This is a genomic window from Mesorhizobium sp. CA8 (assembly GCF_020164955.1).
In the GTDB taxonomy this organism is placed as follows: domain Bacteria; phylum Pseudomonadota; class Alphaproteobacteria; order Rhizobiales; family Rhizobiaceae; genus Mesorhizobium.
In genome coordinates this window covers 56,941-279,969 of record NZ_JAIUHG010000003.1, presented here as the reverse complement: position 1 = coordinate 279,969, position 223,029 = coordinate 56,941, and the positions used below count along the sequence as shown (strand labels likewise).

Sequence of the window (223,029 nt, the reverse complement as noted above, 5' to 3'; positions counted from 1 at the left end):
GCGACGAGCCGACGAAAAGCCCGATCGAGCGCGAATCGCGCGACAGGTCGATCGGGCAGGCTTCCAGCAGCTTTGCGCCGTTCTCGCGGGCGAAGGCGATGCCGCCCTCGACGAGGCGATGCGTGATGCCTCGTCCCCTCGCCTTGACGCGGACGAAGAAGCAGGAGATCGCCCAGACAGTCGGGTCGTCGGCATCTGCCGGATCGACCGGGGCCGAGCCCCTGCCCTGATTGTTCCACTCCGGGATGTCGGCGCGCGGGCCGACCTGCATCCAGCCAACGGCCTTGCCGTCCTCGAAGGCGAGAAGTCCCGGCGGCGGACCGGCCTCAATTCGCGCCTTGATGAGATCCTTGTTTCGCTCCTTGTCGCTGGCGCGGCGTTCCGCCGGCGCCAGCCGGAAATGCGTGCACCAGCAGCCGTAACAGGCGCCCTGCTTGCCGAAGAGGTCCTCGAAATCGGCCCAGCGCTCAGGGGTCAACGGTGCTATGGTCGTGCTCATGCGTTCTCCCCAGGCCAAGCTTGTTGCCGGCCCTGCGCTGTCGTACCATTGCGTTTGTTCTCTTTATGTTCGCAGCGATGGCGGCTCCTGTCAACAATCCCGAACACGGTTTTTGCCGTGACTGCCTGGCGCTCCAGCGCTCGCAGACGCGTCGCTGCGGTCGCTGCGGCAGTCCGCGCCTCGTCAGCCATGCCGAACTCTACCGGCTCAAGATCGCCCATATCGATTGCGACGCCTTCTACGCGGCGATCGAAAAGCGCGACAATCCGGCGCTGAAAGACAGGCCGGTCATCGTCGGCGGCGGCCGGCGCGGCGTCGTCTCCACCGCCTGCTACATCGCCCGCATCCAAGGCGTTCGCTCGGCTATGCCGATGTTCAAGGCGCTGGAACTCTGCCCGGAAGCGGTGGTGATCCCGCCCAATATGGAAAAATATGTCGGCGTCGGATGCGAGGTCCGCGCGTTGATGCAGGCGCTGACGCCGCAGGTCGAGCCGCTGTCGATCGACGAAGCCTTTCTCGACCTTGCCGGCACAGAGCGGCTGCACGGCATGCCGCCTGCACTGGTGCTGGCGCGCTTCGCGCAGACGGTGGAAAAGGAACTTGGCATCACTGTCTCGGCCGGCCTCTCCTACTGCAAGTTCCTGGCCAAGATCGCCTCGGATTTCCGCAAGCCGCGCGGCTTTTCGGTGATCGGCGAAGCCGAGGCGCCAGGTTTCCTCGCGGCGCAGCCGGTGACGATGATCTGGGGCGTCGGCAAGGCGCTAGCCGCGACGCTGGAGCGCGACGGCATCCGCATGATCGCGCAATTGCAGCGCATGGAGCGAGGCGACCTGATGCGCCGCTACGGCGTGATGGGCGACCGGCTCTATCGGCTGTCGCGCGGCGAGGACGACCGCGCGGTCGATCCCGACGGCGATGCCAAGAGCGTGTCGGCCGAGACCACCTTCGACACCGACATCGCCGCTCTGGCGGAGCTGGTGCCAGTGCTGCGCGGCCTGTCGGAAAAGGTCTCGGCGCGGCTGAAGAAATCAGGCATCGCCGGACGCACGGTGGTGCTGAAGCTGAAGACGCAGGATTTCAAGACCCGCACCCGCAACCGCCAGCTCGGCGACCCGACACGCCTGGCCGACCGCATCTTCCAGACCGGGCTCGACCTTTTGCGCCGCGAGGCCGACGGCACAAAATTCCGCCTGCTCGGCATCGGCGTCAGCGATCTTTCCGACGATGAAAAAGCCGATCCGCCGGATCTGGTCGACCTGCAGTCGCGCAAGCGTGCGCTGGCCGAAGACGCGATGGACACCTTGCGCGACAAGTTCGGCAGAAAAGCCGTCGAAACCGGCTATACATTCGGCAAAGGCCGCGCCGCCAATCCGCCCGAACCGCTTGAAGAGTGACGTTTAGAGCAATTCCAGGAAAAGTATGAGCGGTCAGGCGCGGCGGCTTCGCCGTCGCCTTCCGTCCGGAATTGCGTCAAAGCAAAGGTCAGCTGCGCTCGAGATCGATCCGGCTCGTCACCACCATCTTGCCTGTCACCGGATCCATGTCGGTCACCGTCATGCGCATATTGTCCGGCCCGATCTTCTCGACCGTCAGCTCCGCGTCGCGGTCGCCATTGACGATTTTCGCCCAGTGGATGTCGAGATTGATCGCGTCGCCCTTGCGGCTTCCGCTCAGCCCCGCGGGCCCGCTGCGCGAGCCGATATAGGTGCCGGTGTAGCTTGCCCCGCTGACTTTCAGGTCGGCGCGTATTTCCCGTGACATGATCAGCAGTGCGCGGCAGGTGCCGTCAAGCGACAGCGAGTTCGCCGTCGCGTCCGAGGTGAAGGTGCAGTTGATATTCATCACCGGGGTGTTGGTTCTGATCCTGACGGTGCCCTTGCCGGAAAACTTTCCCTGCAGCGAGCGCAGAAACGCCGCCTCGTCGGCATGCGCGCCCGTCGAGCACAAAAGGCAAGTGGCGGCCAGCAAGGCGGCAGTCGATTTCATCAAGGCGTTCCCCTCTCGCGATCGCTAGAACAATTCCAGGAAAAGTATGACGCCGTTTCGGCCGGCATCTTCCGAAGGACGACGGAAGCGTGGGCTTAACGGACGCTGCGGCGGCGAGGTTCCGCCGTCGCTATGACGGTTTTTTGACATCCCGATTGGCTGGCCCAGTGGAATGGCGCCACTAACGGTTGCGGCCCAAGTCCAGGCTTGCGACATAGGCGCCTAAATGGCGCCCGCTCCCTCGATCCCAAAAGCCGCATTCTGGATGGCTCTGTCAATCGCCTCGATGCTGGCGATGTCGGTTGCCGGCCGCGAGACGACGGCCGAGCTCAACGTCTTCCAGGTGCTGGAACTGCGCTCGGTAATCGGCTTCTTCATCCTTTTGCCGTTGGTGGTGACGAGCGGCGGTTTCGCCGCAATGCGCACCGGGCGCCCTTTCGCCCACATCGCCCGCAATGTCGTCCACTACACCGGCCAGGCTGCGTGGCTCTACGCGCTGACGCTCATTCCGCTCGCCGTGCTGATCTCCATCGAGTTCACGACGCCAATCTGGACGGCGATTCTCGCGGCCAGTTTTCTGGGGGAAAGATTGTCCCGGTCAAAACTGACGGCGATCGTGCTTGGCCTGATCGGCGTGGTGATCATCGTGCGCCCCAGCGCGGGCTCGATGGATCCCGGCCACCTCGTCGTGCTCGGCGCCGCGGTCTGCTTCGGCATCTCGATGGTGCTGGTGAAGTCGATGACCAAAACCGAAAGCGTTGTGCGCATCATCTTCTGGATGCTGATCATCCAGTCGGTGGTTGGCTTGATCCCGGCCCTCTATAGCTGGCACAACCCTTCGCCCGGGCTCTGGCCATGGATCTTCCTCATCGCTTTCACCGGCATGTCGTCGCATTTCTGCCTGGCCCGCGCGCTGGTCCACGCCGATGCCACGATCATCTCGCCGATGGATTTCCTGCGCGTGCCGCTGACGGCGCTGGTCGGCTGGCTGCTCTATCGTGAGCAGGTCGACGTCTTCACCGCCGGCGGCGCGGCCCTGATCCTCGCCGGCAATTTGCTCAACCTGCAGAAGAAGACCCCGCGGGCGGCCGAAGCAGAAGCGGCAACGCCCTGAGCTAAACCAACTCGACCTCGACCACACCGGGCACAGCCCGCATCGCCGATGCGACTTGCGGCGAGATACGGTAGCGATTGGGCAATTCGATCTCGACCTCGCCCTGTCCGGCGTCCTTGATCAACACGAAGCTCACCTGCCCCTCGCCTTTCACCGAAAGCTGATTGGCGAGCGTGCCGAGAGGTGCCGCATCGCGCACGAAGATGCGCAGTGCCTTCTGGATGCGGCTGGCTTCGTCCTCCAGCGACTGCACGGTCTGGATACGCAGATTGATGCCTTCCGGCCGGTCTTCGGCCGAAACGGTGATCACCACCGAGCGCCCCGGCTCCAGCATGTCGCGATACTGCGCCAGCCCCTCGGAAAACAGCACCGCCTCATACTGGCCAGTCGTATCTGAAAACTGCACCACACCCATCTTGTTGCCGGTGCGGGTCTTGCGCTCCTGCTTGGTGGTGACGGTGCCGGCGAGCCTCCCGGCCGCAGCGCCCCGTTTCACCGCCGCGGAAAACTCCGCCCAGTTCTGCACCCGCATCTTCTGGAGCGCGGCCTTGTACTCGTCCAGCGGATGCGCCGAGAGGTAGAAGCCCACCACCTGGAACTCGCGATGCAGCCGGTCCGCGGCGAGCCACGGATCGGTCGCCGGCAGGTTGAGCGCCTGCGATTGGCTCCCGAGCGATGCGCCGAAAATGTCGGCCTGGCCGGAAATGGCGTTCTGTTGCGCCAGCGAGGCCAAGCCCATCATGCGCTCGACGCCGGCCATCATCTGGGCGCGGTCGTGGCCGAAGCAATCGAGCGCGCCGGCCATGATCAGGCTTTCGAAGACGCGCTTGCCGACGATCTTCGGATCGACGCGCTCGCAGAAATCGGCAAGGTTCTTGAACGGCTTCTCGCCGCGCTTCTCGACGATGTGCTCGACCGCCGCGTCGCCGACGCCCTTCAGTGCCGCCAGCGAATAGAAGATCTTGTTCTCGCCGACCTCGAATGGACGGAAGCTGGTCATCACCGACGGCGCCACCACCTCGATGCCGAGCCGCATGGCATCCTGGCGGAAATCGGCCAGCTTGTCGGTATTGCTCATGTCGAGCGTCATCGACGCCGCCAGGAACTCGACCGGGTAATGCGCCTTAAGATAGGCGGTCTGGTAGGAAACGACCGCGTAAGCCGCCGCGTGCGATTTGTTGAAGCCGTAGTCGGCGAACTTGGCCAGGAGATCGAAGATGAAGTCGGCCTGCGGCTTTGAGACGCCGCGCTCGACCGCGCCGGAGACGAAGCGCTCGCGCTGCTTGTCCATCTCGGCGCGGATCTTCTTGCCCATGGCGCGGCGCAGAAGGTCGGCTTCGCCGAGCGAATAGCCGGACAGCTCCTGCGCGATCTGCATCACCTGTTCCTGGTAGACGATGACGCCTTGCGTCTCCTTCACCAGATGATCGATCTTGGGATGGATCGAGGCCATCTCCTCCTCGCCATGCTTTCTGGCGTTATAGGTGGGGATGTTCTCCATCGGACCGGGACGGTAGAGCGCCACCAGCGCGATGATGTCCTCGATGCAGTCCGGCCGCATGCCGATCAGCGCCTTGCGCATGCCCGCACTTTCAACCTGGAACACGCCGACCACCTCGCCGCGCGACAGCATGGCGTAGGTGTCCTTGTCGTCGAGCGGTATCGTCGCGAGATCGATGTCAACGCCGCGCCGCCGTATCAGCTTCACCGCCGTTTCCAGCACAGTCAGCGTCTTCAGGCCGAGGAAGTCGAATTTCACCAGCCCCGCCTGCTCGACATATTTCATGTTGAACTGGGTGACCGGCATGTCCGAGCGCGGATCGCGATACATCGGCACCAGCTCCGACAGCGGCCGGTCGCCGATGACGATACCGGCGGCGTGCGTCGAGGCATGGCGGTAGAGACCTTCGAGCTTCTGCGCCGTATCGAGCAGCGTCTGGACGATCGGCTCCTTCTCCGCCTCCTCGGCGAAGCGCGGCTCATTGGCGATGGCGTCCGCCAGCTTGACCGGGTTGGCCGGGTTCTGCGGCACCATCTTGGAGAGCTTGTCGACCTGGCCGTAAGGCATCTGCAGCACGCGGCCGACATCGCGCAGCACTGCGCGCGCTTGCAGCGTACCGAAGGTGATGATCTGCCCGACCTGGTCGCGGCCGTATTTCTGCTGGACGTAACGGATGACCTCCTCGCGCCGGTCCTGGCAGAAGTCGATGTCGAAGTCCGGCATCGAGACGCGGTCGGGGTTGAGGAAGCGCTCGAACAGCAGTGAGAAACGCAGCGGGTCGATGTCGGTGATGGTGGTCGAATAGGCGACCAACGAGCCGGCGCCCGAGCCGCGCCCCGGCCCGACGGGAATGCCTTGCGACTTGGCCCATTTGATGAAGTCGGCGACGATCAGGAAGTAGCCCGGAAACTTCATCTTCTCGATGATGCCGAGCTCGAATTCGAGCCGTTCGCGATACTGCTCGACCGTATAGCCGGGCGTAGGCCCGTGCTTGGCGAGTCGCGCCTCCAGCCCTTCGCGCGCCTGACGGGCAAGCTCTGCCGCCTCGGCCTTCTCCGCCGCATCCTTGTCGGCGGCGTCGGCGCCGGTGAAACGCGGCAGGATCGGGCTGCGGTTCTTCGGATAATAGGAACAGCGCATGGCGATCTCGACCGTGTTGTCGATCGCTTCCGGCAGGTCGGAGAAGAGCCGCGCCATTTCGGCCTGGCCGCGCAGGAAATTGTCCGGTGAAAGCCGCCGGCGATTGTCCGCGGCGACCACCGAGCCTTCGGCAATCGCAATCAGCGCGTCATGGGCCTCGTAGTCATCGCGCTTGGAGAAGAAAGCCTCGTTGGTGGCGACCAGCGGCAGGTCGTGCGTGTAGGCCAGGTCGACCGTCGACTTTTCGACCATGCGGTCGTAGCCGGCGACCCGCTCCAATTCGACATAAAGCCTGTCGCCGAACAGGCCCTTGAGGAACAGCAGCCTCTGTTCGGCGAGGTCACGCCGGTCCGCTTTGAGCGCGCTGCCGATCGGACCGCGCGGCCCGCCGGTCAGACAGATCAGCCCGTCGCACCGATCTTCCAGCATAGCGCTGGTCAAATGCACCGGCTCGCCGGGCGGCGTCTCGAGATAGACCTTGCTTATCAGCCGAACGAGATTGGCATAGCCAGCCTCGCTGGCGGCGATCAGCACGACCGGCGACATCTCCGGCCCATGCCGGCGGCGGTCGCGCTGGCTGTCGCTCGCCTCACCGGAAAAGGCGAGATCGATCTGGCAGCCGATGATCGGCTGGATGCCGTCCTTGACCGCCTTCTGCGCGAATTCGAGCGCGCCGAACAGGTTGTTGGTATCGGTGACCGCAATCGCCGGCGCCTCATCTTTGACCGCATGGCCGACGATCGCGCCAAGCTGAAGCGCGCCTTCGAGCAGTGAATAGGCCGAATGCACGCGCAGATGGATAAAGCTGCGCGCCGGCGCTTCAGGCCGCGCGGCCTTCACGGCTGCTTCGCGCTGCAACGGGTCGCGTGGAAGTCGTTCATCCGCCATATCTTTTCGCGCTATCCCAAAGACTCAGTCCAAGCAGATGTATTGTCCCGAACGGGGCCATGCCAGTCCAGCACAAATGACCCACAGGGCACAGGCTTGCGACCCGGTACCGCCTCTTCTCAGGCGAATTCCATGATCACGGCATAGACCGCGAGGCTGTCCCCCGGTTTGGCGTTGAGCTTCGCCACGGTGAGATCGCGTTCGGCGCGCAGCACGTTTTCCATTTTCATCGCTTCCACCACGGCCAGCGTCTCGCCGGCCTTGACCTCTTGGCCCTCGGCAACGGCAATCGAGACGACGAGGCCTGGCATCGGGCAGAGCAGCATCTTCGAGGTGTCCGGCGGCAGTTTCTCCGGCATCAGCCTTTCAAGCTCGGCCGTGCGCGGCAGCATGGCTCGGGCCGTCACCGACATGCCTTTCCAGGCAATCCGCAGCCCGTTCAGCGCGGGACGGATCTGGGCTGCGATGCTGTTGCCGCCGACCGTGCCCAGCCAGATCGCGTCGCCTGGCCGCCAGTCGGAGGCGACCGTCAACGGCTTGCCGCCTTCGATCGACAGGTCGACCTCCATCGGGATGGAGACCATGCCGTCGACGATTTCGACGGGCAGATAGTCAGCGCCGATCTTTACCACCCAGTCGCGCTTGAGATGTCCGGAATGCGGCGCCAGCCGCCCGCTGAGGCGGTCGAGCCGGTCGCGGCGCAACAGTTCGATCGCCGTTGCGACGGCGGCGAATACCGCCCTCTCCTCGCCATCCGGCGCGACCGGCGAAAAACCGTCCGGATATTCCTCGGCGATGAAGCCTGTCGACAGCCGCCCCTCGCGCCAGCGCGGATGCTGCATCAGCGCCGAAAGGAACGGGATGTTATGCTCGATGCCGTCGACGACGAACCTGTCCAGCGCCTCCGACATGGCGTCGATGGCTTCCAGCCTTGTCGGCGCCCAGGTGCAGAGCTTGGCCACCATCGGGTCATAGAACATCGAGATCTCGGACCCTTCGGTGACGCCGGTGTCGTTGCGGATGACGGTTTCGCCGAACGTACCCTCCTCCGGCGGCCGATACCGCGTCAGCCGGCCGATCGACGGCAGGAAGTTGCGGAAGGGATCTTCGGCGTAAAGGCGGCTTTCCACCGCCCAGCCGTTCAGCTTCACGTCGCTCTGCTTGATGCCGAGCTTCTCGCCGGCGGCGACGCGGATCATCTGCTCGACCAGGTCGATGCCGGTGACCAGTTCGGTCACCGGGTGCTCTACCTGCAATCGCGTATTCATTTCAAGGAAATAGAAGTTCTTGTCCTTGTCGACGATGAACTCGACCGTGCCGGCGCTCTGGTAGTCGACGGCTTTCGCCAGCGCCACCGCCTGCTCGCCCATCGCCTTTCTGGTCTTGGCATCGAGGAATGGCGACGGCGCCTCCTCGACCACTTTCTGGTTGCGGCGCTGGATCGAGCATTCACGCTCGCCAAGGTAAAGGGCGGTGCCATGCGCGTCGGCCAGCACCTGGATCTCGATGTGGCGGGGATCCACGACGAACTTCTCGATGAAGACGCGGTCGTCGCCGAAGGAGCTTTTCGCTTCCGAGCGCGCCCGCTCGAAACCGTCGCGCACCTCCGACTTGTTCCAGGCGATGCGCATGCCCTTGCCGCCGCCGCCCGCCGAGGCCTTGATCATCACCGGATAGCCGATCTCGCCGGCGATCCTTTCGGCGTGGTCGGCGTCTTCGATGACGCCCAGCCAGCCGGGCACGGTCGAGACCTTGGCCTGGCTGGCAAACTTCTTCGATTCGATCTTGTCGCCCATCGCCTTGATGGCCCTGGGCTTCGGCCCGATGAAGACGATGCCTTCCTTCTCCAGCGCCTCGCAGAAAGAGGCGCGTTCCGAGAGGAAACCATAGCCCGGATGCACGGCTTCGGCGCCGGTTTCCTCGCAGGCGGCGATGATCTTCTCAGGGACCAGATAGCTCTGTGCCGCCGGTGAAGGCCCGATATGCACCGCTTCGTCGGCCATTTCGACATGCATGGCATCGCGATCGGCATCCGAATAGACCGCAACGGTGGCAATGCCCATATTGCGCGCCGTCTTGATCACGCGGCAGGCGATCTCGCCGCGATTGGCGATCAGGATCTTCTTGAACATTCGGATGTCGTTCCTCCGGCGAAGCGGTCCAGTTCTATGGACAATTCCGGTGCGCCTCAAGAGCCCACGGCCGGCTCCCACGGCTGGCACCGATTGCAGGAACCGCGCCGAAAAAGGTCGCAAGAGACGTTGGCCGCCGGCGCGGAACTCGCTAATGTTACCCCAAAGGGGCGGCAGGCTGGCATTCGCTACCGACAGCTTGCCGTTAGCTGAAACTTACAGATCGCTTGGGAGGAGTGCCTCATGAAAACGCGTGCCGCCGTAGCCGTTGCCGCTGGAAAGCCGCTGGAGATCATGGAGGTGGACCTCGAGGGCCCGCGCGAAGGCGAGGTGCTGGTCGAGGTCAAGGCGACCGGCATCTGCCACACCGACGAGTTCACTCTGTCGGGCGCCGATCCGGAAGGGCTGTTCCCGGCGATCCTCGGCCATGAAGGCGCGGGCATCGTGGTGGATGTCGGCAAGGGCGTGACCTCGGTCAGGAAGGGCGACCATGTCATCCCGCTCTACACGCCCGAATGCCGGCAGTGCCCGTCCTGCCTGTCGCGCAAGACCAATCTCTGCACCGCCATCCGCGCCACGCAGGGGCAAGGCCTGATGCCGGACGGCACCTCGCGCTTCTCGATGGGCAAGGACAAGCTCTTTCATTACATGGGCTGCTCGACCTTCTCCAACTTCACCGTGCTGCCGGAGATCGCGGTGGCCAAGGTCAATCCCGACGCCCCCTTCGACAAGATCTGCTACATCGGCTGCGGCGTGACCACTGGCATCGGCGCGGTCATCAACACCGCCAAGGTCGAACAGGGCGCAACCGCCGTGGTCTTCGGCCTCGGCGGCATTGGCCTCAACGTCATCCAGGGTCTTCGCCTTGCCGGCGCCGACATGATCATCGGCGTCGATGTCAACAACGACAAGAAGGCCTGGGGCGAGAAGTTCGGCATGACGCATTTCGTCAATCCGAAGGAGATCGATGGCGACATCGTGCCTTACCTGGTCAACATGACCAAGCGCGGTGCCGACCAGATCGGCGGCGCCGACTATACCTTCGACTGCACCGGCAACACCAAGGTGATGCGCCAGGCGCTGGAGGCCTCGCATCGCGGCTGGGGCAAGTCGGTCATCATCGGCGTTGCCGGGGCCGGCCAGGAGATTTCGACGCGGCCCTTCCAGCTGGTCACCGGCCGCACCTGGATGGGCACCGCCTTCGGCGGCGCGCGCGGCCGCACCGACGTGCCGAGGATCGTCGACTGGTACATGGAGAAAAAGATCCAGATCGACCCGATGATCACCCACACGCTGACGCTGGAGGACATCAACAAGGGCTTCGACCTCATGCATGAGGGCAAGTCGATCCGCAGCGTCGTGGTTTACTAGTGAGAGTCGACGATCGATCGGATACGGAACTTCGGCGAGGATTTGTGGCGCAGTTTTCGGGAGAACAAGCACATCGAAATCGACCTGGAGGAGATCGATCGCGCGAAAGGCGAAATCGCCTATCTCGTGCATAGCAGGTTCTTGAGGAGGAGCTTGAGCGAGGTGCACCGACTGCTGAAGGTGCACTTCATGGAAAGTGAGGTGGTCATCGACACTGGGTCGGCATGACCAAAAAACATGGGAGGAAACAGGAATGGCTGAAAAACTGCATCATTCGATCGACAACGGCTTGCCGAGGGAGAGCGCATCCTTTTCCGGCGGCACGCTGGTTTGCCTGTGCACCAGCAACCCGGTGAAGGTGAAGGTCAAGGGCCAGATCGCCCACAACCATGCCTGCGGCTGCACCAAATGCTGGAAGCCGGAAGGCGCCATCTTCTCGGTCGTGGCCGTCGCCGGCACCGGCGACGTCACCGTCACCGAGAACGGCGACAAGCTCAAGGTGGTCGATCCCTCGGCGCTGATCCAGCGCCATGCCTGCACAAGCTGCGGCGTCCACATGTACGGGCCGGTCGAGCGCGACCATCCCTTCAAGGGCCTGTCCTTCATCCATCCCGAACGCTTCGAGGAGGATGGCTGGTCGCCGCCGGGCTTCGCCGCTTTCGTATCGTCGATCATCGAATCCGGCGTCGATCCGAGCCGCATGGACGGCATCCGCGGCCAGCTGAAGTCGATCGGGCTGGAGCCCTATGACTGCCTCAGCCCCGGCCTGATGGACTATATCGCCACCTGGACGGCGAAGAAGTCGGGAGCCTTGGCGGCCTGACAAATCTCGCGATTTCTGCCATGGGGCTGGCTGACACGCCGGCCCCATATTCGTTTGGAAGTAACGATGCCCGAGCCCATCATCTATGTCGATGCCGATGCCTGTCCGGTGAAAGCCGAGGTCGAGAAGGTGGCGGAGCGCCATGGCGTCATCGTGACCTATGTCTCCAATGGCGGGCTGCGCCCGTCGCGCGATCCGATGATCCGCAACGTCGTCGTCTCGAAAGGCGCGGATGCAGCGGACGACTGGATCGTCGAGAATGCAAGATCCAATGATATTGTGGTGACCGCCGACATCCCGCTTGCCGCGCGCACGGTGACTCTCGGCGCGCATGTGCTGGGACCCACCGGCCGCCCCTTCACGCCGGAGACCATCGGCATGGCGGTGGCCATGCGCGACCTCAAACAGCATCTGCGCGAGACCGGCGAGAGCCGCGGCTTCAACGCCTCCTTCACGCCGAAGGACAGGTCGCAGTTCCTCGGCGAGCTCGACCGCATCTTGCGGCGCGCGCTCAAATCCGTCACACCGGACTGATCCAAAATCTTCAAGGGCCTCGGGCCATGGGTGACGATCTCAAGACGCCGATGCATCGGCACATGCAGTTCGCCCTCGCCGCGGCCATCGGCATCGTCGCGCTGCTGCTTGCCTTGTTGCTGCGCTGGCCTCTGCCCTACTCCATCGGCGCCAATGTGTTCTTTGCGAGCTACATCGCCCTGGTGCTAGCCCTGATGCCGAGCCTTACCGGACGCTATCTCAGCAAGAACGCGCGCTCGACCGATCTGCCCGTCTTGCTCATCTTCGCCGTCACGCTTTTTGTCGTTGGCGCGGCCATCGTCTCGCTCTTCCTGCTCATTAACCGGAAGGATGCCGAGCATCCGCTGCAGCTCGCCTTCGCGATGCTCTCGATCCCACTCGGCTGGTTCACCATCCACTCCATGGCGTCGCTCCATTACGCGCATGTCTATTGGCAAGATGGCGACGAGATCGACGCGAAACCCAGAAGAAAATGCCTGTCGGCGGGCTCGATTTTCCCGGCGGCAAAAGGCCGGGAGGCTGGGACTTTCTCTATTTCGCGACGGTGGTCGGTATGACGGCGCAGACGGCGGACACGGCCATCACCACCTCGCAAATGCGCCTGGTCGTCCTTGTCCACTCGATCCTGACCTTTTTCTTCAACACGGTGATCGTCGCGGCGGCAGTCAATCTCGCGGTCAGCCTGGGCTCTCCGTAATAAATCCGTGATCGCATGAAACATTGCCTTGTGCGGCGACGTATTCAGGGGGAGACAATGACCTGAGAAGCCGCCTCCCGATGGCGGCCGGAGGCAAGATGGACACCGTTGCCAACAACCATTCCGCCGCCGAGGCGGACGGCAAGGACACGACCCTCATCTATCGGCAATCGCGCTGGACGCGGTTGACCCATTGGATCTGGGCTTTCTCGCTGTTCTTCATGCTGCTTTCCGGCCTGCAGATTTTCAACGCGCGGCCGCAGCTCTATATCGGCAAGCAATCCGGCTTCGAATTCAACAACACCATCCTCCAGATCGGCGCCGAAAACACCGCCAACGGTCCGCGCGGCTTCACTGAAATCTTCGGCCATCGCTTCGACACCACCGGCGTGCTCGGCTGGTCGGGTCCGCCGGGACAAGAGACGCCCCGCGCCTTCCCTTCCTGGGCAACGATCCCGTCCTATTACGATCTCGGCACGGCCCGCGTCGTGCACTTCTTCTTCGCCTGGATCCTGACCACGACGCTGCTCATCTGGCTGATCGCCAGCCTGATCAACGGCCATATCCGCCGCGATCTCGCTCCTCGCGTGTCAGACCTGCGCAAGCTGCCGCGCGACATCGTCGATCACGCGAAGCTGAAATTCCACCACACACGCGAATACAACACACTGCAGAAAATGGCCTATGGCGGCGTGCTCTTCGTGCTTTTGCCGCTGATGATCATCACCGGCCTCGCAATGTCGCCGAGCATGAATTCGGTATTGCCCTGGCTCAACGAAATCCTCGGCGGCCGGCAGACGGCGCGCACCATCCACTTCACCGTCATGCTGCTGCTCGTCCTTTTCTTCATCGTCCACATCCTGATGATCCTCGCCGCCGGCCCGATCAACGAGCTGCGCTCGATCATCACCGGCTGGTACCGCACCGACCCGCCTGCGAAGCACGCTGAGCCGACCGAGAGGAGCGTCTGACATGGCAAAATTTGAGATCAGCCGCCGCAAGTTCCTGACCGCCAGCAGCCTCGGCCTGTCCGGCATCGCGCTGTCGGGTTGTGACGTATTCGACAGCGGTCTCGGCATCGGCGGCGGACTGCGCAGCTTCCTCGAAAACGCCAACGGCCTCACCTGGCGCGCCCAGCGCCTGCTCGCCGGCCGGGACGCGCTGGCGCCGGAATTCACCGAAGCCGACATCCGCCAGCCGCAGCGGCCGAACGGCGTCACGGCGCCCGATGACGACACCTACAAAGGTCTGCTCGCCAACAATTTCGCTGACTGGCGGCTGGAGGTTACCGGCCTTGTTGAAAAACCGCTGTCGCTGAGCCGCGAGCAGCTCCAGAACATGCCGAGCCGCACGCAGATCACCCGCCATGACTGCGTCGAAGGCTGGAGCTGCATCGCTAAATGGACCGGCACGCCGCTGTCGCTGGTGCTCGACCAGGCGGTGGTCAAGCCGCAGGCCCGCTACGTCATGTTCCACTGTCTCGATACGATCGAGCAAAGCCTGTCAGGCGACATCAAATATTACGGCACCATCGACCTGATCGACGCCCGCCATCCGCAGACGATTCTGGCCTATGGCCTGAACGGCAAGCCTCTGCCGGTCGAGAACGGCGCGCCGCTGCGTGTGCGGGTCGAGCGCCAGCTCGGCTACAAGATGCCGAAATACCTTTCCAAGATCGAGCTGGTCGACAGTTTCGCCAACATCGGCGGCGGCCGCGGCGGCTATTGGGAAGACAATGGCTACGACTGGTATGGCGGGATTTGATGGCCCTCGCCTGCAGGCCGAGCACGATCTTGCGCCCGCCGAGCTTAGTGCCATCGAGGAACGTCTCAACGACGACAACCGGCGGCTGACCGGTCGTGGTGACGACCGTGCCCTCGTCTTTGCGCTGCGGGATGAGAAAGGCCGCGCCATCGGGGCCGCCGCGGGCTATTCCTGGGCCGGCATTGCCGAGCTCACGCTGATGTGGGTCGACGAGGCCTACCGAGGCCTTGGCCACGGCAGGACGCTGCTCGATGCCTTCGTCGCGGAGGCTGCCGCGCGCGGCTCGCTGCGGATATGGGTTTCGACCCACGACTTCCAGGCGCCGGGCTTGTACGAAAAGGCCGGCTTCGAGCGCATGGCCGAACTGACCGGCTGGCCCGAAGGCCATTCCAACATCATCCTTTGCAAGACACTTGCGGGAAACGCCTAGGCCACTTTCTCAAGCAGCGGTTTCAGCGCCGGATGAATTTCCGGCGAAGCCTGCCTGATCAGCGTCGGCAGCACGCGCTCGTTGTCGCGCAACGGCCGCTGTCAACCGCCGACACGCTCGGCCAGCCATTTGGCATCGCCGGCATCGATCGTCTCGGCGCGCTTTACATGTCGCATGGAGGTGACAAGGTGTCGCCGACGGGCTATGGATGGCGCGTCGAGGGCTCAGGCGACTGAGTCCTTCCTGTTTGCGGGAGAGAACAGCGTAAGCTGTCGCCGAAGGGGAAATCGCCCGAAATCTCTCAGGCAAAAGAACCGTGCACGGGAAAGACAACTCTGGAAAGTCGGGAATCTTCCCGCGCCGAAGGTGTAAGCGCTGCCGACAGAGTTACGGGGCGCGAGTCTCTCAGGCTTCAGACAGAGGGGCACGACTAGGCCGCCAATGGCGGTCGTTTGCCGTGCGACTCTGGAGAAGACATGACAGGCGAAGACACCAGACACCTCCCCCTTGAGGACTTGCATAAGGCTGCGGGCGCGCGTTTCGGCGCCTTCGCCGGCTGGTCGATGCCGCTCACCTACCCGCCCGGCGTGATGAAGGAGCATCTTCACACGCGCGAGCATGCCGGCCTGTTCGACATCTCGCATATGAAGCTGTTCGAGGTCTCCGGTCCGGGTGCAGCGGCGCTTCTCGACCGCGCCTGCCCGCTCGATGCCGACGCGCTGGGAATTTCCCAGTCCAAATACACCTTCTTCCTCAACGAAGCGGCGGGCATCATCGACGACCTGATCGTCACCCGCCTGGGCGATGACCGTTTCATGGTGGTGGCCAATGCCGGCAACGCGGTGGAGGACGAGAAGCATCTGCGCGCCCTGGCCGCCGATTTCGATGCCAAGATCGAGCCGCTCGACCACGTCTTCCTGGCGATCCAGGGTCCGGAAGCGTGGGCCGCCCTGTCCCGAGCCGGCATCGAAACCGGCTCGCTGCTCTTCATGCATGGCATCGAGCCACGTCAAAACTGGTTCATGAGCCGCTCCGGCTACACCGGCGAGGACGGTTTCGAGATCGGCCTGCCGGAGAAGGACGCGCGGGATCTGGTCGCGATACTGCTGGGGGACGAGCGCGTGCAGTGGATCGGCCTTGCCGCGCGCGACAGCCTACGGCTCGAAGCCGGTCTTTGCCTGCATGGCCAGGACCTGACGCCGGAAATCGACCCGGCAAGCGCCGGATTGATGTGGGCGATCCCCAAGGAAGTTCGCGCTTCCGGCCATTTCATCGGCGCCGACGCGCTGCGCTCGATCATCGAGCGCGGGCCGTCGCAGAAGCGCGTCGGCCTGAAGCCCGACGGTCGCCAGCCGGTTCGCGCCGGCGCGGCGCTCGTCGATGCCGGCGGCAATCCGGCCGGCCACGTCACCTCAGGCGGCTTCGGCCCTTCGTCGGGACACCCGGTCGCCATGGGCTTCGTCAACACCGGGCTGGCCAAAGCCGGCACGAAACTCTTCGCCGATGTCCGCGGGGCGAAAATCCCGGTCGACGTCGCGTCCCTGCCCTTCACCCCACACCGCTACCGCAAAGGATGATTTCCAGATGGCAAAGACCTATTTCACTGAAGACCATGAATGGCTCCGCGTCGAAGGCGGCGTCGCCACTGTCGGCATCACCGACTATGCGCAGGAACAGCTCGGCGACCTCGTTTTCGTCGAGCTGCCGGAGATCGGCCGCAAGCTCGCCAAGGGTGATACGGCCGTGGTCGTCGAATCGGTCAAGGCGGCATCGGACGTCTACGCGCCGGTCGACGGCGAGATCACCGAGGCCAACGCTTCGCTGTCGGCCGACCCCTCGCTGGTCAATTCGGCCGCGACCGGCGACGGCTGGCTCTGGAGGATGAAGCTGGCCGACGAAGGCCAGCTCGACAGCCTCATGGATGAGGCCGCCTACAAAGCCCATATCGGCTGATATCAGGACATAACGACATGACCGCAGCGCTTACTCCCTTCTCGGCCCGCCATATCGGCCCCGGCGTCAACGATGTCAGAGCCATGCTTGCCGTGCTCGGCGTTCCGTCCGTCGAAACGCTGATCAGCCAGGCCGTGCCGAGATCGATCCGCCTCGACCAACCGCTCGACCTGCCTGCTCCGGCGAGCGAAGCGGAAGCGCTGGCCGAACTGTCTGCGATCATGGCGAAGAACACGGTGCTGAAGAGCTTCATCGGCGCCGGCTATCATGGCGTCTTCGTGCCGCCGGTCATCCAGCGCAACCTCTTCGAGAACCCGGCCTGGTACACGGCCTACACGCCCTACCAGGCCGAGATCAGCCAGGGCCGGCTGGAGATGCTGTTCAACTTCCAGACCCTGGTCACCGAGCTCACCGGCCTGCCGGTGGCGTCCGCCTCGTTGCTCGATGAAGCCACCGCCGTCGCCGAAGCCGTCAGCATTGCGCTGCGCCACCACCGCGACAAGCGCACCAAGGTGGCGCTTGCCGGCACGCCGCATCCGCAGACGCTGGACGTCGTGCGCACCCGCGCCGAGCCGCTCGGCATCGAGGTCGACGGCGAGACGATCGACAACAACACCGCCGCCCTGCTCGTCTCCTGGCCGGACACGTTCGGCGTCTATGGCGACCACAAGGCGGCGATCGAGAATGCCCGCGCCGTCGGCGCGCTGGTCGTCTTCATCGCCGATCCGCTGGCGCTGACGCTGACGGATGCGCCGGCGAAGCTTGGCGCCGACATCGCCGTCGGTCCGATGCAGCGCTTCGGCGTGCCGATGGGTTTCGGCGGCCCGCACGCCGCCTATTGCGCCGTCTCCGACAGGCTGACCCGCCTGATGCCCGGCCGTCTCGTCGGCCAGTCGACCGACACCAAGGGCCGGCCGGGCTACCGGCTGGCGCTGCAGACACGCGAGCAGCATATCCGCCGCGACAAGGCCACCTCCAACATCTGCACCGCGCAGGCGCTGCTGGCCAATATGGCGACGGCTTACGCGATCTGGCATGGTCCCGCCGGACTGCAGGCGATTGCCGGGCAGGTCCATAGCCTTGCCGACCGTCTTGCCGCGGGTCTCACGGCAGCAGGCGTTTCCGTGCTCGGCTCGAGCCGTTTCGACACGGTGACGGCCGAGGTGAAGGGCAAAGCCGCTTTGATCGCAGAAGCCGCCGAAAAGACCGGCCGGCTGCTGCGCCTCATCGATGCCGACCATGTCAGCATCGCCTTCGACGAGACCTCCACGGAAGCCGATCTCAAGGCGATCGCCGCCCTGTTCGGGGCCAAGCCCGGCGCGGCGGAAGGCAATTCCATGCCCGGAAAGCCGCGCGGCAAGGAATTCCTGACCCAGCCGGTCTTCCATGACAACCAGTCCGAAACCGAGATGATGCGCTTCCTTCGCCGGCTGGCCGACAAGGACCTTGCGCTCGACCGCGCCATGATCCCGCTCGGCTCCTGCACCATGAAGCTCAACGCCGCCGCCGAGATGATGCCGGTGAGTTGGCCGAGCGTCGCCAACCTGCATCCCTTCGCGCCGGCCCGCCATTCGGCGGGCTATCGCAAGATGGCCGGCGACCTGGAGGCCTGGCTGTCGGAGATCACCGGGTTCGACGCCGTCAGCCTGCAGCCCAATGCCGGCAGCCAGGGCGAATATGCCGGCCTGCTCGCCATCCGCGCCTACCACCGCGCGCGCGGCGAAAGCCACCGCACCGTTTGCCTGATCCCGTCTTCCGCGCACGGCACCAATCCCGCGAGCGCTGCGATGGTCGGCATGACCGTCGTCGTCGTGCGTTGCCTCGATGATGGCAATATCGACATGGACGATTTGCGCGCCAAGGCCAACGAGCATTCCAAGAACCTCGCGGCGCTGATGTTCACCTATCCTTCGACGCATGGCGTCTACGAGGAAGGCGCGCGCCATCTCTGCGCGCTGATCCACGAGCATGGCGGCCAGGTCTATTTCGACGGCGCCAACCTCAACGCCCTGGTCGGCCTTGCCCGCCCCGGCGACATCGGTGCCGACGTCTGCCACATGAACCTGCACAAGACCTTCTGCATCCCGCATGGCGGCGGCGGCCCGGGCGTCGGCCCGATCGGCGTCAGGGCGCATCTGAAACCCTATCTGCCGGGCCATGTCACCGAGGGCTCGGCGCATGCCGTGGCGGCGGCTCCTTTCGGCAGCGCGTCGATCCTGCCGATCACCTGGATGTATATCCGCATGATGGGCGGCTCAGGCCTGAAGCAGGCGACGGAAACGGCGATTGTTTCGGCCAACTATGTGGCGACGCGGCTCGCGCCGCACTACCCGCTGCTCTACAAGGGTCGGAGCGATCGCATCGCGCATGAGTGCATCCTCGACACCCGCGTTCTCAAGGAGAGCGCCGGCATCAGCGTCGACGATATCGCCAAGCGCCTGATCGACTACGCCTTCCATGCGCCGACCATGTCGTTCCCGGTTGCAGGCACGCTGATGGTCGAGCCGACCGAGTCCGAGCCCAAGCGTGAGCTCGACCGTTTTTGCGAGGCGATGATCGCCATCGCCGGCGAGGCGGCGAAAGTGGCGAAGGGCGAGTGGCCGTCCAACGACAACCCGCTGGTCAACGCCCCGCACACCGCGGCGGAAGCGCTCGCCGGCGAGTGGAAGCATTCCTATTCACGGCTGGAGGCGGTCTATCCGACAGGCGATGCCGATCTGGCGGCGAAATACTGGCCGCCGGTCTCGCGCATCGACAACGTCGCCGGCGACCGCAACCTGGTCTGCTCCTGCCCGCCGCTGTCGGAATATCTCGGCGCGGCGGAGTAGCGTTTGCTCAGGCAGTCTTCAGGGCCGGCCCGGCATCGGGCCGGTCCGCTGCCAGCTGAGCAATGACGCGGTTGCGCCCGGCACGCTTGGCCGCATAAAGCGCGGCGTCTGCTTGCGCCAGCACCTCGTTCAAGGGGCGACCCGCGACCGAACCGAATCCCATGCCGCCGCTGACGCTGCTGCGCAGCGGGCCGCGATGGGTTGGAACGACCTCCGTGCCGAATGCGACACCGATCCGGCTTGCCATGTCATGCGCCTTTTCGGGCGTCACGCGCGACATGACGAGCGCGAATTCCTCGCCGCCCAAGCGGAAGGCGTCGACGCCGGCCCTGCCGTATTTCTTGATCACCGCCGCGAAGCGGCAAAGCACCTGGTCGCCGACGGGGTGGCCGAAGACGTCGTTGGTCATCTTGAAATGGTCGAGATCGAACATGGCGATCGCCATGAATGGACCGAAGCTGCGGTCGCCGTAAAGCTCGTTGAGCGCTCGGCGGTTCATCAGGCCGGTCAGCGGATCGGTCATCGTCTCGGCCTTGAGCTCGATCTGCGCCTGCAGATGGTGCAGCGAAAGCGTCAGCGCGCCGAGGCCTGTCATGCAGGCGACCGCGACGACGGAGTTCAGCCGCTCCGCCCAATTGTCGGGCGCCGCACCCAGCACCCACTGGCCTTGCACCAGCAGCGCCAGGTCACACAGCGCGAAGGACAAGCCGCAGGCGCCGCTGAGGAACGAGACGACGAGCAGGATCCGGCGGTCGTGATCCCCCTTCATCCAGAACATCGTCCCGATCGCCGCGAGCAGCGCCGTCACGGCCGCATAGGTGATCTGGAAGCCGATGCCGTCGAAACCGAGAAAAGTGACGATCGCGCAGGCAGCCATCGCGGCCAGCGTCGGCACGAGGACGCGGCGGTAGTCGCGAAAGCCGAGATACTGCATGGCCGACAGGCAGAGGACCAGGAAACCGAGGGTCAGCAGCGCGAGCACGATCTGGCACAGCCAGGGATCGGCATCCTTGCTATAGCCCCAGAAGCCGACGACATGGGCGACGAGCACCAGGATGCCGCAGGCGACCGTAAGGACGAAGCGCGCCCTCGGCGCGGTGAGCCAGATCGCGAACATGGTGATGCTGAGGCATATGCCCGACAGCGCCGCCGCAAGCAGAAGCGAACTGAAATCCAACATCCGTGAAGAACTGCCTCTAGCCTAGCCGGTGCCCGGATCCCCTCAATGTAGGCTGGCGGCGGCCGGCGCAAACCGTTTTCGGCCGATGCCCGGCGCTACCTCGACACAGGGTTTACAAAGCGTCGACATGTGAGGCGCAATCCCGTGGCGGTACACGGAATACGCGAACCCGCTGGGGATCAGCCCTTGTCGAGCAGCGCCAGATTGGCGTTGACCACCGTCTGGTCGGCCATGCCGGCCTTGGCCTCGAGCAGCAGCGCGCGCGCCCTTTTCTTGTTGCCGCGCAGAAGCTGCGAATAACCCATATTGTTGACGATCTGCGGCTTGCGCCCGGCGACCTTCAGAAGCTGCGCGTAGGCGCGGTCGGCGAAGTCGAAGCGGCCAAGCTCGTCATAGGATGCGGCAAGCCCCATCCAGGCCTCGGCATTGTCGGACTTGAGTTCGACCGCCTTGCGAAAATGCTGTTCGGCAAGGCCGAAATTCGCCTCGCGGAACTGCGCCTTGCCTTCGACCAAGTCGTTGGCGCTGACATCCTTGGCCACCGGCTGGATCGCCGTGGTCTTGGTCGTGTCGACGTTGTTGTTCGTCGTGCAGCCGGTAATCATCAAGACGGCCACCAACGCCGTCGCTGCCCTGGGAAGTCTCTGACGCATGCCCCTGCCCCATCGCCCGATTTGCCGGGTCGTTCTTCAGGAAAAAACTACAGGAAAGCGATTAAGCTTCGGTGCCGAAATGCAGCTAAAATTACGTTGCGCGCCAAGGATGCGTTAACCAGCGCTCGCGTCGGCTTTGAGGCATGTCGATATTCAGACCAGGCGGGCCTCACCTGAATATCGACGCACCTCAGTGTGCGCTCAGCTTCACGATGATCGGTATGATGGCGACCATCAGCACCACCGGCAGGATGCAGACCGTCACCGGGACCGACATCTTGGCCGGCAGGGCATGCGCCTTCTCCTCGGCCAGCGACATGCGCTTGTGCCGCATTTCGTCGGAAAAGACGCGCAGCGAGCCCGACAGGCTGGTGCCGAGCTCCTTGGATTGCTGCAGCAGCGTCGCGAAGGAGCGGACTTCGTCGAGGCTGAGGCGGTCGGCAAGCGCCTTCAGCGCATCGTCGAGGCTGCGCCCGGCCCGCAGTTCCAGCGACACCAGCATCAGGTTCTGGCTGAGCGACGGATAGGTCCTGGCAAGCTCCTTGGAGACCCGCTCGATACCGGCCTCCATGCTCATGCCGGCATCGGAACAGACGATCATCAAATCCATGAAATCGGGAAAGCCGTTGCGGTATTCGCGCATCTTGTCCCGAATTTTCTGCGTCAGCACCAGGCCCGGCAGGAAATAGCCGCCGGCGCCGGATAGGATGATGAAGGTCCAGCGGCTGGTCATGGTCGACTCGGCGCTGGCCGCCCAGTGGTTGATCAGGAATGAGCCGAGCGCCGCGCCGACCAGGATGGCGAAACGGATGAGGAAGAACATGCCGACGGCGCGCGGCTCCATGTAGCCGGCCTGGATGAGTTTCATGCGCAGCCGGGCGACATTTTCCGGATCGCTCTTGGCATAGAACTCCTGCGCCCGTTTCACCGCCTTCTCGCGCACGACATTGGTGCTCTTCTTGGGCGCGGGCTCCGCCTGCTCGGCCGGCTGCAATGTCTCCACCCTCAGCCGTCGCTTGACCTCGCCGCGATCGCCCTTGGCGAGCACCAGCGGCCATGCGACGGCACCGGCGCCCAACACAAGGAGCAGCACGGCGACCGGCACCAGCGAGGTCGGCGCGAGTGAGGCGAGGAAGCGGATGACGTCTTCCATCTCAGAACCTGAAATTCGACATCTTGAACATGATGGCGTTGCCGAGCAGCAGCCAGGCAATGGAGCCGCCCATCATGTACCAGGTCTTCGGCACGTCCCAGACATCCTGGTAGAATTGCGGCATCAGCACCATGATGGCGGTGAACAGAAGCACCGGCACCGCGGTCAGGATGTAAGCCGACATGCGCCCTTCCGTCGAAATGGCGCGCACCTTGCGGCGCAGCTTGCCGCGCTCGCGGATCGTCGCCGACAGGCCGTCGAGGATCTCGCGCAGATTGCCGCCCGAACTGCTCTGGATCGACACCGCCGTGACGAACAGCGGCAGGTCTTCATGGCCCACCCGGTCGAAGAGATTGTTCAGCGCCGAGACCAGGTCGGAGCCGTAGGTCACCTCGTCGGCGACGACGCCGAACTCGGTGCCGATCGGATCGGCCATCTCGCGCGCCACCATGGCGATCGCCACGGGCACCGGATGGCCGGCCTTCAGGCCGCGCGTGATGAGCTCCAGCGCCTCGGGCAATTGGATCCCGAACCGCTTGTGCCGGCGCTTGCGCATGAAGCGCATGACCATCACCGGCAGTACCGGCGACAGCACGACAAACAGGATGAGGCCGAACAGGAGCGGCAGGCCCTTCCAGATGCCTAAAAGCGCCAGCGCCGCGGCCACACCCGCGGTGATCGTCAGGAATTTCGGCAGCGGCATGGTCATGCCCGACTGCGTGCGCAGGGCGTGGAAGCGGTCGAGGGAAAAGATCGAGCTGCCACCGTCTATCCCGCGCTCCTTGCGCAGTTGGATCAGCACCTGTTCCTGGCTGATCTTATTCTCCGCGAGCCTCATGCGGCGGTTGATGGCCGTGCGCTTGTCGCTGCGCCCGGCATAGAGCAGGTAGCAACCCTCGGCGATCATAATGCCGGTGAGCGCCGCCGCGGCGTAAACGACATAGACCGGGCTGAATCCCTCGAACACCGGCCTAGTCCTGCGGCCGGCCGGGTTCGAAATACTTGCCCGGGAATTCGATGCCCATGTTGCGCAGGTCCTCGAGGAAGCGCGGGCGGATGCCGGTCGCTTCGAAGTGGCCGAGTATCTTTCCGTCCGCTTCCATGCCGGTGCGCACGAAGCGGAAGATCTCCTGCATCTGGATCACGTCGCCTTCCATGCCGGTCACCTCGGCGATGCTGGTCACCTTGCGCTTGCCGTCGGAAAGGCGCGTCAGTTGGACGATGATCTCGATGGCGCTGGATATCTGGCTGCGGATCGACTGCACCGTCATCGGCATGCCGGTCATGCCGAGCATCTGTTCCAGGCGCGAGATGGCATCGCGCGGCGTGTTGGCATGGATGGTGGCCATCGAGCCTTCGTGACCGGTGTTCATCGCCTGCAGCATGTCGAAGGCTTCCTCGCCGCGGCACTCGCCGAGGATGACGCGGTCGGGACGCATGCGCAGCGCGTTCTTGACCAGGTCGCGCTGCTTCAGTTCGCCGTGGCCCTCGATATTGGCGGGCCGCGTTTCCATGCGCGCGACATGCGGCTGCTGCAGTTGCAGTTCGGCGGCGTCCTCGATGGTGATCAGGCGCTCGTCTTCCGGGATGAAAGCCGACAGCGCATTGAGCATCGTCGTCTTGCCGGTGCCGGTGCCGCCGGAGATGATCGTGGTCTTGCGGGCATGCACCGCCGCCGCCAGCACCTCGGCCATGTTCTGCGTGATGGCGCCGAATTCGACGAGCTTGTGCAGGCCGAGCTTGTTTTTGGAGAATTTGCGGATCGACACCAGCGGCCCGTCGACGCCGACCGGCCGGATCGCAGCGTTGAAGCGGGAGCCGTCGAGCATGCGGGCGTCAACCATCGGCTGCGATTCATCGACGCGCCGGCCGACCGCAGCGACGATTTTATTAATGATTCGAAGCAGATGCGCCTCATCCTTGAACGGGATGTGAACCTGCTGCAGCTTGCCGCGCTTTTCGACGAAGCAGTTCTGGTGGCCGTTGATCAGGATGTCGTTGATCTCGGGGTCCTTGAGCAGCGGCTCCAGCGGGCCGAGGCCGACCATCTCGTCGACAATGTCGTCGACCAGCGCGTCGAGCTCTGCGTTGTTGATTGCCATGCGCTCATGGCGCGTTTTTTCAGAAACGAATTCATGCACCTGACGGCGCATTTCATCCCGGGGAAGCCGCTCCAGCGCGACCAGGTTGATCTCTTCGAGCAGCATACGATGGATACGCACGCGTGCGTCCAGCACCTTGTTGGCGCTCTTGGCGGGCGCCGCTTCAGGCTTCGGCGGCGCCGGCTTGCGAGTCGTCGGAATGATCACCGCATTGTGCGTGGTGGGCGCGGGCTCCGGCGCGCGCTGCGGACGAACATCGCGGTTCTGCAGGTTGGAGAAGCGGCTGCTCATCCTGCCTTCCTCTTCAGCAGGCCCTTGCCCAGGCCGAACAGCGATTTCGACTTGACCGTGGTCTGGATGGCCTCCTCCGGCAGGATGATCTTCTTCAGGTCGTTGACGACATTGGCATTGGGGTCGATGGCGTGCAGCGGCACGCCGCGATCGACCGCCTCGCGGACCAGCCGGTAGTTGTTGGAGATGCCGCCGACGAAATGCTCGCCGAGTATCTCCTGAACGTCCGCCTGCTTGATGCCGCTGTCGAACATCTTCTGCTCGAAGCGGTTGACGATGACGTTGGGCTTTACTTCCTTGCCGGCGGTCTCATAGACGGCCTGGATCAGGCGCTGCGTATGGCGCAGGCAGGGCACCGTCATCTCGGCGACGATATAGAGCTTGTTGGAACCCAGCAGCACCGTCTCGGTCCAGGGGAACCAGGTGCGCGGCATGTCGATGACGACATTGTCGAAATAAGCCGCCACGAGGTCGAGCATGCGCACCACGACATCGGTTTTGAACGAGCGCATTTCGGACGGGCGCGTGGGAGCGGCAAGCACGCAGAGCCCGCTCGCATGCTTGGACAGCATCACATCAAGCAATTGCCGGTCGAGGCGCTCCGGCTGGTTCTCGATTTCCGTGATGTCGAAGCGCGGCTCGAGGTCGAGATATTCGGCGCAGGCGCCCTGCTGGAAATTGAGGTCGACGACGCATGTCGAGGCGCCGCGCGTCACGGAATGATGCAGCTGGAAGGCCGTTTGCAAGGCAAGCGTTGTCGTGCCGACGCCGCCGGCTGCGGGCATGAACGTATAAATATGCGATTCGGTGTTCTCTTCCCGCCCCGGCCCTTGCAGCGCACGGATGACGGAACGCACGAGGTCGGCCGTGGTGATCGGCTTGACCAGGAAATCGGCGACCTTGAGCTGCACCAGGATGCGCACCGCAGCCGCGTTGAATTCCTGCGTGACGACGACCACCGGGACGCTGCCTTCCAGCCGCCGCATGACGCGCTGCAGCGACTCGATTTGCTCGAGCTTGGCCGCATCCATGTCGATGATGACCGTGCCGAAGGCCGCTTCGAGGATCTCGCCGCGCAGCTCGTTGACGCTCTTTTCCAGCGTCAAAAGCTCGATGACCTCGGAGGCCGCGAAAGCGGTCCGCGTGTCCTGCAGAAACGTCCTGTCCGTCGAAACGAGCAGGATCTTCTTCGTCTTGGTGCCAGATGCCATCGGCGTCAGCCCATCAGTTCGATGTGGTTGATGATGTCGTCGGCGCGGAGCCGGCTGTCGCGCCAACAGCAGCGCTCCCGGGACCCGGACGCTGGGCCGGCACCAGAAGCCTTGTGTTCTGCACGCCGTACTTCCATGGATCGACCATCTGCATGACAGTGTTGGATGCCTGCGCGTTGCCGGCCGCCAAGGTCACCCCTTCGGCGCGTACATAGTCATCGCTGGTGCAACCGCCGGCGAAACCGGCCAGGAGCAGAGCGATGCAGGCGGGGATGCGCATGGCTTAGTCCTTTGGCAGATCGAGGAAGTGGCCGGACGTGGCGGCAGCCACCGGGCGGGCGGCGCTGCCGTCTGCCAGCGCCACCGGACGCTTCGACGCCGAGGCGTCCACTTCCTCGGTGTTGTTCAGGAAGTAATCGGCGGGGCTTGCCGGCTGAGTGCCGTCGGTCGGCTCGACCATCTTCTTCGAGGGATCCACCGGCTTGACTAGGTAAGGCGTGACGATGATGACCAGATCGGTCTCGCGCCGCTGATAGGATTTCGAGGAAAACAGCGGACCGAGCACCGGCAGCTTGCCGATCCCCGGCACCCGCGACGTCGTGATGTCGTTCTGCGATTGCAGGAGGCCGGCGATCATGAAGCTCTGGCCGTTCTTGAGGTCGACCGATGTCCTGGCGCGACGCACGATGAAGGCCGGAATGGAAATGCCGCTGCTGACCTGGATGGAAGCGGACGGGTCGATCGAGGACACTTCCGGTGCGATGTCGAGGCTTACCAGCCCGTCCTTCAGCACCGTCGGCGTGAAATCCAGGCCGACGCCGTACTTCTTATAGGTGACGCTGATCTTGCCATTGTCCTCGGAAACCGGGATCGGGAACTCGCCGCCGGCAAGGAAGCTCGCGGTCTGCCCCGAACGCGCAATCAGGTTCGGCTCCGCCAGCCGCCGCGCAAGGCCGCGTTCCTCCAAAGCCTTGATCGCGATGTCGATCGAAACGCCGTTCGACAGCAGGCTGCCGATGATCTCGCCTGTTCCGGCAGCCGGCAGGTCTCCCCCACCCGGGTTGAGCACGACTTTGCGGTTGCCGATGCCATAGGCGAAATTGGCGGCATATTTGGCGCCGAGGTCCTGGCCGGCCTGACGGTTGATCTCGACGAAGCGGACGTTGAGCTGCACCTGCTGCGAGGACGAGATGTTGACCGAGTTGATGACTTCCTCGTTGCCGGAAAAGCGCGACGCAATCTTGCTGGCCTTGTCGGCGGCGACCGCATCATCGGCCTCGCCCGACAGCACGACGCGCCCGTTTGCCGAGCCGACCTTGATCTTGGCGTCGGGCACGCTGGCGCGGATGGTGCTGGCCAGTTGGTCGGTATCCAGCGTCACCTCGATGTCGATGGTGCCGACAAGCTGCTTGTTCTGGTCGAACAGGGCAATGCCGGTGGTGCCCAGATTGTTGCCCAGCACATAGAAGGACTTGTCGGTCAGCGGGTTGACGTTCGCGATCTCCGGATCGCCGATGACGATCTGGTAGAAGGCGGCGCTCGTCATGATCGTCTTCGGCTTGCCCTTGGCGACCTTGATCGAGGCGTTCTTGTTCGCCGAGACATAGACGACGTCATTGCCCGCCCTTGCCGGCGCGGCGACGCCAAGCATTGCCGCCGCCAGCGCGATCGCGCCGAGAAGACGCCATCCGCCGGTCGTCCGAAATGCATCAAACCCGAACATCTTGCCCCGTCCCCGCCGGTCCCCACCGGCTATTGCTGCAGTTCCTGCGGCGGTTGCCGCGAAGGAACCTTGTATTCCTCGACCTTGTCGCCGCGCGTTACGATCACCGTCTTGAATTTCGGCTCGTCCTGGTCCTTCGTCACCGCATTGACGAGCGAGGCCGCGCTTGCCTGCGCGCTTGCCGCAACCGAACCGCCGAACGACGAGATGGTCGTCAGCCCGCTTTTGCCGTCACTGGCGTCGGCCGCGGACCGTAAGGACAGCGACAAGGTGCCGACGGTGCGGGCGAGCGCCACTTTCTGCGCCCCTTCGTTGGTCACCTCGATGGTCACCGAATTGGCGACTTGCGGCTCGGTCTTGCGTTCGTCGGCGCCCTGCCCGACCGAAAGCACCTTGACGTCGGCAACGACGACCTCGGACGTCACCGTCGAGCCGGCAGCCCCTTGAGCATTCTTGGATACTTCCTGGATGTCTCCCGCATCACGCGTCAGCACGACGTCGACGCGGTCTCCCGGCGTGATGAAACCGCCGACGCCGGCGATCTCGTCGGTGCGGATGGTGACGGCCCGCATTCCCGGCGACAGCATGTTGGAAAGGGTGGCGCGCCCGTTCGGTCCCGACAGCTTGGTGAGCAAGACCGGCTCGTTGACCTCTATCGGTGACAGCACGACCCGGCTGCCGTCGGCGAGCAGCTTGTCGATGGTCGGGAAGGCACCTTGCGGCACGGAATCCTGCGGCCACGGAATCTCGGCGAGCTGCGGTCGACCGAGCTCCATGCCGTAGCGCAGCGGCGCTTGCGCCACCACGATGGTCTTGAACTCGACCTTGGGCTGCTGCGGCGCGGCAACGACCTTGACCTCAGGCTGAGCCTTCGCCTGGCTTTTGACCCAGAAATCCGCGGCAAAGATCGAGATCGCGCCGAAAACGGCGGCGATGCCGATCATGGTTATGGCCCTGCCCCTCACAATGGAACCCCTGACGCCCGTGGTCTTTTGTTGGTTGGGCCTCACGCTAGGCGTTAATGTTAAAGAATCAGGAATCCCGCGACCCGCCAATTGCCCTATTTCGGCCGGCTTGGTTATCGAATGGTTTTGGAACAAGAGACAGTTTGAATCCCTGAACGGAACAGGAACCTCGTTCGCCCGCCAAAAGCGTGGCAGTATCGAGGAGTGATTCGCAGTACCGGATTTAATGGCTAGCATGGACGACACCAGCGATCTTTTTGGCACCCCGGAAAAGCAGCCGCAGCAAGTGCGCGCGCCCTCGCGGCCCGCCGATCCGCTGGTGCAGGCCGCGAAGCGTTCCACCGCCACCCGCGACGGCAGCGAAAGCTACAGCGCCGCCGACATCGAGGTGCTGGAAGGGCTCGAGCCGGTGCGCCGCCGTCCGGGCATGTATATCGGCGGCACCGACGACAAGGCGATGCATCACCTGTTCGCCGAGGTCATCGACAATTCGATGGATGAGGCGGTGGCCGGCCACGCCACCTTCATCGACGTCGAGCTTTCCGCCGACGGCTTCCTGACCGTGACCGACAATGGTCGCGGCATCCCGGTCGATCCGCATCCGAAATTCAAGAAGCCGGCGCTCGAAGTCATCATGACGACGCTGCATTCGGGCGGAAAGTTCGACTCCAAGGTCTATGAGACTTCCGGCGGCCTGCACGGCGTCGGCGTTTCGGTCGTCAATGCGCTGTCGGACCACCTTGAGGTCGAGGTCGCGCGGGGTCGCCAACTTTACCGCCAAAGATTCTCCCGCGGCGTCCCGGTCAGCGGGCTCGAACACCTCGGCGAGGTTCACAACCGCCGCGGCACGCGGACCCGCTTCCATCCCGACGAGCAGATTTTCGGCAAGGGCGCTGCCTTCGAGCCGGCGCGGCTTTACCGCATGACGCGCTCGAAGGCCTATCTGTTCGGCGGTGTCGAGATCCGCTGGACCTGCGATCCGTCGCTGATCAAGGACAAGGACCAGACGCCGGCCAAGGCCGAGTTCCATTTCCCCGGGGGCCTTAAAGATTATCTCAAGGCGACGCTGGGCGACGAATTCCAGGTCACGCGCGAGGTTTTCGCAGGGAAGAGCGACAAGCAGGGCGGCCACGGTTCGCTTGAATGGGCCGTCACCTGGTTCGGCGGCGATGGTTTCCTCAACTCCTATTGCAACACCATTCCGACCCCCGAGGGCGGCACGCATGAGGCAGGCTTCCGCAACGTGCTGACGCGCGGACTGCGCGCCTATGCCGACCTCATCGGCAACAAGCGCGCCTCGATCGTCACCACCGACGACGTGATGATCTCTGCCGCAGGCATGCTGTCGGTATTCATCCGCGAGCCGGAATTCGTCGGTCAGACCAAGGACAGGCTGGCGACGATCGAGGCGATGCGCATCGTCGAGAACGCCATCCGCGACCCGTTCGACCATTGGCTGGCCGACAATCCGCAGGAAGCCTCGAAGCTTCTCGACTGGGTCATCGCGCGCGCCGACGAGCGCGTTCGGCGCCGCCAGGAGAAGGAAGTCTCGCGTAAGAGCGCCGTGCGCAAGCTGCGCCTTCCGGGCAAGCTCGCCGATTGCACCCAGAACGCCGCCGCCGGCGCCGAGATCTTCATCGTCGAGGGTGACTCGGCCGGCGGCTCGGCCAAGCAGGCGCGCGACCGCGCCAGCCAGGCAGTGCTCCCGCTGCGCGGCAAGATCCTCAACGTCGCTTCCGCCGGCAACGACAAGCTTGCCGCCAACCAGCAGATTTCCGACCTGATCCAGGCGCTCGGCTGCGGCACGCGCTCGAAATACCGCGATGAGGATCTGCGCTACGACCGCGTGATCATCATGACCGACGCCGACGTCGACGGCGCGCACATCGCTTCGCTGTTGATCACCTTCTTCTATCAGGAGATGCCGAACCTGATCCGCGGCGGCCATCTCTACATGGCCGTGCCGCCGCTCTATTCGATCCGGCAAGGCGGCAAGGTCGGCTATGCCCGCGACGACGCGCATAAGGACGAGTTGCTACGCACCGAGTTCGCCGGACGCGGCAAGGTCGAGATCGGCCGCTTCAAGGGCCTGGGCGAGATGATGGCCTCACAGCTCAAGGAGACCACGATGGATCCGAAGAAGCGCACGCTTCTGAGGGTTGATGTGATCGATGCCGAGCAGGCCACCAAGGATGCCGTCGACGCGCTTATGGGCACCAAGCCCGAGGCGCGTTTCCGCTTCATCCAGGAGCGCGCCGAATTCGCCGAGACGGACGTGCTGGATATCTGAACGCCGTCCGGTCCATAACAGGCTCCGGCATGGAGACGGGCATGTGACCTGGGCGCGGCTGAAAGAGCTTGCCGAGATACCATTAAGGGGCCTGACACAGCCGACCCGTTCGGATTGGATATTCGCCTTACGCACGGTTTCGGCGGGGCTGATCGCGCTTCTTGCCGCCTACGCGCTGAAGCTCGACCATCCGCAATGGGCGATGATGACGGTGTTCATCGTCGCGCAGCCGGTGGCCGGCATGGTGCTGGCGAAGGGCTTCTACAGGCTGCTCGGCACGCTGGCGGGCGGTCTTGCCGCTATCGGCATCACATCGCTGTTCGGCGCCAATCCGTGGCTGCTGGTCACCGTGCTGGCGCTCTGGATCGGCGTCTGCACGCTCGTCTCGTCGCTGTTGCGCAACCCGGAAGCCTATGGCGCCGCCCTTGCCGGCTATACGGCGATGATCATCAGCCTGCCGGCCCTTGGACAGCCGCATATCGTCGTCGAGCTGGCGATCGCGCGGTGCGCCGAGATCGTTCTCGGCATCGTCTGCGCCGGCGTCACCAGCCGGCTGATCCTGCCGAAGCTCGCCGCCGACGCCATCATCTCCCGGCTGAAGCGCAGCATTCTCGACCTCGCCGAATATGCCGGTGGCGCCTTTTCCGATGGCGATCCGGCAAGCCTTGCCGCGCTCCAGCGCAAGCTGATCGCCGATGCCCAGACCCTCGCGGAGATGCGCACCTATGCGCGGCTGGAGGCGCCGAGCTTCGCCACCAGCGCCCACCCGGTGCGGCGCACGATCGGCCAGCTTCTGTGGGCGCTTTCCGCGGCGCGCGCCCTGCACAGCCACCGCAGGCCGAAGAACGCAGCGCTCATTCCCATGCGCAGCGAATTGAAAGCCTTCGTCGGTGAACTGGCGGCGACGCCCGGCGCGCTCGATGACACAGGGCCATGGGTGGCACGGCTCGACGCGATCGCGAGCAAGGCCAGGGAGATGCCCGACCTGCCCAACGATACCGGTCCCTACGATAACGGCGAAGACAAAGTCGGCACCATCACCCGACTGACCATCGCCGGCGATTTCGCCGAGGCGCTGAAGCAGGTGATGCGCGGCCTTGACGCACTCCGGTCGCCCGTCTCCCGCAAATCGAGCGAGCGAGGCCAGCCGGCCTTGGTCGTCCACCGCGACTACCAGGCCGCATGGCGCAATGCCGTGCGCGCCGCGCTGGCGACGTTGCTCGTGGCGATCTTCTGGCTGACGACCAAATGGTCGGAAGCGGCCGGCACCGTCATCCTCGTCGCCGTCGTCTCCAGCCTGTTCGCATCGCGCCCCGATCCCGTGCAGTCCGCCTGGGGCTTCTTCACCGGAACGCTGATCGCGCTGCCTTTTGCCTTTCTGGTCGGCCAGGTCGCGCTGCCGGCGCTGCCGGGCTTCGGCTGGTTCACGCTCTTCGTCGTGCCGATCCTGGTGCCTGCGGCGCTCGGCATGGCCAATCCGCGTCATGTTGGCGTCGCCACCGCCTTCGCGATCAACTTCCTCGCCTTCCTCAGCCCGCATCAGCAGATGATCTATGATCCCGGGCCGTTCTTCGCCGGCTCGGCCTCGATTCTGGTCGGCATCCTGATTGCCATCGGCGTCTTCATCGTCGTGCTGCCGGCCGATCCCTGGGTCACCGTTGAGCGAATCTCGCAGGCGATGCGTGAGGATTTGGCGCGGCTTTGCCTGCATGAACGCATCCCCCGGCGTTCGGCGTTCGAAAGCCTCGCCTACGACCGGATCAACCAGTTGATGCCGCAGGTGCAGCAGACGGGCCGCAAGGGCGACCCCATGCTTGGCGGAAGCATCGCCGCCGTCACCGTCGGGCTGGAGGTGCTGCGGCTGCGCCAGGCGCAGTTGAACTCCGCCGTCCCGCACGAAACGGTCGAATCCATCGGCAATTTCATGCGCGGCCTGGCGCGCGAATTGCTGTTTCGGCGCCCGGGCGAGCCGCAGACCGCGACCGTCGCGGTGGCGAGGCAATATGCGGCCAGCATCGCCCAACGCAGCGATCGGCTCGAAATGCTGCAGATCGCCGCCTCGCTGCGTATCATTGCCGCGGCGATGGAGGACTATCCGGATTTCTTCGCGAAGGGTCGCGTATAGCCAGCTCGGGACGAGCCCGGTTTCCGACCCCTTCCGGGAATAGGTCCTTGTTAGACTGGTAGACACCTTTTAGGTTGGACACATGGCGCTCAAACGGATGGATAATGTCGGAATTGTCGTCAATGACCTCGACAGGACGGTCGATTTCTTTCGCGAGCTCGGCCTTGAACTCGAAGGGCGTGCCGCGATCGAAGGAGAATGGGCCGGGCGTATCACCGGGCTCGGCGATCAGCATGTCGAGATTGCCATGATGCGCACGCCTGACGGCCACAGCCGGCTCGAACTGTCCCGCTTCATCACGCCGCCTGTTGTCGCGGATCACCGCAACGCCCCGGTGAACGCATTGGGCTATCTCCGCGTCATGTTCGCCGTGGACGACATCGATGACACGCTGGAGAGGCTCCGCAAGCGCGGCGCCGAGCTCGTCGGCGAAGTCGTCCGGTACAAGGACGCGTATCGCCTCTGCTACATCCGTGGGCCTGAAGGGCTTCTCATCGGCCTCGCCCAGGAACTCAGTTGAGACCTGATGTGTGTCCTTAGGCGGCGGCGATGGCCAGTGCATGTCCGCGGGCGTTTTCGCGCAGCGCGTCGAGATGGATCGACTTCACCAGCCCGGCAAGATCGCCCTCCGCCGATTGGCCGCCGAGCTCCTTCAGCATCAGCCAGCTCACTTCCTGCACGCCAGCCACACGCCGGCCGTTGGCGACCTCGCGCCAGACTTTCAGCGCGCGCAGGATGATGCCATGCGTGGCCGGCGCTAGCCCGGCGCTACGGAACAGCGCCTGCAGCGCCATGTCGTGCCCGCCGGCGAGAAGCGCGGTCACCCGCTGCTCGGATTGCCGGGCTAAAGCCACCAGCGCCGAGCCGAAGAAGTCCACCTTGCCATGCGCGATAGTGCGAATGATGAAACCAGCGGTGAGGTCACCGCGCAGCCGCAGATGCTCGATCAGCGCGGCATGCTCTTCCATGCGCGTTCCCTCGATCAGCGTGACCGAGGCCTTCACGCAGGCATCGCGCATGACGCGATCGGCACGCGCCGCCCCCATCATCGCCAGCACCAGGGGCGATCCTTTCAGGGTCTCGCCGAGCTTGACCAGCAGCATGTGCCGGCAGTCGGCAGGCAGGCGCCGATCGGCGATCAGCGCCTCGCGCACCAGCGGCAGGTGGCCATGCCGCTCGGCCATGCGGCGGAAGCTGAGCGAAGCAATCTCGGCACCGCTGTTGCTAATCAGCACGGCGCAGGCTTCCGGTTCGCCGATCTCGGCGATTGCCGCCGCAAGCGACATCGACACCACCGGTCGGTTGGCAATCAGCTTCTGCGTCGCCTTCTGGCCGCAGGCGACGCGCTCGACCAGGTCGGCATCGGTAAGCAGCGGCGAACGCGCGAGCACCAGCGCCGCCACTTCCGGCTGGTCGGCGGCCAGAGCGCTGATCACCTGCGGCGGCGCGTGATGGCTCATCGACAGCGCCTCGGCAAGCGCCAGGCGCACCTTGGAGGAAGCGTCGTCCAGAAGCAGCGTCAGCGCCGCCTCTGCAGCGCAGCGATCCTCGAACGGCAGATCGGCATTGATATAGGCGCGCGCCAACGCGCTCGCGGCGGCGGCGCGCTCGGAAACCCTTGCCGTATCAACCCATTTTAGAAAGTGCGAAACAATCATACTGACCAGCTACGCCCTCGCCGGAAAGATCCGGCCCCGTCGTCAACGGTAGGCTGGAAATGGTTTACGAACGGTTCACCATGTTTCTTAACCGGCTTGATGGGGGCGCAGCCAACGCCTATCAAGCTACGACATTGGAGGAGATCAAACGATGGCCGGGCTTTATCTGGAAGAGTTTGTCGTCGGCCATGTCTTCCACCACACGCTGCGCAAGACCGTGACCGAGAGCGACAACATGCTGTTTTCGGTGATGACGCTGAACCCGCAGCCTTTGCACATCGATTTCGACTTTGCCGCGAAAACCGAATGGGGCAAGCCGCTGGTGAATTCGCTGTTCACGCTCGGCCTGATGATCGGCATCTCGGTGAACGACATCACCGTCGGCACCACGGTCGCCAATCTCGGCATGAAGGAAACGGTGTTCCCGCACCCCGTCTTCCACGGCGACACCATCCGGGTCGAGACGACGGTCGTCTCCGTGCGCGACTCCAAGTCGAAACCCGATCGCGGCATCGTCGAGTTCGAGCACCGCGCCTATAATCAGAATGACGTTCTTGTCGCCAAATGCACCAGGCAGGCGATGATGCTGAGGAAGACGGCCTGATGCGCTCGCTGCTGTTCGTGCCCGGCGATTCCGAACGCAAGCTGGAAAAGGGCTTCGAGGCCGGCGCCGACGTGGTCATCGTCGATCTCGAGGATTCGGTCGCCGCCGCCGGCAAAATGGCGGCGCGCGTGACCGCGGCCGGCTTCATCTCCAGCCAAAGGCACCGGACGGGCTCGGCCATCTATGTGCGGGTCAACGATCTTTCCACCGGCCTGACAGACGACGACCTTGCGGCTCTTGTCCCGGCCAAGCCCGACGGCATCATGCTGCCGAAGTCAAACAGCGGGCAGGACGTCCAGCAACTGGCGGCAAAGCTGCGCGTGCATGAGGCCGAGAACGGGCTGCCGGACGGCGCCATAAGCATCCTGCCGATCATCACCGAGACCGCGGCGGGCGTGCTGGCGGCGGCGAGCTATGCCGGAACGAGCGCGCGGCTTGCCGGCCTGACCTGGGGCGCGGAGGACTTGTCCGCGGCGATCGGCGCGCGTTCTACCCGCGACGAGAGGGGCCGCTACACCGACGTGTTTCGCCTGGCGCGCACCATGACCATTCTGGCGGCGGGCGCGGCCGAAGTGGCTGCGATCGACACCGTCTTTCCCGATTTCCGCGACATGGCCGCCTTCGAGGCCGAATGCCGCGAGGCCGAGCGCGACGGCTTCACCGGCAAGATGGCGATCCATCCGGCGCAAGTGCCGGTCATCAACGCCGCCTTCACACCGTCCGCCGAAGCGGTCGCGCGATCACGGGCGATCGTCGATGCCTTCGCGGCGGCGGGAAATCCGGGCGTCGTCGGCATCGACGGCAAGATGTATGACAGGCCGCATCTGCGGCTGGCCGAGCGTTTGCTGGCTCGCGCCAGGGCGGCAGGCAGCCTTGCCTGAGCTTACCAGACCATCGGGATCAGTTTGTAGCGCACGCGCGCGGCGTAATCGTCATAGCCTTGCAGGCCGGTTCGCAACGTCTTTTCCTCGATGAAGGTGCGGATGGCGAGCAGGACGATGAAGGCGAGGACCGATGCCAGCCCCCACCAGGAGCCGAGCAGCAGCGCCGTGCCGGCGAAATAGAGTATGGCGCCTGCATACATAGGGTGGCGGATATAACCGTATGGACCGGTGGTGATCACCTTCTGTCCACGCTCGTCCTGGATCTTCACGACAGGCGCAGCGAAGCTGTTTTCCAGCATCGTGAGATAGCAGACCCAGATTCCGACGAGCAGGACCAGCACGCCGATCACCTGCACCCAGACGGGAGCTGGCGACCAGCCGAAACGGAAGTCGAGCTCCATCAGGACCAGCCAGGCGAAGATGCCGAGCAGCAATATGCTCAGCAATATCTTGTCGGCCGCTGTCTGGGTCTTCTGGATCGGCGGGCGGAGACGCTCATTCATCAGGCCTGGATCGCGCCGGGCGAGCGCCACGCCCATGGTAAGGCTCAGTCCGACCATCACGACCGTGTACACCCAGGCTCCGGTCCAGCGCAGCGTGCCTGCCGACAGAAACAGCAGCGCGCCCATGATGCCGAACCATACGAATGTCTGGAAAACCAATCTCGAGATCATGACCAACCTTCCGTGACGTCCCCCGCCGCTATTGGCCGCCCGCCGCGCCGTTCCTCCGAAAACCACAAATAGTCCTAACCCGCCCAGGGACCGGCGTAATCGGCATAGAGCTTCGCCGGATCGGGCCGGGGCCGCTCCGGCGCGGGCCCTTGATAGGAACCGATATGGACAAAGCCGATGACGCGCTCCTGCGGCGAGAGCCCGAGGATCGCCCTGCCCTCCGGCACGTCGGAATACCAGTTGCTGATCATGTTGGTGCCGTAGCCCAGCGCGTTGGCCGCGATCATCAGGTTCATAGCGGCCATGCCGCCCGACAGGAACATCTCCCATTGGGGGATTTTCGGGCTCTCCTTCGGCACCGACACCACGCCGATCACCAGCGGCGCGCGCGAGAAGCGCGCCAGTTCCTGATTGCGCTTGCCTTCCGGCAGCGGCCCCTCGCGCTGCTCGGCAAGTGCTGCCAGCTTCTTGCCGATCTCGACGCGCGCCTCGCCGCGATAGAGGATGAATCGCCAAGGCTCGAGCCGGCCGTGGTCGGGGACGCGCGACGCCGCCGCGATCATCGTCGCGATCTCGGTATCGCTCGGCGCCGGCTCCTTGAGGTCGGGGATCGGCGCGGAATTGCGGGTGAGCAGGAAGTCGATGATCGGCGACGCCATGGGCGCAAGTCTCCTGAAGACATTCGATTTTGAGCTGAAGCACGCCATCGGGAGGTCGGGCGGCTCGGGCGGTGGCGTTTTGCGCCGATAAGAAGCCGCCGCGCCGGGCGGCACGCTTCTAGGCCTTGAAATTGCCACCGCCTTGGGCTTCAACGCAAGGCATGTTTGAGGGGTACCTGCGCCTTTTCGTGATCGCACTCGTCGCTGCGTTGTTCGCGGTGCCGGTTTCCTTCGCGCTCGCCCAGAACGCCAACGACGTCAGCGACATCAAGCTTCCAGGCATTTCGAGCTACGCGACGCCGAAGACAGGAGGACCGCTGGCGCTCGGCAATGGCGGCGCCATCACGCTGTCGGCGCAGTTGACCGACAAAGGCGCCGACATCACCCGCGGCATCGTCTGGCGGGTCTTCAGGCCGCAGCCCGCCAGCGACGGCAAGCTGCCGATGGTGGCATCTGCCCATGGCGGCACGGCCGTGTTCCAGCTCGACCCCGGCAGCTATCTTGTCCATGCCTCCTACGGACGCGCCGGCGCCACCAAGCGCATCACGGTCGGCAAAGAGGCAAAGCGCGAAAGCCTCGTGCTCGACGCCGGCGGCCTGAAGCTCGACGCGGTGACGTCGGGCGGCGCGCCCATCCCGCCGAAGAAATTGCGCTTCTCGATCTATGAAGGCCAAGCCGCGGCCAATGGCGACCGGGCGCTGATCGCCCCCGACGTCGCGCCGAACACGGTGGTGCGGCTGAACGCCGGCACCTACCATGTCGTCTCCACCTACGGCGCGGTCAACGCTGTGATCCGCTCCGACATCCGCGTCGAGGCCGGCAAGCTGACGGAAGCGACCGTGGAGCACCGGGCCGCCGAGATGACGATGAAGCTGGTGCGCGAGCCCGGCGGCGAAGCCATCGCCGACACGTCCTGGTCGCTGCTCAACGAGAGCGGCGATCCGATCAAGGAAGCGGTCGGCGCCTTCGCCTCGATGGTGCTGGCCGAGGGGCAGTACACCATCATCGCCAAGAACCGCGACCGTATCTACCAGAAGGATTTCACGGTCGTTGCCGGCCAGAACCAGGAAATCGAGGTCGTGGCCAACGAACAGTCCGCCATCGACCCCGAGGAAGGCGCGGACTAGTCACTTTATTCAGGCCGCCTTGCGCATCCGCTTCGGCAGGAACGGCACGCGGGCACGCTGCGCCGCCGGGACGGCCAGATCGAACACCGCACGATAGAGGCGATCGAGCAGCACCTTGCGGTCGCGCAGCGGCTCGAGGTCGCTCCAGCTCAGCACGTCGCCGATGCGCACCTCGATCGCCTTGCCCGACAGGCGGGCGAATTCGCGGATGAGCAAGGAGGTGCGCAATGTCAGCGATGCCTTGCCGATGAACTTCGCCACGCGGCTGTCGCGCTCGGCCATGTTCATCGGGCCGCTGACGAGATGGAACAGGCGGCCGTTCTGGCCGGAGAAATGCATCGGGATGACCGAGGCCTTGGCGTCCTGAACCAGCTTGGCCGGGAACATCTTCCACGGCAGGTCGACGGCGCGGCCGAAACCCTTGGGCGCTGTGGCGACGCCGCCGGCCGGGAACACGACGATGGTGACACCTTCCTTCAACAGCCGCACCGCTTCATGGCGCACCGCCATGTTGTTCTTCAGCGCTTCCTTGGTCTCGGAGAAATCGATCGGCAGCGAATATGACTCCATCTCGCGGATCCTGAGCAGATCCTTGTGGATCATGACCCGGAACGGCCGGCCCAGTTGCTCGACCAGCGACAGCACCGCAATGCCGTCGCCGATGCCGAAAGGATGGTTGGCGACGATCACCAGCGGCGTGTCCGGCAGCGCCGCCGGCGGCCATTGCACGGCGTTGCGGACCTTGACGTCGATCAATTCCAGCATGCGGCTGAATACGCGGTCGCCGGTCGGCACAACCTGGCGGCGCCAGAAATCGTAGAGCACGGCGAAGCGGTCGCGACCCGACAGGCCCTCGACCGAATGGATGAACCAGCGCGTCAGCACCGGTTGATGCGGGTTCGCATAGGAGAGCTCGGGAAACCGTCTTTCCCGCAGTTTCAACTTGAGCATGGCGGCTCGTTACAGGGCTGGCGTGACAGGCATATGAAAATGGCGGTGGACACGCCACCGCCATTTCAAGACGTGCGGGTATGTCAGGCGGCGCGACGCTTGCGGTCGGGCGAGACCGCCTCGTCGGTGAGGGACTTCACGGCATCCTCGAGCTTCAGCGATTCCTGGTCGCGCGAACCCAGCCGGCGGACATTGACGGTTTCCTCCTCGGCCTCGCGCTTGCCGCAGACGAGGATGACCGGCACCTTGGCCAGGGAGTGCTCGCGCACCTTGTAGTTGATTTTCTCGTTGCGCAGGTCGGCTTCAGCCAGCAGCCCCGCGGCCTTCAGCCTCTCGACGACCTTCATTGCGTATTCGTCGGCATCGGAGGTGATCGTCGCCACCACCACCTGCAACGGCGCGAACCACAGCGGGAAATGGCCGGAATAGTTCTCGATCAGGATGCCGAGGAACCGCTCCATCGAGCCGCACACCGCGCGATGCACCATCACCGGCTGCTTCTTCTCCGAATCCGAGCCGATATAGAAGGCGCCGAAGCGCTCGGGCAGGTTGAAGTCGACCTGCGTGGTGCCGCACTGCCATTCGCGGCCGATGGCGTCTTTCAGCACATATTCGAATTTGGGGCCGTAGAAGGCGCCCTCGCCCGGATTGATCGAGGTCTTGATGCGGTTGCCGGAGCGCGTGCGGATCGTCTCCAGCACATTGCTCATGATCGCCTCGGCATGGTCCCAGGCCTCGTCGGTGCCGACGCGCTTGTCCGGCCGCGTCGACAGCTTCACGCTTATCTCGTCGAAGCCGAAATCGGCATAGGTGGACAGGATCAAATCGTTGATGCGCAGGCATTCGGCCGCGAGCTGCTCCTCGGTGCAGAAGATATGCGCATCGTCCTGCGTGAAGCCGCGCACGCGCATCAGTCCGTGCAGCGCGCCCGACGGTTCGTAGCGATGCACATTGCCGAACTCCGCAAGCCTGACAGGCAGTTCGCGGTATGACTTCAACCCATGCTTGAAGATCTGCACATGGCCGGGACAGTTCATAGGCTTCAGCGCGAAGACGCGGTCGTCGTCGGTGTCGTCGCCGGCGACGGTGACCTTGAACATCGCGTCGCGGTACCAGCCCCAGTGTCCCGACGTCTCCCACAGGCTCTTGTCCAGCACCTGCGGCGCGTTGACTTCCTGATAGCCGTGCTCGTCGAGGCGGCGGCGCATGTAGTTGATCAGGTTCTGCACCATCTTCCAGCCCTTGGCGTGCCAGAAGACGACGCCCGGTCCCTCTTCCTGGAAATGGAACAGGTCCATCTCGCGCCCGAGCTTGCGGTGATCGCGCTTCTCGGCCTCTTCCAGCAGCGTCTGATAGGCATCGAGCTGCGCCTGGTCGGCAAACGCCGTGCCGTAGATGCGCGTCAGCATCGGGTTGTTCGAATCACCGCGCCAGTAGGCGCCCGCCACCTTCATCAGCTTGAAGGCATTGCCGATTTGCCCGGTCGAGGCCATGTGCGGACCGCGGCATAGGTCGAACCAGTCGCCCTGTGCGTAGATCTTGAGGTCCTGGTCTTCCGGAATGGCGTCGATCAGCTCGAGCTTGTAGCGCTCTCCCTTCTCGGCGAAGACCTTCTTCGCCTTCTCGCGCGACCACACTTCCTTGGTGAACGGCTTGTTGCGCGCAATGATCTCGCGCATCTTCTTTTCGATCACCGGAAAGTCGTCCGGCGTGAACGGCTCGTTCCTGGCAAAGTCGTAGTAGAATCCGTTCTCGATAACCGGCCCGATCGTCACCTGCGTTCCCGGCCACAGCTCCTGCACAGCCTCGGCCAGCACATGCGCCGCATCGTGCCGGATGAGTTCCAGCGCACGCGGATCCTCGCGGGTGATGATCTCGACCTTGCCGGACGTGCCGAGCGGATCGGAAAGATCGCGCAAGGTGCCGTCGAGGCTGTAGGCCACGGCCTTCTTCGCCAGCGACTTGGAAATCGATTCGGCAAGGCTCGCGCCGGTCAGCGTCGCGTCGTACTCGCGGACGGAACCATCGGGAAATGTCAGGGAAACGGAATTCGGCACCGGGTTCTCCTATCCAGTCCCGCAAACGAGCGCGGGTGGTGAAATGCGATGCCGCAGGATGCGTTGCGGCATGCAGAGGGTCAGCCGGAGGCGTCCGGCAGCGGCAGTCTTTTATGAGGAGTTTCCTCCGCCGTAAAGCCGCCAGCCATCTATTTGATAGGCCGTTCTATTTGGTGAGGCCGGGCAAATCCTTCAGGAACGCCGCCCGTGTCGCGAGACCCTTCGGCTCTCCGGTACGCTTGGCATCGACGACCAGTCTTGCAAAGACGATGCGACGGCCGTCCTTCCCGGCCCAGCCGACGAACCAGCCGAGCGAGCGCTTGCCGTCCTGGCCGAGCCTGGTGCTGCCTGTCTTGCCTTGCACCGTCCAGTCCCCTGCCGCGAAGGTCGGCAGGATAGCCCTGGTCATCTCATGCGCCTTCGCCGACACCGGCATCGTGCCAGCGAGCAGCTCGCGCAGAAAAGCCGTCTGCTCGACCGGCGATATTTCGAGCGAGGAATTGATCCAGGATTGCGTCAGCCCATTGCCCTTGCCGGCATCGCCCGAGACGTCCTTGTTGCCATAGCCGAATTTCGACAGGTAGCCGGCGAACTTCTCTACGCCGAGCCTCCGCGTGATTTCGCGCGAGTACCAGACGATGGAATCGCGTTCCCAGATCGTCGGATCGACGGTCTTTTGGTCGCGCTTCGCCGCCTTGAACTCCGGCTTGTACTCCCAGCTCGGCGTATGCTGGTCGCTCAGGATGCCGGCATCGTAGCCGATCAGCGCCAGGGGCACCTTGAACGTCGAGGCCGGGCTGACGCGCTGGTCGCAGACGCCATCCTGGTAAAGTGTCGCGCCGCTTTGCTGGTCCTGGATCAGCGTGCAGTGGATGTCGCCGAGCGGCGCCGATTGCGCCCGCACAGGCAAGCCCAGCATCCAGGCCAGAAGGAAAAGGACGATGGCGAAAATGAAGGGGTAGCGGTCCATCTGGCGCATGGCGAAGTCACTCCGGTATGAGATTACGGGAGCGGCTTAGCGAGGCGACTTGTCTCGATTTTGTCTCAAATTCGCAGTGTTCGTGCAGCTTCGCGTTAACCCTACCGGACCGTTAAAGTCGGCGTCGCGCGGGACGGCGAAGCAACTAGATTTCGGGTTCGCTGTGCGTTTTGCCGATATGCCAGTAGCGCCAGGGCATGAACCAGACATAACGCGCCTCGAGCGTCTCCGGCACGCGGTCGAGGCCATGCGTTCCGAACGGCCCGCAGCGCAGCACCCGGAACAGTCCCATCCAGCCGCCCGCCCACAGGCCATGGCGGGCAATCGCCTCGTGGGCATATTCGGAGCAGGTCGGCAGGTGCCGGCAGCTGTTGCCGACGAAGCCTGAGAGCGTCAGTTGATAGAGGCGCACGAGCGACGTGCCCAGGACGCGCCCGGGTGTCTTGCGCCAGGGCCCCGTCCAGTTGCGCCCGTGTTGCATCGGCCGGGTGCCGTGCGTATGTCCGGAATGGTCGCCCATCGCTCCGCAGCCTGTTTCACTGCGATAGATGTGGGCTTCGGCGCTGAAACGCAATGCTTTTGCCCTCAAGGTCTGGAGTGCCGGACGGGATGACTGCCGTCCCATGGGCGATGGTGATGGGGAAGATCGCGACAGTTATGGTGGTGTTCGCCGCGCACGACTTCGCCGTGCCATTGGAAGGTAGCTATCCGTATCACGTCGCTGAAAATGGCCAGGAACTCGTTCATGGCAGGTCTCCTTTGAAACGGATTAGACTGCCGCTGGCCTTCCCTCTCAAACGAGTATAATTTCCGCGTCGAATAACTTGAGGTTATGCGACATGAAGCGTGGCCGGCTGCCGCTGACAGCGCTCAGGAGCTTCGAGACGGCCGGCCGGCATTTGAGTTTCAGCCGGGCGGCCGAGGAGCTTTACGTCTCGCAGGCCGCGATCAGCCGGCAGATACGCGAGCTTGAGACCTTCTTGGGCAGACCGCTGTTTCTGCGCCTCCATCGCCGCGTCGAGCTGACGGATGCGGGACATCTGCTGCTCGACCGATTGGTCAGAAGCTTCGACGACATCGACCGCGTGCTTTCGGAGCTCACGGCCTCGCCGGCGCAGGCGATTGTCCGCGTCAGCGTCGAACCATCCCTTGCCGCCATATGGCTGCTGCCTCGGCTCAATCGTTTTCGCCAGTTGCGGCCCGACATTGATGTGTCCCTCGAAGTCGATCCACGGCCGATCGAGTTCCGCAGCGATCAGCCCGAGCTTGCCCTGCGCTTCAGCGCGCACGCCACCTCATGGCCGCGCAGCGAGGCCGAGCGCTTGGCCTCGACCGTCGATTCACCGGTTCTGTCGCCGGCGCTGCTCGCCTCCGGCCCTCCGCTCGAAAAGCCGATCGACCTTCGCCATTACACGCTGCTGCATGAGGAAAACCGCCAGGGTTGGGCGCGCTGGTTCCAGGCCGCTGGCGTGCCCGCCGAGGCGGTGCCTGCACGTGGCCCGATGCTGGCCGATGTCTCGCTTTCGAAACAGGCCGCGCTGCTCGGACATGGCGTGGCGCTCGGCGATCTGTTGCAGGTCGGCGAGGAGCTCGCGTCGGGCACTTTGATCAAGCCGTTCGAAATCGATGTCGCTTCCGGTGCCTATTGGCTGGTGGCCAGGAGCATGACGGACCTGCCGGAACCCGCCAAGGCGTTCGCCGACTGGATCCGAAGCGAGTTCGCTGTCACCAGGGGAGCGGCCTAAGCGCTATGTTCAAGCCGCCTTTCCGGCGCGCTTCTTCTCGATCTGGCCGATCGCGTCGACCACCGCATCGAAGGTCAGCATGGTCGAGGCGTGGCGCGCCTTGTAGTCGCGTACCGGTTCCAGATATTTGAGGTCGGCGAAGCGGCCTTCCGGCGGCGCGCCATTCTCCTTCAGCATCTTCAGCATGGTTTCGCGCACGGCGCGCAATTCGTCAGCGCTGGCGCCGACCACATGCTGGGCCATGATCGAGGACGAGGCCTGGCCGAGCGCGCAGGCCTTCACGTCATGGGCGAAATCGGTCACCACATCGCCGTCCATCTTGAGGTCGACGGTGACGGTGGAGCCGCACAATTTGGAATGCGCCCTGGCGGTCGCATCGGCATCGTCCAGCCGGCCGATCCGCCCTATATTCCCGGCGAATCCGAGAATTTTCGCATTGTAGACGTCGTCGATCATATTTTTCCAATCCGTCGCCGCCCAGCGAACAGGCTTTGCCGCTCTCGCGTCTTCCTTTCGCTCTGCTGTGCCCATATATAATGTTGGCAGTCGGGCATCGACAAGGCGACTGGAAGCCATTGTCCTTGCTCATCTGTTCACGCCGCTTGCGGGATGGAAATGGGCGATTTTCACCCAAAAGGTCGTGGTCCGTTCAACTCGTCCCACCTTTGAGTGGGACTACGGGAGACGCCTTTATGGATGCCGTCATCAAGAAAATCATGCCCCCGTCCGAATATTTGGAAAAGCCCGTCACCGACCGGCCGAGCGAAGCCGAGGTCGAGGCCGCCGTGCGCACGCTTTTGCGCTGGACCGGCGACAATCCGGACCGCGAAGGTCTGGTCGACACGCCCAAGCGCGTCACCAAAGCCTTCCGCGAAATGTTCAACGGCTATGACATGTGCCCGGCCGACGAGCTTGGCCGCACCTTCGAGGAAGTCGCGGGCTATGACGATCTCGTCATCGTCAGGAACATAAAATTCCATTCGCATTGCGAGCATCACATGGTGCCGATCATCGGCAAGGCGCATGTCGGCTATCTGCCGGACGGCAAGGTGGTCGGCCTGTCGAAGATCGCGCGCGTTGTCGACATCTTCGCGCACCGCCTGCAGACGCAGGAGGCAATGACCGCGCAGATCGCCGGCGTCATCCAGGACGTGCTCAACCCGCGCGGCGTCGCCGTCATGCTCGAGGCCGAGCATATGTGCATGGCCATGCGCGGCATCCGCAAGCAGGATTCGACCACGCTGACCTCGACCTTCACGGGCGTCTTCAAGGATACGCCCGAGGAGCAGGTCCGTTTCGTCACCATGGTGCGCGCAGGCGGCTGATCGCCGGCCATCGCCTGCCACTAGAAAGAAAGATCGACCGGCGATGTCGGCACTGCAATTCCCCAAAGCCCCGTCCGACAAGAAAGCGTTGGAGGAAGGCTCCGTCCTATCTCCGCGCTTCGATGCCGCAGGCCTCGTCACCGTCGTCGTCACCGATGCCGGCGACGGCATGCTGTTGATGGTCGCGCATATGAACGCCGAGGCGCTGGCGCTTACGCTCGAGACCGGCATTGCCCATTACTGGTCGCGCTCGCGCAACGCGCTGTGGAAGAAGGGCGAGACCTCGGGCAATTTCCAGCAGGTCGTCGAGATGCGCACGGATTGTGACCAAGACGCGATATGGTTGCGCGTCAAAGTGTTGGGCCACGACGCAACCTGCCACACCGGACGGCGTTCTTGTTTTTATCGGACGGTGGGGCTCAGCGACGGCAAAGCGGTGCTTGCCGGCGATGGCAGCAAGCTGCTGTTCGATGCGAACCAGACGTATCTGAAGCCGGTGTGAACCATTCGATATTCACAAACCACTCAGATTCACTATTCTCAAATATCCTTTTGGTAGAAGGGATATGGGACAAGGGAGATCATGATGCTCGAATGGGCGTCATTGCGCAGCAGACCTGACGTTCGGGAGGCCAATGGCCCGGCATCGTCCGGCGGCGCATCTGACCCGAAGTCTCAGAAGAAAATCGGCATTTCGCTGGCGCTCGGCGGCGGTTGCGCCAGGGGCTGGGCTCATATCGGCGTGCTGCGCGCGCTCGACGAGGCCGGCATCGAAGTATCGATGATTGCCGGCACCTCGATCGGCGCGCTGGTCGGCGGCTGCTATCTTGCCGGTAAGCTCGACGAGCTGGAGGAGTTTGCCCGAAGCCTGACCAAGCGGCGCATCTTCGGCCTTCTTGATCTCAATCTGCGCGGCAGCGGTCTGTTCGGCGGCATGAAGCTCGACGCGCGGCTGCGCGAGCATCTGGCCGGCGTCCGCTTCGAGAACTTGTCGAAGCCCTTTGTCGCCGTCACCTCGGAAATTCGCACCGGCCATGAGATCTGGCTGTCGAATGGCTCGCTGATCACCGCCATGCGCGCTTCCTACGCGCTGCCGGGCGTTTTCGAACCGGTGAACTGCAACGGCCGCATCCTGGTCGACGGCGCGCTGGTCAATCCGGTGCCTGTGTCGGTCTGCCGCGCCTATGAGCAGCCGCTCGTCGTCGCCGTCAACCTGCACTACGACCTGTTCGGCCGCGCGGCCGTGATAAAGCACAGCGCCGGTGAACTGGTCGTAGAGAATGACGCGCCGAGATCCGGCCAGCCGGAACATCAGGCCCATCATACCCGCCTTGGCATCACCGGCGTGATGGTCGAGGCGTTCAACATCATCCAGGACCGGATTTCGCGCGCCAGACTGGCCGGCGACCCACCGGATATGTCGCTGCAGCCGAAACTCAGCCATATCGGCCTGACCGAATTCCACCGCGCCGACGAGGCGATCAGCATCGGCTACCAGGCGACGAAGGCGCAGATCAGCGAACTGACCCGGCTGCAGTCCGTTCTGGTGTGATTGCAGTCCACCGCCATTCTCAAGGTGGCCGGCATCACCTGAATATCAGCCCACCTTACGCCAGCGCCGCATCGCTGATGCGAAACTGCACCGTGCGGTTGCCGTTCCAGTAATTGCCCGACAACGAACCGGCGATATGCACGGTCCTGCCCCTGTTTTTAAACAGGAATTCACCGAGCGCCGTGTCGACGGCACGGAACGCAATGGCTTGGATGTTGCCGCCGCTTTGCGACTGCAGGTCCACCCGAATGTGATTGGTGCCGATCGCGCGCGCATCGGTCAGCCGGTGGCGCGGCAACACGAACACCGGCGCGATGTGCCCGGCCCCGAACGGCCCGGCTTTCTCTAGCGCGTCGAGCAGAGCGATCGTGGCGCCCTCGGCGGCCAGGGCGCCGTCGATCGCCAGGCTTTCCTCATTCTGCAGCCGGAACACGTCGGCCGCGGCGCGCTCCTCGAAGAAGGCGCGCAACTCGCCGAGCTTCGCGCGCTCGACGGTGATGCCGGCGGCCATCGCATGACCGCCGCCCTTGACGATCAGTCCGGCCGTCGCCGCCTCGCGCACCAGCCGGCCGAGGTCGAAGCCGGTCACCGAACGGCCGGAGCCCGTGCCGATGCCGGTCGAATTGAAGGCGATGGCAAAGGCCGGCCGGCGCGCATAATCCTTGAGCCGCGAGGCGATCAGCCCGACGATGCCGGGGTGCCAGCTGTTGCTGGCCGTCACGATGACGGCGGGGCCGTTGCCGCCGGCAAGCTCCGCATCGGCCTCGGCCCGCGCCTGCGCCAGCATCTCCTGCTCCATCTGCTGCCGTTCCTGGTTCAACCGGTCCAGCGTCTCGGCGATGCTTGCCGCCTCGACGGGATCGTCGGTAGCCAAAAGCCGGCTGCCAAGCGCGGCATCGCCGATGCGGCCGCCGGCATTGATGCGAGGGCCGATCAGGAAGGACAGATGGAAGGTGTTGATCGGCTCGCCGATGCGCGAGACCCGCGCCAACGCCGCCAGCCCCTCATTCTTTTGTTGGCGCAACACCTGCAGCCCCTTGACCACGAAGGCGCGGTTGACGCCGGTGAGCGGCACCACATCGCAGACCGTCGCCAGGGCCACCAGATCGAGCATTGAAAGCAGGTCGACCGGCGCGGCGTCGGGTAGCCTCTCGCGCAGCACCTTGGCCGTCTGCACCAGGCACAGGAAGACGACGCCGGCGGCGCACAGATGCCCCTGCCCCGACAAGTCGTCCTCGCGATTGGGATTGACCACGGCCGCCGCCGCCGGCAGCGGGCCGCCGACCTGGTGATGGTCGAGCACCACGACGTCGGCGCCGGCTGCTCTGGCCGCCTCGATCGAGGTCGCGCTGTTGGTGCCGCAGTCGACGGTGACGATCAGCTTCGCGCCGCGCGAGATCAAGTCCCGCATCGCTTCCGGATTGGGCCCGTAGCCTTCGAAGATGCGGTCCGGGATATAGATTTCGGACAGTACGGAAAAATGCGTGATAAAGCGTTTTAAGAGCGCCGACGAGGCCGCGCCGTCGACATCGTAATCGCCGAAGATCGCCACTTTTTCGTGGGCGACGATCGCGTCGGCCAGCCTTGCCGCCGCTTTCTCCATATCGGTCAGCGACGCTGGGTTGGGCAAAAGTTCGCGAATGGTCGGGTCGAGGAAGCGCGCGGTCTGTTCCACGCTGACGCCGCGCCCGGCAAGCACCCGCGCCACTATGTCGGGCACGCCATGGCCCTGCGCCATCGCCAAAGCGGCCATATCCTGGCGCTCAGTCAGCCGGTGTTCCCAGGAAACACCGGTCGCCGACTGCCTGACATCGAGGAAGAACCGTTTCTCGCCCGTCATGCGACGCGCCGTCTGCACATCATCCTTGCGCAGATATCAATATGCGACGGCCGGAGCAATTGCGGGGCGGCGAGCAATCCGGGGAAAGGTGTGGAAGGTTTCCTCGGATTGCGGCAAAAGCGCCCGGGCAAGGCGAAATCAAAACTTGTCCAGATCCTGGTGACGCGCCTTGATCTCGCGCACCGTGCGCGAGGACGAGCGCAGCACGATGGTGTGGGTGGTGACGAAGGTGCGGCCGAACTTCACCCCGTCGAGCAAATTGCCGTCAGTGACGCCGGTCGCAGCGAACAGCACGTCGCCTCGCGCCATGTCCTGGGCGCGATAGATGCGCTTAGGGTCGGAAATGCCCATCTTCTGCGCCCGCGCCACCTTTTCCGGCGTGTCGAGGATCAGCCGGCCCAGCATCTGCCCGCCGGTGCAGCGAAGCGCCGCCGCGGCCAGCACGCCCTCCGGAGCGCCGCCGGTGCCGAGATAGATGTCGATGCCTGTCTCGTCGGGATCGGTGGTGTGGATGACACCCGCGACATCGCCGTCGCCGATCAGCCGGATCGCGGCGCCCGTGGCGCGCACGGCCTCGATCAGCCTGGCGTGACGCGGCCGGTCAAGGATGCAGGCCGTGACGTCGGAGACGGCAACGCCCTTGGCCTTGGCCAGATTGGCGAGGTTTTCCGCCGGCGAGGCGTCGATGTCGATGAGGTCTTCCGGATAGCCGGGGCTGATGGCGATCTTGTCCATATAGACGTCGGGCGCGAACAGCAGGCTGCCCTTTTCCGCGATCGCGATGACGGCAAGCGCGTTGGGCAGGTTCTTGGCGCAGATCGTCGTGCCCTCGAGCGGATCGAGCGCGATGTCGACGGCGGGGCCTTTGCCGGTGCCGACCGCTTCGCCGATATAGAGCATCGGCGCCTCGTCGCGCTTGCCCTCGCCGATCACAACCGTGCCCTTGATCGCCAGCCGGTTGAGCTCCTGGCGCATCGCGTCCACCGCCACCTGATCGGCGGCCTTCTCATCGCCGCGCCCGCGCAGCCTGGCGGCCGCGACAGCGGCCCGTTCGGTCACACGCACGACTTCCATCGTAAGGATCCGGTCGAGACCGGCGGCGATGTTCTGGGCGATGTTCATGGATGCATTCCTCGTGTCTGTTTGCTTCGAGCAATTCCACAACCTTTGAGCGCCGGAATTGCTCCGCCTCCCGCCAGAGGCGCGCTTTTCTGGCAAAGCTCCATGACAACGGCAAGACTTGCCGGGTCATTTTTCGAAATGAGAGCGAAATCAATCGATTGAAGGCGGAACCGGACTTGGCTTATTCCGCTCGCTCGATGCGGATCACTTGCGGCTTGTCGGTCAGATGACCGTCCTTGGTGATGCCTTCGACGGCCCTGCGCACCGCCGCTTCCGTCGTCTCGTGCGTGACGAGGATCACCGTCTTCTGCGCCTGCGTTTCCGCGCCGGCCGCCTGTTGAACGATCGATTCCAGCGAGATGTCATTGTCGGCCATGCGCTTGGCGATGGCCGCGAAGACGCCTGTGCGGTCATGCACGGTCAGCCGGATGAAATAGCCGCCGGCATGGCTGCGCATCTGCGCTTTCTTGTAAGGCTTCAGTTCCTTCGCCGGCCAGCCGAACACCGGGGCATGCTGGAAGCCGGGCCGGCTCTTGGCGACATCGGCAATGTCGCCGATGACTGCCGACGCGGTGGCGTTGCCGCCGGCGCCAGGACCGGAAAGCAGGAGCTCGCCCAGAATGTCGGTCTCGATTGCCACCGCGTTGATCACGCCATGCACCTGCGCGATCACCGACGCCGTCGGCACCATGGTCGGGTGCACGCGCTGCTCGATGCCGCTGTCGGTGCGCTGGGCGACGCCGAGCAGCTTGATGCGATAGCCGAGATCGCCGGCCGCGCGGATGTCGGCCTGGGTGATGTTGGAGATGCCTTCCATATAGATGTCGTTGGCGGCGATCCTGGTGCCGAAGGCAAGGCTGGTCAGAATGGACAATTTGTGCGCCGTGTCATGGCCTTCGATGTCGAAGGTCGGATCGGCCTCGGCGTAGCCCAGCCGCTGCGCATCCTTCAGGCAGGCGTCGAAGGAGATGCCTTCGGCTTCCATGCGGGTCAGGATGTAGTTGCAGGTGCCGTTGAGGATGCCGAAGACACGCGTAACCGCATTGCCGGCCATTGCCTCGCGCATCGTCTTGATGACCGGGATGCCACCGGCCACCGCCGCCTCGTAATTGAGCAGCACGCCCTTCTTCTCGGCGATCTCGGCAAGCGCCACGCCATGCTTGGCGAGCAGCGCCTTGTTGGCGCTGACGACATGGCGGCCCGCTTCGAGCGCCGCCTTCACCGAGAGCCGCGCCGGCCCCTCGTCGCCGCCGATCAGCTCGACGAAGACGTCAATATCGGCCTTTTCGGCCAGCTTGACGGGGTCCTCGAACCATTTCGCGGCGCTCAGATCGATGCCGCGGTCGCGCTTCGGGTCACGGGCTGAAATGGCCGTCACGACGATGTCGCGGCCGCACTGGCGGGTGAGCTCGGCCGCCTTGTCGCGCAGAACGCGCGCCACCGAGGCACCGACCGTGCCGAGGCCGGCAATTCCAACACGCAACGCTTCAGCCATGTCCGGCGACGCCCCTCAAAATTCAATAAATGTCCGGCAAACTCAGCGATGAGCGGCGAGCGGCACCACGTTATTGGGCTGCTTGGCGGTGGTCGCGAGGAATTTCTTGATGTTGCGCGCCGCCTGGCGGATGCGGTGCTCGTTCTCGACCAGGGCCACGCGCACATAGTCGTCGCCATGCTCTCCGAAGCCGATGCCCGGCGCCACCGCGACATCCGCATGTTCGATGAGCAGCTTGGAGAATTCGAGCGAGCCGAGATGGCGGAACTGTTCCGGGATGGGCGCCCAGGCGAACATCGAGGCGGCTGGCGCGGGAATGGTCCAGCCGGCGCGGCTGAAGGAATCGACCACCACGTCGCGGCGCTTGTGGTAGACCTCGCGCACCTCTTCGATGTCGGCGCCGTCGCCGTTCAGCGCATGCGCCGCCGCCACCTGGATTGGCGTGAAGGCGCCATAGTCGAGGTAGGACTTCACCCGCGTCAGCGCCGAAATCAGCCGCTCGTTGCCGACCGCGAAGCCCATGCGCCATCCAGGCATGGAGAAGGTTTTCGACATCGAGGTGAACTCGACGCAGACATCCATCGCGCCCGGCACCTGCAGCACCGAAGGCGGCGGGTTGCCGTCGAAATAGATCTCCGAATAGGCGAGATCCGACAGGATGATGATGTCGTTCTTCTTCGCGAAGGCGACCACGTCCTTGTAGAAATCGAGCGAGGCGACCAGCGCCGTCGGGTTCGATGGATAATTGAGGATCAGCGCCAGCGGCTTCGGAATCGAGTGGCGGATGCCCCGCTCCACCGCCGGGATGAAGCCGTCATCGGGCTCGACCTGCAGCGAGCGGATGACACCGCCCGACATGATGAAGCCGAAGGCATGGATCGGATAGGTCGGATTGGGGCACAGGATCACGTCGCCGGGCGCGGTGATCGCTTGCGCCATGTTGGCGAAGCCTTCCTTCGAGCCAAGGGTAGCCACGACTTGCGTGTCGGGGTTGAGCTTCACGCCGAAGCGGCGCTGATAATAGGCAGCCTGGGCGCGGCGTAGGCCCGGAATGCCGCGCGAGGACGAATAACGGTGCGTGCGCGGATCGCGCACCACTTCGCATAATTTGTCGACGATGGCCTTCGGCGTCGGCAGGTCCGGATTACCCATGCCAAGGTCGATGATGTCGGCGCCTTGCGAACGGGCGCTGGCCTTCAGCCGATTGACCTGCTCGAACACGTAAGGCGGAAGCCGGCGGACCTTGTGAAATTCTTCCATTTCAGTTCCAGACGATCGAAGGGTGGCGCTTATGGCGCGCGATATAGACCTAATTGCAGTTAGGGTCGAGGGTCGGGTCGCATTTGCCCTCGATCTGCTTCAGCGTGTCATCGCCATGCGTCTTGGCAAGCGTCTTGAGCGCCGCCGAATTCGTCGGCGCCTTGACGCTGCCGCCCTTGGCAAGCTGCGCCTGCTGCTCGGCCTTGAGCCGGGCGAGGTTCGCCGCGGTCTCCTCCTTGGTGAGCTGCTTGGCGGCCACCTTCGGCGGGATGTTGAGGTTGGGGTAGGACCCGGTGTCCTTCGGGCCTTCAGTCAGCGCCGTAGGCGCCGTATTGTTCGGGCTGGTACTGGTGCAGCCGCCGGCGGGCAACAGCGCGCTTACCAACCCCGCCACCATCGCCAAGCGGCAAATCGAACCCGGCCTGAGAAAAAAGGTCCCGCCAACATTAATCGTCATATTGTTTTCCTGGCAGCCGGATTACAGCGAATTGGACCCGGTCAGATGTCCCATGGTAATATGTCAAGAAAACGCTCCGGGAGGAACCCCGCGCACCATGTCCAAAGCTCCCGATTCGGACAAAGTGGAAAATGGCGGACCTTCGGCCATCGAGCAATATCTGGTGAAGGACCCCGAGCGTTTCGCCTTGAACATGGCGCGCATGATCGAGCAGGCCGGCAAGGCGGCTTCCGCCTGGACCGAACCGCGCGAGAAGGGCGAGGTGCGCGACCATGTCGCCGAACCGGTTGTCGACATGGTCAAGACCTTCTCCAAGCTGTCGGAGTACTGGCTGGGCGACCCGCAGCGCGCGCTCGAAGCGCAGACGCGGCTCTTTGCCGGCTACATGACGGTCTGGGCGAACGCCATCCAGAAGGTCAATCCCAACGCCGAGGCGCCCCAAGATGCGGTTCAGCCGGAGCGTGGCGACAAGCGCTTCCAGGATCCGGAATGGGGCCGCAACGCCTTCTTCGACTTCTTGAAGCAGGCCTATCTCGTCACCTCGCGCTGGGCGAACGAGCTCGTCGAGCATGCCGAGGGCCTGGACGAGCACACCCGCCATAAGGCGAGCTTCTACGTCAAGCAGGTGTCGAACGCGATCGCGCCGTCGAACTTCATCCTGACCAATCCGGAGCTGTTTCGCGAAACGGTCGCCTCGAACGGCGAAAACCTGGTGCGCGGCATGAAGATGCTGGCCGAGGACATCGCCGCCGGTCGCGGCGACCTGAAGCTGCGCCAGGCCGACTACACGCCTTTCGAAATCGGCAAGAACATAGCCACCACGCCCGGCAAGGTCATCGGCCGCAGCGATGTCGCAGAGATCATCCAATATGATCCGATGACGGAGACGGTGCTGAAGCGGCCGCTGCTGATCTGCCCGCCATGGATCAACAAGTTCTATATCCTCGATCTTAACCCGCAAAAGTCCTTCATCCGCTGGGCGATCGAGCAAGGCCACACGGTCTTCGTCATTTCCTGGATCAATCCCGACGAGCGCCACGGCGCCAAGGGCTGGGAGGCCTATATCCGCGAAGGCCTGCAATTCGGCCTGGATATGGTGGAGAAGGCCACTGGGGAAAAAGAGGTCAACGCCATCGGCTACTGCGTCGGCGGCACGCTCCTGGCTGCCGCGCTGGCGCTGTTGGCGCAGGAAGGCGACGACCGCATCAAATCGGCTACCTTCTTCACCACTCAGGTCGACTTCACCTATGCGGGCGACCTCAAGGTCTTCGTCGACGAGGATCAGGTTGCCGCCGTCGAGCGCGCGATGAGTGAGAAGGGCTATCTTGAAGGCACCAAGATGGCGACCGCCTTCAACATGCTGCGCTCGGGCGACCTGATCTGGCCCTATGTCATCAACAACTACATGCGCGGCAAGGAGCCCCTGCCCTTCGACCTGCTTTACTGGAATGCCGATTCCACGCGCATGGCGGCGGCCAACCATTCCTTCTACCTGCGCAACTGCTATCTGGAGAACAATCTTTCGCGCGGCACGATGGAACTTGCCGGCCGCACCGTCTCGCTGGCCGACATCACCATCCCGGTTTACAACCTGGCGACGAAGGAAGACCACATCGCGCCGGCGCTGTCGGTGTTCCGGGGATCGCAGTTTTTCGGCGGCGACGTCGAATATGTGATGGCAGGTTCCGGCCACATCGCCGGCGTGGTCAACCCGCCGGCGGCCAAGAAATACCAGTACTGGACCGGCGGCAAGCCGGTGGGCGATTTCAACGCGTGGCTTGCCGCCGCGCACGAGCATCAAGGCTCCTGGTGGACGCACTGGCAGCACTGGATCGAGAACCAGGACAACATCCGCGTACCCGCCCGCAAACCCGGCAAGCGTATGAAAACTTTGGGAGATGCGCCGGGCACCTATGTCAAGGTACGTGTGTAACGGACTGTAATGTCTGGTGAGTTGACGGGCCGCCAAAACAGGGCGAAATGGTGGCGTCAATCGTTCGGCGGCCTCAAATCACCTTCCGATTCAGATTAATTCCGAGGCTTGCAGATTCGACACATATCCCGTTCCGGTTGGGAACAGGAGGGTTATCGCGGCGCGGTGCTGGAGTGGCGCGGCGATGACGAACCGACCGGATGTCGAGGGGGAATTTATTTTGAAATCAGCAGGTTGGCGTCTCGCACGAGGGGAAAGCCGCAGCATCGCGGCAGCGCTTTTCTCCGTGCTTCTGGCCTCCTGCACCTCGACCGGCGACCCGACGATGTCGGTGGTTTCGCCCGCTTACAATTCAACCGCCACTGAAATGAGCGCGACATCCGGCGCCAAGACTGCGACCGCGGCCGATTCGTCGCTGCAGGCGTCCGCGCCGGCCGAAGCGGCATCGACCGTGATGAGCGAGGGCGATACGCCTTTGCCCGAGAAGGTCGCCTATGTGCCGGAGACGCGGCCGCAAGCCGCCTTCCCGGCCGTCGCCGTGCCGGCGGACTCCGCTGCGATTGCCGGCAGCACGCCGCAACCGCTGGTTCAGCAGGCGCAAACGGCGGAACAGACGCAAACCGTCGCCCAGCAGGTCGCCGCCGGCGATGCCGCCGCCATTGCCTCAAAGGCCCAGGCGACCACTCAAGCCATGAGCAACGGCGTCTATGTAACCGCGGGCGAGCCCGCGCAGCCGCAGATCGCCGCGCCGAAGAAGAGCCTGTTCGCCTCGCTGTTCAGCACCACGCCGGCTTCGGCAGCACCCGCTCCCCTGATCAACAATGCGCGTTCGGGCGAGCAGTCCGCCGCGCAGGCCAAGACCACACCGCCGCCAGCCAAGCCGATCGTGACGCTGGCCTCGGCGACATCGGGCGACAAGCCGGTGCAGCTCGCGTCGATCGACAATCCGGCCAATCACATCACCGGCGCCGATGCCCTGCCCGGCGTGCGTCAGACCGCGCTGTTCGAGATCAAGCGCAAGTCCGGCATCGACGACGAGAGCGACGTCGACCTCAACGAGGATGAGGGCGGCTCGTACCAAGTGGCGTCGGCCGCCGGCATGGCCAGGCTCGCGCCCAACGGCCTTCTGAAACAGAACGAAAGCGTCGACGTCGCCTGCCTGAAACCGTCGCTGGTGCGGGTGCTGAAGACGATCGAGGGGCATTTCGGCCGCAAGATGGTCGTCACCTCCGGCTACCGCGACCCCTCGCGCAACCGCCGCGCCAACGGCGCCAAGAACTCGTTGCACATGTACTGCGCCGCCGCCGACATCCAGGTGCCTGGCGTGTCGAAGTGGGAGTTGGCGAACTATGTCCGCTCGATGCCCGGTCGCGGCGGCGTCGGCACCTATTGTCACACCGAATCCGTCCATATCGACGTCGGCCCCGAGCGAGACTGGAACTGGCGCTGCCGTCGCCGCAGCGGCGGTGGCGAGGACGGCTGAGCCCGCCTGCCCTTTCGTCCGCCCAAGCGTTTTTTCGTCAAACCCAAGTGTTTAACAGCGTTGTGAAAAAAGTTGTCGCATGTGGCTGCGAATGGGTTGCCGGTTGCCAACAACGCAATTATAAGCCGCTTCGTCTGAGCGCGCCCATCGTCTAGCGGTTAGGACACCGCCCTTTCACGGCGGTAACAGGGGTTCGATTCCCCTTGGGCGTACCAGTCTTTTCAAGCACTTAGCTATCTTTCTGGCCGATGCGTCGAATATCGGTTGAATATACGTCCGCGAACTTGCACGAACAGACGCTGATTGATTTAGCCGAATTCCTGCGACATTGTCGGCAGGGGGGCTTGCGCCCTACCGACCCGCTACGCGGCTCGTTCACGTCCGGCTGGGAGAGGAATCATACCTAATGGCCGCGCCAAAGCCGCTGGAGAACAAACGGGAAAAGCTACTTGAGGACGTAAATGATTTTCTCAGAGCTCGCGGCGGCAGAATAGAATGCACAGTCTGCCATTCGAGTGATATATCAGCTCACTACGAGTGGTACTATAAGGGCGATCAATACCTGTCATATGGTCTGTCTATATTTTCTAAGCCGAAAGAGCCTCCGGTGTCGATTTCACCAACGCTTATGCGACTTTGCCAGAACTGTGGCAATATTATGCTTATGAACGTTAACCACTTCACTTCCTGGCTCAAAGAATATGGCCGCTGAAAACAACGATCCGGTCGACCCAGCTAATGCGGTCACCAGGTTATCTGACCACCCAAGATGGACCGAGAGTCGGCGCGACTTGAAACATGGAGGTGGCGACGGTACATCTGGCGGGATGGAAGCGCGTGTAAAATCGCTCGAGGATAAGTTCGAGAAGATCGACACCAAGCTGACTGGCATCGCTACCGATCTCGCCTATTTGAAAGGAAAGTCGGAGGGCGCGCCGTCTGCCAAGGATTTCGGCGAACTCAAAGGCCGCGTTGAAGCCCTGCCAACCACCTCGAAGCTGGCGACTGTAATTGGCATTGTAGGAGCAATCGTCGCCATCGTGACGAAATGGGCAGATATTAAGACTGCATTGGGCTGGTGAAAAAGCCCGCCACCGTGAGGCAGCGAGGCGGCGAATTAACCAAGGTTGACCTTCTCCCGGAACATTCGTCGCTTAACATTTGTTAGTGGCGCATGATCGCGTCGCCGCCGCCACCGCGCATCTTGGCCCTTGCAATTCTGCTTCAGGTAGCCTTGCGGATGCATCTGGCCTCTCAGCAAGCACCAACCAAGAAATGGGCCCGGAAGCAGAAGCGCCCGCTACGTTGCCGCAGCGAGCGCCTCCAGTCCGTACCCCTCGTCCGCAAAAAGCCTACGCCTGGCTTAGATGGATAATAAGCGCGCCATGGTTGAAGCACGGCATATTCAGGCCGCGTGACTTTTCTGCCACGGACACAAAGAGGGCCCGGAAGCCGAAGCCGCCGGGCCGTTGGTGGTTCAGAATGAACCGGCAATGGGCTCAGTTCATCGGCGAGTGCGACTCACCCATTAGCCGCCGAGCCGCTTCCCTGGCCCCTGTGGCGTTCGCCATCGCGACCATCGTGTCGGCCGTGACGATGAACTTAGCCACGCATACGCGTTCCTGGCTACCGTCATACGCGCGCTGATTGGCGTAATAGGACACGCGGAACAAATTGGCCGCGATCTCCTCCACGCGGCCAACGCCTTGCACGAAGGTATCAAGGATCACGACGGGTTCTACCATCTCGCTCATTCGACGGCCCCGCCCTTCTGGTCTTCCCACCCCTTGTAATAGGCGCGCTTCAATTCGCCTGACAGCTTGGACGCCATACTGATCACGAAGAACAGCCGGTCGGCTTCGCCCCTGTCGATTTGGACAAGTTCGGCTTGGGCGAAATCTCTCTCCATCATATCCTGGAGAACGTCTACTGCGGCGTCTACATCGCAGATCAGCGGCTCCAGATCGCCAAAGGTGGTCTTCTCAATCCCCCTCATGCCGCACCGCCTTGCACGAGACGCACGATGTCCGCCGAAATCGAGACGAGCGCATCGCCCGACTCAGGAAGGCAAAGGCTCTTTGCTGTCCTGACTTTGACGGCCATCCCCTCTAAGGTGTGCGCGGGAATATCGAAGATGCGCTGGCCGATGTCCCAGTGCTCACTCACCGCATCATCGTATTCGGCCTCTTTGGCGTCAAAGTCGTGCAAGCGGTGCTGTTCATCGCACCTTGCAGAATATTCGTCCCATGCGGCTTGGATCTGGGCTCGTTCCTTTGCCACCGCCTCATGCCACGCTTGCACGGGTGCCGGGCGCCAATCGAAACCATCCTTCACCATGTCGCCGAACATCGTGCGATCCCTTGTCGATATCAGCATGTCCCAGAGGTCTTTGGGCATGGTTGGCGTGACCCAATCCCTCGGGTTCAGCGGCTTGGCACCGGCTGCTTTCTCAGCCTTCCGGCTCAACCGGCTTTGCGCCCGTTCGAGCTTGTCCATTCGAACTTTGACGGTTTCCAGCTCCTGTTCGAGCTGGAATAGCTCGGCGTCTGGATGATGCGGTGCGGCAGCCTCGGGCATAGCGAGAGCCGCTGTAGCGCCAGCTATGGCCGGCAGAGAGGCGAGTGCGCCGAGTGCCGCGCGACGGGTCAAGGTTTGATTGGTCATGACAGCGTCTCCTGCCTGTTCTGCCTTGCTGCTAGTTCCAACGCATTAATCGAAGCACCCGCCATGCCCTGGACTAGTCTCAAGGTTCGGCGAATATCGCCGGCCGCCCCGCGCACATTCCCGTGCTCCTCAAGCTTCTCCATGGCAAGTGCACACACGCCGATCAGCGCGTCGACATCATAGGCACGGTCGATGTCGTCCTCGGTGATCGTGACGCGCTCGACGGGCAATTGAGCGACGTTCGAATTGAGTTTCATATTGGCAGATGGCAAAGCTTCGCCAGCCGCCCGAACAGTGTTCGGCATCGGTATTTCCCCCTATCGGTTTTGTGGAAACCTGATTGTTCCCCGCCCCTGGAACGTGATATTGCTTTTTGTGAAAGTCAACGTATTTTGTTGACGTCACAAAATTTTATAAACAGGTTTGAGGGAACACAATGCAACCAGCTCAATCACGCGCGGGTCGCGGCCTTATCGCGTGGTCACAAGGTCAACTCGCGGAAGCGGCCGGCGTCAGCTTGTCGACTGTTCGGGACTTTGAAGCGGGACGGAGAATCCCGATTGCCAACAATATGGCGGCCATTCGGGCGGCGCTTGAAGGTGCTGGTGTCGTGCTGATAGAGGCAAATGATCACGGCGCGGGCGTGATGCTGCGCAAGAGCGGCGGCCAGGACGGTGCCGGATGATCGATTGCGGCGCGGGGCGTGAGGTTGAGGAAGGGCTGACTGTCATGCACCACGACAAGTGGCCCGCACTGACCCTTGGCATTCTGATGATCGCCGCCTTTGTTGCGGGGATGGCGTTTCTCGCTGGCGGAAAGCAGGGCGTGAAAGACCTATTCCGAGCAATCGGCTGGATGTGGCTCCTTATCATCGGCGGAGCGTTGGCGGTCGTGTTGCTCCTTTCCCTGCGGTGACGCCAAAATGAGTTTCCTGCCGCCGCCGGCCGAGCCGGTAACACTCACGAAGCAATTCGGTGCATTTCGGCAAGTCGAAGCCGCAATTGAAGCTTTCGAAGCAGGTCGCTTTGAGTGCGCCATAACTTTGGCTGGCGCAGCGGAAGGGATGCTGCCGGAGGATGCTAAGCAGCCGCTCTTTAGCGGGCTCGTCGACCATCCTAAAAGGCCAGCATCTGTCACCGAAAGGACTTCATCACGGTTGTCAATCTAGAGCGCGATTGGCTAAAGCACCTCACGCCTGATTTTGGCGCCGAGATTGACGCTGCTTTCATGGTCGTTAGGGCGATGGCGCGCCTGGAACGATGGTCTCCCAAAATGGAGGCCTTCAAGGTCTGGTACATGCACTTTATCCGCCCCATATGAAGCGGCCAGACAGCCACCAGCGCGCGCCATTCGCCGCCCCACTGTGCTAAAAGCTACACCTCGGCTCCACAGTGTCCCTTCCTCCATTCGCACGACGGAAGGTTGAGTGATTGCAGCTATAAATAGTTCCAGCCGGTGCCGTGCCATGTATCTAGTCCGAGCTCCGCCGGTCAGGCCCGGCTCGCGCAGCCTACCCCGCTTCGCGCCGGGCCGCCGGCGGCACGGCATCCGGGACAGAAAACCCGGTGGAATGTAACCAACCGTGATATTCATGCAGTCTTGCTAATGTAACCTCTGCATCGGCCGACTCGCTAACCCCGAGTCGGCTTGGCCCGGCGGTTCAACCCAACGCACCCCAACGCGGAACTGTCGGGCCGCTTATGGACAAGGCGTCCAGCCCTTGCGCTGCTCCGGCGTGAGGGCGTGATTGGTGAATTGCAAGTTCCGGTCATCTCGGCCGGCTGCGCGGCATTCGCTGCAGTAAATCACTTCGACCAGCCCCCAATGCATGCAGGAGTGATCCGGGCCGAGCCGTTTGACCAGTTCGGCTACATCGAGCAGAGCAGTTCGCCTGCATGTGAGGCAATAGACCGACAGGCCAGTGCCGGCCTGGAGCTTCTTGCCGAGAGTGTCTTCAACGAAGGGGTATTTATTGCCCATGGCGATCTCCAGCGAGGTCGCCCCATCCGAGTCCGAAATAAGAGCCCCCGGCGCGCTTGCCAAGGCGTTACGCGATCACACCATGTCGATCGCAGATGTTTTAGCTAAGCTGCATATGCGGCGGACCACGGTTCGCCAGGTCGGCGCACCCTCAGGCAATCTCCCCAACGAGAGGCGCCGGCCACTCTTAGCCCGTCGCTAGGTGTGGGGGCACACCAGCGGCGGGCTATCGGCGAACATTAGCAACAGCTTGACTAAGCCGCCGCACGCCCCAGACTCATCCCATGGCTAAGGAGAACATCAAGGTCGGCGATACCGTCGCCATCACGGCAACCATCCGCAAGCGTGTCACAGAGGACAGGGTTAGCGTACTGATCCCTTCATATCACCAGCCGCATTCGATCGTGGACACCTCGCCGAATATCAGCAGCGGGCAGAAGATCGAGCTAACCGGCGAAGTTATGCGCGTTGATGATGACACTGTGACAGTCGGCGGCAAGTATCTTGGGATCACCGTGAAGCGTAGCGCCGTGAGGCTAGTCACCAGCCACTTGGCACCGAAGCGCCAGACATCGGAACAGAAAGCCCGCCGCTAATCGACCAAGCGGCGGGCTACATAGGGGGGACTTACGGGCGAGCGGCCCGGAGGGACGAATGAGCCGCTCACCCGTGCAAACTCGCCGATTTCAAAACGGTTCCAGACTTGCAGGGAACATTTTAGCTAAAGTGAATGTTTGTTCGCCATGGAGACGATGGACATCACCGAGTGCCGCGCTGCGCTGCGCCTGATCCGGGCGACGATCGAGGAGCATTGCCCGCCCGGCGTGCTGATGAGCGAGGAGCAGGTGAACGGGCACTATGGCCCTACATTGCTGGACGAAGCTGAGGCGTTGTCGGTAGCGATTGTCGCTACGGTCGAGCGGCTCTCCATCGACGGCACGGCGAAGCCGCCCGCGCCCAGCATCAAGGCCTAAATCACAAAAGGCCCGCCGACCGAAGCCGGCAGGCTTTCCAAAGGCGAAACCGGGTTGTTACTTCACCATATGATCGCAGTCAGTCGACCAAAACCGATGACGGCGGAACGGCCGTGACGGCGCTCAGCTTTTCCCGCTTCTTCAAGACCGGCTTCTCGTAGGTTTTCTTCATAAAACTCCCCCTGAGTTCGGATGATATACCTCAAACGCGATGAAACTGGCCTGTGCTATCACCAGTTGTCAAGATAATGAACCAAAGTCGCGGCCGAGGGCTTGCTGTAGCTCGGGAGCAACATCGAGGGGGATTCCGCAGGCCGGGCGGCCAGAACGCCGTAAAATAAAGATGCCCGGCCTGGGGGAAGTCTAGGGGACTAGGCAAGACAGGCCGGGCCCTTACCCCGTGTGCGGTGCGGGGCAGGCTGACATCATGCGCCGCTCTTGACCCTGCCGCATTAACAATTTTAGCCCGGCCTAAAGAAAAGCCCATCGCAGCTCTGAGCGTAAAGCGACGGGCCTTCTGCGGCTTCCAAGACGGCTACACCCCTGAGGGGGGATCGGCCGTATCGACATTGTTGATACGAGAGCGTCGGCTCGCCTCTGCTCTGAGTGTTCGCCGAAGGAAGCGCTTGGCGCACGCCTCCCAGTCGACAGGTGTAGTCCCCTGCTTGCGAATAGACAGTTTGAAAGCCTCTCGCAGCGCGTCGAGCTCGAACACCGAAAGTCGTTGTGCCTTCTTCACCATGGCCCGCCGCTCCTGGGTATCATCGGCGGCCTCGCAAATGCGCATCAAATATCGCGAGCTTGAGCCCGTATGTCAGGCGGGTTTGCGCGCTGCAGGCCTCGCAGACGAAGACCTTGGCGCTCTTGATCCACGATCCTTTTCGGACCACCGCAGTTTTCACACCCCGGGCAATGGAAGGTGAGATCGGCATCGAACAGCTCACGCGCAAGTGTCATCACTTCGTCTCCGCCTTCTGATCGGCGAAGCAAAATTGATGCCTAGATACCGTCCCAGTCTGACACGGGGCGGTGCTGTGATCCGTCCGGCCCCTTATAGGAGTTCCTGATCCGATGGGAGCACCCAGCGCCGGGGAACATTCATTGCCCGCTGCTGTTCTCTCTGACCACCGGGAGGAACAGCTATGGCAGACGACAAGAGCAAGCGCGGTCCGCGTGACCGCGACCGGGTATCAGCGGATGAGGATTACGAGGTCCGACACTTCGCCAACAAGGTTGGGCTGACGGTCCAACAGGTTCGAGATCTGATCAAGCAGCATGGCAACGATCGGAGGACGCTGGAACGCGAGGCGGAGAAGCTTCGAGGATGAAGATTTCAGAACTGGGCCGCCCAATCGTGGGACATCGGCATGGCGGCGAGCCGGTCAGGGAGTCCGATCACTTCATCCTATGCCCCACAGTGGAGCTGGACAGCTAGGCAGTCGCTAAGACCTGGTGCGAAAACGCCAATTGATGGGGGATTCACAGACTCACAGTTTCGATCTATGATTCAGCCATGGAACACGCGCTTGATGATCTTGCTCGAATCCTGAAGACCCGGCCAGAGCGCTTACGGGACCGCTACGGCGCCTTGGCGCTGCGCTTGGCCGAAAGTCTCGCTACGGGCCTCGCAATCGGCGTGGGCTTCGCGATCGTCCACGCCTTGGCGGGCTAAGACCAGTTCACTTGTGACTTTGGACCGCCTTGAACCATCCAGTAAATGGGTCGTCGCCCTTCGTAAGGGTGGTGAAGATGTCATTCTGCTGTTTTTCCCAATCAGGCGGGAGTTGAAATTTAGCGGGCTCTGTACCCGCTGGTCCAAGCCTAATGGCAACCCACCGCTCGAAGGCGGTTTGCTGGTCTACTGACCTTGAAAGTCTCATGTCGACCGACTGAATGCTGCCGTCGAGCCGGGTGACCGAGTTCGATAGATCGTTGAGCCGAGAGTTCGTAATTTTGAGTTCGGCGGTCAGATTGCCAAACTCATTCTTAAGCTCACTTCCCGTTGATTGAGCATAATCGCGCGTCTGTTCATTGCCATCTTGCGTCTTGGTGAGAGCGGCACGAATGTCGGCCACATCGTTCTGGAGACTGCCCATCGTAAAGGACCATAACACCCAGGCGGTCACGACCAAGGTGCTAGCTAAGGTTAAAGCCCCACCAACTATCAAACCGATTGCTTGCTTTACAGTCATTGTGATGATCGCTTCTTTTGCGGCTGCCATGGCATCCCCCAGGTTGTTGGCCTGACCGATATACCACTGATTAGCCGAACTAAGTACAATTCCAAATCCCGACGATAAGTTCCGCTTCGTACCCTGAAGCGAAACACGAACCGGACAACCGCCCCCGCCGCGGCGCTCCGCGCTCCTCGCCCGGCGAGTTGTTCCTCAGCTGATCTTGAATTCGATCTCTACCAGCCAAGGTCCGCTGTTCGTGGTGCCTGCCGTCTGCCGCAGCTTGTAGTAACGGTAGGCCGTTGAGTTGGCGCGTGCGATATCGAGGAGCTGCGTACCGCCAAGCGTGAAGCTTGCTCCGATCGTGGTATAGCTGGAATCGTCGTTCGATCCCTCCCACACCCAGGTGCCATGAGAACCCGTCGCGCTCGTCAATGAGCCAGCGGTTTGCACCCACAAGAATTCCGTTATGATTTTCCCGGAGCCTAGGTCGAACTTGATCTCCCTGGTGCTCTCGCTCCCGGTAAATGCTGCTGAGTCCGTGCCGCTGGCGCCGAATGCTCCATCGACCAGATTGCTGATGGATGACGAAAAGCCAAGCGAGGCGGTGGTCGTCACAGCTATCGTGCCCGTCCGGTCACCAGCCTCCAACGCGTCGCGGGCGCCGTCCGTGGTCGTGTCGGCGAGGGAAAACTCGACCTCGACAAGCCAAGGGCTGCTGCTTGTCGTGCCGGCAGTTTGCCGCAACTTATAATAACGATATCCATTTCCATTGCTGAACGTATACGTCGAGCAAATCCCGCCGAGCGTGAAAGACGATCCAATTTGCGTATAGGAACTGTCGTCGTTGGACGCCTCAAGCACCCAAGTACCGTGAGTGTTGGGCTGGTTTTGTACCCACCTGAAGCCGTTGACGATTTTGGTGATGCCGCTCCCGAAATCGAACTTGATTTCCTTCGACGACTGCCCGTTGGTGAACCAGCAGGCGCCCGTTGAATTTACCGTGAAGTCGCCGTCAACAATGTTGTTGATGGTCCCCGCGCCAAGGCTCGCGGTGGTGGTTACGGCAATCGACGCGGTACGATCGCCGCGCCCGCCGCTATTCCAGTAGGACGGCGTGCGGACAACCGGAGGTGGACCATTGTTCTGGCCGAAGAATGCGCCGCCTAAAAGCATGCATTGATCTCCTTTATGCTCTCGATGCCTGGAGCACGAGTTCATTGAACATTTCGCGCGCCCGCTGCTTGGCTGTCTCGGTGCTTTCGCCGGGAGCGGCGTAATAGTTGAGGGTGATATCGGAGCCAGGTTGCGCAACGGAAACCTGGTTCTTGTGCGCGGCGAGGAAGGCACCCATAGCGGTCTCGGTCTCTTCGAGGGCCGCCAACCCGCTGCCCGTGACCTGGAATGCCATCTCGATTCCGGCCACGATCAAATTTCGGGCTATGTGAAGCCGCTCTTCCTGGGTCATGATCATTCCCACGGCGGCCGGAAGTTGGGGCCATTCGCAGCCTTTCGACCGGCGGTCTTCGGATCAAGGCTTTGAACAGTGATGCGCAAGCTGCGAGCCGCGGCTAGTGCCGATCGGGACTCCCGTTCCCGCATCTTCAGAAGGCGATCGAGCCGCTCCAGGCCGCCGGATTCCTTCAACCAGTCGGCCCTAAATTCGGCGATGAGCTTCGAGAGATCGCGGGCGCTGACAGCGTGTCGAGCATAGGCCGCAAGCTGCTCGGCATTTTCGGGCCGAATCCATCCCCTGGGCATCGCCGCTAGAACTTCCATCCACACAGCGACTTCCGCTTCGGAAAGGCCCTCGGCTGGTGCCACATCGGTCTTTGAACCGACCTTGACGACCGAAGCCACCGCGAAGCTTGCTGCTGATCGTCTGCCGCGTACTGCCATGTTCAAAGCTCACTTCTGAAACAAAAATTCTGGCCGTTTATGAAAAGAAAACTGCCCGAGCGGTCTGTGGAGAGATGCCTTTTTTGGACGCGACCACGCCCCCCGGGGTATGACGGTCATGGTATCGCCCTCCATGCCTCAGGACGGGCAGCGGCACGCCATTGCTGATGGTCGAGGTTCTCCTCCTTGATCGGATCGGGGAGATCGAATGACTGCATCCACAGTGCATCGTCTTTGCCATAGCCGTAGAGGACGATGGTGCGGCCATTCTCGGCGAGCACCACATCGATCTGTTCAAGCATTGGTGCTGGCATGAGCCCTCTCCAACTTCGCTGCATCGCCGCGCTTGACGCAAAGCTTCCATGTTCCTGGTGCGGTCCCAGGCTTGACGCCCTTGCTTGCTACCTCAGCGTGCCAGAGCGCGCCGCCGGCAGTGGTGAATTGTCCTCGCTCGTATTGGTGGCCCTCTGCCCATACGCCCGCGTAAGGCACCTCAGGCTCACTGTGCTTTGCCGCAGTCTTGGATGCTCTGTCTGCAATCGGGCGGCTGAAGAACTTCGTTTCGTTCGAGCCGAGCTGATAGACCTCGAGCACGGAATCGGGGTTTGCCCCGGTTTGGCAGATGGACACCTCTAGAAGCTCCCAAGAGCCATAGAAGGTTTTGCCCTCGACAATCCCTTGCATGCGCAAGGAAGAATTGCGCGCGGCACCGGACAGACAGCGCAACTCACCCGAGCGGATTAATTCCCACGCGAAGTCACCCGCCTCGTTGTCGTTGATCTGTGCTCGGATATAGATCCGGTCTTGCGAGCGCCTGACGTAGAACACCTCGCCAATGGGCGCGTCGTAGCCCTTATGGCTGGACAGAAGCGGCACCGGCAATTCGCAGTCCATGCCGTTGGCGATCAGTGCATATCCGTGGCTGTTGATGCTGGAACTGCTCGCAAGGCCGTGGATCATTCGAGCGCCAGGACGAGCAGGTATCGACATCTCGTCGGTGCCGTCCTGTCGTTTGGTCCATGTCGGCTTGGCAGGAGCGGCCCTTGGCGCGTATTGCGCTTCAAGATCGGCAATCCTCTTGGCCTCGATCTCCTGCCAGAGCCTTGCGATTGTCTCGTCGTGGGTTTCCTGCCTGCGCAAAGTTCACACCCTCTCGCCGTAGCGACGGAAGAAGTTGTCCTTCATCACCTTCACGGCTTTGCAGTTGTGTTCGTTCAGGCCGGCGCGATCGAGTTTGCGAATTTGTTCGAGGTCTTTGGCCCGCTGCACCGGATCGCCGCCCCTAAGCTTGACGACGCGAACCGGCTTCGCTTTCGCTCCTGCGCTACTCAGCTTCACCTTTGCAGCCGGCTTTCTCGTTGGCTGAGATGCCCGGAGCCCGCGCAACGGGTCGGACTTGGCCAAAATTCCCATGTCTCGCACGATGTACATTTCGATATCCTTCAGTCGACCGCGTTCAAAATCTTGCGCAACATCTGCAAGCCATGAGCCCCGAGCAGGCTCTGGCAGCGGCTTGGCATCTTGGAGGGAAGCCGCACCTTGGCCTCTATCGACGCGGCGTAGAATTGGGCTCCGATACCGATGAGGTCTTCGAGCTGGTCGATCTTCTCGGAGATGGCATTGCGATATGCGTCGATCTTGCTCCGAAGCGCCGCAAGCTCATCGTCAAAGGCCGCACGCTGGGCTTCGAGCGCCCGCATCGCCTCGAGCTCCCTAGCCTGGAAAGGAGCAATCTCGGCGCCGGCCTGATCGACTTCGGCCGCCGTAATCTTCGGCGGTTGGCCCGGCGTCTGGTTGAAGTACTGCCGATGCATCTCGCGGTGCCTGGCCTGAGCCGCCTCACGTTCCGCTACGGCACCCTGCCACTTGCGCTCGGCCTCGGCGATCTCGGCCGGCTTCGGCGGGATCTTCAAGACGCTGGCGAAATCTAGTTCGGTTGCCTTTGGAGTTTTGGCTAGCATGGTGGTTCTCCTACTCGCTGGACAATTTACGCCCAGAAGCAACCGCCGTGATTAACGCGTTTGTCGCTATTCGCACTATTGCCCTAGCGAGCCGGTTTCTATTGCGACTTCCGGCCTCATCAACTGCTCCGGCTTCGAGCGCTAGGCCGACAAGCACATGATCAATTTGCACCGGAACAAGGATGGCGCCCGATTCTTCGCGCTGCTTCATGCGCTCATAGCGTTCGCGGCCGAGACGGCGCCTACGTTCAAGGCGCTCTTCAGGGGTGCCGATTGGTGGCCGGCCGCGACTCATGGCAGCCACCATGCCGCAGGAACCATTGCTGCCGGCGCCGGTTGGTTTCTTGAAGGGACCAGACCCCGGGAGTTAACGGTATGACGGTCGAACTTGTAGTTCTGGAAATGGCAGCTGCGAGACAACGTGCGAAGCGTGCCGCTCTCTCGCTCAAGCGAGCGGAAGAGATGCTCGACGCAAGCCATGGGGTTGCCGTCAGCATTGCGCTTTGCGACCGCGTTCGAAATGGGCAGGCGCGAGCGAAGGCGGCCCGGCGGCGACTGAGGATGATAGCGCCGAAAAATTCGGTGTGAGGAGCTAAGCTCTTGCTGGTCGGCGATTTTGACACCGCATCGATGTACGGCCACCAACTGTTCCGCGACGCCAAGATCGCGATGTTGACCCACCGGGTGCTCTTTCACCTGGAGATAACGGCGGCTTCCCTCAGCGAGGTCGAAGAGGCTTTGGAAGAGTTCGCCGCTTCTGCGAACGAGCCGATCGCCGAAATGGTCGCGCCTCGGTCGGCTTTCCTTCACCTGGACGTAGGGCAGACGCTGGAGCTCTGACGAAAACCTCAGAAGACTTCTTTTTCCAAAGCGAACCTCTAAAGTCTCTTTTTCGGTTTTTCGTATGGGTATGGTCTCAATCTCGGTCTCCGTCTCCGTCTCGGTATATCGATAGTCCTGCGATACCCTATCCATGGGCTATCTCACGTTCCGGTAGATGTGGGCGTCCGGGTCACCCTTGCGCAGGTAGCTGGTGCTGGTGAGCCGGCTTTCGCTGTTGGCTACGGACGGCCTATTGGCGGCTCTCTCAGCTTCGCCAGCCTCATAGGCCGCCTGTCCAAGCTCGGTCTCGGCAAAGTCCGCGCTCACCTTCTCGCGGAGCATCTCGCTCTCGATCTTGTCGATCTGGCTCTGGACGGCCTTCGCGTATTTCCAGGAACCCTTGGAGTTATGCTTGAACCAGCGAGTGACATAGATCTCGTTGGTCTCGGGATCGGTGATGATGAGCCCGGCGCCTTCCAGGTCGCCAAGACAGGTGAGATATTTCGGCTCAGGCCAGTTCGGGCCGAGGTCGGCACAGGCATAGCCCGGCCGAATCTGAGAGCAGCCGCAACTGCTCTGGTGGGGACTGGTGAGCAGATAGAAGAACAGCGCGCGCTGGCTATCATCGAGGGCTAGGAAACGCCTGGAGCTGTGGAGCCCAGGCGCGACCATGGTGAAATTGCGGGTGTTGCTCATTCTACCGCCTCGCATCGCAAGCGGCGGTGTTCTGCCTGGTGATGCCTTCTGCAAAGCCAGGTCCCGCGAAGGGGCTGGTCATAAAAGCGCGGGTCGTGATGAAAGTCGGTTTTGGGCGAGCCGCAGACCGCGCAACATTCCCTAACCAAAATGCCCTTCCTGATGGCGCTAGTCGTGGCCAAATGAGCCCAACGAGCCAGCCGATTTGCGTTCTGCCACCGCTTCTGCGGGGTCAGACCGTCTTGAGCTTTTCGCCCTTTTTGTTTAAGCTGTGCTGGTTCAACTACTTCGATTTTGAAAGCCGGTTCCGTTCGCAGCGGGCCGGCTTTTTCGTTCGTGATCTCCATCAGGTCGCCCTCGCCAATTCGAGCGAATGAAGGCGAAGCGCTTCGCACGCCTGCTTTGTATTCAAGCCGAGCCTTTTCAAAGCTGGCACGCTTGGGCCGCGAAGATGGCGGGGTGTTTCTTTCAGAAAGATCAGCCCGCGCTCGACGGCGGCGGAATCGCAGGACGAATGGTCGTCGGTGAAGGTCGCGGTCATTATGCGGCCTCCTTCACCGGAAGAGATTTCAGGAAATTGGACAGCTCGTCATTGAGGATGATGGTTCGCCTGCCGGCCTTCCTCGCCGTCAACTTGCCGAGCTTGATTGCTTCGAAAATCTTGGTGCGGCCTATGCCGGAGCGGTCAACCGCCTCGTCAATTGTGAGGCCTAGCTTGCCGTCGTTCATTTTTGAGTGCTCCATGAATTTGCGCGAATGCGCGGCTGTTCACGGAGCCAAATTTGGATTGTTTTACTTGGGACAGTGGCGGGACTGTCCCAATTAATTCAAAAGGCCCTGGTCTCGCTTTTTACGGGCTCGGCCAATCGATTTCTGAGAGACGCCGCAAATCGTTGCCGCCTCCCGTTCCGCTTCGCCTATCGTCTTTTTCTGAGCACCTGTCGTCTTTTTCTTGGCGGCAAATGCTTGGTCAAACGCGGCGCATTGTTCGCGCCACTTCTTTATCTTTTCATCTTCCGTACCGTGCACCGAAGTGTGTCCATCTTTTGCCGCCTGGAGCGTGCCAAGGCCACGCTCATAGTGAGGTGCCGAAAATGAGTTCACCACTGGCAGGTTGCTGGCTATCAAGTTCTTCACCACTTCGACCGGCCATTCGATGTCGTGAATAACCTGCGCCGTACCTTCGATATCACCGCTTGCCAAATGCCAGCGCGCGATCTGCAAGCGATCTGAAATCCTATTCTGAGAAACCGCGTCTTCTATATACTGACGCCACAGGGGGTCGTCGGCACGGCCACCAGCGTCGAGCTTCGAAAGAAGTTCTGCGACGGCGTGGGAGGGCAGGATAGAAGGCTGTTTCAGCCGCTCTTCCCAGTCGCTGATCTTAGCGTCGAGTTGATGTCGAATGAAATCGGAAGCCATTACCGGCGCCCCAATTCGACAACGTTCGATTCCAGAGGCACCAACGGCACCACGGCCGCCGCAGCCAGGTCTTCAAGGCCGTCCGCGATCCAGCGGCCATAGTGCCGTTCGATCATGGGCACAGAGGTATCATGCAGTGCGGCGACAAGCCTTATAGGTAGGTTGGCCCGGATGCCCCGGACAATCGAACTGTGGCGCAAGCTATAGGGGATCGCCGCCGGCAGCTTCGCCCGCTCCCGGATTTCCTGCCATGGCCGCTGCAGCTCACTGGCAAACTGCCATGAGCCGCGACCGGCGCGTTCCCATCCGATCGAGCCCGCGACCTGTTTGCTGCGCCACCGCTCCAGAAGGATTTCCTCGTTGCCCCTGCCCGTCGTCGCTGGCAGCAGCGCGTCCAGAACGTCTTTGCCTACCGGATGTGGCGTGCTGGCGATCTTGCCGCCCCTGCCCTTGCGAGAGCTTGGAATCATAAGGCGCCCTTGCGCCCGCTGCACGTCGCCAACCTTCATGCGAGCTACCTGTGAGAACCGCGCCCCGGTGGCGGCGAGCACCACAACGAGCCGGAACAGATCGCCGTCCCAGTTCCCCTCCGTGTCTATCTCACGGGCGGCGGCAAGCAGCTTGCCGACTTGTGCGGCGGATAGGATCTGATTGTCACGAGCGAGCGGCGCAGCCTCGTCGGTGTCCATCTTCTCGGCCTTCAGCCCGTGCTTGATGATTGCGGGCAGTGTTGGGTCAAGTCTTTCCCGATGCACAGCATAGGCGCCATTCAGAGATGCTTTGAGATCGTTGATAAGCCGCTGCTCTGTCGTGGCCTTCAACTCCTCCGGAAGCGCCTTGCGCCATTCCAAAAGGTCACTCTCTTTCAGAGCATGTAAGCCCACTTCGGCGAGCTTGGCCGCTGGCACCGCTTCCTGCTTGCCGCGCTTCTCCTGCCCAAGCACGTACCGGCGCAACCGCTGGCTGGCATCGGAACGCACCTCCCTGCCCTTCCGGCGGCTGTCTCGGGCGTCACGTTCGGCAACGTAGGTTTCGACGGCGAGCCTAACAGTCAGCACCGGGCCAGCGGCAGCGGCTTTCGCTTCCTGCCTGGCCTTGGCAACGATCTGCCGGGCTTGGGTCTCAGCCTGGGAGAAAGTCAGCAAGCCGTCCGTGGGCTTGTCGTTTACATCGTTGGCGGGACCGACTGGGGCCTGGAGGTAATTGGCCCCTGCCCCGTGGTTGCGCCAGCGGGTGAACCAGACGCCACCACGCTTGCCGCGCCGATACCAGATCGCGGCGTCGGCATCGAGCCGGCGAGCATACTCTCCGGTTGGGAGTTTGTTGCGCGCGCTTGCCGTCGTGATCGGGGCTTCCTTGAGCGTCTTGGCCACGGTGTTTCCGCCTTGGTGTTTTGAAAACACGTCGAATATACGTCGAATATCCTTCCTTGTACATGGGTGAACGCTTGCGCACGAAAAGCGTAGAAAATAAGCACTTCTGCGAATATCGGCGAACGGGAAAGGGTCGAAAGGTCAGCCCTTTCACGGCGGTAACAGGGGTTCGATTCCCCTTGGGCGTACCAGTCTTTCAAGCACTTAGCTCGCTTCTTGCCAAACCTGTCCATTTCTGGCCAATAGATTTCCGAACCGACGCCAAGGAACTGATCGCGGGGGCGACAGTGACAAAGACCGGTCCGTCAAAATTGATCGCCGAGTTGATCCGGTAGGCATGCTCCCCCCATATTTTAGCAAAATCTGAAACAAAGCGATTTCGCCCGCGTTGAAAGCTCCACAAAGGAACTTTGGCGATGGACCAGGCAACTGCGGCAGTGATGGTTTTGCTTTCGTGCAGCCCAGGCGATGCGTCCATCTGCAAACCGTTGAAGACGGCGCCTCGGGTGTTCGCCTCCCTCAACGAATGCCGTACCTCGTTGGCAGCTGAACTCGCGGGCGCTCCCAACGGAAGAATGATCGGGCGGTGCCAGGTCGTCGATTTGGTTGTTACAGGCTCCCTGCCTGCCGGCTATACGACAGTTACGGTTACGCACGGCGGCAGCTCCGTCAGGTATATTGTTCCGCACAAAGAATAGCCCGCCGCCAGCGCCAGCGAGCCCTCGACTGTCCAAAGACAACTTATCAGCAGTTCAGCTGCCTCCTCCGCGAAAGTTGCCCACCCGCACCGGGACGAAACCCGTAACGTGATCGATATCACCGCAGTAGAGGTCGCCGTGAGGGCTCCTTTGCTTGGCCAAGACATTGGCGGCCACCTTCAAATCGGTGCTCAACGACTTTGCCATTTCGGTGTAGAGTTCTGCCTCCTCATGGAGGCGCGGATGAACCTGCTTCGGACAGCTCTCTTATGCGCGGTCGCGACCGCCCTGGCCGCTCTGCAGCCCGCCCTCGCCGAGGATCAGCCCGCCCAGTCAAACGGCGGCGCAGCGCAACAGCAGCCGCCCGTTCACTGTGAGGGACAGAATTGCCTGCCGCCGAAGGACGATCCCGCCCTGGAGTGCAAGGGGCAGGATTGCACGCCGGCTCCAGCGACCGACCAGCCGGCGGGCCCGGAGATCAAGAAGGTCAAGTGACAGGCAGCGGATGCGTTGCGGCGCGGCAAGCGCCGATCAATCCGGAACCATTGGCGCCGGCTCCTCGCACCGATAAACCATGCACCGGCCATCGCTGGCCGGGACATAGTCGACCATCGGCACGTAAGGAGCATCGCACTCGTTGCCGAATTGGCGGACATAACGATCATAGGTGCTCGGTCCGGTGCTCAGCACCGTCGCATGTTGGCTCTCGATCAGCGCCTGGGTCTGCGCGCACGTCATCTTGCGCGTGTCGGGCCGAGCGTCGGCGAAATGTGTGGCAGCAACGGCCATCGCCGCCGCGCAGAACGCAATCTTGCCTATGCGCATGGTGTCATCCTGGCAAACATCGGATCGGCAAATTCGCATCCGGCGACGCCGTTCCGCAACGCTCGCGCTATCACGATGCAGCGAGCGAGGCCATCATCGGTACACTAAGACATCCATGACGAGTCGAGGGCAATCGCCGCCCAGTGCCGCGCCGGACATCGAAGGGCAGTGAGACGAACACCCATTGGACTGGGCGCACTATGTCTATCCGCCTGTTGACGACCGGTACAAATCTCCGTGAGCGATGGCCGCAAGCAATATCCCACTATATAACAGCGTCGTTGAGGTAATGAGATGCCAGGCGCCTACGATCTCGGAACCAATCTGGTCCGCCGTATCTATGAAAAGCGCATAGATGCACCGGCCATTCTTGACGCCGGCACACATTTTCCCAACGCCGCGAAGTTCACCGCCGCCTGGCAAGATATCCGCGACGAGGCGCTGGCGGCGAAGCTGAACAAGGCGCCGCGCTTCCACGACATCATGCCGGAGCAGGTCGATATCTCGGCCAATGACGGTCTCGACTGGCGCATGTTCGTGCTCAAGGCCTATGACATGACCATCCCGGAGAACCTCGCGCGCATGCCGGTGCTGAGCCGGCTGCTTTCGGAGTGCCCCGAGGTCAAATCGGCGGCCGTCTCGTTCCTCGCCCCGCGCAAGCACATCCCGCCGCACCGCGGACCCTTTCGCGGCATCATGCGGTTCCATCTCGGCCTGGTCATCCCCAAACAGCCGGACGGCCGTCCGGCAACGATCATGATGATCAATCACGAGGAAAGGCGCATCGCCGACGGCGAATGCATGCTTTGGGACGACACATTCGAGCACGAGGTCATGAACAACTCGCATCAACCCCGCGTCGCTCTCCTGCTCGACGTGTGGCGTCCGCAAATGCCGCTGGATATGGAAATCCTGTCGCGCGTGATCGTGCGCGGCGTGCAGGTGGGAATGCGCTATCGGGGCGTGTCGTTCGGCGGCTGAAAACTGCGATCGCGCTTTAAGCGCGCGTCTCGCGATACGTTCCTGCCCCGCTGCCACGCTTGCCAGGGAACATCGCGTCCTTCGCCAGCAATCCGCTGACGCGGCAGAAGGCTGCGAACGCGCGGCAGGCTTCCTCGGTGCTGGCCACGTCAACCGTTGCCCCGAAACAGGCATTGAACGCGGCTTCGTAGATCTTGCCCTGCCGGCGCTTCGGCCAATCCTGCAGGAAATCGAGCGCCTGCTCGACGCTGTAGATTTCCTCGACCGGCAGGCCAGGCGCGGGCGTGATGCGCACCGGCACCTCGAATTGCAGTCTGTCCATTCCCTGTCTCCCCAAACTGGCGTAGCCGGAGCAACGCCGTTCGTTCTGAAAAGTTGCTTTTGGTGGCTTCTGACTCGCAAATGTGACCTCAGTTCGATGAAGAATCGGCTCGCCGGTGCGGCAGATCGGCCCCTTGCCGCTGCTGGTTGGCGGGTCCGTCCCCGCGTCATAGGCCAAGCGGATACCAACATCAGCAGATAGGCGGACGGCAGCGCGAAGATGGCGGCGAGCACGACCGCCGCTGTTCCTTCTCCGAACATCAGGACCGACCGAACGCATGGAATGGCCGGAGGATAGCCGCCACGGAGGCCGCAATCGCACTTCGTCCTTGAACCTTGCGGCTTCCGGTGCCAAATCTGAGGCAAATTTTCGCATTCGGCTCCTGGGAGCCCACCCGGCAAACGGACAAGAATGGTTACCTATCTCGACGCCTCCACCGCGCCCCTTCGAAACACCGGCCAGATCCGCCTTTACGGCGAGGAAGGCTTTGCCGGCATGCGTAAGGCTTGCGATCTCACCGCGCGCTGCCTCGACGAGCTTGTCCCGATGGTGAAGCCCGGCGTAACGACGGAAGCGATCGACCGCTTCGTCTTCGAATTCGGCATGGACCACGGCGCGCTGCCGGCGACGCTCAATTATCGCGGCTACACCAAATCGTCCTGCACCTCGATCAACCACGTCGTCTGCCATGGCATTCCCGACAACAAGCCGCTGAAGGAAGGCGACATCGTCAACATTGACGTCACCTATATCCTCGACGGCTGGCATGGCGATTCCTCGCGCATGTATCCGGTGGGCACGATCAAGCGCGCCGCCGAGCGCCTGCTTGAGGTGACTTACGAGTGCCTGATGCGCGGCATCGCCGCGATCAAGCCCGGGGCCCGCACCGGCGCCATCGGCGCCGCGATCCAGACCTATGCCGAGGCCGAGCGCTGCTCGGTGGTGCGCGACTTCTGCGGCCACGGCGTCGGCCAGCTTTTCCACGACGCGCCGAACATCCTGCATTACGGCACCGTCAATGAAGGCGTCGAGATGCGGCCTGGCATGATCTTCACCGTCGAGCCGATGATCAATCTCGGCAGGCCGCATGTGAAAGTGCTGTCGGACGGCTGGACGGCGGTCACGCGCGACCGCTCGCTGTCGGCGCAGTACGAGCACACGGTCGGCGTCACCGACACCGGCTGCGAGATCTTCACGCTGTCGCCGAAAAAGCTCGACCGCCCTGGCCTGCCGGGGTAGAGCGGCCCATCGTTTCCTGGAAACGATGGTCGCTCCACGCTCTTGTTTAACGCAATTCCGAACGGAAACCGCTTCACACTTTTCCTGGAATTGCTTTAGGTTCAACCAAAGCCTGAGGGGGAGCGGGCGAGTATGGGCAAAGTCGAGGACGAGCGGGCGTTCTTTTCCGAAGGCTGGGTCGAGCCGCCAAAGGCGGCACTGAAAAAGACCGCGGCAGCAGAAAAGCCCCATTATCACGGCCATCGCGACCGCCTGCGCGAACGCTTTGCCGCCGGCGGCCCGGACGCCCTGCCCGACTATGAACTGCTCGAGTTGCTTCTGTTCCGGCTGATCCCGCGCGTCGACACCAAGCCCATCGCCAAGGCGCTCATCGCCCGCTTCGGCTCGCTGGCGGAAGTGCTCGGCGCGCCGGCATCGCTGCTTGAAGAAGTCAAAGGCATCGGGCCGAATGTCGCGACCGACCTGAAGGTCGTCGCCGCGACGGCGCAGCGGATGGCGCGCGGCGAGGTGCGCGGCCGCGAAGTCCTATCCAACTGGACACAACTGCTCGACTATTGCCGTTCGGCCATGGCCTTCGAGGCCCGCGAGCAGTTCCGCATCCTGTTCCTCGACAAGAAGAACGGGCTGATCGCCGACGAGGTGCAGCAGACCGGCACCGTCGACCACACGCCAGTCTATCCGCGCGAGGTGGTGAAGCGCGCGCTCGAACTCTCAGCCAGCGCCGTCATTCTGGTGCATAACCACCCTTCCGGGGACCCGACGCCGTCCCGCGCGGACATCGAGATGACCAAGCAGATCATCGATACCGCCAAGCCACTCGGCATTGCCGTGCACGACCACATCATCATCGGCCGCAAGGGCAATGCCTCGATGAAGGGCCTGCTGCTGATTTGAGGCGTTTGCCCGGCATTTCGAGCTTGCCGGGACATCGTCTCCTCATCAGATAGTCGGCTCTGGAATTTCAGCAGGAAATCAAGCATGATGGGACTTGGTATTTTCCTAGGATGCTTCGCGCACCGGTGAAATACCGGGAGGACGGGACATGGCCATTGTGCTTGTACTCGTTTTGATCGTTGTGGGCTCGGTGCTGTTCCACCTCCTGAGCCCATGGTGGTGGACGCCGATCGCCTCGAACTGGGACTATATCGACAACACCATCATCATCAGCTTTTGGATCACCGGCATCGTCTTTGCCGCTGTCGTGCTCTTTATGGCTTATTGCGTCTTCCGCTTCCGGCATCGGGAAGGCAATCGCGCGGCATATGAACCGGAGAACAAGCGACTCGAATCGTGGCTGATGATCGCAACGGCGGCCGGTGTCACCGCCTTGCTGGTTCCCGGCCTCTTCGTCTGGAGCCGCTTCGTCAACGTTCCCAGCGATGCCGCCGATATCGAGGTTATCGGCCAGCAATGGCAATGGAGCTTCCGCCTGCCCGGCAAGGACGGCAAGCTCGGCACCTCCGACACCCGCATCGTCTCGGCTGAAAACCCGCTCGGCATCATACCCGGCGACCCGAACGGCCAGGATGATATCGTGGTCGAGGCGGCGGACCTGCACCTGCCGGTCGGCAAGCCGGTCAAGGTGCTGTTGCGCTCGATCGACGTGCTGCACGATTTCTACATCCCGGAATTCCGCGCCAAGATGGATATGATCCCGGGATCGGTCACGTATTTCTGGTTCACGCCAACGCGGACCGGAAACTTCCAGGTTCTGTGCGCCGAGCTGTGCGGCCAGGGACATCCGCTGATGCATGGCGTGGTGATGGTCGACACCGAGCAGGACTACCTGGCGTGGCTTGGCCAGCAACAGACCTTTGCGCAATTGTCCGCGCCCAAGCAAACGGGCTCGGCGAACCAACCGTCGGAAAAGACGATGGCGTCCAGCTTGGACGTCGCGGCAAAACTCGAAAAACTCGAGGCCCGCTGAACAGGGCACGGAGGTGCTCCCATGGTCGACGTCACACCCGCAGATGCCGTTCCACCCGCCGAAGTCGCGGAGATGGAGCTCTACCATCCGCACAGCTGGTGGACGAAATACGTCTTCTCACAGGACGCCAAGGTCATAGCAGTCCAGTATTCGGCGACGGCGACGGCTATCGGCCTCGTCGCGCTGATGCTGTCCTGGCTGATGCGCCTGCAGCTCGGCTTCCCCGGCACGTTCGATTTCATCACGCCGGAGGCCTACTATCAGTTCATCACCATGCACGGCATGATCATGGTGATCTATTTGCTCACCGCGCTCTTCCTTGGCGGCTTCGGCAATTACCTCATTCCGCTGATGGTCGGCGCCCGCGACATGGTCTTTCCCTATGTCAACATGCTGAGCTATTGGGTCTATCTGCTCGCCGTGCTGGTCCTGGTGTCGAGCTTCTTTGCGCCGGGCGGGCCGACGGGCGCGGGCTGGACGCTTTACCCGCCGCAGGCGATCACGAGCGGCACGCCGGGTGGCCAGGACTGGGGCATCATCCTGATGCTCTCTTCGCTCATCCTGTTCATCATCGGCTTTACCATGGGTGGCCTGAACTATGTGGTGACGGTGCTGCAAGGCCGCACGCGCGGCATGACCTTGATGCGCCTGCCGCTCACCGTCTGGGGCATCTTCACCGCCACGGTCATGGCGCTTCTGGCCTTCCCGGCACTGTTCGTTGCTTGTGTGATGATGCTGCTCGACCGTCTGCTGGGCACTTCCTTCTTCATGCCGGCAATCGTCGAGATGGGCGAGCAACTGCAGCACAATGGCGGCAGCCCGATCCTGTTCCAGCATCTGTTCTGGTTCTTCGGCCACCCGGAAGTCTACATCGTGGCGCTGCCGGCCTTCGGCATCGTGTCCGATCTGATCAGCACACATGCGCGCAAGAACATCTTCGGCTATCGCATGATGGTCTGGGCCATCATCGCCATCGGCGCGCTGAGCTTCGTGGTCTGGGCGCACCACATGTATGTCAGCGGCATGAATCCGTATTTCGGCTTCTTCTTTGCCACCACGACGTTGATCATTGCGGTGCCGACCGCGATCAAGGTCTATAATTGGGTTCTGACGTTGTGGCGCGGCGACATCCACCTCACCATACCGATGCTGTTCGCGCTCGCTTTCATCGTCACCTTCGTCAATGGCGGCCTGACGGGCTTGTTCCTCGGCAACGTCGTCGTCGACGTGCCGCTGTCGGACACGATGTTCGTCGTCGCACATTTCCACATGGTCATGGGCGTCGCGCCGATCCTGGTGATCTTCGGCGCGATCTACCACTGGTATCCGAAGGTCACCGGACGGATGCTCAACGAGACACTCGGCCGCTTCCATTTCTGGGTAACCTTCCTCGGCGCTTATCTGATCTTCTTCCCCATGCACTATCTCGGCCTGATGGGCGTTCCGCGGCGTTACGCCGAACTGACCGACATGAATATCATGACGGAATCGGCCCACCATCTGAACTCGTTCATCAGCATCATGGCCTTCATCGTCGGCTTCGCCCAGATGGTGTTCCTGTTCAACCTGATCTGGAGCATCCGCCATGGCCGCGAGGCCGGCGGCAATCCGTGGCGGGCAACGACGCTCGAATGGCAAACGCCTGAGACGCCGCCGGCACACGGCAATTTCGGCAAGGACCTGCCGATCGTCTATCGGTGGGCTTACGACTACAGCGTGCCGGGCGCCAAGGAAGACTTCATCCCGCAGAACGTGCCGGGCACCTTCGGCCCCTCCAGGGAGCCGGCATGAGCGTCATCCTGGTCTTCCTGTTGGTGATCGCCGGCTTTGCCGGTTGGTGGCTTTCGCACCAGCGGTTGACAGCCAAGCCGTGGCTGGAGCAAGGCGTGGCGGGGGACTTCGTCGGCTTCGACCGGTCGTCCCTGCCCACCGCCAAGATCGGCCTCGGCGTCTTCCTCGCCGTCGTCGGCTGCCTGTTCTCGCTGTTCACCAGCGCCTATTTCATGCGCATGGGCCTGTCGGACTGGCAACCTCTGCCATTGCCGCGCCTGCTTTGGCTCAACACGGGGGTGCTGGCGCTGAGCAGTGTCGCGCTGCAATGTGCCGTGGTCGCCGCGCGCAGAGGCCAGGTGGACACGGTAAGGCTCGGTCTTGCAACGGCGGGATTGACCGCCCTCGCCTTCCTCGCCGGCCAGTTGATTGCTTGGCGGCAGCTGACGGAGGACGGCTACCTGCTGGCCTCCAACCCGGCCAACAGCTTTTTCTATCTGATCACGGCGATGCATGGCCTGCACATACTGGGCGGGCTGGTCGGCCTTGGCAGGACGAGCGCCGGCGCCTGGAACGGAACGCAGCGGGAGCGGCTGCGCCTCAGCGTCGAGCTCTGCGCCATGTATTGGCATTTCCTGCTTTTTGTCTGGCTGTGCATCTTCGCCGTCCTGGCCGGTTGGGCGGCGACGTTCGTGAGCATTTGCCAAAGGCTGCTGACCTAGGAGACTGGCGATGGCCGAGACCACATTGACGCATACCAGCCAGTTGGATCGTCCCCCCGGCTGGCGCGGGATCGCTGCCGACTGGGCCTCGGATCAGCGCGCGTTCAAGAACGTGTCCTGGGGCAAGGCCATGATGTGGATCTTCCTGCTTAGCGACACCTTCATTTTCGGTTGCTTCCTGCTTTCCTATATGACGGCGCGGATCTCCACGCGCGTGCCGTGGCCGAATCCAAGCGAGGTCTTCGCCTTGCGCATCGGCGGCTCGGAGATCCCGCTGATCCTGATCGCCATCATGACATTCGTTCTCATCTCGAGCAGCGGAACCATGGCCATGGCGGTCAATTTCGGCTATCGCCGCGATCGTCGCAAAACCGCGATCCTGATGCTTTTGACCGCCGCGCTCGGCGCGACCTTCGTCGGCATGCAGGCCTTCGAATGGACCAAGCTGATCACCGAAGGGGTCCGGCCCTGGGGCAACCCCTGGGGAGCCGCGCAATTCGGCTCATGCTTCTTCATGATCACCGGCTTCCACGGCACACACGTCACGATTGGGGTCATCTTCCTGATCATCGTGGCGCGAAAAGTCTGGCGCGGCGATTTCGACGTCGGACGGCCCGGTTTTTTCACCAGCCGCCGCGGCCGCTACGAGAATGTCGAGATCATGGGACTCTACTGGCACTTCGTCGACCTGGTCTGGGTGTTCATTTTCGCCTTCTTCTATCTTTGGTGAGAAGGCAGGCTTTGTTGAGAGGCAGAGATGGCTGAAGCAACCGCAAACGGTCTCGGACAACACGCGCTGCATCCCCATGACGCAGCGAGCGTCGCCAAGGCGGAGACGCATCAGGAGCACCCGATCAAGCTTTATCTGGTGGTCTGGGCGTGGCTGTTCATTCTCAGCACCTGCTCCTATCTGGTCGACTATTTCGGCCTGCACGGCTACCTCAGGTGGTCGCTGATCCTGATCTTCATGATGCTCAAGGCAGGACTGATCGTCGCCGTCTTCATGCACATGGCCTGGGAGCGGCTGGCGATGATGTATGCAATCATCCTGCCGCCGATATTGGTGCTCGTTTTCGTGACGATGATGGTCCTCGAGGCCGACTATACGCTGCTGACCCGTATCGCGTTTTTCGGGCCTGGCCCCTGACACCCGATAAGGGTCCAGCCGCAGCATGAGCAGCCGGGGAAGGCCGGCTCCGATGCCTTGAACAACAGGCCGCCGGCCCATTTTTGGTTTGGCGTACACGCCGTGAACTCAAGCAAAGGACGCGGACAATGACGATAGCAAACAGACTGAGAGACTTTATTGACGGCAAGGGCATCCGCTACGATACCGTCGGGCATCATCGAACTGCCACGAGCAGGCAGGCCGCCATTGCCGCGCATGTGCCCGGCAGCATCATGGCGAAATCCGTGGTCGTGCATCACGAACTCGGTTATGCACTGGCCGTGGTCCCAAGCACCCACAGGATCGAACTCGGCAAGCTGCAGGACGTCATGGACAAACGCCTCGGCCTCGCTTCCGAAGACGAAGTGGTGTCGCTCTTTGACGATTGCGATATCGGCGCCATACCGCCGATCGGCGCGGCTTATGATGTGCCGGTCATTCTGGACGAAAGCCTGCGCGATGCCGCCGATATCTATTTCGAGGGCGGCGACCACAAGACGCTTGTGCATGTCAGCGGCAACGATTTCCGCAGCCTGACAACGGACGCGCGCCAGGCGCGGTTCAGCTATCCGGCCTTCTGACGCACCGACACTCCCGCCGCTGCGTCACGACAGGGCCTGATTACTTCGACGGTCTGGGGCGCCCGCCGGCTCTACGACCTTGCGGTAAACATGCCAGGTGGAGTGGCCGAGGATCGGCAGCACGACCGCCAGTCCTGCAAAAATAAGCAAAGATCCGATAATCAGCCCAATGGCGACGATAAGTCCCCAGACGGCCATCACAATGGGGTTGGCCAGGACCACGCGCACCGAAGTGTGGATGGCTTCATAGGCGCCGACATCGCGATCAAGCAGCAGCGGGAACGCGACCACGGTGGTGCACAACACGACCACGGCGAATAGGAATCCGATGGCGTGACCCAGCACGATCAAAGTCCAGCCGCGTCCGGTGGCGAATATTTCTGCTATGAAGCTGGACAGCGATGCCGGCGGCTCGGGACCGAACAGGTACTCATAGAAGAGCTTGGCGGTCAAAAGCCACGCGATGAAGATCGCAAACAGCATGATCCCGACCGCAGCGATAGCCGGCAGTGCCGGGGAGTTCCTGACCTCGAAGGCATGGCTCCAGGATGCATCGAGCCCAGCTTCCCGTCTGCGGCTAATCTCATAGAGGCCGATCGCCGCGAATGGACCGATCAGCGCAAATCCGGACACGAGCGGAAACAGCAGCGGCAGCGCGTTCGCCCCCGACGTCCAGGTGGCAAGCACCACGCCGACGAGCGGATAGATCATGCACAAAAAGACGATGTGCGAGGGTTTGACCATGAAGTCGTCGATACCGCGCCTGAGCGCATCGAAAAGGTCGGAAATGCCGATCTTTCTGACTCTGGTATGCTCCAGCGTCTCGCTGGCCCCCGCAATCACGTGAAAGCTTGCCATGACCAATCCTCCAGACAAGGCCCGGCAGGGTCGCGGATTTCACGGTGCTACCGCTTTGCATGGCTGGCCACGCAAACCGCGACCTGCACCGGCAGCCAACATACTCCTTCGCGCCCGGTTTGTCGTCTTTTCGTTTGAACGGGTGGGGTGGCCGGCCAAGGCTGTACGCTGGTTCCAGAGGCTTTTTTGCGGTATTCTTGTACAGCGCGGCGCGCCTCTTTCGGGGCGCACAAGGGCGCTGGATCACCGTGATTGGCGCTTGATCCTTTTCCCGATTTTCGGGGTCATGCGCCCGGTCGAAGGCGAACGTCATGGACACGCGGACGCTTCTCATACTCGGCCTTGGCATAATTATTCTGCTGGCGTTGGGATTCTTTGCGCTGCCGGCTTGACGGCGCGGGCGCAACATTTCAGCAGCGCAATTGCCGGCCGCCTTGGGTCGGGCGAATCCGGCGACCACCGACCAGGCCGGAAGGGGCTGCTTACTTGGAAAACTGCTTCAGGTAGGCGATGACGTTGGCTATGTCCTGGTCGCTCTTGAGGCCTGGAAACGCCATCTTCGTCCCTTTGACCATCGCCTTGGGGTCGTGAAGATATTTTGTCAGCGTAGGCTCGTCCCATTTGATGCCGGATTTTCCGGCCTCGATCATGGCCGTGGAATAGGTGAAACCGGGATGCGTGCCCGCGGTGCGCCCGATGACGCCGTGCAGAGACGGGCCGACCTTATTCTGGTCCTGGTCGGCAACGTGGCAAACCTTGCACTTGGTGAAGACCTTCTCGCCTGCGGCGGCGTCCTGCGCCTGCGACGGGCTTGCAAAGAAGGTCGTAGCGGACAAGACGATGAAAAGCGCGGTTGCGCGCATGGCACTTCCTCCCGATCGTCGTTTGCGTCGGACGACCCGCACCACGCCGGTCCGCTGGCGTACCCTGCACGGTAGGCGTCCGCGTCTCTTCAGTGGAATTGCGGCATCTACATACCACAGATCGAACCAATGGGCAAAAAAAGCCAGCTCTTGAGAAGGTTTAGGCCACTCGCCGAGTAGTAGCTGCCAAAAAGGGCAAACCCGGTGGGAGCCTGTTCTGAACGACAGCGATCAGGGCGGATCGGTTCTGCAACTCACCGCAATCTGGCCGATCGCCTCGGAGAGACCGGCGAGCTCGAAATCGGCCTCGCCGCGCCCCGACAGCAGGCCGAAGCGCCATGACAGCGTCAGCCGGTTCGCCGAAGCCAGGCGCCTGATGCCGTCGTCTCCATCCCTGACCAGCGTTCTGCCGCGCGGGCCGACTGACCAGCTTTCATCGGATTTGCCGCCGCCATCGACAACGACGGAGACGGTGATCTCGCGGCTGGCGGAGACGGCATCATTGAGTTGGAGCCATTCGCTCCACCGCGGTTCCCCGTCGGGCCGGCAAGCCAAGGTCAGCACCGGGCTGTAGCCCAGCGCCCCACCCCCGGTGATCAGCTTGTTGCTGGCGTGCAGCGATGCCGTGATCTGGCCATTGTCGCCGGCGCCGACGCTCCAATTGCCAAGATCCGGCTCGGCCCGCGCGACGCCGTTTGCCGCGGCAAACAAGAGCGCCGCGGCGGCGACCACGTCTCTCATCATGAACCCCAGCCCCACCAATGCCTCCAAACGCCCGCGAATGCGATGAAACGCAGATAATGTTCAACGGTTGGTATCGCCAGCGGCGGACGATCAAGACAAGTTGTCGGTGTTGCCGCGCCGCCACAATGAAGTAGCTCCCAATGAAAAAGGCCGCCCGGAGGCGGCCTTTCCAAATCGGGTGTTGAAACGTGTTACTCGGCTTCCTTGGCAGCCTTCTTCTTCGGCGCCGCCTTCTTCTTCGGCTCCTCGGCCTCGGACGCGGCTTCGTCGGCCTTTGCCTCACTTGCCTTGGCTTCGGCCTTCTTCGAGGAGGCCTTCTTGGCCGGCTTCGCCTTGGTCGCGGTCTCCGCCTCCTCGTCGTCGGCCATCAGCTCGTCCTTGCCGACCTTGACGTCATTGACCGTAATCTGGCCGAGCAGATAGTCGACGACCTTCTCCTCGAAAATCGGCGCTCGTAGCGCGTTGATGGCTTCCGGGTTGCTGCGGTAGTACTCGAAGGCTTCCTGCTGCTGGTTGGCCGGGAAGCGACGCACCTGCTCGAACAAACCGCGCTGCAGCTCCTCGTCCGACACGGTGACGCCGGCCTTCTCACCGATCTCGGCCAGCACCAGGCCAAGGCGCACGCGGCGCTCGGCAAGGCGCATATATTCGGCGCGCGCCTCTTCTTCCGTCGTCTCTTCGTCGGCGAAGGTACGGCCGGCGGCTTCGAGGTCGCGGTTGACCTGAGCCCAGATGTTGTTGAACTCGGCCTCGACGAGCTTGGAGGGCGCCTCGAAGGAGTAGGATGCGTCGAGCTGGTCGAGCAACTGGCGCTTCACCTTCTGGCGGGTCATCGAGCCGAACTGGTTCTCGAGCTGGCCGCGCACGATCTCGCGCAGGCGCTCGAGCGATTCCAAGCCGAGATTCTTGGCCGTCTCGTCATTGACTTCGAGCTCGCCGGGTGCCGACACCTCCTTGACGATGACGTCGAAGGTGGCTTCCTTGCCGGCCAGATGCGCCGCCTGGTAGTTTTCGGGGAAGGTGACGGTGATCTGCTTCTCGTCGCCAGCCTTCGTGCCGATCAACTGGTCCTCGAAGCCCGGGATGAACTCCTTGGAGCCGAGCACCAGCAGCTGGTCGGTGCCGGCGCCGCCGGCGAACGCCTCGCCGTCGATCTTGCCGACATAGTCGATGCTCACGCGGTCGCCCTCGGCGGCCTTGCCGGTCTTCGGCTCGTAGCTGCGCGCCGATTCGGCGACGCGCTTGACCTGGTCCTCGACTTCCGATTCCGGCACATCGTAGACCTGACGCGTCACCTTGATGTCGGAGAAGTCCTTGATCTCGATCGCCGGGATGACCTCGTAGTTGAGGCTGAATTCGAAATCGGCGCCGCCGGCCAGGATCTTCTCGGCCTCCTTCTCGTCCTCGGTCATGATCACTTCGGGCTGCATGGCGGCCTTTTCACCACGCCCCGAGATGATCGAACGGGTCGAGTCATTGAGGATCTCGTTGACGACCTCGGCCATGAAAGACTTGCCGTACATCTTGCGCAGATGCTGCACCGGCACCTTGCCCGGGCGGAAGCCGTTGATGCGCACCTTGTCGCGGGCATCGGTCAGCCGCGCCATCAGCTTGGCTTCCATATCACCGGCCGGCACGGTGATCTTGATCTCGCGCTTGAGACCGGAGTTGAGCGTTTCGGTGACCTGCATCCTAGAACCTTTGTTTTCACCAATGAGGCTGCCAAACGGTTTTAGCCGTTTACAGCCTGCCGGTATGATCTTGCCGGAAATGGCTTGTGGTACGGAACCCGGCGATTTGACCGCCGATGCGGTTCAAGCTCTCCTGAACTGCGCCTTGCCGGATGCGAATAAGTTTTTGTTTTTCCTGTAACTCTTCACATCTTGCAGAAGCGGAAATTCACGTTCCGTCACATTCGACACGCCTTTTGTCACAGGCTAGGCTAATTTTCAACTATCTTCGCTCCAATGCATGCCGCCCAAAAAGTGCGCAGCGTTTCTGGGAAAACGGCATGCATCAAGACAAGGCCTGAAGCGCGTCACCCGAACCGTTTTCGACATGACGCGCTTTAGCCGGATAAACATGACTTGAGCCCCGACATTGACAGAATGATGGCTACATGGGATTGCCGGGGAAAGCGGATGTGGCGGAATTGGTAGACGCCCTGGATTTAGGTTCCAGTGCCGAAAGGCGTGGGGGTTCGAGTCCCTTCATCCGCACCATCCTTCGCTCTTCGGATGGCAGACCACTCTGAAGATGAGTGGACATAGGGGTCTCTCCCAAGCCTTGGCAAAGAAGGATCGCAGCCATCGCCTGGCGGCGCAAGCAAGGCTCTCACGCTCTCGGAGACCATCCCGCTTTGCGCATCCGATGCACTTGAAATAGCCCTTTAACAGGTTCTTACTCGCAATAGGCGGGTCGGGGCTCTGTCAGATTGTGCGTGTAATTTCTCTCGTTCTGGCGGTGGGGTCAGCTCTCGCGGCGGCGTCTCAGGTTGAGGCTTTGGAGTACACTCCAGCTTCTCTTCCGGGTCAGCGGCCAATGCTCATCGTCTCCGGTGAGTTTAGCGCCACTGAGTCCTTGAACGGCTTTAGCCGCGCGGTTGCGGGCAGCGGGGCCAAGGTGATTGTATTCAACTCCCCTGGTGGCAACGTCGGCGGTGCTATTCGGTTGGGACGTATGATCCGCGCAGCAGGGTTGGATACGCTCCAGGTTGGCCAATTGCAGTGCGCTTCAGCCTGCTCACTGGCCTTCCTGGGTGGCATCCACCGTGTTGCCGAACCAAGCTCCATCGGCATTCACCGGGCGTTTCTCAAACCGGCTGACGGGATGTCCACCGAAGAAGCGAAGGCCCGCGTCCAGCTCGGAACGGCTGCAATCACATCCTATGTCGTCGAGATGGGAGTGGACCCCAAGCTGATAGAATTGGCTTCGAGCTATGGCAAGCATGACATAAGATATCTATCGGCAGATATCTATCGGCCAGCGAAATGGCTGACTTGCATGTGACCAATGCCGCAGCGAACCAATCGCCGGCAGATATTTCACAGGTGTTAACGAGGCCAAATCCTGCGCCCGTGTCCGCTCCTGCACTCGACGCCAGGCAACTGCCGGAAAGCATTGCGGTCGCCTTCGTCAGGGATCTCATCGAGCATCATGGCGACAACGACGATTTCGCTCTTGCCCAAGTTCAGGCGTCCTACGCTCCCAAGGTCGATTATTATGGCAAGCTGACGAACTTGAGGTCGATCATTGACAACAAGAGGAACTATTTATCGGCGATGGCCTGAACGCGGATATAGCGTCCGCGATGACAGCATCGTGGTCACCTGCACTAAGGATCGCTGCATGGTCTCGGGCGTCTACGACTGGGTTGTGCGCAGCCCCTCGAAAAATAAGCAGGAAAAAGGCGTAGCAAACTTTAGCTATACGATTTCGATCGGTCCCTATCCCAAAGTTATCGCAGAGACAGTGTCCAGCGATAACCGGGACCACCGTTAGCGCGGACACTCGCGGACACTGACGTCAAGCCCCTATACACGCTAATAAAGCGGCTCCTCGAACAGCGTCTTGTCGCCGTCCATCAGCGCCTTGATCTGTGCCGTCCCGTCGGGCGCGAGCGCAAGCTTGATGCCGAACGGCCGCACGCGCATGTCGTCCTGGATCGCCATTCCTTCGCCTTCCGGCAGATAGAAGCGGTCGATCCCGTAGTCGGGCGCGATCGTCGCTTCCGGATAACGAAGGTCCCAGCCCTCCGCGACGCGTCCGCCAATGTCGGCTTCGTCCGGGCCAGCAGGCGCCGGCGCCTGGCCGAACCACGCCGCGGCTGGCTGCCAATAACCGTCGGCGCCCTTTTTCAGCCGCACCGTGATCGAGCCGTCGTCGGTGGAAAACTTGCCTTGCGGAAGGTCGGCGATCAGCTTCACCGGGATGCGTGAAATGTTGTTGTTGAGCGAGATATAGTCGCCGCGCAGGAGATCGCGCGGATCGACCGGTTGGACTTTCAGGAGCACTTCCTTGCCGTTGCGCAGGATCGCGGCCCGGCCGGCGATGATCCAGCTGAGGAAGCCGATCTGGACGAGCGCCAGCACCAGCGCCGAGATGATGAGCTTCTTGCCGGTCATGCCGCTGCTCCTGTCTCGGCGGGCGCTCTCATGCGCTTCTCGATGCGGATGATGATCAGCGCCAGTATGCCGAGCAGCACGGCAGCCGCAAGGAAGAAGCCGGCCGTATCCAGCATCGACCGCAAGGTGACGCTATAGATAATGGCGAGTTCGAAGGCGAAGCCAGCATAGGCCAGCCAGCGCAGCCCCCTGCTCTCGCGGCCCGCCAGCATGATCGCCCCGACGATACCGGCAAGCGCTACGATCGAGGCGACGGCGAAACCGCTGTTGTAGGTGCTTTCATCCGCCAGTTCGAACTGGATCATCGCCATGCCAATAAGGAAGCCGAGCAAGGCGTGCACGGGCAGCCGGCCGCCCAGTTGAAGGATCCTGTCGATCCGATCGCCGGCAAAGATCGCAGCGGCAAAGAGCAGCGCTGACGCGATGGCCAGCGGCACGGCAACCGGCAGCATGTCGTGATCCGTCGCCAGCAGAACCAGATAGAGAATGACCGACAGAATGATGAGGTGGCGCGCTGCCTGGCTGCGTGTCCAGAACGAAATGGCGAACAGGACGACCGCCATGACGATGAAGAGATGCGGAATTTCCGCGCGCCAATAGAAGCCGAACCCCTTGAGGACCAGCCAGGCATCGGCAATGCCGACCGCAGCCACGGTCAGCGGGTTCGAGCGCAGCGCTACTGCCGCCAACGCCGTGCCGGCGCACCATGTCACAAGCGCCGAGGCCTCGTCTCCCGAAAGATGGTACATCTGGCCGATCAGCGCGATCGATCCGCCGAAGGCGGCGGCTGCAACGATCCAGAGCGCCTCGCCGATCGCGGCATGGTCGCGCGTCTTCAGCACCGCGCCGCCGACATAGCCGGCGAGAATGACGGCAAACAGGGCCGCCACGCGAACGAGGCGCGGGATGGCCTCCCAGTTGGCGGCGACGAAGATCAGGATCGCTGCGCCGAACAAAAGTGCCGCCATCATCGCCAGGATTGAGCCGAAACTCAGCGACGCGCGCTCATTGGCGGCGACGTCGCGCGTCAATGCCTCCGCCGTGGCGGGATCGATCAGCCCCCTCTCCCGCCAGCGGGCGATATCCACCCTTACCCGTGCCGAATAGCTCGCCATGCTTTCCCCCGAAGCCTGGTCATTTCCGTAGCCGGAACAGCCAAACCGTTGACGCGGCGGCATTTTCCGATTCGGCCTTCTTTGTGACGCAGGCGTGAATGGCCGTTAATGTTGCATTGCACAATTTGCATTGCTGCCATGCGCCAACGGCACTTTTAAACCGATATGATCCCACCTATTTTCTGTTCGTACACAAACGGAATGATCCGAACCAAAGACGAAACGAGAACTACCATGAACCTGATCCGCAACTACCGCAACTGGCGCCGCTACCGGGACACCGTCTCCGAGCTGAGCCGCCTGTCGAACCGTGAACTGACCGACCTCGGCATCAGCCGCAGCGACATCCACTACGTCGCCCGCAAGGCGGTCTAATCCGCTTCGGACCGCAAATGGTCCGAACCAGTTTTGAAGAGAGTAAGACAATGAACCTGATCCGCAGCTATCGCAACTGGCGCGTCTATCGCGACACTGTTGCTGAGCTGGGTCGGCTTTCGAACCGCCAGCTCCACGATCTCGGCATCGTTCGCGACGAGATCAAGATGATCGCCCGCAAGGCGATCTAACCAGGATTTCGCCAGGGTCGACCTCCTCCCCGACCCTGACGGATACGGCCAACCCTTACCTCCTCCCAAGGGTTGACCACCGAAACGGCGCCCGCCGGACCTCCTCCCCCGGCGGGCGTTGTTCCCGAAGCGAACCCAGTTCGTCTTCGAAGGCTTCGCCCCTTCTCAAAGGGGAAAGAATTCTCGCCTCAAACGGCGAAAGAGATTTCGTCAAAGCCGACCTCCTCCCCGGCGATGACGAATACGGTCGATCTTCACCTCCTCCCGAGGATCGACCCCCAAAACGACACCCGCCGGACCTCCTCCCCCGGCGGGTGTTGTTGTTTTTAGGGCTCGTCGCCCGGCCGGTCATTTGGCCGGCAATTGCAATCGCGCCGACAAGCGATTATTCCGGCGCTCATGAGCAAAAATCCCATACACGTCATCGGCGGCGGCCTCGCCGGCTCCGAATCCGCATGGCAGATCGCGCAAGCCGGCGTCCCGGTCGTGCTGCATGAAATGCGCCCTGTGCGCGGCACCGACGCGCATAAGACCGACGGCTTGGCCGAGTTGGTCTGCTCAAACTCCTTCCGCTCCGACGACGCAGAAAACAACGCCGTCGGCCTGCTGCATGCCGAAATGCGGCTGGCCGGCTCGCTGATCATGAGCGCGGGCGACGCCAACCAGGTGCCGGCCGGCGGCGCGCTGGCCGTCGACCGCGACGGCTTTTCCGACGCGGTCACCGCAAAGATCGAAGCGCATCCGCTGATCACCATCCAGCGCGAGGAAGTGCCGGGGCTGCCGCCCAAGGATTGGGACCAGGCGATCATCGCCACGGGCCCGCTGACGGCGCCCTCGCTGGCGCAGTCGATAGCCGAGGCCACCGGCGCCGATGCGCTCGCGTTCTTCGACGCCATCGCGCCGATCGTGCATTTCGACACGATCGACATGAACACGGCCTGGTTCCAGTCGCGCTACGACAAGGTCGGGCCCGGCGGCACCGGCAAGGACTATATCAACTGCCCGATGGACAAGGACCAGTATCTCGCCTTCGTGGCAGCGCTGCTGGAGGGACAGAAAACCGAGTTCAAAGAGTGGGAAGGCACGCCGTATTTCGACGGCTGCCTGCCGATCGAGGTGATGGCCGAGCGCGGCGTGGAGACCTTGCGCTACGGGCCGATGAAGCCAATGGGGCTGACCAACGTCCACCATCCGGCGGTCAAGGCCTATGCGGTGGTGCAGCTTCGCCAGGACAATGCGCTGGGCACGCTTTACAACATGGTCGGTTTCCAGACCAAGCTGAAGCATGCCGAGCAGGTGCGCATCTTCCGCACCATTCCGGGACTGGAAAACGCGGAATTTGCGCGTCTCGGCGGCCTGCACCGCAACACCTATATCAACTCGCCGACGCTCCTCGATCCTTCGCTACAGTTGAAGTCGCGCCCCGGCCTGCGCTTTGCCGGCCAGATCACCGGCTGCGAAGGCTATGTCGAAAGCGCTGCCATCGGCCTGCTCGCCGGCCGCTTCGCCGCCGCAGAACGGCTCGGCCAGGCGCCGTCGCTGCCGCCCTCGACCACCGCTTTCGGCGCGCTGCTCAACCACATCACCGGCGGCCATATCGTCTCGGACGACGAACCGGGCAAGCGATCCTTCCAGCCGATGAACGTCAATTTCGGCCTGTTCCCGCCGGTGGAAGCGCCGAAGGCCGAAGGCAAACGCCTGCGCGGCAAGGACAAGACCGTCGCCAAACGCCACGCCATCACCTCGCGCGCTTTGGCCGATTGCCAACAATGGCTGGGGCTGCCGGCGCGGGCGGAAGCGGCGGAGTAGACCGAGGCGAAGCGCTCCAGGATGCCTCAGCTTCTGCCGCCGGATTTGCCGACAAGTGACGAAGCTTTCGCAGGTGACTATGAGATAGTCTGGAGCATCTATATCAGATGCGGCAATCTGCAAAAGCTGCGCGCGGTTCATCTACCGGCGCTTGAAGCCTTGATCGGCCAGCCTCATGGCGGCAAAGGCTGGCTGTACGACAATGAACGTTACATCGAGAACCGCGACCGAAGCCTGAAGCGAATAATCGCCGTGCAGAGTGTCAAAGGGCCCTACACTGACGAGTTGCTGCTCGATTTCATGAAGACGCTGTATTCGCTTTCATCGTTCTGGGCCATCCAGGCCCGTCTCAATCCGTCACATCCTCAAGGCGTGTACGTCAGCGCCCGGTTCCAGCGAGAAAACCCCAACTCAGAAGCGCCTGCGGTCGTTGACGCGCTGGTCGAGTTGGAAGCAAATTTCACGGATGCGCAGGGCCATGCGTTCGGGCGGAGTTTCGGTACGACACGGCGTATCAGCGCTGCCGTGCCTGGTGACAGCCCAGCCGCAGGGTAGATATCCGGGCACCTTTGGCTGATCTCGAGGATGGAGTAGAATTCTACTCGCTGCCTAACGGAGCCGTTTCATGGAAGCCCCCGAAAATTGTCCGTCACCGTCACCACAGCCATGGCGCGCATGATCCGCGAAAAGGTCGAGGACGGCTCATTTCATTCGGCTCTGCGAGCGAGGTTATCCGTGCCGCCCAGCGAGCGTTCCAGTGCGAGGAAGAACAGCATGCTGAGCGCTTGGCATCAATTCGAGCGCGCGTGAAGGCGTCGATTGACGCGCGTCCACGCAACGGAATCCCTAGCATGATTGACGTTTACGTCAAAGGGGCGTCCAGCCCCGCATCGCATGACGCAAGAGCAGCCAGTGCCGGCGCAAGGTGGAGAGCGTCGCTGTCCCACCAAGCGGCGACCTGCCCGCCTTCTCCATCTTGTCGAGATAGGCGCGAGTCAGCGCCAGCGGCAGGAAGGCCGGGCGCAACGAAACGGGAAGCGTTGGCGCACCCTTCTCGAAGGCGTTGAGATGCTCCCGCGCCAGCGCGATCATTGCCGCCACCGCGCGCTCCGCCGCAGCCCCACCCTCGCTTTTCACGAACTCTTCCGGCGTCGTGCCGGCTGCCGCCAGTATGTCGGCCGGCACAAAGCACTGTCCGCGCCGACGATGCAACGGTAGCAGAAGCAGCAGCCCGGCGATGGCCTGCGCGCAGCCGGCCCTCCCCGCCAGATCGGCGAAGCCCGGCGCCGCCGCCGGATCGAGCACCATCGCCGCAAGCTGGATCAGCGCCGCGGCGGTTTCGCCGCAATAGCCTTCGAGGTCGGTCCGCGAGGGCATCGGGTCGTCATAGAGATCGAATATCCGTGCCTCGAGCATGTTCTCGAAGGCAGCCTTCGGCAGATGATAGGCGGCGATCGTGGCGCGCAGCGCATCGGCGGTCGGGTGACCTGTCTCGGTATCCCCTTCGGCCGCGATGACGTCGCGCCACCATTGCAGCCTGACCTCGCCCGGCAGCGGCTCGTGAATGCGATCGCGCACGCCGGCGATTTCGGCGTTGAAGGCGTAGAGCGCAAGCAGCGCGTCGCGCTTGTCGGCCGGCGCGTAGAGCGCCGACAGATACCGGTCGTGATCGGCGGCGCGCGCCGCGTCCATGACGATGTCGCCCGTCACCATGTTGGAAGCGCCGGCCATTCAATCGACGGCGATCAGCGCGGCGGCGACGGCGCGATCCTCCGCCAGGAGCACATTGTAGGTCCGTACCGCCGCTCCGGTAGACATCGGGTCGGCCGAGATGCCGGCCTCCTTGAGCGCGACGCGCAAAGGCGCCGGCAGCGGCCGCAAATCCTTGCCCATACCGACCAGCAGGATCTCGACCTTGCCGGCTTCGGCGAACAGCTTGTCGAAATCCGCGGCCTTCAGCGCCAGCGGATCGGCGGGTTCCCAGCCGTGGATGCCCGACGGCAGGACGAGCAGCGATCCGCGATGCGACATGTCGGCAAAGCGGAAGCCGCCATTGCCATAGGCCTCGATCGGCGCCTTGCCCGGGAAATGCGCCTCGCGGATGATGATGCCTTTGGCCATGGGTCTAGAGCATGATGCCGAAAAATGTGGAGCGGCTTTCGGACGACATCATGCTTTATCTCTTTGATTTAGACGGGCGTCAGGTCGCCACGGGCTTGCCGTTCACCGGCTTCTTCTCCTCTTCGGCCGCGGCCTGCGGCCGCAACCGGAACAGGATCAGCAGCGGGGCGGCGATGAAGATCGACGAATAGGTGCCGAACACCACGCCGAACAGCATTGCCATCGTGAAGGAGCGGATCACCTCCCCGCCGAACAGCACCAGCGCGAGCAGCGCCAGGATGGTGGTGACCGATGTCAGCGTGGTTCTGGACAGCGTCTCGTTGATGGCATTGTTCAACAGCTGCGGCAGCGGCATCTTCTTGTATCTTCGAAGATCCTCGCGTACGCGGTCATAGACCACGATCGTATCGTTCAGCGAGTAGCCGATGATGGTCAGGATCGCCGCCAGCGACGACTGGTTGAACTCCAGCCCGGTCAGGACGAAGAAGCCGATCGTCATCACCACATCGTGCACCGTGGCGATGATGGCGCCGACCGCGAACTGCCATTCGAAGCGGAACCAGACATAGAGCAGGATGCCGACCAGCGCGATCAGCATGGCGATCGTGCCCTGCTTGGCAAGTTCGCCGGACACCGTCGGGCCGACCACTTCGACGCGGCGGAAATCATATTGATCCTGCAGCTCGCCCCGCACCTTGTCGATGACGGTCTGCTCGGCATTCTCGCCGGCGTCCTGCGCGCCAACGCGGATCAGCACGTCGTTCGGCGCGCCGAACTGCTGCACCTGGATCTCGCCGATATTGAGCTCGGACAGCCTGTTGCGGATGTTGCCGAGATCGGCGTCGCCTTTCTTGGACTGCACCTCGATTATCGAGCCGCCTTTGAAGTCGATGCCGTAGTTGATGTCGACGGTCAGGAATCCGACAACCGACAGGACCGACAACAGGCTGGACAACGCGAATGTCCAGCGGCGGATACCCATGAACGGAATCCTGGTGCCCGGAGGAATGAAGGTGACCGGAGCGCGCGGCAGTTCCTTCGGCCGGGCGCGGCGCAGCCAGATCGACACCAGCATGCGCGTGAAGGTGAAAGCGGTGAAGACCGTGGTCAGGATGCCGATCGCATAGGTGATGGCGAAACCCTTGACCGGGCCGGTGCCCAGCCAGAACAGCACCACGGTGGCGATCAGCGAGGTGACGTTGGAGTCGACGATCGTCGCCAGCGCCTTGGAGAAGCCCGTATCGATCGCCTGTATCACCGAGCGGCCGGCCCGCCGCTCCTCGCGAATGCGCTCGTAGATCAGAACGTTGGAGTCCACCGCCATGCCGATGGTGAGCACGATACCGGCGATGCCGGGCAAGGTCAGTGTGGCGCCCAGCAGCGACAGCACGGCCACGATCATGGCCACGTGGACCGCGAGCGCGACGTTAGCGAGGAAGCCGAGGAAGCCATAGGCGACAAACATGAAGGCGACGACGAGGATCGAGCCGATGATGCCGGCGATTTTACCCGCATGAATCGAGTCCTGGCCAAGGCCCGGGCCGACCGTGCGCTCTTCGATGATGGTCAACTTTGCCGGCAGGGCGCCGGCGCGCAGCAAGACGGCGAGGTCGTTGGCGCTCTCGGCCGTGAAATTGCCGGAGATCTGACCGCTACCGCCGAGGATCGGCTCGCGGATCACCGGCGCCGAAATCACCTGGTTGTCGAGCACGATGGCGAACGGCTTGCCGACATTCTGTTGGGTCGCCTGGCCGAACCTAGTCGCTCCCCGGGAATTGAAGGTGAACGAAACCACCGGCTCATTGGTCTGTGAATTATAAGTCGGCGTCGCATTCGACAGGTCTTCGCCCGAGACGATGACGCGGTTTTCGACCAGATAAGGAACGGGAGGATCGTCCTGCGAATAGAGGACTGAATCGCCAGGCGGCGGACGGTTCTTGATCGCGTCCTGGACCGGCACCGACGTATCGACCATCTGGAAGGTCAGCTTTGCGGTCTGGCCGATGATGTCCTTTAGCCTTTGCGGATTTTGCAGTCCGGGCACCTGAACCAGAATGCGATCGTCACCTTGCCGCTGCACGATAGGTTCCGTGGTGCCGAGCGCGTTGACGCGCCGCTCGACCACCTCGATCGCCTGCGACAGCGCCGTCGAGGTGCGGTACTTGATGCCCGCATCCGTGACGGTGAACTTCAACAATCCGGGCTCGGAATCGTCCAGCGTCATCGACTGGACGGAACCGCCGGCAAAGAGGCCGGCCGCGACCGGATTGGTTATCGGCTTCAGCGCCGTCTTTGCGGCTTCTACCTGGCTCGGATCGTTGATGCGCACCTGCACGGTGCGGCCCGTTCCGCCAAGTCCGGTATATTGGATCTTGGCATCGCGCAGCAGCGTCCTGATCTCGTCGCGTGTCGTTTCCAGTTGATCCTTGATCAGGTCGTTCTGATCCATCTGGAGCAGGATGTGCGAGCCGCCCTGAAGGTCGAGGCCGAGCGTCATCTGCCGCTTCGGCACCCAGCTCGGCAATTGCGCCAGCATGCTCGCCGGGAAGAGATTGGGCGCGGCGAGGATCACTGTGATGGCCACGGCAAGCCAGATCAGGATCATCTTCAGGCGCGAGAAATAGAGCATTCGTTTTATCCGTTCAGGCGTACAAGCGGCAGCGTTCCGCCATCGAGGTTAGGATTTACTTCTTGGCGTTCTGGTTCGCCACCGGCTCGCCCTTGACGCGCACGTCCGAGATCGTCGAGCGCAGCGCCGTCACCTTGGTGCCGCCGCCAAGGTCGATCTCCAGCTCGTTGTCGTCGATCACCTTGGTCACCTTGCCGACGAAGCCGCCGCCGGTCACCACCGTATCGCCGCGGCGCACGGCCGACAGCATCTCCTGGCGCTTCTTGAGCTGCGCGCGCTGCGGCCGGATGATCAGAAAATACATGATCACGAAAATCAGGACAAACGGCAAAATCGAGATGAACATGTCTGGCGAAGCGCCGACGCCCTGGGCGTATGCCGGTGTAACGAACATCAAGAAACTCCTGGATGGTGAAATTCCGCCGCGGCCGCCCCGCGAAAATTTGGCCGGAATATAGTCGGTAAAGTTGCCAATGCAACTGCGCTGCGCGCCCAATCCGTTGCTTTTCCAGCCATTTGCGGCGTGCTAGAGCGTCGCAGCGGACGCCGCTTCGAGGTCGCCGAAAAGATGATGCTCCAACAAAAGCTTGGAGCTGGTTCTTGCAGCGATGTCATGGAAGCTGCTCCCACACGCTGAAATACCTCAACAAAAAGGTCCAAAATGACCGACAGCCTGGACACCTTGAACAAGAAGCTGGACCGCCTGATCGAGGCGGTTTCCCGCCTCGCCCCGCCGCCGGTTCCGCAGGCCGACCTGGGCCTCGCCGACTGCTTCGTCTGGCAGGCTGATCCCGGCTATCTGGAGCCGGTGCGCAAGGTCAATCGCGTCGACATCGGCCTGATCCGCGGCGTCGACCGCGTGCGCGACATCCTGCTCGACAACACCGAGCGCTTCGCATCCGGCTATGCGGCCAACAACGTGCTGTTGTGGGGCGCGCGCGGCATGGGCAAATCCTCCCTGGTCAAGGCCGTGCATGCCACCGTCAACGCCTCAAACAAGCTCGAGCGGCCGCTGAAGCTGATCGAGATCCACCGTGAGGACATCGATACGCTGCCCAAGCTGATGGGCCTCCTGAAGGCGGCTCCCTATCGCTTCATCCTGTTTTGCGACGACCTCTCCTTCGACCATGATGACACATCCTACAAGTCGCTGAAGGCGGCGCTGGAAGGCGGCGTCGAGGGCCGGCCCGCCAACGTCATTTTCTACGCCACGTCCAATCGGCGGCATCTTTTGCCGCGTGACATGATTGACAATGAGCGCTCGACCGCGATCAACCCGTCGGAAGCGGTGGAAGAAAAAGTCTCGCTATCCGACCGTTTCGGTCTCTGGCTCGGATTCCACAAATGCTCGCAGGACGAATATCTCGACATGATCGACGGCTATGTCCGCTATCACGGCCTGACGATCGATCCCGAGCAACTGCGCGCCGAAGCGCTGGAGTGGGCAACGACGCGCGGCAGCCGTTCGGGCCGCGTCGCCTGGCAGTTCACGCAGGATCTCGCCGGCCGGCTCGGTAAGCCGCTGAAGGATTGAAACGTCAACGTCACCTGGGCGACTGCGCCCGTCGCAAGTCGCGCGGCGTCTGGCCGATCTCGCGGCGCATCCAATGCGCCAGATGTGACTGGTGCGCGAAGCCCGTCGATGCCGCAACCTCGCTCGTGCTCAGATCGCCTTGCCGCAGCAGAATGCATGCCCTTTCGACGCGGCGTCGCAGCACGTAGCGATGCAAGGTGACGCCCATCGCCGCCTTGAACCATGTGCGCAAATGCGAGCTGCTCGCGCCGGCAACCCGGCTCAGGCGGTCGATCGAAAGCGGCTCGTGGAGAGCGGTCTCGATGTGTTCGAGGACACGTTTAGCTGAGCGTGCGACAACCGGTTCACTCGAACCACGTCTGGGCCATCGAGACCGAGCAGCCTCACCGCAAGCGCGGCGCCGATGCTCTCGGCAAACAAAAGGGTCACTCGGCGCGTTCGCGGCGAGATCGCTCTGCAGTGCTCGAGCGAGATGCTCTATCTGCTGGTCACGAAGCAGATGGCGGGTGTCGAGCCGCGATGCTCGCGCCCTGCCGCCAAGTTCCGCGGCCACCCTGACCATCAAGGCCGGCTGCAAGACGATCTCCATCGTGTCGGCAGCCTTGAAGAGATGATCGCCGACACGCTCCGGGATCATCTTTAGCCATGTGTCAGGCATCTTCGGCAACTGAAAAAGCCCGCTCCTTGCGAAGCGGGCTGAAGACGGCGGGGCCGGACTGGAGGTCAGGCGGCCCGCAATTGTTCTTGTTCTATTCGAGATAGCCCGACGGATCGACCGGGGCCGAGTTCTTGCGCACTTCGAAGTGCAGCTTGGGCGAGTCGGTGGTGCCGCTCATGCCGGAGAGCGCGATCTCCTGGCCGCGCTTGACCTTCTGGCCGCGCTGCACCTCGATCGAGCTTGCATGGCCGTAGACGGTGACCAGGCCGTTCTCGTGCCGCACCAGCACGGTGTTGCCGAATTCCTTGAGGCCGTCGCCGGCATAGATGACGACGCCGTTCTCGGCCGCCTTGATCGGTGTCCCTTCCGGCACCGCGATGTCGACGCCGTCCTTGCCGGAACCGAAGCTGGAGATCACGCGGCCGCGAACCGGCCAGCGCATCTTGCCAATGCCGGTCGCGTCGGGCGCTACCGCACCGTCGTCCTCGGCCTGCTGGATGACCTTGGCATCCTTCTTCGGCGGTGTGTAGGAGGCGAGCGTCTGCGACGGCGTGGTCTTCGCCGGCGGCGGCGTCGTCGCGGTTGTCACAGGATCGACGGCAGGCTTGGCAGCGGCAGGCTTGGCGGATGCCACGACCGCGCCGCCGGCCGGGACCTTGAGCGTCTGGCCGATCTTGAGCAGGCCGTCCTGCATGCCGTTGGCCTGCTTCAGCGCCACGACGCTGACGCCGGTCTTCCTGGCGATCGATGACAGCGAGTCGCCCTGCTGCACGGTGTAGGAGCCACCGGCGCCTGCCGGCTTGGCCTCGGCCATCTGCTGCGCCGGCTTTGGATTCTTGGAACCCGCCGCTGCTGCCGACGCATCGACCTGAGCGGCGGATTTGCCGTCCTTGACCTTGGGCTGCTGCGGCAGAACAGCGACCTTCTCCGGAGCGGGCTGCTTCGGCGTGTTCGCCGGCTTGCCTTCGGCGACCTTCGCCTCCGCCTTGCTCGAATAGGCATAGGCGGGGATGACGATCTTCTGGCCCGTCCTGATGCCCTTCTTCGGGTCGATCCCGTTGACCTTGGCGATGGCATCCGCCGGCACATGGTAGTGCGCCGCCAGGCCCGAAAGCGTCTCGCCGTCGCGCACCACGATTTCGGTCGCGTGCGGCGCAGCGCTCGCATTGCGAACGGCGTCGGGCTCGGCGGTCTTGAACGGCTTGGCCTGGGCGACCGTACCGGTGGCCGTCCTGTCGCGATGCGGTGCAGGAGCAAGCGCCGGAGCGGGTGCAAGGGCAGGAGCGGAAGCGGTACGCATAGGCTTGGCAGGAGCCGGCGCCGACGGAGGCGGCAGCTGCTGCGCCGTGACCGGCTCGAGGCTCGATCGGCTCACCGACTGGGTGTGGGTGCCGTCGACCGGCGCCGGCGCGACCGTATCGCCCGGGTAGGGCTGGTCGACATTCTGCTTGTTGATGATGGCGCGCTGATTGTTGGTGGATGATGTGAAGACATCATCGACACCGTTGAAGCGCATCGACTGGGAACTGCACCCGGCCGCCGCGCCAGCAATGATCAGGACAGCGCAACCGCGCGCCAGATTGCGTCTGTTTGCCTTCAAGTGATTGAATTGCATCGCACTAACCCGCACAGACCCGGTACAAACTGGTCACGATTAAAGCGCGTTAATGTTACTGGCCGGTTAACCCATTAGAATCCGGCGAAAATTTTCTTAAAACATTGGCGGAAATTTTGGCGAGGGCCGCAAGGCCCGCTAGATCACCGCGGCAACGCTGCGCAGGATCGGCTGCAGCCTGACCATGCCGATGTCCTCGCGCTCGAAGCGGCTGCCCACCTTGGTGAGCTTGGCCAGCACCTGCTCGCCCTCGTCCGGGCCGATCGGCGCGATGACGATGCCGCCGCTCGACAGCTGGTCGAGCAGGAAACGCGGCAGGCTGTCGAAGGCCGCCCAGGCGACGATACGGTCGAACGGCCCTTCATTGGGCAGGCCATTCGAGCCGTCGGCCTGGCGGGCGATGACGTTGCTGATGGCGAGCGCCTCGAACCGCTGCTTGGCCTGCTCGACCAGCGTCTTGTAGCGGTCGATGGTGATGACGCGCGCCGCAAGCCTGGACATGACCGCTGCCGTGTAGCCCGAGCCGGTGCCGATCTCGAGCACGCGGTTGCCCGGCTCGATGTGAAGTGCTGCGATCACCGCCGCCTGCAGATCGCCGCCCTCGATCGCCTCGCCGCATTCGATCGGCAGCATCCCGTCCGACCAGGCGAGCGCGTGAAATTGGGCCGACAGGAAACCACGCCGCGGCGTCGCCTCGAAGGCTGCGACCAGCGCCTTCGGCGCCGTGCCCCTGCCCCGCAGCCTGAGCAGGAAAGCGGCAAAACCCTCGCGGTCGTCGATGCCCGTATTCATGCCAAAACCGTGTTCATGCCAAAACCCTATTTTATGACAGCGCCTTGGTCAGTTGGTCGCGGAGTTCATGGGCGGTGAGGTCGAGCTGCAGCGGCGTCACCGACACCAGCCGGTTGCGCATCGCATGGAGGTCCGTGCCCTTCTTGCCTTCGACCGGCTCGCGACCGAAGCGCAGCCAGTAATAAGGCAGGCCGCGCCCGTCGCGCCGCTCGTCGACCCAGAGACTATGCACCAGCTTGCCTTGCGAGGTGACGACGGTGCCCTCCACCTCGTCTGGGGCACAGTTCGGGAAATTGACGTTGAGCAGCACACCGTCGGGCAACGGCGTTTCCACCAGCCGCTTGAGCAGCGCCGGCGCCAGCGCCTCGGTCGTCTCGTAAGGCACGACGCGGTCCTCGCCGACATAGGAATAGGCCTGGCTGACCGCGATCGAACGCACGCCGAGCAGCGCGCCTTCCATGGCACCCGCCACGGTGCCGGAATAGGTGACGTCGTCGGCGATGTTGGCGCCGGAATTGACGCCGGACAGGATCAGGTCGGGCGGTCCGGGCAGGATTTTTTTCGTGCCCATGATGACGCAGTCGGTCGGCGTGCCGCGCACGGCATAATGCTTCTCGCCGATCTTGCGCAGCCTGAGCGGCTCCGAGATCGACAGTGAGTGCGCGTAGCCGGACTGGTCCTGCTCGGGCGCCACCACCCAGACGTCGTCCGACAGCATGCGGGCGATGCGTTCGAGCGACGCCAGCCCATCGGCGTGGATGCCGTCGTCATTGGTCAGGAGAATGCGCATCAAGTCACTTCGCTTCGATCTTCGCGAGACCACCCATGTAAGGCCGCAGCACTTCAGGAATGGTTACGCTGCCATCCTCATTCTGGTAGTTTTCGATGACGGCTATAAGAGCGCGACCGACCGCGGTGCCCGAGCCGTTCAACGTATGGACGAAGCGATTGCCCTTGCCATCCTTGTCCTTGTAGCGGGCATCCATGCGCCTGGCCTGGAAATCGCCGCAGACCGAGCAGGACGAGATTTCGCGATAGGCATTCTGCCCCGGCAGCCAGACCTCGACGTCGTAGGTCTTGCGCGCGCCAAAACCCATATCGCCGGTGCAGAGCGTGACGGTACGGAACGGCAGGCCGATCCGTTTCAGCACTTCCTCGGCGCATTGCGTCATCCGCTCATGCTCGGCGAGCGAGCTTTCCTGGTCCGTGATCGAGACCAGCTCGACCTTGTAGAACTGGTGCTGGCGCAGCATGCCGCGCGTGTCGCGGCCGGCCGAGCCCGCTTCCGAGCGGAAGCACGGCGTCAGCGCGGTGTAGCGCAGCGGCAGCTTTTCATGCGCAGTGATCTCCTCGCGCACGAGGTTGGTCAGCGGGACTTCCGCCGTCGGGATCAGGCCGAGACGGCCGTCCCCGTGCGGCGTGAAGAACAGGTCTTCCTCGAATTTCGGCAGCTGGTTGGTGCCGAAAAGCACCTCGTCGCGCACCATCAGCGGCGGGATGACCTCTTCATAGCCGTGCTCGGTGGTATGCAGGTCGAGCATGAACTGGCCGAGCGCACGTTCCATGCGCGCAAGCTGGCTCTTCAGCACGGTGAAGCGCGCGCCGGATAGTTTCGCCGCGCGCTCGAAATCCATCATGCCGAGCGCTTCGCCGATCTCGAAATGCTCCTTCACCCAGTTCGGGCGTGTCGGCACCTCGCCGACGATGCGCTTGACGATATTGTCGTGCTCGTCCTTGCCGACCGGCACGTCGTCCAGCGGCACGTTGGGCAGCACCGCAAGCGCGTCGTTCAGCGCCTTGTCGAGCTCGCGCTCGCGCGCCTCGCCGTCCTGGATGAACTCCTTGATCTCGCTGACTTCGCCCTTGAGTTTCTCCGCAAGTGCTGCATCGCCCGAGCGCATGGCATTGCCGATCTCCTTCGAGGCGGCATTGCGGCGCTCCTGCTTGACCTGCAATTCGCTGAGATGCGAGCGCCGCGCCTCGTCCTTCGCGATCAAATCGTCGACCGTGGACTGCGCCTCGCCCGCCGACCACGAGCGCTTCACCAGCGCCTCGACAAGGGCCTTCGGGTTATCGCGAATCCATTTGATGTCAAGCATGGTCGATCCTCAAACTAGATGCATGTCACCCAAAAATGTGCAGCGGTTTTGGAAAACGACATGCATGAAAATAGAGACTTAAAAGCGCGTCGCTTAAACCATTTGAGCGCGACGCGCCTTAAGGATCGAGGGGGTAAACCGCATCCGCCATCGATGCAAGGCGGCGACCAAGCCGACAGCTGCGATTTCTCGGCTAGAAAGCCCCGCTTAGGTGGAAGAGGCGTCCGGCGTGTCGCTCGCGACCGAGCTCCCCGCCTCCGCCTGTTCGCGCGCCAGGCGGTCGCGCGCCTGGGCGCGCTCGATCATGCGCGAGGACCAGATAGCGACCTCGTAGAGGATGATCGTCGGGATGGCGAGGCCGCACTGGCTCATCGGATCGGGCGGCGTCAGCACGGCGGCGACGACGAAGGAAAGCACGATCGCCCATTTGCGCTTCTCGGCCAGCGCCTGCGACGACAGAAGCCCGACGCGCGTCAAAAGGCTGGTCACCACCGGCAGCTGGAACACCAGGCCGAAGGAGAAGATCAGCGTCATGATCAGGCTGAGATATTCCGACACCTTCGGCAGCAGCGAAATCTGCACCTGGTCGTTGGTGCCGGTCTGCTGCATGGCCAGAAAGAACCACATGACCATCGGGGTGAAGAAGAAATAGACCAGCGAGGCGCCCATCAGAAACAGGATGGGCGAGGCGATCAGGAACGGCAGGAAGGCGCTGCGCTCGTTCTTGTAGAGGCCCGGCGCGATAAACTTGTAGATCTGCGTGGCGATCAGCGGGAAGGCGATCACCATGCCGCCGAACATGGCAAGCTTCACCTGGGTGAAGAAGAACTCCTGCGGCGCGGTATAGATCAGCTCGACCTTGTGCGGGTCGAGGCCTGCCCATTGCGTCGCCCATTTGAACGGGATGACCAGAAGGTTGAACAGGCGCTTGGCGAAGAAGAAGCAGACGAGAAAGGCGACGAAAAAGCCACCCAGCGACCAGATTAAGCGGCGGCGCAGCTCGATCAGATGCTCGATCAGCGGCGCGGACGATTTCTCGATTTCTTCTTTTTCCTTGTCCGAAACGCTCACTTGGTGTCGCCCGTCATCTTCTTGCCGTCGGTTGCCTTCTTCGCGGCCGGCTTCTTCGCCGCGGCAGGCTTCGCCTCAGCGCTGGGCGCGGCATTCCTGGCGGGTGCCTCGGCTTTAGCTGCAGCCAGCGCGGCCTTGGTCGGCGCCTTTGCGGCGGATGGATTCGATGCGGTCTTGGCCGCCGTGCCGGCGGCCCTTGCCTTGGCGGTCGCCACCTTTTTTGCCGGCTCGGCCGGAACGGCGGTCTCCGAAGCCGGTACGGTGACGGACGCGTCCGTCATGGTTGGAAAGATCGGGGCGGCCGAGGCAGCCTCGGCTCCGTTGACGACGGGCATGTCCGTCGCGCCGTTCTTGAGCGGTTCGGCGGCCTGCGGCGTCTCTGCTGCCGGCGCCGCCGGATCGGCGGCCGGTTTGGGCTTCATCATCGTATCGACGCCGGCCCGCACATCGGCCGCGGCCTGCTCGAACGGATTGAGCTGCTTGCGCACCTCGTTCATCGGGTTGAGGCCGCGCAAGCTATCGATCGAACTCTTCACATCGTCGAGTTCGGCTTCCTTCAGCGCTTCGTTGAACTGCTTCTGGAAGTCGCCGGCCATGGCGCGCAATTTCGCCGCGGTGCGGCCGAAGGTGCGAAGCATGTTGGGCAAATCCTTAGGCCCGACGACCACGATCATGACAACCGCGATCACCAGCAGCTCGCTCCAACCGACTTCGAACATGACAATCTATTCCGACGCGTGCATGCCGCCCGCACATGCGAAGCGGTTTTGGGACAACGGCATGCTCAAAGCAACAACCGAGATCAGCTCTTGCTGACCTTTTCCTTGGGCGGCGAAACAGTCTCGTCGGCGCGGTGCTCGACGGTACGCTTGTCGTCGGCGTCGTCGTCGGCCATGCCCTTCTTGAAGCTCTTGATGCCCTTGGCCATGTCGCCCATCAGTTCGGGGATCTTGCCGCGGCCGAACACCAGAAGCACGATGACCAGCACGATCATCCAGTGCCAAATCGAAAATGAACCCATAACAATCTCTCTCGAATGGTTTCCCTCGGCGATGATCTATGCGTTTTCGCTCGGGGATTCAAACACAACCGCAATGAAGTTGATAAAATGGCTAGCGGATGTCACGCACTTTCGGCGTGAGCGCCTTGCTACGAATCCGCGCAGGCCTTGCTAATAAACCATTCGTGCCGGTTTTCGCGGTCACTCTTCCGTGACGCGCGGCGTCAGCAACCCGAGTTCCTCGAGGTCGATATCGGTCAGCGCATCCTCGTCTTCGGCGAGCGCGTCCGGATCGGCAGGCGGCACCGGCATCGAGAAATTCGCCGGCATGCGCGTCGAGAGCAGGCCAGCGCCCTTCAGCTCTTCCATGCCGGGCAGATCGCGGATTTCCTCCAACGCGAAATGATCGAGGAAAGCGTCGGTCGTGCCGTAGGTCACCGGCCGTCCGGGCGTGCGGCGGCGGCCGCGCATCCTGACCCATTCCGTTTCGAGCAGCGTGTCGAGCGTGCCTTTCGACGTTTCGACGCCTCTGATGTCCTCGATCTCGGCGCGCGTGACCGGCTGGTGATAGGCGATGATCGCCAGCACTTCGAGCGCCGCGCGCGACAGCTTCCTCTGCTGCACGGAGTCCCGGCTCATCAGGAAGGCCAGGTCGCCCGCGGTGCGGAAGGCCCAGGCATCGCCGACCCGCATCAGGTTGACGCCGCGCTTGGCATAGATTTCCTGCAGGTCCGCCATTGCGGCCGCGATGTTGACGCCTTCCGGCAGGCGCGCGGCAAGCTGCTTTTCGCTGACCGGCTCGGCACTGGCGAAAACGATCGCCTCGGCCATGCGCACGGCTTCCGACAGCTGCAGCCGCTCCGCGGGGTTCTCGAGTGAACCCTGCTCGGCCATCTCGTCTTCCGGTTCGTGCTCGACCTTGAACGGGATGACCGAAGCGTTGGCGCGTTCGCTCATGATACCACCTCGATTGCCCTTACCCCTTGCGCGCGTCCGCGCAGATAGATCGGCGCGAACACCTGGTCCTGCCGCACTTCCAATTTGCCTTCGCGCACCATCTCCAGCGTCGCGGCGAACGAACTCGCCATCGCCGTGCGCTTCTCTTCCGGCGCCGCCAGATATTCGATCAGGAAGCTGTCGAGCGTCGTCCAGTCGCCGACCGAGCCGATCAGCCGCGCCAGCACCTCGCGCGCATCCTTGAGCGACCACACGGCACGCCTGGCGATCGTCACATTGTTGATCGCCTGCCGCTGGCGCTGCTGCGCATAGGCGGTGAGCAGATCGTAGAGCGAAGCCGAAAAGCTGTTGCGCTTCTCGACAATGACCATTTCCGGCATGCCGCGCGCAAAGACGTCGCGGCCGAGCCGGTTGCGGTTCACCAGCCGCGCCGAGGCGTCGCGCATGGCTTCAAGGCGCTTCAGCCGGAATTGCAGCACCGCCGCCAGTTCCTCGCCGCTTTCGCCCTCCTCGCCCGGCTGCTTCGGGATCAAGAGCTTCGACTTCAGGAAGGCGAGCCATGCCGCCATCACCAGATAGTCGGCGGCAAGCTCGAGCCTCAGCGCCCGCACCTTCTCGACGAAGGCCAGATATTGCTCCGCGAGCGCCAGGATCGAAATGCGCGCCAGATCGACCTTCTGGTTGCGTGCAAGATGCAGGAGAAGATCGAGCGGGCCCTCGAAACCGGCCACGTCGACGACTAGCGACGGGTCGCCAGTCAGGCGTGAATCGTCGTTCTCGGCCCACAGACGGTCCATCGGTGCGGCCTTCGCGGCCTTGCCTTCCAATGTCTCCGCCACTCGCCTTTTGTCCCTTCCGGTTCAGGCCACCGCTTCGAAATAGGTGGCAAATTCCGCGCGTATCGCTGCTTCGTCGGCGACGTCGCGATCCCTTATATAGGTCAGCGCCCGCTCCGCGCGCTGCAAGGACTTGCCCGACAGCGCCGTCGTGCGCGACGCGATCCCGGACATCTCCTCGAAAACGCCGTTGCAGTGAAGGACGAGATCGCAGCCGGCCGCAAGGATCGAGGCCGCCTTTGTCGGGAAATCCCCAGAAAGTGCCTTCATCGAGGTGTCGTCGCTCATCAGCAGCCCGTCGAAGCCGATCTCGCCGCGGATCACCTGATTGATGACCTTGGCGGACGTCGTCGCCGGGTTGCCGGGATCGACGGCGCTATAGACGACATGCGCCGTCATGGCCATCGGCAGCTCGTTCAACGCCTTGAACGGGGCGAAATCATGCCGGCTGAGCTCCTCCAGCGGCGTATCGACGGTCGGCAGCGCGAAATGCGTGTCGGCAAAGGCACGGCCGTGGCCGGGAATGTGCTTCATCACCGGCAGCACGCCGCCCGACATCAATCCCTCGGTCGAGGCCCGGCCAAGCTCGATCACCGCGTTGGGCTCCTTGCCATAGGCGCGCGCGCCGATGACATCGCTGGCGCCTTCGACCGGGACATCGAGCACCGGCAGGCAGTCGGCGGTGATGCCGAGGCGCGAGAGATCGAAGGCATGCAGCCGGGCCAGCAGCCAGGCGGCGCGGCGGCCGGCCTCGCGATCGTCGCGCCACAATGCGCCAAGCGCGCCCCCAGCCGGGTAGTTCGGCGCCAGCGGCGGACGCAGGCGCTGCACCCTGCCGCCTTCCTGGTCGATGAAGACCGGAGCGTCCGGGCGGCCGACGCAGTCGCGCATCGAGGCGACAAGGTCGCGGATCTGCCCGGCTTCACCGATGTTGCGCGCAAACAGGATGAAACCCCAGGGACGTTCGTCCCGATAGAAGCGGATTTCGTCTTCGGTGAGGGATTTCCCGGCGCAGCCGAGGATCATGGATTTTGATTCGCTCATAGACGGAAGCTTAAGGCTTTGGGCACGCAAAGGGAATCACCCCAGCCTTCGGACCGGCCAAAGCCCACAACCGTCCACAACGAAAAGCCGGCGCGGCCTTTCGGCGGCGCCGGCTTGAGAGACAAAGATCTCGTTAGCGCGACACGAAGCAGTTGCCCCCGGCAGCCTTGTAGCTGGTGCAAAGGTTGATCGCATCGTTGCGCGACTGGGCTGGAACGCGGACGCGGTAGAAGGTGCCTTTGCCCGCGACCTCGGCCTTGACGATGTTGGCGGTGCGGCCGGAGAGCACGCTGCCATAGCGGCGCTGCAGGTCCTGATAGGTCGACTGCGCGCTCTCGACCGTCGGCTGCGAGGCGATCTGCATCGACCACGAGCCGCCGCCCGGCGCCGCCGGATCGATGGATGCGACCTGGTCCGGCTTGACCTCGCCGACGATATCGACCGGCTGGTCGGACGGACGCGCCGGCGCCACCGGCACCTTCGCTGGCGTGTTGGCCGACTGCGCCTTGGCTTCAGCCTTCTTGGCGGGCTTCGCCGGCTTGACGGTCGCCGCGTCGGCCTGGCCCGTATCGGCCTGGCCCGCGTTAGCCTGGCCCGCGTCGGAAGCCACGGTTCCCGTCTGCTGGCCGTCGGAGGCCGGCGCAACATGCTGCGGCGCCGGATCGCTCGGCTCGGCTGCCGCGACCTTCGGCGCGGCCGGGGCCGGATCCTCGCGCGGCACAAGTGAGCCGTCAGGCTTCACCATCATCGTCTTCACCTTGCGCGGCGCGACAGCGACGACATCGTTGTTGGCGGCGTTGTCGGCATCCTGCTGCAGCACCTGGGCGATGCGGTCCTCCGACTTCGACGCCGGCGCGGCCGGCTGCGTGCTTGCCGCAGCGGCAGGCTGTGCGCTTGCCGGCGCGGCAGGCTGTGCGATTGCGGGCGCAACGGCTTGCGCGACACCGGGCAACGCTGAGTCTGGATTGTCGGCGGTATCGCTGCCGGGGGCAGCGTCGTTATCCTTGGGCGAAAGATCGACCACGCGGCTCTGCGGCGGCTCCTTCGAGGCCAGGTCCACGGGCTGCTCGGTGGTGTTCACCAGCTTCTGCTGCACCGGCTCGGCGGACTTCGCCGCGCCGCCGCCCTTGGCGACCGCGTCATAAACCTTGTTGTCTTGGTTCGGCACGACCGTGCCGCCCGGATTTTCTGGCTTCACCTTGATCGGCGAATTGTCGGCCTTGACGATCACCGGGGCCTCGCTGCCGCCTTTGCCGCCGAAGGAGAAGGCCAGCGCGCCAAGGCCGCCGAAAACCACCACGACGCCGACGAGCGCCGCGACCATCATGCCGCGCCGGCGCGGCTGCGCCGCCTCGCGCTCGCCAAGCCCGGGGATCGCAATCGCTTCTTCGAGCTCTGGGTCGTAATCGAGCTCTTCGCTGGCGAAGTCGTCCTGCTGCGAAACCGGCCGGCTGCCGGGCACGTCGTCGGCGTCGTAGTCGTTGGCGACGGCGAACGAAGCCGGCGCTGCCGGAGCCGCTGGAGTCTCGGCACGCAAGTCGCGACGGTCGTAGCCGTTGAATCCGGCATTGTAGGATTCGTCATCATAGCCGCGGCTCTGTGCGGGCGCCGATGCGATCTCCGTCGCGTTCATGTCGGTAAGCAGGCTGGCGAATTCCGCGTCGAGATCGTCGTAGGCGGAGGCCGCAGGCTGGTCCTCCTCGAAGCTGAGCTCCGGAATGTCGAGGTCGTCCGCGAGCGCTACCACGCGCTCGGGAACATCGACCGTCTCCACATCCGGCACGTCCTCATGCCGGCGAGCCTGCGACGGAGGCGTCGGCTCGGCGTAGGCGGAATAGTCCATTTCCGGTTCGCTGCGATAGGCGGGCGCCGCCATCTGCAGAGGCGCCGAAGGCGCTGCCATCTGCACCGGTGCGAAGGGCGCCGGCTGCGTGGCGAACGAAGCTTGCGGGGGGGGGGCGGCGGTCGGGGTCGAGCGACTCCATGATCTTGCCGGCTCGGCGGTATGCAGCCAATCGGATGAATTTGCGGGAGACTTCGCCCGGGCGACGACTTCCTGCTCGGCCTCGATACTCCGGGCGAAAGCAGCGCCGAAGGCGTCGTCGTCGAAATCAATGCCCGGTTCGGTCGCCGAAGGCTCGGTCTTGGAAGACTCGGGCTTGGAAGACTCGGGCTCGGCGGGAGCCGCAAAATCCTGGCGGTCGAGCTCGCCAGCGAGCAAGTCATCCAGGTCGTCCTCAACCGGCTGAGCGCCCTGCCCGTTCTGCGCCGGCTGGTGCTCGTCGAGATCCCAATCGAGATCGTCGGCTGCCGCCTTCCCGCTCACCTGGCGGTTCTCGGGTTCCGCAACCAGCCGCGGGGCGTAAGCAGGCTCCTTGACTGCCGGCATCGGCCGCGCGGTCATGGCGCCGAGCAGCGCATTGAGCTCGTCCTCCAGGCTACGCTCGCTGGCAGCCGGCTTCACCGGCTCAACGGCGGCGACCGGCGGAACCGGAGCGGCGACGACCGGCGGAACCGGAGCGGCAACGACGGGAGCCGCCTCGGCGACAGTCGGCTGCAACGCGGCAACGGGCTCGACGGCCGGAGCTTGCGGCTCCTCGTTCAACGCATCGCGAAAGCTCAGCTCGAAATCGTCATCGAGGGTCAGCTCATTGGAAGGTTCGGGCGCGACGGGTTCTGGCTCAGCAGCAAACTGGGTCGTCTCGACCGGCGAGGCGACCATCGGCGCCGGTTCGTCGTCAAGCGACAGCTCCGGCTCCTGAATCTCCTGATCTTGGCCGGGATCCATATCGACATCGGTCATCGCCTGATCGAAATGACCGACAAAATCATCCTCGGAGATCAGCGGGGCGGCTGCATGAGCTTCGACCGGCTCGGCGGCCTGCACGTGCTGCTCCGGCTCGTGGCTCTCAAACGACAGCTCGTCTTCGAGCGACATCTGGACCGCATTGTCGAAATCAGCGTCGAACGCCTCTTCGCTCGCTGCCTGCAGAGCTTCGACGGCGTCCCGACGGGCGTCGGCCGGCTCGGGATAGTTGGCGGACTGGTGATGATCGACCTGAAAATCCTGGTCAAGCGAGGCCGCCATTTCCTGATCGATCGGAAGCTCGTCTTCCAGCGCCGACACATCCAGTGAACTGGCGACCGCCTTGTCGAAATCATCGTCAAAAGTGACTTCCGGCTCGGGAGCTGCTTGTAGCTCCGGCGCCACATGCGGCTCCGGCGCGAAATCCGGCACCGGCGCACGGGCCACGGCGAAGTCGGCATAATCCGCCGCGTCGTCGAACACGAAATCCTGCTCGAAGGACGCGGTAAGCTCGTCGTCATTCGCGGCGACGCTGGCAGCCTCGAAGGCCGGCTCGTTGCCGATCTGATGCAGTGCAGCCTGCTGAGCGACCGGCGCGCTTTCCTCGACGGAATCGAATTCCCCCATCAACTCCTTCTCGAGGTCGATGTCGAAATCGTCAGCCTCCACGGCCTGATTGGCCGGCTTCTCGACCGCTGGGGCCGGCTGCCTCACCGGCTGGCGCGGGTCGAAACCCATGATCCGGGTCAGTTCCGCGAACGGATCATCGTCGGCGATGTCGTTGTGGTCGGCTACTTTCAGCGGGGTTCTGTCTGCCATTATTGTTCCCGAACTCGCACACAGTCGGACGCCATGGACGTCGCGCAGGGTTGGCCCTTACCAGCGCAATGTGGGCAAAAGGTGACAGGTTTTTTAGTTAAACCTAACGCATTTCGATGGGCGCGTCTGCCCCGATAAGCGTCAGGCCGGAGGTCAAGACATCCGAAACAGCCTGCACCAGCCCTAGTCTGGCATAGGTTGATTCTCGGTCGTTAACCTTAACAAAACGTAAGTCCGCATTATCGTTGCCGCGATTCCACTGTGCATGGAAGCCGGAAGCGAGATCATAGAGGTAGAATGCGAGCCGGTGCGGCTCCAGCGAAAGCGCCGCGGACTCGATCAGCCGCGGATATTCAGCCAGCTTCCGGATCAGAGCGATTTCGCCCTCGTCGGCCAGCGCAGCCACCGAGGCCGCGAGCCGGTTGCGATCGAAGTTCGCCTCGCCGAGCTGCTCGCTCGCCTGCCTGAAGACGGAATGGCAGCGCGCCGACGCATACTGCACATAGAATACCGGATTGTCCTTCGACTGCTCCGTGACCTTGGCGAAGTCGAAATCGAGCGGCGCGTCATTCTTGCGGTAAAGCATCATGAAGCGGATCGGGTCGCGGCCGACCTCCTCCACGACTTCGCGCAGAGTGATGAAATCGCCGGACCGCTTCGACATCCGGACCGGCTCGCCGTCGCGGAACAGTTTTACGAGCTGGCAAAGCAACACCGTCAGCTTGACCGTGTCACCGGCAACCGCCCGCGCCAGCGCCTCGAGCCGCTTCACGTAGCCGCCATGATCGGCGCCGAGCACATAGATCAGATCGACGAAGCCGCGCTCAACCTTGTCCTTGAGATAGGCGACGTCGGCGGCGAAATAGGTAAAGGAGCCGTCCGACTTGACCAGCGCCCGGTCCATGTCGTCGCCGACCGCGGTCGAGCGGAACAGCGTCTGCTCGCGGTCTTCCCAGTCGTCCGGCTTCTCGCCCTTGGGCGGCGGCAGCTTGCCCTTGTAGATATGCCCCTTGAGCGTCAGGTCGGCGATCGCCGCCCGGATCTTCTTGGCGTTGTCGGCATGCAGCGTGCGCTCCGAGAAGAACACGTCGTGATGCACGTTGAGCAGCGCCAGATCCTCGCGAATCATCGCCATCATCGCGTCGACGGTGCGGTCCTTGACGATCGCCAGCGCCTCCTCTTCCGGCATTTGCAGCAGGCCGCGGCCGAATTCCTTGGCCAGCGCCTGGCCGACGGGGACCAGATAGTCGCCCGGATAGAGACCGGACGGGATCTCGCCGATGTCGTCGCCGAGCGCCTCGCGGTACCGCAGGAACGCCGAGCGGCCGAGCACGTCGATCTGCGAGCCGGCGTCGTTGATGACGTATTCCTTGGTCACGTCGTAGCCGGCGAAGGCCATCAGATTGGCAAGCGTGTCGCCGACCACGGCGCCGCGGCAATGGCCGACATGCATGGGGCCGGTCGGGTTGGCCGAGACATATTCGACATTCGCCTTGCGGCCGCCGCCGATGGTCGAGCGACCATAATTGCGTCCCTCGCCGAGCAGCGCCGCCAGATGCGCGTGCCAGAACCCGTCCTTGAGCCTGAGATTGACGAAGCCAGGCCCGGCAATCTCGGCCGAGGCAACATCGGCGTCGCTCCTCAGCGCTTCGGCGAGTTTCTCGGCAAGCGCGCGCGGGTTCTGGCCGGTGGGCTTGGCCAGCACCATCGCCGCGTTGGTGGCAAGGTCGCCATGGCTTGCATCGCGCGGCGGCTCGACCGCGATACGCGACAGGTCGAGCGCGCCCCCGTCCTTGTCCTTCAGGTCAAGAGCTTCGACGGCCTTTATGATCCGCGCGTTGAAATCGGCGAAGATATTCATTGGAAGTGCTCTGGGCTTCAAGAGGCAACCGGCTCGATGGCCGGCAAAATCGAGGCTCGCCCTAGCTCAAATCGGGCGTATGGTCAAACAGACGCCGATGTTCCTTGAGCGCATAGGTGTCGGTCATGCCGGCCAGGAAGTCGGCGACGCTGCGCGCCTTGATGCGATCCTCTGCCCGGTCGAGCCCCTCGCGCCAGCCATCGGGCATGGCGCGCGGATCGGCGAAATAGACGTCGAAAAGCTCGCGCACGATGCGCTCGGCGTCGGTCCGCACCCGCATCACGTCCGGGTGCCGGTAGAGATGCTTGTAGAGAAAGGCCTTCAATTCCTTTTCGGCCGCGGCCATGCCTGCCGAAAACGTCACCAGGGTCTCGCCCGCAGCGCGCACCGCATTGGCGCTGCCCGGCTTCAGGCGCTCGATATTGGCGGTGGTCGACGCGATGACATCCTCGACCATCAGTGTGATCTGCCGGCGCATCAGCTCGTGGCCGGTACGCACATCGTCAAGCTGGGGATATTTGGCGCGCACGCCATTCAGGATCGAGCCTGGCAGGCTGACCTCTTGCAGCATGTCCAGCGTCAGCAGGCCGGCGCGCAGGCCGTCGTCGATGTCATGGGTGTTGTAGGCGATATCGTCGGCGATCGCGGCGCATTGCGCCTCAATGCCGGCGAAGCGGTCGAGCTCGAGGTCGTGCAGTTCCGAATAGTCGCGGATCGCCTGTGGCACCTGGCCTTTGAGCCCCTTCCCGCTCGCGTCGGTCAAAGGGCCGTTGTGCTTGACCAGCCCCTCCAGCGTTTCCCAGGTGAGGTTCAGCCCGTCGAATTCGGCATAGCGCCGTTCGAGCCGCGTCACCACGCGCAGCGACTGCGCGTTGTGATCGAAGCCGCCCCAGGCGGCCATCTTCTCGTTGAGCGCGTCCTCGCCTGTATGGCCGAAGGGCGTGTGGCCGAAATCGTGGACAAGAGCCACGGCTTCGGCCAGATCCTCGTCGCCACGCAATGCCCGCGCCAGCGCGCGGGCGATCTGCGCCACTTCGATCGAATGCGTCAGCCGTGTGCGGTAGTGATCGCCCTCATGCGCGACGAAGACCTGCGTCTTGTGCTTCAGCCGGCGAAAGGCCGTGGAATGGATGATGCGGTCGCGATCGCGCTGGAACGGTGTGCGGGTCGGGCTTTCCGGCTCGTCGAACAGGCGTCCGCGCGAACGCGCCGGATCGCTCGCATAGGCCGCGCGCGGCCGGTCGCCGAACCCGATGTCGCCGAGAGCACCCTTGCCCTGCCGCTCGTCCATTGATCCACCAGTTGACTTGGCCCTTTCCGCTTCATACCTATCATGTGAAACCGAAAGCAAGGTGACGCCGATGGGCGCGGATGCCAAGACTGCCATGAAGGTCGAAATGACCGACGCCGCGGCAAAGCGGATTGCCAGGATTGTCTCCGGCGAACCAGGCAAGACGGCGCTGCGCGTTTCCGTCGAAGGCGGCGGCTGCTCCGGCTTTTCCTACAAATTCGACTTGGTCGGCGATCGCAACGATGACGATGTCGCCATCGAGAAGGACGGCGCGACCATCCTCATCGACGAGCTGTCGCTGGTCTACATGGGCGGCTCGGTGATCGACTTCGTCGACGATCTGATGGGCCAGTCCTTCCAGATCAGGAACCCGAACGCGGTCGCCTCCTGCGGCTGCGGCACCAGCTTCTCCATATAGCCCAATGCCTGCCATCGGCGCGGTCCGTCAGGTCGCGCTCTCGGCTGGCCGCGACCTCGATGCGACGCTTGCTTTCTGGCGCGACGTGCTCAGTCTGAACCTGCACGCCCGTTACGACCCGCCCGGTATTGCCTTCATTATGGCCGGTGATGTACGCCTGCTCTTCACCGACGGCGTTCCGGCCGGCACAGTCTATTTCGACATCGCCGGCCTCGAAGCCTTCCACGCGGAGGCGAAAGCCTCGGGCATTCCCTTCACCGCGCCGCCGACGCTCGTCCACCGCGACACCGAGGGGCAGTTCGGCCCGGCGGGAGAAAGCGAATGGATGGCCTTTCTAAAGGACCCCGCAGGCAATACGATCGGCCTCGTCGAACGCCTGCCGTCAGAAGAGTATTGAGGTCCCCATGAAGATCGTCACCTGGAACATCAACGGCGTTCGCGCCCGCATCGGCAACCTCACCCACTGGCTGACCGAAAGCGCGCCGGACATCGTCTGCCTGCAGGAGATCAAAACGGTCGACGAGCAGTTCCCGCGCGCCGAGATCGAGGCGCTGGGCTACAATGTCGAGACCAACGGCCAGAAGAGCTTTAACGGCGTCGCTCTTCTGTCGAAGCTTCCCTTCGACGAGGTCAATCGCGGTTTGCCGGGCGACGATGCGGATGACCATGCCCGCTTCATCGAAGGCGTTTTTTCCACCGACCAGGGCGCCCTGCGCGTCGCTTCGCTTTATCTGCCCAACGGCAATCCGGTCGACGATGAACGGAAGTTTTCCTATAAGCTCGCCTGGATGGCGCGGCTGGAGCGCTGGGCGGAAGAGCGGCTGCGGCTCGAGGAAGCGCTGGTGCTGGCCGGCGATTACAACGTCATCCCGGAACCGGCCGATGCCCGGTTTCCCGAAAACTGGGTGGACGACGCCCTGTTCCAGCCGCAGACGAGGCAGGCCTTCCGCCGGCTGAAGAATCTCGGCTTCACCGAAGCGGTGCGCGCCGTGACCGACTCGGCCGGCGTTTACACCTTCTGGGATTATCAGGCCGGCGCTTGGCAGAAGAACAACGGCATCCGCATCGACCACCTGCTGCTCTCGCCCGAAGCCGCCAACCGCTTTTCGTCGGCCTCGGTGGAAAAGCACGTCCGCGCCTGGGAAAAGCCTTCCGACCACGTGCCGGTCGCGATCGAGCTCAGCCTGCAGCCCGCCTGAGACGTTACAAGGCTCCCGGACCCCAGTATCGCCACAAATCCCCTCTTTGATACGGATTGCTGTGGGGGTTCAATGGCGATCCGATTTCTTTTCCGGCTGGTCGGCCTTGCTTTGGTGCTTGCCGCGCCGACGCCATCGCTCGCGGCACCGACCTGTCTTGCCAACGGGAAGTCCTTCAATGTCGGCCAGACGGCGTGCCTGACGCTGGACGGCGAAAGCCATCTCGCCCGTTGCGACATGGTTCTCAACAACACGTCCTGGACGAAGATCAAGGACGAATGTCCGGAAGACGCGCCAAAACCGCACCCGACATCGATCTCAACTCCGACGCCTGGTCCGACACCGACGGAGCCGACCGAAAACTAAGGCGCTGCCGAGCGGCTCTTACTGGTCGCCGGTGTTGCCTTTGGTCAGGATATCGTCGGCGAGCGAGATGGCGGTCCGGCGATCGGCCTCGCCCGCCGCGGCGAAAGCCTCTTCCTGCATATTGCGGATCCAGGGCTGGTCGGCCGCCGGAGCCCGCTCAAGCGCGGCCGTCATCATCGCCAGACCTCGCACGACCTTGCCGCTCTGGAACAGGAGATTGCCGAGCGTTGCCTGCGCGCCGGCATGGCCCTTCTCGGCGGCGAGTTGCAGCCAGCGGCCGGCCTGCTTGACGCTGGCCTTCACGCCGCCCTCGCCCCTGAGGAACATGCGGCCGATCTCGAACTGGGCGTTCGGATTACGGTAATTGGCGGCGGCGCGCATGTAGTATTCCTGCGCTGCCACGTCGTTCTCCTCGACCGGCGTGCCGGGAATGCCCTTGCGCAGATAGTCGCCGAGCGCCACCAGCGCGTCCGACACATAGCTTTCTTCCGGCGAGCCGGGCTCGACATCCTGGTCGACGATCTCCGAGAAGAACTTGAAGGCGGCATAGTCGTCGCGCGTCACCCCGTCGCCCTCGGCATACATGCGCGCAAGCTTCCAGGTGGCGCCTATCTGACCGTTCTCGGCGGCGTATTTATAGGCCTCGACCGCTTGGTCCTTATGGCCGCTCTTGTAAGCGGAGAAACCGAACTGGAACACCGCCCACGGACTCGACTGCGGCTTCACACCGGTCTTGTCGTCGAACACCTTGTCGTCGAAGGCCATGGCCTGCCCCGCGGCGCCCAAGGTCGCGAGAGCGACCAGTGCCGAAAAGACAGACGACCTCAACACCTCAGATGTCCGCATAGCAGTGCGTCTCTTTGGCGGCACCGGGATGGGTCACCGCGCCGTCGCGGGCCGACCCTACGGTCTGCGCATATTTCCAGATCGCGCCGGACTGGTAGTCGGTCTTGCGCGCTTTCCAATTCTTTGCCCGGGCCGCCAGTTCCGCGTCCGACAGGGCCACCTCGATCGTGCCTTTCACGGCGTCGATCGAGATCACGTCGCCATCCTTGACGAGCCCGATAGGCCCGCCGACCGCCGCCTCCGGCCCGACATGGCCGATGCAGAAGCCGCGCGTGGCGCCGGAGAAGCGCCCGTCGGTGATCAACGCCACCTTGCCGCCCATGCCCTGGCCGTAGAGCGCCGCCGTCGTCGACAGCATCTCGCGCATGCCGGGACCGCCGCGCGGCCCCTCGTAGCGGATGACGAGAACCTCGCCTTCCTGGTAATTGCGCTGCGTGACCGCTTCGAAGCATTCCTCTTCCGAATCGAAGCAGCGCGCCGGGCCTGAGAATTTCAGTTCCGACATGCCCGCGACCTTCACGATCGCGCCTTCGGGGGCAAGGTTGCCCTTCAAGCCCACAACGCCGCCTGTCTTGGTGATTGGCCGATTGGCGGGACGCACAACATCCTGGCTTTCATTCCAGGAAACGTGCTCCATATTTTCGGCCAAAGTGCGGCCAGTGACCGTCATGCAGTCGCCATGCAGGTAGCCATGGTCGAGCAGCGTCTTCATCAGGAGCGGAATGCCGCCGGCCTCGAACATGTCCTTGGCGACATATTTGCCGCCGGGTTTGAGATCGGCGATATAAGGCGTCTTCTCGAAGATCGCCGCCACGTCGAAAAGATCGAACTTGATGCCGGCCTCATGCGCGATCGCCGGCAAATGCAGCGCCGCGTTGGTCGAGCCGCCGGTGGCGGACACCACGGTCGCCGCGTTCTCCAGCGCCTTGCGCGTGACGATGTCGCGCGGCCGGATATTTTTGGCGATCAGTTCCATGACCTTTTCGCCCGAGGCGAAATTGAAGCGGTCGCGCATTTCGTAGGGCGCGGGCGCACCGCAGGAATAGGGCAGCGCCAGGCCGATCGCCTCGGCGACGGTGGCCATGGTGTTGGCGGTGAACTGGGCGCCGCAGGAACCGGCCGAAGGACAGGCCGCCTGCTCGATCTCGAGCAGCTCGGCATCGGTGATCGATCCAACCGAATGCTGGCCGACCGCCTCGAACACATCCTGCACGGTGATCTGCCGGCCGCGATAGCTGCCGGGCAGGATCGAGCCGCCATAGATGAAGATCGACGGCACGTTGAGGCGCACCATTGCCATCATCATGCCGGGCAGCGACTTGTCGCAGCCGGCGAGCCCGACCAGGGCGTCGTAGCAATGGCCGCGCATGGTGAGCTCAACCGAATCGGCGATGACCTCGCGCGACACCAGCGACGACTTCATGCCCTGGTGGCCCATGGCAATGCCGTCGGTGACGGTGATGGTGCAGAACTCCCGCGGCGTGCCGTTGGCGGCCGCCACGCCCTTTTTGACCACCTGCGCCTGGCGCATCAGCGAGATGTTGCAAGGAGCCGCCTCGTTCCAGCAACTGGCGACGCCGACAAGCGGCTGCGCGATCTCGGCTGCCGACAGGCCCATGGCATAAAGATACGAGCGATGCGGCGCCCGCGCCGGACCTTCGGTCACGTAGCGGCTGGGCAGCTTGGCCTTGGAGATTGCCTTGGCGTCCATCATCGTCCTTGCCGCACACCCCGCGGCCGGTCCCATCGCCGGGCCAACCTGGCACGCGTCCCGAGACCTATCTCGGGTGCTCCGGGTTTATGGCGGGAAATGGGCAGTTCCCTCTCTCTGACTTCTACAGCAGGGGTTGTTCATAAACTGTTGCTGAAACGTCACAATCGTATCGGGGCCGGTGGTGCAGCGAATCTGCAACAGCAACTGGAAAGGCTAAGCCAAACATCGGCCACGCAACGAAACGGCCGGGCATTGCCCGGCCTTTTCGATGAGTTTTCAGAAACTTAGAACTTGATCTTGATTCCGCCCGAGATCGCCGTGATCAGATCGTTGCCGAAATCGTAGCTGGCGTCTGCGCCAACAATCTTATCGTTTTCGCCGATTAGTATACCGGAATGACCGCTGGTCAGCACACCGATGGCACCCGCCAGGCGGACCTCGATGTTGGGTTGCGGCGTATATGCGACCCCACCGCCGAGTGTCCAAGTGTCGGTTTGGGCGCCATAGCCATGCGAAGTGCCCCGATCCCAAGTGAGCTGAGCGGCGGCGCTCCACTGATCATTGAACTTGTGGCCAACACCACCCGAAACGGTCCAGCCATCGCGATACATCAGGTCCAGCGATGTCCTCTCTCCCGGACCATTCGTTACGCAGAATTGGGAGGGAGTGCCCACTATACAGATCGGAACACTTTGCAGCACACTCCAGTTCACCCATTTGATCGAACCGAAAGCTAGCCAGCCCGGCGCAACACCGGATTGCAATTTCAATTCCACCGAGTCCGGCATGTATTGTGTGCTGCCGTAGATCGGTGCAGAGCCCGTGGGGAATATCGGTGCCGTGAGTGTACCGGAGATATTGTCGAGCTTGACTTGTGAATTGTAGACCAAGCTGGCCCGAAGTGCGATCTCGGGGATTTCGTAGGCGATGCCGGTACGCCAACCCCAGCCGCTCGCGTTCAGATCAACACGGCCAATCGGTCCCGTTCCGGTCAAGGGGTTGAAACCAATTAAGCTTTCCTTGAAGCCCGAAATGTCCTGATAGAACACGCCGCCAATAAAGCGGAGCTGACCCTTCCCCGCATCAAACTTGTAGGAGCAGGTTCCAGCGTAGTTATTGCTCTTGATATCCGTTTCGACGTTGGAAAACGCGCCGTTCCACGACGCGCCCGGGGCTGTGTGGGCACCCCAAGGCTGCGAATAGTCAACCATGCAGTCGATGCCCTGAACGACCTGCGCCTTCACGCCGATGCGCGGCACCCAATAAGGCTCCGCTCCGTCGGCAGTAGAACTGAGAAAATTGAAGCCGGCCGGCCCCCTCGCGTTCTTGTACTTGCGTTCCGGCATCACATAGGTGGCTTCCGCTTCCGTCGCGACGGGTGCCGGATCGAACAGCAGGTCGATGTCGTAGCCGCCGCGCTCCAGACCGCCGGCATGCGCGGGATGCATCGCGGCGCCCATCAAAGCGATCGAAAAGCACCCTGCCCCCAGCAGCGCTTTGAACCGCAGATTGTTCATGGAAATCCCTCCCCGAAACATAAGTGGTTCAAGCTAGAACCAATCCGGGTTAACGACGCAACAGCGTTTTCAAGAGCTGTACATGTACACCTTGACAGCACGTATTTTTGCCATGGTGAACGGCGCCAAAATTGGCGCCTAGATCGCGCCCACCGAGGACAAACGGCCGAAAAAATCCGGAGAAACTGCCCATAACGGGGCAAAAGCGGTCGATTTTTGGCCTTTCGGGCCCCATTGTTACATTATGGCAACAATGGGGCGCAAAGTTTCCGTCTACGTCAAAATTAACGTAAAGCACGCTCGTTTTCGAGGCAGCTAACGTACCGGAAGCGCCTATTCCGTGAGGACGAATCTTTCCGCTCAGCCGGCGTCGCGTACCCTGGTCAAAGCCACCGAAAGCTTCTCCTGCGCCTCGCGATATTCAGCGAGTTTCTCGCGCTCGGCCTCGACCACTTCTTCCGGCGCATTGGCGACGAACTTTTCGTTCGAAAGCTTCTTGTGCAGGCGGGCAATCTCCTCGGTCACCTTCGCCAGTTCCTTCTGCAGCCGCGCGGCCTCGGCCTGCAGGTCGATCAGGCTGCCGAGCGGCAGGCTCACCGTCGCCTCGTTGAGCACGATCTGGGCCGAGCCTTTGGGCGGCGCATCGGCAAGCGCGATATCGCCGACGCGCGCCAGCCGCTTGATCGCCTGGGCGTGACGCTCCAGCCGCTCCTGCGTCAGCGTGTTGGCACCGATCACCATCAGCGGCGCGATCGCCGCCGGTGGCACATTCATCTCCGATCGCACCGAGCGGATCCCCGAGACAAGGTCGACCAGCCAGTTGACGTCTGCGGCGGCCTCCTCATCCTCGAAGTCGGGCGACGGCCAGGCGGCATGGCAAAGCAGCGAGGAGCGCTCCTTGCCCTCGCCCGCAGTCTGCGCCCACAGCTCCTCGGTCATGAACGGCATCATCGGATGCAGGAGCTTGTAGATCTCGTCCAGCACAAAGGCGACGCAGGCCCGACTCTCGGCCTTGGCAGCCTCGTCGGTGCCCATGAATACCGGCTTCAACAGTTCCAGGTACCAGTCGCAGAACAGGTTCCAGACGAAGCGGTAGGCCGCCCCCGCCGCCTCGTTGAACCGGTAGCTGGTGATGCCTTCGGTGACGGCGCGCGCCGCCCGCGTCAGCTCGGTCAGGATCCAGCGGTTGACCGGCAGCTTGGCGTCGTTCAGCCAGAACGCGTCGTCGCGCGCGACCTCGTTCATCTCGGCAAAGCGCGTCGCGTTCCACAGCTTGGTGCCAAAATTGCGGTAGCCGGCGATGCGCGCCGGATCGAGCTTCACGTCGCGCCCCTGCGCCGCCATGACGGTCAGCGTGAAACGCAGCGCATCGGCGCCGTATTCGTCGATGAGGTCGAGCGGATCGATGACGTTGCCTTTCGACTTCGACATCTTCTGCCCGTTCTTGTCGCGCACCAGCGCGTGCACATAGACGGTGTGGAACGGTTCCTCGTCCATGAAGTGCAGGCCCATCATCATCATGCGGGCGACCCAGAAGAAGATGATGTCGAAGCCGGTCACCAGCACGTCGGTCTGGTAGTAGGTCTTGAGCTCCGGCGTCTGGTCGGGCCAGCCGAGCGTCGAGAACGGCCACAGCGCCGACGAGAACCAGGTGTCGAGCACGTCCTCGTCGCGGGTCAGGATCTCGCCCGGTTGGAAGTTCTCGAGCTTGTCCTCGACCCAGGCCTTCCAGGGCCCTTCCAGCGCGAGGTAATATTCGACCGCTGCGGCTAAGGCCTCTTCCTCGGTCTTCTCGACGAAGACATGCCCGTCCGGCCCGTACCAGGCCGGGATCTGGTGACCCCACCAGAGCTGGCGCGAGATGCACCAGGGCTGGATGTTTTCCATCCAGTCGAAATAAGTCTTCTCCCAGTTTTTCGGCACGAAGTTGGTGCGGCCCTCGCGCACCGAGGCGATCGCCGGCTTGGCAAGCTCGGCGGCGTTCACGTACCACTGGTCGGTCAGGAACGGCTCGATCGGCACGCCGCCGCGGTCGCCATGCGGCACGGTATGGCGATGCGGCTCGACCTTTTCCAGAAAGCCGCCCGCTTCCATCAACTCGACGATCTTCTTGCGGGCAGCGAAGCGGTCGAGCCCATCGAGCTCGTCCCACACCGCCTGGCGCTCCGGCATGACGTCGAGACCGGCCAGGAAATCCTCATTGTCCTTCAGCTTGATAGCCGCTTCGACGGTCAGGATGTTGATTGCCGGCAATTTGTGGCGCTTGCCGACCTCGAAGTCGTTGAAGTCGTGCGCCGGCGTGATCTTGACCGCGCCGGAGCCTTTCTCCGGATCGGAATACTCGTCGGCGACGATCGGTATCTTGCGGCCGACGATCGGCAGCACGACGTTGCGGCCGACCAGATCGGTGAAGCGCTCGTCATCCGGGTGCACAGCCACGGCCGTATCGCCGAGCATCGTCTCGGGACGAGTCGTGGCGACCGTGATGAAGGTCTTGGGGTTCTCAGGGTCGAACGCCTCGCCTTCGATCGGATAGCGGAAATGCCAGAGATTGCCGTTCACGTCGTGCTGCTCGACCTCTAGGTCGGAAATGGCGGTGAGCAGCTTCGGGTCCCAGTTCACAAGGCGCTTGTCCTTGTAGATGAGGCCTTCCTTGAAGAGGGTGACGAAGACCTCCAGCACGGCCTCGGACAGCCCCTCGTCCATAGTGAAGCGTTCGCGCGACCAGTCAGCCGAAGCGCCGAGCCGCTTCAATTGGTTGAAGATCGCGCCGCCGGATTCGGCCTTCCACTCCCAGACTTTCTCGATGAACTGCTCACGCGTCAGATCGCGGCGGTGGATCTGCTTTTCCATGAGCTGGCGCTCGACCACCATCTGCGTGGCAATGCCGGCGTGATCCATGCCGGGCTGCCAAAGCACGTTCTTGCCGCGCATGCGCTCGAAGCGCACCAGAATGTCCTGCAGCGTGTTGTTGAGCGCATGGCCCATATGCAGCGAGCCGGTGACGTTCGGCGGCGGGATGACGATGGTGAAGGCCTCCGCCCCTTCCTCCGCGCCGGCGCCGGCCCGGAAGGCGTCGGCCTCTTCCCAGATTTTGGCGATCTTCGGCTCGACGGCTTTGGCGTCGTATGTCTTTTCAAGCATGGAGGAAGTCCGAACTGTCGGGAACAAGCGTCCGGTGTAAATCGGAAGGTCTTGGCCGAGTCAACCGCGAGAGCTGCGATCGCTCTCACAGATAGGCCTGCCGCGGCCGGGGGCAATGCTGCCGGTTCTGCGATGGCGTGCGCGCCTGACAAGTCGCAGGCAAGTGCGCAGCAGCGCTGGGACAGCGACATGCATCAAAACAGAAGCTTAAGCGCGTCGGTTGAATCCGTTGCAAGCGACGCTTCAGGCTGCCTTAACAAAGCGCCGCCTCAAGGCAGCGCTCGGACTGCGTGTTCCGGCACCTTACTGCGCCCCGCGCGCCACGCGCTCGATCTCCTCGCGCACCAGCCTTTCGACCAGCGTCGGCAAATTGTTGTCGAGCCAATCCTGCAGCATCGGCCGCAGCATCTCCTCGGCCATCTCGTCGAAACTTTTCTTGCCGCGGCTGGCAAAAGCGTCGGAAAGCTCGCCGAAGGCCGCGGCGACCTGCCGGCCCGTATGTTCCGAAAGGATCGCATGCCGAGCCGGCTGCGCCTCCGGTTCGGATTCCCCGGAGCCGCCGGCTTGCGCGGAAGCTTCAGTCGCTGGTCGAACTTCTTCCTTCTCGATCTCGACCTTCTCGATCTCGACCCGCGGCGCGGCTTCCGGCGCCCTTGCGGTCGGCTTCGCGGTGACCGTGCTGCCGCCCGCCGCTGCGATTTCCCGCCGCCAATCGGTGACAATGGTCTCGGCAGTCTGCGGTGCGTTCGCCGCCGCGGGCTTGCTCGCTGCCGGCGACGCACTCGATTGAGCGGCGCTCCTGGCCCCGACCTCCAAGTTCGTCGGCGCGGGCGCCGCCCTGACCGGCTCGTGGCGAGCCTCGGCGCGCGTCAGCGCAGGATCGGTCGCGGCAAGCTGGGCTTGGACCTCCGCCAGCGTCACCGGCTTGCGGGCGTCGGCATGCAATTCGGAGCGAAAGGCGTCAACCTCGACATTTGGCACAGCCGCGGGGGACACGGCAGCGGCGGCCGGTTCCAGATCCTGGCGCAGCTCGCCGGCCTCGGCCGGCTGCTTGCGCCCGGTGTCGCTGTCTTCAATGATCCTCCGGATGGAAGCCAGTATCTCTTCCATAGAAGGTTCGCGCTGCGCGCTGCTTGCCGTCGCCATCGTCACATCCGCCGCCCAAGTGACATGTTCAAGAACTGCCTGTTCAAGAACTTGACCCGTTCAGGAATTCCGTTCCTGCCCGGGTCGGAATTCGAATCAATGGAGACAGCGTAACCGACCGATCGTCATCCGAGAATCCCCAATCTGGGGACTCCTTGGATTTCAACAGATTAGGCGACGCGCAGCCCGACGACCCATCCGCAAAAGACAAATGCCGCGCATCCATTGGACACGCGGCGTCTGTCAAAGCTTGGACCGGAACTCAGCGCCCGTCAGGCGTGCGCAGTCCGTACCATTTGTCCTTGACGGCGTTGTAATGCTCTTCCGGCCTGTATTTGGTGACCGCCAGGCCCAGCCGATCGACCGACAGCCGGCCCATCGCCGACAGGATGGCGTAGCTCGCCACGACCACGTCGCGCTCCGAGCTGGCCTGATTGATCTTGGCGGTGATGACGGCGTTCTGCGCGTTCAACACGTCCAGCGTCGTGCGCTGGCCGACATTGCGCTCTTCGATGACGCCGTTGAGCGCCAGCTGCGCGGCTTCGATGACCTGCCTGTTGGCATCCACGCTTTCGCGCGCCGCGATATATTGCGTCCAGGCCGAGACCACGGCCTGGCGCACCTGGTCGCGGCTGACGTCGACCTGGATGCGCGCTTGGCTGAGCGATTCCTTGTTTTGCCGCACCAGCGCCGAGGTCCGCCCGCCCGAATAGATCGGAATGGTCAGCGTGGCGCCGATATTGGCCGAGGTGGAGGTGCCGTTGGTGCCCCTGATGTCGGGAACGGCGTGGCTGTAATTGTCCGAAATGCCGGCCGAAGCCGTCACCTGCGGCAGCAGCGCGCCTTCCGATGATTTCACCGAAAACGCCGCCGCATCGACGAGGTGCTGGGTGGCGAGGATGGCCGGATGCTCGGCGGAAGCGACGGCCAAGGCTGAATCGAGGTTGCTCGGCAACAGCTTGCCGAGCGGCGAGGCCGCCTTCAGCTTGCCCGGCTCGTCCCCGACGATCTGGTGGTAAGTGGCGGCGCTCGCCAGCGCCGTCGCGCGGGCGGCGCTGAGCTGCGCCACGGCGGTGGCGCGCGAGGCATCGGCCTGGGCGACGTCGGTGCGGGTGCCCTCGCCGACCTCGAAGCGCGAGCGGGCGGCGCGCGCCTGCTCGCTCAGGAATTGCAGGTTCTGCTCGGTCAATGCCGCGACCTGGCGGTCGCGAATCACGTCCATGTAGGCGCTCGCCGCGTTGAACAGGATGTTCTCTTCGGTGTTGCGCAGGCTCTCGACCGAAGCCTTCACCTGCGATTCGGCGGCGGCGACGTTGTTCTTGGTCTGAAACCCGTCGAACAGTGTCTGGTTGATCTGCACGCCGAAGCTGCCCGTGGTGATGTTCTGGGTGGCGCCCTGGGCGTGGGTGCTGGTGTAGTCGATGCTGCCCGAACCGGTGACGGTCGGGCGCCAGCCCGACTTGGCGATGGCAACGCCCTCATCGGTGACGCGCACGCCGGCGCGAGCGGCGTTGAGCTGCGAATTGTATTGGTAGGCTTTGGCGAGGGCGCCCGTAATGGTCTCGGCGGAGGCGGCCAGCGGCGAAAGCGCCGTGGCCGAAACAAGGATAGTTATTAAAATGCTCTTGCGTAGAGACGGCACGTTATTTCCCTCATTCGTTTTGCATGGGAACCACGCCACGTCAGCCTACCCTTACGGACCGGCCAGCGCCGCGTTGTTTATCGTTCCCCCGCTGACAGCCTCCCGAAACGCCCGGTTAACGATCAGCAACGATTGTTAGGCGCAAGCGATCATGACAACGCCTTCGCTGCAAGGCAAAAACGCTCAGAATTCAAACGCGTGGGCACGTTCGAAGCCCGGTAGTGGCTTAATTGCCGCATTAAAGGCCCGTCTCCCGGTTACAACCCCCCCTGCTTTGAAAAACAGCCGGGCCACGCCAGAGTTGCCCCGTCCTTCGACTGCAACCAGGCGTCCACCTTCCGCAAGCTGGTCGAGCAATGCCTGCGGCACTTCCTCGACGCTGCCGCCAATGAAGATGACGTTGTAAGGCGCTTTAGCGGCATGCCCCTGCGGCAGCAGCCCGTTGACCACCGTGACGTTCCGGCAGCCGAGGCTGGAAAGCGTGGATCTGGCGGCCTCAGCCAGCGCGGGATCGCTCTCCAGCGCCACGACGGATCGCGCCAGCCTGGACAGCAATGCGGCGGAATAGCCGGTGCCGCAACCGACATCGAGCACCGAATCGCTCGCCTCGATCTCGGCCAGCTGCAAAAGCTTGGCGAGCGGCGAAGGCTCCATCAGGTAGCGCGCGCCGCCGCCCTTGGCGCCATCGGAAATGCGGATATCCTCGTCGATATAGGCCAGATCCTGCTGTCCGGCGCCGACAAACGCCTCGCGCGGCACGGTCAGCATCGCTTCGATGATCGGCGCGCTGGTGACATCGGTGGTGCGGATCTGGCCGTCGACCATCTTCACGCGGCGTTCGGAGAAATCAGCGTTCATGTCCCAACAACCCGCTCCCCGCGCCAGACACGCGGCCAAAACTTCGACTGGAACCCCACTCCGGCGCGATTGCGCTGGAGCCCGCAAGCATCTGGAGGCCTCGCCCGGAATCGAACCGGGGTGCAAGGATTTGCAGTCCTCTGCGTAACCACTCCGCCACGAGGCCTCGCAATGCTCCCGGCGTTCCGAGCGAACTCATTATGTTGGCGCTCAAAGGTCGTCAAGCGCTCGCGCGTCATTCCCGACGCTTTCGCGTGGAGCGGCCAAAGTGGTGATTACCTATCGATTGTCAGGGATCAGGCACCGCTGTGGCGCAGCCGCCGCGGCCTCTCAGTCGGGCCGGCGCCGGCGTCCCCACCAGACGACGAAACGCCGCCGGTGGCGTCGGATCATGGCGAATTCATAGGATAGGACCAGGAGACCGAGCGGAACCATCCAGAAACCGAGAATCGGCAGAAAGCCCAGAAGCCCGCCAAGGGTAAGCAGCATGCCGATCGCGATTCGCCAGCCGCGCGAGCGCGGCATGGTGAACTCGCGGCCGAAGATCGAAATCTTCCGCGCCGGGGCGTTGTCATCATCCGCTGCGGTCATTCAAGCCAAATCCCATCTGCTGCCTAAGCCATGTCAAGGCGATGACCGGCCGCTTTGTTCCGTGCCGGTGTGAAGCCCTTCATATGTGGGCGCGCCGGACGATGGCACAAATAGCCGCATCAAAATCTGGAGAAAAAATGCGAAATGCTTCTTTGCAAAGCCGAAAGGTGTTTGCTATAGGCTGCGCCACTCACGTCAGAGCCTCCGTTCCCCGGTAGCTCAGTGGTAGAGCAACCGGCTGTTAACCGGTTGGTCGCTGGTTCGAATCCGGCCCGGGGAGCCAAGTCTTTTCAAGCACTTAACTGAAAATCTGCTTGTGCCATTCTACTGGGCAAAGGTCCTCGCGGGCTAAATTCCGGGCTACAAGCGCAAACAACGCCAGAAGCCCGTCGTCTGGAAAATTTGTACTCCTGAGGTTCTCTGCGATCATCAGGCATCGCGAATCAAACCGCGCAAGCTTCCTTCGAGGCGATCGAAAGCCTTGCAGAGGTTACCGGCCTCTCAATCGATCCGGGCCGGACCTTTCGGGGTCGTTACGCAAAAGCGTTCGCCGCACGTAACCGGCGCTCTCCCAACTGACGTTCGAACTTTGAAATCTGCAACGAGCAGAGCGCTCGGCTCCTGAAAAGGAGTGTTCCCCGACGGACCTTGTTGTCCTCTACGGGCGGGGCTTCAGAATTCGGATTAGTGCGCGATTTCTCGCGTCACTGGTTCTTCTGTGGACCTATTTTGCTTGAAATGCCGGAGGCGGCCTTAGCGTCGCCTCCGGCATTGTCGCGGCCCGTAGGCCGAAGCCGCCGGGCCAAGTTGACAGTCTCTCGGAATCGGCGGTTTCTACCGGAGATAGAAGCTTGGGTGGCTTTTTTTGGGGGACTGATGAGAGCGCTCATAGCGTTCTTGGGGGTGGTAGGGCTGTCCGGGTGTGTTGCCCCTACCAACACGGCGTTCGTCGGGCCATCTGGTTCGAAGGTCAACACCGTCAAATGTAGCGGATCGCGCAAGACTGCTTTCAGGAGGCGACAAAAATCTGCCGTGGCCCATACCAAGTGGTAGACAGCGAGAGCCATGCCGGTGGCATTGTTGCGGACATCATACCGGGGCCGGTGACTTGGTACGGGATGTCGTTTAGCTGCGGCTCCTCTGACGGTCGAATGCCAGCGTTTCCGTTCCGTGGGCAAATGTATCAACGTCTAGCGGTCACAAACTGCCAGACGTTCGGCAATGCGGTCAGCTGCCAATCGTATTAAACAAAAAACGCCCGTCACGTTTCCGCAGCGGGCGCTAGTTCGGGAGGACGGGGCACCCCTTTTGCCCATCAACGACGGTACGCCTTGCCTAGCTGGATAATAAGCGCGCGCCAGTTGAGGCGCTGCATATTCCAGGTGCGTGACTTTTCTGCCACAGACACAAGAACGCCGGGTCAACTAAAGAAAGGTCGCTAAGGAAATGGGGCTTCGTCAGAGGGTGGCCGCTTGGTATCAGGGTCACTTATCCCGGAGGAACCAATGGTCGGGAAGCGTTCCGTTATTCTTCCCGGCGAGCGCTATGAACGGCATTGGACTTCGACAACCGCGCATGTTTTGGTGGACTATCTAGAGCACTGGAAATGGGTGATCGGGACAATGATCGCCGTGATTGGTCTCGCCTCGCGATCCTGCATTGAAAACAACCCGCCAGCCTTGCCGGGCCGCTTGTCTCCGAGGTGACGTCCGCTGTCGTCGCCGGCTGGACCTCGTCCTCTTCGATCCCAATGCTGTCGCCATCTCCAGGGACCTTGTTCCGATCCCAGTCGTGTCGGAGGTTTTTGGCAGCAGCATTTCGGATTTCGCGTTGCTTGTCCTTGCGCGGCTTGGGACCCAGCAGATCGCGCGATGATTGGCTTCCGTTGAGCTCCCCTATGGTCGGACAGAACTGCCAACGATAGCCAGGCCCGAATGTCCCTGTAGTGGGATGGAGCCGCCCGACCGCAAGCGTTCACCGCTGCTTGCCAGGCGTAAGGGCCGGCAGTGCCGGCGCGAGGCTCGGAAGCCATGTGGCTTGGGAGCGCGTCGGGTTCACCGTCACTGCTCGTCGTCGCCTTCATTCAACGGTTCCAGCAGCGCGGTACAATCGATCAGATCGTGGAATTGGGCGCTTGTATCAAGCCGAAGGCAGGAGCCGTAAGATCGCAGGGTTCGCAGCCCTTGCATTTTTTGCAGCCTTGCCCGCCGTTCCGCTTCCCCCGGCAATGGTCGAGCTGAGCCTTTGTATTTTTCTGCCGGAGACTGCATGAGCAGCCCCTCCCCGAGGTTTCTGTCGTAGCGACGACCCTATAACTCGCGCAGCCATGAGCCATCATCTATTTGCAGGCCAATGCTTCCGGCGGGACTGAGGGAAATAGGGTGACAGTGCGCATTTGACGGGGGGAGTATCTATGCTGCCGGTCCTCATAAACCAGCAAGACATTTTCGGAAACTGTTCTCCGTTAAAGGACAAGAACTAAAGCAGTGCATTGCACGCGGTCGCAATAATCCTGGCAACTGCAGGACCAGGGTAGGCGCCCCACCAAAAAGCCCGCCGCCCCAATGGGAAGGCAGCGGGCTTAAAACCGGCGGCGCACCCCGCGCCTCAATCCGTCATCCGAGCGAGAATTGTTCCATAGCGGATAACGTTGCGATGGGCTCGTAGAGGGAGGCTTCAGCCCCCCATCTTCTTGGCCATCGCGCAGAAGTCTGCGTGCGACTTGCTAATGGTTGTGTCGCCGCAGTCTTTCAAAACCGCTGCACGCTCATCCGGCTTCATGGCCATCCAGGCAGTCTTGAAATCCGCCTCGGATCTCAATGTTTTCATGCCAGCATCGGTGAAGAACGGCGACATCTTGGCCGGGTCATCGAGCGCGGACGTCCCGGTATTGCTGCCGGCTATCGCGGCACTACCCATCATTGCGAGCGCAACTGCGCTCATGCAGAGCACCTTCATTTTCATTTGAACATCCTCCGGTTAGGTCCTCAATGAAATGTGACCGTGACGGAAGAACGCATGGTCATTCGAGACGTTCCCACGCGGCGCAAACAAGTAAGGTGGTTACGCCCGAATTACGGGTGACAGTGCACCTTTTCCTTCTGCAGCCAGCCTGACGTTGCTCCAGGAGCGCTGGCTCGGATCATTAGCCACCGTAATTCCGCCAATCTGAAGTCTGTCATCTCGATTGCTCACCAATTGACGGCAAACAGGCAGGGAACGACGTTAGGCCCAACGGAATGGGCATTCAGTCCAAATTGCTGGTTTTCACGACGCCAAATAACCTCCCAAAGGAAAGGGAGGGGCAAATGGCGGGGAAACGAGCGATTGCTGTCAAAGACTGGTCTTGCGCCATGAGTGACGAGATCGGCCGCGTGGTCTTGGCCATAAACTCGACCGAAGGTGAAACGACCTACGTTCTTATGACAATCTTCCAGGCGGCGAAAATGGCTCAGGAGCTGCGGTCGCCGAAGCTGGTGCCTCGATACGACATATAGCAGGCCAGCAGGGTTCCTAACGCATGATTGTTGAATTTGTAGGTCCAGCTGGGTCAGGCAAAACGACATTTGCGCATGCGCTCTATGAACAGTTGCGGGCTCACGGGCACCCTGCGAGGATTGTTCTCACTGACCGGCGCGCTGTTCATCGAACCATGCTGGACCCCGGCGGCATTGTCACTGCGATGGGTCGAGTCGCCCGCGCGGCCGCACGCTCGATCGGCATGGCCTGTCGCCCATCCGCAAATGCCGTCGACTTCAGAATTCGCGCAAATCTGATTCACACACTGCCTCCCAGAAACGTGATCTGGCGCATCAGGCTAAGTCAGTACGTTCTCCGCCTTGCCCGCGCATGGCGCCAGTCTGTCACCAGCGAGGAAATTCTTATTTTCGACGAAGCCTTCGTTCAGGCGGTTTCGATGCTCGCGTGCTTCAGTGGAACAGCAGATGAGACGAGCCTTGCTCACGCGCTGGATTTCATACCCGAGTCGGACGTGGTGGTTAGAATCGATGCCTCCGAGCAACTTCTCATCGAGCGGCTTGACCGGAGACAGAAGAACCATACCTTTGCCGAGCGTTGGTTCGAAACCGGCTTGGACATAAGGCTTCAGTCGGCCGCGGTAGTCGCGCGCGTATGCGGCTTGCTGACGGCGCGCGGGCGGTTGATCATTGACGTCGACGCCAACAATCAACGTTCACTAACGCTGGCGATCGACGAAATCGAAGAGGAGATCCTGGCGAAGTACAAACGCAGCTTGCACTCAGTCGCCGATCCGCCAATCCCGTCGCATTGATTGGCGGCCTGCAACGGACTTCCAGTCACCGTCGGCGAAGCTGGCTGCTGCTGCCAAACATCACCGCTTCCGGCGGGCTGCCTCCACCTCACATGGGCCAAATTCCCATGGCCATTGTGCCGGCGAATTTTTTGCTTTGCGGCTTCGTCGCCCTACCTTAGCCTTCGCTCGAAACACCTTGCCGACAAGCCGATAGCGGCGCCGACGATATCGCGCAGAGCCGCGTCGGCCTATCGAGGCTGTGACGTTCCGTTCGCCGACGGGTTTCGACATACTCTTGGACATCACCGCTTCGGCCTATTTCGCCCGCGCAGTCGCGGCGATGGCCGGCCACACAGACCAGCATAGAGGACCTTCATGACCCGCCCGCAAGGAACCATCGCCCCGATCCTGACGCCGTTCGAAGACGACGGCCGCATCGCGCGCGATCTCTGGATATCCCACGCCAAATGGGTGCTCGACCAGGGCGCGCATTTCCTCTCGCCCTTCGGCACGACGGGCGAAGCGCTGTCGGTGTCCTTGCGCGAGCGCATGCAGGCGCTGGAATGGCTGGTCGAGGCCGGCATTGCGCCCGACCGGCTGATGCCCGGGACCGGCGTCACCGCGCTGCCGGAAACGGTCGAATTGTCGGCCCATGCCGTCGGTCTCGGCTGCGCCGCGGTGATGGTGCTGCCGTCCTTCTTCTACACTGGCGCCGGCGACAACGGCCAGGCGCGCTATTACAGCGAGCTGATCGAGAAGGTGGCAAAGTCTTCGATGCGCGTGATCCTCTATCACATCCCGCAGAACTCCGGCGTGCCGGTCAGTCCAGCGTTAACGGCGAGGCTGACCATGGCCTTTCCGGACACGGTCGTCGCCTACAAGGACAGCGCCGGCGACTGGAATAACACGGCCGCCGTCATCGCCGCCGCCCCCGATATCTCGGTCTTTCCGAGTTCCGAGGCGCAGCTCACCAAGGGTCTGGCGAGCGGCGCGGCCGGCTGCATTTCGGCCACCGTCAATTTGAACGCCGCCGCCATTCGCCGCCTCTATGACGCGGCCCGGAAAGGCGAGGGCGTCACCGAAGCCGACGACGCCATCAAGGCGTTCCGGAAGGTCGTTCAGGATGCCGGGCTGATCCCGGCGATGAAGGCGGTGCTTGCGGTCAAGTCCGGCGACCGGCGCTGGCTGAACCTGCGCGCGCCGCATGAGAATGTGACGCTGGAGAGCGGCCAGGCGCTGCTTACCGCCCTCGGCAGCGCCGCCGATCATATCGGCCGCGATTGAGGTCGCGATGTCGGCGCGCCCAACAATCATCCTGCACACCGACAAGCCTGCCGGTGCGGTTGCGGTGCTCGCCGAGACGGATCGTCTGCAACGCTATCGCGCCGGGCAAGATCATCACCGGCAAACCGGGCGTCGCCAACTATCCTGATGCGCTCGACTATTCGCGCCGCCGCACGCCATGGCCGCGGCTCGGGCATCCGCATGACGCGGCGGGCGCGGCGCTGTTTCTTGCCAGCGACATGGCGAGCTACGTCACCGGCATAAACCTGATGGTGGACGGCGGCTGGATGGCGGGCTGACGGCTGTCAGCCGGCTGCCGCCCGGTATTGGCGACAGGAACCTTTGCGGAAAACACCCGTTGACCCTGCTGCGAGGGGGTCGACGATATCTGGAACCCGTTGCCTTGGACGCAAAAACTGACAGAAAAGAGCGCGAAACCGCTCCCGCCGAAGAAGCGCGGGCTCAGCCCCGGTCCGATCAGCAGCAACGCCCGCCAGGCGACGACAGGCCCGTCGAAAACAAGCGTGGCGACGACAAGCGGGCGCAAGACACGCAGGCGAATGACAGTCCGCCGGACGGCAACAGACCCGGCCTTATCAGACGGCATCCCTACATAGCGGCGATCGTCGCCATCCTAATCCTGTTGGTCATCGCGGCCGTGGTCATCTGGTGGATCAACGCACGGCAATATGAATGGACCGACGACGCCTTCATCGACGCACGCACGGTGACGGTCGGAGCGGAAATTGCCGGGCGCATCACCGATGTCGCCGTCACCGACAACCAGCCGGTCGAGGCCGGCGCAGTGCTTCTGCGCATCGACGACAGCGATTATCAGGCCTGGCTCAAACAGGCGGAAGCCGGCGTGGTGGCGGCGCAGGCCGAGATTGCCAACGTCCAGGCCCAGACCCAGGCGCAGAACGCCAAGATCGATGCCGCCGAAAAGCAGGTGGCGCAGGCACAGGCGGCGCTCGAATTCGCCAAATCCGAGGACCAGCGCAACCGTGAGCTCCTGGCCAAGGGCGCGGCGACGCAACAACAGGCACAGCAGGCCGCTTCGACCTTGCGCCAGGACCAAGCGGCGATGGACGCGGCCAATGCCAATGCCGAGGCGGCGAAAAGCCAGGTGGCGGTGCTGCAGGCTCAGGGCAAGAGCGCCGAAGCCAAGCTTCGGCAGGCCGAGGCCACCGAGAACCAGGCCAAGATCACTATCACCCGCACGACCATCCGGGCGCCCGTCGCCGGCCATGCCACCAATATCACGGCGGCAAAGGGCACCTATGCGCAACCCGGCCAGGTGCTGATGATGTTCGTGCCCAACGACGTCTGGGTGAAGGCCAATTTCAAGGAGACGCAGCTCGATCTGATGCGGCCGGGCCAGCTCGTCGACATCGCCATCGACGCCTATCCGGAAAAGACCTTCCATGGCCATGTCGACAGCATCCAGGCCGGCAGCGGCACGGCGTTCAGCCTGCTGCCGGCCGAAAACGCGACCGGCAATTTCGTCAAGGTGGTGCAGCGCGTGCCGGTCAAGATCGTGTTCGACCAGCCGCCCGGCGTCTATCTCGGTCCCGGAATGTCGGTGGTGCCGACGGTCAGGGTACGATGAGCAATGCCGCAACAGCCCAGGGCAGCGAAAGCCGTTCCGCCGCCGGCGGGCGCAATCCCTGGCTGATCGCGATCGTCGTCTCGATCGCGACCTTCATGCTGGTGCTCGACACCTCGATCGCCAATGTCGCGCTGCGCAACATCGCCGGCAGCCTCGCCGCCGGCATGGACGAGAGCACATGGGTGATCACCACCTATCTCGTCGCCAACTCCGTCATCATTCCGGTCAGCGGCTGGCTGGCCAGCGTCATCGGCCGCAAGCGCTACTACATGATCTGCGTGGCGACCTTCACGCTGGCGTCGCTGCTGTGCGGGCTGGCGCCCAATCTGCCGACGCTGATCGCCTTCCGTATCCTGCAAGGGCTCGGCGGCGGCGGCATGGCGCCGAGCGAGCAATCGATCCTCGCCGACACGTTTCCGCCTGAGAAACGCTCCCAGGCCTTTGCGCTTTACGGCATTGCCGTGATCGTCGCGCCGACGGTCGGGCCGACCATCGGCGGCTGGCTCACCGATAATTTCTCCTGGCACTGGATCTTCTTCATCAACGTGCCGTTCGGCATCATGTCGCTGGCGCTCGTGCAATGGCTGGTGATTGAGCCCGACATTCTCGAACGCGAGCGCCGGGAGCGGTTGAGCAAGGGGCTGAAGGTCGACTGGATCGGCTTCATCCTGGTAGCGATGGCGCTCGGCTGTCTCGAAGTCTTTCTCGACGAAGGCCAGCGCAACGACTGGTTCGCCTCGACCTTCATCACTACTTTCGCCGTGATCTCGGCGGTGTCGTTCCTGCTGCTTGTTCCGTGGGAGTGGACGAGGCGCGAACCGATCGTCGACATCCGCCTGCTTTTCAGCCGGCAATTCGGCATGTCGTTCCTCGTCATGATGGCGGTTGGGGCGGTGCTCTTTAGCACCACGCAGCTTTTGCCGCAGCTGCAGCAGACGACCTTCGACTACACCGCCACCCTTTCCGGCCTGTCGATGATGCCGGGCGGCATCGCCATGCTCATGCTGATGCCGATTTCGGGCTTTGCCGCCGGTATCGTTCAGCCGCGCTATCTCATCATGTTAGGCATGTCGGTGGTCGCGGTCGCGCTCTGGCACACCACCTCGCTGACGCCCGACGCCAGTTTCGGTTTCTTCGCCTATGCGCGCGTCTACATGATGATCGGCCTGCCGTTCCTGTTCATCCCGATCTCGACCGCCGCCTATGTCGGCCTGCCGCCGCAGAAGACCGATCAGGCGTCCTCGCTGATCAATGTCGCCCGCAACATCGGCGGCAGCATCGGCGTGTCGCTGTCCAACACGGTGATTGCCCAGAACGCCCAGCTCCATCAATCGGTGCTGGTCGGCCACACGGCGCAATCGAGCGACACCTATCAGCAGACGCTTCGCCAGGTGACGGACCATTTCGTCGCCGAAGGCTCGCCGCTGGCCGAGGCCGGGCAACAGGCCGTGGGCTGGATCGGCCAGGAGATCGGCCGCCAGGCTTCGCTGCTCGCTTATATCGATGTCTTCTTCTATTGCGCGGTCGCGACGGCAGTGTTGGTGCCGCTCGCCCTGTTCCTCAGGCCGCCGAAGCCCGGGCCAGCCAAACGGCAGGACAGCCCCGCCGTGTGACAGAGCCGCTTGCAAAAGGATGCTTGTGCGTCAACGTCGGTCGGGCGATGGTGCGGAAATCTTAGAGGGGACCATGCGCAACATCACGACATCGGCACTGCTGGCGATAGCCACCGTTTATGCGACTGCTGCCAACGCCTTGGACAGCAGCAACGCGCCGGTCGTCATCACGCCGCTGGCGTCTAAGACGACGACCGCGTCCGGCCAGCCGATCACGCTGCCGCAGAAGAACGTCGAGGTTCAGGTCTCATCGTATCAGATCGCGCCGGGCGCGACGCTGCCCGTGCACAAGCACCCCTTCCCGCGCTACGCCTATGTCGAGCAAGGCACGCTCAAGGTCACCAATGTCGAGACGGGCGCCAGCAATACTTACAAGACCAGCGACTTCATCGTCGAGATGATCGGCCAGTGGCATCAGGCCACCAATATCGGCACCGATCCGGTGAAGCTTCTGGTGATCGACCAGATCGAGCAAGGCGCCAAGAACACGATCCTGAAGCAGTAGCCGGCAAGACGCGCGGTTCGAAGCGGGCCTCCTCCCTTGATTCATCCCCAGGCGCCCACCGGTTGCCGCGTGGTGGCGTTCAGGCGGTTGAACGCATTGATCAGCGCGATCTGGATCACCAGGACGGCGAGCGCCTTGTCATCATAATGGCGCGCGGCCTCGTCCCAGACGTCGTCCGGCACCGCGTCGGAACGATCGGCCAGCCGCGTCGCGGCTTCCGTCAGCGCAAGCGCGGCGCGTTCGGCTTCGTTGAAGTACGGCGTCTCCCGCCATGCCGACACGGCAAAGATCCGCTCGTCCTTCTCGCCGGCTTTCTTCAACTCGCGCGCATGCATGTCGACGCAGACGGCGCAGGCGTTGATCTGGCTGGCGCGCAGGTGAATGAGCTTGCGCGTCACGTAAGGCACGTCGCCGGCCTCTGTTGACTTGTCGAGCGCCAGCAGCGCCTGCAGCGCGCCGGGAATGAGCATCACCGGATTCTTCAATCTTGCTTCCATCGTCGGTCTCCTCGGGTTCTTGCGGCCGGCAGGGCACGCATTAATCAATAACTTTCCAGTTATGAGTTTATCCATAACTTTGTGGTTATGAGTTGTCAAGCGGCTTCCATGGGGCTGGACCGATGGTTGCGGCTTTCGCGGCGGCGCGCCCGGTGCTAGGGCTGCCCATCTCGTCAAAAGCATGGATGGAAGCCCGGTGGCGGACACGCAAAGACCCCTGATCGAAATCTGCGTCGAAGGCATTGACGGGCTGCTCGCCGCGCAGGCGGCCGGTGCCGACCGGGTCGAGCTCTGCGCCAGCCTGATCGAAGGCGGCATCACACCGAGCATGGGCACGGTGCGCGCCGCGCTCGAAAGCGCGACCATTCCCTTCCATGTCATCGTGCGCCCGCGCGGCGGCGACTTCCTCTACAGCAAGGCCGAATACCGCTCGATGCTTGCCGATGTCGAAGCGCTGCGCGAGCTGGGGGTCGCCGGCGTCGTGGTCGGCTGCCTGACCGCCGACGGCGCCATCGACGAGGCGCGCATGAGCGCGTTGGTTGAGGCCGCCGGCCCGCTCAACGTCACCTGCCACCGCGCTTTCGACATGACGCGCGATCCGGCCGAGGCGCTCGAAGCCCTGATCCGCTGCAAGGTCGGCCGCGTGCTGACCAGCGGCCAGCGCGATACGGCAGTCGAAGGCGTCGAGCTTCTGGCGGAGCTGGTTCGCCGGGCCGGCTCGCGCATCATCATCCTCGGCTGCGGAGCGCTCGCGCCCGACACGATCGGCGAGGTGCGCAGGCGCACGGGACTGACCGAGATGCATTTTGCGGCACTTGCGGACGTGCCGAGCGCCATGCGCTACCGCAACCCGAATGTCGGCATGGGCGGCACCGACCTCGACCGCGAATACCGCAACACGGTGACCGATCAAGCCAAGGTGGCGGCGACGATCGCGGCTGCGAAGGCCTGATGGCAAGGACGATGACCAAGCAAGTGCTGCCGATCGAACGCGTCTCGCCCGCCGACGAGCCCGCCATCCTCGCGCTCAACAACGACCATGCGGCGGAGTTGTCCTGGCTCGAGCCCGAACGGCTTTCCTTCCTGCTCGGCGAGGCTTTCTACACCCGCCGCATCGGCGCGCTTGAAGCCTTCATCCTATGCTTCGCCCAGGACGCAAGCTACGACAGCCCGAACTTCCTCTGGTTTCGCCAGCGCTACCCGCGCTTCGTCTATGTCGACCGCGTCGTCGTAGCGGCGGACGCCCGCGGCCGCGGCCATGCCCGACGGCTTTACGAGGATCTGTTCGAGCAGGCCCGGCGCGCCGGCCACACGATCGTCACATGCGAGGTCAACGCCGATCCGCCCAATCCAGCCTCCGACGCATTCCACGCAGCGCTCGGCTTCGCCGAGGTCGGCGACGCGGTGATCCACGGCGGCAAGAAGTCGGTGCGCTATTGGGCGAAGCCCATCTGAAGACGCCTCCGAAGCCGCTGGCAAGGAAAACAAGCCACAGCTAATATGGCCGTTCCGCTGGTTGGGGGCGACGTCATGGCGAGCAATGTCTTCCGCTTCGACGAAAGCTGGGACATCCCTGAAGGCACACCCCAGGAAGTTTGGGACGTGCTCTCGGACGCGCAGCTTCTGCCGCTTTGGTGGGGCGATGCCTACAAGGAGGTCGAGCCGCTCGACAAGAAGGGCAAGGGCGTCGTCGGCGCCCGCGCGAGGGCCAGAGCGCGCGGCGCCCTGCCCTATGAGCTGAACTTCATCATCGAGGCCGCCGAGCTCGAACCCGGCCGGCTCGTGGTGGTGAAGACCTTCGGCGATTTCGACGGCCTGTGGCGGGCGGAGCTGTCGCCGTCCGGAGCAGGTACCCATGTCGATCTGGTTTGGCAGGTCACGGTCGAGAGGCCGATCCTCAAACTTCTGGCGCCGATTCTGAGACCAGCCTTCGCCTGGAACCATCGCTGGACCACGCCGCGCGGCGAAGCCGGGCTCCGCCGCTACCTCGCCGCGCAACGAGCGATAAAACCCGCTTGATCACCAGTTTCGATTGAGCCAGCCGCGGGCGGGTTTCTCGACGATGTAGTAGCTCGCGACCGCGCAGGCGAACACCGCCGCCAGCATCGGGATCGTCGCGCTCCCACGCTCATCGACGAATTTGTAGAAAGGCTGCTGCCAGAGATAAAGCGAATACGACCACAGCCCCAGCATCACCATCGGCCGCGATGACAACGGCCCTTTCAGAGTGCCGCCGGCGAAGTCGAGCGTGTTCACCGCCAGCGCCAGAAGCGGCACGGCAAGGGTATAATGCAGAGGCGTCGGTATCGGGTTGCTGAACAGCAGAACGCCGGCGGCCGCGGCCACGAGAGCAACATGGCGGCTCTTCAGGAAAGCCGGTAGGCGCCCGTCGGCCTTGAGCAGGCAAATCGCTGCGGACAGCAGGATCGAGGCGATATGCACGTCCGTGCGCCAGTAGGCGGTCTCGTAGCCCATGCCGAGAACCCCGTACGAAATGGCGCCGTTGGCCATTGCCAGCAGCGCCAGCACGACCAGCAGCCGCACGACATTCGCCCTTCCGGGAACCACCACGCTGATCAGCGCCAAAAGGATATAGGAGTGCTCCTCGACGCAGAGCGACCAGATATGGTCGAGGGCGCCGGCGCGAGTGATGAAGATGCCGGCGTAATTGTAGGTGAAGGTCAGCGCCGTCAGCGCCGCCTTCCACTTGAACGCGATGAATGACCCGGTTAGGCCGATCATGGCGGCGATCACGAACACAAGCAGCGCAGGATAGATGCGCGAGAAGCGGCGCTTGAAGAACTTCTTCAGCGGAAAACGCTCGATGAACAGGATCTCGCCCATCAGCCGGCCGCTCAGCACGAAGAAGAACTCGACGCCGAGGACGCCGAGATTGATTCCCGGGAGCGGAAAGAAATGGCCTATCAGCACCAGCGCGATCGACAGGCCGCGCCAGCCGTCGAGATAGGCAAGTCTTGCCCTGGCTTCCCTGTCGGCTGCGGCCCGCGGTAGGACGACGGACGCGGCGGAGATGTCGGTCATACCGTGCCTTCGCAACTCGAGGTCCGCATGCGAAGTGTCGCCCGCGTCCCGGACCATCTGGTATTCCCGCCGGATTTATTTTGCAGTGCGGGATAGCTTTGTGCAAGTGCGAAGCTGCGATTTGACCGGCGTTTCCGGTCAAACCTTTGTTATGGCAAAGAAAAAGGGGCCGAAGCGGCCCCTTCTTTGACCCGCGGAGTCGCCGTTCAGGCGTTGGCGGCCATCACGGCGCGCTTGGCCATCACCGCGATCAGATTGGCGCGGTAGTCGGCGGAGGCGTGGATGTCGCTCATCAGCCCTTTTGCCGGCAGCTTGAGGCCGGCGAGTGCTGCGGCATCGAAATTCTTCGCCAGCGCCGCCTCGATCTCCTTGGAGCGGAAAACGCCGTCCTCGCCGGCGCCGGTCACCGCCACTCTCACCCCGTCCTTGCCCTTGGCCACGAACACGCCGACGATCGCGTAGCGCGAAGCCGGATTGCGGAATTTCTGGTAGGCCGCCTTGGCCGGAGCGGTAAAGCTCACCGCGGTGGCGATCTCGCCTTCCTTCAGCGCCGTCTCGAACAGGCCCTTGAAGAATTTGTCCGCCGCGATCTCGCGCTTGTTGGTGATGATCGTCGCGCCCAGCGCCAGCAGCGCAGCCGGATAGTCGGCCGCCGGATCATTGTTGGCGATCGAGCCGCCGATCGTGCCCTTGTGGCGCACCGCCGGATCGCCGATCAAGGAAGCCAGATGCGCAAGCGCCGGGCAGGCCTTCCTCAGCTTCTCGTCGCTGTAGACGTCGTAATGCGTCGTCGCGGCACCGATGGTGACCGTCTTGCCGGACACCTTGACGCCCTGCAGGTCGTTCAACCGCGACACGTCGACCAGATCGGAAGGCGACGCAAGCCGCGTCTTCATCGCGGGGATGAGCGTCATACCGCCGGAGAGCAGTTTGGCGTCGCCGTTCTTCATGAGCTTGGCGGCGTCGGCGAGGGAGGAAGCGCGATGATAATTGACGGAATACATGCTCGTTCCTCCTCAGTGCTTCGTCGCGCGGATGGTTGCCCACACCGTGGCGGGCGTCGCGGGCATGGCGATGTCGACGACGCCCAGCGCATCGGTGATGGCGTTGATGACCGCCGGCGGCGAACCGATGGCGCCGGCCTCGCCGCAGCCTTTGATGCCGAGCGGATTGCCCGGACATGGCGTGTTCGAGGTCGAGACCTGGAAGGACGGCAGGTCGTCCGCGCGCGGCATGGTGTAGTCCATGTAGCTTGCCGTCAAAAGCTGGCCGTTGGCATCGTAATGCGCGCCTTCCAGCAACGCTTGGCCGACGCCTTGGGCGATGCCGCCATGCACCTGCCCTTCGACGATCATCGGATTGATGATGTTGCCGAAATCGTCGGCCGCGACGAACTGGATGATTTCCGTCAGCCCGGTCTCCGGATCGATCTCGACCTCGCAGATGTAGCAGCCGGCCGGGAAGGTGAAGTTGGACGGATCGTAGAAGGCGGTCTCCTTCAAGCCCGGCTCCATGCCGGCGGGCAGATTGTGGGCGGTATAGGAGGCAAGCGCCACCTGGAACCAGGGCAGGCTCTTGTCGGTGCCCGCCACCTTGACCTCGCCATTCTCGATGACGATGTCGCCCTCATCCGCCTCCAGCAGATGCGCGGCGATCTTCTTGGCCTTGGCTTCGACCTTGTCGAGGGCCTTGGCGACGGCCGATATGCCGACGGCACCGGAACGCGAACCGTAGGTGCCCATGCCCATCTGCACCTTGTCGGTGTCGCCATGCACGATCGAGACGGAGTCGATCGGCACGCCGAAGCGCTGGGTGACCAGCTGCGCGAAAGTCGTCTCATGGCCCTGGCCATGGCTGTGCGAGCCGGTGAGCACCTCGATCGTGCCTACGGCATTGACGCGCACCTCTGCCGATTCCCAGAGACCGACGCCGGCGCCGAGCGAGCCGACCGCCGATGACGGCGCCAGGCCGCAGGCCTCGATGTAGCAGCTCATGCCGATGCCGCGCAGCTTGCCCTGCTTGGCGGCGTCGGCGCGGCGCTTGGTGAAGCCGGCATAGTCGGCGGCCTTCATCGCCGCATCGAGCGAAGCGTTATAATCGCCCGCGTCATAGGCCATGATCACAGGCGTCTGATGCGGGAAGGACGTGATGAAGTTGCGGCGTCGAAGTTCCGCCGGCGACACGCCAAGCTCGCGCGCCGCGGTTTCCATCATCCGCTCGAGCACGTAGGTGGCCTCCGGCCGCCCGGCCCCGCGATAGGCATCGACGGGCGCCGTGTTGGTGTAGACGGTGCGCACATTGGCGTGGATCGCCGGGATGTTGTACTGGCCCGACAGCAGCGTGGCATAGAGATAGGTCGGCACGCAGGACGAGAACAGCGACATATAGGCGCCGAGATTGGCGATGGTATCGACCTTGAGCGCAGTGATGCGATTTTCCTTGTCGAAGGCCATCTCCACCGTCGAGACATGGTCGCGGCCATGCGCGTCCGAAAGGAAGCTTTCGGTGCGGTCGGCGACCCATTTGACCGGAACGCCGGTCTTCTTCGATGCCCACAGGCAGACGATCTCTTCCGGATAGATGTAGATCTTGGAGCCGAAGCCGCCCCCGACATCGGGCGCGATCACGCGCAGCTTGTTTTCCGGCGCAACGTTGTAGAAGGCGCTCATAACCAGCCGCGCGAGATGCGGGTTCTGCGACGTCGTCCAGCAGGTATAGTGGTCCTCGGCCTTGTCGTAGTGCCCGAGCGCCGCGCGCGGCTCCATCGCATTCGGCACCAGCCGGTTGTTGACGATCTTCATGCGCGTGACATGGGCCGCCGACTTGATCGCCGCGTCAGTCGCCTTGCCGTCGCCGAGTTCCCAGTCGAAGATCAGGTTGTTGTCGGCCTCGGCATGGACCTGCGGCGCGCCGGGTTGGATGGCTTTCGTGGCGTCGACCACGGCCTTCAATTCCTTATAGGTGATCTCGACCGCTTCCGCCGCGTCGCGCGCCTGGCCCTTGCTGTCGGCAACGACGATGACGACCGCGTCGCCGACATAGCGCACCTTGTCGACGGCTAAAGGCGACCACGCGCCCATTTTCATCGGCGTTCCATCCTTGGAGTGGATCATCCAGCCGCAGATCAAATTGCCGATGCCGTCGGCCTTGAGCTCCTTGCCCGTCAGGACGCCAATGACGCCCGGCATCGCTTGCGCCTTTTTCACGTCGATCTTTTTGATCTGCGCATGCGCGTGCGGACTGCGCACGAACACGGCATGCTTCATGCCGGGGACAACCATGTCGTCGACATAGCGGCCGCCGCCGGTGATGAACCTCTTGTCTTCCTTGCGCGCCACGCGGGCGCCGACGCCTTCGATACCCATAGGAATTCCTCCGGAATTTTAGGGGAGTAGGGCAGTAGGGGTGTATGGGAATAGGGAATGAGGAGCCGGTCGCTTACTCCCTTACTGCCCTACTCCCTATGCCCTTAAGCTGCCTGCTTCGCCTTGCCCTTGGCGCCCTTCGCCATCGTCTCCGATGCGGCGAGGATCGCCTTCACGATGTTGTGGTAACCCGTGCAGCGGCAGATGTTGCCATCGAGCTCGGCACGCACCGTCGCCTCGTCGAGCCCTTGCGGGTGACGCGCGATCATGTCGGTCGCCGTCATGATCATACCCGGCGTGCAGAAGCCGCATTGCAGCCCGTGATACTCCTTGAACGCGGCCTGCACCGGATGCAGCTCTGCGCCATCCGACAGTCCCTCGATGGTGACGACGGTCGAGCCCGAGGCCTGCGCGGCGAGCATCGTGCAGGACTTCACCGCCCTGCCGTCGACATGCACGACGCAGGCGCCGCATTGCGATGTATCGCACCCAACGTGCGTTCCGGTGAGGCCCAGATGCTCTCGCAGGAAATGCACCAGCAATGTTCGGTCCTCGGCGCTCCCGCTGACCCGCCTCCCGTTCACAGTCAACGACACGTCCGACATGCAACCTCCCTGGGTATCAACCTTGGTCATTGCCGAATGCCGTGCTTGTGCTTCGGCAGTGCGTTGTTGCGCACCGTACAATGCGCAAAACAGCGCTGCCAGCGCCGGTTGCATTGTACTTTCGGTCATAGCAAAAGCACCACGCGCCCAGCGACCGGCCCATTGCCAAAACCGGGATTGAAGGCAAAGATGCCTTCGACGCGCGCGTGCCCGACATAAGACACGCAGAAGCCAGCGTTGGGGGAATTGCGGAGAAGGCAGCTGGCCAGTTCGAGCACACGCTATGCATCGGGCCTTTCAGCGCTCACCACGGATGAGCCGGACCCAAATGCCTTTGCCCGGGCCATCGCGGCCGAAGCGGCGACCATCGATGCCGGCTTTGCGCTTCTGTTCTTCTCCCAAAGCCTGGTCGACGCGGCGGGGCTGGCGCAAGCGCTGAAGGTCCATGCGCCGTCGCTCGCCTATGCCGGCTGCTCGACCGCCGGCGAAATCACGCCGCAGGGATTGGAGGAAGGGCATGCCCTTGCCCTGCTTTTGCCGTCGGCGTCGTTTTCGACCGTCAGCACCATGATCGAGAACCTCTCCACCTCCGGCATGGACGGGATCACCGGCGAGGTCGTGGAGCTCAGGCGCCTGCTGCGCGGCCGCGCCGGCCGGGAGCGGACGAAGAGCGTCTTCGCCCTCTGCTTCATCGACGGGCTTTCCTATGCCGAGGAAGCGGTGACCTCGGCCATCCACTGGGGGTTGGACGACATCCCGCTGATCGGCGGCTCGGCGGGCGACGACCTGAAATTCGAGACGACCAGCTTGATCTCCAACGGCAAGGTCGCTTCCGACAGCGCCATCATCGTTCTGGTCGCGACAGAGATTCCTTTCCACGTCTTCAAGACCGACAATTTCATCCCGACCGACGAGAAGCTGGTGGTAACGGCGTCCGACCCCGATCATCGCATCGTGCGCGAATTCAACGCCACCAACGCGGCGGAAGAATATGCCGCCTCCGTCGGCATCGTGCCGCGGACGCTGACGCCGCTGAGCTTTGCCTCGCACCCAGTCGTGGTGAAGGTCGGCGGCGAATATTATTGCCGCTCGATCCAGCGCATGCATCCCGACGGCTCGCTGTCATTCTTCTGCGCCATCGACGACGGCGTGGTGCTTTCGATCGCACAGCCGAAGAACATGGTGGAAGCGACGCGCACCGCTCTCCAGGATGTCGAGCACAGGCTGGGCGGCATCGACATGATCCTCGGCTTCGACTGCGTGCTGCGCCGGCTCGACGCGCGCAATCGCCAGGTCTTCCGTGACATCTCCGAGCTCTATCGGACCAATAAGGTGATCGGCTTCGGCACCTATGGCGAGCAGTATCGCTCGATGCACCTCAACCAGACTTTCACCGGCATCGCCTTCGGCGAGCGCCAGGCAGCCGAGTGAGCGCCGATGCCGCTTCGCGACATCGACGACCTCGAAAGGCTGAAGAAGATCAACGCGGCCCTGGTCAGCCGCGTCGAGCGCTCGATGGACCAGCAGGGCAATGCCTTCTCGCTGTTCCAAACCGCGATTTCGCTGGAAAACCGGGTGCGCAACCGCACCGAGGAATTGCACGCCACGCTGCGCCGGCTCGAGCAGTCGAACATCGACCTCAGCGCGGCGAAGGAGAACGCGGAACTCGCAAACCTCTCCAAGACCAGATTTCTCGCCGCCGCCAGCCACGACGTGCTGCAGCCGCTGAACGCTGCGCATCTGTCGGTCTCGGCGTTGACCGAGGTCCAGACCAGCGACGAAGGCAGGAAGCTGGTGCGCCAGGTCGAGCGCTCGCTGGAGACGATGGAAGACCTGTTGCGCACGCTGCTCGACATCTCCAAGCTCGACGCCGGCGTAGTGCAGCCCGAAATAGGCGATGTCAGCCTAGAGGCGCTGTTTTCCTCACTGCGGTCGGACTTCCTTCCCGAAGCGGAAAAGAAAGGCCTGTCGCTGAAATTCCGCCCGGTCAATGTCGTCGTGCGCTCCGACCGCACACTGCTCAGGCGTATCCTGCAGAACATCCTTTGCAACGCGCTCCGTTATACCCGCTCCGGCGGCGTGCTGGTCGGCACAAGGCATCGCGGCGACACCATCCGCATCGACGTCGCCGATACCGGCTGCGGCATCCCCGAGGACCAGCGCGAAGCGGTGTTCGAGGAATTCCACCGCGGCACCGCGACGCTTGCCGATGCCGGACTTGCCGGCGGGCTTGGTCTCGGCCTCGCCATCGTGCGCCGCATGGCGGCCGCGCTCGGCCACCCGGTAACCTTTTCCTCGAAGGTGGGACGCGGCACCATCTTCCACATCGACGTACCGGTCGGCATGGCGCCGGCCGAACCGGCGACGACCAGCGCCGACATGGATCGCCCGCGCGGCTACGGCCTGTTCGGCACCAAGGTGCTGCTTGTCGAGAACGACGCCGATGTGCTCGCCGCCATGACCTCGCTGCTGGAGCGCTGGCACTGCCAGGTACGCGCCGCCACCTCGACCGACGATGCGCTCGATCTGCTCGGCGACACTGCCTGGGTGCCCGACATCGTCATCGCCGACCAGCATCTCGACGGCGGCGATCTCGGCACGTCAACGATAGCCGAAGTGCGCGACTATCTCGGCCGCACCGTACCGGCGCTGATCGTCACCGCCGACGGCTCCGAGTTCGTCGCCAAGGCCGCCCGCGCTGCCGGCATAGAGTTGATGCGCAAGCCGCTGAAGCCGGCGCAATTGCGGGCGCTGCTGGCGCATTTGCTGGCTTAGAAATACCGCCTCAAAATCCCGCCTGGTCTCTGAACAACTCCGCATTATCCAGCTTCGAGACCTCGATCACCGCTTGCGTGCGGCTATACACATTGAGCTTGCGCAGGATCTCCGAGACATGCGCTTTCACAGTGGTCTCACCCACCTGCAGCTCATAGGCGATCTGCTTGTTGAGCATGCCCTGGCGCAGCATCTGCAGCACCCTCAGTTGCTGCGGCGTCAGCCTGGCCAGGCGTTGCACCATGTCGGCACGGTCGGTGCTGTCGGGGTCCGGGGGCTGGCCTTCGTAATTTTCCGGCACATAGACCGCGCCATCCATCACCGAGCGGATGGCCGCGGCAAGATCGCTCTTGCGGGCCGATTTCGGGATGAAGCCGGCGGCGCCGTAGGACAACGCCTCGGAGATGATCTTCGGCTCCTCATAGCCCGACACGATCACCACCGGCAGCCGCGGGTAGCGGGTCCTCAGCTGCAACAGCCCCTCGAAGCCATGCACGTCGGGCATGCTCAAATCGAGCAGCGCGAGATCGAACGGCTTGGCGTCGGCAAGAAGCTCGATCGCTTCCGCGATCGAGCGCGCCTCGACCGTGTCGACATCCGGATAGGCCATCTGCACAGCGCTGTGCAGCGCCTCGCGAAACAGCGGGTGGTCGTCGATGATCAGGAAGCGGGCGCGATCGCTGACGGAGGTCATTGCGTGGGTTCAGGCATCGGTTCGGTTTCCAGCCGGCACAGGATAGTCCCATGACCATGGCCAGATTATTGGCAAATAGTATACGCCCAATGGTACAGCGCATTGTCGTTGAAACGACAGGACCAATATGCGCGATCGTCCTCAGTCTTGCCCGTCCGTCAAAATCGGCGGAAGGTGACACAACTAATGCCAACGCAGAGAAAACTCATGCCCGAATTCGTCCTTCCGCCGCCGGCCACTGCCTCGGTTGCCGTCGCAGGCTCGGTGGAGCGGTTTGCCGTGCGCCGCATCTTCTGCGTCGGCCGCAATTACGCCGCGCATGCGCGCGAACTCGGCAATGACGAGCGCGACCCGCCTTTCTTCTTCACCAAGCCGGCCGACGCGGTGGTCGACAGCGGCGCCGAGATCCCCTACCCGCCGCTGACTTCGAACCTGCATCACGAGATCGAGCTGGTCGTTGCCATCGGCAAGGCCGGCTTCCGCATTCCGCGCGCCGATGCGCTCGCCCATATCTGGGGCTATGGCGTCGGCGTCGACCTGACCCGCCGCGACCTGCAGGAACAGGCCAAGAAAGCTGCCCGTCCCTGGGATTGGTCGAAGGCGTTCGACCAATCCGCGCCTTGCGGACCGCTCGTTCCGGCCGCGAAATCGGGGCATCCGGAAAAAGGCCGCATCTGGCTTGCCGTCAACGGCGCGGTGAAGCAGGATGGCGACCTTGCCGAGCTGATCTGGCCGATCGCCGACATCCTCGCTATCTGCAGCGAGGCGGTCGAGCTGCAACCCGGCGACCTGATCTTCACCGGCACGCCGGCCGGAGTCGGTGCGGTCCAGGCCGGCGACAGGCTCACCGGCGGCGTCGACGGTATCGGCGAGATCGCGGTGAGCATCGGGCAGCCGAGGCGATGAGCGATCTCGTCCTCCACAATTACTACCGCTCCTCCACCTCCTACCGGGTGCGGATCGCCCTGGCGATCAAGGGGCTGGACTACACCTATGTGCCGCATCATCTGCGCCATGGCGAGCATCTCGAGCCCGCCTATCTCGCCGTCAACCCGCAAGGGCTGGTGCCGGCGCTGATTCTGGACGACGGCACGCTTTTGACCCAGTCGCTGGCGATCATCGAATATCTCGACGACATCCAGCCTGAGCCGCCGCTGCTGCCGAAGGATGCGCTGGGTCGGGCACGAGTGCGGATGCTGGCGCAAATGATCGCTTGCGACATCCATCCAGTGAACAATCTGCGCGTGCTGACCTCGCTGCGCAGTTTGTTCGGCGCCGGCGACGAGGACGTCGTCAACTGGTTCCGGCACTGGGTGAACGAAGGTTTCCAGCCGCTTGAGAAGATTCTGGCTTCGTCGCCTGAGACCGGCACCTTCTGCCACGGTGATGTGCCGGGCCTTGCCGACATCTGCCTCGCCGCCCAGGTCACCAACAATGCCCGCTTCGGCGTCGACATGGCGCCCTACCCGGTGATTGCGCGCATCAACGCCGCCTGCATGGCGCTGCCGGCGTTCCAGAAGGCTGCGCCGCAGAACCAGATCGATGCCGAATAGAGAAGCCAGGGATGCCGACGAGGCAAAGACGCTCGCCGACATCGAAGAGTACGGCTGTCACATCCTCTATGTGCTGGAGGAGGACGAGCATCCGCCCGTCGCTTACTCGGTCGGGATCGAGCACAATTTTGGCGTCCCTGAATTGGTCGTCATCGGGCTCAAGCAGGAGCTTTCGCTGAACATCATCAACGAATATTGCCGACGCTTGCGCAACGGCGAGAGGTTCAGCGTCGGTGAGCGGGCGTCGGGTTTCCTGGGCGGTGGCTTCGACTGTCAGTTCGGTGCAGTCCATCCCGATCACTACCCAGAATATTTCGGCTGGGACATATGGTTTTATGACGGGCCCGATTTCCGGATTGTGCAGCTTATTTTTCCGACAACTTCCGGTGTTTGGCCCTGGGATGCCGAAGCCGATGACTGGTTTCGCGAACGGCAGCCGCTGCTTGATACCCCGCCTCACTAGAGCATCCCGAAAGTGGGAACCGGTTTTCGGAGAAGATCATGCTCCCACAAAGGTTAGATCGGGATGGCGGTTCAACGAAACGTCATCCTGATCTAGTGTCCAACTCTTAGCGTCGCTGCCCAGAAGCCAGCAACCGGAATAATTGATCTGTCCGCCATTGCTGGCAGAATCGATTTCCGGTCGGCTTTCCGTGGAATCGGCTATCGTCGCTCTCGGACAAACGTGGAGTCGCCTATGAAAGCGGTGGTCTTTGAAAAATTCGGCGAGGCGCCGACGATCCAGACCGTTCCCGATCCCAAACCGGCGGCCGATGGCGTGGTCATAAAGGTCGAGGCTACGGGTCTTTGCCGCAGCGACTGGCATGGCTGGATGGGCCATGATGACGGCATCACGCTTCCGCATGTCCCCGGCCATGAACTGGCCGGCGTTGTCGTCGCTGCCGGCAAGCAGGTCGGCCGTTGGAAGGCCGGCGACCGCGTCACGGTCCCCTTCGCGGTCGGCTGCGGTCGCTGCTTCGAATGCAACTCCGGCAATCATCAGGTCTGCGAGCACCAGACGCAGCCGGGCTTCACCGGCTGGGGCTCGTTCGCCGAATATGTCGGCATCGAGCATGCCGACACCAATCTGGTGCGCCTGCCCGAAGAGATGGAATTCGCCACCGCCGCCAGCCTCGGCTGCCGCTTCGTCACCTCCTTCCGGGCCATCGTCGACCAGGGCCGGGTGACGCCGGGCGAATGGGTAGCGGTGCATGGCTGCGGCGGCGTCGGCCTGTCGGCGATCATGATCGCCAGCGCCATGGGCGCCAATGTGATTGCCATCGACCTCACCGACGACAAGCTGGAGTTCGCCAAAAAGATCGGCGCGGTGGCGACCATCAATGCCTCGACGACGCAGAACGTCGTCAAGGCCGTCAAGCAGATCACCAATGGCGGCGCGCATATGTCGATGGACGCGCTCGGACACCCGACTACGTCCTTCAACTCGATCGCCAATCTGCGCCGGCGCGGCCGCCACGTTCAGGTCGGGCTGATGCTGGGCGAGCATGCCCGCCCGCAGGTGCCGATGGACAAGGTGATCGCCTTCGAGCTCGAAATCCTCGGCAGCCACGGCATGCAGGCCTACCGCTATTCCGCGATGATGGACATGATCCGCACCGGCAAGCTGAAGCCCGAATTGCTGGTGGGCAAGAAGATCAGTCTCGAAGAGGCGCCGGCCGCGCTGATGGCGATGGGCGGTTTCGAAGGCATCGGCATCGGGGTGGTGACGAAGTTCTGAGCAATTCCAGGACAAGCGTGAAACGGTTTTCCATCTGGAATTGCGTCAAAACAAATCAGTAGGCGCCTACCGCGCGAACTTCTTCGCCCCGAACACGCAGGCCACGACACCCAGCGTGACGACTACCATCATCGGGCTGACCTGCTCGTGCAACAGGCTCGCCGCCAGCGCCAGGCCGAAGAAGGGCTGCAGCAGCTGCAGCTGCCCGACGGCGGCGATGCCGCCTTGCGCGAGGCCGCGGTACCAGAAGACGAAGCCGATCAGCATGCTGAACAGCGAGACATAGGCGAGGCCGATCCACGCGCTCGAACCGATGGCGGCGAAAGATGGCGGCAGCGTCGCGAAGCTCAACGCCAGCATGACCGGCAGCGACAGCGCTAAGGCCCAGCAGATCACCTGCCAGCCGCCGAGCTTGCGCGACAGCTTGGCTCCTTCGGCGTAGCCCAGCCCGCAGACGATGATGGCGCCGAGCATCAGGCCGTCGCCGACCGGCGACGCGGTCACGCCTTGCGCCAGGGCGAACCCCGCGACCAAAGCGCTTCCTAGGCACGAGAACAGCCAGAAGGCCGGGCGCGGACGGTCGCCGCCGCGCAGCACGCCGAAGATCGCAGTGGCCAGCGGCAGCAGGCCGACGAAGATGATGGAATGCGCCGAGGTGACATGTTTCAGCGCCAGCGCCGTCAGCGACGGGAAGCCGACCACGACGCCCAGCGCAACGACGACGAGCGAGATCAAGTCGCCGCGCTCCGGACGCTTCTCGCGAAACAGCAGCAGCATCGCGATGCCGAGCAGGCCGGCGATCGCCGCCCTGGCCGCCGTCAGGAAGGTCGGATCGAAATCCATCACCGCCACCCGCGTCGCCGGCAGCGACCCGCTGAAGATCAGCACACCGATGAAGCCGCTGAGCCAGCCGTCAAAACTCTTTTCCATCACCCGCTCCGTTTGTGCTTCCGTACCGGGGCAGACCATGGCATCACCAGAGACAATGCGGTACAATTCGACAGAACTGTAATGGTGCACGGGGAAGTACAGATGGACATAGCGGGCCCAAACGCCAGTGGCGCCACGCTTGTCGAAACCGTCATGGCGGCAATCCGCCAGCGGATCGCGGCGCGCACGCTGACGCCCGGAGCCCGCCTGCCCTCGATCCGAGCCATGGCCAAATCCATGCAGGTTTCAAAATCGACCGTGGTCGAAGCCTATGAGCGCCTTGCGGCGGAAGGCACGATCCGTTCGCGGCCTGGCTCCGGCTTCTACGCCGCCGGCCAGCTTGCGCCATTGTCGCTGGCCGAGATCGGCCCTCGGCTTGACCGCGCCGTCGACCCGCTCTGGGTCTCGCGGCAGTCGCTCGAAGCGGGCGAGGAGATGCTGAAACCCGGCTGCGGCTGGCTGCCGGCGTCCTGGATGCCGCAGGCCGCCTTGCGCCGGGCGCTGCGCACCACTGCCCACGCCGACGACGTGGCGCTTGCCGATTACGGCACGCCGCTCGGCCTGCCGCCACTGCGCCAATTGCTGGCAAGGCGCATGGCCAACCATGGCGTCGAGGTCTCGCCCGACCAGATCATGCTGACCGACTGCGGCACCCAGGCGATCGACCTTCTGTGCCGCTTCCTGATCGAGCCCGGCGATGCGGTCCTGGTCGACGACCCCTGCTATTTCAACTTCCATGCGCTGTTGCGCGCGCATCAGGCCAAGGTTGTCGGCGTGCCTTACACGCCTTCGGGGCCGGACATCGAGCTTTTCGCCGAGGCGCTCGCCGAGCACCGGCCGCGCCTCTACATCACCAATTCCGGGATCCACAACCCGACCGGCGCGATCCTGTCGCCGGTCACCGCGCATCGGCTTCTGAAGCTCGCCGACCAGGCGGATCTCACCATCGTCGAGGACGATATCTTCGCCGACTTCGAACACAGCCCTGCCCCAAGACTCGCGGCCTTCGACGGCCTGCAGCGTGTCGTCCAGATCGGCTCCTTCTCCAAGACGCTGTCGGCCTCGGTGCGCTGCGGTTTCATCGCGGCGCCAGCCGACTGGATGGAGGGCCTAACCGATCTCAAGATCGCCACCACATTCGGCGGCACCCGGCTGTCCTCGGAGCTGGTGCTGAGCCTGCTGAAGGACGGCAGCTACCGAAAACATGTCGAGCAGTTGCGCACGCGCCTGTCGCGCGCCATGGCCGAGACCGCCGGCAGGCTGAAGGCGATGGGCATCGTGCCCTGGATCGACCAGCCGGCCGGCATGTTCCTCTGGTGCCGCCTGCCCGACGGCGTCGACGCCGCCGACGTCGCGCGCCATGCGCTTTCGGATAATGTCGTGCTAGCGCCCGGCAACGCCTTCAGCCTGTCGCACACCGCCGGCCGCTTCATGCGCTTCAACGTGGCCCAGTGTGGCGACGAACGTATTTTCAGGGTGCTCGAAAAGGCGATAGCCGCGTCTCGTCGCAAGGCCGCATAGTCCAGGCTGGGTCTCAGCAGGCCTTACGCCCCTGCCCGCTTGCGGCGCTCATACATCATCACCAGCGTTTCGGCCGTCAGCGCCGGCTTCTGCTCGCCCTCGATCTCGACGGTGTTGGCCGCCTTCATCAGATACTGTCCCGGGCCGAGATCCTCCATGGAAAGCAGCGTGGTGCGCAGCCTGATGCGCGCACCGGCCTTGACCGGCGCCAGGAAGCGCACCTTGTCGAAGCCGTAGTTGAAAGCGGCCTGGGTGTTTTCCGGCACGATACCCATCTCCAGCGCCAGCGCGCCGATGATCGACAAAGTCAGGTAGCCATGCGCGATCGTAGTGCGGAACGGGCTCTGCCGTTTCGCCCTATCGGGATCGACATGGATCCATTGGTGGTCGCCCGTGCACTCGGCGAACTGGTCGATGCGCTGCTGGTCTACCGTCGTCCAGTCGGACACGCCGAGCTCCTGCCCGGACATCGTTCGCAACTGTTCGAAGGTCGGCGGCGTTCTCGGCCGTGCTTCCGTCATTCCGGCTTTCCCATCACTTTTGCCTGTCTCCCGACCATGAAGCGGCGGCCACTGTCAATGCGCCGCCCCGCGAATTTCGCCGGTAGAGTTGATGCTTTTAGGCAGGCCGAGAACGCTCGGGCGCCTGCGCCGGTTGCATCGCATATCGGTCGGTGACGGGCCCGAAATCGCCAGGTAGCTATTTCTTTTCGTAGCCGGCGCGGATTTCCGCCATCGCATCCCGGATCCGGTCGCGCAAGATCTCGACTGATTCGGTGCTGGATTTGCGCACAAGGTCAGCCACTTCGCTGGCATTCTTCAGCGTCGTCTCAAACGACCTGCGGGCAAATTCCGCCTGCTTGCTCATCAGTTCCTGCGGATTGCCGGGCGTCTGGTAGTTCTGCGCCATCCGCGTGATCTCACGCAGGGCATTCTGTACCATCTCACGCTGCCTCGCCAACACGGAGGAGGCGCCGGCCGCACTTGCCCTCGCCGACTTTTCCAGGGCTTCGAGGTTCTTGCGATGATGATCGAGGATCGCCTGAACATCGACATTCGGCAGCTTGAGGTCGCGGCCGAACCTGCTGAACATGTCGAGAAAGGAGTCTGACTCTGGTCGTTTTGCCATGCTGTGCCTCCCTGCCGGCCGCCATGCGGCGCCCTTGAAGGAGAATAGTGCTCCTTGGGCCAGCGTCAATTGACGAGGAACAGCCGCTCCGCCGTATAGAGCGCCAGGCCGGCTAGCCCGCCGATGATCATGCCGTTGAAACGGATATATTGCAGGTCCTTGCCGATATTCGTCTCGATCAGCCGCGTCAGCTGCGCCAGATCCCAGCGCTTGACCTGGTCGGCGATGAATGTCGACACGCCGCTCTTCTGGCTTTCCACGAACGAAGCCAGCGCCACGACAAAACCCTGGTTCATGTCGGCCCTGATCTGGGCGTCGTCGGCGAGATGCCTGCCGATCTCGACGAACATGTTGGCGAGATGCTCGCGGATCGTCGAATCCGGCGCATTGACGTCCTGTTCGATGAACAGGCGCAGGCTCGTCCACGCATCGCCGGCCAGCGCCCTGACTTCCGGACGGCCCAAAAAATCGCGCTTCAGCTTCTCGGCCCGCCTTGCATATTGCTTCGAGGTCCTGAGCCGCTCGATGAAGCCAAGTACGAAGCCGTCGAATTCGGCACGCATCGGATGGTTGGGATCGGCCCGCACCTCATCGAGCAACGAGCCTGCCGAAGCGACGATCTTCTTCAAGAGGTAGGCGTCGGCACGAAACAGGTTGAACAGCGACGGCAGTTCCTCGCGGATCTTTTCGCGCATCGTTGCCAGCGCCTGCTCGTCATTGAGGAAACGCCCGACGACCCTGGTGAACTCGTCGAACAGTTTTTGGTGGGGGCGCTCATCGGTCAGCGCCGACAAAAGCTCCGCCGCGAGCGGCGCCAGCGGCACCCTTTCGATCTGCTCCAGCATGCGGCTGGTGACGAAGTCACGCAGGCCGGATTGCTCAACCGCAGTTAGCGTCTGCGGCACCAGCCGGGTGACGAATCGCGACAGGTCGGCGGCGCGTTCGGCATCGGCCAGCCAGTCGGCGACCAAAGCGGCGAAGTCGACCTCGGCGAGCTTTTGGCGCACCGGCTCCGGCGCCAGGAAATTGACTTCGATGAAACGGCCGAGATTGTCGGCGATGCGGTGCTGGTTCTCCGGAATGATCGCCGTGTGCGGGATCGGCAGCCCGAGCGGCCGCCGGAACAGTGCCACCACGGCATACCAGTCGGCGATGCCGCCTATGGTCGCCGCCTCAGCGAAAGCCGCGACGAAACCGAGCCATGGGTAGCTTGCCTCGAAGGACTTGGCGAGCGCGAAGACGAGTATGGACAGCGCAAGCGCCGCGGCGGCGATGGACTTGGTCCGCCGCAATGCCGCGAGCTTTGCTTGCGAATCGGCGTCGAATCGAGCCGGCGCGAGGGCCGGAGCTGACTGTGACATGGAAAGGCCGTTTCCTGTTTGCACCCGCCTCTATCTAGTGGCTGCCCGCCAAAACGCTCGCTCGAAGCTTGGGAGACATCCCTGTCCGCTATAAGCGCCAGCATGCACGAAAAGTTGACACGATTGTTCAGCTATGTACCGGTCCAGTCTGGAATTGTTCCAAACTATGGGCCATATTCGGCTCAAGCTAATATTTCGCGAGGAAACCATGCGGCTCACGCGCCAGACCAATTATGCGATGCGCATCCTGATGTATTGCGCCGCAAACACCGACAGGCTGAGCCGCATCCCCGAGATCGCCGCCGCATATTCGGTGTCGGAATTGTTCCTGTTCAAGATCCTGCAGCCGCTGGTCGAGGCCGGCCTGGTCGAGACCGTGCGCGGCAGGAATGGCGGCGTCAGGCTTGGCCGTCCGGCCGAGCAGATCAGCCTGTTCGATGTCGTGCGCGTCACCGAAGAGAGCTTCGCCATGGCCGAATGCTTCGAGAACGACGCGGCCGAATGCCCGCTGGTCGACAGTTGCGCCCTGAATTCGGCGCTGCGCGAGGCGCTCAACGCCTTCTTCGCCGTGCTCTCCCGCTACACGATCGCCGACCTCGTCGCCGCGCGCCCGAATGTGCGCAGCTTGCTCGGCATTGACCTTCTGGAGCAGCGCGCGCCCGCGGCGTGATCGGGCGCTTGCGGCCTGGTTTTCGATGAGAGCCGCCCACGACTTCCGTGGTGCGACGCCGCCCATGACTTCCCGGGTGGGGCGCCACCCATGGCTTCGTCATTCTAGGGCGGAGCAAGGAGCGCAGCGACGCAGCGCAGACCTTAGAATCCATTCCGTGACATTCGAGCGCCGCAGCGATGCAGAACTAGCGACGTCGGCGCCAGCGCTCCTTTCTGGATCGCCGCATTCTTCGGTTGATGTAACGGAATGGATCCTCGGGTTCTCCGCGTCCGCTTCGCTCCCGCTCCGCCCGTGGATGACGAAGGCGGGAAACCGCCCCTTGCCGCCAGACCTAAGCCGCCGATTGCGGCAGTACGAACGGGATATTCCCTGACGGCAGAGCACCGACCTTGAGCCTGCAGTCGAACACCCTTTCGATCAGCTCGTCATTGATCACGTCCATTGGCGACCCCGCGGCGGCAAGCTCGCCGTTACGCAGGACAAAAATCCGCTCGGCATACATGGCCGTCAAATTGAGGTCGTGCAGGATTGCCACCACACCGCCGCCGCGCCGGGCGAAATCGCGTGCGATATCCATGATGATGAGCTGGTGCTTGACGTCGAGGCTGGAGACCGGCTCGTCGAGGAAGAGATAGCGCGGCCGCCCTTCGAGCATCGGCGCCCAAACCTGGCAGAGCACGCGGGCGAGCTGCACGCGCTGCTGCTCGCCGCCGGAAAGTTCCTGGTAGAAGCGGCCGGCGAAACCGTCGAGGTCGAGACGCGCCAGCGCCCGCTCGGGCAAACGCGCGTCCTCGCCGGGCAGCACGCCGGAGCGCCCACCGATCAGGCCGAGGCGCACGATCTCGCGCACGGTGAACGGGAAGGACAGCGCCGTGGCCTGCGGCAGCACCGCGCGCAGCGTGGCTGCCTCGACCGGCTTCATGGCCGACAGGTCGCGGCCGTTGAGCGTGACGGTGCCGGCATAGGCAAGCTCGCCTGTCAGCGCCTTGAGCAAAGTCGTCTTGCCGGATCCGTTTGGCCCGACAATTGCCGTCACCTCGCCGGGCCGCGCCCTGAAGTCGACATGGGATACGATGCGCTTGCCGCCGATCGCCACCGAAATGTCGCGCGCTTCGATCATGGCGAACTCACAGATCAACGACGCCGCGCTTGCGCAGCAGGATCCACAGGAAGAACGGCGCGCCGGCGACCGCCGTGACGATGCCGATCGGCAGTTCGGCCGGCGCGACGATGGTGCGGGCGACCGCGTCGGCGATGAGAAGCAGCGATGCGCCGAGCAGGGCCGAGGCCGGCAGCAAATAGCGGTTGTCAGGGCCGATCGCCAGCCGCAGCACATGCGGCACGACGATGCCGATGAAGCCGATGCCACCGCTGACCGCGACCGAAGCGCCGACCGCCGCCGACACGCCGATAATGGCCGTGTATTTCAGCCGCTGCACCGGAATGCCGAGATGGCCCGCGGTCGCTTCGCCCAGCGCCAGCGCGTTGAGGCCGCGCGACAGGAACGGCATCGTGGCCAGCGCAAGGATGATGACTGGCCCCACGGTGCCGATCTTCGGCCATGTCGCGCCGGCCAGCGAGCCGAGTTGCCAGAAGGTCAGGTCGCGCAGCTGCCGGTCGTCGGCCATGAAGATAAGGGTGCCCGTGATCGCCATGGCCAGAGCGCTGATGGCGATGCCGGCAAGCAGCATCGTGGCGACCGACGTCCGTCCCTGGCGCGTGGCGATGGCGTAGAGCAGCAACGTCACCGCGAGCCCGCCGAAGAATGCCGCGAGCGGCAAAGCGAGCGCGCCGAGCGCAAGCGTGACGGGCGCAAGCCAGGTCGTGCCGACCACGATGATCGTCACCGCGCCGAGACTGGAGCCGGCAGAGACGCCGATCAGGCCGGGATCGGCAAGCGGATTGCGGAACAGGCCCTGCATCACCGCGCCGCAGACGGCCAGCGCTGCGCCGATCAGCACACCGAGCAGCACGCGCGGCATGCGGATGTCATAGACGATCAGCCGGTCGCGCGCCGCAAGCGCGCCATCCGGCGGCACGGCGCCGGTGAACCAGTCGTGGATGACGCGAACGGCCGATGCGTCGGAAGCGCCCGCCGTCAGCGACAGGAAAACGGAAAGGGCCAGCGCCAGGCACAAAAGCGCGATGACGAACCTTGCGCGCGCCGAGCGGTCGCCATCGGCTGCCATCGCCTGGCCCGGCGCGCCTGCTATCGACTGTTCGGCCATGGCCGCTCAGTCCAGGACCTGGTTGCCATAAAGCGCGACCGCAAGATCGTGGATGGCTTCGGCGGTGCGCGGCCCGAAGCCGAGCAGATAGCCGCCCCCCATGCTGATCATCTTGCGGTTCGTGCCAGCCGGGGTCGACGCGACGGCCGGATTGGCAAACAGCTCCTCCTCCGAGATCGGCGGCCCGCCGCCCTTCATCGTCAGGATCACATCCGGCTTGGCGCTGACGATCGCCTCATCGGTCATCGGCTTGTAGCCGGAGAAACCCTCGACCGCGTTGACCGCGCCGGCAAGCTTGACGACGCCGTCGGCCGCCGTGTCGCTGCCCGCAGCAAGGATCTTGCCGCCCTGCGTCGACAGCACGAAGAGCACCCGTTTGCGCTCCTTGATCGCAGCCGTCTGCTTTTCCGCCGCGGTCAGCTTCGCGTCCGTCTCCGCCGCGAGCTTTTCCGCCTTGGCCTCGACCCCCAGCGCCTTGCCGACGACGCGGATCTTTTCCAGGATGCCCTCATGATTGTAGTGGTCCGGCACCTCGATGAAAGCCACGCTCGACTTCTTCAGCACGTCGACCGCTTCTTTCGGGCCGCTGCCCTGCAGGGCCAGGATTCCGGTCGGATTGACAGACAGGACGCCCTCGGGCGACAGCGCGCGCATATAGCCGACATCGGGGAGCTTCGCCGCGGCCTCGGGATAATTGCTGGTCGAGTCGCGGGCGACAAGATGGCCTTCCTCGCCGAGCGCATAGACGATCTCGGTGATGGAGCCGCCTACGGAGGCGATCCGCGAGTTGTCCGAAAAGACGGTCGTGCCTTCGTCCGCCTTGGCTGGCTGCATGACGGCAAGCAGGACGCCGAGCGTCGGCGCAAGCGCCGCGCGGAATCTGAGAACAAAGCGCATTGGGTGCCACCTCATGCCGCGGTCGGGTTGGGAATGCGGGGCAGGTTCTCGGCGAGAAAACGCCAGTCTTCGCGCTCGCCTTCGCCTTCATGGCGCTTGCCGAAGAACTGGATGATCAAGCCGCCATTGGCGTCATAGGCCTCCAGCGAGGTGACATGGCCGTCCTTGGTGGGCTTGCGCACTGCCCAGACCTCGTGAACGTGGTCGACCCTCAGATGCAGATGGAAGGTCTCGTCGAGCACGTTGATCCACGGGCCCATCGGCTTGACCGATTTGACCGGGCCGGAATGGATCTGGATGCAGCCGCGATTGCCCACGAAGCACATGATGGGCATCTCGCCTGCCGCAGCGCGGTGGAACATGGCGCTGATCGCGTCATTGTCGAGCAGCCAGGCATAGTCCTGGCCCACCATGCGCACCGCCTCGCGGCGACTGAGCTTCAGCGTCTTCAGCATGCCGAAGAACTGATGCACGTCGGTGAGCCGGCTCCAGCGGTCGCGCAGATCGCCGATCGAAGCAGCCGCGCCCTGCCCTTCATCTTCTCCTTCCGCGGCGCGTGGGAGAATCGCGACGGTCTGTTCCTGGTTCGACGATTCGAGGCTCGCCACCAATTTCTGGTAGGCATAGAGATTGGATGCGGGCCTCAGATGCACCTTGTGCACTGCCTCGCCCGCCGCGTCGAAGAACTGCAGGCTGCGGCGGATCTCGCCGCCGTCGCGGTTTTCGACGGCAAAGCCGTGCGCCCAGACTTTCGGGAAGATGCGCAGGTCGATGTTCTCGCCAAGCACCATGGCATTATGGTTGCCGGTCACGACCTTGTCGTAGACGCCGATCTTTTCGTGTACGGCGCTTTCGTTGCGGGTCAACGCCATCACTTCGCCGACCGCCTCGAGACCGGTCAAAAGATCGTTGACGCACGGCTCGACGCGGACAGCGCCGAAGCCGCATTGCGCGGCGACCAGCTCCGCTTCCGAAATGCCCAATTGCGCCGAGAGATCGCGCTCCCGCATTTTCGGATTTTCTTCTCGCGCCCGCCGGATTTCCTCCGGCGACGGCTTAACGCGCTGGTCCATTTCGTCCACCTGTATGCCTGATGTCTGCTTGTCTAGCGCCCGCCGGTCCTCACTTGTTGAGGATCAGCTTGCCCTGGCGGGTGATCTTTAGGCGGTAGAGCGCGCCATGATGCTCGATGCCGATCTCGTGCTCGCCCTGGAACAGCGTGTTGCTGGAGAGCGTCCTCACCGCCAACGGCACGCGTTCGTAACGCATCTGCGTGTCATCCGGACGGCGGACGCGATAGCGGAAATCGTGGGGATTGTGCGTGTTCATCGGGTCGGTCCTTCCTCTGCCGGCCACCTTGGCCGCAGCCTCATAAAATGCGGATTAAATTCTTGACTCGAATAGTCATGTTTACTAGTCAGTGCATTACCGGAGTAAATGAGTCAACATTTAAGACGCCGGATATGATCAAAAATGCGAGCGAGCCACTGGCCAGCCAGCTACGAGCCTGAAATCTGGAGTTGGGCATGGGGTTGGCGACTTGGGAACGGACGGGCCCTGCGGGCAATAGCGCGGGGCCGGGCTTCCGATCGATTGCAAAGGCAATCGCCGCATTGATGGCCGGAGCGGCGGCGATCGCACTCAGCGTGCCCGCCGCGCAAGCCCAGCAAGCCGTGCAGCCGGTCAACCAGCAGCAGGCCGAGAGCGCCGCGGCCGAAGGGACGCTGCTCGACAAGATCCTCGTCATCAGCCGCACCGGCGAAACCGCGATCCAGTCGCTGGCTTCCGCCAGCCATGTCGACCAGGAGCAGCTCGACCGCCGCATGGCGACGACGCCGAACGAGATGCTGCTCGGCGTGCCGGGCGTCACCGTCCAGGCCGACGCGCGGCGTGTGTCTTCGAGCATCAACATCCGCGGCCTGCAGGATTTCGGCCGCGTTGCGGTGATTGTCGACGGCGCAAGGCAGGACTTCCAGCGCTCGGACCACGGCACGCAGTCGACCTTCTATGTCGATCCTGAGCTCATCAAGTCCGTCGACGTCATCCGCGGCCCGGTTGCCAACACCTACGGCTCCGGCGCCATCGGCGGCGTCGTCTTCTTCGACACCAAGGACGCGGCGGATTTCCTCAAGCCGGAGGAGACATGGGCCGGCACGCTGACCGGACGCTATGAAAGCAACGGCGAGGGGTGGACCACCAGCGCCACCGGCGCCTACCGGATCGACGAGAACTGGGACGTTCTCGGCAACATCGTCTACCGCGACTACGGCGACTACAAGAACGGCGGCGGCGACACCGTGGCCGGCACCGGTTTCGACGTGCTGAGCGGACTGCTCAAGACCACCATACGCCCGACCGAGAACAGCGAATTGAAATTAGGTTGGGTCGGCTCGAAGGACGGCTGGACCGAGACCAGCAGCGGCGTGCCGGCCAACGATGTCGATCTGAAGTCGAACACCTTTACCGCCCGCTACAACATCACCGACGATGCCAGGAGCTGGCTCGACCTCCACATCAACGCCTCCTACAACAAGACCCTTCTCGACCTGACGACGCTTACGGTCCAAAATCGCTTCGATCCGGTCACCGGCCTGCCTGTGCTGCTGCCGGCCGGCTCGCTGTCCACCTTCGATGTCGGCACCACCGGCATCGACATCTGGAACACGTCGCGCTTCGAGACGGCGGGCGTCGCCCACGAACTGACCTATGGCGGTGACTGGGTCGGCGACGACGTCGATACCGGCGGCACAGCTGGCGGCGACAGCTTCTATACGCCTGGCGGGAAGCGCAACGTGTCCGGCGCCTACATCCAGGACAAGCTGACCTGGGAATGGCTGGAGGTCATTGGCGGCCTGCGCTACGACAATTACAGCCTGAAGGACGATACGAATGAGACCTCCGGCGACCGGGTATCGCCGCGCATTACGGTCGGCGTCTCGCCCTTCGAAAGCGCCGGCCTGCCAGGCCTGCAGTTCTACGGGACCTATGCGGAAGGTTACCGCTCGCCCTCGCTGACCGAGACGCTGATCAGCGGCAACCATCCGGCCGGCGTCAGCTTCCCGTTCCTGCCCAACCCGAACCTGAAGCCCGAGACCGGCAAGACCGTCGAGTTCGGCGCCAACTACCAGCAGAATGACATCATCGAGGGCGGCGACGCGCTGCGGCTCAAGGCAGCCTACTTCCACAACAATGTCGACGACTACATCGACGGAGTGACGCTCTCGCCCTTCGATCCGACCAGCGGCTGCCCGTTCGGCCCGGGCATTCCGATCTGCTTCCAGTACCAGAACTTCGCCAAGGCCAAGATCGACGGCTTCGAGCTGGAAAGCGTCTACGACGCCGGTTGGGGTTATGCCGGTCTCTCGGCCTCCATCATCAACGGCCACACCATCTCCTATGAGGGCGAGCGCGGCGACCTCGCGACCATCCCGTCTTCCCAGGTGACGGCCCAGCTCGGCCTGCGCTTCCTCGAGGACAAGCTGACAGTCGGCGGCGAAGTGCAGTACAACGGGAAGCCCAAGGGCAATCCGGTGGCCAAGGACTTCACGCTGGTCAACGCCTTCGCCAGCTACCAAGCGACGGACGATCTCAAGCTCGACTTCCGCGCCGATAATCTGTTCGACGTCAAATACACCAACCCGCTCAACGGAAGCACGACAGCCGTCCTCTATGAGCCCGGCGTCACGCTGAAGGTCGCGGCAACCATGCGCTTTGGAGGCTGAGCCCGGGGTCGAGCCGGCGGCCTGCATGCGCGCTCAAGACCTCGACCAAGACCGCCATCGCTTTCGGCGGATTACATCCGGCCATTCCGCATGGCGCCGTGGCGTGGCCCGCCTCCGGTCCACCGCCATGGGCGGCAACCGATCTTGATTTGACAATTCCTTGTCGCGTGCGGCAGGTCTCGGCGCGACACATGCAGGACATCAATCACCCTTGCGATGCAGGCAGCGAACCGGCTATCAAGCCGGCCGAGCCGCTTATGCAGATGCGGCAATCCGCGGGAGACCGCAGATGGATGGTGGCGATCATCGCCTCCGGCCTGCTCCATGGCGCCGCCGCAGCAGCGTTTCTGATCGCACCCGCGGGGACATTCGATCCTGCGGACGCGATCAGGGCCGAGGGCGCCGACCAGTCCGGCACCAACGTCATCGGCAGCGCCTTGGACGACCAGGCGTCCGGCGCGGTGGATGTTACCCTGGTGCCGGATCCGCAACCGGCAAAACGCCAGTCTGTCCAGCCCGTTCCGCCGGCCGAGGCGCCGCAGCCGGTAAGTGAGCAAGTGGCGCGCCAGCCTCCGCCGGAAGCCGTCAAGGAGCAGGCCTCTACGCCGGATATCCTGGCGGCCGCCGCACCGCGCCAGGATGATCAGAGCGTCCCCACGGACGGCAAGCCGACGCCCGCGATCGAGCCGCATAGCACACAAGCGTCCCCTGCCGAGCCTGAGCAATCGCCGGTTCCGAGCGCGACATCGAGCGCACCAGCCGGATCGGCGGGGCCAAGCGAAACCGTTGAACCGCGCGGCACGGCGGATGGCGATATGCGCGATGCGCCGGTCATCGCCAGCAAGGGCAAGAAACAGGCCGCCGGCAATGCGCTGGAATCCCGCTACAGTGGTGAAATCCAGAAGAAGCTGGCCCGCGCCAACCGTCGCGTTTCGAAATCGATCCAGGCCAAGGCTCGCAACAATGCCAGGGTGGTTTTCGTCGTCGCGGCCGATGGCAGCGTCAGCGACCTGCAGCTCGCTGAAAGTTCAGGGTCCGCCGAGCTCGATCAGTTCGCTTTGACGCTGGTGCGCAAGCAGGCACCGTTCCCTCCCATTCCACCCGAGACCGGAAAATCGAGTTGGGTGTTCAAGGCGCGGATCGGCCCTTTTTAGAACCTTCCCATCCTAAGAATTCGTCCATTCGAAAGGAAACCAATGTACATCGCCATGAACCGCTTCAAGGTCCAGAACGGCTCCGAGGAAGGCTTTGAGGACGTCTGGAAGAACCGCGATTCAAGCCTCTCCGGAATGCAGGGTTTCAGGGAATTCCACCTGCTGCGCGGTCCGGTCAACGAGACCGAGGGCTATACACTGTTTGCCTCGCACACCGTCTGGGCAAGCCAGGAGGATTTCGTCGCCTGGACGAAATCGGAGAACTTCCGCGCCGCCCATCGCAACGCCGGCGGCTCGAAGGTGCACTATCTGGGCCACCCGCAGTTCGAAGGATTCTCGGTCGTCGAAGGCGCCTGAAACGCGCCTCCGCCAAAAGAGCTCGTCTCGAGCTGACTATGCTGCCGCCAGCAGGCTGGCGTTCCCGCCCGCCGCCGTGGTGTCGACGCAGACCGCGCGTTCATGGGCGTAGGCCACCGGATTGAGCACCTCGCTGACCAGCGGCACGATCGGCCCGGAGCGCTCGGCAATCACCTTGCGCACGATGCGCGCCGCCTCCGGCGTGCCGGAGAAGGCGACGACATCGACCCGCAGCGAACGCGCCTCGACCGGATCGGGCCGACCGTCGATCGCCGCCAGCGGCAGGCCCTTGCCGGTCAACGCCGACAGCGCAGCCGGCGCGCCCGGCGCCACCGCAAGCACCGCATTGCCGGCCGCAAGCGCCTGGATCGTCTGGGCAAGCAGCGTCTCGGCATCCGGGCCCAGGCACAACACTCGGCCACGCGGTGCCAGCGACAGCGTGTTGGCCTCGCCGGTCGGCCCGGGCAGGTCGACCTGGCCGAAATCGAGGCTGGCGGCTGCGGCGATCGCCGCCGCCCCTTTGCCGCGCAGATGCTTCCTCAGGATCGCCACGCGATCCGGCCGCGTCGACCAGCCGCCGAGCGTGGGATCCGGCAGATTGTCGGCAAGCTCGGTCGCGCTCACCTTGTGGCCCTCGCCAAGCTCGGTGCCGGCCTCAGGCCCTTTGCGGAACCGGCGCAGATAATGCGGCCCGCCGGCCTTCGGGCCGGTGCCCGAAAGCCCCTCGCCGCCGAAGGGTTGCGAGCCTACGACGGCGCCGATCTGGTTGCGGTTGACATAGATGTTGCCGGCATGGATGCCGTCGACGAAATGCTGGACGCGGCCTTCGATGCGCGTGTGCAGCCCGAAGGTCAGCCCGTAGCCCTTGCGGTTGATGGCGGCGATCACCGCGTCGATCTCGTCGGCGTCGAAGGTCGCGACATGCAGCACCGGGCCGAACACCTCGCGCTCCATTTCCTCTATGCCTTTGACGCGGAAGACATGCGGCGCCACGAAACGGCCGGTTGCCGGCGCTTCCAATTTCGCTATCAGCCTGCCTTCCAGCCCCTTCTTCTTGCAATACTCACTGATCGACGCCTGCGCCTCGTCGTCGATGACCGGGCCGACATCGGTCGAGATGGCCCAGGGATTGCCGACATTGAGCGCTTCCATCGCGCCCTTCAGCATTTCCAGCATCTTCTTCTCGACGTCCTTCTGCACGTAGAGAACGCGCAATGCCGAGCAGCGCTGGCCGGCGCTCTGGAAGGCCGAGGCGAGGATGTCGCGCACCGCCTGTTCCGGCAGTGCGGTGGAATCGATGATCATCGCATTCAAGCCGCCGGTTTCGGCGATCAGCATGGCGTCGGGCGCGGCCGTTTCCGCCAGTTGCTTCTCGATCAGCTTGGCGACCTCGGTCGAGCCGGTGAAACAGACGCCGGCAATGCGCGGGTCGGCCGTCAGCGGCGCGCCGACCGAGGCGCCATCGCCCGGCAAAAGCTGGATGACATCCTCCGGCACGCCAGCCTCGCGCAGCATTTCCACGGCGCGGAAAGCGATCAGCGGCGTCTGCTCGGCCGGCTTGGCGATCACCGAATTGCCGGTGACCAAAGCCGCCGCGATCTGGCCGGTGAAGATCGCCAGCGGGAAATTCCACGGCGAGATACAAACGATTGCGCCGCGCGCTTGCGTGCCCGCTTCGGCGTTGGCCGCCTCGGCCGCGTAGTAGCGCAGGAAGTCGACCGCCTCGCGCACTTCGGCGACGCCGTCGGCCAGCGATTTGCCGGCCTCGCGGGTGGCGAGAGCGAAGAACTCGACCGCATTCGCCTCGTAGAGGTCGGCGGCGCGATTGAGGATAGCGGCGCGCTCGGCAACCGGACGCTTCGCCCAGGCGGGTTGCGCGTCGACAGCGATGCGCACCGCGGTCGCCACTTGCTTGGCCGCCGCCTCATGCACGGTGCCGACGATCTCGTCGGGCTTTGCCGGATTGACGATCTGCCGCGGTTTGCCGTAGCCGGCGGCGCGCGTCACTGGCTTGGCGTGCCAGCGATCCGTACCGGCGAACTCTGCCCTCGCCTTGTCGATAGCCGCGAGCGTCACCGGATCGGTGATGTCGAAGCCTTTGGAATTGCGCCGGCCGGCGCCGAAGATCGCGGCCGGGCTCGCGATCGCCGGATTGGCGGCAGGCCCCTGCGTCTCGACAACCGCGAGCGGATCGCGCGCGATCTCCTCGGGCTCGACTTCCTCATCGGTCAACTGGTGGACGAAGGAGGAGTTGGCGCCGTTTTCCAGCAGACGGCGCACCAGATAGGCAAGCAGGTCGGAATGCGCGCCGACCGGCGCATAGATGCGGCAGCGCGTGCCTTCGGCCTGCCGCACGGTCTCGTGCAGCGCCTCGCCCATGCCGTGAAGGCGCTGGAACTCGAAGCTGTCGCGGTCCGTCGCCATCGACAGGATGGCGGCAACCGTGTGCGCGTTATGCGTGGCGAACTGCGGATAGATCCGGTCGGTCATCGACAAAAGCTTTTTCGCGCAGGCCAGATACGAAACGTCGGTGTTGGTCTTGCGGGTGAAGACGGGATAACCGGACAAGCCAAGCGTCTGCGCCCGCTTGATCTCCGTGTCCCAATAGGCGCCCTTCACCAGCCGCACCATGATCCGGCGGTCATGTTTCCTGGCGAGCGCATAGAGCCAGTCGATGACGAAGGCCGCGCGCGGGCCATAGGCCTGGACAACGACGCCAAAACCGTCCCAGCCGGCAAGTTCCGGCTCGGCCAGCACGCGTTCGATGACGTCGAGCGACAGGTCGAGGCGGTCCGCCTCCTCCGCGTCGATGTTGAGGCCCATGCGCGAATGCCGGGCGGCAAGCGCCAGCGACAGAAGCCGTTCGGCCATCACCGGCAGCATGGTCTCGCGCTGCGCCGCCTCGTAGCGTGGATGCAGCGCCGAGAGCTTGACGGAGATGCCGTGATTGTAACGGATGTCGGGACCGTTCGACCCCGCATCGAGCGAGGAGATCGCATCAGCATAGGCGCGGTGGTAACGCAGCGCGTCGGCCTCGGTGCGGGCCGCTTCGCCCAGCATGTCGAAGGAATAGAGATAGCCCTTCTGCGTCATCGGCCGGCCGCGTTTGACGGCCTCGGCGATGGTGCGGCCAAGCACGAATTGCTCGCCCATCTCCCGCATCGCAGCGGCGACCGCCTTGCGGATCACCGGCTCGCCAAGCCTGCGCACCATGGCGCGCAGCGTGCCCTCGATGCCGCCCTCGCCTTCCTCGAGCACGCGGCCGGTCAGCATCAGCGCCCAGGTCGATGCGTTGACGAAGATCGAGCTCGAACCACCCGAATGCGCCGACCAGTCATGAGGCGCGATCTTGTCGGCGATGAGATCGTCCATCGTCTCGGCATCGGGCACGCGCAGCAGCGCTTCGGCGAGACACATCAGCGCCACGCCTTCCTTGGTCGACAAGCCGTAGGCTGAGAGGAAGACCTCCATCAGCCTGGGATCGGTCGAGCCGCGCACCGCCCGCACCAGATCGGCAGCGCGCGCCGAGATCGCCTTGCGCTCCTGCGCCGAAAGTCCCGCCGTCGCTGACAGGCGCTTTACCGCCTCGTCTTCGTCGGGCAAATAATTGGCGCGGATCTGCTGGCGGAGGGCGTCGAGCGGCATGTCGGGTCCATGAAAGCGAGCGTGAGCGAACGGTCTGGCGGCCGCCGGACCGAATGGCGCAAGCTAGCACAGCTGCGATTTCCAGTCGGTCCAAAGAAATCGACACGATAGACTGATCGATCTATCATATAGGGACTAATCCCACCATTTCGACTGCGATTTAAATGACTGAAGACCAATTGGACCGCATTGACCGCAACATCCTGTCCGCGCTCGGGCGCGACGGCCGGCTTTCGATGTCTGAACTGGCGTTGAAGGTCGGCCTGTCGAAGACGCCGGTGCAGGCGCGCGTGAAGCGGCTGGAGAAGGACGGCTACATAAGAGGCTACCGCGCAGTCATCGACCGCGAGCGCATGGGCGAAGGCCATGTCGCCTTCGTCCAGGTAAAGCTATCGGACACGCGCTCGGCAGCGCTCGACGCTTTCAACCGCGCTGTTCAGGGCGTGCCGGAGATCGAGCAATGCCACATGATGGCATCGAGCTTCGATTATCTGCTGAAGGTCCGCACCACCGACATCGCCGGCTATCGCCGCGTGCTCGGCGAGCGCATCTCTGCCCTGCCCCATGTCGCCCAGACGTCGACTTTTGTGGCGATGGAGACGGTGAAGGACCGCTAATCAGACAGCGTCTTCAGGAAAGCCACCAGCGCGGCCCGCTCGCGCTCGGACAGGTCGAGCGGATGCACTTCCGAGACGCCTTCCACGCTGGGCGGCGCCTTCGAATAATGCGCCACCACTTCATCCAGCGTCGAGAATTGCCCGGCATGCATGTAAGGCGGCCGGTAAGCCGCGCCCCTGAGCGATGGCGTCTTGTAGGCGCGCATGATTTGCGGACCGTCCTTCACCATGAAGCGCAGCTCGCGGCAGGCGCTTTCGTCGCCGTCGCGGAACTTGCCGATACAGTTGAAAGGATCGGCCTCGACCTGCGTCACGGCATCGACGCGCCCGCGGTCCGGCGGCAGGCCGTCGAACGGCGGCACGCCGGTGTTGTGGAAGGAGTTGTCGGTGAAGCGCGGGCCATTGTGGCAGGTCACGCAATTGGCCTTGCCGATGAACAGCTTCAGTCCGAGGATCTCTTCCGGCGAGAACGCCGCATTGCCTTCCGGCTTGGCGCCGGTGGCCAGATCGATGGCGAAGCGGTCGAAGCGCGTCTGCTCAGGCTCGATCGAGCGCTCGAAGGCGGCGATCGCCTTGCCGATATTGGCGAAGACGCGGTTGACGTCGTCTTGCTGGCCGGTGGGCATGGCGTTCCACGCCGCCTTTTCGGCGTCGCTGCCCAGCGGGCTCGCATTGGCCGGCACGCTGGAAAGGTCGGGCAGCGGTCCGAAGATCCGCTCATAGCGCTCGCCGAACCGCTTTTTGATATAATGCGCGAAGGCGGCCCGGTTGCCGGCCTGCTCGAGCGGGTTTTCAAGCGGCGTCAGCGCCTGCGCCCACAGGCTGTCGCGCCTTCCGTCCCAGAAGAACCAGGGATTGCGCGCCACGCCCGCCAGCGGCATCGTGCGGCGGTTGGTATGGCCGACACCGACCGCCTGCGGCAGGTCGTCCTGGAACTGGCGGTCGATCTTGTGGCAGGTCGAGCAGGACACCGTGCCGTCGCGGCTCATGCCGCCATCGAAGAACAGCGTGGAGCCAAGCGCCGCGGCCGCCGGTACGTCCGCATACTGGTTCGTGGTGTCGGGTTTCAATGATGGCAGCGTGTTCAGCGCCAGCGACGCGATGGTCTTCTTCTCGGCATCGCTGAACTGCGGCTCGCCGAAGCCGCCCAGCAAGGCGAGAGCGGCCAAAGCCAAGAGACTTGCAACGCTGATCAGCCGCCTCATTGCCCGCTCACAACACGATGTTGAAGACGACGGAATCGGAGCCCGCCGCCGCCGACACGGCAAAGCGCATTTGCCACCAACCGCTCATCGTGAACTTCACGCCATCGATGCGATAGCGCCCCTGGCCCAAATAGTCGGTCGCCTGCGGACTGGTCGGCAGGCCGTGATCGTGCTGCGGCATCCCGCCGGAAACGGTGATGGCAGCGCCCTCCACCGGCGCGCCGGCGGCGGTCTTCAGCGTCAGCAGCCAGGACTGCAGCTCGCCCTGCCGGACGACGCCGCGCTCCGGCTCGAAGCTCGCGACGAACAGACCGTTCGCCGTCTTTTTCGAGCGCGACAGGTCCGGTCCGGGCGCCGGTTGCGGCAACGTCAGATAGACGGCGGCCACGATGCCGACCAGCAGAGCGGCCAGACCGAGACCCGCAAGGATGTAACGCCATATCGATGCCAAGCCCATTCCTCTTCGGCTGCTAACGCCGCGGGGCGCTTGCCGCGTCCCGGCCCGCCTGTGGAAATCGCTTCTGGCGCAAAAAACGCCGGTAGCCAAGCATGGCGCTGCCGACCGCAAAAAGCTACAGCAACAACATCTTAGGAAGGATAAGCTCGCATGGCCAATGGTATCGCGTCGATCGGCGAATGCATGCTGGAACTGTCGGGCCAAACAGGCCCGAATTGGCGAATGGGTTTTGCCGGCGATACCTTCAACACGCTCTGGGCGTTGCACGCCTTGAGCCCGGAACGGCCCGCGACCTATGTGACGGCCTTTGGCGACGACCCTTTCTCGCGCGACCAGATCGCTTTCTTTGCCGAGAACGGCATCGGCATAGGCAACAGTCCGGTCATTGCCGGCGCGCGTCCCGGCCTTTACGCCATAACGCTCACCGGGGCCGAGCGCGCCTTCACCTACTGGCGAAGCGACGCGGCCGCGCGCCAGCTCGCCTCGGACCCGACAGCGCTGGCAAAAAGCCTTGAAAACCAGGCGCTTGTCTATTTTTCCGGAATCACCTTGGCAATTCTGGACGAGGCCGCGCGGAAAACTTTGCTGACGGCCATAATTGCGGCGCGCAAGGCCGGCTCGCTCGTCGCCTTCGACCCGAACTACCGGCCGCGTCTGTGGCCGAGCCGCGAGACGGCTCAGGCCGCGATCTTGGAAGCGCTTGCGGTGGCCGATATCGCGCTTCCGACTTTTCCGGACGAGCAGATGCTGTTCGGCGACGCGACGCCGCAGGCAACGGCGGAACGCCTTGGCAAGCTGACCGGCGAGGTCGTGGTCAAGAACGGCGAGCAGCCGGCCCTGATTGCCCTGAACGGCGCTTCGCAAGTCGTTGACGCGGTGCATGTGGCCGCCCCTGTCGACACGACGGGCGCCGGCGATTCCTTCAACGGCGGCTATCTCGCCGCGCGGCTTGCCGGCCATGCGCCCGCCGCCGCCGCTCTGCGCGCGCACAAAGTCGCCGCCGCGGTCGTGCAAGTTCGCGGCGCGCTGGCTCCATTCGAGACGTTGAGAGCTGCATTCGACAGTTAACAATATCGAAGCTTAGGCGACCCTCACTTTCAGTATCGTCAAATTTTAAGGCAGACGGAACCGGTACTCCGTCACCTGATGATAGATCTGCCCCGGCCACAGCGTCGCCTGCGGGAAATAGGGCCGGTTCGGGGCATCCGGCCAGGTCTGCGCTTCGAGGCAGAGGCCTGAAAACGCCTTGTAGCGGCGGCCGTCGAGCCCCGGCGACGTCGGCGCGACGAATTGGCCGCTATAGAGCTGCAGTCCCGGTTCGGTGGTCCACACCTCCATCTCCACGCCGGAATTGGCGCCTTGCACCCAGGCAGCCTGGTGCAGCGGCCCGCGGCTGGAGGCCAGGCAGTAATTCAGGTCGTAGCGAAGCTGCTCGCCTTCCATTTCCATGCGCAGCGCCCGCGCCTGCCGGAAGTCATAAGGCGTGCCGTCGACGGGCTTTACGGCGCCGGTCGGGATCATCTCGTCATCGACGGGCGTGTAGGCGCCGGCGTTGAGCATCAGCCGGTGATCGAGGATGTCGCCGGCCCCGCCATCGTCGAGATTGAAATAGGAGTGCTGCGCGAGGTTGCAGAGCGTCGGCTCCTCGCAGGTCGCGGTCAGTTCCATGCTGAGCGTGCCCGGGATCTTCAGCCGGTAGGTGCAGGTGACGTCGAGCGCGCCGGGAAAGCCCATGGCGCCGTCCGGATCGTGCAGCGTCAGCGTCACAAAATCACGGCCATGCAGCGAGACGGACCATGGCCGGCGGAAATAGCCTTCCGAGCCGCCATGCAGCGTGTGCTTGCCGAGAAAATTCTGTTCGGTCTGGTAGCGGCTGCCGGCGATCGTGAAGCGGCCCCCGCCGATGCGGTTGGCGAAGCGGCCGACCACCGCCCCGAAGAAGGCGCGGTCGGTCTCGTAGGGTTCGAAACGGTCGTAGCCCAGCACCAGCGGCGCGTCGTGGCCGCTCAGCCTGAGATCCTGGATGATGGCGCCGAGCCCGATGATGTTGGCCGTGATGCCGCCGCCGCGAATGGTGAACCGGCGCACGGCCTCGCCCGCCTGCGTCGTGCCGAAGACCTCACCGTCCTTCATCGCCATGCCCAAGATGTCATTACCGATCCGTGGATTTAGGCCGGCTGCGTATCATCCGGCAAGCGCAGGCTAAAGCAATTCCAGGAAAAGTGCGCAGCGGCTTTGCGCCAAGACAAGGCGATAAGCAGTCCACCGTTTGTCCGAAACGGTGGACTGCCGGGTGCCTGCCCTCGCCTATGGATCGATGTCAGAGTCCGAGGCCGCCGAAGCAGGCATATTTGGTGTCGAGATAGTCCTCGATGCCCTGATGCCCGCCTTCACGGCCAAGACCCGATTCCTTGACGCCGCCGAACGGCGCCTCGGGCGTGGTGATCAGGCCTTCATTGACGCCGACCATGCCGTATTTCAGGCCTTCCATCACCCGGAAGGCGCGGCCGAGATCGCCGGTGTAGAAATAGGCGGCGAGGCCGAACTCGGTGTCATTGGCCAAGGCGATCGCCTCTTCCTCAGTCTCAAACTTGAACACGGGCGCGATAGGCCCAAAAATCTCTTCCTTCATGAAGCGCATGTTCGGCGTGGCGCCGGAGATCACCGTCGGCTGGAAGAACGAGCCACCCAGCGCATGACGCTTACCGCCGGCGACGACCTTGCCGCCCTTCGACGTCGCGTCGGCGATGAATTCCTCGACCTTCTCGACCGCCTTCTCGTCGATCAGCGGCCCCTGCTGCACGCCTTCTTCCAGGCCCGAGCCGACCTTGAGGTTGTTGCTGGCGGCGGCCAGCTTCTCGACGAATTTGTCATAGATGCCGGCCTGCACGAGGAAGCGATTGGTGCACACGCAGGTCTGGCCGGAATTGCGGTACTTGGCCGTGATGGCGCCGGCAACCGCGCGATCGACATCGGCGTCGTCGAAGACCAGGAACGGCGCGTTGCCGCCAAGCTCCATCGACACCTTCTTGACCGTCGAGGCCGACTTCTGGATAAGGATCTTGCCGACCTCGGTCGAGCCGGTGAAGGTGATCTTCTTGACCAGTGGGTTGGCGCAGATCTCGTCGCCGATTTCGCCGGCCGAACCGGTGATGACATTGACGACGCCCTTCGGAAAGCCGACTTCCTCGACAAGCGCGCCCCAGGCGAGCCCCGAATAAGGCGTCTGCGAGGCCGGCTTGACCACCGCGGTGCAGCCGGCGGCCAAAGCCGGACCGATCTTGCGGGCAAGCATCGAGGACGGGAAATTCCACGGCGTGATGGCGGCGATGACGCCGACCGGCTCCTTGGTCACCAGGATGCGGCGGTCGCCCCATGGCGACGGAACGATGTCGCCATAGACGCGGCGGCCTTCCTCGGCGAACCAGAGAATATAGCTGGCGGCCGAACCGATCTCGCCCTTGGATTCGGTCAGCGACTTGCCCTGCTCGATGGTCAGCAATTCGGCAAGCACGTCCTGATTGTCCATCATCGCGTCATGCAGCTTGCGCAGGAGCTTCGACCGCTCGAGCGCAGTGGTCTTGCTCCAGCTCTTGAACGCTTCCTCCGCGGCCTCGATGGCGCGGCGGGTTTCGGCCTTGCCGGCCTTCGGCACGGTGCCGATCTTCAGGCCCGTCGCCGGATTGTTGACGTCGATGGTCTGGCCGCTGTCGGCCTGCACCCATTCACCATTGATGAGATTGGCCTGGCGCATGAAATGGCTGGTTTTCTGAAGCATGATCTGGCCTCCGTTCGGCGCGCTGATCGGCCGTTTTCTGGATATCCGTTGAAGCGTGCTTCAAGAGCCGCACGCCGGCGCATTGCTCTTACCTAGGGAAAGGCAGGCAAGCAATCACAAGATGGCATATAGGGGTTGGGCCAGCAAAAGCGAGCGCCTCAATTGCTGGCAGGGATGTTGAGATTCAGGTCAGGCCGAGCCGAAAATAGCGATTTCCGAGAGCCGCAGCGGAGCATACCTTAAGTACGTGACCACCGGAAGCGCAGGAAATCGGTGTTGCAGGCCGGCCTCACCTGAATAACGCCATCCCTTATCCGAAGACGTGGATCACCACCGTCAGCCAGAACGACGTGGTCACGACCGCGCTTGCGGTGGCAAGCGTCATCTGGTTCGAGGCCAGCGCCTGGCCGGTGTTGAACTGGACGGCGATCAGGTAGGAATTGATGCCCGAAGGCAGCGCCGCAACCACCACCGCCACCTTGGCCGTCAGCGGCGGCAGGCCGAGAAGCCAGACGAAGGCCAGCACAAGCGCCGGCATCAGGAACAGTTTCAGCACCGACAGCGCCAGCGCCGGCCTGATATTGCCGGAGATGCCGAAGCGGCGCAGGCTGAGCCCCATGGCGAACAGCGCCACCGGACCGGCCGTGCCGGCAAGCGTGTCGACCAGCCGCTCGACCAGGTCCGGCATCGGTGCGCCGGTGAGGCGCCAGGCGAGCCCCGCCAGGATGCCGATGATCAGCGGATTGATGAACAGGCGCCGGAGGAAGCTTTTGACGACGCGCACAGGATGCACCGTCTCGCCGCTGCCGCGCCCGAACATCTCGAACAACACGATCGAGGTCATCATCATGATCGGCAGGTGAACCGAGACCAGCAGCGACAGCACCTCGAAGCCGCTGGCGCCGAATATGCCCAGGATGAAGGGCGCACCGAGCAGCACCACATTGGAATAGGCCGAGGATACGCCGCCGACGATGCCGGCGCGGGCATCTCGCCCGAACAGCCGCGTCACCACCAGATGGCCCGCGGCCCAGGTGATGGCGGCGGCCGCGAAATAGGCGCTCCACAGCGACCAAGGCGTGACGCCGTGGAAATCCGATTTGACCATGGTCTGGAAGAGCAGTAGCGGCATCGCCACGTTGACGGCGAATTCGGAAATGCCCTCCCCGCTCACTGGCTTCAAATAGCCGGTGAGCCCGGCAAGGTAGCCGAGCGCCACAAGGCTGAAGACGAAGAGGACGGTTTCGGTGAGTGGAGTCATTTTGCGGGCGGAGACATTTTTCCCGTGATAGGCGAGCCCCGACCGCGGCGCAACCGGCGCGGCGGGCCGATCTCCGGCGCCTCTGCTTGTTTTCCGGACGGCTTTGCGGTCCCTATATGCCAATCACGACCTGGTTCGCCCGGGCCGCCATAGGACTTCCGATGCTGCGACTTGTTCTGGTGCTTATCCTCCTAGCTGTTCCGAGCCTTGCCCACGCGACCGATGCCGGCTGGGCGCTGCTGCGCGACGGCGGCCATGTCGTGCTGCTTCGCCACGCCTTCGTCACCGGGGCGACGGACCCGGCCAATTTCGACATCGGCAATTGCGCCACGCAGCTCAATCTGTCCGAGCGCGGCAAGCAGCAGGCAAGCCGCATCGGCGCGCTGTTCGCGGCGCGCGCGGCGCCGATCGATCATGTGCTCTCCAGCCGCTACTGCCGCTGCCTGGACACCGCCCGCATCGCTTTTGAATCCGAGCCGCAGCCCTTCGCGCCGCTCGACCTGCTCAAAACCGACCCGGCCGAAAAGGCCGCGCAAATGGCCGCGATCATCAAGGAGATCCGCGGCTATTCCGGCTCCGACAATCTGGTCCTGGTAACGCATGTGGAAAATATCGAGGCGCTCACCGGCGTCGCGCCACGCGAGGGCGAAGCCGTGGTGGTGGCGCCGGATGGTGATGGCCTCAAGGTGCTTGGACGGGTCACGTTCTAAGGCGCCGCGCCAACCGGTGTTGCCGAAATACAACTCCCGGAAGAAGCCGCAAGTCCGCCGCGACAATGCCGCTTGCGACAACCCGTCGCAGGGTCTATAGGCGCGCTCCCGGTCACGAAAACCGAAGCGAGCACAGCGGTTTGGAGCTTTCGCCTCCGCCCGCGCAGCCGGCTTTGCCGCGCTGTGTACGGCGCCGTTTCGGAGTGTTGGGACTTGCGGGGTGTAGCTCATGGAGAGCGCCGGATTTCGTCCGGAGGCAGGGTTCGATTCCCACACCCACGACACGGATAGCTCAGTTGGTAGAGCATCAGATTTGTCATCTGACTGTCGAAGGTTCGATTCCTTCTCCAACGGCCTGATAAGCCGACACTTCAGGTGGTGTTATCCAAAACGGTCCGGGGACCGGAATGCGAGGACTTCACGGACGGCAAGGTTTCGGCCTCGCCGGGCGGCGACGTCCTGCGCCATCGGCTCGCGGCCAGGCCCGCGGTGACGATCAAGGCGCGACGCGGCCGGCAAAGGAAGCTTCGGTTTCCGGCGCCCGCTTCGCCGCCCCGCGATCCGCTCCCGAAGGCCCGCCGCGGATCGATGCCACCGGTCCCCGGATCATTCGTGCCGGGGAGACGAAGTACGACGTGAAACAGGAAACGAAAGGATGCTCGACGCATGACGTGACGCCTCGCATGAGGCCATGCCCGACAGGAGTAAGACAATGAAGACCATTCTCGAAAAGCTTCTTGGACGCCAGCGCGTCCTCGTGAAGGAAAATGAACGTGCCGTCGCCCTCTACAAGGGTGAGATCCAGGCGATCCTGATGCCGGGCGAGCATTGGCTCGCCAACCGGCGCGGCAACCTGGAAATCTCCAGGCACGACCTGAAGAACCCGGAATTCGTTTCGGCTTACGAGAAGGCGTTGCTCGACAAGCTCCCGGATGTGGCCGCGCGTCACCTCACCGTCGTCCGCACCGGACGCACGGAGGTTGCGGTCATCGAGCGCGACGGTACTTTGCATGCCGTGCTCACTCCGGACCGCAAGCTCGTGCTGTGGACCGATGCCGGACCGTGGAAGATCACGTCCGTCGACACGGCGGCCGATCTGGCTGTCGATCCGGCCCTGATGCGCCGGATCGGCCAGGCCCGCAAGACGGAGCATGTGTTCCTCTATCCGGTCGTGGACGGCCAGGTCGGGCTGCTGTTCGTGGACGGCGTCTTCGTCCGCACGCTCCAAGCGGGCGTGCACGCCTTCTGGAATGTCGGGCGCATGGTCCAGGTGAAGGTCGTCGACATCAAGCGCCAGTCGCTCGATGTCGCCGGGCAGGAAGTGTTGACCAGGGATCGCGTGACGATCCGCGTCAACATCGCCGCCGAATACCGGGTCGTCGATCCGGTGACGGCGGTGAGCACGGTGAAGGACTTCTCGGAAGCCCTCTACCGCGCCCTTCCGCAAGACGCTTGGCGCGCTCACGCTCGACCAGATCCTCGACAAGAAGGTGACGGTCGACGAGGACGCGGCGGCCAAGGTGCGCGACGACATGGCCGCGATCGGCGTCGAGGTCAGCGATATCGCTCTCAAGGATGTCATCCTGCCGGGCGATATGCGCGAGATCCTCAACCAGGTGGTTTCGGCCGAGAAGCAGGCCGAGGCCAACGTCATCCGCCGCCGCGAGGAGACGAACGCCACCCGTTCGCTGCTCAACACGGCCAAGGTGATGGCCGAGAACCCGGTGATGCTGCGGCTGAAGGAGCTCGAGGCTCTCGAAGCCATCGCCGGCAAGGTCGAGCGGCTCACCGTCCACAACGGAACGGGCGGGCTGCTCAACGACCTGGTCAAGCTCCGCGACTGATGCATGTCGCCCAAAGTGGTTCCGGCTTTGGGAGAACGACATGCATCGACATCGAAAGCTTACGCAGCATAAAATGGGAAGGGCCGCCGGTTCGACCGGCGGCCCTTCTTGCCTTTCCTCAATCCCCTACCCATCTGCCCCCGGCGCATCAGGCCTTTTCCTGCCGGGAAAAACCGATTAGACAGCGCCCAAACAAGATGCGGACAGATTCCGCCCGCAACCGAAGGAAGAGCCCTTGTCCACCACTTTCGAGAAAGTCGCCAAGATCATTGCCGACACCAGCGAGATCGACATCGACACCATCACGCCGGAGAGCCACACCATCGACGATCTCGGCATCGATAGCCTCGATTTCCTCGACATCGTCTTCGCCATCGACAAGGAATTCGGCATCAAGGTGCCGCTCGAGAAGTGGACGCAGGAGGTCAATGACGGCAAGGCTTCGACCGACGATTATTTCGTCATGAAGAACCTGTGCGCCAAGATCGATGCTCTGGTCGCGGCCAAGAACGCCTGATGTCCATAGAGCGCGCGAACTTGACGCGCTCGGCGCATGAGCCCGAAATCGGCATCGATTTTCGGAAGGGATCATGCGCAAAATCAAAAAGTCGCCTGACCCACAATAGCCGCCCATGAGTTCCCACGACGTCGTCATCACCGGGATCGGCCTTGTCTCGTCATTGGGAGAAGGTCCCGACGCGCACTGGCAAAAGCTGACGCAGCCCGGTTTCCAGCCGGTGCTCGATGCGGCGCGCTTCCCGCCCTACACCATCCATCCCCTGCCCGAGATCGACTGGAACCTGCAGATCGCCAAGCGTGGCGACCAGCGCCAGATGGAAACCTGGCAGCGGCTCGGAACCTATGCCGCGGGGCTGGCGCTGGACGACGCCGGCATCAAGGGCAATGACGAGCTCTGCACCACCATGGACATGGTGGTGGCGGCCGGCGGCGGCGAGCGCGACGAAGCCGTCGATGCTGTGATCCTTGCGGCCTCCGAGAGCCGCAATGACCGCGACGTGCTGCTCAACGAGAAGCTGACGACGGAACTGCGGCCGACTTTGTTCCTCGCCCAGCTCTCCAACCTGCTCGCCGGCAACATCTCGATCGTCCACAAGGTCACCGGTTCCTCTCGCACCTTCATGGGCGAAGAAGGCGCAGGCGTCTCGGCCGTAGAGACGGCGGCCGCGCGCATCCGCTCGGGACAGTCGACCCATGTTCTGGTCGGCGGCGCTTTTCAGACCGAGCATTCCGACATGCTGCTCGGCTATGAGCTTGCCGGCTACCTGCATCGCGGACCGTGGAAACCGGTCTGGCAACGCCAGGGCTCAGAAGGCGGCGGCGTGGTCACGGGCTCCGGCGGCGTCTTCCTGGTGCTCGAACAGCGCGAGCACGCAAAAAACCGCGGCCGCAAGATCTACGCCGAGCTTGGCCCCGTCGTCTCCGGCCGCGCCAGGCGCCGGCAAGGCGAGTTGAATTCAGAGATTGCTTCGCTGTTGAAGCAGGCCAACCTTCCCGACGGCGACCTGCTTACGATTTCCGCCGCCTCCGGCGCCCATGCCGCCACGGCGGCCGAAAAGGCGGTGCTCGACGCCAACCCGGCTTTGGCCGTGCGAGCCTTCTCGACGCTGACCGGCCATATGAAGGAAGCGCAATTCCCCTTTGCGGTTGCGCTCGCGGCGTTGGCCGTTGACCGCGGCGCCGGCTATCCTGTCTTCGATGCCACAGTGGAGCGCCCATTCAAAGGCGTGCCCAATTCCGTCCTTGCAACCGCGATCGGCTATCACCAATTCGAGGGCCTGGGGCTGATTAAAGCCGCTTAGATCGGTTTTTCGCAATTCCGGGCGGAAAACCGCTGCACACGCTTCCTGGAATTGCTCGATAACGAGGCAGACAAAGCATGGCCAATCTTCGCGATCACATGGGCAGGCCGATCGTCGCCGTTACCGGCATCGGCGTGGTGACCTCGCTCGGCATCGGCAAGGCCGACAATTGGGCGGCGCTGACCTCGGGCAAATCCGGCATCCATCCGATCACCCGCTTTCCGGTCGACCACCTCAACACCCGCATCTCCGGAATGGTCGACTTCCTGCCCTCGAGCTCGAAGGGCGCGAGCCATCTCACCTACGAACTGGCCGAGACGGCGGCCCAGGAGGCCGTCTCGGATGCGGGCCTCGATTCCGGCGATTTCGGCGGCCCGCTGTTCCTGGCCTCGCCGCCGGTCGAGCTCGACTGGGCCGACCGCTTCTCGCTCTATAATTCCGACAAGCAGGAGGCAGGCGCCGAGAGGTTGCTGCGCGTGGCGCGCGGGTTGAAGGAGCTGGATGTCTTCGAGACCACGCAGTTCGGCTCGATCGCCGATCGCCTGGCCGACCGCTTCGGCACGCGCGGCTTGCCGATCACTTTGTCCACCGCCTGCGCCTCGGGCGCCACCGCCATCCAGCTCGGGGTCGAGGCGATCCGGCGCGGCGAGTGCGACAAGGCGCTGTCGATCGGCGCCGACGGCTCGGCGACCGCCGAAGCGCTGATCCGTTTCTCGCTGCTCTCGGCGCTGTCCACCCACAACGACATTCCCGAGAAGGCCTCAAAGCCATTCTCCAAGGACCGCGATGGCTTCGTGCTGGCCGAAGGCTCCGGCGCACTGGTGCTGGAATCGCTGGAAGCCGCCCTTGCGCGCGGCGCGACGATCCTGGGCATCATGCGCGGCTGCGGCGAGAAAGCCGACGATTTCCATCGCACCCGCTCCAAGCCCGACGGCTCGCCGGCGATCGCGGCCGTGCGCGCTGCCCTTGCCGATGCGGGCCTCGGCGAAGACGAGATCGACTACGTCAATGCGCACGGCACCTCGACCCCCGAGAACGACAAGATGGAGCACCTGTCGCTGTCCACCGTCTTCGGCGAGCGCATCGGCTCCATGCCGATCTCCTCGAACAAGTCGATGATCGGCCACACACTGTCCGCTGCCGGTGCGGTGGAGGCCGCCTTCTCGCTGATGACCATGCGCGAAAGCGTCATCCCGCCGACCATCAATTACGACAATCCCGATCCGGCTATTGTCCTCGACGTCGTCCCGAACAAGAAGCGTGACGCCGAGGTCGGCACGGTTTTGTCGAACTCCTTCGGCTTTGGCGGCCAGAACACCTGCCTTGTCATGGCGCGGGAACCGGTCTAAGCGGATTTTTTCCGCAATGCATGTCGCGCAAAACTGAAATCGGTTTTGCGACAACGACGTGCGTAACAAAGAAACTAAAGCGCATTGCGCTTTAGAACCGAACTGACAGGCCCAATGCGCGCATTGCAACTTATCGAGGACCGCCGTCTCGAAACGGTGGACCTGCCGCCTCCCCCGCCGCCTTCGCTGGGCGAAGTGACGCTCCGTATCAAGGCGGTGGCGCTCAACCATATCGATGTCTGGGGCTGGCGCGGCATGGCCTTTGCCAAGCGCAAGCTGCCGCTGGTCGTCGGCGCCGAAGCCGCCGGCGAGGTCGAGGCAGTCGGCCCCGGCGTCTCCGGCCTGCAGCCCGGACAATTGGTGTCGATCTATGGCGCGCGCACCTGCGGGCTGTGCCGCGCCTGCCGCGAAGGCCGCGACAATCTCTGCGAGCATGTCGCCGGCGTGCACGGCTTCCATCTCGACGGCTTCGCCCAGGAAAGGATCAACCTGCCGGCGCGCCTCCTGGTGCCCGCTCCTCTCGGCGTTAGCGAAATGGGCGCCGCGGTCGCGCCCGTCACCTTCGGCACGGTCGAGCACATGCTGTTCGACAACGCGAAGCTGGAGCCTGGCGAAACCATCCTCGTCCATGCCGGCGGCTCCGGCATCGGCACGGCCGCCATCCAGTTGGCCAAGAAGATGGGCTGCACGGTCATCGCCACGGTCGGCTCGAACGACAAGATCGACAAGGCCAAGGCGCTTGGCGCCGACCATGTCATCAATTACCGCGAGGATCGTTTTGAAGGCGTCGTGCGCAAGCTGACGAAGAAGAAGGGCGTCGACGTGGTCTTCGAGCATGTCGGCGCCGACACATTCGCCGGCTCGATGCTGTCCTTGAAGCGCGGCGGCCGCCTCGTCACCTGCGGCTCGACCTCGGGCGTGTCGACGCAGGTCAACCTGATGCAGCTCTTCCAGCAGCAGCTGAAGCTGCTCGGCTCCTTCGGCTGCCGCATGGAGAACATGGCCAATGCCATGCAGAAAATGGCCGCCGGCCTCGTCGCCCCGGTCATCGACACCGAAGTCGGCTTCGACGATATCGATGCCGCGCTGAAGCGCATGGAAGGCCGCGACGTCTTCGGCAAGATCATCCTGCGCGTTTCCTAAAGCAGTTCCAGGAAGGCGGATGGTCGGCACGGTGTTCAGGAAAGCCCGCCGGGACTTCATGTTCCGCTACGGCCGGCGGCTGCGCCAGCTGGAGCACTGGCTGGTCGCCAAGCTCGCCATCGTGTTGCTCTCGCTGCTGCGCCTGTTGCCGCCGGACAGCGCGCTCAACTTCGCCGACCGTGTCGCCCGCCGTATCGGCCCGCTGGTTGGGCGCCATCGCGTTGCGGTCAACAATTTGCGCCTTGCCTACCCGCAAAAGAGCGACGCCGAGATCGAAGCCATCGCGCGCGACATGTGGGGCAACATGGCCCGCCTCGCGGCCGAATACATCTTCCTCGATGCATTGTTCGACTTCGATCCGGACGCTTCGAAGCCGGGCCGGGTCGAGGTGCGCGGCGTCGAGCATTTCCTTGAGATCGCCGGCGAGAAGAAGCCGCATATCTTGTTCACCGGCCATCTCGGCAATTTCGAGCTGCTGCCGGTGGCCGCCGCCACCTTCGGCATGAATATCACGGCGCTGTTTCGCCCGCCGAACAACCCCTACCTCGCCGACTACATCCACTCGACGCGCCGCTCCTCGATGGGCGCGCTGCTGCCCTCCGCCGCCGGAGCGTCCTTCGCCCTTGCCGCCATCCTGGAAAAGGGCGGCAATATCGGCGTGCTGGTCGACCAGAAATTCTCCGGCGGCGTGGACACGACCTTCTTCGGCCGCCCATGCCAGAGCAATCCGATGCTCGGCATGCTGGCCCGCCACTACGATTGCGATGTCTACCCCGCCCGCTGCGTCAGGTTGCCCGGCAACCGCTTCCGTCTGGAAATCGAGGACAGGCTGATCTTGCCGCGCACCGAAGGCGGCAGCGTCGACGTCAGCGCCACTGCCCAGCTACTCACCAATGTGGTCGAGCGCTGGGTGCGTGAGGATCCCGGCCAGTGGATGTGGTTCCACAAGCGCTGGGAAATCAGCGGCCGCCGCCGTAAGCGCGGACAGTCGAAGGCGACAGTCGGCCTTTAAAGCATGTCTCCCGAAAGTGGGAACCGGTTTCGGGATAAAAGACATGCGCAAATCAAGAACCTAAAGCGCATGGAGCGAATCTGAAAGATTGCGACGCGCTTTAGGTCAGTTGGTCACGACGATCCGCGTGTTGCCGAAGCCGACTTCCTTGACCATCGTGTAGAAGGTCGCGGCATTGGCCGGATGCAGGCGCACGCAGCCATGCGAGGCCGGGCGCCCGAGATTTCTCACCGACCCGGTGCCGTGAATGGCGTAGCCGCCGTGGAAGAACACCGAATAGGGCATCGGCGAGTTGTCGTATTTGCGCGAATACCACATCCGGGCGGTCCATTGCGGCCGGTAGCTGCCGCGCGGCGTGAAATAACCCTTGCGCGCGGTCGACACGCTCCAGCGATAGACGACCTGGCCGTATTTGCTGACGGTCATGGTCTGCGACGAGACGTCGATATTGGCGACCAGCGCGGCCGCCCGGCTTGCGATGGACATGCCGAACAACGCGGTTGTCAGCACGGTTGCCGTGAGAACGAACTTTTTCATGCGATCAAACCCCTTTGATTGCCCCCTGCCATCCACGCGGTTTTCCATCTTTTTGCCGGCAGGTGCGTTAAGTACCACACACTCGTTGACGAAACCGCCAATCCAATGCGGTGAATTTGAACGATTTCCCGGTATAGTTGCTGCCGCGACACGCACCCTCTGGAGTTTAGGCGGGCGTTGGGCCATGCCTGGATCGTCGTATGGCAATGAGTGACTGCTGCTTGCAAAAGTGCTGCGTTCCTTCTTCAATCCGCCGCATGGATGAACGACTTCTCAAGGCGGTCGAGGACCGGACCGACGACCTTGTTGCGCTGACCGCCGACCTGATCCGCTTCCCAACCGTCAATCCGCCAGGCGAGGCCTACCGGCCATGTGCCGAGTTTCTTGGCGCGCGCCTGAAGAAACGCGGCTTCGAAACCGAATTCATCCGTGCCGAGGGCGCGCCCGGCGACAGCGACCGCTATCCGCGCGTCAATATCGTCGCCCGTTTCGACGGCCGCTCGCCCGGCGCCTGCGTGCATTTCAACTCACATATCGACGTGGTCGAGGCGGGCGACGGCTGGACCGTCGATCCCTTTGCCGGCGTGGTGAGGGGCGGCAGGGTCTATGGCCGCGGCGCGTGCGACATGAAGGGCGGTCTGGCAGCCTCCGTCATTGCCGTCGAAGCCTTCATGGCAACCTATCCGGATTTCCCCGGCGCCATTGAGATATCGGGCACGGCGGACGAGGAATCGGGCGGTTTCGGCGGCGTCGCGCATCTGGCCAGGCTCGGCTATTTCTCCAGGCCGAAGGTCGACCATGTCATCATCCCCGAGCCGCTGAACAAGGATCGCATCTGCCTTGGCCATCGCGGCGTCTGGTGGGCCGAGGTTGAGACCAAGGGTGAGATCGCGCATGGCTCGATGCCGTTCCTCGGCGACAATGCGGTGCGCCATATGGGCGCTGTCCTGCAGGCCTTCGAAGAAGAATTGTTCCCGGCGCTCGACCGCAAGATGACGCGCATGCCGGTGGTGCCCGAAGGCGCCAGGCGCTCGACCATGAACATCAATTCCATCCATGGCGGCCAGACCGAGGACTTCCGGCCGGGGCTGCCCTCGCCCAACGTGCCCGATTCCTGTCGGCTGACCATCGACCGGCGCTTCCTGCTCGAAGAGGACATCACCACCGTGAAAGGCGAAGTCACCGGCATCCTCGACCGGCTGAAGCGCGAGCGGAATAAATTCGACTACGAGATCCGCGACCTGATGGAGGTGCTGCCGCTGATGACCGAGCGCGACGCGCCGGTGGTGAAAGCTGTCGCGAAAGGCATCATGGAGGTGTTCGACCGCGAACCCGACTATGTGATCTCGCCGGGCACCTACGACCAGAAGCATGTCGCGCGCATCGGCGACCTTTACGACTGCATCGCCTATGGCCCTGGCATTCTCGACCTCGCCCACCGGCCGGACGAATGGGTCGGCATCGCCGACATGGTGGAATCGGCCAAGGTGATGGCGATCGGCCTCAACATCCTGCTGAGAGGTACGACGGACTAAGAGCAATTCCAGGAAAACTGTGTAACGGTTTTCCGTCCGGAATTGCGCAAGAACAAGAGGGCGAGCGGTTCTCCGTTTCCGTGAAACGGTGAAACGCCCTAATCGCGCCGTTGACGGGAAAAACATTTCCCGCGGCGGGACATGGCAGCACGAAACGCAATTTACTCGCGCGCGAAATCACGCTTCTATCCGCCAGCCTGAGCACGTTTGAGCAATGGGAGTTCAGCGATGAAACTGTGGAAGACCACCCTGGCCGCGGCTGTGCTGTCGCTTGCCGCCGCCACGTCGGCCTTTGCCGCACGCAGCGACCTCACGCTGGGCATCGTGCTTGAGCCGCCGCATCTCGATCCGACCGCCGGCGCGGCCGCGGCCATCGGCGAAGTCACCTATGCCAATGTCTTTGAAGGGCTGACGCGCATCGACGACAACGGTCAGGTTCAACCCGCTCTCGCCCAGAGCTGGGCAGTCTCCGACGACGGCAAGGTCTACACGTTCAAGCTGCATTCCGGCGTGAAGTTCCATGACGGCTCGGCCTTCAGTGCCGACGACGTGAAATTCTCGCTGGACCGGGCGCGGGCCAAGGATTCGCTTAACCCGCAAAAGCCGCTCTTTGCGCATATCACCAATGTCACAGCGGTCGATCCGGCGACGGTGAAGGTTACGCTCGACGGTCCGCAGGGCGATTTCCTCTATGACATGGGCCAGGTTGCGGCGGTAATCGTGGGGAGGGCATCGGCCGACGGCAACAAGGACAAGCCGATCGGCACCGGTCCATTCAAGCTCGATCACTGGGCCAAAGGTTCCGAGATCACGCTCGTCAAGAACCCGGACTACTGGGGTACGCCCGCCGCGCTCGACAAGGCGACGTTCCGTATCGTGCCGGACGCGGCAGCGGCTGTCCCCGCATTGCTCTCGGGCGATATCCAGGCTTTCGCCAACATGCCCGCACAAGACGCGCTCGCGCAGGTCCAATCCGATCCGCGCTTCAGCGTCGTGATCGGCTCGACCGAGGGCGAGACAATCCTGTCGATCAACAACAAGAAGCCACCCTTCGACAAGCTCGCGGTGCGGCAGGCGCTCGCCTCCGCGATCGATCGCAGTGCCATTATCGCCGCGGCCTCGAACGGTCTTGGAAAGCCGATCGGCTCTCATTTTTCGCCAGGCGATGCGGGCTATGTCGATCTCACCGGCGTCTATCCGCACGACATCGCCAAGGCCAAGGCGTATCTGAAGGAAGCGGGGCTTGAAAACGGCTTTTCGGCCACGATCAAGCTGCCGCCCGTCCCCTACGCACGCGACGGCGGCCAGGTGATTCAGTCCCAGCTCAAGGAGATCGGGGTCAATCTGCAGATCGTTCCGGTCGAATGGGCGGAGTGGCTGAGCCAGGTCTTCACCAACAAGGACTACGACCTGACGATTGTTTCCCATGTCGAGCCAAACGACATCGATATCTATTCGCGGCCCGGCTACTATTTCCAGTATGACAATCCGAAGTTCAACGATGTCATCAAGGAACTCGGCACCACGGTCGACAAGGACAAGAGGCTGGAGCTGCTGAGCGAGGCGCAGAAGATACTCGCGCACGACGTGCCCGCCGTCTACCTGTTCGAGCTGCCCAAGATTGGCGTCTGGGACGCCAAGCTGCAGGGCATGTGGACGAACTGGCCGATCGAGGCTGACGATCTCACCAAGGTGAAGTGGACGGATTGAAGCCAGCGCGATCGCCCGATCGCCTCCCATGACCGCACACCTGCTCAAGCGCCTCATCATCGCGGCCCTCACGCTGGTGCTGGCCTCGATCGTGGTGTTCGCGGTCATGGAGATTCTGCCCGGCGATCCGGCACGCCTGATGCTGGGCATGAACGCCAGCGCCGACCAGGTCGAAGTGCTGCGCAACCAGATGGGGCTTAACGCACCGCTGGTGCTGCGCTACCTGCACTGGGCGGCGGGCTTGCTCAGCCTCGATTTCGGCCGCTCCTACACCTATTCGGTTCCCGTCATCGACCTGGTGCGCGAACGCATTGCCGTCTCCCTGCCGCTGGCGCTGATCGCACTGGCGCTCTCGACCATCATCGCCATTCCGGTCGGCGTGTTCTCCGCCAGCCGCCAGGGCAGAGCTGGCGATACGCTCGCCATGGGCGCCGCCCAGCTCGGCGTCGCCGTGCCGAATTTCTGGTTCGCTCTGATGCTGATCTATCTGTTCGCCGTCTGGCTGCATCTGGTGCCGGCCGGCGGCTTTCCGGGCTGGAGCGCCGGCATCTGGGCTGCGTTGAAATCCCTGCTGTTGCCGGCCGTCGCGCTGGCATTGCCGCAGGCGGCGATCCTGGCGCGCGTCGCCCGCTCGGCGCTGATCGAGGTGCTCAACGAGGACTATATCCGCACCGCGCGCGCTAAGGGCCTGCCCTATCGCGCCGTGCTCTGGCGCCATGCGCTGCGCAACGCCATGATCCCGGTGCTCACCATCCTCGGCCTGCAATTCGCCTTCCTGCTTGCCGGCACCATCATCATCGAGAACGTCTTCTACCTGCCCGGCCTCGGGCGGCTGATCTTCCAGGCCATCACCCAGCGCGACCTGATCGTGGTCGAGAGCATCGTCATGCTGCTGGTCGCCGCCGTAATCCTGATCAACCTCCTCGTCGATTTCTCCTACGCCATCGTCGACCCGCGCCTTAGAGCAATTCCAGGAAAAGTGCGTAGCGGTTTTCCGTCCGGAATTGCGCCAAAACAAATACTGAGAGCGGTTCAGCGATTCCGCGAAACGCGGAACCGCTCGAGAGGCCGGCAATGACCATGCGCATCGACCTGCCCGAGGAAACCATTGCCGGCGTGCTGGCCAAGGCCTTCGGCAATCGCTCCTTCCTGATCGGTCTGGCCATCACTCTGCTGGTTGTGGCCGTCGCGCTCCTCTCCTTTGTCTGGACGCCTTACGACGTCACCAGGTTGGTGATCGCCGACAAGACGCAGGCGCCCTCTTGGGCGCACTGGTTCGGCACCGACCATTTCGGCCGCGACATCCTGTCGATGATCATGGTCGGCGCCCGCAATTCGATTGCGGTGGCGCTGGTCGCGGTCGGCATCGGCATGGGCATCGGCGTGCCGCTCGGCGCCTTCGCCGCCGCGCGCGGCGGACTGGCCGACGAGGCGCTGATGCGTGTCAACGATCTCGTCTTCGCCTTCCCGGCATTGCTGTCAGCGATCATGATCACCGCGATCTTCGGTCCCGGCGCCGTCAACGCCATCATCGCCATCGGCATCTTCAACATCCCGGTCTTTGCCCGTGTCACCCGCGCCGGCGCTTTAGCCATCTGGCCGCGCGAGTTCATCCTTGCCGCGCGCGCCGCCGGCAAGGGCATGACGCGGATCACCGCCGAGCACATCCTGCCCAACATCACGACGCTGCTGCTGGTCCAGGGCACGATCCAGTTCGCGCTGGGCATCCTCGCCGAAGCCGGGCTTTCCTATGTCGGCCTCGGCGCCCAACCGCCGATGCCGAGCTGGGGCCGCATGCTGTTCGATGCCCAGACGCGCATGGTGACCGCGCCCTGGATGGCGATCTTCCCCGGCATGGCGATCGTCATCACCGTGCTTGGGCTGAACCTGCTCGGCGACGGCATCGCCGACATCCTCGATCCGAAATCGCGGCGGCGCCGATGAGCCTGCTCGAGATCGAGAACCTGTCGCTAACGATCGGCGCCACACCGATCCTCAAAGGCGTCGATCTGGCCATCGCGCCGGGCGAGGTCGTGGGCCTTGTCGGCGAATCCGGCTCCGGCAAGTCGATGACGGCGCTGACGATCATGCGGCTCCTGCCCCATCTGGCGCGCGCTGAAGGGCGCGTCGCCTTCGACGGCATCGACATCCTCGGCGCGAGCGAGGACCAGATGTGCGCCCTACGCGGGGACGATATCGGCATGGTCTTCCAGGAGCCGATGACGGCGCTCAACCCGGTCAAGACCATCGGCGAGCAGGTCGCCGAAGGCATACGCTGGCATACCAAGGCAGGCCGCGCCGATGCCGAGGACCGCGCCCGAAAAATCCTCGACCGGGTCGGACTGCCGGAGGCAAAATTCCCGCTGTCGCGCTACCCGCACGAACTGTCGGGCGGTCAGCGCCAGCGCGTCGTCATTGCCATCGCCTGCGCGCTGAAACCGAAGCTGCTCATCGCCGACGAGCCGACGACGGCGCTCGACGTGGTGCTGCAGGCGCAGATCCTCGATCTTCTGCGCGATCTGGTCAGCGAAAACCGCATGGGGCTGCTGCTCATCTCGCACGATCTCGCGGTGGTGACCGAGATGGCCGACCGCTTGACCATCCTGCGCCGTGGCGAAGTGACGGAAGCCGGCGACACCGCCCGCACGCTGTCGGAACAATCACATCCTTACACGCGCGAGCTGGCGCTCGCCTCCATGCATGTGCCGGCGCGCCCAAGGCCGCACCCTGCCGGCTCGGCAAAACCCTTGCTCGAAGTCGAAAGCGTCGGCCGGGACTATCCGGGGCGACGCAAATCGCTATTCCGGCCGGCGCAGCCGATCCGCGCCGTCGACGATGTCTCGCTCACCATCGAGCCCGCGCAATCGGTGGCGCTGGTCGGGCGCTCGGGCTGCGGCAAGTCCACGCTTGCCCGCATGATCCTCGCTTTGGACAAGCCGACCGCGGGCACGATCCGCTTTCGTGGCGTGCCCATCACGGGCAAGCCGGAATCGGCGCTGAGGCCGGCAAGGCGCGACATGCAGGTCGTGTTCCAGGATCCCTACGGCTCCTTCGACCCGCGCCAGAAGGTGGAAAAGCTGGTCGCCGAGCCGCTGCATCTTCTGGAAAAGCAGCCGGCAAAGGCCGAGCGCCGCGACATGGTCGCGCATGCGCTGCAGGAAGTCGGCCTTGGTCCGCGCGACATGGACAAATACCCGCATGAATTCTCGGGCGGCCAGCGCCAGCGCCTGTCGATCGCCCGCGCCATCATAACGCGGCCCAAGCTCGTCGTCGCCGACGAGCCGGTCTCGGCGCTGGATGTCTCGATCCGCGCCCAGATCCTCGACCTTTTCGCCGAGCTCAATCAGAAGCTCGGCATCGCCTATCTCTTCATCACCCATGACCTGACGGTCGCCCGCGCCATGGCGGACGAGGTGCTGGTCATGCATGAAGGCAAGATCGTCGAGCGCGGCCGCGCCGCCGATGTGCTCGACCATCCGCACTCGGAGGGGGCACAGGCGCTTGTCGCCGCTGCCCCTGACCTGCATCGGGCCATCGCTCGGCGGTTGCAGGAGCAAGGTTAGCCTCTCAGATCATCTGGAATTTTCCAGAGACCTTGAACCGGAGATAAGCCTCTATGCTGCGCGCCATGTTGGGCAGCATTTCGGGCAAGCGGTCGGGCGCAAACCAGCCGACCGCAGTGCTTTCATCATCTGTGACGGCCGGCTCGCCTTCGAAGGAACGCGTGTAAAACACCAGCGCGAAAAATTGGGTGCGATCGCCATTCGGAAACTGGAAGGTTTCATATTGTGGATCGCAGCCGAACCCGAACGGTTCGATATCGCTAACGATCAACCCGGTTTCCTCGATGACCTCCCTGATCACCACCGCTTCCAAGCCTTCGCCTTCCTCGGCATTGCCGCCAGGCAGACCCCACACGCCGAAATCGGTTCGCTTCTGCAGCAGGATGCGGCCGTCGGGGCGCTCGATGATGATGCGCGCGCCTGGCATCAGCACCAAACGGTTCCCGACCAATGCCCGCAATCGCCCGAGATAGCTGTCGGCAAAGGCCATTCAAACACTCCCTGCGCCAGCGAACCGTTTGCTCAAGCGTTAGCCCTCCGGGTTCACCAGGTCGACGGGGCTGATGTCGAGCAGGTCGAGCGTGCGGCGCAGCAGCTTCACCTCCTTCTCCGCCAGCCTGGCATCGGCCTTGGCGATCTCGGCCATATGGCGCGCAAGCAGCTTCCGGCGCTCGACATCGAGATCGCGAAACAGCGCGATCGCCTGCGAGCCGTTGGTCTCGTAGCCATAATCGTTAAGATATTCGATGACGCTATCGATGCTGGCCTCCGGAATGCCGAAGGCTTCCTTGCAGATGCGCCGGAAGACGACCATCTCGCTCTCCGAGACCGAGCCGTCGGCCAGGATCATGCGGAACAACATCAGAAGTTCGGCCGACAGCACCGGGTCGTCCGCCACCTTGCGCACGCCCGGGTCACCGTCGAAGATCGAACGTATCTGGTCGAGCAGCGCCATCGCCATCAAGCTCCCCTTTGCGATTCCGTCGAGATTGTTAGCGTGGAATTGGTCTTGCGCAAACTGGTGGAGCGTGATGGAAGCTGCGGCTTTCTTCCAAGCACCCTCTCCCGATGATCGACCTTACCCTGCAGACCGTTCTCATCCTCATAGCCGCCGCCTTTGCCGCGGGCTTCGTCGACTCGATCGCCGGCGGCGGCGGGCTGATCACGATCCCGGCGCTGCTGCTCGCCGGTTTTACGCCGGTCGCAGCACTCGGCACCAACAAGCTGCAAGGCATGTTCGGTTCCGGCTCGGCGACCATTCATTATGCCGCCAACGGCCAGGTCGATTTGCGCCGCCAGCTGCCGTCGGCGCTGCTGGCGCTTGTCGGCGGCGCGGTCGGGGCGCTTTTGGCGACCGTCGTGCCCGGCGATTTCCTGCGCGCGCTGTTGCCGCTGCTTCTGATCGCCATCGCGCTCTATTTCGCGCTGAAGCCGAACATGGACGATGTCGACCGCGCCGAGCGGCTGTCGCCTTTCCTGTTCGGGTTGATCATCCCGCCGCTGGTCGGCTTCTATGACGGGCTCTTCGGTCCCGGCGCCGGCTCCTTCTACATGCTCGCCTTCGTCACGCTCGCCGGCTATGGCGTGCTCAAGGCGACGGCGCACACCAAGCTGCTCAATTTCGCGTCCAACATCGGCGGCTTCGTCGTCTTCGCCGCGGTCGGCGTCATCGACTGGAAGATCGGCCTGATGATGGGCGTGGCGCAGTTCATCGGCGCCCGCGTTGGCGCAAGCCTTGCCATCCGCGTTGGCGCGAAGCTGATCAAGCCACTGCTGGTGGTGGTCTGCCTGGCGCTGGCGATCAAGCTATTGGCCGACCCCGCCAACCCGCTGCGCCAGCTCATTGGTATGTGAGGGCTCCTGCTGGTAGAGTTCTGGTGTTGCGAATCATGTTGGAGGGACCAGACATGAATCTCAGTGCACCCACCCAGATCGGGTTCATTATTCGTTGGTTATAGCCGTCATCGGCCTTCTCGCCGCGCTTGGCGCTCTTGCATTTATTCCGATTGCGTCCGTTTGGATCATGCTCATCGCCTACATCGTGCTCGCCGCCGGCTGTTTGATGCGCGGCGCTTGAAATTCGCAGATCTCAGGCAACTCGGAGCGCCCGGCCCTGCCGGGCGCTTTTGATTTTTGCGATCCTGTTCTGCTAGGCTCGGATCATGTCCGACGAGCCAGAGAGCCATCGCCAGGATAATCGCTCTCCCGCCCTCCATTTCGAGATGGTGCGACGCAAGCCCGCTACCTTGCTTACGGGCAGTGTCACCGATATCTGCGGCTACCGCGAGACCCGCCCCGGCCATTTCCGCATCGTCGAATATGCTTCGCTGACCGTGCCGCTGGTGATCAGCTTCGCCGAAGCCTTCGTCATCGGGCTCGGTCACAGCCCAGGCGACAATGACCGCTACGCCAGCTTCGCCGCCGGCCTCTATGCCGGGCCGGTCATGATCGAATCCTTCGGCGGCGCCTGCTGCGTCCAGGTCAATTTCACGCCGCTTGGCGCCAGGCAGTTCTTCGGCCTGCCGATGAGCGAGCTGCGGGATCGCATGGTCGGGTTGGATGATGCGCTGGGCTTTGACGGCATCGCGCTGCGCGAACAGCTCGGCGAAGCGGCGGATTGGAACGCGCGCTTCGACATTGCCGAGGGCTTCATCGCCCGCCGCCTGGCGGAGGCGAACGCCCTTTCGCCCGAAATCGCCTGGGCGTACAGGACGGTCGTCATGTCGGGCGGCCGCATCCGCATTTCGGCACTCGCCGGCGAGATCGGCTGGAGCCGCAAGCATCTGGCCGCCAAATTCACCGACGCGATCGGCATCGGCCCGAAGACATTGTCACGCATCGTACGCTTCAACCGCGCGCTGTCCCTGTCGAAGAGGCAGGATAATGACTGGGCCGGCATCGCCGCCGATTGCGGCTATGCCGACCAGGCGCATCTCGTGCGCGAGTTCCGTCAGTTGGCCGGCGAAACACCGACCGGGCTCGCGGCGATGATCTAGCCCTCTGGCGAGGTAACATTTCTTCAAGACGCCGAAACCGCCTTTACACAGACTGGCATTCATCAACCGACCCAGGGAGATTGTCATGCCGACAGCAAACGAAGCACCCCGTCTCTATCCGGCCCTGCGCTACAGGGACGCCGCTAAGATGATCGACTGGCTCAGCGAGGCCTTCGGCTTCAAACTGCGCGCCCGCTATGGCGAGGGCGACATCGTCCACCACGCCGAGCTCACTTTCGGCTCCTCGATGATCATGCTGGGCACGGCGCGCGACGACGATTACGGCAAGATGGTCGGCGAGCCCGGCGGTGGCGGCGGCAAGTCGATCTACATCGCCGTCGATGACGCCGACGCCGCCTATGCGCGTGCCAAGAAGGCCGGCGCGAAAATCATCCAGGAACTGGTCGATCGCGACTATGGCAGCCGCGAGTTCATCTGCCTCGACCCGGAAGGCAATGTCTGGGCCTTCGGCACTTACTGGCCGAAGGCGGGCGAAAAGGCGTAGTCAGCCCGCCAGCCCAAAAATCGCGTCGCAGTCGAGATGCCTCTCCAACTCCGCGGCCACCTCGTCCAGCGACGTCTCGACGTCCGCGCGATAGTCGATGCCGCCTCCCCTGACGCCAAGGCTCTCCAGATAGGCGGCGCGAAAAGCGTCGGCGGAAAACAGTCCGTGCAGATAGGTGCCGATCACCTTGCCGTCAGCCGAAACCGCGCCGTCCTCGACGCCGTTGAGGATCGTCGACGGTCGCGCCGTGTCGGGGCCGGTGGTGCGGCCGAGATGGATCTCATAGCCCTCGAGCGGCAGGCCGAACTGCATCGAATGCGCGCTTGAATTGCGCACGGTCTTCTCAGGCTCCATCACCGTTTCGATGTCGAGCAGGCCAAGGCCTTCGGCCTCGGTGGCGCTGCCTTCGATGCCGTCGGGATCGCGCACCACGCGGCCGAGCATCTGGTAGCCGCCGCAGATGCCGACGATATGGCCGCCCCGCTTGCGATGGGCGAGAAGATCGCGATCCCAGCCGTTCTCGCGGAATTTCAGGAGATCGCCGATCGTCGATTTGGAGCCGGGGATGACCACCAGCCCAGCATCTTCCGGCAGCTTCTTGCCCGGCGGCACGAACACCACCTCGACCTGCGGCTCGGCTTTCAGCGGATCGAGATCGTCGAAATTGGCGATGCGCGCCAGCATCGGCACCGCCACCTTCAGCGCCCGTTTCTCACCGGAAGCGAGGCGTTCGAGCACGACGGAATCCTCGGACGGCAGCCGGGCGGCCGCCTTCAGCCACGGCACGACGCCGAAGCAGCGCCAGCCGGTGAACCTTTCGATCGCGCTGATCCCGTCGTCGAACAGCGAAACATCGCCGCGGAACTTGTTGATGAGATAGCCGGCGATCATGCGCCGGTCTTCCTCCGGCAGGATCAGATGCGTGCCGGCCACGGACGCAATGACGCCGCCGCGGTCGATGTCGCCGACCAGGATCACCGGCACATTGGCACGCGTGGCAAAACCCATATTGGCGATGTCGCGGCTTCTGAGATTGATCTCGGCGGGCGAGCCCGCACCCTCGACGATGACCAGGTCCGCGCCCTCGCCGACCTTCGCCCAGGACTCCAGCACCGCGTCCATCAGCCCGGCTTTCATCGCCTGATAGTCGCGCGCCCGCGCCTCGCCATAGACCTTGCCCTGCACCACCACTTGCGAGCCGATATCGCTCTGCGGCTTGAGCAGCACCGGGTTCATATGGACGGTCGGCCTCACCCCGCAGGCCAGCGCCTGCAGCCATTGCCCGCGGCCGATCTCGCCTTCGCCGGCTTTGTCGTCGCCTGGAATGTCGGCAACGGCGGCATTGTTCGACATGTTCTGCGGCTTGAATGGCCGCACCTTCAGCCCGCGATTCTTCGCGGCACGGCAAAGCCCCGCCACCAGCACGGTCTTGCCGACATCCGAACCGGTGCCTTGCAGCATGATCGCCCTGGCCATCAGCTCTTGCCCCGCAAGTTGACCATCGAGCCGATCGTCGATTTCTGCGCCAGCGGTCCGCCGCGCCAGAGATAGAGCGCCATCAGCGGTTCCTTGCCCGTGCGCATGGCATGGCTGACGTTGGAAGCGTGGTGAATGACCTCGCCGGCGTCGCGAACATGGAAACCGCCCTCGCCCATTCGCCATTCCGTGCCGCCGGTCAGCGGGATGTAGATTTCCTCGGCGATATGATGGTGGTCGGGATAGACAATGTTGGACCCGAGGATCAGCAGGCCGGCCGCGACCTCTTCGTTGACGAAATGCCCGCGTGTGCCGAACACTTCCAGCCAGCCGTAATTGTCGATGAAGCTCTGCCCGAAATCGGCGGCCGTATAGGTCTGCCCCCAGCGCAACTCGTCCCGATGGTCGGCAACGAGCCGCGTCAGCGGCTTGGCGCTCGACGGCGCAAGCTCCGCGAGCCGGTCGAGATAGCGGAGGCAGCCGAGCGCGCGGGGTTCGAGAGAACGCGCAGGCATGTCCCAGCCGATGCGCGCGACTTTGTCCGCGACCAGATCGTTGTCGACGCCCGCGAGATAGGCTTGGAATCGCTCCAGCAACTCATCGAAAATTGTCGGCACGCACGAGCTCCGTTCGTCATTCCATGCACAGCCGGTTCTCAACGGTCCGGGTTGCGCGGCGGCATCATTGGTCTAGATTGAACGGCGCGCAAAGCCAAAAACGACAGGCCATAAGGCCTGAAGCGACAGGGAGCACGCCATGGACGCGGCAGTCGATGCGGGCACTGGCCAATTCGAACTCAACGAGGAACAGCGCGCCATCCAGGAGATGGCCCGAGCCTTCGCGTCGGACCGCGTCGCGCCCAATGCGCTCGACTGGGACAAGGCAAAGCACTTCCCCGCCGATGTGATCCGCGAGACTGGGCCGCTCGGCCTGGGCGGCATCTATGTGCGCGACGATGTCGGCGGCTCGGCGCTTGGGCGGCTGGACGCGGTGCTGATCTTCGAGGCGCTTGCCCATGCCGATCCGGCCTTCTCTTCCTTCATTTCCATCCACAACATGGCGGCCTCGATGATCGACCGCTTCGGCTCAGACGAGCAGCGCCAGCGCTTCCTGCCAAAGCTGACCTCGATGGAGTGGCTGGCGAGCTATTGCCTGACCGAGCCCGGCTCGGGCTCGGATGCCGCTGCGCTCAAGACGCGTGCGGTGAAGAGCGGTGGCGACCATGTGCTCAACGGCGCCAAGCAGTTCATCTCCGGGGCCGGCGACAGCGACCTTTATATCGTGATGGCGCGCACCGGCGCCGATGGCCCGAAAGGGATCTCGACCTTCGTCGTGTCCAAGGATGCGCCGGGCCTGTCCTTCGGCGCCAACGAGCACAAGATGGGCTGGCACATGCAGTCGACCCGCCAGGTGATTTTCGAGGACTGCAGGGTGCCGGCCGAGAACCTGCTCGCTACAGAAGGCGCAGGCTTCGGCATCGCCATGGCCGGGCTCGACGGCGGGCGGCTCAACATCGCCGCCTGTTCGCTCGGCGGAGCGCAGTCGGCACTCGACAAGGGGCTAGCCTACACGGCCGAGCGCAAGGCCTTCGGCTCCAAGATCAACCAATTCCAGGCGCTGCAGTTCAGGTTGGCCGACATGGAAACGGAACTGCAGGCGGCCCGCATCTTCCTCTACGCCGCCGCTTCCAAGCTCGACCGCAAGGCGTCCGACGCCGGCAAATGGTCGGCGATGGCAAAGCGCTTCGTCACGGATATCGGTTTCGACGTCGCCAACCAGGCGCTGCAATTGCACGGCGGCTATGGCTATCTGCATGATTATGGCATCGAGAAGCTGGTGCGCGACCTGCGCGTCCACCAGATCCTCGAAGGCACCAACGAGATCATGCGCGTCATCATCGCGCGCTCGCTGATTGGGCGCTGACGCAAATCGGGAGAAAACGATGGCAACCATCGCCTTCATCGGCCTCGGCAATATGGGCAATCCGATGGCCGATAACCTTGTCAAGGCAGGGCATGCGGTAAACGGCTTCGATCTGGTTCCCGACAACCTGACTGTGGCGAAAGAACATGGCGTCACTGTCATGGCCAATGCCGTCGCAGCGGTGAAGGATGCCGACGTCGTCATCACCATGCTGCCCGCCGGCAAGCATGTGCTGTCGGTCTATGAGGACATCGCGCCCAGGGCGAAGAAAGGCGCGCTGTTCATCGATTCCTCGACCATCGATGTCGAATCGGCGCGCAAGGCGCATGCGATTGCCGCGAAGCATGGCCTGCAATCGATCGATGCGCCCGTCTCCGGCGGCACGGGTGGCGCGGCGGCCGGCACGCTAACCTTCATGGCAGGCGGCTCGGATGAAGCGTTTGACGCCGCCGAACCGATCCTGCAGCCGATGGCCGGGCGCGTCGTTCATTGCGGCGGCGACGGCGCCGGACAGGCCGCCAAGATCTGCAACAACATGATTCTCGGCATCTCGATGATCGGCGTCGCCGAGGCCTTCGTGCTGGCCGAAAAACTCGGCCTGTCGCACCAGGCGCTGTATGACGTCGCCTCCACGTCCTCGGGCCAGTGCTGGTCGCTCACCACTTACTGCCCGGTCCCCGGCCCCGTTCCGGCTTCGCCGGCCAACCGCGACTACAAGCCGGGGTTTGCCGCCGCGCTCATGCTGAAGGACCTGAAATTGTCGCAGGAAGCGGCTCAAAGCGCGGGCGCCGTGACCCCGCTCGGCGCCGAAGCCACGCAGCTTTATGCCTTGTTCAACGCGCAAGGCCACGCCGGCGCCGATTTTTCCGGCATCATAAATTTCCTGCGCGGCGACAAAAGCTAAACGGCCGCTTTCCAACGGTTATTAGCGGATTTTTTCGACACAAAGCCGGCAAATTTAGATTTGCTTAAGGTCTTGCTAACGCACCGGTAACGATGTGCCTTTAAAACGGATTGCGAGGCGGACATCGCGTCTGCCCGGCGCTCCGGATCAGGTCTCGCGTACCGGAGCCCGTAAGTTTCGCAAGTGTTTCGTAGCGAAACGCCATGCGTATCTGGCAAAGCCGCGTTCCCGTCGGGACGCGGTTTTTGCGTTGTGGGGACATCACGCGAAATGTCCGGGAATGGACCGGGCGCCCATTGAGGAGCGCCCGGAGAATATCCCTCAGCGCTTGCGCAAATCGGCATCCGCGAGATCGAGCGCCTTGGCGATCCGCTCGCAGGCCATGTCGATCGTGTCGCGCGTCCAGATCAGCGGCGGCGACAGGATCATGGTGTCGCCCGTGGCCCGCATCATCATGCCGTTCGCGACCGCGTGGTCGCGCACGACAACGGCAGCGCTTCCCGACGGCAGATAGCGTTCCTTGGTCGCCTTGTCCTTGACGATCTCGATCGCGCCCATCAGGCCGATCGAGCGCACCTCGCCGACCAGTCTGTGCCCAGCGATCCGCTCCTGCAGCGCCTGCGCGAAATAGAGACCGGTGTCGTTCTTGACACGCTCGACCAGGCCTTCCTTCTCGATGATCTCAAGATTCTTCAGCGCCACCGCGCAAGCCACCGGATGACCGGAATAGGTGTAGCCGTGATAGAACTCGCCGCCTTTCTCGACCAGCGTCTTGGCGATGCGGTCGCCGACCAGTAGCGCCGACAGCGGCTGGTAGCCCGAGGTCAGCGCCTTGGCGGTGGTGATGGTGTCGGGCTCGATGCCGAAAGTCTGCGCCGCGAACCATTCGCCGGTGCGGCCATAGCCGGTGATGACCTCGTCCAGCATCAACAGCACGTCGTATTTGCGGCAGATGCGCTCGACTTCCGGCCAGTAGCTCATCGGCGGAATCTTCACCCCGCCGGCGCCCATCACTGGTTCGCCGATGAAGGCGGCGACCTTGTCGGCGCCGGCCTCGAGGATCGCGTCCTCGACCGCCTTTGCCGCGCGAATGCCGAAATCATGGTCGCTTTCGCCAGGCAGCGCGAGCTCATAGGCATAGGGCATCATCACATGGACGATGTTGGGCACCGCGCCGCCGAGCTGCTTGTGCATCGGCTCCATGCCGCCGAGCGAGGTGCCGGCGATCGTCGAGCCGTGATAGGCCGACTTGCGCGAGATGACGCGGTTCTTCTCGGGCTTGCCTTCAAGCGCCCAATAGTGGCGCACGAGCCTGAGCGCCGTGTCGTTGGCCTCCGAGCCGGACGAACCGTAGAAAACCTGGCTGACATGCGTCGGCGCCAGCTCCGCCAGCTTCTTCGACAACAGCACCGGCGTCGGCGTCGAGCATTTGAAGAAGGAGTTGTAGTAAGGCAGTTCCTTCATCTGCGCGTAGGCCGCCTCGGCCAGTTCGTCGCGGCCATAGCCGACATTGACGCACCACAGGCCCGCCATGCCGTCGAGGATTTCGGTGCCGTCGGCATCGTAGATGAACGGGCCCTTGGCATGGGTGATGATGCGCGAGCCCGCCTCACGCAGTTCCTTGTGATCGGTGAAGGGATGAAGGTGATGCGCGGCGTCGATCTGCTGAAGCTGCTTCAGCGAATAATTCTGATAGGTCATGGGTTTGATCTTTCCTCTTGAATCATCAATCCGGCAACGGCCGGGGCGGATTCGTCAGAGGAAGGCGGGCGGCGAATAGCCGATGCGGGCGCACAGCCGCAAAAGCTCGGCGCGAAGGGTCCGCGGTGACGGCGTCACCGCGACCCCGAAGGCGCCTGATGTGCTGAAGCGGATCATAGCGGCAGCTTATGCCGCCTGAGGCCCAAAATTCAAGCTGTTCCGGTTAGCGCCCGCTGCAGGAATATGTAGCGCATCGCCGTCTGCGCCGCTTGCGGCCGGCGGTCGCCGCGCCCGCCATGGCCGCCTTCGGTCTCTTCGAAGAACAGCGTCCGGCCATGGCCTGCCTCCTGCAGCCGTGCCGCCATCTTGCGGGCATGCCCGGGATGGACGCGGTCATCGGCGGTGGACGTCATCAGCAGCACGGGCGGATAGGCGACATTCGCCGCGACATGCTGGTAGGGCGAATAGGCGCCGAGCCAGGCCGCCTCTTCCGGCTTCGACGGGTCGCCATACTCGGCGATCCACGAGGCGCCGGGCGGCAGTTCGGTGTAACGCAGCATGTCGAGCAGCGGCACGTCGATGATGACCGCGCCGAACAGCTCCGGGCGCTGCGTCAGCAATGTGCCGGTGAGCAGGCCGCCATTCGAACCGCCCTGGATGCCGAGCTGCGCCGCCGTGGTGATGCCGCGCTTGACCACATCCTCGGCCACCGCCGCGAAATCGTCGAAGGCGTTCTGGCGCTTGCCCTTGAGCGCCGCCTGGTGCCAGGCCGGACCGAACTCGCCGCCGCCGCGGATATTGGCCTGGATATAGGCATTGCCCTTGTCCAGCCATAGCTTGCCGCGAATGCCGGCATAGCCGGGCAGCAGCGGCACTTCGAAGCCGCCATAGCCATAGAGCAGCGCCGGCACCGGCCCTTTCTGGTCGCGCCGCCGCACCACGAAATATGGGATCATCGTGTCGTCCTTCGAGCGCGCCTCGAATTGCTCCGAGATATAAGGCGAGGCGTCGAAGCGGGCCGGCTGCGATTTCACCGTTTGAAGCGTCTCGCCATTGTCGTCCGACCAGATGATCGAGCTCGGCGTCAGGAAATCCGTGAAGGAGAAGGAGACGCTCGAGCCGAAATGCTCGGCATGGCTGATGCCGACATTGCCGTTGTCGGGCAGCGCGATCCGTTTCAGCGACCAGCCATCGGCGGTGCGGTCGCAGACGATGACCTTGCCGCGCACATTGTCCATCAGGTTGATGAACAACCGGTCCTTGGTCCTGGCGAGCCCGGCGATCGAGACGCGATGCGCCGGCGCAAGCACCGTTGCGAACGGCCCGAACGTGCCGCTCTCGATCCAGCGGTCGAAATCGACGGAGTAAAGCCCGTCGGGCAGGCATTGCGTGCCGTCGGGCGCCGTCCATGGGCTGCGCAACCCGAAGATCAGCTGTCCCTTGAAGACCGCCGTGTCGGTGGCGTCGTCGGGCAGCGGAATGCGCCGGTTCTCGCCCGAAGCGAGACGCAGGAAACTGTGCGAGGTGAAAAAGTCGAGCGTCTTACCGAGCAGCACATGCCGCTTGTCGCCGTCGTATTCGACGCTGCTGCCGACCGCGAGATGCTGCTTCTCGCCTTCGAAGATCGGCGTCGCGTCCTCAAGCTTCGTGCCGCGACGCCAGAGCTTGATGACGCGCGGATAGCCGGACTGGGTCTTGTCGCTTTCCTCGAAAGCCGCCGAGACGATCACCGTATCCTGGTCCAGCCAGGTAAAGCCCGACTTGGAGGCGCGCGCGGAAAACCCCCCGTCGACAAAGGACCTCGTCGTGATGTCGAATTCGCGCATCTCGCTGGCGTCGCCGCCATCGGGCGACATGTAGAGCAGGCAGCGGTTGAAATCGGGATAGAGCCGGCTGGCACCGCCAAACACCCATTTGATGCCTTCCTTCGCCGAGAGCTGATCGAAATCGATGATCGTCTCCCATTCCGGTTTGTCGGTTTTGTAGGAAGCGACAGGCGTGCGCCGCCACAGGCCCAGCGCATTGGTCTTGTCCTGCCAGAAATTGTAGACGTAGCCGGCAAGTGCGGCCCCGACCGGCATGTTGTCCTCGGCCGTCATCAGGTCGAGCGCGGTCTCGAAAGCCGCCTGGTAGGAAGGATCGCCCTGCAATTCGGCGACCGTCAGCGCATTCTGGCGATGAACCCAGTCCAGCGCTTCCTTGCCGTTGCGATCCTCCAGCCAGAGAAAGGGATCCGCCAATTCGGGCTGGGTCTTGGTCATCGTGCTGGTCATGCGGGTCTCCATCCGGCGGCTCCGCCTACATCGCGTTCGCTGCATCGATATTCAAGAGCCGTGACGGGACCGATTACAAAACCCGCCGGCGCACGACCGTCGCCGCCGCCAGCGCCGCGCAGATTGCGCCCAGCGTGACCGGCAGGCCGGCGGCGCCGGCGACATCCATGACGCCGCCGGTGAGCGGCGGCACGACGATGCCGCCAAAACCCCACATCAGCGAGAAGGCCGCATTGCCGGCGACCAGCGCCGAGCCGCTGAAGCGCTCGCCGAGTTCGATGATCGACATCGTGTAGATGCCGTAGGAGACGGCGCCCCAGACAAAGACGCACGCCCAGATCAACGGCGTCTCGATCAGCGCCGGCAAGAGCACACATCCAAGGATGGTCACCGCCACGCAGCCGAAGCGAACCAGGCGCGCGGTCAGTCTCTCGGCAAGCAGGCCGAGCGGCACCTGCATGGCGATATTGCCGGCGATCATCACGGAAAGCAGCGCCGACATGCGCGCTTCGGGAATGCCGTGATGCGTCCCATAGACCGGCAGCAGCGCCAATATCGCCTGCTCGAATCCTGCCGCGACGACGACCGCCGACAGAAGCAGCCAGGCCATTGGGATGAAGCCCAGCACCGAAACCTTGTTTTCGGCCTCGTCGACTTTTGGCAGCCGCTTCACCACCACGGCCAGGCAGCCGCCGCAGAAGATGAAGGCAAGAATGCCGACAAGGAAAGGCGGCCAGCCTTCGGTCCCGACGCCCAGCAGGCAGAGCGGCCCAGCCGCGAAGCCGGCCGAGATGATGGTGGAATAGATGCCCATGACGCGGCCGCGCCGCGCTGGGGGAGCAAGCGCAATCACCCAGATTTCGCTCAAGACATAAAGCGGGTTGGTCACCACGCCGATCAGGAAGCGCAATGGGAACCACAGATAGACATCCTGCGTCCAGCCGACCAGCGCCAGCGCCAGTGCCGAGAGCGCCGCGCAGGTCAGCGCGGTGCGCCCTGCCCCGAACCGCCGCGCCAATCCCGGGATCAGCGGCGAGGACAGGATGAAGCCGACCGGCGTCATCGCCGCCGACAGCCCGATCATCGCCGGCGAAACGCCCTGACGCTGCAAGATGAAGCTGAGCAGCGGGTAGGAAAGCCCTTGCGCGATGGCGAATACCGAAACGGTCGCGATCACGCCGGTGATCGCGGCCCACTGCACCCTCTCGCCAACCTCTGATTTCGCCAGAGCCATCGTTCCTGCTCCAATTGCCAGGAGGCTTTAGCCGCTAGCGGCTGCGGCCGTAAGAGCCAACTGGCGGCGAAAACGCATGTTCCAGCCAGTCCCTGTCAGGAGCGCTTGCCCGTTCGGAGCGATACTGCGCGGCGGCAGAAGCCTTTGCGAATGTTTCGGTGGGCGGCAATTCGGCAACCCAGCCGGTTGCCCTTCCGTCATGTCGCTTCCCTCGCCCTAGTGGTCGCCGCCTCCTCACCGGCTGCATTGCGGCCGGTCCATTATGCCGGCCAAATTCGCATCCTCACGAGGCTTCCCATGACCGCCGCCCTTCGTCCCGCCGAACCGGCACTGGCAACCGATCGCGCCCGCCGTGGCGGCCGCGCGGGCAAGCGCGCCGGCGGCTCGGCCGCCTTCGAGCAGCCCGCGTTCCGGCAGTTGAGGAACCCGCTGACACCGACCAAGCTGGTGTCGGACGACGAGCTGGAATCGATCCACCTCGCCTCGCTGCGCGTGCTGAAGGAGATCGGCGTCGACGTCCTGCACGACGAGGCCCGCCGCATCATGAAAGCGCATGGCGCGGATGTGCGCGAAGGCAGTGAGCGCGTGCGCTTCGACAGCGACATGATCCTTGAGCTTGTCTCGCACTGCCCGTCGGAGTTTACGCTGCATGCCCGCAACCCGGCGCACAATCTGCGTTTCGGCGGCAACAACGTCATCCTGTCGATGATGGCTTCGGCGCCGAACTGCTCCGACCTCGACCGCGGCCGCAGGCCCGGCAACCAGGCCGACTACCGCAACTTCCTGCGCCTCGCGCAGATGCACAACATCCTGCACTGCACCGGCGGCTATCCGGTCGAGCCGATCGACATCCATCCATCGGTCCGGCACCTGGAATGCATCCGCGACCTCGCCATGCTCACCGACAAGGTCTTCCACATCTATTCGCTCGGCAAGGAACGCAATGTCGACGGCATCGAGATCACCCGCATCGCCCGCGGCATCAGCCGCGAGCAGCTGATGCAGGAACCGTCGGTCTTCACCATCATCAACACCAATTCGCCGCTCAAGCTCGACGTGCCGATGATGGAAGGCATCATCCAGATGGCGAGCATGGGCCAGGCCGTGATCGTCACCCCGTTCACGCTCTCGGGCGCCATGGCGCCAGTCACCGTCGCCGGCGCGCTGGTGCAGCAGAACGCCGAGGCACTTTCCGGCATCGCCTTCGCGCAGATGGTCAAGAAAGGCGCGCCGGTAGGCTATGGCGGCTTCACCTCCAATGTCGACATGAAGTCCGGCGCGCCGGCCTTCGGCACGCCCGAATATATGAAGGCGCAGCTCGTCGGCGGCCAGCTCGCGCGCCGCTATCAAATTCCCTACCGCACCTCCAACACCTGCGCCGCCAATACGGTCGACGCGCAGGCCGCCTATGAAAGCGTGTTCTCGCTGTGGGGCGCCATCCAGAGCGGCGGCAATCTGATGATGCATGGCGCCGGCTGGCTGGAAGGCGGCCTGCGCTGCTCCTACGAAAAGACCATCCTCGACATCGACCTTTTGCAGATGGTGGCCGAGTTCCTCACCCCGCTCGACCTCTCCGAGGATGCGCTCGCCTTCGAGGCCATCCAGTCTGTCGGTCCTGGCGGCCATTTCTTCGGCACCCAGCACACCCAGGAGCGTTACAAGACCGCCTTCTACTCGCCGATCGTCTCCGACTGGCGCAACTTCGAGACCTGGACCGAGGCCGGCTCGCCGACGGCGATGGAGCGGACCAACAAGGTCTGGAAGGAGCGCCTTGCTTCTTACGAGGAGCCTTACATGGATCCGGCCATCCGCGAGGAGCTCAACGACTTTGTCGAAAAACGCCGCGCCGAAGGCGGTGCGCCGACGGATTTCTGATCATCTGTGTTGAGGATGAACAGTCGACCCCCACTCCGTCGAGCTGCGCTCGACACCTCTCCCCCGATCGACGGGGGAGAGGAAAGGCGCGAGGCGATTCCAGCCGGCGCCCTTCCTCTCCCTCCGGAGGGGGGAGAGGTGGCGCTGCGAAGCAGCGACGGAGTGGGGGAAGGCGCTGCTCAAACGCGAAGCCGCCGCAAACAGGGCGCTACCCAGCGGGCGCGAAATCTCCGGCAGGCCAGCAATCAAGCGGAAGCATTGCTTTGGCTTGAACTGAAAGCACGCAAGCTCGGCGGCTATCGCTTTACGCGCCAGTTTTCCATCGGGCCGTTCTTCGCCGACTTCGCTTGCCGCGAGCGTTGGCTCGTCGTCGAGGTCGATGGATCCCAACACGCCGACAGCTCATATGACCGCCGCCGCGACGACTTCATGCGCGCTCAGGGCTATTCGATCCTGCGTTTCTGGAGCCATGACATCCTGAAGCATCGCACTTCCGTCTGTGAAACAATCGTTGCCGCGCTTGATGGCAAACTGGCCGAGAACATCGCGGTGGCCGATCTGCGCTTTGTTTTCACGCCTCGCCCAATCAATTCAGCTCTTAAAACTCAGTCTTTGTAAAACGGACCTATCTGCATGAAATCCCACGTAAAAGCGGTTGTCATCGGCGGCGGCGTCGTCGGCTGTTCGGTGCTCTATCACCTCGCCAAGGCTGGCTGGACCGACATCATGCTGATCGAGCGCTCGGAGCTGACCTCCGGCTCGTCCTGGCATGCGGCGGGCGGCTTCCATACGCTGAACGGCGACCCTAACGTCGCCAAGCTGCAGGCCTATACGGTCCAGCTCTACAAGGAAATCGAGGAACTGTCGGGCCAACCCTGCTCGCTGCATCTGACCGGCGGCGTCATGATGGCCGACACGCCGGAGCGCATGGACTTCCTGCGGCTGGCTCACGCCAAGGGCCGTTATCTCGGCATGGACACCGAGCTGATCACGCCTTCGGAAGCCAAGGCGATGTTTCCGCTGATGGACGAGAAGAACTTCGTCGGCGCCATGTGGGATCCGGTCGAAGGACATCTCGATCCGTCCGGCACCACCATCGCCTATTCCAAGGCGGCCAAGAAGCTCGGCGCCGAGATCGTGCTGCGCAACCGCGTCGTCGACCTGACGCAGCAGCCGGATGGCACCTGGAACGTGGTCACCGAGCAGGGCACGGTCCATGCCGAGCATGTCGTCAATTGCGGCGGCCTGTGGGCGCGCGAGATCGGCCGCATGGTCGGCGTCGAGCTGCCGGTGCTGGCCATGGAGCATATGTACCTGCTCACCGAGCCGATGCCGGAGGTCGAGGAATTCAACAAGTCGACCGGCCGCGAGATGATCGGTGTGCTCGACTTCAAGGGCGAGATCTACACGCGCCAGGAGCGCAACGGCGTCCTGCTTGGCACCTATGAGAAAGCCTGCAAGCCGTGGTCGCCGGTCAACACGCCGTGGGATTTCGGCCATGAGTTGCTGCAGCCCGACATCGACCGCATCGCGCCGTCGCTGGAGATCGGCTTCAAGCATTTTCCCGGCATCGAGAAGGCCGGCATCAAGCAGATCATCAACGGCCCCTTCACCTTTGCGCTCGACGGCAACCCGCTGGTCGGCCCGGTGCAGGGCCTGACCAATTTCTGGTGCGCCTGCGCCGTCATGGCCGGCTTCAGCCAAGGCGGCGGCGTCGGTCTCGCGCTCTCCAACTGGATGGTTTATGGCGATCCGGGCTTCGACGTCTGGGGAATGGATGTCGCCCGCTTCGGCGAATGGGCGACGCTGCGCTACACCAACGCCAAGGTGCGCGAGAACTATTCGCGGCGCTTCTCGATCCGCTTCCCGAACGAAGAACTGCCCGCCGCCCGTCCGGCGCAGACGACACCACTCTACGACACCATGCTCGCCAACAACGCCGTCATGGGCGATTCGTGGGGCCTCGAGACGCCGCTCTGGTTCGCGCCGAAGGGCACGGAGCCGAAGGACATCGTCTCCTTCCACCGCTCCAACGATTTCGGCCCGATCGGCGAGGAAGTGCGCGCCACGCGCGAGAAGGTCGGCGTCACCGAGATCGCCAACTTCGCCAAATACGAGGTCTCCGGCCCGGGCGCGGAGGATTTCCTCAACCGGCTGATGACCAACCGCATGCCTAAAGTTGGCCGCATCGCGCTGACCCCGATGGTCAACGAGTTCGGCAAGCTGATCGGCGACTTCACCATCGCCAACGCCGGCCCAAGGAATGGAGAAGACCGCTTCATGATCTGGGGCTCGTCGGCCGCGCAGAAGTATCATATGCGCTGGTTCGAGAAGCACCTGCCGAAGGACGGCTCGGTGCGCATCCACCGCTTCGACCAGACGCTGGTCGGTCTCTCCATCGCCGGGCCGAAATCGCGTGATCTCTTGCAGAAGCTGGTCGATGTCGACGTCTCGACCAAGGCCTTCCGTTTCATGGACTTCCGCGAGATGGCGGTCGGCGGCGCGCCCTGCATGGTCAACCGCATCACCTATACCGGTGACCTCGGCTACGAGATCTGGATGGCGCCGGCCTATCAGCGCCTCGTCTACAAGGCGATCAAGGAAGCCGGCGCGGAGTTCGGCATCGTCGATTTCGGCATGCGCGCGCTGCTCTCCATGCGCCTGGAGAAGAACTTCCCGACCTGGTTCCGCGAGTTGCGGCCCATCTACGGACCGTTCGAAGGCTCGATGGATCGCTTCATCAAGCTGGAGAAGAACGACTTCATCGGCCGCGAGGCGTCCGCCAGGGAGCAGGCGCAAGGGCCGAAGCTGCGCCGCGTTTCGTTCATCGTCGACGCTGCCGATGCCGACGTTATGGGCGACGAGCCGATCTGGGCCAAGGTCAGCAAGGACTACGGCACGGTCGAGCAGCCGCATGGCTATGGCGCGCCGCGCTTCGACGCGGCGGGCAAGGAAGTGCGCGGATCGAAAGCCGCTGAAGGCGCTTCCGCCGTGCGCGGCATCGTCGATGGCGAATGGCGCGTCGTCGGTTGGGTGACCTCAGGCGGCTATGCGCATTACGTGCAGAAGTCGATGGCGCAGGGCTATGTGCCAGCCGCCCTTGCCGAGGACGAAAGCGCCGGCCTGTTCGAGATCGAGATTCTCGGCCACCGCCGCCCGGCCCGCATCAATATCGAGCCGCCCTTTGACCCGAGCGGCGAGAAGATGCGGACCTGACCACCCGGATTCGTTGGATCGCGCCGGTTGCTGTGGCATGGTCGATGCCCCGCTACCGGCGCATCAGCATGAGAAGACCACCCCCTTGCAGCAGCTAGAGAAATGGACCGATTGGCTCTGCAATGGACGGGTCGGTCCATTCAGCGCCGCGATCGCGTCGGTCCTCGTCTATTGCCTGCTCCAGATCGCAGTGATGGCGCTGTTGTCTCACATTGCGGGCACGGGCGTCGGCGTCGACGATTCCGAGCAGCTGATGGAAATGCGCTTTCTTGCTGCCGGCTACGGCAGCTCGCAGCCGCCTCTATACACCTGGCTGGCGATGCTTGCGGCCTCGGTGGCCGGAACCAGTGTCCTTGCCCTCAAGATCGTCAAATACGGCTTGCTGGCCGCGGGACTGGCCGCCTATTTCACCGCCATACGTCGCCTTGGCTACTCGAACCGCGCCGGTGCCGCCGGCATGTTCGGATTGCTTCTGTTTCCCCAGATCTTCTGGGAGATGCAGCACGCCCTTACCCACTCGGTCGCAATATTCTGTTTCACTTCGGTGCTGCTTCTGGCGTTGGTCGAGGTGGAGAAACGGCGCTCGGCCGTCGCTTACGCGTTTTTCGGCCTGGCGACGGCGGCCGCGATGCTGTCGAAATACAATATCGTCATCTTCCTTGCCGCTCTGTTCCTGGCATCTCTCTCGCTTCGCGAAACGCGTGAGGCGATCTTCGACCGACGTTTCGCAATCAGCCTGGCCGTAGCGATCCTCGCCTGCCTGCCGACGCTTCACTGGAACATCACGCACCCGGATGACTTCCTGGCGCACAGTGGCGGCTTCGGCGCCGGCAACGGCGATGGGCTGGTGGAGACCACAGTGCTCGCCCTGCGCGGGCTGGGCAACGCGATGCTCAATTTCGCGGGCCTGCCGGCTATTATCATTGCCGTGGCCCTTTTCCTCGCGGCACGGAAAGCCGCAACAACGCCGCAGCCGGTGCGGTGGCCCGACAAGCTGCTGTGGCGCACGATCGCCTTGGCATTGCTCATCACGCTGGTGGTTGTTCTGGCGGGCGGCATCACGCAGTTTCGCGATCGGTGGGTCCTGCCCGTGTTCGTCCTGCTGCCCGCAGCCCTGGCCATGCGCTTCGATGCCATCGGGCAGAGGGGCGGAAAAACGCAAAGTACCATTGTCTTCGTCGGCGCGATTCTCGCCCTTCTTGCGCTACCCGTAAGCTGGTACATGCACGTGAATGGCGGCGACAGCCGCGGCAGCATCGTGCGGATGGACTACCGGTCGCTTTACGACCAGATCAACGCCGATGGGCCGGTCAAGACCGTGGTCTCTAGCTGGTTCTGGATCGGCAATCTGCGCCTGGTCGATGCCGATCTGATCGTGCTCGATGACGAGATACCGGACTTCGCCCGGTCGATCCGCGAGCCGGCTGTGCTTGTCCTTACAGACGACAGGGAATCGTCCTCGGATGTCTTCGAAGAGATGGCGAAGGCCGGCTACACAATGGACACTGTCCATCGCACGATCGAGGTGCCGCAGGCACTCGGCTTCCCGCCGCGCAAGGTCACGATCACCAAACTGCTCAAGAAGACCGCGCAGTAAGCTTCAGGGGGGACGAATGGACAAGCTAGGCTTTGGCCGCCATCGCAAGATCATGCCCTTCGAACCCGGGTCCGTCGAAGCGTTGCGCGAGGCCTCCCGTGAGAAAGCGGCCTCGCTCAGCCAGCATGTGCTGGGTTATGGCGCGACAGCCGAGGCGGAATGGGAGGCGGCAGGCATCGCCGCGCCCGACCTGCCCGCCATGCGCAGATACCGGCTGGAGCGCATTCGCGCCGAGCTGAAGCGCCGCGACTATGCAGGCGCCCTGCTCTATGACCCCATCAACATCCGCTATGCGACGGACTCGACCAACATGCAGCTCTGGGTCGCGCACAACCCGACACGCCACTGTTTCGTCGCCACCGAGGGCCCTGTGGTGCTCTTCGACTACTTCTCCTGCGAGCACCTGTCCGACCATTCGGGTGTCGTCGACGAGGTGCGCCCGGCGGTGTCGTGGATATACCTCTATAGCGGCGAGCTCACCGAGCAGAAGGTCCGGCGCTGGGGCGCCGGCATCGCCGAGCTCGTAGCCGAGCACGGCGGCGGCAATCGCCGCATCGCCGTCGACCACATCGATTCCGAAGGCGTCCAGGAACTCGCCCGCCGCGGCATTTCCGTCGGCAATGGCGAAGCGGTGATGGAGAATGCTCGCCTTATCAAATCCCCGGGCGAAATCCTCGCCATGCGCCGCGCCATCGTCGCCTGCGAGGCGGCGATGGGCGAAATGGAAGCGGTACTCAAGCCCGGCATCTCCGAAAACGAGCTCTGGGCGCAACTGCATCGCGGCAACATCGCGCGTGGCGGCGAATGGATTGAAACGCGGCTTCTGTCGTCCGGCCCGCGCACCAATCCCTGGTTCCAGGAATGCTCCTCGCGCGTCATCGAGAATGGCGACCTCGTCGCCTTCGACACGGACCTGATCGGCCCTTATGGTTTCTGCGCCGATCTCTCGCGCACATGGCTTTGCGGCGACATGCAGCCGTCGAAGGAACAGTGCGATCTCTTCCGTATCGCTGCCGATCAGATCGCCCATAACACCGATCTGATGCGGCCGGGCATCTCCTTTCGCGATCTTGTCGAGCGCTCGGCGGTGCCGCCGGACGATTGCTACCCCACGCGCTACGGCGTGCTCTACCATGGCGTCGGCCTGGCCGATGAATATCCGACGCTGCCGCATGCCGGCGATTGGACCGACGACACACCGGACGGCGTGCTCGAACCAGGCATGGTGCTCTGCGTCGAAAGCTATATCGGCAGGCTTGGCGGGCATGAAGGCGTCAAGATCGAGGAACAGATCCTGATCACCGCAACCGGAAACGAGAAGCTTTCAGCCTACAAGCTGGACGAGCGGCTGCTTTGACGCGCCGCTTTCGACGGCCGCGATAGCGTCGCGCATCATGGCAATGGTTTTTTCCGGCGTCGTTCTGGCGGTGATATAGGGCAGGCCCTTGCGTCGCGCCGTCCAGCTGACGACCTTCACGGCTTTCGCAGCCGGCTCGAAACGTTGCGCCAGCGCCCAGCTTTGGCAGTCGATTGCGGCAACATCCGCCCTGCCCTCGGCGATGGCGATGATCGACGACCGGTGGCCGCCACTTTCGCTGCGCGAGGCGAAAATATCGAGGCTCTCTCCCAACGCCTCCAGGTCGCGCGTCAGCGCGATCAGCCCAGACATCGAATCCGGATTGTTGAAAGTGAAGCGCTTGCCGCGGAGAAGATCGATCGGGATGATGGCTTTGCCGTCCTGCGGCGAGGCAACCGGCGGTCCGCCGTCCGCGGCCATCACCAGCGCGCTGGAATAGAGTTCCCCCTGTCCCCCCTCGAACGCATCGTAATTCGGCTGGGCAATCACCTGCACATGCCCGGCGAGGCCGAGTTCCATCGGTCCCCAACAGGTTTGCCCGAAGAGCAGCGCCGGACTGAGCCAAAGCTGGTGAAAATCGATCTCGTCCGGAGGCAGCGTCGCCGGATCGGGCGCGATCACCATGCCGGCCTTATCGTGGATGCCGCCAGGCACCGGCGGCAGATCGCGATTGCGGCGCACGATCGTTTCCGGCGCATCGATGCCCCGTTGCTGGAAGGCGTCACGCAGCCGCGCCCATTGCGCATCGACCTCGCGCCGGGCTTCGGGCCAATCATACATCGGCAGGGCCGCAACGAACTTGTTCATGTCGAACAGCTTTCAAAGGCAGGCGACCTTCGGCGCCTGCGTTCCGCCGCGAAAAAGCCGGGCGCGAAAAGTCGAAATTACTCTTTCGGCGGCTCGGCCGGAACCGGCGCCGTGCCAAGCCCGCTGACATTTCGAGCCCTGACGCGCGGCTTGAAGGCGCGGCCCGGCTCCGGCGCGCGACGCAGCACCGGATGGATCACCGGCTCCTTGGCGCTGAAGGCATAGGATTTTATCAGCGCCAGATAGTTCGGATAGACATAGCCGTTGTTCATCCGCAGCCATTCCTCGCGCCGGTCGCGAAACAGCTTGGGCAATCTGTACCAGGCAACCGTCGGGCTCTTGTGATGCACGAAATGCAGGTTGTTGTTGAGGAACAGGAACGACAGCGGCGAGCGTTCGACGATGATGGTGCGCCCTTCCGGATGCTCGGACCACTGATGCTCGGCATAGGTGCGCACCGAAATCAGCGACTGTCCGAGCCAGACCGGCACCAGCACATAGAGCCAGAGCGGGATGCAGAAGCCGAAGGTGACGATCGGCGCCACGACGGCAATGCCGATGGCATGCAGCAGCCAGGCCTTGCGGATCGCCTGGTCGCCGGCGGCGATCTGCCTGGCGTCGTCGATGAAGAAGCCGACCGACGACAGCCACGGTCCGAGGACGAGGCGGCCGACCATGGTGTTGTTGATCTTGAGCAGGAACTTCATAGCCTGCGGCAGTTCCTCATGCATCCAGAGCGCCTGGTAATAGCTCTCGGGATCGTCCAGCGGATCGGTCAGCCGCTCGTCTGCATGGTGGCGCAGGTGGATGGTCTTGAAACGCCGGAACGGCCAGACAAGCCCGATCGGCAGGAAGACAAAGGCTTCGTTGATCCTGGCACTGCGGGTCGGGTGGCCATGCAGCACCTCATGCATCAGCGAGGATTGGAGCGCCAGGATCAGCGCCAGCGCGATCAAAGCGATCAAGGGATAGGATGGCCAAAGCAACAAGCCGATTGCGAACCATGCGCCGTAGCAGAAGAGTGCGAGGAATACCGTCGGCCATTCGATTGCCGGTGCACTGCTGCGTCTCTTGCTGATGCCGGTATTCATGCTTGCCATGCTATCGACCACTGCCCTCCAGTCGCCGGAACCAATTCGATTCCTGACAACATTGTGTCAGGAGCCTGCTGTTACATCAACGCGAGAAAGCGCACAAACTGTTGCGAATGCGCATTTTTAGCCGCATATGTTATACATTGTAAACAAACATGGGGATTCGTTTCCGCCTGAGCCATGTTTAGACCGGCTCCGGCGCAAATTTATCCTCTCTGAAGCAGGAGCAGCGTTTTGGACAAGCGCGATCTTTCGACCCTGTTCAGGGAGCGGCTGAAATTGCTCTTGACACGCTCCGATTTGAACCAATCGGCCTTCGCGACGGCGGTCGGCATCGACCGCTCGGCGCTTTCGCAACTGCTTTCCGGCGCCTCGACCCGCCTGCCGCGCGCGGAGACGCTTCTCAACATCGCGGCCGAGTTCAAGGTGTCGCTCGACTGGCTGCTGGGCCTCTCCCACGACGAGGGCGTCACCGGCGAGATTAGAGAGAGCCTCGAGATCGAGGAGGCGCCGGACGGCTTCGACCGCACCTTGCTCGCCAAGTGGCATGCCGAGGCGGCAGGCACCAAAATCCGCTACGTGCCGGCGGGCATTCCTGACCTTCTGCGCACCGAGGCGCTGGTCGAATACGAAGCCGGCATCACCAACAAGAGCCGCGAGGCGCAGGCCGGCGAAACGCAATACCGCATCGACTATACAAGGCGGCCGGAGACCGACATGGAGGTCTGCATGCCGCGCCACACGCTGGAGATTTTCGCGCGCGGCCTGGGTGTCTGGGACCGTTTCCCGGAAGCCGAAAGGCGCAAGCAATTGCTGCACATGTCAGCCCTGCTCGACGACCTTTACCCGACTTTCCGGCTGTTCCTTTATGATGGCCGCATGCGTTATTCGATCCCCTACACCATCTTCGGCCCCTACCGCGCTGCGATCTATGTCGGCGACATGTATCTGGTGTTGAACGCCACCCAGCCGATCCGTACCCTCACCAGCCATTTCGACAATCTGATCCGCGCCGCCGACATCAACGCACACGAGGCGGCAAGCTTCGCGCAGAAGCTGGCCGCAATGTCCTTCCCGTCAGGCTCTGTTTGATCACCTGCACCACTGCCGCAGCCGGACGGAACGCTCGTCGTCGAAGCTCCCTGCTTGTCGTCACCGCCTGCTCGGTCCACCACCCGACCAACGCCCGCACCGAGATCGAGGTCGAGATCACGCCGGCGGCGTGAGGTCCCTCTCGACTGCAAGCTCGTTGACTAGACATAAAGACTTCTTTATATCGTTATTTGAATTTCAAATACGAAAGCTATGGCCATGACCGCGACCAATCCCATCCACGCATTGCTGGCCGAAAAGGGCGTGCTTCTGGCCGACGGCGCCACCGGCACCAATCTGTTCGCGATGGGTCTGCCGGCCGGCGAGGCGCCCGAGCTGCTCAACGAGACGGCGCCCGAGACCATTGCCAGCCTGCATCAGAATTTCGTCGATGCCGGCGCTGATATCATTCTCACCAACTCCTTCGGCGGCACCCGCCACCGGCTCAAGCTGCATCACGCGCAGGACCGTGTGCACGAGCTGAACAAGCGCGCCGCCGAGATCGCCCGTTCGGTCGCCGATAAGGCCGGCCGCAAGGTGATCGTCGCCGGCTCCGTCGGCCCGACCGGCGAGCTGCTGGTGCCGCTCGGCGCCCTGACCTATGACGACGCCGTCGATGCCTTTGCCGAGCAGATCGAGGGTCTGAAGGCCGGCGGCGCCGAAGTCGCCTGGATCGAGACCATGTCGGCGCCCGACGAGATCCGCGCCGCGGCCGAGGCCGCCATCCGCGTCGGTCTGCCCTATACCTACACCGGTTCCTTCGACACCGCCGGCCGCACCATGATGGGGCTGCTGCCGAAGGACATCCACGCCGTCGCCGACGGGCTGCCGCAGGCCCCGCTCGGCGTAGGCGCCAATTGCGGCGTCGGCGCTTCCGATATCCTCGCCTCGCTGCTTGATATGACCGAGGCGAAGCCGGAGGCGACCGTGATCGTCAAGGGCAATTGCGGCATTCCGGAATTCCGCGGCAGTGAGATCCACTATTCCGGCACGCCCGAGCTGATGTCCGATTATGTGCGGCTGGCGGTCGATGCCGGCGCGAAGATCGTCGGCGGCTGCTGCGGCACGTCGTTTGCCCACCTTGCCGCCATGCGCAAGGCGCTCGACAGCCACACCAAGGCTGAGCGCCCGACCGTAGAGACGATCGTCGAACGCATCGGCCCGATGCGCAACAAGATGGCGACGGCAAACATTGCCGAAACCAGCGAAGGCCGCCGCGAACGCAGGCGCAGCCGCGCCTGACAGCCTGCTTATTTGCTGTTTTCGGCGTAGCGCGACAGCGCGGTATTGAAATCGACGACGTTCTGGTCGTCGGAGTTCATCGTCGCCAGCGCGCCCGATGCGCCTGGATCGCTGATCTGCTCTAGCATCATGCGAAACCGGTCGTTGTTAAGCGCCGAAAGCGCCGTGTTGCGGGCCGCATCGACATCGCTCCTGATGCGAGTGGATTCGGCGGACGATCCCCGCGCCGCCGCACTGGCCGCCGTCGAGTTCGCGTTCCCGATTGTCGTGATATGCACTGCTGATCCCTCAAATCTCTATCGGCATTGACTAACAGAAGTTCGGTTGCGGCGAAGTTCCCGAAAAGCTGCACAATTTAACGATCGCAAAAAGGCCGGCAGGATTTTGTCCCGCCGGCCCTCAGTCAATCGCAATGGCCTACTTATTGCCGTCCAGCGATGAGGCCAGGCGCACCAGCGACAGGAACTCCGCCCTGTAGCCGAACGGATCGGCGCCGCGCGCTGCGTTGGCGATCTCCGCGATCCGGTCATAGCTGAAATTCGCCGTCTGATCCTCGTCGCGCAGCTTCTGCCCGAAGGCCGCGACCGCGATCGAGAAGCGCTGGTCGGTGCCAGCCGCGTCGAAGGACTTGACCTCGTTGGCGGCGGTCACCGGCGTGGTGATGAGCTTCGAGACGTTCTCGTCCGGCAGCTTGTAGCGGATCTTGACGAAGGCATATTCGTCGGCATTGGCGACGCCGCCATTGTCGACCTTGGCCTGGCCGTAGCGCAGCGGATCGACCTGCTCGCCGCCGCTCCCCTTCGGCGTGATCTCGTAGACCGCCGTCACGGAGTGACCGGAGCCGATATCGCCGGCGTCGACGCGGTCGTTGTTGAAATCCTCCCGCTTCAGCGCGCGGGTCTCATAACCGACGAGACGATATTCGGAGACCTTGGCCGGGTTGAACTCGACCTGGATCTTGACGTCCTTGGCGATGGGGAACAGCGTCGAGGAAGCATCCTCGACCAGCACCTTCTGGGCTTCGGCCAGCGTGTCAATATAGGCCGCCGTGCCATTGCCGTTCTGGGCGATGGTCTGCATCATCTGGTCGTTGAGATTGCCGCGCCCGAAGCCGAACACCGACAGGAACACACCTGTCTTGCGCTCCTTCTCGATCAGCCGCTTGAGATCGTTGTCATCGGTCTGGCCGACATTGAAGTCGCCGTCGGTGGCCAGCATCACCCGGTTGACGCCATCCTTGACGAAGGATTGCTGCGCAAGCTTGTAGGCTTCGCGGATGCCTTCCTCGCCGGCCGTCGACCCGCCGGGCGCGAGATTGTCGATGGCCGCAAGGATCTTCTGCTTCTCGGCCGCCTTGGTCGGCATCAGCACCGTCCGGGCATTGCCGGCATAGGTGACGATGGAGACGGTGTCGTCTGGCTTGAGCTTGCTCACCAGCAGCCTGAACGCGGATTTGAGCAGCGGCAGCTTGTCCGGCTCGTCCATCGAACCCGAGACGTCAATCAGGAAGACCAGGTTGGCCTTGGGCTGCTCGGCCGGCTTCACGTCGAAACCCTTGATCGCGACATGCATCAGCTTGGTGTGCTCGTTCCACGGCGTCGGCATGACGGTTACGGTCGAGTTGAACGGCGTCGCGGCCGAATCCGGTCCCTTCCAGTCATAGGGGAAGTAGTTGATCATCTCCTCGACACGGACAGTGTCCGGGTCGGGCAGACTGCCTTCCTTCACCGAACGCCGCACGAAGGAATAGGAGGCCGTGTCGACGTCGATCGAGAAGGTCGAGACCGGATCCTGCGCCGTTTCATGCACCGGATTGGTCTTGAACGTCTCGATGCGATCGCGATTTTCCTCTTGCAACTGCATCTGGTCGGATGGCATGGGCGCGGGCTGCACCATCAGCTTGGAATCAGCCATTGCCGGGGGAGACGCCGGAATAGCGGCCGCGCTGCTTGCCGGCGCCTGATCGGCTCTCGCGGCAGGCTGCAGGGCGCGCTTGGCCTGCGGCGCAGCCTCCTGCTTGAGCAGGCCGTCGACCTCTGTCGCCGGTTTCGGCGCCGCCGGCGCCGTTTGTGAATTGGCCCGGGTCTCGGCGTCCGCGTCGATCTTCTTTTCTTTGGCCGGCGCCGCTGCCAGCGGCTCGTTGATCGCGGGCTGTTCGGGCGCTGGCTTCTGCGCCGCCGGCTTGTCGGCCAAGGTCTCGGTGACCGTGCCGTTGCCGCCGATGAGCGGCGGCTGTTCCTTCAGCATCTCGAAAGCGGCATATCCGGCAATAGGCAGCGCGACCAGCGCGGTGATGGCCGGCGTGGCAATGAGTTTCCGTTGCATGATGTCTCTCCAGAGCATTCTTGCTCGCTCGGTGAGACGAAGGCCTGCCGGTGATCCTTGGGTGGCTGTGGAAAATTTTTCGTCCAAGTCGAAGGCCTGCATTGCGGCGGCGAGCGCGCGCCCCTTCGCCTCGCCGCCAGGCGCCGGTCCTGCGATGTCGCGCAGCCTTTCGAGTTCGTTGTCGTCGACCATGGTCACACTTTCCCGGCTGAACGCATCAGCAGCTTCAGCCGTTTCTTCGCTTCATGGATGTGCCAGGAAACTGTCGCCTCCGAGATCGCCATCACCTCCGCCGCCGCTGCGTGGTTGAGACCTTCGCCATAGACCAGCAGCACCGCGTCACGCTGCTTGTCGGGCAGCATCCGCACCGCCGCCCACAGCGCTTCGGCCGGATCGTCGCTCTGGGCCGACGCTTCGCCCGCGATCAGCGCATAGGCGCCATAGGCATCGGTCTTGGCGACGTAGCGGGCGCGCTTGCGCATCATGTCGCGCGCCGCGTTCAGCGTCATGGCATAGAGCCATGTCGTGAAGGCGCCGTTGCCCTGATAGTCGCGGATCGCGCGGCCGAGCCGCACACAGACATCCTGGGCTATGTCCTCGGCGTCGGCCTTGCGCCCGCACCAGCGATAGGCGGCGCGATAGACGAAGCCATAGTGCCTTTCGAGCAGTTTGCCGAAAGCCCCCCTGTCTCCGCCCCTCGCCCGCACGATCAGTTCGGCATCGGAGGCTTCGCCGTCATCCAGCATCATCGCCATCATTTGCCCGTGGGACGAAGGCTAATGACCAATCCTTGGGGCGATGGAAAGATTTTTTTGAGAAGGCAATTAGGCGCGATGGACGAGGTGTGTCGAGATTCGGGTCAGGCCGAGCCGGAGTCGAAGACGGGCGCGAAGCGACCAAACTGGGCGGTTTCCGAGAACCGGCCTACGCCGGCCGTAGCCGCCATGGAGCGGAGACACTTATGAGGGCTTCAGCCGGCGAAGAGCGTACTTGAAGTACGTGAGCACCGGAAGCGCAGGAAACCGCCATTTGCAGGCCGGCCTCACCCGAATATCGGCACACCTTATCCCAGCGTCTCTTTGAAGAACGTCGTCAGCCGCTTCCAATGCCTCTCGGCGCCCGCCTCGTCATAGACGCTGTGATCCTTGACGCACCAGCCATGGCCGACGCCGACATAGTTCTCGATGACGTGGTCGACCTCTGCCACCCTGAGCGCCTCCGCCAGCCGCGCCGACTGCTCGGGCGGGAAGCTGCGGTCGACGCCGGCGACGCCGACATAGACGCGCGCCTTGATGGAGGCCGCCTTGCGGTGCGGACTGTCAGGCGCGTCGCTGGCGAGATTGCCGCCATGGAAGCTCGCCGCGGCGGCGATACGGTCGGGATAGCTTGCCGCCGCGTTCAGCGCCCGCGCGCCGCCCATGCAATAGCCGACGACGCCAACAGGTCCGGCGATCCCCTCGGCGGCCAGAGCATCGAGGAAGGCGCTGCCGTCGCGGATGGTCATGCCCTGCGTCGTGCCGCCGCTCAGGATCAACAGCAGGGCCTTGGTCTTTTCCTCGGCAAAGGCGGTTTTGGGATCGAACGGACCATAGGGCGCATAGCGGTAGAAGAGATCAGGCACCAGTACGGCATAGCCATGCTCCGCGAGGCGCTCGGCCATCTGGTCGAGCGCCGGGCGCGGACCGAAAATATC

Annotated in this window: 219 protein-coding genes, 5 tRNA genes, 3 pseudogenes and 1 riboswitch (2 of these 228 cut by a window edge); of the genes and pseudogenes, 107 read left to right on the top strand and 120 right to left on the bottom strand. The window is 63.3% G+C overall.

The window, feature by feature from the left end:
* Positions 1-499: the 5' portion of a GNAT family N-acetyltransferase gene (locus tag LB553_RS05785; protein ID WP_224511464.1), read on the bottom strand. The gene continues 77 nt to the left of window position 1, outside the view; only the first 499 of its 576 coding nucleotides appear in the window; its start codon is at positions 497-499; its stop codon lies off the left edge, out of view.
* Positions 500-564: 65 nt separating this feature from the next.
* Here LB553_RS05785 and LB553_RS05780 point away from each other — a divergent pair, with 65 nt between their 5' ends.
* Positions 565-1,893: a DNA polymerase IV gene (locus LB553_RS05780; protein WP_224511461.1), complete on the top strand. Its 1,329-nt coding sequence runs from the start codon at positions 565-567 to the stop codon at positions 1,891-1,893.
* Between the two features lie 88 nt (positions 1,894-1,981).
* Here the strand turns inward: LB553_RS05780 and LB553_RS05775 are convergent, their stop codons facing one another.
* Positions 1,982-2,485 (bottom strand): hypothetical protein, encoded by a 504-nt coding sequence (locus tag LB553_RS05775; protein ID WP_224511459.1) that lies wholly within the window; start codon positions 2,483-2,485, stop codon positions 1,982-1,984.
* A gap of 226 nt (positions 2,486-2,711) precedes the next feature.
* On the opposite strand from LB553_RS05775, the gene LB553_RS05770 reads away from it, so the two are divergent.
* A complete protein-coding gene (locus tag LB553_RS05770) occupies positions 2,712-3,599 on the top strand; it encodes a DMT family transporter (RefSeq protein ID WP_224511457.1) in 888 nt (295 codons plus the stop codon).
* Position 3,600: 1 nt separating this feature from the next.
* Here LB553_RS05770 and dnaE read toward each other — a convergent pair whose 3' ends face one another.
* Together dnaE and LB553_RS05760 are read right to left on the bottom strand one after the other, a co-directional pair.
* On the bottom strand, positions 3,601-7,128 hold the full coding sequence (dnaE, locus tag LB553_RS05765) for a DNA polymerase III subunit alpha (protein ID WP_224511456.1): 3,528 nt from the start codon (positions 7,126-7,128) through the stop codon (positions 3,601-3,603).
* A 119-nt stretch (positions 7,129-7,247) separates the two neighbouring features.
* The gene (locus LB553_RS05760; RefSeq protein WP_224511454.1) at positions 7,248-9,260 is read right to left on the bottom strand and encodes an acetyl/propionyl/methylcrotonyl-CoA carboxylase subunit alpha; all 2,013 of its coding nucleotides are present in this window, start codon (positions 9,258-9,260) and stop codon (positions 7,248-7,250) included.
* Between the two features lie 243 nt (positions 9,261-9,503).
* Here LB553_RS05760 and LB553_RS05755 point away from each other — a divergent pair, with 243 nt between their 5' ends.
* From LB553_RS05755 to gcvP, 11 genes and pseudogenes are all read left to right on the top strand, one after another.
* Complete coding sequence (locus tag LB553_RS05755) at positions 9,504-10,631, top strand: S-(hydroxymethyl)glutathione dehydrogenase/class III alcohol dehydrogenase (RefSeq protein ID WP_224511453.1); 1,128 nt, start codon at positions 9,504-9,506, stop codon at positions 10,629-10,631.
* 253 nt (positions 10,632-10,884) lie between these two features.
* Positions 10,885-11,454 carry an S-(hydroxymethyl)glutathione synthase gene (gfa, locus tag LB553_RS05750; RefSeq protein WP_224511451.1) on the top strand — a complete coding sequence of 190 codons (570 nt, stop codon included), beginning with the start codon at positions 10,885-10,887 and terminating at the stop codon, positions 11,452-11,454.
* Positions 11,455-11,520: 66 nt separating this feature from the next.
* Complete coding sequence (locus tag LB553_RS05745) at positions 11,521-11,988, top strand: YaiI/YqxD family protein (protein WP_224511448.1); 468 nt, start codon at positions 11,521-11,523, stop codon at positions 11,986-11,988.
* A 26-nt stretch (positions 11,989-12,014) separates the two neighbouring features.
* A pseudogene (locus LB553_RS05740) lies at positions 12,015-12,685 on the top strand (DUF1345 domain-containing protein).
* Positions 12,686-12,783: 98 nt separating this feature from the next.
* Positions 12,784-13,656: a cytochrome b/b6 domain-containing protein gene (locus tag LB553_RS05735; protein WP_224511446.1), complete on the top strand. Its 873-nt coding sequence runs from the start codon at positions 12,784-12,786 to the stop codon at positions 13,654-13,656.
* 1 nt (position 13,657) lies between these two features.
* The gene (locus LB553_RS05730; protein ID WP_224511445.1) at positions 13,658-14,449 is read left to right on the top strand and encodes a molybdopterin-binding protein; all 792 of its coding nucleotides are present in this window, start codon (positions 13,658-13,660) and stop codon (positions 14,447-14,449) included.
* Positions 14,421-14,879 (top strand): GNAT family N-acetyltransferase, encoded by a 459-nt coding sequence (locus LB553_RS05725; protein ID WP_224511444.1) that lies wholly within the window; start codon positions 14,421-14,423, stop codon positions 14,877-14,879. The genes LB553_RS05730 and LB553_RS05725 overlap by 29 nt, the downstream gene beginning before the upstream one ends.
* 32 nt (positions 14,880-14,911) lie before the next feature.
* Entirely contained in the window at positions 14,912-15,115 is a 204-nt protein-coding gene (locus LB553_RS05720) for a hypothetical protein (protein ID WP_224511443.1), read from the top strand.
* 4 nt (positions 15,116-15,119) lie between these two features.
* A riboswitch (glycine riboswitch) is annotated at positions 15,120-15,206 on the top strand.
* Positions 15,207-15,355: 149 nt separating this feature from the next.
* Positions 15,356-16,456, top strand: coding sequence for a glycine cleavage system aminomethyltransferase GcvT (gene gcvT / locus LB553_RS05715; protein WP_224511442.1), 1,101 nt, complete (start codon positions 15,356-15,358; stop codon positions 16,454-16,456).
* A gap of 7 nt (positions 16,457-16,463) precedes the next feature.
* Positions 16,464-16,832 (top strand): glycine cleavage system protein GcvH, encoded by a 369-nt coding sequence (gene gcvH, locus LB553_RS05710; RefSeq protein ID WP_224511441.1) that lies wholly within the window; start codon positions 16,464-16,466, stop codon positions 16,830-16,832.
* Positions 16,833-16,849: 17 nt separating this feature from the next.
* A complete protein-coding gene (gcvP, locus tag LB553_RS05705) occupies positions 16,850-19,660 on the top strand; it encodes an aminomethyl-transferring glycine dehydrogenase (RefSeq protein ID WP_224511440.1) in 2,811 nt (936 codons plus the stop codon).
* Between the two features lie 7 nt (positions 19,661-19,667).
* Here gcvP and LB553_RS05700 read toward each other — a convergent pair whose 3' ends face one another.
* The 9 genes from LB553_RS05700 to cpaB all read right to left on the bottom strand — a co-directional run bounded on the left by LB553_RS05700 (position 19,668) and on the right by cpaB (position 28,917).
* Entirely contained in the window at positions 19,668-20,840 is a 1,173-nt protein-coding gene (locus LB553_RS05700; RefSeq protein WP_224511439.1) for a GGDEF domain-containing protein, read from the bottom strand.
* Between the two features lie 179 nt (positions 20,841-21,019).
* Positions 21,020-21,493 (bottom strand): tetratricopeptide repeat protein, encoded by a 474-nt coding sequence (locus LB553_RS05695; protein ID WP_224511438.1) that lies wholly within the window; start codon positions 21,491-21,493, stop codon positions 21,020-21,022.
* Positions 21,494-21,683: 190 nt separating this feature from the next.
* Positions 21,684-22,646: a type II secretion system F family protein gene (locus LB553_RS05690; RefSeq protein WP_224511437.1), complete on the bottom strand. Its 963-nt coding sequence runs from the start codon at positions 22,644-22,646 to the stop codon at positions 21,684-21,686.
* 1 nt (position 22,647) lies between these two features.
* On the bottom strand, positions 22,648-23,613 hold the full coding sequence (locus LB553_RS30660; RefSeq protein ID WP_224511435.1) for a type II secretion system F family protein: 966 nt from the start codon (positions 23,611-23,613) through the stop codon (positions 22,648-22,650).
* A gap of 4 nt (positions 23,614-23,617) precedes the next feature.
* Complete coding sequence (locus tag LB553_RS05680; protein ID WP_224511433.1) at positions 23,618-25,039, bottom strand: CpaF family protein; 1,422 nt, start codon at positions 25,037-25,039, stop codon at positions 23,618-23,620.
* Entirely contained in the window at positions 25,036-26,250 is a 1,215-nt protein-coding gene (locus tag LB553_RS05675; RefSeq protein ID WP_224511432.1) for an AAA family ATPase, read from the bottom strand. The genes LB553_RS05680 and LB553_RS05675 overlap by 4 nt, the downstream gene beginning before the upstream one ends.
* A 13-nt stretch (positions 26,251-26,263) precedes the next feature.
* On the bottom strand, positions 26,264-26,530 hold the full coding sequence (locus tag LB553_RS05670) for a hypothetical protein (protein ID WP_224511430.1): 267 nt from the start codon (positions 26,528-26,530) through the stop codon (positions 26,264-26,266).
* Positions 26,531-26,533: 3 nt separating this feature from the next.
* Positions 26,534-27,973: a type II and III secretion system protein family protein gene (locus LB553_RS05665; RefSeq protein ID WP_224511428.1), complete on the bottom strand. Its 1,440-nt coding sequence runs from the start codon at positions 27,971-27,973 to the stop codon at positions 26,534-26,536.
* 29 nt (positions 27,974-28,002) lie between these two features.
* Positions 28,003-28,917 (bottom strand): Flp pilus assembly protein CpaB, encoded by a 915-nt coding sequence (gene cpaB / locus LB553_RS05660; RefSeq protein WP_224511426.1) that lies wholly within the window; start codon positions 28,915-28,917, stop codon positions 28,003-28,005.
* A gap of 256 nt (positions 28,918-29,173) precedes the next feature.
* Between cpaB and parE the strand changes: the two genes are divergently transcribed.
* From parE to LB553_RS05645, 3 genes are all read left to right on the top strand, one after another.
* On the top strand, positions 29,174-31,228 hold the full coding sequence (gene parE / locus LB553_RS05655; RefSeq protein WP_224511423.1) for a DNA topoisomerase IV subunit B: 2,055 nt from the start codon (positions 29,174-29,176) through the stop codon (positions 31,226-31,228).
* 43 nt (positions 31,229-31,271) lie between these two features.
* A complete protein-coding gene (locus tag LB553_RS05650) occupies positions 31,272-33,353 on the top strand; it encodes an FUSC family protein (protein WP_224511422.1) in 2,082 nt (693 codons plus the stop codon).
* 82 nt (positions 33,354-33,435) lie between these two features.
* Positions 33,436-33,873: a VOC family protein gene (locus tag LB553_RS05645; RefSeq protein WP_224511420.1), complete on the top strand. Its 438-nt coding sequence runs from the start codon at positions 33,436-33,438 to the stop codon at positions 33,871-33,873.
* Between the two features lie 16 nt (positions 33,874-33,889).
* On the opposite strand, the gene LB553_RS05640 is transcribed toward LB553_RS05645, so the two are convergent.
* Complete coding sequence (locus LB553_RS05640) at positions 33,890-35,011, bottom strand: DUF2336 domain-containing protein (RefSeq protein ID WP_224511418.1); 1,122 nt, start codon at positions 35,009-35,011, stop codon at positions 33,890-33,892.
* 151 nt (positions 35,012-35,162) lie between these two features.
* Between LB553_RS05640 and LB553_RS05635 the strand changes: the two genes are divergently transcribed.
* Together LB553_RS05635 and LB553_RS05630 are read left to right on the top strand one after the other, a co-directional pair.
* Entirely contained in the window at positions 35,163-35,615 is a 453-nt protein-coding gene (locus LB553_RS05635) for a MaoC family dehydratase (protein ID WP_224511417.1), read from the top strand.
* Entirely contained in the window at positions 35,615-36,496 is an 882-nt protein-coding gene (locus LB553_RS05630; RefSeq protein WP_224511415.1) for an HpcH/HpaI aldolase/citrate lyase family protein, read from the top strand. Before LB553_RS05635 ends, LB553_RS05630 begins: the two co-directional genes overlap by 1 nt.
* A gap of 2 nt (positions 36,497-36,498) precedes the next feature.
* Here LB553_RS05630 and LB553_RS05625 read toward each other — a convergent pair whose 3' ends face one another.
* Complete coding sequence (locus tag LB553_RS05625; protein ID WP_224511413.1) at positions 36,499-37,173, bottom strand: methyltransferase family protein; 675 nt, start codon at positions 37,171-37,173, stop codon at positions 36,499-36,501.
* A gap of 74 nt (positions 37,174-37,247) precedes the next feature.
* Positions 37,248-37,832, bottom strand: a complete 585-nt coding sequence (locus LB553_RS05620; protein WP_224511410.1) for a nitroreductase — start codon at positions 37,830-37,832, stop codon at positions 37,248-37,250.
* A gap of 161 nt (positions 37,833-37,993) precedes the next feature.
* Between LB553_RS05620 and LB553_RS05615 the strand changes: the two genes are divergently transcribed.
* Positions 37,994-38,959, top strand: coding sequence for a hypothetical protein (locus LB553_RS05615; RefSeq protein WP_224511408.1), 966 nt, complete (start codon positions 37,994-37,996; stop codon positions 38,957-38,959).
* Positions 38,960-38,968: 9 nt separating this feature from the next.
* Here the strand turns inward: LB553_RS05615 and LB553_RS05610 are convergent, their stop codons facing one another.
* The 5 genes from LB553_RS05610 to LB553_RS05590 all read right to left on the bottom strand — a co-directional run bounded on the left by LB553_RS05610 (position 38,969) and on the right by LB553_RS05590 (position 43,693).
* Positions 38,969-39,910, bottom strand: coding sequence for a lysophospholipid acyltransferase family protein (locus LB553_RS05610; RefSeq protein WP_224511406.1), 942 nt, complete (start codon positions 39,908-39,910; stop codon positions 38,969-38,971).
* A gap of 83 nt (positions 39,911-39,993) precedes the next feature.
* A complete protein-coding gene (thrS, locus tag LB553_RS05605) occupies positions 39,994-41,967 on the bottom strand; it encodes a threonine--tRNA ligase (RefSeq protein ID WP_224511404.1) in 1,974 nt (657 codons plus the stop codon).
* A 166-nt stretch (positions 41,968-42,133) separates the two neighbouring features.
* A complete protein-coding gene (blaOXA, locus tag LB553_RS05600) occupies positions 42,134-42,946 on the bottom strand; it encodes a class D beta-lactamase (protein ID WP_224511402.1) in 813 nt (270 codons plus the stop codon).
* A gap of 145 nt (positions 42,947-43,091) precedes the next feature.
* Complete coding sequence (gene yidD / locus LB553_RS05595) at positions 43,092-43,466, bottom strand: membrane protein insertion efficiency factor YidD (RefSeq protein ID WP_224511482.1); 375 nt, start codon at positions 43,464-43,466, stop codon at positions 43,092-43,094.
* A 65-nt stretch (positions 43,467-43,531) separates the two neighbouring features.
* Positions 43,532-43,693, bottom strand: a complete 162-nt coding sequence (locus LB553_RS05590) for a hypothetical protein (protein WP_224511401.1) — start codon at positions 43,691-43,693, stop codon at positions 43,532-43,534.
* A gap of 92 nt (positions 43,694-43,785) precedes the next feature.
* On the opposite strand from LB553_RS05590, the gene LB553_RS05585 reads away from it, so the two are divergent.
* Complete coding sequence (locus LB553_RS05585) at positions 43,786-44,691, top strand: LysR substrate-binding domain-containing protein (RefSeq protein WP_224511399.1); 906 nt, start codon at positions 43,786-43,788, stop codon at positions 44,689-44,691.
* A 9-nt stretch (positions 44,692-44,700) separates the two neighbouring features.
* Here LB553_RS05585 and LB553_RS05580 read toward each other — a convergent pair whose 3' ends face one another.
* Entirely contained in the window at positions 44,701-45,147 is a 447-nt protein-coding gene (locus tag LB553_RS05580; protein WP_224511397.1) for an iron-sulfur cluster assembly scaffold protein, read from the bottom strand.
* Between the two features lie 236 nt (positions 45,148-45,383).
* Between LB553_RS05580 and folE the strand changes: the two genes are divergently transcribed.
* The 3 genes from folE (at position 45,384) to LB553_RS05565 (ending at position 47,568) form a co-directional block, all read left to right on the top strand.
* On the top strand, positions 45,384-46,016 hold the full coding sequence (gene folE, locus LB553_RS05575) for a GTP cyclohydrolase I FolE (protein ID WP_224511395.1): 633 nt from the start codon (positions 45,384-45,386) through the stop codon (positions 46,014-46,016).
* A gap of 43 nt (positions 46,017-46,059) precedes the next feature.
* Positions 46,060-46,518, top strand: a complete 459-nt coding sequence (gene hisI / locus LB553_RS05570; protein WP_224511393.1) for a phosphoribosyl-AMP cyclohydrolase — start codon at positions 46,060-46,062, stop codon at positions 46,516-46,518.
* A gap of 84 nt (positions 46,519-46,602) precedes the next feature.
* Positions 46,603-47,568: a patatin family protein gene (locus LB553_RS05565; protein ID WP_224511391.1), complete on the top strand. Its 966-nt coding sequence runs from the start codon at positions 46,603-46,605 to the stop codon at positions 47,566-47,568.
* 55 nt (positions 47,569-47,623) lie between these two features.
* Here the strand turns inward: LB553_RS05565 and recJ are convergent, their stop codons facing one another.
* From recJ to LB553_RS05540, 5 genes are all read right to left on the bottom strand, one after another.
* Positions 47,624-49,408, bottom strand: a complete 1,785-nt coding sequence (gene recJ, locus LB553_RS05560) for a single-stranded-DNA-specific exonuclease RecJ (protein ID WP_224511389.1) — start codon at positions 49,406-49,408, stop codon at positions 47,624-47,626.
* Between the two features lie 138 nt (positions 49,409-49,546).
* Positions 49,547-50,530, bottom strand: coding sequence for a class II fructose-bisphosphatase (glpX, locus tag LB553_RS05555; RefSeq protein ID WP_224511387.1), 984 nt, complete (start codon positions 50,528-50,530; stop codon positions 49,547-49,549).
* Between the two features lie 181 nt (positions 50,531-50,711).
* The gene (locus tag LB553_RS05550; protein WP_224511385.1) at positions 50,712-52,025 is read right to left on the bottom strand and encodes a homoserine dehydrogenase; all 1,314 of its coding nucleotides are present in this window, start codon (positions 52,023-52,025) and stop codon (positions 50,712-50,714) included.
* Between the two features lie 42 nt (positions 52,026-52,067).
* Positions 52,068-53,285 carry an LL-diaminopimelate aminotransferase gene (locus LB553_RS05545; protein WP_224511383.1) on the bottom strand — a complete coding sequence of 406 codons (1,218 nt, stop codon included), beginning with the start codon at positions 53,283-53,285 and terminating at the stop codon, positions 52,068-52,070.
* Positions 53,286-53,334: 49 nt separating this feature from the next.
* On the bottom strand, positions 53,335-53,742 hold the full coding sequence (locus tag LB553_RS05540) for a hypothetical protein (RefSeq protein WP_224511381.1): 408 nt from the start codon (positions 53,740-53,742) through the stop codon (positions 53,335-53,337).
* Between the two features lie 97 nt (positions 53,743-53,839).
* Between LB553_RS05540 and LB553_RS05535 the strand changes: the two genes are divergently transcribed.
* The 4 genes from LB553_RS05535 (at position 53,840) to LB553_RS05520 (ending at position 58,240) form a co-directional block, all read left to right on the top strand.
* Positions 53,840-55,675, top strand: a complete 1,836-nt coding sequence (locus LB553_RS05535; protein WP_224511378.1) for a PHA/PHB synthase family protein — start codon at positions 53,840-53,842, stop codon at positions 55,673-55,675.
* A 325-nt stretch (positions 55,676-56,000) separates the two neighbouring features.
* The gene (locus LB553_RS05530) at positions 56,001-57,158 is read left to right on the top strand and encodes a YcbK family protein (RefSeq protein ID WP_224511481.1); all 1,158 of its coding nucleotides are present in this window, start codon (positions 56,001-56,003) and stop codon (positions 57,156-57,158) included.
* A 140-nt stretch (positions 57,159-57,298) separates the two neighbouring features.
* Positions 57,299-57,373: transfer RNA gene (locus LB553_RS05525), tRNA-Glu, on the top strand.
* A gap of 486 nt (positions 57,374-57,859) precedes the next feature.
* Positions 57,860-58,240 (top strand): hypothetical protein, encoded by a 381-nt coding sequence (locus LB553_RS05520; protein WP_224511375.1) that lies wholly within the window; start codon positions 57,860-57,862, stop codon positions 58,238-58,240.
* Between the two features lie 417 nt (positions 58,241-58,657).
* On the opposite strand, the gene LB553_RS05515 is transcribed toward LB553_RS05520, so the two are convergent.
* From LB553_RS05515 to LB553_RS05500, 4 genes are read right to left on the bottom strand one after another with little or no spacing between them, the layout of a single operon-like run.
* Complete coding sequence (locus tag LB553_RS05515) at positions 58,658-58,912, bottom strand: hypothetical protein (RefSeq protein WP_224511373.1); 255 nt, start codon at positions 58,910-58,912, stop codon at positions 58,658-58,660.
* A complete protein-coding gene (locus LB553_RS05510; RefSeq protein ID WP_224511372.1) occupies positions 58,909-59,154 on the bottom strand; it encodes a hypothetical protein in 246 nt (81 codons plus the stop codon). The genes LB553_RS05515 and LB553_RS05510 overlap by 4 nt, the downstream gene beginning before the upstream one ends.
* Positions 59,151-59,822, bottom strand: coding sequence for a hypothetical protein (locus LB553_RS05505; RefSeq protein ID WP_224511370.1), 672 nt, complete (start codon positions 59,820-59,822; stop codon positions 59,151-59,153). Before LB553_RS05505 ends, LB553_RS05510 begins: the two co-directional genes overlap by 4 nt.
* Complete coding sequence (locus tag LB553_RS05500; protein WP_224511368.1) at positions 59,819-60,127, bottom strand: hypothetical protein; 309 nt, start codon at positions 60,125-60,127, stop codon at positions 59,819-59,821. The genes LB553_RS05505 and LB553_RS05500 overlap by 4 nt, the downstream gene beginning before the upstream one ends.
* A gap of 131 nt (positions 60,128-60,258) precedes the next feature.
* Here LB553_RS05500 and LB553_RS05495 point away from each other — a divergent pair, with 131 nt between their 5' ends.
* Complete coding sequence (locus tag LB553_RS05495; protein WP_224511367.1) at positions 60,259-60,507, top strand: helix-turn-helix domain-containing protein; 249 nt, start codon at positions 60,259-60,261, stop codon at positions 60,505-60,507.
* Positions 60,504-60,737 carry a hypothetical protein gene (locus LB553_RS05490; protein WP_224511366.1) on the top strand — a complete coding sequence of 78 codons (234 nt, stop codon included), beginning with the start codon at positions 60,504-60,506 and terminating at the stop codon, positions 60,735-60,737. Before LB553_RS05495 ends, LB553_RS05490 begins: the two co-directional genes overlap by 4 nt.
* Positions 60,738-61,520: 783 nt before the next feature.
* Here LB553_RS05490 and LB553_RS05485 read toward each other — a convergent pair.
* Positions 61,521-61,802 carry a hypothetical protein gene (locus tag LB553_RS05485; RefSeq protein WP_224511365.1) on the bottom strand — a complete coding sequence of 94 codons (282 nt, stop codon included), beginning with the start codon at positions 61,800-61,802 and terminating at the stop codon, positions 61,521-61,523.
* A gap of 284 nt (positions 61,803-62,086) precedes the next feature.
* On the opposite strand from LB553_RS05485, the gene LB553_RS05480 reads away from it, so the two are divergent.
* A complete protein-coding gene (locus LB553_RS05480) occupies positions 62,087-62,398 on the top strand; it encodes a hypothetical protein (protein WP_224511364.1) in 312 nt (103 codons plus the stop codon).
* A gap of 156 nt (positions 62,399-62,554) precedes the next feature.
* On the top strand, positions 62,555-62,776 hold the full coding sequence (locus LB553_RS05475) for a hypothetical protein (protein ID WP_224511363.1): 222 nt from the start codon (positions 62,555-62,557) through the stop codon (positions 62,774-62,776).
* A gap of 79 nt (positions 62,777-62,855) precedes the next feature.
* Here LB553_RS05475 and LB553_RS05470 read toward each other — a convergent pair whose 3' ends face one another.
* Both LB553_RS05470 and LB553_RS05465 read right to left on the bottom strand, forming a co-directional pair.
* Positions 62,856-62,948 carry a putative RiPP precursor gene (locus LB553_RS05470; RefSeq protein WP_224511362.1) on the bottom strand — a complete coding sequence of 31 codons (93 nt, stop codon included), beginning with the start codon at positions 62,946-62,948 and terminating at the stop codon, positions 62,856-62,858.
* 363 nt (positions 62,949-63,311) lie between these two features.
* Positions 63,312-63,518, bottom strand: a complete 207-nt coding sequence (locus LB553_RS05465) for a hypothetical protein (RefSeq protein ID WP_224511361.1) — start codon at positions 63,516-63,518, stop codon at positions 63,312-63,314.
* 400 nt (positions 63,519-63,918) lie between these two features.
* Here LB553_RS05465 and LB553_RS05460 point away from each other — a divergent pair, with 400 nt between their 5' ends.
* Both LB553_RS05460 and LB553_RS05455 read left to right on the top strand, forming a co-directional pair.
* The gene (locus LB553_RS05460; protein WP_224511360.1) at positions 63,919-64,104 is read left to right on the top strand and encodes a DUF3606 domain-containing protein; all 186 of its coding nucleotides are present in this window, start codon (positions 63,919-63,921) and stop codon (positions 64,102-64,104) included.
* 185 nt (positions 64,105-64,289) lie between these two features.
* Complete coding sequence (locus LB553_RS05455; RefSeq protein ID WP_224511359.1) at positions 64,290-64,448, top strand: hypothetical protein; 159 nt, start codon at positions 64,290-64,292, stop codon at positions 64,446-64,448.
* A gap of 7 nt (positions 64,449-64,455) precedes the next feature.
* On the opposite strand, the gene LB553_RS05450 is transcribed toward LB553_RS05455, so the two are convergent.
* From LB553_RS05450 to LB553_RS05415, 8 genes are all read right to left on the bottom strand, one after another.
* Entirely contained in the window at positions 64,456-64,998 is a 543-nt protein-coding gene (locus tag LB553_RS05450) for a hypothetical protein (RefSeq protein WP_224511357.1), read from the bottom strand.
* 165 nt (positions 64,999-65,163) lie between these two features.
* Entirely contained in the window at positions 65,164-66,126 is a 963-nt protein-coding gene (locus tag LB553_RS05445; RefSeq protein ID WP_224511355.1) for a hypothetical protein, read from the bottom strand.
* 13 nt (positions 66,127-66,139) lie between these two features.
* Positions 66,140-66,418, bottom strand: coding sequence for a hypothetical protein (locus LB553_RS05440; RefSeq protein ID WP_224511353.1), 279 nt, complete (start codon positions 66,416-66,418; stop codon positions 66,140-66,142).
* A 2-nt stretch (positions 66,419-66,420) separates the two neighbouring features.
* Positions 66,421-66,849 carry a hypothetical protein gene (locus LB553_RS05435; RefSeq protein ID WP_224511351.1) on the bottom strand — a complete coding sequence of 143 codons (429 nt, stop codon included), beginning with the start codon at positions 66,847-66,849 and terminating at the stop codon, positions 66,421-66,423.
* A gap of 116 nt (positions 66,850-66,965) precedes the next feature.
* Complete coding sequence (locus tag LB553_RS05430; RefSeq protein ID WP_224511349.1) at positions 66,966-67,151, bottom strand: hypothetical protein; 186 nt, start codon at positions 67,149-67,151, stop codon at positions 66,966-66,968.
* On the bottom strand, positions 67,144-67,989 hold the full coding sequence (locus LB553_RS05425; protein ID WP_224511348.1) for a hypothetical protein: 846 nt from the start codon (positions 67,987-67,989) through the stop codon (positions 67,144-67,146). The genes LB553_RS05430 and LB553_RS05425 overlap by 8 nt, the downstream gene beginning before the upstream one ends.
* A 3-nt stretch (positions 67,990-67,992) precedes the next feature.
* Positions 67,993-68,280 (bottom strand): hypothetical protein, encoded by a 288-nt coding sequence (locus LB553_RS05420; protein ID WP_224511346.1) that lies wholly within the window; start codon positions 68,278-68,280, stop codon positions 67,993-67,995.
* Positions 68,281-68,291: 11 nt separating this feature from the next.
* Positions 68,292-68,810 carry a hypothetical protein gene (locus LB553_RS05415; RefSeq protein ID WP_224511343.1) on the bottom strand — a complete coding sequence of 173 codons (519 nt, stop codon included), beginning with the start codon at positions 68,808-68,810 and terminating at the stop codon, positions 68,292-68,294.
* Positions 68,811-69,410: 600 nt separating this feature from the next.
* Here LB553_RS05415 and LB553_RS05410 point away from each other — a divergent pair.
* Positions 69,411-69,650 carry a hypothetical protein gene (locus LB553_RS05410; protein ID WP_224511341.1) on the top strand — a complete coding sequence of 80 codons (240 nt, stop codon included), beginning with the start codon at positions 69,411-69,413 and terminating at the stop codon, positions 69,648-69,650.
* Positions 69,651-69,788: 138 nt separating this feature from the next.
* Here the strand turns inward: LB553_RS05410 and LB553_RS05405 are convergent, their stop codons facing one another.
* The 6 genes from LB553_RS05405 to LB553_RS05380 all read right to left on the bottom strand — a co-directional run bounded on the left by LB553_RS05405 (position 69,789) and on the right by LB553_RS05380 (position 73,601).
* The gene (locus LB553_RS05405; protein ID WP_224511339.1) at positions 69,789-70,328 is read right to left on the bottom strand and encodes a hypothetical protein; all 540 of its coding nucleotides are present in this window, start codon (positions 70,326-70,328) and stop codon (positions 69,789-69,791) included.
* A 346-nt stretch (positions 70,329-70,674) separates the two neighbouring features.
* Complete coding sequence (locus tag LB553_RS05400; protein ID WP_224511338.1) at positions 70,675-70,869, bottom strand: hypothetical protein; 195 nt, start codon at positions 70,867-70,869, stop codon at positions 70,675-70,677.
* Positions 70,869-71,057, bottom strand: coding sequence for a DNA-binding protein (locus LB553_RS05395; protein WP_224511336.1), 189 nt, complete (start codon positions 71,055-71,057; stop codon positions 70,869-70,871). Before LB553_RS05395 ends, LB553_RS05400 begins: the two co-directional genes overlap by 1 nt.
* Before the next feature lie 93 nt (positions 71,058-71,150).
* Complete coding sequence (locus LB553_RS05390) at positions 71,151-71,750, bottom strand: hypothetical protein (protein WP_224511334.1); 600 nt, start codon at positions 71,748-71,750, stop codon at positions 71,151-71,153.
* Positions 71,750-73,123 carry a tyrosine-type recombinase/integrase gene (locus LB553_RS05385; protein WP_224511332.1) on the bottom strand — a complete coding sequence of 458 codons (1,374 nt, stop codon included), beginning with the start codon at positions 73,121-73,123 and terminating at the stop codon, positions 71,750-71,752. Before LB553_RS05385 ends, LB553_RS05390 begins: the two co-directional genes overlap by 1 nt.
* A 196-nt stretch (positions 73,124-73,319) precedes the next feature.
* Positions 73,320-73,601 (bottom strand): hypothetical protein, encoded by a 282-nt coding sequence (locus tag LB553_RS05380; RefSeq protein WP_224511330.1) that lies wholly within the window; start codon positions 73,599-73,601, stop codon positions 73,320-73,322.
* Positions 73,602-73,929: 328 nt separating this feature from the next.
* Here LB553_RS05380 and LB553_RS05375 point away from each other — a divergent pair, with 328 nt between their 5' ends.
* Positions 73,930-74,316 (top strand): hypothetical protein, encoded by a 387-nt coding sequence (locus LB553_RS05375; RefSeq protein ID WP_224511328.1) that lies wholly within the window; start codon positions 73,930-73,932, stop codon positions 74,314-74,316.
* Between the two features lie 36 nt (positions 74,317-74,352).
* Here the strand turns inward: LB553_RS05375 and LB553_RS05370 are convergent, their stop codons facing one another.
* Positions 74,353-74,646: a hypothetical protein gene (locus LB553_RS05370; RefSeq protein ID WP_224511326.1), complete on the bottom strand. Its 294-nt coding sequence runs from the start codon at positions 74,644-74,646 to the stop codon at positions 74,353-74,355.
* A gap of 294 nt (positions 74,647-74,940) precedes the next feature.
* On the opposite strand from LB553_RS05370, the gene LB553_RS05365 reads away from it, so the two are divergent.
* Entirely contained in the window at positions 74,941-75,627 is a 687-nt protein-coding gene (locus tag LB553_RS05365; RefSeq protein ID WP_224511324.1) for an aspartyl/asparaginyl beta-hydroxylase domain-containing protein, read from the top strand.
* Between the two features lie 16 nt (positions 75,628-75,643).
* Here LB553_RS05365 and LB553_RS05360 read toward each other — a convergent pair whose 3' ends face one another.
* On the bottom strand, positions 75,644-75,949 hold the full coding sequence (locus tag LB553_RS05360) for a DUF982 domain-containing protein (protein WP_224511322.1): 306 nt from the start codon (positions 75,947-75,949) through the stop codon (positions 75,644-75,646).
* Positions 75,950-76,360: 411 nt separating this feature from the next.
* On the opposite strand from LB553_RS05360, the gene map reads away from it, so the two are divergent.
* The 8 genes from map to LB553_RS05320 all read left to right on the top strand — a co-directional run bounded on the left by map (position 76,361) and on the right by LB553_RS05320 (position 83,356).
* A complete protein-coding gene (gene map / locus LB553_RS05355) occupies positions 76,361-77,188 on the top strand; it encodes a type I methionyl aminopeptidase (RefSeq protein ID WP_224511320.1) in 828 nt (275 codons plus the stop codon).
* A 132-nt stretch (positions 77,189-77,320) separates the two neighbouring features.
* Entirely contained in the window at positions 77,321-78,082 is a 762-nt protein-coding gene (radC, locus tag LB553_RS05350; RefSeq protein WP_224511318.1) for a RadC family protein, read from the top strand.
* Positions 78,083-78,230: 148 nt separating this feature from the next.
* On the top strand, positions 78,231-79,115 hold the full coding sequence (locus LB553_RS05345) for a cytochrome c oxidase subunit II (RefSeq protein WP_224511316.1): 885 nt from the start codon (positions 78,231-78,233) through the stop codon (positions 79,113-79,115).
* A gap of 21 nt (positions 79,116-79,136) precedes the next feature.
* Positions 79,137-80,906 (top strand): cytochrome c oxidase subunit I, encoded by a 1,770-nt coding sequence (gene ctaD, locus LB553_RS05340; RefSeq protein WP_224511314.1) that lies wholly within the window; start codon positions 79,137-79,139, stop codon positions 80,904-80,906.
* Positions 80,903-81,607: a cytochrome c oxidase subunit 3 gene (locus tag LB553_RS05335; protein WP_224511312.1), complete on the top strand. Its 705-nt coding sequence runs from the start codon at positions 80,903-80,905 to the stop codon at positions 81,605-81,607. Before ctaD ends, LB553_RS05335 begins: the two co-directional genes overlap by 4 nt.
* Positions 81,608-81,617: 10 nt before the next feature.
* On the top strand, positions 81,618-82,337 hold the full coding sequence (locus tag LB553_RS05330; protein ID WP_224511310.1) for a heme-copper oxidase subunit III family protein: 720 nt from the start codon (positions 81,618-81,620) through the stop codon (positions 82,335-82,337).
* A 27-nt stretch (positions 82,338-82,364) separates the two neighbouring features.
* Positions 82,365-82,754 (top strand): cytochrome C oxidase subunit IV family protein, encoded by a 390-nt coding sequence (locus tag LB553_RS05325; protein ID WP_224511308.1) that lies wholly within the window; start codon positions 82,365-82,367, stop codon positions 82,752-82,754.
* Positions 82,755-82,882: 128 nt separating this feature from the next.
* A complete protein-coding gene (locus LB553_RS05320) occupies positions 82,883-83,356 on the top strand; it encodes an aminoacyl-tRNA deacylase (RefSeq protein ID WP_224511306.1) in 474 nt (157 codons plus the stop codon).
* A gap of 24 nt (positions 83,357-83,380) precedes the next feature.
* Here LB553_RS05320 and LB553_RS05315 read toward each other — a convergent pair whose 3' ends face one another.
* The 4 genes from LB553_RS05315 to tig form a co-directional block, all read right to left on the bottom strand.
* The gene (locus LB553_RS05315; RefSeq protein WP_224511480.1) at positions 83,381-84,214 is read right to left on the bottom strand and encodes a DUF2189 domain-containing protein; all 834 of its coding nucleotides are present in this window, start codon (positions 84,212-84,214) and stop codon (positions 83,381-83,383) included.
* Between the two features lie 482 nt (positions 84,215-84,696).
* Entirely contained in the window at positions 84,697-85,077 is a 381-nt protein-coding gene (locus LB553_RS05310; RefSeq protein WP_224511304.1) for a c-type cytochrome, read from the bottom strand.
* Positions 85,078-85,308: 231 nt separating this feature from the next.
* Entirely contained in the window at positions 85,309-85,821 is a 513-nt protein-coding gene (locus LB553_RS05305) for a hypothetical protein (RefSeq protein WP_224511301.1), read from the bottom strand.
* 191 nt (positions 85,822-86,012) lie between these two features.
* A complete protein-coding gene (gene tig, locus LB553_RS05300) occupies positions 86,013-87,512 on the bottom strand; it encodes a trigger factor (protein ID WP_224511299.1) in 1,500 nt (499 codons plus the stop codon).
* 446 nt (positions 87,513-87,958) lie between these two features.
* Between tig and LB553_RS05295 the strand changes: the two genes are divergently transcribed.
* From LB553_RS05295 to LB553_RS05285, 3 genes are all read left to right on the top strand, one after another.
* A tRNA-Leu gene (locus tag LB553_RS05295) sits at positions 87,959-88,043 on the top strand.
* Positions 88,044-88,362: 319 nt separating this feature from the next.
* Complete coding sequence (locus tag LB553_RS05290) at positions 88,363-88,830, top strand: hypothetical protein (RefSeq protein WP_224511296.1); 468 nt, start codon at positions 88,363-88,365, stop codon at positions 88,828-88,830.
* Positions 88,812-89,111, top strand: coding sequence for a hypothetical protein (locus LB553_RS05285; RefSeq protein ID WP_224511294.1), 300 nt, complete (start codon positions 88,812-88,814; stop codon positions 89,109-89,111). Before LB553_RS05290 ends, LB553_RS05285 begins: the two co-directional genes overlap by 19 nt.
* Before the next feature lie 252 nt (positions 89,112-89,363).
* Here the strand turns inward: LB553_RS05285 and LB553_RS05280 are convergent, their stop codons facing one another.
* Together LB553_RS05280 and LB553_RS05275 are read right to left on the bottom strand one after the other, a co-directional pair.
* Entirely contained in the window at positions 89,364-89,945 is a 582-nt protein-coding gene (locus LB553_RS05280) for a GDYXXLXY domain-containing protein (protein WP_224511292.1), read from the bottom strand.
* Positions 89,942-91,060, bottom strand: a complete 1,119-nt coding sequence (locus tag LB553_RS05275) for a DUF2157 domain-containing protein (RefSeq protein ID WP_224511291.1) — start codon at positions 91,058-91,060, stop codon at positions 89,942-89,944. Before LB553_RS05275 ends, LB553_RS05280 begins: the two co-directional genes overlap by 4 nt.
* 234 nt (positions 91,061-91,294) lie before the next feature.
* On the opposite strand from LB553_RS05275, the gene LB553_RS05270 reads away from it, so the two are divergent.
* The 4 genes from LB553_RS05270 (at position 91,295) to LB553_RS05255 (ending at position 93,990) form a co-directional block, all read left to right on the top strand.
* Positions 91,295-91,435 carry a DUF1127 domain-containing protein gene (locus tag LB553_RS05270; RefSeq protein WP_006335194.1) on the top strand — a complete coding sequence of 47 codons (141 nt, stop codon included), beginning with the start codon at positions 91,295-91,297 and terminating at the stop codon, positions 91,433-91,435.
* Positions 91,436-91,485: 50 nt separating this feature from the next.
* Complete coding sequence (locus tag LB553_RS05265) at positions 91,486-91,626, top strand: DUF1127 domain-containing protein (protein ID WP_224511288.1); 141 nt, start codon at positions 91,486-91,488, stop codon at positions 91,624-91,626.
* A 399-nt stretch (positions 91,627-92,025) separates the two neighbouring features.
* Positions 92,026-93,435, top strand: coding sequence for a methylenetetrahydrofolate--tRNA-(uracil(54)-C(5))-methyltransferase (FADH(2)-oxidizing) TrmFO (gene trmFO / locus LB553_RS05260; RefSeq protein WP_224511286.1), 1,410 nt, complete (start codon positions 92,026-92,028; stop codon positions 93,433-93,435).
* Between the two features lie 21 nt (positions 93,436-93,456).
* Positions 93,457-93,990: a hypothetical protein gene (locus tag LB553_RS05255; protein WP_224511285.1), complete on the top strand. Its 534-nt coding sequence runs from the start codon at positions 93,457-93,459 to the stop codon at positions 93,988-93,990.
* A 312-nt stretch (positions 93,991-94,302) separates the two neighbouring features.
* On the opposite strand, the gene LB553_RS05250 is transcribed toward LB553_RS05255, so the two are convergent.
* From LB553_RS05250 to yajC, 4 genes are all read right to left on the bottom strand, one after another.
* Positions 94,303-95,166, bottom strand: a complete 864-nt coding sequence (locus LB553_RS05250) for a phytoene/squalene synthase family protein (RefSeq protein WP_224511283.1) — start codon at positions 95,164-95,166, stop codon at positions 94,303-94,305.
* Positions 95,167-95,556 carry an Mth938-like domain-containing protein gene (locus LB553_RS05245; protein ID WP_224511281.1) on the bottom strand — a complete coding sequence of 130 codons (390 nt, stop codon included), beginning with the start codon at positions 95,554-95,556 and terminating at the stop codon, positions 95,167-95,169.
* Between the two features lie 79 nt (positions 95,557-95,635).
* Positions 95,636-98,185, bottom strand: coding sequence for a protein translocase subunit SecDF (gene secDF, locus LB553_RS05240; RefSeq protein ID WP_224511279.1), 2,550 nt, complete (start codon positions 98,183-98,185; stop codon positions 95,636-95,638).
* Between the two features lie 55 nt (positions 98,186-98,240).
* Positions 98,241-98,579, bottom strand: coding sequence for a preprotein translocase subunit YajC (gene yajC, locus LB553_RS05235; RefSeq protein WP_041004168.1), 339 nt, complete (start codon positions 98,577-98,579; stop codon positions 98,241-98,243).
* 267 nt (positions 98,580-98,846) lie between these two features.
* Between yajC and LB553_RS05230 the strand changes: the two genes are divergently transcribed.
* Positions 98,847-99,719, top strand: a complete 873-nt coding sequence (locus LB553_RS05230; protein WP_224511276.1) for an ATP-binding protein — start codon at positions 98,847-98,849, stop codon at positions 99,717-99,719.
* Positions 99,720-99,729: 10 nt separating this feature from the next.
* On the opposite strand, the gene LB553_RS05225 is transcribed toward LB553_RS05230, so the two are convergent.
* The 14 genes from LB553_RS05225 to LB553_RS05160 all read right to left on the bottom strand — a co-directional run bounded on the left by LB553_RS05225 (position 99,730) and on the right by LB553_RS05160 (position 116,568).
* Positions 99,730-100,377 (bottom strand): helix-turn-helix domain-containing protein, encoded by a 648-nt coding sequence (locus LB553_RS05225; protein WP_224511479.1) that lies wholly within the window; start codon positions 100,375-100,377, stop codon positions 99,730-99,732.
* Between the two features lie 91 nt (positions 100,378-100,468).
* Positions 100,469-101,992, bottom strand: a complete 1,524-nt coding sequence (locus tag LB553_RS05220; RefSeq protein ID WP_224511274.1) for a peptidoglycan DD-metalloendopeptidase family protein — start codon at positions 101,990-101,992, stop codon at positions 100,469-100,471.
* A gap of 138 nt (positions 101,993-102,130) precedes the next feature.
* A complete protein-coding gene (locus LB553_RS05215) occupies positions 102,131-102,784 on the bottom strand; it encodes a protein-L-isoaspartate(D-aspartate) O-methyltransferase (protein ID WP_224511273.1) in 654 nt (217 codons plus the stop codon).
* 31 nt (positions 102,785-102,815) lie between these two features.
* A complete protein-coding gene (gene surE, locus LB553_RS05210) occupies positions 102,816-103,574 on the bottom strand; it encodes a 5'/3'-nucleotidase SurE (RefSeq protein ID WP_224511271.1) in 759 nt (252 codons plus the stop codon).
* Between the two features lie 4 nt (positions 103,575-103,578).
* Positions 103,579-104,883 (bottom strand): serine--tRNA ligase, encoded by a 1,305-nt coding sequence (serS, locus tag LB553_RS05205; protein ID WP_224511269.1) that lies wholly within the window; start codon positions 104,881-104,883, stop codon positions 103,579-103,581.
* Between the two features lie 207 nt (positions 104,884-105,090).
* Positions 105,091-105,954: a twin-arginine translocase subunit TatC gene (gene tatC, locus LB553_RS05200; protein ID WP_224511266.1), complete on the bottom strand. Its 864-nt coding sequence runs from the start codon at positions 105,952-105,954 to the stop codon at positions 105,091-105,093.
* Positions 105,951-106,673 (bottom strand): Sec-independent protein translocase protein TatB, encoded by a 723-nt coding sequence (gene tatB, locus LB553_RS05195; protein ID WP_224511264.1) that lies wholly within the window; start codon positions 106,671-106,673, stop codon positions 105,951-105,953. Before tatB ends, tatC begins: the two co-directional genes overlap by 4 nt.
* An 83-nt stretch (positions 106,674-106,756) precedes the next feature.
* Positions 106,757-106,975 carry a twin-arginine translocase TatA/TatE family subunit gene (locus LB553_RS05190; RefSeq protein ID WP_224511263.1) on the bottom strand — a complete coding sequence of 73 codons (219 nt, stop codon included), beginning with the start codon at positions 106,973-106,975 and terminating at the stop codon, positions 106,757-106,759.
* Positions 106,976-107,155: 180 nt separating this feature from the next.
* The gene (gene scpB, locus LB553_RS05185; protein WP_224511261.1) at positions 107,156-107,911 is read right to left on the bottom strand and encodes an SMC-Scp complex subunit ScpB; all 756 of its coding nucleotides are present in this window, start codon (positions 107,909-107,911) and stop codon (positions 107,156-107,158) included.
* Positions 107,908-108,708 (bottom strand): segregation and condensation protein A, encoded by an 801-nt coding sequence (locus LB553_RS05180; protein WP_224511478.1) that lies wholly within the window; start codon positions 108,706-108,708, stop codon positions 107,908-107,910. The genes scpB and LB553_RS05180 overlap by 4 nt, the downstream gene beginning before the upstream one ends.
* Positions 108,709-108,771: 63 nt before the next feature.
* Complete coding sequence (gene nagZ / locus LB553_RS05175) at positions 108,772-109,791, bottom strand: beta-N-acetylhexosaminidase (RefSeq protein ID WP_224511258.1); 1,020 nt, start codon at positions 109,789-109,791, stop codon at positions 108,772-108,774.
* A gap of 133 nt (positions 109,792-109,924) precedes the next feature.
* Complete coding sequence (locus tag LB553_RS05170) at positions 109,925-113,416, bottom strand: SPOR domain-containing protein (protein WP_224511256.1); 3,492 nt, start codon at positions 113,414-113,416, stop codon at positions 109,925-109,927.
* Positions 113,417-113,519: 103 nt separating this feature from the next.
* On the bottom strand, positions 113,520-115,277 hold the full coding sequence (argS, locus tag LB553_RS05165; protein ID WP_224511255.1) for an arginine--tRNA ligase: 1,758 nt from the start codon (positions 115,275-115,277) through the stop codon (positions 113,520-113,522).
* Between the two features lie 61 nt (positions 115,278-115,338).
* A complete protein-coding gene (locus tag LB553_RS05160) occupies positions 115,339-116,568 on the bottom strand; it encodes a deoxyguanosinetriphosphate triphosphohydrolase (protein ID WP_224511253.1) in 1,230 nt (409 codons plus the stop codon).
* A gap of 70 nt (positions 116,569-116,638) precedes the next feature.
* Here LB553_RS05160 and erpA point away from each other — a divergent pair, with 70 nt between their 5' ends.
* The 4 genes from erpA to LB553_RS05140 all read left to right on the top strand — a co-directional run bounded on the left by erpA (position 116,639) and on the right by LB553_RS05140 (position 118,551).
* On the top strand, positions 116,639-116,986 hold the full coding sequence (gene erpA, locus LB553_RS05155; protein ID WP_224511251.1) for an iron-sulfur cluster insertion protein ErpA: 348 nt from the start codon (positions 116,639-116,641) through the stop codon (positions 116,984-116,986).
* 4 nt (positions 116,987-116,990) lie between these two features.
* On the top strand, positions 116,991-117,383 hold the full coding sequence (locus LB553_RS05150) for a VOC family protein (protein ID WP_224511249.1): 393 nt from the start codon (positions 116,991-116,993) through the stop codon (positions 117,381-117,383).
* A 7-nt stretch (positions 117,384-117,390) separates the two neighbouring features.
* Complete coding sequence (xth, locus tag LB553_RS05145) at positions 117,391-118,185, top strand: exodeoxyribonuclease III (protein ID WP_224511247.1); 795 nt, start codon at positions 117,391-117,393, stop codon at positions 118,183-118,185.
* A gap of 72 nt (positions 118,186-118,257) precedes the next feature.
* Positions 118,258-118,551, top strand: a complete 294-nt coding sequence (locus LB553_RS05140; protein WP_224511246.1) for a hypothetical protein — start codon at positions 118,258-118,260, stop codon at positions 118,549-118,551.
* Between the two features lie 18 nt (positions 118,552-118,569).
* Here LB553_RS05140 and LB553_RS05135 read toward each other — a convergent pair whose 3' ends face one another.
* From LB553_RS05135 to LB553_RS05095, 9 genes are all read right to left on the bottom strand, one after another.
* Complete coding sequence (locus LB553_RS05135) at positions 118,570-119,397, bottom strand: tetratricopeptide repeat protein (RefSeq protein WP_224511244.1); 828 nt, start codon at positions 119,395-119,397, stop codon at positions 118,570-118,572.
* Entirely contained in the window at positions 119,384-121,108 is a 1,725-nt protein-coding gene (ilvD, locus tag LB553_RS05130; RefSeq protein ID WP_224511477.1) for a dihydroxy-acid dehydratase, read from the bottom strand. The genes LB553_RS05135 and ilvD overlap by 14 nt, the downstream gene beginning before the upstream one ends.
* A gap of 287 nt (positions 121,109-121,395) precedes the next feature.
* Positions 121,396-122,628 (bottom strand): OmpP1/FadL family transporter, encoded by a 1,233-nt coding sequence (locus LB553_RS05125; protein WP_224511241.1) that lies wholly within the window; start codon positions 122,626-122,628, stop codon positions 121,396-121,398.
* Between the two features lie 360 nt (positions 122,629-122,988).
* Positions 122,989-125,772, bottom strand: a complete 2,784-nt coding sequence (locus LB553_RS05120) for a valine--tRNA ligase (RefSeq protein ID WP_224511239.1) — start codon at positions 125,770-125,772, stop codon at positions 122,989-122,991.
* A 303-nt stretch (positions 125,773-126,075) separates the two neighbouring features.
* On the bottom strand, positions 126,076-126,918 hold the full coding sequence (locus LB553_RS05115) for a PopZ family protein (RefSeq protein WP_224511237.1): 843 nt from the start codon (positions 126,916-126,918) through the stop codon (positions 126,076-126,078).
* 262 nt (positions 126,919-127,180) lie between these two features.
* Positions 127,181-128,560 (bottom strand): TolC family outer membrane protein, encoded by a 1,380-nt coding sequence (locus LB553_RS05110; protein WP_224511235.1) that lies wholly within the window; start codon positions 128,558-128,560, stop codon positions 127,181-127,183.
* Positions 128,561-128,743: 183 nt separating this feature from the next.
* Positions 128,744-129,418, bottom strand: a complete 675-nt coding sequence (locus LB553_RS05105; protein ID WP_224511233.1) for a protein-L-isoaspartate O-methyltransferase family protein — start codon at positions 129,416-129,418, stop codon at positions 128,744-128,746.
* Positions 129,419-129,510: 92 nt separating this feature from the next.
* A tRNA-Cys gene (locus LB553_RS05100) sits at positions 129,511-129,584 on the bottom strand.
* Between the two features lie 164 nt (positions 129,585-129,748).
* The gene (locus tag LB553_RS05095; protein ID WP_224511231.1) at positions 129,749-130,009 is read right to left on the bottom strand and encodes a hypothetical protein; all 261 of its coding nucleotides are present in this window, start codon (positions 130,007-130,009) and stop codon (positions 129,749-129,751) included.
* 208 nt (positions 130,010-130,217) lie between these two features.
* Here LB553_RS05095 and LB553_RS05090 point away from each other — a divergent pair.
* Positions 130,218-130,292 (top strand) — tRNA-Asn (locus tag LB553_RS05090).
* Positions 130,293-131,514: 1,222 nt separating this feature from the next.
* Positions 131,515-131,715, top strand: coding sequence for a hypothetical protein (locus tag LB553_RS05085; protein ID WP_224511229.1), 201 nt, complete (start codon positions 131,515-131,517; stop codon positions 131,713-131,715).
* 354 nt (positions 131,716-132,069) lie between these two features.
* On the opposite strand, the gene LB553_RS05080 is transcribed toward LB553_RS05085, so the two are convergent.
* Both LB553_RS05080 and LB553_RS05075 read right to left on the bottom strand, forming a co-directional pair.
* Complete coding sequence (locus tag LB553_RS05080) at positions 132,070-132,279, bottom strand: hypothetical protein (protein ID WP_224511227.1); 210 nt, start codon at positions 132,277-132,279, stop codon at positions 132,070-132,072.
* A gap of 406 nt (positions 132,280-132,685) precedes the next feature.
* Entirely contained in the window at positions 132,686-132,973 is a 288-nt protein-coding gene (locus LB553_RS05075; protein ID WP_224511225.1) for a hypothetical protein, read from the bottom strand.
* Positions 132,974-133,248: 275 nt separating this feature from the next.
* Between LB553_RS05075 and LB553_RS05070 the strand changes: the two genes are divergently transcribed.
* From LB553_RS05070 to LB553_RS05040, 7 genes and pseudogenes are all read left to right on the top strand, one after another.
* Complete coding sequence (locus tag LB553_RS05070; protein ID WP_224511223.1) at positions 133,249-133,506, top strand: hypothetical protein; 258 nt, start codon at positions 133,249-133,251, stop codon at positions 133,504-133,506.
* A 155-nt stretch (positions 133,507-133,661) separates the two neighbouring features.
* Positions 133,662-134,300: a hypothetical protein gene (locus LB553_RS05065; protein ID WP_411962081.1), complete on the top strand. Its 639-nt coding sequence runs from the start codon at positions 133,662-133,664 to the stop codon at positions 134,298-134,300.
* 357 nt (positions 134,301-134,657) lie between these two features.
* The gene (locus LB553_RS05060) at positions 134,658-135,566 is read left to right on the top strand and encodes a dihydrodipicolinate synthase family protein (RefSeq protein WP_224511218.1); all 909 of its coding nucleotides are present in this window, start codon (positions 134,658-134,660) and stop codon (positions 135,564-135,566) included.
* An 80-nt stretch (positions 135,567-135,646) separates the two neighbouring features.
* Positions 135,647-135,865: pseudogene (locus tag LB553_RS05055) on the top strand (SDR family oxidoreductase); the annotation flags it as partial.
* Positions 135,866-135,969: 104 nt separating this feature from the next.
* A complete protein-coding gene (locus tag LB553_RS05050) occupies positions 135,970-137,175 on the top strand; it encodes an HlyD family secretion protein (protein WP_224511216.1) in 1,206 nt (401 codons plus the stop codon).
* Complete coding sequence (locus LB553_RS05045) at positions 137,172-138,788, top strand: DHA2 family efflux MFS transporter permease subunit (RefSeq protein ID WP_224511215.1); 1,617 nt, start codon at positions 137,172-137,174, stop codon at positions 138,786-138,788. The genes LB553_RS05050 and LB553_RS05045 overlap by 4 nt, the downstream gene beginning before the upstream one ends.
* Before the next feature lie 73 nt (positions 138,789-138,861).
* Positions 138,862-139,293 (top strand): cupin domain-containing protein, encoded by a 432-nt coding sequence (locus LB553_RS05040; protein ID WP_224511212.1) that lies wholly within the window; start codon positions 138,862-138,864, stop codon positions 139,291-139,293.
* Positions 139,294-139,334: 41 nt separating this feature from the next.
* On the opposite strand, the gene LB553_RS05035 is transcribed toward LB553_RS05040, so the two are convergent.
* Positions 139,335-139,790 carry a carboxymuconolactone decarboxylase family protein gene (locus LB553_RS05035; protein ID WP_224511210.1) on the bottom strand — a complete coding sequence of 152 codons (456 nt, stop codon included), beginning with the start codon at positions 139,788-139,790 and terminating at the stop codon, positions 139,335-139,337.
* Positions 139,791-139,971: 181 nt separating this feature from the next.
* On the opposite strand from LB553_RS05035, the gene LB553_RS05030 reads away from it, so the two are divergent.
* The 3 genes from LB553_RS05030 to LB553_RS05020 all read left to right on the top strand — a co-directional run bounded on the left by LB553_RS05030 (position 139,972) and on the right by LB553_RS05020 (position 141,809).
* Entirely contained in the window at positions 139,972-140,742 is a 771-nt protein-coding gene (locus LB553_RS05030; RefSeq protein ID WP_412033254.1) for a copper homeostasis protein CutC, read from the top strand.
* A gap of 11 nt (positions 140,743-140,753) precedes the next feature.
* Positions 140,754-141,245: a GNAT family N-acetyltransferase gene (locus LB553_RS05025; RefSeq protein WP_224511206.1), complete on the top strand. Its 492-nt coding sequence runs from the start codon at positions 140,754-140,756 to the stop codon at positions 141,243-141,245.
* Between the two features lie 75 nt (positions 141,246-141,320).
* Positions 141,321-141,809: an SRPBCC family protein gene (locus LB553_RS05020; protein WP_224511204.1), complete on the top strand. Its 489-nt coding sequence runs from the start codon at positions 141,321-141,323 to the stop codon at positions 141,807-141,809.
* Here the strand turns inward: LB553_RS05020 and LB553_RS05015 are convergent, their stop codons facing one another.
* From LB553_RS05015 to LB553_RS05000, 4 genes are all read right to left on the bottom strand, one after another.
* Positions 141,810-142,832 (bottom strand): acyltransferase family protein, encoded by a 1,023-nt coding sequence (locus tag LB553_RS05015; protein ID WP_224511202.1) that lies wholly within the window; start codon positions 142,830-142,832, stop codon positions 141,810-141,812.
* Positions 142,833-143,038: 206 nt separating this feature from the next.
* Positions 143,039-143,836 carry an FAD binding domain-containing protein gene (locus LB553_RS05010; protein WP_224511200.1) on the bottom strand — a complete coding sequence of 266 codons (798 nt, stop codon included), beginning with the start codon at positions 143,834-143,836 and terminating at the stop codon, positions 143,039-143,041.
* A 12-nt stretch (positions 143,837-143,848) separates the two neighbouring features.
* Complete coding sequence (locus LB553_RS05005; protein ID WP_224511199.1) at positions 143,849-146,197, bottom strand: xanthine dehydrogenase family protein molybdopterin-binding subunit; 2,349 nt, start codon at positions 146,195-146,197, stop codon at positions 143,849-143,851.
* Positions 146,198-146,301: 104 nt separating this feature from the next.
* Positions 146,302-146,802, bottom strand: a complete 501-nt coding sequence (locus LB553_RS05000; protein WP_224511198.1) for a (2Fe-2S)-binding protein — start codon at positions 146,800-146,802, stop codon at positions 146,302-146,304.
* Between the two features lie 246 nt (positions 146,803-147,048).
* Between LB553_RS05000 and LB553_RS04995 the strand changes: the two genes are divergently transcribed.
* Both LB553_RS04995 and LB553_RS04990 read left to right on the top strand, forming a co-directional pair.
* A complete protein-coding gene (locus LB553_RS04995) occupies positions 147,049-148,233 on the top strand; it encodes an FIST N-terminal domain-containing protein (RefSeq protein ID WP_224511476.1) in 1,185 nt (394 codons plus the stop codon).
* 6 nt (positions 148,234-148,239) lie between these two features.
* Positions 148,240-149,577: a hybrid sensor histidine kinase/response regulator gene (locus LB553_RS04990; protein ID WP_224511197.1), complete on the top strand. Its 1,338-nt coding sequence runs from the start codon at positions 148,240-148,242 to the stop codon at positions 149,575-149,577.
* A gap of 10 nt (positions 149,578-149,587) precedes the next feature.
* On the opposite strand, the gene LB553_RS04985 is transcribed toward LB553_RS04990, so the two are convergent.
* On the bottom strand, positions 149,588-150,271 hold the full coding sequence (locus LB553_RS04985; protein WP_040981753.1) for a response regulator: 684 nt from the start codon (positions 150,269-150,271) through the stop codon (positions 149,588-149,590).
* 207 nt (positions 150,272-150,478) lie between these two features.
* Between LB553_RS04985 and LB553_RS04980 the strand changes: the two genes are divergently transcribed.
* The 4 genes from LB553_RS04980 to LB553_RS04965 all read left to right on the top strand — a co-directional run bounded on the left by LB553_RS04980 (position 150,479) and on the right by LB553_RS04965 (position 153,562).
* On the top strand, positions 150,479-151,177 hold the full coding sequence (locus LB553_RS04980) for a fumarylacetoacetate hydrolase family protein (RefSeq protein ID WP_224511195.1): 699 nt from the start codon (positions 150,479-150,481) through the stop codon (positions 151,175-151,177).
* Positions 151,174-151,824, top strand: a complete 651-nt coding sequence (maiA, locus tag LB553_RS04975; protein WP_224511192.1) for a maleylacetoacetate isomerase — start codon at positions 151,174-151,176, stop codon at positions 151,822-151,824. The genes LB553_RS04980 and maiA overlap by 4 nt, the downstream gene beginning before the upstream one ends.
* Positions 151,814-152,287, top strand: a complete 474-nt coding sequence (locus LB553_RS04970) for a DUF4262 domain-containing protein (RefSeq protein ID WP_224511190.1) — start codon at positions 151,814-151,816, stop codon at positions 152,285-152,287. The genes maiA and LB553_RS04970 overlap by 11 nt, the downstream gene beginning before the upstream one ends.
* 234 nt (positions 152,288-152,521) lie before the next feature.
* Positions 152,522-153,562 (top strand): zinc-dependent alcohol dehydrogenase family protein, encoded by a 1,041-nt coding sequence (locus LB553_RS04965; protein WP_224511188.1) that lies wholly within the window; start codon positions 152,522-152,524, stop codon positions 153,560-153,562.
* Between the two features lie 66 nt (positions 153,563-153,628).
* On the opposite strand, the gene LB553_RS04960 is transcribed toward LB553_RS04965, so the two are convergent.
* Positions 153,629-154,492, bottom strand: coding sequence for a DMT family transporter (locus LB553_RS04960; protein ID WP_224511186.1), 864 nt, complete (start codon positions 154,490-154,492; stop codon positions 153,629-153,631).
* Between the two features lie 102 nt (positions 154,493-154,594).
* Between LB553_RS04960 and LB553_RS04955 the strand changes: the two genes are divergently transcribed.
* Positions 154,595-156,013, top strand: a complete 1,419-nt coding sequence (locus LB553_RS04955) for a PLP-dependent aminotransferase family protein (protein ID WP_224511184.1) — start codon at positions 154,595-154,597, stop codon at positions 156,011-156,013.
* Positions 156,014-156,036: 23 nt separating this feature from the next.
* Here LB553_RS04955 and LB553_RS04950 read toward each other — a convergent pair whose 3' ends face one another.
* The 3 genes from LB553_RS04950 to LB553_RS04940 all read right to left on the bottom strand — a co-directional run bounded on the left by LB553_RS04950 (position 156,037) and on the right by LB553_RS04940 (position 158,502).
* Positions 156,037-156,534: a MaoC family dehydratase gene (locus LB553_RS04950; RefSeq protein WP_224511182.1), complete on the bottom strand. Its 498-nt coding sequence runs from the start codon at positions 156,532-156,534 to the stop codon at positions 156,037-156,039.
* A gap of 178 nt (positions 156,535-156,712) precedes the next feature.
* A complete protein-coding gene (locus tag LB553_RS04945) occupies positions 156,713-157,141 on the bottom strand; it encodes a phasin family protein (RefSeq protein ID WP_224511475.1) in 429 nt (142 codons plus the stop codon).
* A 65-nt stretch (positions 157,142-157,206) separates the two neighbouring features.
* Positions 157,207-158,502, bottom strand: a complete 1,296-nt coding sequence (locus LB553_RS04940; RefSeq protein WP_224511180.1) for a DUF445 domain-containing protein — start codon at positions 158,500-158,502, stop codon at positions 157,207-157,209.
* Positions 158,503-158,710: 208 nt separating this feature from the next.
* Here LB553_RS04940 and rirA point away from each other — a divergent pair, with 208 nt between their 5' ends.
* The gene (gene rirA / locus LB553_RS04935) at positions 158,711-159,172 is read left to right on the top strand and encodes an iron-responsive transcriptional regulator RirA (protein WP_224511179.1); all 462 of its coding nucleotides are present in this window, start codon (positions 158,711-158,713) and stop codon (positions 159,170-159,172) included.
* A gap of 334 nt (positions 159,173-159,506) precedes the next feature.
* Here the strand turns inward: rirA and LB553_RS04930 are convergent, their stop codons facing one another.
* The 5 genes from LB553_RS04930 to hemP are packed head-to-tail and all read right to left on the bottom strand — an operon-like array spanning position 159,507 to position 163,629.
* Positions 159,507-160,295 carry a heme ABC transporter ATP-binding protein gene (locus LB553_RS04930; RefSeq protein ID WP_224511177.1) on the bottom strand — a complete coding sequence of 263 codons (789 nt, stop codon included), beginning with the start codon at positions 160,293-160,295 and terminating at the stop codon, positions 159,507-159,509.
* 7 nt (positions 160,296-160,302) lie between these two features.
* Positions 160,303-161,403, bottom strand: coding sequence for a FecCD family ABC transporter permease (locus LB553_RS04925; protein WP_224511175.1), 1,101 nt, complete (start codon positions 161,401-161,403; stop codon positions 160,303-160,305).
* 6 nt (positions 161,404-161,409) lie between these two features.
* Positions 161,410-162,300: a heme/hemin ABC transporter substrate-binding protein gene (locus tag LB553_RS04920; RefSeq protein ID WP_224511173.1), complete on the bottom strand. Its 891-nt coding sequence runs from the start codon at positions 162,298-162,300 to the stop codon at positions 161,410-161,412.
* A gap of 11 nt (positions 162,301-162,311) precedes the next feature.
* The gene (locus LB553_RS04915; RefSeq protein WP_224511171.1) at positions 162,312-163,373 is read right to left on the bottom strand and encodes a hemin-degrading factor; all 1,062 of its coding nucleotides are present in this window, start codon (positions 163,371-163,373) and stop codon (positions 162,312-162,314) included.
* Between the two features lie 49 nt (positions 163,374-163,422).
* The gene (gene hemP / locus LB553_RS04910; protein ID WP_224511170.1) at positions 163,423-163,629 is read right to left on the bottom strand and encodes a hemin uptake protein HemP; all 207 of its coding nucleotides are present in this window, start codon (positions 163,627-163,629) and stop codon (positions 163,423-163,425) included.
* Between the two features lie 197 nt (positions 163,630-163,826).
* Between hemP and LB553_RS04905 the strand changes: the two genes are divergently transcribed.
* The 3 genes from LB553_RS04905 (at position 163,827) to LB553_RS04895 (ending at position 167,533) form a co-directional block, all read left to right on the top strand.
* Positions 163,827-166,022: a TonB-dependent hemoglobin/transferrin/lactoferrin family receptor gene (locus LB553_RS04905; protein ID WP_412033252.1), complete on the top strand. Its 2,196-nt coding sequence runs from the start codon at positions 163,827-163,829 to the stop codon at positions 166,020-166,022.
* 191 nt (positions 166,023-166,213) lie between these two features.
* Positions 166,214-167,176 (top strand): energy transducer TonB, encoded by a 963-nt coding sequence (locus LB553_RS04900; RefSeq protein ID WP_224511168.1) that lies wholly within the window; start codon positions 166,214-166,216, stop codon positions 167,174-167,176.
* A 42-nt stretch (positions 167,177-167,218) separates the two neighbouring features.
* Complete coding sequence (locus LB553_RS04895; protein WP_224511167.1) at positions 167,219-167,533, top strand: antibiotic biosynthesis monooxygenase family protein; 315 nt, start codon at positions 167,219-167,221, stop codon at positions 167,531-167,533.
* Between the two features lie 36 nt (positions 167,534-167,569).
* On the opposite strand, the gene putA is transcribed toward LB553_RS04895, so the two are convergent.
* Positions 167,570-171,178 carry a bifunctional proline dehydrogenase/L-glutamate gamma-semialdehyde dehydrogenase PutA gene (gene putA, locus LB553_RS04890; RefSeq protein ID WP_224511166.1) on the bottom strand — a complete coding sequence of 1,203 codons (3,609 nt, stop codon included), beginning with the start codon at positions 171,176-171,178 and terminating at the stop codon, positions 167,570-167,572.
* A 164-nt stretch (positions 171,179-171,342) separates the two neighbouring features.
* Between putA and LB553_RS04885 the strand changes: the two genes are divergently transcribed.
* Positions 171,343-171,795 (top strand): Lrp/AsnC family transcriptional regulator, encoded by a 453-nt coding sequence (locus tag LB553_RS04885; RefSeq protein WP_224511165.1) that lies wholly within the window; start codon positions 171,343-171,345, stop codon positions 171,793-171,795.
* On the opposite strand, the gene LB553_RS04880 is transcribed toward LB553_RS04885, so the two are convergent.
* Positions 171,792-173,000: a cytochrome-c peroxidase gene (locus tag LB553_RS04880; RefSeq protein WP_224511164.1), complete on the bottom strand. Its 1,209-nt coding sequence runs from the start codon at positions 172,998-173,000 to the stop codon at positions 171,792-171,794. The two genes, LB553_RS04885 and LB553_RS04880, sit on opposite strands and share 4 nt — an antisense overlap.
* A 7-nt stretch (positions 173,001-173,007) precedes the next feature.
* Positions 173,008-173,451 carry a FixH family protein gene (locus LB553_RS04875; RefSeq protein ID WP_224511163.1) on the bottom strand — a complete coding sequence of 148 codons (444 nt, stop codon included), beginning with the start codon at positions 173,449-173,451 and terminating at the stop codon, positions 173,008-173,010.
* Positions 173,452-173,607: 156 nt separating this feature from the next.
* On the opposite strand from LB553_RS04875, the gene LB553_RS04870 reads away from it, so the two are divergent.
* Entirely contained in the window at positions 173,608-174,525 is a 918-nt protein-coding gene (locus tag LB553_RS04870; protein WP_224511161.1) for a sugar kinase, read from the top strand.
* Between the two features lie 45 nt (positions 174,526-174,570).
* Here LB553_RS04870 and LB553_RS04865 read toward each other — a convergent pair whose 3' ends face one another.
* The 3 genes from LB553_RS04865 to LB553_RS04855 form a co-directional block, all read right to left on the bottom strand.
* Positions 174,571-175,596: an aldose epimerase family protein gene (locus LB553_RS04865; protein WP_224511159.1), complete on the bottom strand. Its 1,026-nt coding sequence runs from the start codon at positions 175,594-175,596 to the stop codon at positions 174,571-174,573.
* 181 nt (positions 175,597-175,777) lie between these two features.
* Positions 175,778-177,235, bottom strand: coding sequence for an NAD-dependent succinate-semialdehyde dehydrogenase (locus LB553_RS04860; protein ID WP_224511156.1), 1,458 nt, complete (start codon positions 177,233-177,235; stop codon positions 175,778-175,780).
* Positions 177,236-177,545: 310 nt separating this feature from the next.
* Positions 177,546-178,496, bottom strand: a complete 951-nt coding sequence (locus LB553_RS04855) for an AEC family transporter (RefSeq protein ID WP_224511154.1) — start codon at positions 178,494-178,496, stop codon at positions 177,546-177,548.
* Positions 178,497-178,657: 161 nt separating this feature from the next.
* Between LB553_RS04855 and LB553_RS04850 the strand changes: the two genes are divergently transcribed.
* The 9 genes and pseudogenes from LB553_RS04850 to LB553_RS04815 all read left to right on the top strand — a co-directional run bounded on the left by LB553_RS04850 (position 178,658) and on the right by LB553_RS04815 (position 186,374).
* Entirely contained in the window at positions 178,658-179,206 is a 549-nt protein-coding gene (locus LB553_RS04850; RefSeq protein ID WP_224511152.1) for a histidine phosphatase family protein, read from the top strand.
* A 285-nt stretch (positions 179,207-179,491) separates the two neighbouring features.
* Positions 179,492-179,557 (top strand) — tRNA-Thr (locus LB553_RS04845).
* A gap of 340 nt (positions 179,558-179,897) precedes the next feature.
* A pseudogene (locus LB553_RS30765) lies at positions 179,898-180,587 on the top strand (SPFH domain-containing protein); the annotation flags it as partial.
* A 109-nt stretch (positions 180,588-180,696) separates the two neighbouring features.
* The gene (locus tag LB553_RS30760; protein ID WP_412033248.1) at positions 180,697-181,050 is read left to right on the top strand and encodes an SPFH domain-containing protein; all 354 of its coding nucleotides are present in this window, start codon (positions 180,697-180,699) and stop codon (positions 181,048-181,050) included.
* Between the two features lie 235 nt (positions 181,051-181,285).
* Positions 181,286-181,567, top strand: coding sequence for an acyl carrier protein (locus LB553_RS04835; protein ID WP_040981809.1), 282 nt, complete (start codon positions 181,286-181,288; stop codon positions 181,565-181,567).
* 115 nt (positions 181,568-181,682) lie between these two features.
* Complete coding sequence (locus tag LB553_RS04830) at positions 181,683-182,870, top strand: beta-ketoacyl-ACP synthase (RefSeq protein ID WP_224511151.1); 1,188 nt, start codon at positions 181,683-181,685, stop codon at positions 182,868-182,870.
* A 77-nt stretch (positions 182,871-182,947) separates the two neighbouring features.
* The gene (locus tag LB553_RS04825; RefSeq protein ID WP_224511149.1) at positions 182,948-184,219 is read left to right on the top strand and encodes a beta-ketoacyl-ACP synthase; all 1,272 of its coding nucleotides are present in this window, start codon (positions 182,948-182,950) and stop codon (positions 184,217-184,219) included.
* Between the two features lie 114 nt (positions 184,220-184,333).
* A complete protein-coding gene (locus LB553_RS04820) occupies positions 184,334-185,362 on the top strand; it encodes a zinc-binding dehydrogenase (protein ID WP_224511147.1) in 1,029 nt (342 codons plus the stop codon).
* A 19-nt stretch (positions 185,363-185,381) separates the two neighbouring features.
* A complete protein-coding gene (locus LB553_RS04815; RefSeq protein WP_224511145.1) occupies positions 185,382-186,374 on the top strand; it encodes a lipid A biosynthesis lauroyl acyltransferase in 993 nt (330 codons plus the stop codon).
* Between the two features lie 105 nt (positions 186,375-186,479).
* On the opposite strand, the gene LB553_RS04810 is transcribed toward LB553_RS04815, so the two are convergent.
* A complete protein-coding gene (locus LB553_RS04810; RefSeq protein ID WP_224511142.1) occupies positions 186,480-186,911 on the bottom strand; it encodes a L,D-transpeptidase in 432 nt (143 codons plus the stop codon).
* A gap of 257 nt (positions 186,912-187,168) precedes the next feature.
* On the opposite strand from LB553_RS04810, the gene LB553_RS04805 reads away from it, so the two are divergent.
* The 5 genes from LB553_RS04805 (at position 187,169) to LB553_RS04785 (ending at position 193,719) form a co-directional block, all read left to right on the top strand.
* Positions 187,169-188,446, top strand: coding sequence for an acetylornithine deacetylase/succinyl-diaminopimelate desuccinylase family protein (locus tag LB553_RS04805; RefSeq protein WP_224511140.1), 1,278 nt, complete (start codon positions 187,169-187,171; stop codon positions 188,444-188,446).
* A 228-nt stretch (positions 188,447-188,674) separates the two neighbouring features.
* The gene (locus LB553_RS04800) at positions 188,675-190,156 is read left to right on the top strand and encodes an ABC transporter substrate-binding protein (protein ID WP_224511138.1); all 1,482 of its coding nucleotides are present in this window, start codon (positions 188,675-188,677) and stop codon (positions 190,154-190,156) included.
* 28 nt (positions 190,157-190,184) lie between these two features.
* Positions 190,185-191,234, top strand: coding sequence for an ABC transporter permease (locus tag LB553_RS04795; RefSeq protein ID WP_224511135.1), 1,050 nt, complete (start codon positions 190,185-190,187; stop codon positions 191,232-191,234).
* Positions 191,231-192,100, top strand: a complete 870-nt coding sequence (locus LB553_RS04790; protein ID WP_224511134.1) for an ABC transporter permease — start codon at positions 191,231-191,233, stop codon at positions 192,098-192,100. Before LB553_RS04795 ends, LB553_RS04790 begins: the two co-directional genes overlap by 4 nt.
* A complete protein-coding gene (locus LB553_RS04785) occupies positions 192,097-193,719 on the top strand; it encodes an ABC transporter ATP-binding protein (protein ID WP_224511132.1) in 1,623 nt (540 codons plus the stop codon). The genes LB553_RS04790 and LB553_RS04785 overlap by 4 nt, the downstream gene beginning before the upstream one ends.
* A gap of 4 nt (positions 193,720-193,723) precedes the next feature.
* Here LB553_RS04785 and LB553_RS04780 read toward each other — a convergent pair whose 3' ends face one another.
* Positions 193,724-194,209, bottom strand: a complete 486-nt coding sequence (locus tag LB553_RS04780; RefSeq protein WP_224511130.1) for an NUDIX domain-containing protein — start codon at positions 194,207-194,209, stop codon at positions 193,724-193,726.
* A 39-nt stretch (positions 194,210-194,248) separates the two neighbouring features.
* Positions 194,249-194,680 carry a TerB family tellurite resistance protein gene (locus LB553_RS04775; RefSeq protein WP_224511128.1) on the bottom strand — a complete coding sequence of 144 codons (432 nt, stop codon included), beginning with the start codon at positions 194,678-194,680 and terminating at the stop codon, positions 194,249-194,251.
* A 107-nt stretch (positions 194,681-194,787) separates the two neighbouring features.
* Here LB553_RS04775 and LB553_RS04770 point away from each other — a divergent pair, with 107 nt between their 5' ends.
* The 3 genes from LB553_RS04770 to LB553_RS04760 all read left to right on the top strand — a co-directional run bounded on the left by LB553_RS04770 (position 194,788) and on the right by LB553_RS04760 (position 197,220).
* Positions 194,788-195,573, top strand: a complete 786-nt coding sequence (locus LB553_RS04770; RefSeq protein WP_224511126.1) for a TSUP family transporter — start codon at positions 194,788-194,790, stop codon at positions 195,571-195,573.
* A gap of 308 nt (positions 195,574-195,881) precedes the next feature.
* A complete protein-coding gene (locus LB553_RS04765; RefSeq protein WP_224511124.1) occupies positions 195,882-196,715 on the top strand; it encodes a helix-turn-helix domain-containing protein in 834 nt (277 codons plus the stop codon).
* Positions 196,716-196,800: 85 nt separating this feature from the next.
* On the top strand, positions 196,801-197,220 hold the full coding sequence (locus LB553_RS04760) for a VOC family protein (protein WP_224511122.1): 420 nt from the start codon (positions 196,801-196,803) through the stop codon (positions 197,218-197,220).
* On the opposite strand, the gene LB553_RS04755 is transcribed toward LB553_RS04760, so the two are convergent.
* Entirely contained in the window at positions 197,221-198,696 is a 1,476-nt protein-coding gene (locus LB553_RS04755) for a cobyric acid synthase (RefSeq protein ID WP_224511120.1), read from the bottom strand.
* Positions 198,696-199,313, bottom strand: a complete 618-nt coding sequence (locus tag LB553_RS04750) for a dimethylsulfonioproprionate lyase family protein (RefSeq protein WP_224511118.1) — start codon at positions 199,311-199,313, stop codon at positions 198,696-198,698. Before LB553_RS04750 ends, LB553_RS04755 begins: the two co-directional genes overlap by 1 nt.
* Positions 199,314-199,452: 139 nt before the next feature.
* Here LB553_RS04750 and LB553_RS04745 point away from each other — a divergent pair, with 139 nt between their 5' ends.
* Positions 199,453-200,619 (top strand): isobutyryl-CoA dehydrogenase, encoded by a 1,167-nt coding sequence (locus tag LB553_RS04745; protein WP_224511117.1) that lies wholly within the window; start codon positions 199,453-199,455, stop codon positions 200,617-200,619.
* A gap of 19 nt (positions 200,620-200,638) precedes the next feature.
* Positions 200,639-201,523 carry a 3-hydroxyisobutyrate dehydrogenase gene (gene mmsB / locus LB553_RS04740; RefSeq protein ID WP_224511115.1) on the top strand — a complete coding sequence of 295 codons (885 nt, stop codon included), beginning with the start codon at positions 200,639-200,641 and terminating at the stop codon, positions 201,521-201,523.
* 321 nt (positions 201,524-201,844) lie between these two features.
* Here the strand turns inward: mmsB and LB553_RS04735 are convergent, their stop codons facing one another.
* From LB553_RS04735 to LB553_RS04725, 3 genes are all read right to left on the bottom strand, one after another.
* Positions 201,845-203,224: an aspartate aminotransferase family protein gene (locus tag LB553_RS04735; protein WP_224511113.1), complete on the bottom strand. Its 1,380-nt coding sequence runs from the start codon at positions 203,222-203,224 to the stop codon at positions 201,845-201,847.
* A gap of 209 nt (positions 203,225-203,433) precedes the next feature.
* Complete coding sequence (locus tag LB553_RS04730; protein WP_224511111.1) at positions 203,434-205,497, bottom strand: prolyl oligopeptidase family serine peptidase; 2,064 nt, start codon at positions 205,495-205,497, stop codon at positions 203,434-203,436.
* 73 nt (positions 205,498-205,570) lie between these two features.
* Positions 205,571-206,731: an MFS transporter gene (locus tag LB553_RS04725; RefSeq protein WP_224511109.1), complete on the bottom strand. Its 1,161-nt coding sequence runs from the start codon at positions 206,729-206,731 to the stop codon at positions 205,571-205,573.
* Between the two features lie 297 nt (positions 206,732-207,028).
* Between LB553_RS04725 and LB553_RS04720 the strand changes: the two genes are divergently transcribed.
* The 5 genes from LB553_RS04720 (at position 207,029) to LB553_RS04700 (ending at position 214,776) form a co-directional block, all read left to right on the top strand.
* Positions 207,029-208,606, top strand: coding sequence for a trimethylamine methyltransferase family protein (locus tag LB553_RS04720; RefSeq protein WP_224511107.1), 1,578 nt, complete (start codon positions 207,029-207,031; stop codon positions 208,604-208,606).
* A 138-nt stretch (positions 208,607-208,744) separates the two neighbouring features.
* Entirely contained in the window at positions 208,745-209,224 is a 480-nt protein-coding gene (locus LB553_RS04715; RefSeq protein WP_412033246.1) for an endonuclease domain-containing protein, read from the top strand.
* 15 nt (positions 209,225-209,239) lie between these two features.
* Positions 209,240-211,822 (top strand): GcvT family protein, encoded by a 2,583-nt coding sequence (locus tag LB553_RS04710; protein ID WP_224511105.1) that lies wholly within the window; start codon positions 209,240-209,242, stop codon positions 211,820-211,822.
* A 37-nt stretch (positions 211,823-211,859) separates the two neighbouring features.
* Positions 211,860-213,419 carry an ArnT family glycosyltransferase gene (locus LB553_RS04705; protein ID WP_224511102.1) on the top strand — a complete coding sequence of 520 codons (1,560 nt, stop codon included), beginning with the start codon at positions 211,860-211,862 and terminating at the stop codon, positions 213,417-213,419.
* Between the two features lie 16 nt (positions 213,420-213,435).
* Complete coding sequence (locus tag LB553_RS04700) at positions 213,436-214,776, top strand: M24 family metallopeptidase (RefSeq protein WP_224511099.1); 1,341 nt, start codon at positions 213,436-213,438, stop codon at positions 214,774-214,776.
* On the opposite strand, the gene LB553_RS04695 is transcribed toward LB553_RS04700, so the two are convergent.
* Entirely contained in the window at positions 214,744-215,583 is an 840-nt protein-coding gene (locus LB553_RS04695; protein ID WP_224511097.1) for a phosphate/phosphite/phosphonate ABC transporter substrate-binding protein, read from the bottom strand. The genes LB553_RS04700 and LB553_RS04695 overlap by 33 nt on opposite strands.
* A 77-nt stretch (positions 215,584-215,660) precedes the next feature.
* Entirely contained in the window at positions 215,661-216,683 is a 1,023-nt protein-coding gene (locus LB553_RS04690; protein ID WP_412033244.1) for a fatty acid desaturase, read from the bottom strand.
* A gap of 228 nt (positions 216,684-216,911) precedes the next feature.
* On the opposite strand from LB553_RS04690, the gene LB553_RS04685 reads away from it, so the two are divergent.
* The gene (locus tag LB553_RS04685) at positions 216,912-217,769 is read left to right on the top strand and encodes a helix-turn-helix domain-containing protein (RefSeq protein ID WP_224511095.1); all 858 of its coding nucleotides are present in this window, start codon (positions 216,912-216,914) and stop codon (positions 217,767-217,769) included.
* A 219-nt stretch (positions 217,770-217,988) separates the two neighbouring features.
* Positions 217,989-219,011, top strand: a complete 1,023-nt coding sequence (gene bmt, locus LB553_RS04680) for a betaine--homocysteine S-methyltransferase (RefSeq protein ID WP_224511092.1) — start codon at positions 217,989-217,991, stop codon at positions 219,009-219,011.
* Between the two features lie 8 nt (positions 219,012-219,019).
* On the opposite strand, the gene LB553_RS04675 is transcribed toward bmt, so the two are convergent.
* From LB553_RS04675 to LB553_RS04660, 4 genes are all read right to left on the bottom strand, one after another.
* Entirely contained in the window at positions 219,020-219,289 is a 270-nt protein-coding gene (locus LB553_RS04675; RefSeq protein ID WP_224511090.1) for a hypothetical protein, read from the bottom strand.
* A gap of 139 nt (positions 219,290-219,428) precedes the next feature.
* Complete coding sequence (locus tag LB553_RS04670; RefSeq protein WP_224511088.1) at positions 219,429-221,528, bottom strand: VWA domain-containing protein; 2,100 nt, start codon at positions 221,526-221,528, stop codon at positions 219,429-219,431.
* A gap of 2 nt (positions 221,529-221,530) precedes the next feature.
* A complete protein-coding gene (locus LB553_RS04665) occupies positions 221,531-222,091 on the bottom strand; it encodes an RNA polymerase sigma factor (RefSeq protein WP_224511085.1) in 561 nt (186 codons plus the stop codon).
* Positions 222,092-222,399: 308 nt separating this feature from the next.
* Positions 222,400-223,029, bottom strand: partial view of a dienelactone hydrolase family protein gene (locus LB553_RS04660; protein WP_224511083.1) — the 3' portion only. 102 nt of this gene lie beyond the right edge of the window; 630 of the gene's 732 nt are visible here — the last part of the coding sequence; its start codon lies beyond the right edge, outside the window; its stop codon occupies positions 222,400-222,402.

Bases quoted from the DNA above. Each gene is read 5' to 3' on its own strand.
- LB553_RS04760 (WP_224511122.1), top strand. From the start codon at position 196,801: ATGCCGACAGCAAACGAAGCACCCCGTCTCTATCCGGCCCTGCGCTAC.
- LB553_RS05335 (WP_224511312.1), top strand. From the start codon at position 80,903: ATGAGCGTCATCCTGGTCTTCCTGTTGGTGATCGCCGGCTTTGCCGGT.
- LB553_RS04705 (WP_224511102.1), top strand. From the start codon at position 211,860: ATGGTCGATGCCCCGCTACCGGCGCATCAGCATGAGAAGACCACCCCC.
- LB553_RS05170 (WP_224511256.1), bottom strand. From the start codon at position 113,416: ATGGCAGACAGAACCCCGCTGAAAGTAGCCGACCACAACGACATCGCC.
- gcvP (WP_224511440.1), top strand. From the start codon at position 16,850: ATGACCGCAGCGCTTACTCCCTTCTCGGCCCGCCATATCGGCCCCGGC.
- folE (WP_224511395.1), top strand. From the start codon at position 45,384: ATGGATGCCGTCATCAAGAAAATCATGCCCCCGTCCGAATATTTGGAA.
- LB553_RS04755 (WP_224511120.1), bottom strand. From the start codon at position 198,696: ATGGCCAGGGCGATCATGCTGCAAGGCACCGGTTCGGATGTCGGCAAG.
- LB553_RS05550 (WP_224511385.1), bottom strand. From the start codon at position 52,025: ATGGCTGAAGCGTTGCGTGTTGGAATTGCCGGCCTCGGCACGGTCGGT.
- LB553_RS04735 (WP_224511113.1), bottom strand. From the start codon at position 203,224: ATGACCTATCAGAATTATTCGCTGAAGCAGCTTCAGCAGATCGACGCC.
- LB553_RS05135 (WP_224511244.1), bottom strand. From the start codon at position 119,397: ATGCGGACATCTGAGGTGTTGAGGTCGTCTGTCTTTTCGGCACTGGTC.
- LB553_RS05085 (WP_224511229.1), top strand. From the start codon at position 131,515: ATGGTCGGGAAGCGTTCCGTTATTCTTCCCGGCGAGCGCTATGAACGG.
- LB553_RS05535 (WP_224511378.1), top strand. From the start codon at position 53,840: ATGTCCAAAGCTCCCGATTCGGACAAAGTGGAAAATGGCGGACCTTCG.
- LB553_RS04805 (WP_224511140.1), top strand. From the start codon at position 187,169: ATGGATGAACGACTTCTCAAGGCGGTCGAGGACCGGACCGACGACCTT.
- yajC (WP_041004168.1), bottom strand. From the start codon at position 98,579: ATGTTCGTTACACCGGCATACGCCCAGGGCGTCGGCGCTTCGCCAGAC.
- LB553_RS05320 (WP_224511306.1), top strand. From the start codon at position 82,883: ATGACGATAGCAAACAGACTGAGAGACTTTATTGACGGCAAGGGCATC.
- LB553_RS05290 (WP_224511296.1), top strand. From the start codon at position 88,363: ATGCTCATCGTCTCCGGTGAGTTTAGCGCCACTGAGTCCTTGAACGGC.
- LB553_RS04900 (WP_224511168.1), top strand. From the start codon at position 166,214: ATGCAGGACATCAATCACCCTTGCGATGCAGGCAGCGAACCGGCTATC.
- LB553_RS04990 (WP_224511197.1), top strand. From the start codon at position 148,240: ATGCCGCTTCGCGACATCGACGACCTCGAAAGGCTGAAGAAGATCAAC.
- LB553_RS05455 (WP_224511359.1), top strand. From the start codon at position 64,290: ATGGAACACGCGCTTGATGATCTTGCTCGAATCCTGAAGACCCGGCCA.
- LB553_RS05150 (WP_224511249.1), top strand. From the start codon at position 116,991: ATGCCTGCCATCGGCGCGGTCCGTCAGGTCGCGCTCTCGGCTGGCCGC.
- LB553_RS04745 (WP_224511117.1), top strand. From the start codon at position 199,453: ATGGACGCGGCAGTCGATGCGGGCACTGGCCAATTCGAACTCAACGAG.
- LB553_RS04730 (WP_224511111.1), bottom strand. From the start codon at position 205,497: ATGACCAGCACGATGACCAAGACCCAGCCCGAATTGGCGGATCCCTTT.
- LB553_RS05540 (WP_224511381.1), bottom strand. From the start codon at position 53,742: ATGACGATTAATGTTGGCGGGACCTTTTTTCTCAGGCCGGGTTCGATT.
- LB553_RS05420 (WP_224511346.1), bottom strand. From the start codon at position 68,280: ATGTACATCGTGCGAGACATGGGAATTTTGGCCAAGTCCGACCCGTTG.
- tatB (WP_224511264.1), bottom strand. From the start codon at position 106,673: ATGTTCGAAGTCGGTTGGAGCGAGCTGCTGGTGATCGCGGTTGTCATG.
- LB553_RS04960 (WP_224511186.1), bottom strand. From the start codon at position 154,492: ATGGAAAAGAGTTTTGACGGCTGGCTCAGCGGCTTCATCGGTGTGCTG.
- LB553_RS05530 (WP_224511481.1), top strand. From the start codon at position 56,001: ATGTCGGTGGTTTCGCCCGCTTACAATTCAACCGCCACTGAAATGAGC.
- LB553_RS04815 (WP_224511145.1), top strand. From the start codon at position 185,382: ATGGTCGGCACGGTGTTCAGGAAAGCCCGCCGGGACTTCATGTTCCGC.
- LB553_RS05515 (WP_224511373.1), bottom strand. From the start codon at position 58,912: ATGAGCGAGATGGTAGAACCCGTCGTGATCCTTGATACCTTCGTGCAA.
- LB553_RS05045 (WP_224511215.1), top strand. From the start codon at position 137,172: ATGAGCAATGCCGCAACAGCCCAGGGCAGCGAAAGCCGTTCCGCCGCC.
- LB553_RS04905 (WP_412033252.1), top strand. From the start codon at position 163,827: ATGGGGTTGGCGACTTGGGAACGGACGGGCCCTGCGGGCAATAGCGCG.
- LB553_RS05095 (WP_224511231.1), bottom strand. From the start codon at position 130,009: ATGACCGCAGCGGATGATGACAACGCCCCGGCGCGGAAGATTTCGATC.
- LB553_RS05030 (WP_412033254.1), top strand. From the start codon at position 139,972: ATGGATGGAAGCCCGGTGGCGGACACGCAAAGACCCCTGATCGAAATC.
- LB553_RS05625 (WP_224511413.1), bottom strand. From the start codon at position 37,173: ATGATCTCGAGATTGGTTTTCCAGACATTCGTATGGTTCGGCATCATG.
- LB553_RS05760 (WP_224511454.1), bottom strand. From the start codon at position 9,260: ATGTTCAAGAAGATCCTGATCGCCAATCGCGGCGAGATCGCCTGCCGC.
- LB553_RS05415 (WP_224511343.1), bottom strand. From the start codon at position 68,810: ATGCTAGCCAAAACTCCAAAGGCAACCGAACTAGATTTCGCCAGCGTC.
- LB553_RS05310 (WP_224511304.1), bottom strand. From the start codon at position 85,077: ATGCGCGCAACCGCGCTTTTCATCGTCTTGTCCGCTACGACCTTCTTT.
- LB553_RS05680 (WP_224511433.1), bottom strand. From the start codon at position 25,039: ATGAGCAGCCGCTTCTCCAACCTGCAGAACCGCGATGTTCGTCCGCAG.
- LB553_RS05070 (WP_224511223.1), top strand. From the start codon at position 133,249: ATGGGCATTCAGTCCAAATTGCTGGTTTTCACGACGCCAAATAACCTC.
- LB553_RS04795 (WP_224511135.1), top strand. From the start codon at position 190,185: ATGACCGCACACCTGCTCAAGCGCCTCATCATCGCGGCCCTCACGCTG.
- LB553_RS04765 (WP_224511124.1), top strand. From the start codon at position 195,882: ATGTCCGACGAGCCAGAGAGCCATCGCCAGGATAATCGCTCTCCCGCC.
- LB553_RS04800 (WP_224511138.1), top strand. From the start codon at position 188,675: ATGAAACTGTGGAAGACCACCCTGGCCGCGGCTGTGCTGTCGCTTGCC.
- LB553_RS04770 (WP_224511126.1), top strand. From the start codon at position 194,788: ATGATCGACCTTACCCTGCAGACCGTTCTCATCCTCATAGCCGCCGCC.
- LB553_RS05465 (WP_224511361.1), bottom strand. From the start codon at position 63,518: ATGGTGAAGAAGGCACAACGACTTTCGGTGTTCGAGCTCGACGCGCTG.
- LB553_RS05690 (WP_224511437.1), bottom strand. From the start codon at position 22,646: ATGGAAGACGTCATCCGCTTCCTCGCCTCACTCGCGCCGACCTCGCTG.
- LB553_RS05645 (WP_224511420.1), top strand. From the start codon at position 33,436: ATGGCGCTCAAACGGATGGATAATGTCGGAATTGTCGTCAATGACCTC.
- LB553_RS05500 (WP_224511368.1), bottom strand. From the start codon at position 60,127: ATGCCGAACACTGTTCGGGCGGCTGGCGAAGCTTTGCCATCTGCCAAT.
- LB553_RS05125 (WP_224511241.1), bottom strand. From the start codon at position 122,628: ATGAACAATCTGCGGTTCAAAGCGCTGCTGGGGGCAGGGTGCTTTTCG.
- LB553_RS04690 (WP_412033244.1), bottom strand. From the start codon at position 216,683: ATGGCAAGCATGAATACCGGCATCAGCAAGAGACGCAGCAGTGCACCG.
- LB553_RS04790 (WP_224511134.1), top strand. From the start codon at position 191,231: ATGACCATGCGCATCGACCTGCCCGAGGAAACCATTGCCGGCGTGCTG.
- LB553_RS05405 (WP_224511339.1), bottom strand. From the start codon at position 70,328: ATGAGCAACACCCGCAATTTCACCATGGTCGCGCCTGGGCTCCACAGC.
- LB553_RS05590 (WP_224511401.1), bottom strand. From the start codon at position 43,693: ATGAACGAGTTCCTGGCCATTTTCAGCGACGTGATACGGATAGCTACC.
- LB553_RS05460 (WP_224511360.1), top strand. From the start codon at position 63,919: ATGGCAGACGACAAGAGCAAGCGCGGTCCGCGTGACCGCGACCGGGTA.
- LB553_RS04670 (WP_224511088.1), bottom strand. From the start codon at position 221,528: ATGGTCGACGACAACGAACTCGAAAGGCTGCGCGACATCGCAGGACCG.
- LB553_RS05620 (WP_224511410.1), bottom strand. From the start codon at position 37,832: ATGGCGTCGCCGATCATCGACTTCCTGCTCACCCGCAATTCCGCGCCG.
- LB553_RS05220 (WP_224511274.1), bottom strand. From the start codon at position 101,992: ATGCAATTCAATCACTTGAAGGCAAACAGACGCAATCTGGCGCGCGGT.
- gcvT (WP_224511442.1), top strand. From the start codon at position 15,356: ATGACAGGCGAAGACACCAGACACCTCCCCCTTGAGGACTTGCATAAG.
- ilvD (WP_224511477.1), bottom strand. From the start codon at position 121,108: ATGGACGCCAAGGCAATCTCCAAGGCCAAGCTGCCCAGCCGCTACGTG.
- LB553_RS05245 (WP_224511281.1), bottom strand. From the start codon at position 95,556: ATGGCCAAAGGCATCATCATCCGCGAGGCGCATTTCCCGGGCAAGGCG.
- LB553_RS04725 (WP_224511109.1), bottom strand. From the start codon at position 206,731: ATGGCTCTGGCGAAATCAGAGGTTGGCGAGAGGGTGCAGTGGGCCGCG.
- LB553_RS05140 (WP_224511246.1), top strand. From the start codon at position 118,258: ATGGCGATCCGATTTCTTTTCCGGCTGGTCGGCCTTGCTTTGGTGCTT.
- gfa (WP_224511451.1), top strand. From the start codon at position 10,885: ATGGCTGAAAAACTGCATCATTCGATCGACAACGGCTTGCCGAGGGAG.
- LB553_RS04710 (WP_224511105.1), top strand. From the start codon at position 209,240: ATGAAATCCCACGTAAAAGCGGTTGTCATCGGCGGCGGCGTCGTCGGC.
- LB553_RS05745 (WP_224511448.1), top strand. From the start codon at position 11,521: ATGCCCGAGCCCATCATCTATGTCGATGCCGATGCCTGTCCGGTGAAA.
- LB553_RS05580 (WP_224511397.1), bottom strand. From the start codon at position 45,147: ATGATCGACGACGTCTACAATGCGAAAATTCTCGGATTCGCCGGGAAT.
- LB553_RS05120 (WP_224511239.1), bottom strand. From the start codon at position 125,772: ATGCTTGAAAAGACATACGACGCCAAAGCCGTCGAGCCGAAGATCGCC.
- LB553_RS05445 (WP_224511355.1), bottom strand. From the start codon at position 66,126: ATGCTTTTAGGCGGCGCATTCTTCGGCCAGAACAATGGTCCACCTCCG.
- surE (WP_224511271.1), bottom strand. From the start codon at position 103,574: ATGCGCATTCTCCTGACCAATGACGACGGCATCCACGCCGATGGGCTG.
- xth (WP_224511247.1), top strand. From the start codon at position 117,391: ATGAAGATCGTCACCTGGAACATCAACGGCGTTCGCGCCCGCATCGGC.
- LB553_RS05270 (WP_006335194.1), top strand. From the start codon at position 91,295: ATGAACCTGATCCGCAACTACCGCAACTGGCGCCGCTACCGGGACACC.
- LB553_RS04895 (WP_224511167.1), top strand. From the start codon at position 167,219: ATGTACATCGCCATGAACCGCTTCAAGGTCCAGAACGGCTCCGAGGAA.
- LB553_RS04665 (WP_224511085.1), bottom strand. From the start codon at position 222,091: ATGGCGATGATGCTGGATGACGGCGAAGCCTCCGATGCCGAACTGATC.
- LB553_RS05040 (WP_224511212.1), top strand. From the start codon at position 138,862: ATGCGCAACATCACGACATCGGCACTGCTGGCGATAGCCACCGTTTAT.
- nagZ (WP_224511258.1), bottom strand. From the start codon at position 109,791: ATGAGCGAATCAAAATCCATGATCCTCGGCTGCGCCGGGAAATCCCTC.
- LB553_RS04945 (WP_224511475.1), bottom strand. From the start codon at position 157,141: ATGGCAAAACGACCAGAGTCAGACTCCTTTCTCGACATGTTCAGCAGG.
- hemP (WP_224511170.1), bottom strand. From the start codon at position 163,629: ATGAACACGCACAATCCCCACGATTTCCGCTATCGCGTCCGCCGTCCG.
- hisI (WP_224511393.1), top strand. From the start codon at position 46,060: ATGTCGGCACTGCAATTCCCCAAAGCCCCGTCCGACAAGAAAGCGTTG.
- LB553_RS05635 (WP_224511417.1), top strand. From the start codon at position 35,163: ATGGCCGGGCTTTATCTGGAAGAGTTTGTCGTCGGCCATGTCTTCCAC.
- LB553_RS05115 (WP_224511237.1), bottom strand. From the start codon at position 126,918: ATGGCGACGGCAAGCAGCGCGCAGCGCGAACCTTCTATGGAAGAGATA.
- LB553_RS05450 (WP_224511357.1), bottom strand. From the start codon at position 64,998: ATGGCAGCCGCAAAAGAAGCGATCATCACAATGACTGTAAAGCAAGCA.
- scpB (WP_224511261.1), bottom strand. From the start codon at position 107,911: ATGAGCGAACGCGCCAACGCTTCGGTCATCCCGTTCAAGGTCGAGCAC.
- LB553_RS04940 (WP_224511180.1), bottom strand. From the start codon at position 158,502: ATGTCACAGTCAGCTCCGGCCCTCGCGCCGGCTCGATTCGACGCCGAT.
- LB553_RS05025 (WP_224511206.1), top strand. From the start codon at position 140,754: ATGACCAAGCAAGTGCTGCCGATCGAACGCGTCTCGCCCGCCGACGAG.
- LB553_RS05720 (WP_224511443.1), top strand. From the start codon at position 14,912: ATGAATTTCCGGCGAAGCCTGCCTGATCAGCGTCGGCAGCACGCGCTC.
- LB553_RS05380 (WP_224511330.1), bottom strand. From the start codon at position 73,601: ATGGACGCATCGCCTGGGCTGCACGAAAGCAAAACCATCACTGCCGCA.
- LB553_RS05780 (WP_224511461.1), top strand. From the start codon at position 565: ATGTTCGCAGCGATGGCGGCTCCTGTCAACAATCCCGAACACGGTTTT.
- LB553_RS05695 (WP_224511438.1), bottom strand. From the start codon at position 21,493: ATGCGTCAGAGACTTCCCAGGGCAGCGACGGCGTTGGTGGCCGTCTTG.
- recJ (WP_224511389.1), bottom strand. From the start codon at position 49,408: ATGACGGGCGAGAAACGGTTCTTCCTCGATGTCAGGCAGTCGGCGACC.
- LB553_RS05670 (WP_224511430.1), bottom strand. From the start codon at position 26,530: ATGCGCATCCCCGCCTGCATCGCTCTGCTCCTGGCCGGTTTCGCCGGC.
- blaOXA (WP_224511402.1), bottom strand. From the start codon at position 42,946: ATGCGCCAGATGGACCGCTACCCCTTCATTTTCGCCATCGTCCTTTTC.
- LB553_RS05275 (WP_224511291.1), bottom strand. From the start codon at position 91,060: ATGGCGAGCTATTCGGCACGGGTAAGGGTGGATATCGCCCGCTGGCGG.
- LB553_RS05080 (WP_224511227.1), bottom strand. From the start codon at position 132,279: ATGCAGTCTCCGGCAGAAAAATACAAAGGCTCAGCTCGACCATTGCCG.
- LB553_RS05735 (WP_224511446.1), top strand. From the start codon at position 12,784: ATGGACACCGTTGCCAACAACCATTCCGCCGCCGAGGCGGACGGCAAG.
- LB553_RS05250 (WP_224511283.1), bottom strand. From the start codon at position 95,166: ATGGCCGGCGCTTCCAACATGGTGACGGGCGACATCGTCATGGACGCG.
- LB553_RS05060 (WP_224511218.1), top strand. From the start codon at position 134,658: ATGACCCGCCCGCAAGGAACCATCGCCCCGATCCTGACGCCGTTCGAA.
- LB553_RS05440 (WP_224511353.1), bottom strand. From the start codon at position 66,418: ATGACCCAGGAAGAGCGGCTTCACATAGCCCGAAATTTGATCGTGGCC.
- LB553_RS04930 (WP_224511177.1), bottom strand. From the start codon at position 160,295: ATGATCGAAGCGCGCGACATTTCGGTGGCGATCGGCGGCAAGCGCATC.
- LB553_RS05640 (WP_224511418.1), bottom strand. From the start codon at position 35,011: ATGATTGTTTCGCACTTTCTAAAATGGGTTGATACGGCAAGGGTTTCC.
- LB553_RS05520 (WP_224511375.1), top strand. From the start codon at position 57,860: ATGGCCGCTGAAAACAACGATCCGGTCGACCCAGCTAATGCGGTCACC.
- glpX (WP_224511387.1), bottom strand. From the start codon at position 50,530: ATGAACATCGCCCAGAACATCGCCGCCGGTCTCGACCGGATCCTTACG.
- LB553_RS04950 (WP_224511182.1), bottom strand. From the start codon at position 156,534: ATGACGGAAGCACGGCCGAGAACGCCGCCGACCTTCGAACAGTTGCGA.
- yidD (WP_224511482.1), bottom strand. From the start codon at position 43,466: ATGGGCGACCATTCCGGACATACGCACGGCACCCGGCCGATGCAACAC.
- LB553_RS05725 (WP_224511444.1), top strand. From the start codon at position 14,421: ATGGCTACGACTGGTATGGCGGGATTTGATGGCCCTCGCCTGCAGGCC.
- LB553_RS04700 (WP_224511099.1), top strand. From the start codon at position 213,436: ATGGACAAGCTAGGCTTTGGCCGCCATCGCAAGATCATGCCCTTCGAA.
- LB553_RS05230 (WP_224511276.1), top strand. From the start codon at position 98,847: ATGACCGACAGCCTGGACACCTTGAACAAGAAGCTGGACCGCCTGATC.
- LB553_RS05565 (WP_224511391.1), top strand. From the start codon at position 46,603: ATGCTCGAATGGGCGTCATTGCGCAGCAGACCTGACGTTCGGGAGGCC.
- radC (WP_224511318.1), top strand. From the start codon at position 77,321: ATGGGCAAAGTCGAGGACGAGCGGGCGTTCTTTTCCGAAGGCTGGGTC.
- LB553_RS05075 (WP_224511225.1), bottom strand. From the start codon at position 132,973: ATGAAAATGAAGGTGCTCTGCATGAGCGCAGTTGCGCTCGCAATGATG.
- LB553_RS05105 (WP_224511233.1), bottom strand. From the start codon at position 129,418: ATGAACGCTGATTTCTCCGAACGCCGCGTGAAGATGGTCGACGGCCAG.
- LB553_RS05390 (WP_224511334.1), bottom strand. From the start codon at position 71,750: ATGGCTTCCGATTTCATTCGACATCAACTCGACGCTAAGATCAGCGAC.
- LB553_RS05510 (WP_224511372.1), bottom strand. From the start codon at position 59,154: ATGAGGGGGATTGAGAAGACCACCTTTGGCGATCTGGAGCCGCTGATC.
- argS (WP_224511255.1), bottom strand. From the start codon at position 115,277: ATGAATATCTTCGCCGATTTCAACGCGCGGATCATAAAGGCCGTCGAA.
- LB553_RS05430 (WP_224511349.1), bottom strand. From the start codon at position 67,151: ATGCTTGAACAGATCGATGTGGTGCTCGCCGAGAATGGCCGCACCATC.
- LB553_RS04870 (WP_224511161.1), top strand. From the start codon at position 173,608: ATGGCCAATGGTATCGCGTCGATCGGCGAATGCATGCTGGAACTGTCG.
- dnaE (WP_224511456.1), bottom strand. From the start codon at position 7,128: ATGGCGGATGAACGACTTCCACGCGACCCGTTGCAGCGCGAAGCAGCC.
- ctaD (WP_224511314.1), top strand. From the start codon at position 79,137: ATGGTCGACGTCACACCCGCAGATGCCGTTCCACCCGCCGAAGTCGCG.
- LB553_RS05630 (WP_224511415.1), top strand. From the start codon at position 35,615: ATGCGCTCGCTGCTGTTCGTGCCCGGCGATTCCGAACGCAAGCTGGAA.
- rirA (WP_224511179.1), top strand. From the start codon at position 158,711: ATGCGGCTCACGCGCCAGACCAATTATGCGATGCGCATCCTGATGTAT.
- LB553_RS05315 (WP_224511480.1), bottom strand. From the start codon at position 84,214: ATGGCAAGCTTTCACGTGATTGCGGGGGCCAGCGAGACGCTGGAGCAT.
- LB553_RS04785 (WP_224511132.1), top strand. From the start codon at position 192,097: ATGAGCCTGCTCGAGATCGAGAACCTGTCGCTAACGATCGGCGCCACA.
- LB553_RS05395 (WP_224511336.1), bottom strand. From the start codon at position 71,057: ATGAACGACGGCAAGCTAGGCCTCACAATTGACGAGGCGGTTGACCGC.
- LB553_RS05665 (WP_224511428.1), bottom strand. From the start codon at position 27,973: ATGTTCGGGTTTGATGCATTTCGGACGACCGGCGGATGGCGTCTTCTC.
- LB553_RS05010 (WP_224511200.1), bottom strand. From the start codon at position 143,836: ATGTATTCCGTCAATTATCATCGCGCTTCCTCCCTCGCCGACGCCGCC.
- LB553_RS05485 (WP_224511365.1), bottom strand. From the start codon at position 61,802: ATGGGCAATAAATACCCCTTCGTTGAAGACACTCTCGGCAAGAAGCTC.
- LB553_RS05215 (WP_224511273.1), bottom strand. From the start codon at position 102,784: ATGAATACGGGCATCGACGACCGCGAGGGTTTTGCCGCTTTCCTGCTC.
- LB553_RS05545 (WP_224511383.1), bottom strand. From the start codon at position 53,285: ATGGAAGAATTTCACAAGGTCCGCCGGCTTCCGCCTTACGTGTTCGAG.
- LB553_RS04720 (WP_224511107.1), top strand. From the start codon at position 207,029: ATGACCGCCGCCCTTCGTCCCGCCGAACCGGCACTGGCAACCGATCGC.
- LB553_RS04830 (WP_224511151.1), top strand. From the start codon at position 181,683: ATGAGTTCCCACGACGTCGTCATCACCGGGATCGGCCTTGTCTCGTCA.
- LB553_RS05345 (WP_224511316.1), top strand. From the start codon at position 78,231: ATGGCCATTGTGCTTGTACTCGTTTTGATCGTTGTGGGCTCGGTGCTG.
- LB553_RS05675 (WP_224511432.1), bottom strand. From the start codon at position 26,250: ATGGCATCTGGCACCAAGACGAAGAAGATCCTGCTCGTTTCGACGGAC.
- LB553_RS04850 (WP_224511152.1), top strand. From the start codon at position 178,658: ATGCTGCGACTTGTTCTGGTGCTTATCCTCCTAGCTGTTCCGAGCCTT.
- LB553_RS05180 (WP_224511478.1), bottom strand. From the start codon at position 108,708: ATGGACCGTCTGTGGGCCGAGAACGACGATTCACGCCTGACTGGCGAC.
- LB553_RS05610 (WP_224511406.1), bottom strand. From the start codon at position 39,910: ATGCTCAAGTTGAAACTGCGGGAAAGACGGTTTCCCGAGCTCTCCTAT.
- LB553_RS05475 (WP_224511363.1), top strand. From the start codon at position 62,555: ATGGACATCACCGAGTGCCGCGCTGCGCTGCGCCTGATCCGGGCGACG.
- LB553_RS04885 (WP_224511165.1), top strand. From the start codon at position 171,343: ATGACTGAAGACCAATTGGACCGCATTGACCGCAACATCCTGTCCGCG.
- LB553_RS04855 (WP_224511154.1), bottom strand. From the start codon at position 178,496: ATGACTCCACTCACCGAAACCGTCCTCTTCGTCTTCAGCCTTGTGGCG.
- LB553_RS04825 (WP_224511149.1), top strand. From the start codon at position 182,948: ATGGCCAATCTTCGCGATCACATGGGCAGGCCGATCGTCGCCGTTACC.
- gcvH (WP_224511441.1), top strand. From the start codon at position 16,464: ATGGCAAAGACCTATTTCACTGAAGACCATGAATGGCTCCGCGTCGAA.
- bmt (WP_224511092.1), top strand. From the start codon at position 217,989: ATGACCGCGACCAATCCCATCCACGCATTGCTGGCCGAAAAGGGCGTG.
- trmFO (WP_224511286.1), top strand. From the start codon at position 92,026: ATGAGCAAAAATCCCATACACGTCATCGGCGGCGGCCTCGCCGGCTCC.
- LB553_RS05495 (WP_224511367.1), top strand. From the start codon at position 60,259: ATGCAACCAGCTCAATCACGCGCGGGTCGCGGCCTTATCGCGTGGTCA.
- LB553_RS05325 (WP_224511308.1), top strand. From the start codon at position 82,365: ATGGCTGAAGCAACCGCAAACGGTCTCGGACAACACGCGCTGCATCCC.
- LB553_RS05190 (WP_224511263.1), bottom strand. From the start codon at position 106,975: ATGGGTTCATTTTCGATTTGGCACTGGATGATCGTGCTGGTCATCGTG.
- LB553_RS05020 (WP_224511204.1), top strand. From the start codon at position 141,321: ATGGCGAGCAATGTCTTCCGCTTCGACGAAAGCTGGGACATCCCTGAA.
- LB553_RS05700 (WP_224511439.1), bottom strand. From the start codon at position 20,840: ATGTTGGATTTCAGTTCGCTTCTGCTTGCGGCGGCGCTGTCGGGCATA.
- LB553_RS05775 (WP_224511459.1), bottom strand. From the start codon at position 2,485: ATGAAATCGACTGCCGCCTTGCTGGCCGCCACTTGCCTTTTGTGCTCG.
- LB553_RS05280 (WP_224511292.1), bottom strand. From the start codon at position 89,945: ATGACCGGCAAGAAGCTCATCATCTCGGCGCTGGTGCTGGCGCTCGTC.
- LB553_RS04965 (WP_224511188.1), top strand. From the start codon at position 152,522: ATGAAAGCGGTGGTCTTTGAAAAATTCGGCGAGGCGCCGACGATCCAG.
- LB553_RS05615 (WP_224511408.1), top strand. From the start codon at position 37,994: ATGTTTGAGGGGTACCTGCGCCTTTTCGTGATCGCACTCGTCGCTGCG.
- LB553_RS04980 (WP_224511195.1), top strand. From the start codon at position 150,479: ATGCCCGAATTCGTCCTTCCGCCGCCGGCCACTGCCTCGGTTGCCGTC.
- serS (WP_224511269.1), bottom strand. From the start codon at position 104,883: ATGCTTGACATCAAATGGATTCGCGATAACCCGAAGGCCCTTGTCGAG.
- LB553_RS04775 (WP_224511128.1), bottom strand. From the start codon at position 194,680: ATGGCGATGGCGCTGCTCGACCAGATACGTTCGATCTTCGACGGTGAC.
- LB553_RS05480 (WP_224511364.1), top strand. From the start codon at position 62,087: ATGGCTAAGGAGAACATCAAGGTCGGCGATACCGTCGCCATCACGGCA.
- tig (WP_224511299.1), bottom strand. From the start codon at position 87,512: ATGCAGGTCACCGAAACGCTCAACTCCGGTCTCAAGCGCGAGATCAAG.
- LB553_RS04860 (WP_224511156.1), bottom strand. From the start codon at position 177,235: ATGCTTCAGAAAACCAGCCATTTCATGCGCCAGGCCAATCTCATCAAT.
- LB553_RS05370 (WP_224511326.1), bottom strand. From the start codon at position 74,646: ATGCGCATAGGCAAGATTGCGTTCTGCGCGGCGGCGATGGCCGTTGCT.
- LB553_RS05015 (WP_224511202.1), bottom strand. From the start codon at position 142,832: ATGACCGACATCTCCGCCGCGTCCGTCGTCCTACCGCGGGCCGCAGCC.
- LB553_RS05730 (WP_224511445.1), top strand. From the start codon at position 13,658: ATGGCAAAATTTGAGATCAGCCGCCGCAAGTTCCTGACCGCCAGCAGC.
- LB553_RS05505 (WP_224511370.1), bottom strand. From the start codon at position 59,822: ATGACCAATCAAACCTTGACCCGTCGCGCGGCACTCGGCGCACTCGCC.
- LB553_RS04865 (WP_224511159.1), bottom strand. From the start codon at position 175,596: ATGGCGATGAAGGACGGTGAGGTCTTCGGCACGACGCAGGCGGGCGAG.
- LB553_RS05400 (WP_224511338.1), bottom strand. From the start codon at position 70,869: ATGACCGCGACCTTCACCGACGACCATTCGTCCTGCGATTCCGCCGCC.
- LB553_RS05160 (WP_224511253.1), bottom strand. From the start codon at position 116,568: ATGGACGAGCGGCAGGGCAAGGGTGCTCTCGGCGACATCGGGTTCGGC.
- cpaB (WP_224511426.1), bottom strand. From the start codon at position 28,917: ATGATCGGCATCGCCGCCGTTTTCGGCGCGATCTCGATCTTTGCCGCG.
- LB553_RS04780 (WP_224511130.1), bottom strand. From the start codon at position 194,209: ATGGCCTTTGCCGACAGCTATCTCGGGCGATTGCGGGCATTGGTCGGG.
- LB553_RS05330 (WP_224511310.1), top strand. From the start codon at position 81,618: ATGGCCGAGACCACATTGACGCATACCAGCCAGTTGGATCGTCCCCCC.
- LB553_RS05435 (WP_224511351.1), bottom strand. From the start codon at position 66,849: ATGGCAGTACGCGGCAGACGATCAGCAGCAAGCTTCGCGGTGGCTTCG.
- LB553_RS05770 (WP_224511457.1), top strand. From the start codon at position 2,712: ATGGCGCCCGCTCCCTCGATCCCAAAAGCCGCATTCTGGATGGCTCTG.
- LB553_RS05000 (WP_224511198.1), bottom strand. From the start codon at position 146,802: ATGTCGGACGTGTCGTTGACTGTGAACGGGAGGCGGGTCAGCGGGAGC.
- parE (WP_224511423.1), top strand. From the start codon at position 29,174: ATGGACGACACCAGCGATCTTTTTGGCACCCCGGAAAAGCAGCCGCAG.
- LB553_RS04955 (WP_224511184.1), top strand. From the start codon at position 154,595: ATGGACATAGCGGGCCCAAACGCCAGTGGCGCCACGCTTGTCGAAACC.
- map (WP_224511320.1), top strand. From the start codon at position 76,361: ATGGTTACCTATCTCGACGCCTCCACCGCGCCCCTTCGAAACACCGGC.
- LB553_RS04915 (WP_224511171.1), bottom strand. From the start codon at position 163,373: ATGGACCAGCGCGTTAAGCCGTCGCCGGAGGAAATCCGGCGGGCGCGA.
- erpA (WP_224511251.1), top strand. From the start codon at position 116,639: ATGGGCGCGGATGCCAAGACTGCCATGAAGGTCGAAATGACCGACGCC.
- LB553_RS04925 (WP_224511175.1), bottom strand. From the start codon at position 161,403: ATGGCCGAACAGTCGATAGCAGGCGCGCCGGGCCAGGCGATGGCAGCC.
- LB553_RS05225 (WP_224511479.1), bottom strand. From the start codon at position 100,377: ATGCCTGACACATGGCTAAAGATGATCCCGGAGCGTGTCGGCGATCAT.
- LB553_RS04810 (WP_224511142.1), bottom strand. From the start codon at position 186,911: ATGAAAAAGTTCGTTCTCACGGCAACCGTGCTGACAACCGCGTTGTTC.
- LB553_RS05005 (WP_224511199.1), bottom strand. From the start codon at position 146,197: ATGGGTATCGAAGGCGTCGGCGCCCGCGTGGCGCGCAAGGAAGACAAG.
- LB553_RS04820 (WP_224511147.1), top strand. From the start codon at position 184,334: ATGCGCGCATTGCAACTTATCGAGGACCGCCGTCTCGAAACGGTGGAC.
- LB553_RS05265 (WP_224511288.1), top strand. From the start codon at position 91,486: ATGAACCTGATCCGCAGCTATCGCAACTGGCGCGTCTATCGCGACACT.
- LB553_RS04985 (WP_040981753.1), bottom strand. From the start codon at position 150,271: ATGACCTCCGTCAGCGATCGCGCCCGCTTCCTGATCATCGACGACCAC.
- LB553_RS04970 (WP_224511190.1), top strand. From the start codon at position 151,814: ATGCCGAATAGAGAAGCCAGGGATGCCGACGAGGCAAAGACGCTCGCC.
- LB553_RS05365 (WP_224511324.1), top strand. From the start codon at position 74,941: ATGCCAGGCGCCTACGATCTCGGAACCAATCTGGTCCGCCGTATCTAT.
- LB553_RS05360 (WP_224511322.1), bottom strand. From the start codon at position 75,949: ATGGACAGACTGCAATTCGAGGTGCCGGTGCGCATCACGCCCGCGCCT.
- LB553_RS05255 (WP_224511285.1), top strand. From the start codon at position 93,457: ATGCCTCAGCTTCTGCCGCCGGATTTGCCGACAAGTGACGAAGCTTTC.
- LB553_RS05035 (WP_224511210.1), bottom strand. From the start codon at position 139,790: ATGGAAGCAAGATTGAAGAATCCGGTGATGCTCATTCCCGGCGCGCTG.
- LB553_RS05470 (WP_224511362.1), bottom strand. From the start codon at position 62,948: ATGAAGAAAACCTACGAGAAGCCGGTCTTGAAGAAGCGGGAAAAGCTG.
- LB553_RS05065 (WP_411962081.1), top strand. From the start codon at position 133,662: ATGCTGGACCCCGGCGGCATTGTCACTGCGATGGGTCGAGTCGCCCGC.
- mmsB (WP_224511115.1), top strand. From the start codon at position 200,639: ATGGCAACCATCGCCTTCATCGGCCTCGGCAATATGGGCAATCCGATG.
- LB553_RS04695 (WP_224511097.1), bottom strand. From the start codon at position 215,583: ATGAACAAGTTCGTTGCGGCCCTGCCGATGTATGATTGGCCCGAAGCC.
- LB553_RS04920 (WP_224511173.1), bottom strand. From the start codon at position 162,300: ATGCGCTTTGTTCTCAGATTCCGCGCGGCGCTTGCGCCGACGCTCGGC.
- LB553_RS04880 (WP_224511164.1), bottom strand. From the start codon at position 173,000: ATGAGGCGGCTGATCAGCGTTGCAAGTCTCTTGGCTTTGGCCGCTCTC.
- secDF (WP_224511279.1), bottom strand. From the start codon at position 98,185: ATGCTCTATTTCTCGCGCCTGAAGATGATCCTGATCTGGCTTGCCGTG.
- putA (WP_224511166.1), bottom strand. From the start codon at position 171,178: ATGCCGCTCGACGCCCTCCGCCAGCAGATCCGCGCCAATTATTTGCCC.
- LB553_RS05490 (WP_224511366.1), top strand. From the start codon at position 60,504: ATGATCGATTGCGGCGCGGGGCGTGAGGTTGAGGAAGGGCTGACTGTC.
- LB553_RS05755 (WP_224511453.1), top strand. From the start codon at position 9,504: ATGAAAACGCGTGCCGCCGTAGCCGTTGCCGCTGGAAAGCCGCTGGAG.
- LB553_RS05305 (WP_224511301.1), bottom strand. From the start codon at position 85,821: ATGATGAGAGACGTGGTCGCCGCCGCGGCGCTCTTGTTTGCCGCGGCA.
- maiA (WP_224511192.1), top strand. From the start codon at position 151,174: ATGAGCGATCTCGTCCTCCACAATTACTACCGCTCCTCCACCTCCTAC.
- LB553_RS05585 (WP_224511399.1), top strand. From the start codon at position 43,786: ATGAAGCGTGGCCGGCTGCCGCTGACAGCGCTCAGGAGCTTCGAGACG.
- LB553_RS05285 (WP_224511294.1), top strand. From the start codon at position 88,812: ATGGCTGACTTGCATGTGACCAATGCCGCAGCGAACCAATCGCCGGCA.